This is a genomic window from Mesorhizobium sp. BH1-1-4 (assembly GCF_020165665.1).
Lineage (GTDB): Bacteria > Pseudomonadota > Alphaproteobacteria > Rhizobiales > Rhizobiaceae > Mesorhizobium.
Genome location: NZ_JAIUIN010000005.1, coordinates 110,595 through 338,598, shown reverse-complemented (window position 1 = coordinate 338,598; position 228,004 = coordinate 110,595). Strand labels below are relative to the sequence as shown.

The window sequence follows — 228,004 nt, the reverse complement described above, 5'->3', positions numbered from 1 at the left end:
GCGGGAAGTCTTCCCCCCCCCCCGCTACTTCGATGCCTTGAGCAGCCCAAGCCGGATCAGGCTTTCGCCGGTCGCCGCCAATGCGTCCTCGCGTGAGCGCGGCGCCCAGCCGAGCATGCGCACCGCCTTGGCGTTGGTGGCGTTCTTGACCTTGCCGAGTTCCGTCACGAGTTGCGCGGCTTCCGCGTTGAACAGCCCCACCACCCGCACCAGCCAATCGGGAAGCTCCCGCGTCGAGACCCGCGATGCGGCCGCGCCGAGCCGCGTCTTCACTGTCCGCGCGATCTCCCGCACGGTCATGAAATCGCCGGCGACCGCCAGGAAACGCTCGCCCCTGGCGGCGGGATTGGTCATGGCGCGCACATGCAGGTCTGCCACGTCGCGCGCATCGACCACGCCGAAGGACAGGCGCGGCAAGCCAGGCATTGCGCCGTTCATCATGCGCTGGACGAATTCGGTGGAGGTCGAATGGTCGGAACCCAGCACCGGTCCGAAAATGCCGACCGGATTGACGACCGCCAGTTCCAGGCCGCCACCCTCGGCGGCGATGAAATCCCAGGCCGCGCGCTCGGCAAGCGTCTTCGACTTCACATAGGCGCTGACCTTGGCCGCCGGATCGGTCCAGCTCTCCTCGGTGAACGGCTGGCCGGGCGGCATCTTGCCATAGCCGATAGCGGCGAAGGATGACGTCAGCACGACGCGTTTGACGCCGGCGGCTCGCGCCGCCCTGAGCACCCGCAAGGCGCCTTCGCGAGCCGGAACGATGAGCTCATCTTCATGTTTCGGCACGCCGGACGGAAACGGCGATGCAACATGCAGGACATAGTCACAGCCGGCGACGGCCTCCGGCCAGCCGGCGTCGGCCGTGAGATCGGCGATGGCAAAGGAGAGCCTGCCGGCCGGATCGGTGCCCGCGCCCTTCAGCATGGCGATAACGTCGGCTTCGCGCTTGCTGGACCGCACTGTCGTGCGCACGCGGTAGCCGGCGTCGAGCAAGGCCAGGATGCAATGCGCGCCGAGGAATCCCGATCCGCCGGTGACAAGCACCAATTCACCACTCATGACCGCCTCCCCTCGAGCCGAGGCGATCGAACTCGTCAGATCGCCACCTGCGTGCCGATTTCTACCACACGGCCGGTCGGAATCTGGAAATATTCGGTGGCATCGGCCGCCGTGCGCGCCAAGCCGATGAACAGCCGGTCCTGCCATACCGGCATGCCGGAATTGGGCGAGGCTTTCAGCGAGCGCCGTGACAGGAAGAAGGACGTCGTCATGATGTCGAACTTCCAGCCCTGCTTGCGGCAGATCGCCAGCGCGCGCGGAATGTTGGGCTGCTCCATGTAGCCGAAGGTCAGCGTCACCCGCATGAACAGCTCGTTGACCGTCTCCATCTTGACCCGGTCGCTGTCGGGCACGACGGGCTGAGGAGCGGTCACCACCGAAAGGATGACGTTCTGCTCGTGCAGCACCTTGTAGTGCTTTAGGCTGTGCATCAGCGCGGTCGGCGCGCTCAAGGGATCGCTGGTCAGGAACACGGCGGTGCCCGAGACCAGCTGCGGCTTCTTCTTCAACAGATTGCCGGCCAGGAAATCGAGCGGGATCTCGTTGCGGCGGGTCTTGTCGAAGAGATAGCGGCTGCCGCGCACCCAGGTCCACATGCCGAGCACAATGGTGAAGGCCACGACCAGCGACGCCCAGCCGCCTTCGAACACCTTGACGATGTTGGAGGCGAAGAAGCCGACGTCGATGAAGGCGAACAGCACCGTCAGCGGGATCGCCACCGACAGCTTCCACTTCCAGATACGGGTCATGACGACATAGAGCAGTACCGTCGTTACCAGCATGTTGCCGGTTACCGAGATGCCGTAGGCGGACGCCAGCTTGCTGGATTCGCCGAAGCCGACCACCAGCATCATCACCACCAGGGCCAGCAGCAGGTTGACGCGCGGCATGTAGATCTGGCCGGACTGCTTTTCCGACGTATGCAGGATTTCAAGCCGCGGCAGCATGTTGAGCTGCACCGCCTGGCGGGTCAGCGAGAAAGCCCCCGAAATGACCGCCTGGCTGGCAATGACGGTCGCCGCTGTCGCCAGCACCACCATCGGGATCAACGCCCAGCCTTCGTTCATTTCGAAGAACGGATGCCCGACCACGCCGTTCTTCGCCAGCACGAAGGCGCCCTGCCCGGCATAATTCAACAACAGGCAAGGAAACACGATCGACAGCCAGGCCAGCACGATCGGCTTGCGGCCGAAATGGCCGAGATCGGCATAGAGCGCTTCGGCGCCGGTGACGGCAAGGAAGATGGCGCCGATGGTGACGAAGGCGACATCGGGCGAATGGATCAGGAAGGCGACGATGTAGTGCGGGCTGATCGCCCACAGGATCTCCGGATCGGCGATGATGTGGTTGAGGCCGGACAGGCCGATGGCCAGGAACCAGATCGCGGTCACCGGGCCGAAGACCAGCCCCACGCCGCCGGTGCCGAAACGCTGAACCGCGAACACCATGGCCAGGATGACCAGCGTCAGCGGCACGACATAGGGCTGGAAGGTTGGGGTGACGACATTCATGCCCTCGACCGCCGACAGCACCGAAATCGCCGGCGTGATGACGGCGTCGCCGAAAAACAGCGAGGCGCCGACGATGCCAATGCCGAGCATCAGCGCCGAGCGCTTCGGAAAGCTGCCGCGCGCCAGCGCCATCAGCGACAGCACGCCGCCCTCGCCGCGATTGTCGGCGCGCAGCACGAACATGATGTATTTGATAGTGACGATGATCGTCAGCGACCAGATGATCAGCGACAAGACACCGAGAATGTCGCCACGGTCGGCAACTTGCCCGCCCGACGACGCGACCAGCGCCTCGCGGAACGCATAGATCGGGCTGGTGCCGATATCGCCATAGACCACGCCCAGCGCGCCTAGCATCAACACCTTGGTGCTGTGCTGCTCGATTTCAGGATGGCTCGATTGGTCGACGGGTTCTGCCTCACTACCAGCATTGGCAAGGGCCATGTACGACACTCCGATAAACGCGCGGTGCTCTACGCTTGCTGCAATGCAATATCAAGTGCCGTAGCGTTAGGCACCCATATTCGCAGCGCGCGGCTTGTTGCGGGCGACTTCTCGCGGATGTCTGTCCAAGCGACGTTCGCAAGGCTCACGTCCGGAGCCATCGCGAACTCATGGGCCTGCGAGCAGGTCTGTTAAATGGCGACCTGCGTGCCGATTTCAACGACGCGGCCGGTCGGGATCTGGAAATACTCCGTCGCATCCGCCGCCGAGCGCGCCAGGCCGATGAACAGCCGGTCCTGCCACACCGGCATGCCGGAATTGGGCGAGGCTTTCAGGGAGCGCCGCGACAGGAAGAAGGACGTCGTCATGATGTCGAACTTCCAGCCTTGCTTGCGGCAGATCGCCAGCGCGCGCGGAATGTTGGGCTGCTCCATATAGCCGAAGGTCAACGTCACCCGCATGAACAGCTCGTTGACCGTCTCCATCTTGACCCGCTCGCTGTCGGGCACGACGGGCTGCGGCGCGGTCACCACCGAAAGGATGACGTTCTGCTCGTGCAGCACCTTGTAGTGCTTGAGGCTGTGCATCAGCGCGGTCGGCGCGCTCAAGGGATCGCTGGTCAGGAACACCGCGGTGCCCGACACCAGATGTGGCTTCTTCTTCAACAGATTGGCGGCCAGGAAATCGAGCGGGATCTCGTTGCGGCGCGTCTTGTCGAAGAGATAGCGGGTGCCGCGTATCCACGTCCACATGATCAGCCCCATCAGGCAGGCAACGGTGATCGATACCCAGCCACCTTCGACGATCTTCACGACATTGGCCAGGAAGAAGCCGCTGTCGATGACGCCGAACAGCAAGGTCAGCGCCAAAGCCAGCGCCAGCTTCCATTTCCACATCTTGCGCATCACCACGAACAGCAGGATCGTGGTCATCAGCATTTCGCCGGTCACCGAGATGCCGTAGGCGGAAGCCAACGAACTCGAACTGCCGAAACCGACGACCAGCAGCATCACCCCCATCGCGATCAGCAGGTTGACGCGCGGCATGTAGATCTGCCCGGACTGCATTTCGGACGTATGCTGTACCTCGATGCGGGGCAGAAGATTGAGCTGCACCGCCTGGCGGGTCAGCGAAAAAGCCCCTGAAATGACCGCCTGGCTGGCAATGACGGTCGCGGCCGTTGCCAGTCCCACCATCGGCATCAGTGCCCAGTCAGGCAGCATCTGGAAGAAGGGATTGGTCGGTCTTCCGCCATTGGCGAGCACAAAGGCGCCCTGCCCGAAATAGTTGAGCAGCAGGCAGGGGAAAACCACGGAGAACCAGGCCAGCACGATGGGCTTGCGTCCGAAATGGCCGAGATCGACATAAAGCGCCTCGGCTCCGGTCACCGCCAGGAACACGGCGCCGACAGTGACGAAGGCGGCGGTGGGTGTGCTGGCCAGATAGGCGACCGCGTAATAGGGATTGATGGCCAGCAGGATCGATGGGTCATCCAGCAAGTGATAGAGCCCCGCGACGCCGATGGCCAGGAACCACAGCGCCGTCACCGGCCCGAACACCGCCGCGACCTTTCCCGTGCCGAAGCGCTGCACGGAGAACAGGATGGCAAGGATGACCAGCGTGATCGGCACGACATAGGCGTCCAGCGTCGGGGTCACCACTGTCAGGCCCTCGACCGCCGACAGCACCGAGATGGCCGGGGTTATGATCGAATCGCCGAAAAACAGCGCCGCGCCGCAAAGGCCGATCACGAGGATCAGCCGGGCGCCCTTGGGATAGGCGCTGCGCGCCAGAGACATCAGCGACAGCGTGCCGCCTTCGCCCTTGTTGTCGGCGCGAAGCACGAAGGCGACATATTTGATGGTGACGATGATCGTCAGCGCCCAGACGATCAGCGACAGCACGCCAAGCACGTGAACGCGCGTATCCATGCCGGGCGAAGCGTGAAGTGCCTCGCGGAAGGCGTAGATCGGGCTCGTGCCTATATCGCCATAAACGACGCCGAGCGCGCCCAGCATCAGAACCTTTGTGCTGTGCTGCTCGACCCCGGCATGGCTCGATTGCTCGACGGTTTCAGCCTCGCTCCCGCTATTGGCAAGGGCCATCGACCACTCCCCGACAAGCGCGCTGTGCTCTATGCATGCCGCGATACGACATCAAGGTGCACGCAATGACTGCCATATTGCAAAGCGAAGCTCTACCCCTACCAGCCGCAAGCCTTGAGAAACCGACCCACCGTGCCGGCCATGCCATACTCCAATGCGTCGGCTGTCAACCCATGTCCGATCGACACTTCGGCCAATGCCGGAACGCGCCTTGCCAGCGCGGGTAGATTGGCCACCGTCAGATCGTGCCCGGCATTGACCTGGAGACCGGCGGCAAAGGCCGCGTCGGCCGTTTTCCCCAGTCTTTCCAATTCCTTGGCCGCCTTGCCGGAATCGGAATGGTAACTGCCGTAAGGACCGGTATAGAGTTCGATGCGATCGGCGCCCGTATCGCGCGCGGCCGCTATCCCGGCGGGATCCGCGTCGGAAAACAGTGAGACCCTGAACCCGCCCTTTTTCAGACGCCTGACGACAGGCGTCAGGAACGCCGCTTGCGCCGCGAAGTCCCAGCCATGGTCGGAGGTCGCCTGTGCCGGATCGTCGGGCACCAGCGTCACCTGTTCGGGCTGATTCTTCTCCACGAGCGCCAGGAAATCCTCGCTTGGATAGCCCTCGATATTGAATTCCGCCCGCGGGAATTCATCGTCGATCAGCGCCCTGATCAGGGGCAGGTCGGAATGCCTTGTATGACGTTCGTCGGGGCGCGGATGCACCGTCAGCCCATGCGCTCCGGCGGCAAGGGCAAGGCGGCCGACACCGATCACATCGGGCCATGGCAGGTCGCGCCGGTTGCGCAGCATGGCGATGGCGTTGAGGTTGACGGAAAGCTTGGCGGGCATGGTTTGGCGTCCGTGAAACAGGCGATCGAGGCGCGCCACGCTCATTCGTTCCGGCACGGCGCATTTGAGACGGCGCATCTATAGCGTCTTTGACGGGAACAGATAGGGCCTTTCCGGTGTTCCAGAAGACCAGGATATTCAGCGAAAGGAGGCACCGCCTTGAATTTCCTCCAATCCGTGCCGGCGATCCGCCGCATCGACACCAGCCGCGACGACCTTTTCGCCATCGATGTGGTTGGCCATGTCTCGGCCGCCGATGCCGAGAATCTGTTCGGCCTGCTGGAGGCGGCCTATTTGCTCCATCCGAGAATCGACGTGGCCGTGCGCATAGTCGATCACGACGGCGTCGACTGGGTCGATATCTCCGATGAGACCATCAAGAAAGGCGCCGTTCACGCATTGGAACATATTGGCCGTTGCGCGGCGATCGGCACCCCTGACTGGACGCCGAACGCACGACACGCTTTGCCCGTTTCGTCGCCCGTCGAATTCAGGCATTTCAAGATCGAGGACGAAGCCGCTGCCTGGGAATGGCTCGGCGCGCGGCCGACGAGTGAGGAAGCCAAGGCCGCTCCCGCCGAGCCTTCTACCTGACGATGGTCAGGCGTTCGGCGGCCCGGGTGATGGCTGTATAAAGCCAGCGCTGGCGCGTTTCCTTGAAGGCCCAGCTTTCGTCGAACAGCACGATCTCGTTCCACTGCGAACCCTGCGCCTTGTGCACGGTCAGCGCATAGCCATAGTCGAAATCGTCGAAACGCTTCTTCTGCTGCCAGGGGATTTCGGCGTCGGGATCCTCGAACGCCGCCTTGAGCAGCTTGATCTTGGCGACACCGCGATCCGGATCGTCCTCCTCGGGCGAAACCAGAAGGTTGATGCCGGGCTTTATCGTCTCGCGCGACGAGGTCATCACCTTCCACAGCGACCCGTTGAGCAGGCCCTTGGCCGGATCGTTGCGCAGGCAGACCAGCTTGTCGCCCGCCTGTGGGTAATCGGCATTGAACCCCTTCAGTTCGCGCAGGCGCTTGTTGTAGCGCCGCCGCGTGCGGTTGGTGCCGACCAGCACCTGGTCCGCCTTGAGCACCAGCTCCTGATTGACATCTTCCTTGCCGATCACCTGCGCCATGCCATAGTCGCCGCGCATGAATTCGCGCCCCTCGCGCACGTCGAGCGCTAGCCGGATGATCGGATTGTCGCGCGCCTGCCGGTGAATTTCGGTCAGCAGCACATCCGGCTCGTGCTCGGTGAAATAGCCACCGCCCGAAATTGGCGGCAACTGCGCCGGATCGCCCAGCACCAGGATGGGCGTACCGAAACTCTGGAGGTCGCGGCCAAGCTGCTCGTCGACCATCGAGCATTCGTCGATGACCACAAGCTTGGCGCGCGAGATCGGGCTTTGCCGGTTGAGCGAGAAGGTCGGCGACATCGAGGTTTTGCCGGTCACCTCGTCTTCGACCGATTCCTCGCCCTTGGGCCGGTAGATCAGCGAATGGATGGTGCGGGCATTGGTGGCGCCCTTGGAGCGCAGCACCTGCGCCGCCTTGCCGGTGAAGGCGGCGAACTGCACCTGCCCGTCGACATGTTCGGCGAAATGGCGCGCCAGCGTCGTCTTGCCGGTGCCGGCATAGCCGAACAGCCGGAAGATCTGCGGCCGGCCTTCCTTCAGCCAGCGGGCGACCGCCTGCAGCGCCTCATCCTGTTGGGGTGAAAATTCCATCAGATCGTGTGACCGGATTCGCGAGAGAAAGACAAGATAGCCGCCATGCATCGACGCTACCGGCGCCGAACGCCCTGCCGCAGATTATCAAGCGAAGACAAGAACGTAAAGGGAACAAAAATCCATGTCTCGATTTGAAGCGACAGTGGGAACTAGAGGTTAAGGCGCCTAAGTTAGCAAGGCAGCACTACCAAGGATTGAGAGCACATGAAGTTGGTCATGGAAGGACAACCACTACTCGTCCACCTTGCGGTGTGGGCGTGTGTTGCCGTGTTTCTCGTCAGCTTTTTGGGAGTGCTTTGCGGTATCTATCTCGCCCTGACCAGGACGGAAGCGCTTGTAACCAAGGTCGATGAAAGAGCTCTGCCATATTGGGAGCGGGCTGCACGCAAGAACAGTCGAGTGAGCAGCATCTTGGTCCAAAGTGAATTTAAATACCTGCGCCGACTCATGTTCTCTGCAATAGCCGGTAGTCTCGCCTCCTTCGGCAGTCTTCTCCTTATTATCCGTGTTTTTGGTACGCGCACGTAGGTCCATTCGGGTCGCGGGCCACGGCGACCTTACTCGGTGTGGCCACCACCTACGGTCGGCCCGGGATCGTTCTCCAGCAGGATCGGCTTGCCATGCGGCGTGGCGTGCGCGGCGCGCTCCCAGGACTGCGCCATCGCGTCGACATCGGGTTTGGCGGCCAGCCCCTTGGAGGCGAGCAGCCCTTCCAGCGCCGCCAGCCAATGCTCGTAATAATCATGGCCGTCGGCGGCCGCACCCGGCCTCTTCACCTCGGCTGACAAGGCGTCCGCCCACTCGATCCACGAAAACAGGCCCTTGTCGTGCAGCGCCACAGTCATGGCAAAGGCTTCGGCCTGCCATGGCTCGGCGAACACCGGTGCGTCGAAGCCGGCGGGCAAACCGGCGGCGGGCCCGTTCGCCTCAGGCCGGCTCAAGATAACTCTCCCAGGCGTCGATCGAGACGGTCAATGTCGGGTCGGCGCCCTCGCCCCAGATTTCGCTCCCGTCGAAGACCACGGTGTAGACCCATTGCGGATTTTCGCCCTGCCCATGCGCGTTGCTGTCGGGAAAGACGAAGCCGTCGCGGACCGCCTCGATCGTGCCCTGCTTGTCGCGCGCATAGCGCGGCAACCTGGTATGGCCGGTCGGGTTGAAGTTTTTGGTCCGCACTGGATCACCGGCCTTGAAGCGCGGCGCTGTGCCGACCGGCCGGTCGCACGGACCGCCCTTGGCCAGCACAGCGGGAACGTTTTCCGCCTTGAGCACCCTTTTGGGCGTTGCCGCCGGATCGATCGCCTCGCCCGCCGCGAGATCGCGCGCGCTGACGAAACCATGCCGCTCGAGCAAGATCTCAAGCGCCTTGATCCAGATCTGATAGTAGCTGGAGCCATAATAATCGGCCGGATGCAGCGATTCCCGCGCGTGCCGGCTCTCGTCGATGTTCCAGGCGCCCATGCCGCCGGCGCAGAGCGTCACGCCGAGCGCCCGCCTCTCCCATTCGGCATGGAAATACGGCTCATCCCGTTCGGGCGCGACCGGCCCGAAACCCATCTGTCCGCCGAGATCCTGCGGCCCGTTCATGCGGGGTGACTTGCCAGAGCCGTGCCGATCATGGCATCGCGGCTCACCAGCTCGGACAGCCGCTCCTCGCTCCAGCCTTCGGTGCCCTCCGGTCGCATCGGCACGACGAGATAGCGCAGTTCCGCTGTCGAATCCCAGACGCGTATCTTCGTCCCGGCCGGTAGCACCAGCCCGAACTCCTCGAGCACGCCGCGCGGATCGATCACCGCGCGCGACCTGTAGGGCGGCGCCTTGTACCACACCGGCGGAAGGCCAAGCACGGACCACGGATAACAGGAGCACAATGTGCAGACGACGAGGTTGTGGGTATCCCCGGTATTGAACACCGCCTGCATATGCTCGCCTTGCCGGCCGGTATAGCTCAGCGATTCGATCGCCGCCGTCGCGTCGCGCTTCAGCCACGCGGCAAAAGCGGGATCGTTCCAGGCTTTCGCGACGACCCTGGCGCCGTTGCGCGGGCCGATCTTGGTCTCATAGGTATCGACGATGACGTCGATCGCCGCCGGATCGATCAGCCCCTTGCGGGTCAGGATGGTTTCCAGCGCGCGTACCCGCGCCGCAAACGGATCGAGTTCGTTGTCGTGGTCATGATCATGGGACATGACGGCAAACTACGGTCCCGCCCCGCCGGCTGCAAGCACCACGGCTTGGGCCAAGCTTCTACCATGTCGGTTGCTCGTTACTCGGCGGCCGTCTTCTGCGGCTCGCCCGGGATGTCGTCGTTGGTGCCGAACAGCGAAGGCTGATCGCCCTCTTCGACCACATACGGCTCGGCCTTGCGCTTGGGCATGAGCCCGACCAGCCAGCCGGAGAAATTCTCCATGTAGACATAGATCACCGGCGTCACGAACAGGGTCAGCGCCTGCGAAGCCAGCAGGCCGCCGACGACGGCGACGCCCAGCGGCTGGCGCAGTTCGGCGCTGGCGCCGGTGCCGAGCGCGATCGGGAACGTGCCCATCAGTGCCGCCAGCGTCGTCATCATGATCGGCCTGAACCGCATCAGGCAGGCCTTGTGGATGGAGTCCCTGGCCGACATGCCTTCTCGTCGCAGCTCGAGCGCGACGTCGACCATCATGATGCCATTCTTCTTGACGATGCCGATCAGCATCAGGATGCCGATCACCGCGATCACGGACAGATCCATGCCGGCGAAGCGCAAGGCGACAACCGCCCCGAGCACAGCCGATGGCAGGCCGGTCAAGATGGTGAGCGGGTGGATGAAGCTCTCATAGAGGATGCCAAGCACGATATAGATGGTCAGGATCGCGCCGCCGACCAGAAGACCCTGGTTGGCCAGCGAATCCTGGAAGGTCTTGGCCGTGCCGGCAAAGGAAGTCGAGATCGCCGTCGGCATGCCGATCTGCTCTTTCAGCGCGTCGATGCGTTTCACACTGTCGCCCAGCGCCACGCCTTGCGGCAGATTGTAGGAGATGGTCACGGCCGGTAGCTGGCCGAGCTGATTGACGGTCAGCGCTCCGGCCGTGCGGTCGACCCGGGCGAAGGCGCCGAGCGGCACCAGGCTGCCGCTCGCCGTCCTCATCTGGATGGCGAGCATGCGTTCGGGCGACCATTCGATCTTGGGATCGAGTTCGGTGATGACCTCGTAGCTGTCGGCCGAACCGAAGATCGTCGAGACCTGGTCGGTGCCGAACCCGCCATAAAGTGCCGAGCGCAGCGTGTCGGTGTCGATGCCGAGCTGGGCGGCCTTGTCGCGATCGACCACCAGCGACGCCTGCAGCGCATTGTTCTGCAGATCGCTGGTGACATCGGTGAAGGTCGCATGGTCGGCCGCCATCGCGTCATTCAGTTTCTGCGCCCAGGTATCGGTCAATCCGGTATCGAGGCCCTGAACCACCAGCTGATAGGCGCTGGCCGACGAACGTGAGCCGAGCCGCAGATTCTGCACCGGCTGCATGTAGGTCTCGATGCCCGCCACGCCGGCCAGTTGCTTGCGCAGATCCGAAAGCACCTTCTCGATATTGGGACGCTGGTCCTTGCCCTTGAGCTGGACGAAGAGCTGGCCCTGGTTGAGCGCATTGTTGCCGCTGCCCGCCGACCACGCGACATGGTCGACATAGGGCGATTTCGAGAACACGGCCGCCACCTGCCCTTGCAGCTTGGCCATGGCGTCGAACGAGATATCCTGGCGCGCGATGGTGGTCACCGATATCTGGCCGATATCCTCCTGCGGGAAGAAGCCCTTCGGCGAGACCTCGATCAGCCACACCGATGCCGCAGCGGTGCCGATGAAGACCAGGAACACCAGGAAGGTGTGCCGCAGGCAGAAGGTCAGGATCCGGTCGTAGCCGCGTGTGACGAGGTCGTGCTTATGGCCTGTACCGTGCGCCTCGCGGTCGGCCTTGGTCACCGACAGCAGCCGCGAGCACAGCATCGGCGTCAGTGTCAGCGACACGAACATGGAGGCCAGGATGGCGACGGTCACCACGACGGCGAACTCGTTGAAGATGCGCCCGATCACGCCGCCCATCAAAAGCACCGGGATGAACACGGCCACCAACGAGATGGAGATCGAGATGATGGTGAAGCCGATCTCGCGCGCGCCCTTCAGCGACGCGTCGAAGGCCGACAGCCCATCCTCCTCCATGTGCCGGAAGATGTTTTCCAGCATCACGATGGCGTCGTCGACGACGAGGCCGACGGCGAGCGTCAGGCCCATCAGCGAAATGTTGTCGATGGAAAACCCGAACAGGAACATCGCGCCCAGCGTGGCGATCAGCGAGATCGGCACAGCCACGGCCGGAATGATCGTCGCCGTCACCCGGCGCAGGAACACGAAGATCACCATCACCACCAGCGCGATGGTCAACAGCAGCGTGAACTGCACGTCGTCGACGGCCTGGCGGATCGAACTCGAACGGTCGTTGAGCAGCTTGATCTGGGCCGCCGCCGGCATCTGGTCCTGGAAGGATGGCAGCATCGCCTTGACCTTGTCGACGACGTCGACCGTGTTGGCGTCTGGCTGGCGCTGCACCGCCATGATGATCGCGCGGGTGCCGTCGTACCAGCTCGCCGTCGTCGTCGTCTGCACGGAATCGACGACACGGGTCACCTCGCCCAGCCGCACGGGATGACCGTTCTTGGTGGCGATGATCAGGTTGGAAAAGCCGGCGGCGTCGGTCAGCTGCGTGTTGGCGGTGATGGTCAGCTGCTGCTTGTTGTTCTGCAGCACGCCAAGCGGCGTGTTGCTGTTGGCGGACGCGACAGCCGCCTGCAGCTGGTCGATCGAGATGCCGCGCGCGGCAAGCGCGGTCGGATCGATCTGGATGCGCACCGCGTATTTCTGCTGGCCGAAGATCGACACCTGCGCGACGCCGTCGATGGTCGACAGCGACGGCGAGATGACGTTTTCGGCGAAGGCATCGAGGTCGGTCAGCGGCACCGTGTCGCTGACCAGGGACATCAGCAGGATCGGCGCATCGGCCGGATTGACCTTGCGATAGCTCGGCGGCGCCGTCATCTGCGGCGGCAGCGATTTCTGCGTGCGCGCGATCGCCGCCTGGACGTCTGCGGCGGCCGCGTCGATGTCGCGGTTGAGGACGAACTGGATGGCGATCGAGGTCTGGCCGAGCGAGTTGGTGGTCGAAATGGAATCGATGCCGGCGATGGTCGCGAACTGCTTGATCAGTGGCGTCGCCACCGATGTCGCCATGGTCTCCGGCGAGGCGCCAGGCAGCGAGGCCGAGACGTTGACGACAGGGAATTCGGCGCTCGGCAGTGCCGCCACGGGCAGGAATTTGTAAGCGAACAGTCCGCCCAGCACGAGGGCGAACGACATCAGCAGGGTGGCGACTGGCCGGCGGATACAGAATTCGGAGATCATTGGGCTGCCTCGGCAACCTTGGGCGCCTCGGCACTGGCCGTCGCCTTGCCTTCATGCACGGCCGCGCCGTCCTTCAGCCTTGTCTGGCCTTCCGTGACGACCTTCTCGCCGCTTTTCAGCCCCTGGCTGATGGCGCTGTTCTCGCCTTCGGTCAGCGCCACCTGCACCGGCCGCATCTCGACCGTGTTGTCAGGCTTGACCACATAGACGAACGGCCCCTTTTGGCTGGGCTGGACGGCGACGGTCGGGACCGATGTCATCTTCGGCATGATGCCGGCATCGAGGATGACGTTCACATACTGGCCCGGCCACAGCGAAAGATCGGCATTGGGAATGCTTGCCCGCGTGGCGATCGTGCCCGAGGCGGTGTCGACGCTGGAATCGACGAAATCGAGCGTGCCCTTGCCGATCGGCGTCGGGTCGCCATCCTTGGTCAGCGTCACCGCGTTCTGCCGCGGGTTTGCAAGCGCCTTGTGCAGCAGCGCCAGGTTGCTTTCCGGCAGGTTGAAGTTGACCTGCAGCGGGTCCATCTGGGTGATGGTCACCAGCGGCGTCGCCGTGCTGCTGTTGCCATTGCTGACGGTCACGAGGTCGCCGACTGCGACATTCACGGCACCCAGCCTGCCAGCGATCGGCGCGGTGATGGTGGCAAAGCCAAGCTGGACATTGTCCGCGTCGATCGTCGCCTTGTCGGCATCGACGGTCGCCGCCGCCGCCTTCTGCGCGGCAACGGCCTGGTCGTATGTCTGCTGCGTGCCAGCCTGCTTGGCGACAAGGTCCTTGGCGCGCTGGAGATCGGAATTCGAGCTGGCAAGCAGCGCCTGGTCCTTGGCGAGCGCTGCCTGGTCCTTGGCGAGTTGCGCCTTCAGCGCCCGGTCGTCGAGCGAGAACAGGAGGTCGCCCGCCTTCACCATCTGCCCGTCCTTGACGTCGATGGACACGATCTGGCTGGAAACCCGCGCGTTGATGTTGACCACGGCCGGAGAGGAGACGAAGCCGATCGCATAGCGGCGGATCGGGAAATCCGCGGTCGTTGCCGTCGCCGAAACGATCGAGGCCGAACGCGCACCATTGCCGCCTGCCTTGTCCCCCGCCGCTGGCTTGTCGGCCGCCGCCTTGTCTGTCGCGGCGACCTGCTTTGTGCCGAGGAGCTGCTGGGCCTTGTTGAGCGCGTCAGGCGACAGATAGAGCCAGCCCGCGCCGATACAGACGACCGCCAGCAACGAAAGAATGACTTTTCCACGCATCGACAAAAGACCTCTCCGTCCGACACGCCATAGCCAGGTGGTCGTATTCTAGCGCAATTCACGGCTCACTGCCGCGATTTCGCCGAATAGATAGGACGCGCGTTTGTCGGAAAAGGGCCAAAACACGGCATTACGAAGATTTAATGTGCACTGCACAATAGGTAGGCAGCCGGGTCCAAAGGACACATTCGGCGAAATCACGCCTATCGTCCGGTCTGAACCAAGCCGGCTTTGGGAGCATTTCGCGCCCTGAGGTACGGGAGCAAGCCATCTCGTCGAAGCCAGCAGACGCAACGTTGGCCGCGTCGCTTCCGTGGCGAGTCAGCCTGCGAGGCGTGCCTCGGCATGATTGTCCGTTGGTACGGGCTCGGCCGTCAATCTTAGCCCGAGCGCCTTCATGACGCCGAGCAGGGTTGAAAGCTTGGGATCGCCCTTGTCGCTTAGAGCCTTGTACAGCGCCTCTCGCGTCACGCCGGCGTCCTTGGCAATGGATGTCATGCCCCGAGCCCTGGCCACGTTGCCAAGCGCATGGGTGATGAGGGCGGGATCGCCGTCTTCGAACGCCGCTTCGATATAGGCAAAGACCGCCTCCTCGGTGTCGAGGAATTCCGAAGCATCCCATTTGGTGGTTTCGATGGTCATTTGACCTCCTTCGCCATGCCGATGGCTTTCTTGATGTCAGCCTTTGTGACGACTTGTCGCCGCCGCAGAGCAGGATGATGATCGTATTGCCCGCCTTGACGAAATAGATGCGATAGCCCGGCCCATGGTCGACCCGCAATTCGCCGATGCCATCGAAAAACTTGGCATCGCCAACGTTGCCAAGCTCGACGCGATCGATCCGAATTTGAATGCGAGCCTTCGCGCGGACATCCTTGAGGGACTTGAACAGCCGACGAATTCAGCTGTTTTCCGGACTTCGATCATGGATCGTTTGTAATCCATAGTTCACAAATAGTCAAAACGGATGTGAACTGGAATTCACAGAATGTCCCCGCCTCGTACCGCGCTTGGAAGCCCTTTCACTTACCGAAGCATCGGCCAAAGCGTCGCCGCCAGCAACGCACCCATGGCGATGTTGAACCATTTCAGCCGCACCGGGTCCGACAGGAAACCGCGAAGCGCCGTGCCGAACCCTGCCCACACCGAAACGCTGGGAAGATTGACCACGGTGAAAGCCACGCCGATCAGAATGACGGACAGGAATGGCCGCTCCGGATTGGTGTAGACGGCCATCGCGGTGATGGCCATCACCCAGGCCTTGGGATTGACCCATTGGAAGGCCGCCGCATCGATGAAGCGCATCGGCCGCGCATTCGTCTCACCCTTGCCGCTGAGCGAGCGCGACATGGCGATCTTCCAGGCCAAGTAGAGCAGATAGACGGCACCGGCGATCTTCAGCCCGGTGTGCAATGCCGGGAATGCGGTTAGCACCGCGCCAAGCCCGAAGCCGACAGCGAGCAACAGGACGAGAAAACCAATGCTGATGCCCAGCATGTGCGGTATCGTCCTGGCGATGCCGAAATTCACGCCGGAAGCCAGCAACATAAGGTTGTTCGGCCCCGGCGTGATCGAGGTCACGAAGGCATAGACGAGCAAGGCGAGGAATGCGTCGAGTGACATGATATCCTCCCAGATACGTCAGTATCATTGTCGCTTTTCAGGGGCTTCGCAAAGGCCACCGCCCGGCTGGCGGTCAAACCAAGCGTTGCCGGCGACGGCCTCCTTGCGCAGTCAGGCCTACATCCCCTGTGGGCCGCGGTTCATTGCCGCCACGCCGGTACGGCAGATTTCGACCAGGCCGAGCGGCTTCATGATGGCGATGAACTGGTCGAGCTTGGAGCCCTTGCCGGTGATCTCGAAGATGAAATGCTCGGTGTTGGCGTCGATGACGCTGGCGCGGAAGGCGTCGGCGAGCCTGAGCGCCTCGACCCGGGAATCGCCGGTGCCGGCGACCTTGACCAGCGCCAGCTCGCGCTCCAGCGGCCGCTCCTGGCCAAGCTCGTGCGAGCGGACGGTCAGATCGACCACGCGGTGCACCGGCACGATGCGTTCGAGCTGGTTCTTGATCTGCTCCATCACATGCGGCGTGCCGCGCGTCACGATAGTGATGCGCGACAGGTGCTTCTCATGTTCGGTCTCCGAGACGGTCAGGCTCTCGATGTTGTAGCCGCGCCCTGAAAACAGGCCGATCACCCGGGCAAGCACGCCGGGCTCGTTGTCGACCAGGACGGAAAGCGTATGGATCTCGGGCCGCTCCGTCTCCTTGGCGATGAAGTAGGCCGAACCGGTGGGTTGAAGGTGCTGTGCCATGGTCTTGTCCTGTGTCTGGCCGGTCTGTGGCCGGTTCTGTCAATGTTCAAAGAGAATGTAGGCGCTGGTCAATTCGGGCGCGAAGCCGTCGATCTTGCCGGCCCAGGCGTCGCGTTTGGTCTTGATGAAGGCATCGGCATAGCTGATGCCGCCATCGAACAGGTTCTCGTAGAAGCGCGCCATGAATTGCATCGTCGCCGCGTCGCCGACCTCCTCGACGGTCAGCAGCGTGCGCCGCGCGCCGGCGACCGACAGCGCGAGCGGCAGGCCGCGCACGGTGGAGGTGACGCCGATATCGCCGAGCGCGGTATCGCAGGCAGAGACCACGACGAGTTGCGAGGAACGCAGGTTCCAGCTCAACAATTCGCGCGCATAGACGATGTTGTCACCGTCCCACTCCTTCGGCTCGTCCGCCGGCTTGGCATCGGACAGCACGAAGCCGGCATTCATCAGCCGCTCGGACAGCCCTTCGCCGCGTTCGAAGAAGCCATGCGTCGAAAAATGCACGATCGCCTTGCCGTCGGCTGCAGCGCGCATCGCCGCCTCGCCGCCGTCATTGCCCTCGGCGAGTTGTACCGCCATGCCCTTGTCGCGGGCGAGCTTTGCGATCTTCTCGACCTCCGTGCGTGAACCCGGCAGGTAGCCGTCGCCGACACCGTTCCCGTAGAAAAGACCGCCCGCCAGAAGCATCGCGTCGCTGGCCGACGGCCGGTCTTGCCTGGCCCGGAATTCGTAGGCCTGCCGGCTGGTGGCCGTGTGCATGTCGACCAGTTCGCCCAGCCGCTTGCCGCCGCCCGGCCGCAGTTCTGCGAAATCGACCTGATAGAGAAAATCGGCGGGAATGACGTAGAGCGCCTTGGCGTCCTTCGCGGCGTCGCCGAGGACAGTGGCGAGCTTGGCGGTGAAGCTTTGTCCCGAACCGGTCTTGCCCTTACGCGCGTCGACCGCATCGACTTCGATCACCTGTGCCGGCCCGGCTGCACGCGAGATCGTGGCGAAGACGCGGTATCGATCCGGAGTACCGCCCCTGTCCGCTGGCCATTCGCCTATGATCGCCAAATCGACGATGACCTCGCCCTCGGCCGGCCTGGCAAGCGGCTTGGCCTCTTGCGGCGCGCTGTAGATCCACGATGCGATCGGTTGCTCGCCGCGCTTTTCCAGCGCCGCGTTCAATGCCTTGCGGGAATCCTCCATCGCCTGCCGCTGCGGTGCCAGCGCGTCCGTATAGAGTGTTGCCGTGACGATCTCGCGGAAGCGGCCGAAATTGCTGAAATAGGTCTTGATGAGGTCGCGAAGCGTCTTGTCGTCGGTGGTCTCGGCCTCGGCGCGCAACTGCCGCTCGGCGCCGCGCGTCAGCGTCTTCCAGTTGTCGAGCATGGCGGCGAAAAGATCCGCCGCGTCGGCGTTGCGGGTCGCGAAATCGGCGAGCGAGCCCAGCATGTCGTCGGCAAGGACGCGCTCGGCCTGCCCGGCGCGCAGGCTCCCCGAGGCCGAAACGCTGGACTGCCCCCAGTCGAACATGACGGCGTCGAGCGTGCGGTAGCTGTCCACCGCGGCCTTGGGGTCCGTCTTTTCCTGCAGCCTGGCCTGCGCGAGTTCGGCCTCGAAAGTCATCGGCTGCGCGTCGCCGAGTCTCTCCTTGGCGATCGCCACGGCATGTTCGCGATAGGCTTCGGCATCCTCGGTCAGCCCCATCGCCTCCGCCTTGTCGGCGAAGAGGTCGAAGAAGGCCAGCGACTGCTCGATATCGGCGCCGTCGGTGAAATCGGTCGTGTCGCGCGCCTGGATCTGCTTGCGGCTCAATTGGCGCTCGCCAAGACGCAGTTGCGCATAGGCCTGCCAGCGCTCGATCTGCCTGCGGTAGCCCTCGTTGAATCCCGGCTGGGCGACAATGCCCGAGATCACCGCCAGCACCGACCGGGCATCCTTCCAGCGCTCGGCCTCGAGCAGGTCATGCGCCATGTTCATGGCCGAAATCACCGTGTCGCCGGCGCCGCCGCCAAGCGCCTTGAAGCGCTTGTCGTAGGCGTATTTGTCGAATTCGAGTGCCGCAATCGGCAATTTCAGCGAGCGCAGCACCGCGGCGCGGTTGTTCATCATGCGCCAGAGATCGGCATTGTCCTCGCCCAGAGACTTGAGGCCGGTCTCGTAGATGAACTGGTAGGCGGCCTCCGCCGACGCGAGCTGACCCCAGGCATGCAGCGTCTGCGCCAGCCCGTCATAGGCCGACAGGGCCTCGGTGCTGCCCATGCCGAAATGATCGGCCAGGATGTTCAGGGCGCGCAAACCGAACCGGTTGGCCTGGTCATACTCCTTCTGGTCGCGCAGAAAGGCGGCGAGGTTGAACTGGAGGAACCCCGGGCCCGGCCCGGTATCGGTCTCCATCAGCTTGGAATCGAGGCCGCGCTGGAAGATGCGCTGCGCCGCATCGGCGTCGGCAAAACGGTTGAAGCTGTCGCCGGCCTGCCCGACCGTCTTGAAGAACAGATCGCCATGGCCGCCGAGTTCCATCGCATTGAGCGCCGACAGCAGCCGTTTTTCGGCGACGTCGGCGCGCTTGGCGGTGAGCTGCGAATAGGCGGCGTCGACACGCGCATTGAGCGCGTCTTCCGAATCCGGACCGGACCGCTGCGCGATCGCCTCGACACGAAGGTCGAGCAGCCTGTCCTGTTCCTCCGCCCGGCCTGTGCGGCCGGCGGCGTCGGCCAGGAGCAGCGCGAACTCGTCCGCGCGCCTCTGGTCGAGGTCGCGGATGATGCCGTCCGCGCGCCCGATCAGCGTGTCGTGGAGGTCCTGCCATTCGCCGGCAAACATGTCGGCCCGCGCCAGCATGTAGCCGGCATAGGCGGCCGCTTTCGGATCGCGCCTGGCGAAACTTCCGTCCATCAGGGCCAACGCCTTCTTGCGGGCGCCGGCAAAATCCGATTTGCGGATCGCCGTCTCGATCGCCTGGATCTCCGGCGGCCAGGGCGCGGCGGCCGTGTTCGTGGAGGTCCGCGCGCCGGTCGCCGGCGAGGCCTGTTCGGCCAAGGCGGCCGTGGCCGATGCAAAGGCGAGCGCGCCCGCCAGCGCTAGACGCACTATTCGCCGGCGCGGCGAACAGATCGTGGCAAGGTCCGGACGCGCCATGTTCTCGGCCGCAAGCAAAGCCTAGGTCCCTATCCCGGTCTACACCAGTTCCCTGCCCTTTGCGTCGATGGCATTGGCCACGGCCTCGTCGGTGGCCTCGTCGGGCAACAGCATCTCATTGTGCGCCTTGCCCGAAGGGATCATCGGGAAGCAGTTGGCCAGTGTCGCCACGCGGCAGTCGAACAGCACCGGCTTCCTGACCGAGATCATCTCCTTGATCGCATCGTCCAGCTCGTCGGGCTTCTCGCAGCGTATGCCATGGCCGCCATAGGCCTCGGCCAGCTTGACGAAATCAGGCATCGCCTCGGTGTAGGAATGCGACAACCGATTGCCGTGCAGCAATTGCTGCCACTGGCGCACCATGCCCATATACTGGTTGTTGAGGATGAAGATCTTGATCGGCGCGTCGTGCTGCACGGCCGCACTCATCTCCTGCATCGTCATCTGCACCGAGGCGTCGCCGGCGATGTCGACGACCAATGCGTCGGGATGCGCGATCTGCACGCCGAGCGCGGCCGGCAGGCCGTAACCCATCGTGCCCAGGCCGCCCGATGTCATCCAGCGGTTCGGCTTGTCGAAATGATAATGCTGCGCCGCCCACATCTGGTGCTGGCCGACCTCGGTGGTGATGTAGGTGTCCATGTCCTTGGTCAGTTCATAGAGCCGCTGGATGGCGTATTGCGGCATGATCACGTCGTTGTTCATCTTGAAGGCGAGTGAATCGCGCGCGCGCCATTTGGCGATCTGCTCCCACCAGGGATAGAGCGCCTTCTTGTCGGTCTTGGCGGTCGCCCGCCACAGCCGCACCATGTCTTCCAGCACCCGGCCGACATCGCCGATGATCGGCACCTCGGTGTGGACGTTCTTGTTGAGCGAGGACGGATCGATGTCGATATGGATCTTGCGCGAGTTCGGCGAGAAAGCGGTTAGCCGTCCGGTGATGCGATCGTCGAAACGCGCGCCGATGCAGACCATCACGTCGCAGTCATGCATGGCCATGTTGGCTTCGTAGGTGCCGTGCATGCCGAGCATGCCCAGCCAGTTCTTGCCTGACGCAGGATAGGCGCCGAGACCCATCAGCGTCGAGGTGATCGGGAAGCCGGTGAGATCGACCAGTTCGCGCAGCAGATGGCTCGCTTCCGGACCGGAATTGATGACACCGCCGCCCGAATAGATGATCGGCTTCTTGGCGCCAGCCATCAGTTCGACCGCGGCCTTGATCTTTTCCAGGTCACCCTGGACCTTGGGCTGGTAGCTGGTGCGCGGCGCGATCTGCGGCGGGACGTAGATCCCCCTGGCGAACTGCACATCCTTCGGGATGTCGACCACCACCGGGCCGGGACGGCCGGTCGTGGCGACATGGAAGGCCTCATGGATGGTCGCGGCGAGCTCGTTGACGTCCTTCACCAGCCAGTTGTGCTTGGTGCAGGGTCGCGTGATGCCGACCGTGTCGCATTCCTGGAACGCGTCGGAGCCGATCAGCGAGGTCGGCACCTGGCCGGTGAGACACACCAGCGGGATGGAATCCATCAGCGCGTCCTGCAGCGGCGTCACCGCATTGGTGGCGCCGGGACCCGAGGTCACCAGCATGACGCCCGCCTTGCCGGTCGACCGCGCATAGCCCTCCGCCGCATGGCCGGCGCCCTGCTCGTGCCGCACCAGAATGTGCTCGACCTCGTCCTGCTGGAAAATTTCATCGTAGATGGGAAGGACGGCGCCGCCGGGATAACCGAAGACGTGCTTGACGCCATTGTCCTTCAGCGCCTGCACCACCATTTCGGCGCCCGTCATTTCCCTGCTTGCCATCTCGCGCCGCTCGCTTTGTCCATTGCTCATCGGTCTGGTCCCGTACTGTCCGCCATCTGGCGTTTGCTGGTCGTTTAGTCGTGTTTCAGGCAATAAAAAAGGCCCCCGAGGGAGCCTGTGTGTTGCGCATGGGAGGTTTTCGCCCGGCGGTTACACCGCCTTGCCCACGCGCCTTCCTACGAGAATGAGTGCCGTTTTCATGGTGGCGGACCATAAAGGCGAACGCGCGGGGTCGTCAATGGGGTACGGCACGAATTCACTCAGCCGTGAGATCGGCTCCGCCGCGCGCTACCATAGTACAGTTGAGCCCGTCTCGTCGACGCACCACTATGCCAGGCCAGTTGCCGGCCTGCTGATGTCGTTAGCCGGGCTGACGACACGTCTGGGAGGACGAGGTTTGGCAGGCGAACGGGAGCATATCCGCGAGATCGAGCAGGTCCTGTCCGGCGGGCGATCGGCGCGCGACGAGGTCGTGGTGAAGTCGTGGCTGCGCTGTGTCGGCACCCATCGCCTCGACCCGGCCAGGCCGACCGAGGCCTATATCGTCCCTGACACCCAGTTGCGCGAGCACCGCGAACAGTCCGAGCGGCTGATCGCCATCGCCCGCAGCGGCCTGGAGACGCTTTTCAAGCAGGTGGCAGGGCAGAACTATGTGCTGCTGCTGGCCGATGCCAAGGGCGTTACGGTCGACTTCCTTGGCGACCCGCTGTTCATGGATCAGTTGCGCACGGCGGGGCTTTATCTCGGTTCCGAATGGTCGGAGAGCCGCACTGGAACCTGCGGCGTCGGCTCCTGCCTCGTTACCGGCGAAGCAATGACGATCCACCAGACCGATCATTTCGACACCACCCACACGCCATTGTCCTGCACGGCCGCACCGATCTTCGACACCAGGGGCGAATTGACCGCGGTGCTGGATATCTCCCTGCTGCGCTCGCCGCAGCCCAAGGTCAGCCAGAACCTCGCGCTGCATCTGGTGACGGCGTCGGCGCGACGCATCGAGCTCGCGAACCTGATGGCGCAGATGCACTCGGAATGGGTGCTGCGCTTTTCCCGCTCGCCGGAATTCCTCGACGTCGACCCAGAGGCCGCCATCGCCCTCGACGCCTCCGGCCGCATCCTCGGCACGACGCGCGGCGGCGCATTGCTGCTCGCCCAGGCGGGAGGGATCGACTGGCGGCAATCGCCCTCCCCGGTCGGCCAGCCGATCTCGCGCTATCTCGATATCAGCGTTGACGACCTGCCGCAGTTGACGCGTGGCCGCCCTACGGAGGAGCGGCTGGTGTTCGGGCGCAGCGGCAGCGCGCTCTTCGCCCACGCCATCGAGCCCCAGCCGCCAACCGGACGCCGCGCCCCGGTGGAGACGGTGCCGAAGCCGATCAGCGACCTCTCGGGCGGCGATCCGGTCATGGCGGCGATGCAGCTTCGAGCCGCGAAGCTGGCACGCACGACCATTCCGATCGTGATCCATGGCGAGACCGGTTCCGGCAAGGAATATCTCGCTCGCGCGATCCACGACTGCTCGCATCGCGCCGGCCCGTTCGTCGCCATCAACTGCGCGGCCATCCCCGAGCATCTGATCGAGAGCGAACTGTTCGGCCACACGCCAGGCGCCTTCACCGGGGCCGCGGCCAGGGGCCGCAAGGGATTGATCGAGAGCGCCGACGGCGGCACGCTGTTCCTCGACGAGATCGGCGACATGCCTTACCCCCTTCAATCGCGGCTTCTGCGCGTGATAGCGGAACGCGAACTGATCCCGGTCGGCGGCATCGAGCCGCGACACGTCGACATCAAGATCATTTCCGCCTCGCACCATGACCTGCGCAAGCTGGTCGCCGACGGCCGTTTCCGCGAGGATCTGTTCTACCGGCTGAACGCCGCCGCGCTGACCTTGCCGGCGCTGCGCGAACGCACCGATTTCGAGTGGCTGCTGGACCGGCTGCTGGATCAGCGCGCGGGCCTTGCCGGGCGGACGGCAAGGCTGTCGCCGGCGGCGCGCCTGGCCCTGATCCGTCACGGCTGGCCGGGCAACATCCGCGAACTCGTCAATGCCATGGATCTGGCAATGACGTTGTGCGATGGCGACATGATCGAGCCCGCCGACCTGCCGGACTTCGCGTCGCCGCTTCCGCCGCCGCCCGCCCCGCCCGCCCGCCTGGTTGCGCTGCGCGCGCCGTCACCCGAGGAGGAGCGCGCGGCGCTGCTGGATGCTCTCGCGACCGCGGGCTGGAACATCTCGGAAGCCGCGCGCCTTCTCGGCGTCGACCGCACGACGGTGCATCGCCGTATGAAGCGGCTGCGGCTCGATGCTCCCAACTAGGCTGCAGGTCCGCTCATAAACGGTCCTTGGCGACGTCCCGATACCTGTGACAAAACCGCAAGATCGGTCGAGCGTTTCATGTCCGCGTGCCCTTAATTGGTGCTGCCACGGAGAACGGAACGATGAAGGCGGCGCTTCAAAACTACCATGTCCGGATGCAGCGGGTGCTGGATCACATCGACCAGCATTTGGACGGCAATCTCGACCTGGACGCGTTGAGCGGCGTCGCTGCATTTTCCAAATACCATTTCCACCGGCAGTTCACGGCAACCTTCGGGCTGTCCGTGCATCGCTATGTCCAGCTTGCCCGTATGAAGCGTGCTTCGCACCGGCTGGCCTCGAGCGAGGCCCATAGCGTCACGGACATAGCGATGGATGCCGGCTACGATGCACCTGATGCGTTCGCCCGCGCCTTTCGGCGACGGTTCGGGCAATCGCCTTCGTCGTTCCGGAAATCGCCCGACTGGGCACCGTGGCTTGCGGCCTTCGGGCCTCTGGACAACGCTAGGAGCAAGCTCATGCAGATTACCTATGACCACGACGACGTGACGATCCGCGATATGCCCCCAACCCCGGTGGCGATCATGGAGCATCGAGGGGACCGGGCGACGCTCGGCGACACGATCCAGCGGTTCATCGCCTGGCGCAAGGCCGCCGGCCTGTCACCCGAGACGAGCCCAACCTTCAACGTCTTCAGGTCCGAGCGGATTCCCGCGGTCCCCGCCGACTACAGCATGGACCTGTGCGTCGGGACCGACCTGCCGATTGATGCCGATGACGGACAGATGAAGGCCGGCGTGATCCCCGGCGGACGCTGCGCGGTGCTGCGTGTCGTCCACAATACCCACAATCTGGAGCCCGCCGCGCTTTACCTTTATCGCGATTGGCTTCCCGCCAGCGGCGAGGAAGCGCGTGACTTCCCGATCTATTGCCGACGACACTTTTCGTTCTTCCCGAACGTGCCGGTGCATGACGTGGTCGTGGAATTGTTCCTGCCGCTAAAGTAGCGCCCTGTGACGGGGCGTGATCTACTCTGGTGTTGCATCGACCGTGGCGTACCATGGCGCATGCAACACCGCCGCAACGGCCCGCAACACCGGAAGTCGCGAGGCCGTACTGATTTCACGACGATTTCCGCCGTGCGGCGTGGTTGGCATGCCCTTTGCCTAGGCTCTAGGCATCATCTGGCGCCTGGAGGAGGAGCCATGAACCCGACACCGGAGGAGAAACCATGCTCGAAAGAACACCCACCACAAAGGCGCAGGCGCTGCTCGACAAGTTCGGCAAGGCGCTGGAGACCGGCGACATCGACGCGGCGGCCAATTGTTTCCAGGCGGATTGCTACTGGCGCGACCTCGTCACCTTCACCTGGAACCTGAGGACGATGGAGGGCCAGGACCAGGTCCGCGACATGCTGAAGGCGACGCTGGCCGAGACCGGGCCGAGCGACTGGAAGGTGGCGCAGGGCGAGGAAGCGACCGAGGCGGATGGCGTCACCACCGCCTGGATCACCTTCGAGACCAAGGTGGCGCGCGGCTTCGGCCTGGTGCGGTTCAAGGGCGACCTGATCTGGACCTTGCTCACCACCATGGCCGAACTCAAGGGCCATGAGGAGAAAGCCGGCTTCACCCGTCCGCTCGGCGCCAAGCATGGCCATGGCAAGGACAGGAAATCCTGGCGCGAGGAGCGTGACGACGAACTCGCCGAGCTTGGCCGCGGCAAGCAACCTTATGTCGTGATCATCGGCGGCGGCCAGGGCGGCATTGCGCTCGGCGCGCGCCTGCGCCAGCTTGGCGTGTCGGCTATCATCATCGAGAAGAACGAGCGTCCCGGCGATTCCTGGCGCAAGCGCTACAAGTCGCTCTGCCTGCACGATCCGGTCTGGTACGACCATCTGCCCTATATCGACTTCCCCAGGAACTGGCCGGTCTTCGCGCCGAAGGACAAGATCGGCGACTGGCTCGAGATGTACACGAAGGTGATGGAGCTGAACTACTGGTCCTCCACCTCGGCGAAATCCGCGAAATATGACGAGAAGGCCGGGGAATGGACCGTCGTGGTCGAACGCGACGGCGAAGAGATCGTGCTTAGGCCCAGGCAGTTGGTACTGGCCACCGGCATGTCCGGCAAGGCGAACTGGCCGAAATACAAGGGCCAGGACATCTTCAAGGGCGAGCAGCAGCATTCCTCGACCCATCCCGGCCCGGACAAATACCGCGGCAAGAAGGTCGTGGTCATCGGTTCCAACAACTCCGCCCACGACATCTGCGCGGCTCTGTGGGAGGCAGGCGCGGACGTCACCATGGTGCAGCGTTCCTCCACGCACATCGTCAAGTCCGACACGCTGATGGATATCGGGCTGGGCTCGCTCTATTCCGAGCAGGCGGTCGAGAACGGCATGACGACACGCAAGGCCGACCTCATCTTCGCCTCCCTGCCCTACCGCATCCTGCACGAATTCCAGATCCCGCTTTACCAGCAGATGAAGGAACGCGACGCCAAGTTCTACGCGGATCTGGAAAAGGCCGGCTTCCTGCTCGACTGGGGCGATGACGAATCGGGCCTGTTCATGAAGTATCTTCGCCGTGGTTCGGGATACTACATCGATGTCGGCGCCTGCGACCTCGTCATCGACGGCTCGATCAAGCTCAAGAGCGGACCGGGCGCGGCGGTGGAGGAGCTGACGCAAACCGGTGTCAAATTCGTCGATGGAAGCGAGTTACCGGCAGATCTGGTGATCTACGCCACCGGCTACGGCTCGATGAATGGCTGGGCGGCGGACCTCATCTCGCAGGAGGTGGCGGACAAGGTCGGCAAGGTATGGGGTCTTGGCTCCGACACCGCCAAGGACCCCGGCCCCTGGGAAGGCGAGCAGCGCAACATGTGGAAGCCGACCCAGCAAGAGGCGCTGTGGTTCCACGGCGGCAACCTCCACCAGTCGCGCCACTATTCGCAGTATCTGGCGCTGCAGCTGAAGGCCCGGCAGGTCGGATTGCCGACCCCGGTCTACGGGCTGCAGCAGGTCCATCACAAGGCTTAGCCGGCATCCCTGGGAGCACCCCTGCTTCCTTATCACCAAGGCCCCGCGCGGCATATCCGCCGCGCGGGGCCTTGGTGTCAGTTCCTCTGCATCACGCCCCTCGCCTTGGCCCAGCGCTCTATGACCTTGCGCTCATCGGGCAAGGCGACGCGGTTGGAGAAACCGCGCACCTGCACGGCACGGTTCTGCGAATCGAGTTCGATCGTCAGCAACCGCTCGATCTTGCCGAGTGCCGTACGCCGCAGCACCCAGATCGAGGCGTTGCCGGCGATGCATTTGGCCGCATAGGTCGACACGCAGTGATGCATCGCCCTCGACTCCGCGACCAGGTCCTCGGCCGTCCGCAACTGGCGAACGAAGAAGCGCTCGCCATGGGCTTTCGCTTCCTTGGCCGAAGGCTGCCACTCCCAATCCTCGAGCCGCGAGCCATCCCAGGCACCATCCTTTGTCGGCGAAGCCCGGCCGGCGGCGCGGCGGCGCATGGCCTCGATACGCTCGATCGCGGCAATGTCGCGGTGCCATTCCGACATCTGCCGGCGCAGCGAGCCGAGCGTGCGGCCCTTCAGGCTGTAGGCCGCATCGCGCCGGTGCATGGCGCCGACATAGTCGCAGAGATCGTCGACCTCCTCCCTCGACGTGGGCTGTGCGCAGAAGAAACGCGCCACCTCACGCCAGAAGGCCAGATCGGCGCGCGGCGTGCGCGCGATCTTCGTGCCGGCAAGCCGTGCCGCCAGGCCGAGATCATCCGTGCAGGACCGAATGATCGCCACCCAGAACGCCTCCTCGAAGGTGAAGTCGCCCGACAGGTTCAGGAAGCAATGCACCTCCTTGCGCGAGAGCCACGCATTGGCGCCCGCCTTGTAGAGCGAGTCGCCGCGCGCGACCGCGACATACCAGGCCTTGCGCAGCGCGATCTCGTCGGCATTGAGCCCCGAGCCATCATGCCAGATGGCCTCGAGCGCGGCCGAGACAGGGTAGCGCGCATAGAGATGACGAGCAGCGGCCAGTCGCAGGCGCGCGGGGTCGCGCGTCTTCAGCTTCGGACGCCACAGCGCGCCATCGCGGATCGCCACGCCGGCAAAGCCCCGGCGCACCTCGTCAAGCGCCCGCTCGAAATCCGGAGCGGGACGCGGCATGGCGCAAACCCGCCGCAGCGTTGCATCATATGCTTCAGTACGTTCGCGCTCGGCCTCGTGCCTGCGCTGGATCATGGACCTGGCCATGGCCGTTCTTCCCAATTGGAACCCTGTCAACCGCACGCTCTTCCAGCGCCGGCACGGACTGTGTCGATCTGGGTTGGCGTGACATTTGACGGGTCTCCTCTGGGGATGATTGGTTGGACTGGGCGCGCTCCCTAGGCTCCCGCCGAGGTCGAGGTCAAGGCTATTCTTTCAATGTTTACAAAGGTATGGCTAGGTGTTGCAAAGACGCATCTCGAGCTTGCCGGCAGCCGCCAGCGTCGGCTGGGAGCTTCTCTGCTCCCACCGCTTCAGTGACATGGGTGACGCCGATGTCGCGCATGGAAATAGCTGCGCGCGTCGCGGCCAAACGGTTGCCGGATCGTCGGAAAATTAAAAATCCGGTAAGGCGCGGATCAGCCGGTTCGACCGCCGTGCAGGCGCGAAATGCGGGAACAAGATCTCATCTTCGCCTCCATCATACGTGTGGTCGATATCCGCGGCAGCTCTGGCCGCAGGTTGGGCGCGGCTAATATCTGGAAATAGAGGCATCGACAAGATGGCGGGCCAGGTCGGCTTTCACATCGAGAAAAGCGGCAGCGGCAAGCTCACGCGGCTCCCCGCCTGGGGTGACCGGCGATGGCGCGAAAATGTCCGCGCCGGCCAATCTCTCACGGCAAGCCTCCGGCCGGTATGCGGCCACCGCTTCTTCGCCGTCGAAGCAGAAACACATGAGCTGTCCCCCCGGTGGTTGGTTGCGTCAAGGCCGATTTGCGAAGTCGTGCACGACTCGCTGCAGCAGCGGCACGTAGTCGCGAAACGCCCGCGTCTCCATATTGGCGACCTTGCCGCCCTCGTCCCAGATGCGAACCCGCACCGCTTCCTCGTGGAACGGGTTCTCGCGGAACTTGGCCACCTCGTCGGCACTCATGGGTCCGCCCTGCAGGGACAAGGTATGAACCGAAGCCGGCGACAGCCTGGAGAAATAGGTCGGGTCGGTGGCGCAGAGATAGCGCTTGGCGGCGACATGCAGCCGGACGCATTCGACGATGACCGGCGGGAAGAACGGCGCCAGCACCTCGCCACCGGCCTCGTCGTGATGCTTGTCCTCGACATCGTCAGGCGAATAGGTGCCGAACTCGCTGGTGTAATGGCCGATATCGTGCAGCAGAGCGGCGGCCACCAGCACTTCTGGCGCGCCATCCTGCTCCGCCAGCCACGCCCCTTGCAGCATGTGTTCTGACATGGTCACCGGCTCGCCGAGATAAGATTCGGCGCCACGGCGCTCGAAGATGTCGGCGATGAACTCGACGATATTGTCCGCGTTCAAATCCTGGCCGCTCATTCCGCTGCCTCCTTGAAGCCGTGTTCGATCGCCGCGAGCGTCGACAGGAGGCCGTCCTTGTCGGCGTAGCATCCCTGCAGCCAGCGCTTGCCGGTGCCGGAAAACGCCTTGCGGGCATGCATGACGCGGGTGTTGTCGACGATGAAGGCCTGCCCTGCTTCCAGCTTGAAGGTCACTTCGAAGGACGGGGCCTCGATCAGTTCGGCGAACCGACGATAGGCGGCATAGTAGGCGCCCATATCGGCGAACGGCACATCGACGACAGGCGCCAGCGAACGGTTGTTGAAGCGGATGCAGATGAGTTCGCCATCCGGCCCGAGTTCGATCATCGGCCGCTTCGCGTGCAGCCGAACACCGGATGAACCGGCATATTCGAAGCGTGCCGGACAGGAACTCAACAGCCGGAAACCTTCGGGGTTTTCCGCTTGAAGGGCGGCGGCGACGGCAAAACCGTCGACGACGCTGGATTCACCGCCCTCCACCGTGTTCTCGATGCAGGCCAGGATCTGCAGCGTCGGCACCGGATCGCGATAGGGATTGTCGGTATGCGCCTGCAGGCCGAGATTGGTGTAGGCGAGATTGCTGGGATTGACCTCGGCGCGTACTTCGAACCAGCGGCCGTAATTGGTCTCCCTGATGTAACCGAACAGGTCGGACACTTTGCACAGCGCCCCGGATTCGGTCGGCAAGCCGTCCATCACCGCAAAGCCATAGGCCCGAACCGAAGACAGCCATTGGCGCAGGACGTTGCGGTCGTGGCTGGCGGCTGCATAGCCGGCACGCGGCACCGAATTCTGCATCGTCGCCTTGGTCCAGCGCGCAATCTCGTCACCGGTCCAGCCGGCTTGGCGCGCCATGTCACGATCATAGGCATTGGCGCTCAGCCATTGCGCGGGAAAGCTGACCGTCTTGCCTTCCGGAATGAAGCGGACTTCGAGGGCATCGCCCTTGATCGAGGCCGCGTCGATCCTGGTATCCGCCGGAACGTCGAGGATGGTGATCAGCCGCTGGCCGTTACCGGCACTGCGCGTCTTGTCGTCGAGCGCATTGTCGCGCAGCCATATCGCGTGAAAGCGGGTGCGCCTCCCGTCCTGCCAGCCAAGTTCGATCGTTCTGCCTTCGTCGCCAACCAGCGCGTGGGTGAGCATGAAATCCGTCCTGTCGGCTTGTTGCCCACGGTTCGTGCCGTGGTTTCGATTGCATGTTGACCGCCCGAAAGGCATAATTCAAATTATCATTTTTTGACCAATGACATCGATTTGCTAATGACTCGACGAACCATACCCACCTTGCCACCGCTCGACTGGCTGCGCAGTTTCGAGGCAGCGGCGCGGTTGTCGAATTTCACGGCGGCGGCGGCCGAACTCGGCCTGACCCAGGCAGCGGTCAGCCAGCACATCCGGCTGCTCGAGGAGCGGCTGAAGACGCGGCTGTTCTCGCGGCTGGCGCGCGGCGTCGCGCTGTCGCCGGAGGGTGCGGCCTACCTGCCCCACATCCAGTCGGCCTTCGCCACCATTGGCAGCAGCACCGCGGAACTGTTCGAACCGCGCGCCGTCCAGACCGTCTCGATCCGGGTGCCGATCTCGTTTGCCCTGCTGGCACTGGTGCCGGCGCTGCCCGATCTGGCCGAGGCGTTGCCGCGCATCCAGGTCGATCTGGTGACAATCCATCGCCCCACGGATTACGATCTGCCGGGCTCGGCGCTCGACATCCGGTTCGGAAACGGATCCTTTCCCGGACGCGAGGCCGAGAGGCTGACCACCGAACGGCTCGTGCCGGTGGCAAGCCCGGTTTTGGCCGACGCCGACGACTGGACCTCGCTGCCGCTGCTGCTCGTGGCCGGCGCGCGCGAGATGTGGGCGGAATGGTTCGCGGCGGCCGGATTGGCCGGCCATGCGCAGCGGTCGCATCGCTTCGACAGTTTCGTCGCCGCGATGGGGGCGGCGAGCGCCGGCGCCGGTGTGCTTCTGGGATCGCGCCCCCTGGTCGACGCGGCGCTCGACAGCAGGGCGCTGGTCCGGCTTTCCGATTTTGAACTCTCCAGCACGTCAGGGCATTTTCTGACCAGGCCGTCATCCGCGCGGCTGACCAGCGCCGAGCAGGATTTCCGCCACTGGCTTCTCAGGCGTCTTGCCGGAAAGGCCTGGGCCTGACTGGTGCTAGCGCGATGCTGTGCCGATACGCTTCCAGTAGATCAGCGTGCCCGTCAGCCCGCCATGCGGCTTCAGCGCATAATCCGGTATCTCGCCGGCCAGGGTGAAGCCGAGCGTCTCGTAAAGTCCCGAAGCCCCCTCCTCCGTCGCCGTGTCCAGAACCAGCAGCGTGCGACCCTTTTCCGCCGCCAGACGCTCGGCGGCCCGCATCAGGCGCGTCCCGACACCCCGGCCCCGGCATTCGACCGACGTCATCAGCTTGGCGATCTCGGCCCGGTGCGGCTGGTTGGGCGGGCAATCGAGCAACAAGGTGACAGTACCGACCAGGGCTTTTCCGTCCCAGGCCCCGAGAACCATTCTTTCGCCTTTTGCCGCCGAGGCCAGGGACTTCTCCCAGAACGCGCTTGCCGCCTCCAGCGCCAGCGGATGCATGAAGCTGACCGATCCGCCGGCGGCAACCGTTTCGACCAGCAGATCGGCCAGGACTGCCAGGGTTCCCGTGCTGGCGGCCAAGGGCCCGATTTCGATGGCATTCATAGCTGGTCCTCCGGAAATGATTGATAAGTCGGTGGCGCCGGCGTCAGTCGAGATGGCGCACCCGGCGTCGCTTGCGCGCGGCCTTGATGGCGCTGATACGCTCGGTGTCTTCTTCCCTGAGATGCCGACCGCGCTCGAGGATTTCGAGCGTGTATTCCTCATAGGTCAGGCCCAGCCGTTCCGCCCTGTCCATGCGCATCAGCATCACCTCGCGGCTCGGCGCCTTCCACGCCTTGGCGTGTGCTGCCTGCCAGGCCAGGAAGATGTAAGGATCGCCCTTGCCCCATGGCGGCCCCTTGTAGTCATCAAGAGGCGGCCCCCCATTGTGGGAGCGCTTTGGCCGGTTCGCCATGATGTCAGCCCCTGACCAGCGCGACGAGATAGTCGGCGCCCGGCTCCAGCGCGTGGAAGATGCAATCCGAAGGCGCGCCCAGCGCCAGGCAGTCGCCGGGTTCGAGCTTGTGAACCTGATCACCTTCGGTGAATTCGAGTTTTCCCGAGATCAGCCAGATCTGCTGCTTGATGAAAGCGTAGGACGCCGCGGGCAAGCTGACCTTGGCGCCCGCCGGCAGGTGGACCTTGATCAGTTCGAGCGGCATCTCGCTCGCCGGCGACAGATGCCGTCTGACATAACCCGTATCGGGGTCACGCCACACCGGCTGGTCGGCCGCGCGCAGCAGCCCGCCGCCTTGCAGTTCCGCACGCGCGATGAGGGTCGACAGCGTCATGCCGAAGGCCGCCGCGATGCGCACCAGAAGTGCTGCGGTCGGGCTGGTCATGCCGCGCTCGATCGTGCTCAGCATCGCCTTGGAAACGCCGGACCGTTCGGCGAGTTCGGCCAACGACCAGTCCCGCACGGTCCTTTCGGTGTGAATCCGCTTGCCGATGGTCGAAGAAATATCGTTCGCTATATCATCCATTCGTCCATTATAGCGAAGCAACAAGACTCGTGAAGAGCCATTTCGCCACAATTTGCATCGGGGCCTTAATCCTCTCTACACCATCCGACCTCATCCGACCTTAACCCCGTTCCTGTAGGTTCCGTCTCCAGGGAAATGGGGATTGGCCTGTCCATGTATGTCGAACGCGAAGCTTCCGTCGGAGAACCGACATCTCAGGAGCGCCGCAACGCAGAGCAGAACGACAGGCGCATCCTCGGCAACGTCGTGCAATGCGACGGCGCGCGCGCCACCATCGCCGCCTACGCGGACGATCACGACGGCGCAATCACCGGCCTGTGGACGGTCGGCAAGATGATCTCGATCAATCTGGGCACGACGCGCACCGTTGGCCTGGTCTATGCGATCGGCAAGTCGGATCGCGCCTGGAGCAACGAGGGCCAGAACGCCATCGAGGTCAGCATCGAGCTGATCGGCGAAGTGCGCGACGGTGCCGAACCCGGCGCCAAGCCGATCTTCGACCGCGGCATCACCACCTATCCGCATATCGGCGCCGTCGCGCACCGTATCCGCACGCGCGACCTGCAGGCCGTCTACGATCTGGCCGGCCGCCATTCGATCACCATCGGATCGCTGGCGCAGGACGAGGCGATCGCCGCCAACATCGCCATCGACGATACGCTGGCGCGCCACTTCGCCATTGTCGGCACGACCGGCGTCGGCAAGTCGACCGCCGTGTCGCTGCTGCTGCGCAAGTCGATCGCGGCGCGACCCGACCTGCGCATCCTGATCCTCGATCCGCACAACGAGTTCGCGGCCTCGCTGCCCGAATATTGCGTCAAGGTCGATGCCAAGACACTCGACCTGCCGTTCTGGATGTTCACGTTGGAGGAATTCGCCGAAGTGCTGTTTCGCGGACGCGAAACGGTGCCGGAAGAGATCGACGCCCTTCGCGACCTCATTCCGCTCGCCAAGAACCTCTATCGCAACCCCAATTCAGGCGCCTACCTCAGGCGCGGCAACGATGCGCTGACCGCCGATACGCCGGTGCCCTACCGCATCGCCGACCTGCTCAAGCAGATCGACGAGCGCATGGGCATGCTCGAAAGCAAGACCGACCGCCCGACGCTCAAATCGCTGAAGACGCGCATCGAATCGGCGGCCGCCGATCCCCGCTACCGCTTCATGTTCAATTCACGCCTGATCGAGGACACCATCCACGAGACGATCGGCAACATCTTCCGTGTCCCGCATCATGGCCGCCCGGTGACCTGCTTCGAGATGGCCGGCATGCCATCGGAGGTGGTCAATTCCGTCTGTTCCGTGCTGGCGCGTCTGGCCTTCGACCTCGCTCTGTGGAGCGAAGGCAAGCTGCAACTCCTGTTTTTATGCGAGGAAGCGCATCGCTACATGCCCGCCGACCCGCGCCTCGGCTTCGCGCCGACCCGGCACGCTCTGTCGCGCATCGCCAAGGAAGGCAGAAAATATGGCTGCTATCTCGGCGTCGTCACCCAGCGTCCGGGTGAGCTCGACCCGACCATCCTGTCGCAATGCTCGACCTTCTTCGCCATGCGGCTCGCCAACGAGCAGGACCAGGCGATCATCCGCTCGGCCATCGCCGACTCTTCCGCTTCCACGCTGGCTTTCCTGTCCTCCATGGGCCAGCGCGAAGCGATCGCCTTCGGCGAAGGCGTGGCGACGACCATGCGCCTGAAATTCGAAAGGCTGCCCGCTCACCTATTGCCCGGCACGGCCAAGCGCGAGGAAGAAGTCACTTCGAAAACCGGCGACGTCGATCTGGTGGCGATCGTCGAGCGGCTGCGCAACGTGCCGAAACCGACGCAGCAGGCGATGGCTTTCGCCGAGGTGGTCGATTCCGGCCGGCAGGCCGGCGACCCCGACTACCGCAAGCCGCCATCGGCGGCACGCGTGCAGTCGGACGAGGATTTCGATACGCGCTACGGCCTCAAACCCGCCACCTTCGGCCTGCGTCCGCAGAACGATTGAGACCTGGGCGCTACAAATCTCTGCGAACATTTCCAAGAATCCGCGCAAGCGGATCACATCCCGTGTTCGTCGGCAAGCTTGGGTAAATCCCGTCAGGGAATTCGTCAGGCTGAGTCGGCTGGCGTCGGTTTCGAACCGGAGCGGAGCGGACATTCAGTCCGTGAGCACAGTTCTACTGCGACGCAGTAGAATGGGGAAGCGCAGAAAACGGCGCCAGACGGCCGGCCTCACGAATTCACTGACGGGATTTTAGGCGCAGACGCGGTTGCGGCCCTGCCTCTTCGCCTCATAGAGCTGGCGGTCCGCCCGGCGGTAGAACTCCTCGGCCGTTTCCTTGCGGTCCCAGACGGCAAGCCCGACGCTGGTGGTGATCTTGAGCCGGACATTGTTGCCGGAGAGGATCGACATGTTGGCGATCGCCTTGCGGATGCGCTCGGCGAATTTGGCCAAAAGGTCCGCCTCCATGTTGGGCGTGACCACGGCGAACTCCTCACCGCCCAGCCGTGCCACCACGTCATGATAGCGGGTCATGTCCTTGAGGCAGCTGGCGACGGCCTTGAGCACCTCGTCGCCAACATCGTGGCCATGCGTGTCGTTGACCTGCTTGAAATGATCGAGGTCGAGGATCATCAACCCGACCGGCTTCTCGATGCGCCGGAATTCCTCGAGATATTCCTTGAGCGCGTCGTCGAAATAACGCCGGTTCTGCATGCCGGTCAGGCCGTCGGTCAGGGCGGCGTGCTCGAACGTCTCGGAGCGGGCGCTGAGCGAAACCGTCATGGCGCGCAGCTTGCCTTCTTCCGTCGCCTGTCTGCGGATCAGCGGATAGATGAAGAAGATGCCGAAAAACAGCGCGGTGGCAAGCAGTACGCCGGTCGCGAACAGGAGCTTGTTGAGGTAGATGACCTTGTCCAGGCCCGAGGGTGTATGCAGTTCCGTGGAGAAGGATTGTAGTTGTCCATAGGCGTGCAGCGTCACCAGGCCCGCGGCCAGGATCACGAAGATAAAGACGAAAAAAGCGGATTCCGCCTTATGGAAACGCATCTGCTCCCCGATGGAAAAGTGCCCCACGACCTTATGGCACGGACGGACTTACGGAGCGTTAATTCCGACAACTTCGGCGGGAACCCTGACTGCGGGGTCAACTTTTTAAGTTGCATTAGCAACAAGTGTTTGGATCGTCGTTTCGAAATCGTCACCGGGGCACAATCTCCGCCATTCCGGCCCCAGCTGATGACGAAACCACGTCGCCTGCCGCTTGGCATATTGCCGTGTTGCGATCTTGGCGCGTTCGATCGCTTCGGGAAAGCTCGATTGCCCCGCCATGGCGGCCTGCAGCTCACGAACCCCGATCGCCTTCATCGCCGGCAGGTCCGGATCGAGACGCAGGGCCGCAAGCTGCTCGACTTCCTCCAGCGCGCCCTTGTCCAGCATCTGGTCGAAGCGCCTTTCGATACGGCCGACCAGCGCCGGCCGATCCGGCTCGATGACCAGGAAATGCGCGCTCCGCCTGTCGATCAGCGGCCGGCCGCGCTCGGCCTGCCATTCCAGGATCGACCGACCGGACGCGTCGAGCACTTCGAGCGCGCGTACGATGCGATGGCTGTCGGTCGGCTTCAGCTGCATGGCGATTTTCGAATCCTCGCGCAGCAGGATGCCGTGCAACTTGACCGCGCCGTGCTCCTTCAACTCATAGCGCCAGCGGTCACGAATCCGCTGCGGAATGTCGGGCATTTCCGAAATGCCTTCGGCCAGGGCGCGAAAGTAAAGGCCGGTGCCGCCGACGAAAATCGGTCGCCGCGCGAGCGTTCCCTCGTCGATGAGTTTCATGACGTCGCGCAGCCAGGCGCCGGTCGAGTAGGCCGTGCCTGGATGGACATGCCCGTAGAGAAAATGCGGCGCTCGTGCGAGGTCGGCCGCCTCGGGCCTGGCGGTCAGAACGTCGAGAACCGAATAACCCTGCATGGAATCGGTGTTGACGATGACGCCGCCTGTGCGTTCGGCCAGGTCGAGCGCCAGCGCCGACTTGCCGCTGGCGGTCGGCCCGGCTATCAGGATCGCGTTCTTCACGCGGCCTTCGTCCGCATCCGCGCCGGAATTCTCGATGCCGCTCATCGCCACGCTTGTGTCCCGTCCCATTGACCGCGCTTTGTCGCCGTCGCTTGCGAATATGGCCTCAGGATCGGTGGGCGCAAGCGCTGTCGTCTGGCTTGCCGAAGGCATTGCCTGCGATCTGGCCCTGCCGCAAGGGGCCGATGCCGCCGACATGACCGACGCGTTGCGCGCCGCACTGGCCTCGGAGCCGGTCGACGTCATCGTCCAGCAGGCTGAAACGAGGCGGAAGAAAATCCTCATCGCCGACATGGATTCGACCATGATCGACCAGGAGTGCATCGACGAACTGGCCGATGAGATCGGCGTCAAGGACCGCGTCGCTTCGATCACAGCGCGGTCGATGAATGGCGAGATCGCCTTCGAGCCGGCGCTGCGCGAGCGCGTGGCATTGCTGAAAGGGCTCGACGCGGCCGTGGTCGACCGTATCGTCGCCAACAGGTTGACATTGGCCTCGGGCGGCCGCGCGCTCGTCCAGACCATGCGCGCCGACGGCGCCTGGACGGCGCTCGTCTCGGGCGGCTTCGAGGTGTTCACCACGCGCATCGCCGCCATGCTCGGCTTTCAGGAGAACCGCGCCAACCGCCTGCTCGAACAGGACGGACGCTTCACGGGACTGGTCGGCGAGCCGATCCTCGGCCGCGCCGCCAAGGCCGATGCATTGCTCGAAATCTCGGCGCGTCTTGGCCTGACGCCGGCCGATGCGATAGCCGTCGGCGACGGCGCCAACGATCTCGACATGATCCGCCTCGCCGGCACCGGTGTCGCGCTGCACGCCAAACCGACGGTGGCGGCACAGGCCAGGGTTCGCATCGACCATGGCGACCTGACCGCATTGCTCTATCTGCAGGGCTACCGCCAGGAAGACTTCGTGCAATGAAACCACTCCGTACCGAACGCCTCATCCTGCGCAATTGGGAGGATCGCGACCGCGGATTGTTCCACCGCATCAATTCCGACGAACGCGTGATGGAGTTCTTCCCGTTTCGCCGCGATCGGGCGACGGCGGATGCCAAGATGGACGCGTTGCGCGCCGCCATCGATCGCGACGGCATCGGCTTCACCGCGGTCGAGGTCGCCGCCACTGGCGAATGCATCGGCTTTGTCGGCATAACCGGAACCGACCACCTCGACTTCCTGCCGGCCAGCATGATCGAGATCGGCTGGCGGCTGGCGCCTGAATTCTGGGGCAAGGGTTACGTCACCGAGGCCGCCGAGGCATGGCTCACCCACGGCTTCGAAACGCTGGGGCTCGACGAGATCGTCTCCTTCGCGGTCGCCAACAACGACCACTCGACAGCGGTCATGCGGCGCCTCGGCATGAGCGCCGATCCATCCGCCGATTTCGATCATCCCGGCATTCCCGACAGCCATCCCGCGCTCAAGCGGCATGTGTTCTACCGGCTGTCTCGCCAAGACTGGCAGGCAACAAAGAGGGCGGCCCGTTAGCCGCCCTCTTTCTTGAAATCAAAGCGTTGCAGGGTTTACCGGATTCAATCCATCCGGATCGTCACGAACCTCAACTCACCGGTCTTCGACGCCAGCATCAGCAGCGCGTTCTTGCGCCCCTGCTCCTTCAAGGCACCGATCCGGTCCATGACGTCCTTGGGCGTCGCGACCGATTCCTGCGCGATCTCGGTGATCACCTCGCCCGGCTGGATACCGCGTTCGGCGGCGGCCGAATCCTTGGCCACGTCGGTGATGACGACGCCGGAGACATCGGCGGCGATGCTGAACTTCTTGCGCGTCTCGTCATTGAGCTCGCCGACCGTCATGCCGAGCACCGCGGCGGTCGAAACGGCCGGAGCCTTGTCGCCGCCCTTGTCCTGGTCGGTGTTGCCATTCTCGCCGCTGGCGAGCTTTTCGCCATCCTCGAGCCGGCCGAGCGTCACCTTCACCGTCTGCTCGACGCCCTTGCGCACGATCAGCACGTCGACGGCCTTGCCGACCGGGCTTTCGGCGACGACGCGCGGCAGGTCGCGCATTTCATGGATATCCTTGCCGTCGAACTTGATGATGACGTCGCCGGCCTGGATGGTACCGTTGTCGACAGGGCCGCCCTTGATGACGCCGGCCACCAGCGCGCCCTTGGCGGTCGCCATGCCGAGGCTTTCGGCAATGTCGTCCGTCACCGGCTGGATACGCACGCCGAGCCAGCCGCGCCGCGTCTCGCCATACTGGCGCAGCTGGTCGACAACGCCCGAGGCGAGCTGCGAGGGAATGGAAAAGCCGATGCCGATCGAGCCGCCGGACGGCGAAATGATCGCCGTGTTCATGCCGATGACCTCGCCGGCGCTGTTGAACAGCGGTCCGCCCGAATTGCCGCGATTGATCGCCGCGTCGGTCTGAATGAAGTCGTCATAGGGTCCCGAATTGATATCGCGGTTGCGCGCCGAGACGATGCCGACCGTGACCGTGCCGCCGAGGCCGAACGGATTACCGACCGCCATCACCCAGTCGCCGACGCGCATCTTGGTGGAATCACCGAATTTCACCGCCGTCAGCTTGTGGCCTTTCGGGTCGACCTTCAGCACGGCGACGTCGGTCTTGGTGTCGGTGCCGACCAGCGTCGCCTTCAAGGTCACGCCATCGGAGAAATTGACCTCGATGTCATCGGCGTCGGCGATCACGTGGTTGTTGGTGACGACGATGCCTTGCTCGGCGTCGATGACGAAGCCGGAGCCCAGCGACTGCACCTTCTGCGAGCCGCCATCCTTCTCGCCGCCCCGATTCTTGAAGAAATCGTCGAAGAAATCCTGGAAGGGCGAGCCTTCGGGAAGCTGCGGCATCGGCACCGCGCCCGGCCCTTCCGTGCCCTTCACCGTCTGCGAGGTCGAGATGTTGACCACGGCGCCGAGCACGCGTTCCGCCAGGTCGGCGACCGAGGCAGGCCCATCCGCGGCGAATGCCGGTGCCACGAAGGACGGAACGGCCGCGGTGCCCAGGACAAGCGCCGCGGCGCCGGCGACCAGCGTCCGTCGAGCGGCGCGCAAAAAGGTGTTGGATGTCATCGAGAAGCCTCCCGGCATTTCTGAAAGAGAAAAGCGCTTCGACGAAAACGCCGTGTCGCGCCATGATGGCAAGAAATACGGCACGTTTGCGGCTATGACTATCGGCAGAGTGTAAATCGAGCGTTATTCCGCTTCTACCCGCCCCGCACCAGCCAGACGACACCGACGCCGATGGCGATCGCCACCAGCCCACCGATCCGCAACGCATTCTCCGGCATCGACAGCACCTCGCCGGCGAGCTTCCTCGCAAAGCCGGGAAAGCCGCCATAGACCAGGCCCTCTATGACGAGGACCAGGCCTATCGCCGCGAAGAAGTCCTGCACCGGCCGTTACTGGCCGGTGCTTGGTTGTGCCGCCGGCGCGGCGGGTGCCGCCGGCGCGGCGGGTGCCGGCGCTTTCGCCGGGCCATCCTTGCCGTCGGGGTCGCGGAAGTAGCGGAAGAACTCCGAACTTGGCGACAGCACCATCGTCGTCCCGGTATTGTCCAGCGCGGTGCCATAGGCATTCATCGACCGGTAGAAGTCGAAGAAGGCGGGATCCCGCTTGTAGGCGTCGGCGAAGGTGGCGCTGCGCTGGGCTTCGCCCTCACCGCGCAGGATCTCGGACTCTTTCTGCGCCTCGGCGATGATCTCGACGACTTCGCGGTCGGCGCGGGCGCGGATGCGCTGCGCCGCCTCGTTGCCGCGCGCCCTCAGCCTTTCGGCTTCGGCCAGCCGTTCGGCCTTCATGCGGTCGAAGGTCTGCTGCGAGACCTCGGCCGTGAGATCGGTGCGGCGGATGCGGACATCCTCGATCTGCAGGCCGAGCGAGGTTGCGTCGGGCCGCAGTTGATCGCGCACTTCGCGCATCATCACCGCGCGCTCTTCGGAGAGCGCGGCCTCGAAGTCGCGCAGGCCGTAGACGCGGCGGAGCGCTGCGTCGAGACGGGTCCTGAGCCGCGCCTCGGCCAGTTCGATCTGGCCGGACACCGCGGCGCGGAACACGCGCGGATCCGAGATCCGGTAGGCGATGAAGGCATCGACCTCGTAGAACTTGCCGCCCGAGACCTGGACACGGATGTTGTCGAGGTCGAAGCGCAGCACGCGGTTCTCGATCAGTTGCACCGTATCGGCGTCGAAGAACGAGAAAGGCGCCTTGAAGTAGATGCCGGGCTCGGTCTTGACGTCGACGATCTCGCCGAAGCGCAGCACCAGCGCCTGCTGGCGCGCATTGACCACGAAGACCGAGGAATAGATGAGGAACAGGATGACCGCCGCGATGACGACGAATACGGGAAGACGGTTACCCATCACTGGTTACCTCCCGTGGTCGCGCCAAGTGCCGCCGGAGCCGCCGGCTTCTGCTGCAATGCCGGCAGCGGCAGATAGGGAACGACCCCTTGCCCGTTGCCCTGCTCGACGATGACCTTGCCGGAGTCCTTCAGAACCTTCTCCATGGTTTCCAGATAAAGCCGCTTGCGCGTCACGTCGGGCGCCTTGGCGTATTCGTCATAGACCGAGATGAAGCGCTGCGCCTCGCCCTCGGCTTCCTGCACGACCCTGTTCTTGTAGGCGGCCGCGTCTTCGCGGACCTGTGCGGCCTCGCCGCGCGCCTGGCCGAGCTTCTGGTTGGAATACTGGTTGGCCTGCTCGACGAACTTGTCCTCGTCCTGCTCGGCGCGCTGCACCTCGTCGAACGCATCGGCCACTTCGCGTGGCGGCGCGGCGTCCTCGATCGAGATCGCGTTGACCTGCAGGCCGGCCTTGTAGCCGTCGAGCGTATTCTGGATGATCTCGCGCACCGAGGCCGCGATGCCCTGGCGGTCGTCGCGGAAAATGTCCTGCGCCGGCCGGCGGCCGACGGCTTCGCGCATGGCGCTCTCGGCGACCTGCCGCAGCATGCCGTCCGGATCGGAGACGTCGAACAGGTAGGCGCGCGGGTCGGAGACCTGGTAGGCCACCGAAAACTGCACATTGACGATGTTCTGGTCGCCCGACAGCATCAGGCCGTTGCCGCTGGTGTTGCCGCCGCCGATGTCGACGAGCTGCTCGGAGATCTTGGCGGTCTCGACGGTCTCGAGCGGCCACCAGTGGAAATGCAGGCCTGGTTGGGAAAGTTCGGCCTTCGGTTTGCCGAAGCGCAGTTCGACCGCGACCTCGTCGGGCTGCACGGTATAGACCGCCTGGAACGCCCACAACACGACCAGCGCCGCCGCGATCAGGCCGAAGACGGCCGGACTGGCGCCACCGCCGCCGGGCAACGCGCGCCTCAGCCGATCCTGGCCGCGGCGGATGATGTCTTCGAGGTCGGGAGGCGACCCCTGCGGGCCGCTCGGTCCCTTTGGTCCCTGCCCCCAGGGTCCCTGATTGTTACCGCCGCCGCCCCATGGGCCGCCGCCTCCGCCACCTTTGTCGTTCCAGGGCATGAATGTCCTTTCGCTTGGAATTCCCTCAAGCGCCGGAGTTACGGCGCAAATCCAGTGTCGTTCTTCTATAGGGACGCCACGGCGCGCTTTCAACGCGATGCGCCGAAGACTTCATCCGTTTTGGGCCGGTAGCGACCCTTTGTCGTCCTTCAATGCCCTTTTTGTCTTCAAACCGTCTCGCGACGACGCTCGTAAACCGTGTAGCGCGTCGCATGGCTGTCCTTTTCGCCGGACGGAATCTCCTGCGAACTGACCACGCGCCATTTATCAGGGTCGATCGGCGGGAAATGCGCATCGCCGTCGACGGCGGCAAGGACATGGGTGACGTGCAGACGATCGGCGAGCGGCAGCGCCTGCGCATAGATCTCGCCGCCGCCGATGACGCAGACCTCGTCGATGCCGCTCATGCAGCGTCCCCGCACCTTTGCCAGCTGGATCGCCGCTTCCAGCGAGTGCGCCACCTCGACGCCCTGGGCGCGCCAGGCCTTGTCGCGGGTGACGATGATGTTCAACCGGCCCGGCAGCGGCCGGCCAATGCCTTCATAGGTCTTGCGGCCCATGATGATGGGCTTGCCCATCGTGTCGGCCTTGAAGCGCTTGAGATCGGTGGAGAGCCGCCACGGCAACCCGCCATCGCGCCCGATCACGCCGTTCTCGGCGATGGCGACATAGATCGCGACATCCATCAATTGGCATCCCCTGTGTTGCTGTCCGAAGGATTGAGGATCAGGATGTCGATGTCGTGGTCCGGATAAAAGTCGTCCGCCGTCATCTCGAAACTTGTCGGCCCGACCTTCCTGACATTGTCGCCGCAGAACGAGACCAGCGCCTTCGGGTTGCCCTTGTCGACGGTCAACTTGAATTTGCCGATGCTGCCCGTCGCCCAGTTGCCGCCGGTGGTCAGGATATAGGCGATGCGGCTTTCGTAGAATTTGGGATATCCGTCCGGATTGTCCTTCGCCGCCTTGCGCACCGCGTTCTCGAAGGTGCCGTCCATGCAATAGCGGGTCTTGTAGGCGGCGTATGAGCCCTGGAACTGGCCGTCATTGAAAAAACTGACCGATGAGGTGCCGCCGACGCTGGGCTTGTAGCGGTGCGAGACGTGAACGTCCTTGTTGGCCGGAAAGGTCGAGCGCCACCAATAGGTCGAGCGCAACTGCCAAAACGGCGCATAAGCCTGTTTCTGGCCGCCACTATCGGCTCCCGGATCCTCGATGATGATGCCGCGGCCGACCCAGTCGTCGGCCACCGCTTGCGGCAGCTTCGCCAATGCTGCCTTGGCGGCATCGCCGAACGGGTTGAACGGCACGTTCTGGGCCTTCAAATCGGCGCCGATGTCGATGCCGAGAGCGAACACCTTCTGCTCGAGTTGCGGCTTTGCCGGCGCTCCGTCGATCGTCACCTCGAAGCCGAGGAAATTGTCGCTCTGGTTTTCCGGGATTGCCGGCATCTCTTCGGGATCGCCCGAAATGTCGGGCATCGGGAAGGCGACGATCGCCTCGACATCCTTGTCGGTGTTGTTGTGGAAGACGTAGTCGACCGTCACCTTTTCAGGCGAGATGAAGAGGTCCTCGCTTTGCATCGCCACGGCATCGCTGCGCGACAGGATCAGGCCGCCGGTGCCGAGCTCTGCGATCGAGTCGTTGGCCAGGGCAGGCGCGGCCGAAAGCGCCAACGCCAAAATCAAACCATATCGCAACATCGAAGCCCCCCTCGGCTGGAATGCCTGGATGACCCTAGCTGTTTCAATGTGGCGTTTCAAAGCCCTTCCACGACAGTCCTCAGGTCTGACACGGGGCGGTCTGGACACGCGGGCGGTCTGGACTAACAGGTTGCGATCGGGCAGGAGTGCGCCGCATGCGCAAGCTTCTCGTCATCGGCATCGGCGCCGGCAATCCCGACCACATGACCGTGCAGGCCATAACAGGCCTGAACAGGGCGGACGTCCTGTTTATTCCGGACAAAGGCGCCAGGAAGAATGACCTTGCCGACCTGCGGCGCGAGATCTGCGACCGCTTCGTCACCAATCCGGCCTCACGCCGCGTCGAGTTCGACGTGCCGGTGCGCGCCGAACCAACGTCTTCCTATCGCTCGACCGTCGACGATTGGCACGAAGCCATCGCGGCCATCTACGAGGGCCTGATCCGCGACGAGATTGCCGGGGATGGCTGCGGCGCTTTCCTGATCTGGGGCGATCCCTCGCTTTACGACAGCGCCCTGCGCATCCTGGAGCGGGTTCGCCTGAGGGGCAATGTCGCCTTCGACCTCGAAGTCATCCCCGGCATAACAGCCATCCAGGCGCTGGCCGCCAGCCACAAGACGGCACTGAACCGCATCGGCGATTCCGTGCTGGTCACCACCGGCCGCCGCCTGGCCGAGGAAGGCATGCCGGACAATGCCGGCAGCGCGATCGTCATGCTGGACGGCAAATGCGCCTTCAACACGCTTCCCGACCAGGATCTTTTCATCCAATGGGGCGCCTATCTCGGCACGCCGGATGAAATCATCATTTCCGGCCGCCTCGGCGATGTCGGTGAAGAGATCAAAAAGCGCCGCGAGGAAGCCCGCGAGGAGAAGGGCTGGATCATGGATACGTATTTGCTGAGAAAGCAGGAGTAATGGGTAGTGAGTAGTGAGTAGCGAGGCCGCCTAATTCCCTACTGACTACTGACTACTGACTACTCTACCCCGCCTCGATCTCCGCCTGCAGTGCATCCATATGCGTCGCCGCCGCCGCGCTCGCCGCGCGTTCGATGGCGCGAAAACGGCTGACCACGGCCAGGCCGACCGTCGTCAGCTGCGCGCCGCCTCCCTTGCGGCCGCCGGTCTGCGCCGCCACCAGCGGCTTGCCGAACACCCGGTTCATGTCCTCGACCAGATCCCAGGCGTGCTTATAGGACATCTCCATGCCGCGCGCGGCGGCCGAGATTGAGCCGAAGGTGGCGATGTGCTCCAGGAGCTCGATCTTGCCAGGACCTATCCGTCCGTCCGGATCGAGATTTATCCGCAGGCTCAGCGATGGCATTTATGGTCCTCCACGGTCGCTTCAGTCTCGGCAACCGTTATTCCAAAACAATATAGCGCCGATCGCTGCCCCTGTCAGCCGTCGGCCCCGAGCGGCAAGCCGGCGCCGGTGTTGGCGCGGTCGAAGCTCACGGTCTTGACCACCGCGAAAACCTTGCCGCCGAGCCGCAGCTTCAGCGCCTGCCGCGACTGTTCGGTGATGCGGGCGAGCACGGTTGCGCCATTGCAGTCGATGCCGACCTCGACCGTCGGCCCCTCGCCCGGGCTGATCGCGACAATCGTGCCGGGCAGGATGTTGAGGGCGCTGAGGCCCGTCGGTTTCTCCGTGGCGATCATCACGTCGCGGGCGCGAATGCGGATACGCACCGAAGCCCCGGGCCTCATTTCAAGGCGCGGCACGCGGATCTCGCCGGCGGCCGAGCCGAGCACGGTCATGCCGAAAGCCTCGTCGTGACGCAGCACCTTGGTGTCCAGCACCGACCCACCCTCGCCGCGCTCCTCGGCCGGCAGCAGGTCGAGCCTTTGCATGACAGCCTCGGTCGGACCGCTGGCCGTGACCTTGCCCCGCGCCAGCATCACCACGTCGCTCGCCAGCCGGGCCACCTCGGCAACCGAATGGCTGACATAGACGATCGGGATCTTCGTCTCGTCGCGCAGCCGCTCGATATAGGGCAGGATCTCGGCCTTGCGCGCTTCGTCGAGCGAGGCCAACGGCTCGTCCATGAGCAGCAGCCTTGGGCTCGCAAGCAGCGCCCGGCCGATCGCCACCCGCTGTTTCTCGCCGCCCGAGAGCTTTGCCGGGCGCCTGTTCAGCAACGGCCCGATGCCGAGCAGTTCGACGACAGCGTCCACATCCGCGTAGCGTTCCGCCGCCGGCGTGAACCAGCGGCCGTAGCGCAGATTGCTCATCACGCTCATATGTGGAAACAGGCGTGCGTCCTGGAACACCATGCCGATGCGGCGCTTGTGCCTTGGTACGAAAATGCCGGCACCGGTGTCGACCAGCACGCGGCCATCGACCTCGATGCGGCCCTTGTCGGGCCGGATCAGCCCGGCGATCATATTGATCAGCGTCGTCTTGCCGGAGCCCGAGGGTCCAAACAGCGCCGTCAGCCGCCCGGCGCTCTCGAAACGGGCGTCGATGGCGAAATCGCCAAGCCGGTGGCTGATGTCGACAAGCACGCTCATTCGATGTCCATCCGCCGCCCGACGCGCCGCGCCAGCACTTCCGAGGCGACCAGGGCCGCCATCGAGATGACGATGGAAATCAGCGTCAGCCGCAGCGCCCCTTCATCGCCGCCCGGCACCTGGGTGAAGGTGTAGATCGCCGACGGCAGCGTCTGCGTCTCGCCGGGGATGTTGGAGACAAAAGTGATGGTCGCGCCGAACTCGCCCATCGCCTTGGCGAACGACAGGATGGCGCCGGCAATCAGCCCGGGCAGGATCAGCGGCAGCGTGATGGTGCCGAACACCCACAAAGGGTTGGCGCCGAGCGTGCCCGCCGCCGCCTCCATCTTGCGGTCGACCGCCTCGATCGACAGCCGGATCGCCCGCACCATCAGGGGAAAGCCCATGACGCCGCAGGTGAGCGCCGCGCCCGTCCAGCGAAACGAGAAGACGATGCCGAAATGGTCGGCCAGGAAGGCGCCGGCCGGACCGCGTTTACCGAAAGCCAGAAGCAGGAGATAACCGGTCACCACGGGCGGCAGGATCAGAGGCAGGTGCACCAGCCCGTTGAGCAGTGTCTTGCCCCAGAATTTCCCCCGGGCAAGCAGCAGTGCGATCGCTATGCCCGGCGGCAGGCTGGCGAGCATCGCCACCGTCGCCACCTTGATGGACAGCCGGACCGCATTCCATTCGTCGGGAGTGAGGTCCAGCAGCCAGTTCATCGTGCGGTATCAGGGCCTTTCGAACTCAGTTGCTCGGCGTGAGCACGGTAAAACCCTGTTCCTTGAAGAGCGTGCCGGCCTTGGCGGACTGCAGGCATTTCAGGAAGGCCGGCGTTTCCTTGTCCTTCGAATCGGCGGTCTGGGCAACCGGATAGATGATCGGCGGATGTGAATCCTCGGGGAAGGTGCCGACCACCTTGACGCCCTTTTCGGCATGCGCATCGGTGGCATAGACGATGCCGAGGGCGGCCTCGCCCGTCGACACCAGTTTCAGCGCCGCACGCACATTCTCGGCCTGCGCAACCTTGGCCTCGACCGAGGACCAGACGCCGAGCGATTCGAGTGCAGCCTTGCCGTATTTGCCGGCCGGCACCGCCTTGAAGTCGCCCATGGCGAGCTTGCCGTCGCCAACCAGCTTGGCGAGGTCGAAACCCTTCTCGATCTTGGTTTCGACCGTCGAGTCCTTCGGCGCCACCAGCACGATCTCGTTGCCGAGCAGCTTCACTTCGGTGTCGGGCTTGGTCAGCTTCTTGTCGGAGAGATATTTCATCCAGTCGAGATCGGCCGAGATGAAGACATCGGCCGGTGCGCCGCCCTCGATCTGCTTGGCCAATGCCGAACTCGCGGCATAGGAAACGGTCGCGGCCTCGCCGACATCGGCCTTGCAAGCCTTGTTGACCGCGTCGAGCGCATCCTTGAGGCTGGCTGCGGCAAACACCACCACCTTGTCCTCCGCGTGCGCTGCCGGCACCGTGGCCATGAATGTCGCTGCAAAACCGCCAATGGCGATCGCCCTCAACCCGAAACCTATGCGCGTCATTGAAAACTCTCCCTGGGTCCAAATCCGATCGGCTCGAAGCCTGTGAACCGATATATCCGCATGGATATAACAAGGGAAGGCCCGCCCCGCCGAAACGCCATCTGGTCTTGTGGGTGGCGCGGCGCGATTGTTCTGATAAGACGACCGCGGAACAGACCGCGAAAGGAACGCCAATGAAGATCAGCGCCCGCAACGTCCTCAAGGGGACGATCACCGAAATCGTAAAGGGAGCCACCACCTCGCATGTCCGGATCGACATCGGTGGCGGCACTGTCGTCACCGCCTCGATCACCAACGAGGCCGTCGCCGATCTCGAGCTTGAAAAGGGCAAGCAGGCCTATGCCGTGGTCAAGGCCTCGGACGTGATGGTCGGCATCGATTGAGAAAGCCGCGGCTCAGACCGCGATGGGCGCCTTGATCGAGGCGTCGGCGACGTAGTTTTCCAGGCGGAAATCCTCGAAGCGGAAAGCGAACAGGTCTTTCACGTCAGGATTGATCCACATCGTCGGCAGCGCCCTCGGCGTGCGCCGCAACTGTTCGCGCGCCTGCTCGAAATGGTTCGAGTAGAGATGGGCGTCGCCGAGCGTGTGGACGAAATCACCCGGCTTCAGCCCGGTCACCCGCGCTACCATCAGCGTCAGCAGCGCATAGGACGCGATGTTGAACGGCACGCCGAGGAAGATATCTGCGGAGCGCTGGTAGAGCTGGCAGGAAAGCCTGCCCTCCGAGACGTAAAATTGGAACAGGCAGTGGCAGGGCGGCAGCGCCATGGCTTCCACCTCGGCGGGATTCCAGGCCGAGACGATCAGCCGCCGCGACTGAGGATTGCGGCGTATCTCCTTGAGAAGATTGGCAATCTGGTCGATCGAGCCGCCATGACCGTCCGGCCAGGACCGCCACTGCTTGCCATAGACCGGACCGAGGTCGCCATTCTCGTCGGCCCATTCGTCCCAGATCGTAACGCCGTTGTCGGTCAGATATTTGATGTTGGTGTCGCCGGCCAGGAACCACAGCAACTCATGGATGATCGACTTCAGATGCAGCTTCTTGGTGGTGGTGACGGGGAAGCCACGCGCCAAGTCGAAGCGCATCTGGTAGCCGAACACGGAGCGCGTGCCGGTGCCGGTGCGGTCGCCGCGATCGGCGCCGTTTTCCAACACATGCTGCAAGAGGTCGAGATACTGGCGCATCGGTTCCGGCTCGATTCGAGTGTTTGGGCATTATAGCGCCAGACCGGCGGCCGAACACAGCAAAACGGTACAAAGCGACGCTTGCCCCACCACTCTTTCCAGCGTCTGCGCTGCCCCTCATTGCCCTGCCGGGCATTTCTCCCCGTATTGTGACGGAGAGAAAGAAGCTGGCCGCTACGCTGGCGCCCTTTTTGCAACGTTGGTCATTGGCGAAATCATCGATGGCAGATCCCCTCTCCCGTCACTATACGGGGAGTTGAGGAATGGTCCGCGTAGCGGGCGAAAAGCCAACTGCTTGGCTTTTCGAATGACGGGTGCCGGCAGGCAGGTGAGGGGCGGCGCAAACCCCGACAAAGCAAAAATAAAAGCTGGAGCGGCTATTCTGCCGTACCAGCCTTCGCAAACTGATGCGCGAGCGTCACAGGGAAGCGAGCTTGCCCAGATCCTTGGCCACCAGATAGTAGAAGGTCACGCGGCCCTTGCTGTGATCCGCGGCCATCGCCTTGCAGGTCTTCTCGATCGCCGCATCGGCCTTCGCCCCGTCGCTGACGCCGAGCTTCTTGGCCACCCAGCTCTCCTTGACGCGCTCGAGCTCCTTCGGGTCCGTGCAGGACACCAGCGAGGAGTCGCGGTTCCTGAGCGCAATGCCCAGATGCTTGACGATCTTTTCGACCACGTCGGCGCTTGCCGCGCCGTCATACTTCTTCACATCCGCAAGATAGTCGGCCATCAAAAATTCCCCTCGTCGGCGCCACCGATCCGATCGATGAGGGCTGTGGCGCGCTTCGCAATTTGTGCGCTAGGTCGGTAACTCCTCACCGCCGCAAAGCTTCGGTTGAGACCGCGCCCAAGTCAACCCATGCCGTCGCGATTTGACACAGGCACAAAGCCCCATTGCGGTCTTTCATTTCTCGCCGCCACCCCCTATATTCGTTTTGTCGGCTTGACCGACTATGGCGATAAATGGGCGATGAAATAAGCCGTTCGGACCCGGGGGCGGTACCCGGCGCCTCCACCAAAAGCCGCTGTCGAGGACAGAGCGGTTTTTGATGGGGGCGAAATAGGATCGACGAAGGTGTAAAGATCGTACTTTTGCCCGGCATTGTACCACCGTCATCGGGCTAAACTTATAGTTGCCAACGACAACTATGCGGAAGCACGTCTCGCTGCTTAATGCAGTGCGATAGCTTCAAATCAAGCCCTAGGGGTTCGCACTTCTAGGCGGGGTTCGGAGGTACCTGGCAACAGAAACCTCCACTTCTCCCCTCTCGATATCATCACGCAACGGCAGGCTCGCACCGGCCGGCTTCGCATGGCCGTTGGGGCGCGAAACCGTCGCGCATTCTCCCCATGGACAAGAGATGCAAAACGATCTCGATCGATTCTTCGTGCTGACCGGCGGTCCGGGTTCCGGCAAGACCACTTTGATCGAAGCCTTGCGTCGAGCAGGCTTTGCGACATCCGTCGAGGCGGGACGCGGCATCATCCGAGACCAATCCGCCATCGGTGGAACGGCCCTGCCCTGGAGCGATCGCGCATTGTTCGCCGAACTGATGCTGTCTTGGGAGATGCGCTCGTATCGGAATGCGAGCGAACAGGAAGGGCCCGTCTTTTTCGACCGCGGCGTGGCCGACACGCTCGGCTACCTCAGGCTTTGCGGCCTGCCGGTGCCCGATCATGCCGTCAACGCGGCGGAAAAAATCCGCTATGCGCGCCGCGTCTTCATTGCCCCACCCTGGCCGGAAATCTTCGCGCAGGACGAAGAACGCAAGCAAACGCTCGACGAGGCCGAGCGCACCTATCACGCGCTGGTCGGCGTCTACACGGAACTGGGCTATGAACTGGTGACCTTGCCGCTTGCCCCAGTCGAGGAACGTATACGCTTCCTCCTCGACGCTGCTGGATTGCCGCCGACGTCGCGGACATAAAGAGGTCGGAGAAATCCGGCCCTTTCCTGTGCGTTGTTGGACCAGGCGATGCCTTGTAGACTGAAACGACACCCCTTGGAGATCGGAAATATGGCGCTCAAGCGAATGGACAACGTAGGAATCGTCGTCGAGGACCTCGCGGCGACGATTGATTTCTTTCGCGAACTCGGCCTCGAACTCGAAGGGCGGGCCACGGTCGAAGGAGAATGGGCCGGGCGTGTCACCGGACTGGGCGATCAGCATGTCGAGATCGCCATGATGCGTACGCCGGACGGCCACAGCCGGCTGGAGCTCTCCCGCTTCCACAGGCCGACCGTCGTCGAGGATCACCGGAATGCCCCGGTCAACGCATTGGGCTACCTGCGCGTCATGTTCACCGTGGACGACATCGACGCTACGCTTGAAAGGCTCCGCACGCGCGGCGCGCAGCTCGTGGGCGAAGTGGTCGAATACCAGGACGTGTATCGGCTCTGCTATATCCGTGGGCCTGGCGGGCTTCTCATCGGCCTCGCCCAGGAACTTCGCTGAGCGCGTCAGCCAGACAGCAGTCTTGTGCGGGATGCCCTGCCCAAGAAAGGCCGGGATCGACCCGGCCTTTCCCGCTTCAGTGAGCTGTGCCTATTCCGCCGGCGCTTCGACGGCTTCCCGCGAACGGCCCAGGGTGAGCTTCGCCAGTGCGAACGAAATCACCGCGCACAGCGTGATGCCGGCGACCATCGGCAGCGGCGTGCCGTCGAAGAACACGCCGGCAACGCCCATGGCGAGCGCGCCGATGGCAAAATGCAGCGTGCCCATCAGCGCCGACGCCGTGCCGGCGATCTCGCCATGCTCTTCCATCGCCAGCACCGACGTGGTCGGGATAACGAGGCCAAGGAAGCCGTAGCCGACGAACAGCAGCGCCGCCATCACGTCGAGCCTGTCGACACCGGAAGCCATGATCGCGAACAGCGCCACCATCGTCGTGGCATAGCCGGTCACCGCCACCCACACCACGCGCTTCAGCCCGAAGCGTTCCGAAAGCAGGCCGGTCAACTGCGACATGCCGATGAAGGCGACCGCGTTGATCGAGAAGAACACGCTGTAGACCGAAGGCGACAGCCCGTAATGGTCGATCAGGATGAAGGACGAACTCGACAGATAGACAAAGAAGCTCGCAATGCCGAAGCCGGCGATCGACACCAGGCCAAGGAAGTTGCGGTCGCCCATCAGGAAGCGGTAGCCGGCAAGCGCGGTGCCGAAGGAGGACCCGACGCGCTCTTCCGCCGGCCGCGTCTCCTTGAGCGAGGTCGCGAGCAGGATGGTGGCAAGCACCGCCGCACCCGTCACCGTCCAGAACACGGCGCGCCAGCCGAAATTCTCGATGATCTGGCTGCCGGTCAGCGGCGCCAGGATCGGCGACACCGAGAACACCAGCATCAAGAGCGACATCAGCCTGGCGGCCTCGTTGCCGGTGTGCAGGTCGCGCACGATGGCGCGCGGAATGGCCATGCCGGCACTGGCGCCAAGCCCCTGCAGGAAGCGGAAGGCGATCAGCCACTCGATGGTCGGCGCCATTGCCGAGCCGATGCCGCCGGCCATGAACAGCGCCAGGCCGCCATAGAGCGGCAGCTTGCGGCCGACCATGTCGGAGATCGGCCCGACGACGATCTGGCCGAAACCCATCGACAGGAAGAAGATCAAAAGGCTCATCTGCACGGCGGCGGTGCCGGCATGCAGATCGGTGCCGATCGACGGCAGCGCGGGCAGATACATGTCGATTGCGAACGGGCCGATGGCGGACAACAGGCCGAGCACGACCGCGATGCGGAGGAATTTGGGACTCATGATATTGGCTTCTTTCGAATCTGGTTGCCGCCGCCAGGCGACGTCTGACCCCAGGACGTTCCATCCCGTGGAGTTCCGACTCCTGGAGCGAATTTATTCGTCCCTTTGGAGTGAAACCCCTTATATCGTGTCCACAAATTTAGACACTCTTGTCCAAATCGTCAATCACCTCTATATAGATTTCCATGAGACCGGGCGTTTCTCCTGACACTTTTCCGCCACGCGGCCACGAGGCCAAGCGCATGTCGATCGTCGACGCCGCCGCCGGCGTGTTCTGCCGCGAGGGTTTCGCCGGCGCCAATATCGACCTGATCGCGGCCGAGGCCGGCGTTTCGCGCCAGACCGTCTATAACCACCATGGCGACAAGGAAAAGCTGTTCATCGCCGTGGTGCGCGACCTGACCGAGCGCTGCAACGCCGGCATTTTCGCCACCATCGCCACCTTTCCCGACCAGCCTGGGGATCTCGAGGCCGACCTGATCGCTTTTGCGGTTCGGCTGAACCAGAACTGCATCTGCAACCGCGACGGAAAATTCCTGCGCAAGCTGATCCAGACCGAGGGTGAGCGCTATCCGGAGCTGTTTGCCGAGTGGCGCGAACAGGGGCCTGGCAGGACATGGCCGGCAATAGCCGCCCGTTTCGCCCGCCTCGCCTATGGCGGCCATCTCACGATCGACGATCCCGACGTGGCGGCGCGCCAGTTCCTCGGCCTCGTCAATGCCGAATTGCAGACCACCTTCATGCTCGGCGGCACGCCGAGCGAGGATGAAGTGGTGCAGTCGGCGACATCAGGCGTGCGCACCTTCCTGCGCGCTTTCGGCAAGCGCCCTTCCCCGACCAGCGTCAAAAGACACACTGCGCTGGCTAACGCATAACATTTGCGGTTGCGGCGAAGCCGCCTTGCCGATCAAATCATTTGCAATAGTCCTGGCTTCGGCGCGGCGGCGATCTATATCAGGTTTACGCCGCCCTCAAGCTTGATTACAGCTATGCGGACGATTCAACGGAACCCGACCACCTCATGGCCGACGACCACATCCGCTACGACATTCTGGCCCAGGAGGCGTTGCGCGGCGTCATGCGCAAGGTCCTGGCCGAGGTCGCGCGCACCGGCCTCCCCGGCAACCATCATTTCTTCATCACCTTTCTGACCGGCGCGCCCGGCGTGCGCGTCTCGTCGCGGCTGCGCGAGCGCTATCCCGAGCAGATGACCATTGTCATCCAGTTCCAGTATTGGGATCTGAAGGTCACCGACACCGGCTTCGAGGTCGGCCTCTCCTTCTCCGACGTGCCGGAGAAACTCGAAATCCCGTTCTCGGCCGTGCGCGGCTTCTATGATCCCTCGGTCAATTTCGAGCTCGAATTCGACGTCAAGACCGATGCGCAGCCCGAAGAGGAACCGGCCGCACCGGCGCCCGAACCGCTGACCATCGTCTCCGAGAAGAAGCCGAAGGCGGACAAGAAGGCCGCCGCCGCAGAACCGGAAAAGAAGCCCACCGCCGCCGATGCCGGCACCAAGGGCGCCGAAGTGGTTTCGCTCGACGCCTTCCGCAAGAAATAGGCTTGGGATGGCCGACATCGTCAACCTTCGTCAGGCTCGCAAGCAGAAGGCACGGGCAGGCAAGGAACAGACGGCCAGCGAGAATCGCGCGTTGCACGGCCGCACCAAGGCCGAAAAGCAACGCGACCGCCTGATCGCCGACAAGAGCGCAACGTTCGTCGCCGGGCATCATCGCGAAAAGTCCGGCGAAACGAGCGAGCCCAGTGACGGTCAATGAGCGCCGTCGAAAAACGCTCGGTGACCATTCGCGGCCATCGCACCAGCTATTCCCTCGAAAAGCCTTTCCATGACGATCTCGTGGCGATGGCGGCGGCAAGGAAGCTGACGCTCGCCGCCCTGGTCGCCGAAGTCGACGAAACGCGGCCCCGCGACACCAACCTGTCCTCGGCGCTCAGGCTGCGTGTCCTGGAGTGGGCAAAGCGTGGCGCAGCCGGCGAGGTTTAAGAAGAAACCTCGCCTTCCTCTTTCCGGCGTCTGCTGCCGAAGCCAAGCAAGGTCGAGCGTTCGCGCTCCTCGGCCTGCTTGCGCGAGCGCACCCGCATAAGATCCTTCCACCCGACATAGCCGACCAGTTGCTGGTCTTCCCGGCTGACGACCGGCAGGTGCGATACATTGGCCATCAACAATTTGTCCGACAGCCATTCCAGATATTCGTCGGGATAGGCGAGCGTTACCTTGCTGCCGTTAAGCAGTTCGCCGAGCGTCGTCGTCCGGTGCTTGCCGGCACGGCGCCAGCGCAGGATCGCCGGCGGATCGATGAGGCCGAGCACCTGCCTGTTTTCGTCAATCACGGGAAAGCTCGGATGCCGGGTTTCCGGTGCGGTCAGGAAGGCGGCCGCCCCATGCAGCGTCATCGTCGCCGGCACGCTCTCGACCTCTGACGTCATCACCTCTCGCACCCTGGTCAGCGCGAAGGGGTCGACGCGATATTCGCGCACAAGGTGATGTCCTCGCCTGGCGATCTTCTCGGTCAGGATCGAACGCTTCATCAACAGCACGGTGACCGCGTGCGCCGCGGCACAGGCCGCGATCAGCGGCACCAGCACATGCGTGTTGCCGGTCAGCTCGACGGCGAAGAAAGTGGCCGTCAGCGGCGCGCGCATCGTGCCGCCCATGGTGGCGGCCATGGCCAGCAGCGCCCAGAAGCCCGGGTCCGCCGCCGGCAGGACCCCGGCTAGCACCGCCCCCATTGCCCCGCCCATTATCAACAGCGGCGCAAGCACGCCGCCCGAGGTCCCCGAACCGAGCGCCACGGACCAGATGACCGCCTTGACCACCAAAAGCAGCAGCGCCGCGGTGGCGATCGTGCGGCCGTCCAGCATGTCGGCGATGTTGTCATAGCCGACGCCGAGCGCCCGAGGGTCGATCAGGCCGCCTATGCCGACCGCAAGGCCGCCGAGCATCGGCCACCACATCCAGTGGATCGGCAGCTTCTGGAAGCCGTCCTCGCAGGCATAGACCATCTGCGTCAGCAGCCCGGACAAAAGACCCGCGCAAATGCCGACCAGCACCCAGCCGCCAAGGTCGAGGAAGGAAATCGCCATGCCGCCCTGGAACGGAAAGATCGGCCCCGGCATGTGCAGCACCGTGCGCTCCACCTCCGCCACGATGGCCGCCACCGCCACTGGAATGAAGCTGCGCGGCGTCCATTCGAACAGGAGCAGTTCCACCGCCAGCATGATGGCGGCGATCGGCGTGCCGAACACGGTGGTCATGCCCGCCGCCGCACCCGCCACCAGCAGCGTCTTGCGCTCGTTGTCGCTGACCGGCAGCATCTGCGCGATCAGCGAGCCGATGGCGCCGCCGGTCATGATGATCGGACCCTCGGCGCCGAACGGCCCGCCGGAGCCGATCGAGATCGCCGACGACAGCGGCTTCAGGATCGCCACCTTGGCGTCGAGCCTGGAGCGCCCGAGCAGGATCGCCTCGATGGCTTCGGGAATGCCGTGGCCGCGGATCTTCTCGCTGCCATATCTAGCCATCAGGCCAATGATCAGCGCGCCGATGACCGGAACGATGACGGCGGCGAGCCCGAGCGGCGTATCCTGCAGCTTCAGCTCGGCAAGCGAGAACTGGCCGAAATAGGCGATGTTGGTCGCCAGCCGTATCAGCTTCAGAAGCGCGATGCCGGCAAACAGCCCCGCGGTCGCCACCACCACCGCTATCGCGGCGACGAGCAGCACCCTGGCATCCGTGGTGAAATCCCTGAGATGACCGGGATTGGAATTGTGGGTCTTCATGGTGGCTTTGCTTCCTGGCGGCGGCCGTGTCTGGTTTTGCGGCACGGTCGAAGTGGCCAGCCGGCTGTCGGTCGGCTATGTATCGTAACACGATATATCTGTTCAAGCCGGTTTCGTTCGAAATTTCGTTTGAGCTTTCACCGGAAAACGAAGACATCTGCGATATGATGCAGCCGCCCAAGACACTACAGCCCAAGACACTACAGCCCAGGACCCCTCGCGCCGCCATCCGGCAATCCGACTACGAGCGGCTGTCGGAATTCCGCTACCTGCTCCGCCGCTTCCTCGAATTCAGCCAGGTGCAGGCCGAGGACGCCGGCCTGACCCCGCGCCAGCACCAGGCGCTGCTGGCGATCAAGGGTTTTCCAGGTGGCGGGCCGGTGACGGTGGGCGACCTGGCGGAGCGCCTGCGCATCCGCCACCACAGCGCCGTCGAACTGGTCAACCGACTCGGCGAGGCAGGACTGGTCGTGCGCGATCAGGACAAGGACGATCACCGCCGCGTGCTGCTGCGGCTGACCGAGCGCGCCGACGATTGCCTGGCCGAACTGTCTGCCGCGCATCTCGACGAACTCTCGCGCATCGAACCCATGCTGCGGCGCCTGCTCGACCAGGGCCACGACTGACGCCTCGGCGTCCCGCTGCAGGCCCGCCGAACGTATGCTCAGCCCGCGAAATACAATCGCCGAGCCATGCGAGCGCTCCTGTCCTGAGGATCGAAATAGGAAGTGGTCCAGTCTTCCTTTTCGATCAGAAAGCCCTGCTTCATATCCTCGGGCTTGGCGTCTGGATTTTTCTGCAGGAATATCTGGACAGCCTCGCGGAAAGCGTAGTGGGAATAGAGCCGCATATACTCTCCCAGATAGATGTCGGCGACCCGGGTATCGCCCTTGATGACGAGCATATTCTCGTCGTTGGTTTTTGTGCTCGCCTCGCTGAAATTGGCCGAGCCGGTCACCACGACAGGCTCGTCCGACAAGGGGTCGACCAGCATGAATTTCAGGTGAATCCAGTGAACATTGACGGGATTGGTGATGCGATCCAGCTCTTTCAGCCACTGGTCGAAATTGTTGAGCGTGATCCGATTGCCGATGGCCACGACAACGTTGGTTCGCGCCTGAAGCTTGCGGATGGCCGCGATCTGGGCTTCCTTGTTTTTGCCGTTCCACTCCTTTTCCATGAGGCCGAAGCGTAGCACGGCGTCGTCCTTTCCGTAGACATCGCGAAAGGTCTCGTTCATGCCGAATGCGAACGTCATGAAAAGCGCATCCTTGGCGCTCCCGGCGAGCTCTCCGTACCAATCCATCGCGTCGAGATTTGCGCGAGGGGAAAAGACCGGCGCCATCCCCTCCACGAATGTCGTCGCCGGAGCCGGCGTCTGGTCGATCGTCCAGGTTTTGTAGGGGCTGCCGCTGGAGGTCTCCGGGTCGGTTCTGAGCTTTTCGTAGAAGGCGAGGTACTTGTCCGCGATGTCCTTGTTCTCGGTGACATGTGTGCAGTTCGCGTGTCCGAACAGGCCGTTTTCGGTAAGATTTGTCGAACCGAACAGCACAGCCTGGGATACCCCATTCTCCGTCAGCACCAGGAACTTGTTGTGCATCAAAGTGCCTTTGGTGCGAGGCACGGTGATCGACTTTATCTTGCTGGCGCCAATCGCGGTTTCGTTTTTCGTGTGTGGTCCCGTCGCGTTGTCGATATCATCGAAAACCACGGAGACATCGACACCGCGGGCCTTTGCCGCTCGCAGTTCGTTGAGCACTGTCGGCCATTGGAATTCGTAGAACGCTCCTCTCAGGGCAAAGCCGTTACCCGTGGCGCGTTGAATGAACGCGATGATACTCTCGATAAGGCCGCGCGAAAGCCAGTCATAGGCAGCCGGCCCGACATCCTTTGGCATCTTGTTTTGAAAACGACGGGCATATTCCTGCGTTGCGGGTGAACCGCGATTGAAGTTGATCGTGTGCTTGGCGCCGACGATCGGCTCGGTGGTGACTTCGACATCGACTGAAACACGCTGCTCAAGTGCTCTCGGGTCACCATACATCGCGACGATCGTGTAAACGTAGTTGTGAGCGGGCTTGGCACTATAGTCCGCCCATTGGAAGCTCTGGAACGGATGAAACAAACTGGAGTATTGTCCTCCTGCGGCCGGATGCGGCACAACGCTTTCAAAAACCTTCGCGCCGGACATCCAGTAAGATTCGCCTTCCGACTTGTCGGCACGCTTGATGCCAAAACCGCGAAGACCTTGACGCATCGCATCGGTAATGTTCAGGCCGAGAATGACGACGTGAGATCCAGCCACTGCATTGACCGTAAGTCCTTTGTTTGCCTGATGATTTCTCATTTTCCACCCCACCCCTGCCTTCCCCGCCACGCACTTCGGCGCGGCCGGCAAGTTATAGAGTACTCCCAATACTCTCGGTTTTAAATGGACATGAACTCTGCTCTACGGGTATTTTTACTTGCGGGAGACAAATCATTCCTGAGACTGTACTTAGCCGGCTTGCCAAGGCAGCGTTCCAAGATTGCGTGCGCGGGCGCCCGAAACCGGAAAGGCTGTCCTTGTAGGGCCAGCTACTGCAGCGACTTCAACAGATTGTCGACCGTGAAGGGATTGGCTTTCGGCTTGGCCGGAGCCGGATTGTCGTTGGCCGGCGCAGGCTCGGCCTTGGGCGCCTGCTGCGCCGCCTTGCGCTCGGCTTCGAGCCTGGCTTTTTCCTGGGAGGCGCTGCGCATCGCCTCCTCCGCCTTCTGGCGCTCCTGCTCGGCCTGCGCCTTGGCCGCCTCGTCGGCTGCCTGCTGTTCCGCCGCGGCCTTGGCCTCGGCATCGGCCTTGGCCTTCGCGTCCGCGTCCGCCTTGGCCTTTGCTTCCGCCTCGGCCTTTGCTTTAGCCTCCGCTTCGGCCTGTGCCCGAGCGTCGGCTTCCGCCTTCGCCTTGGCGTCGGCCTCGGCTTGCAGGCGCGCCGCTTCCTCCCGTTGGCGCAGTTCCTCAGCGGCCTTGTCGCGGGCATCCTGAAGTGCCGCGTAGTAGCGTACCTCGCGCCGCAACCGTTGTTTCTCGAGCAGCGCGGCCTGCATCGCCTCGACGCGCTGCTGTTCTTTTTCCAGCGCGCGCTGGGTCAGGAACTGCGCCAGCGGCTCGCTGTCGAACTGTCGTTTGACGGCGCCGAACGGCCCCTCGGCGGTGAAATTCACGGCCGGTTCGGAGCCGACCAGCGCTTCGTCGCCGGGCCGATAGGTGACCGCGCCCTTGGCCGAAACCGTGCTGGCGTTGAGGTCGGCCGTGATGTCGGCCGACAAGGTCGCCGCCGGATTTTCAAGGCTGATCGGCGGCGCCCTGAGCGTGCCGCCGGCAATCGTGAAGGCGACCTCGGCGTCCTTTGCCTTAAAGCTGCCGTCGGCGGCGATGCCGGGCGCGAAGCCGGCGGTCTTGGCGGCGTCGATGTCGCGGCCGATCGCATCCGCCTTGGCGAGGAAGGCGCTGAAGGCATCGGGATTGACGCCGGCGATTTGCAAACCCTTCAGCGTCGCCGTGCCGGATCCCGACAGGGCGGCGACCATGGCGTCGACCGACTTGCCGCTGGTCGACAGCGTCGTCGAAAAATCGCTGGTGCCGCCGATGCCCGCATCCGGCAACACGTCCGCCAGATCGGCGCCCGCCAGTTTCATCTGCCCCGTGAAAAGCCCCGTGCCCTCATTGTTCTTCAACTCGAACAGGCCGGTCAGCGCCCCGCCGAGGAACTTGGCCTTGAGATCGGCCACTCGAATGCCTTCCGGGTCGAGTTTAAGCGAGAAGGCCGCGTCATAGGCGGTGGCGAACGGGCCGGCGGCCAGCGACGCCGTGGTCAGGTCGAGATCGGCGGTGAACGGCAGGCTGGACTTCTGGCTGAACGGCGCCGACGGCCAAACGCCGGGCCTGTCACTCTTGTCGGTATTGTCGCTCTTGTCGGCCCCGTTCTTGTCCAGGAGAAAAGCGGAATCGCCAAACAGCGCCACCGCCATCGGATCGAGGTCGAGTTCGTCGAGCGCCAGCGCGCCGGCCAGATGCGGCACGCCGTCCTTGCCGTCCACGCCCGGCTTCACATCGAGATTGATGTCGCCGGACACGGCCGCCTCGTTGATGGCGCCACTGAGCCCGGAGAGCACCAGCAGGCCGTTGCCGTAATCGGCTTGCGCGGCCAGCGATGTCGACATGCCCGCCCCCATGCCGGGCAGGCCGATGCCCGTCGTCATCAGCCATGGCTCGATGTCGGAGGCGTCGAGGTTGACCTTGCCCTTGGCCATCGGACCTTGTGGCGTGTCGGCGACCGTCCCCTCGAAGCCGGCCTTGAAGTCGTTGCCGGCAAGGCTGAAGCTTGTCGTCAGGCCGCCGCCAAACGTGCCCTTGGCCTGGATGTCGGTGCTTGCCTCCCCCAGCATGCCGAGTGGCAGCGCCGGCAGACCGTAGAGCGCCAGCAAGGCGGTGGCGTCCGGGTTTTTGGCATTGAAAGTCAGCGTAACCGGGGCGTCGGCTAGCTTGTCCACGGCGCCCTTCCCCGACAACGAGGCGGAAAAGGCCGAGCCGCCGGCCTTGCCTTGCCCGCTCACCGCCAGGCCCGTGGTGCCGTCGCCATTGTCGGCGGCACTGGCCACGAGGTCGATGCGCGCATCCTGGAAAAGGTCGGGATAAGCGGCGGCGCGGCCTGCTAGCCCCTTCAGCACGACATTGTCAGGATAATGCCGTGCCGCGACATCGATCAGCGGTTTCAGGTCGACTGCGACCACCGAGGCGTCGAGCTTGCCGGTCGGGCTCGCCGGGAAATCCTTGATCCGGCCGGTGGCGCTGATCGAGGCGCCAGCCAGTCCCCCGACCGACAGCCGGTCGATTTCGACCAGCCCATCCCGCAGCCTGAGCGCGGTATCGACCGTGTCGGCGGTCAAGCCGCCGGCGCTGACCGGCCCGGCCTTGATCTGGAAATCGAGGTCGCGGTCGGCGAAGCGATTGGCGCCCTTGTCGCTGACGAAGATCGAGGCGAAGGCCGCCAGCCCGTCGACATCGAGATCGCCGCCCTCGAGCCGCATCAGCACCGAGGGCCTGGCGTCGTCGGGCTGGCTGGAATCGATGCGGCCGGAAAACTTCGCCTTGCCGAGGATCAATTCGAGATCGCTGAAGGACTGATGGTTGGCTGAAAGGTCCACCTTGGCCTTGAAGCCGGCGGCGGGCAGACGGCGGATCGCCTCGTCGACATCCTTCGACAGCCACGCCGCGAAACCTGAAGGTTGCGCCACCGCCAGCAACAACGAGCCGGTGAAGCCGAAATGGCTCTGCACGTTGAGCATGACCTTGCCGTCGGCTTCCAGCTTGGTGCGGCCGGGCAAGGTCGCGGCGAGCGATTTCACCAACCAGCCGTCATCGACCGGCTCGGCGGAAAGATGGACATCGCGCACCGTGGTGTCGCCGGCCACCACCGCCGGCAGCTTGACCTCGACCGTGCCGGGAATGGTCGGCTTCGGCAGGTCGAGCAGCGCCTGTTCCAGCCCCGCTATGCGCTGGTCGAGCGTCAGGCCGGCACCAGCCTGGGCGCCCACCGCCTCGTCGAACTGCACCTGCGCGCCATTGGCCTCGATGGCAAAACTCGGCTTCTGGCCGAGATCTACCGAGGCCTTGCCGTCGGCGGTGTAGGGATTGTCGAGCGGACCGGTCTCGAAACGGAATTCATCGACGCCAAGCTTCTGGTGGTCGAGCGAGAACTTGCCGTTCAGCCGGAAGCCCGGATCGGGCTTGCCGGCGCTGACCTTCACCGTCTCGCCATCCGTGCCGCGCAGCTCGGCTGAATTTTGGCCTGTACTATCCTTGTCCGCACCCGAAATCTTGAACTGGCCGGAATAGACCGCCGCGCCGTTGACGATGCCGGCATTGCCGTCAGTCTCGATGACCAGCGGATAGGCATCGGGGTCGGCCTTCAGCCGCAGCCGCAACTGCCCGGAGGGCTCGGCCTTGCCGGTCGACGCCGTGACATTGGTGCGCAATCCGTCCAGGCGCAGCGTGCCGTCCATGCGCCATGGGCCGGCCAGCGACTTGGCCGAAATGGTCGAGTTGATCTCGGAAAAGATATGGCTGCGGCCGCCGGCTTCATGGCGCAGTTCGATCTGCCCCTCCGTCACCGTCAGCTTCTCGATCGAGACCTGGCCGGGGTCGAACGGCGAGGACGGGCGCATCGCCCAGTCGACGGTCCCGTCGGCTGCGATGTCTATGGTCGCCCTCGGCCGCACCAGCCGCATGTCGAAGATCAGCACCTCGCCGCGCAGGAAGGGTGCGAGTTCGGCGTCCATCGAAAACGTCTCGACCGTCATGGCCGGCTGGCCGTCGGGACCGCCGGCCACGGCGACGTTGGAAAAGGTCACCGAGGGGAACGGCAGCAGCCTTGCCGTGGCGTCGCCCTGCACGGTGACCTTGCGGCCGAGTATGGCGCTTGCCTCGCGCTCGAACTCGGCGCGGTAGCCGGTCCAGTCGACAAAATACGGCACCACCAGCGCCGCAAGCAGCACCAGCACGAACAGGCCACCGAAGATCACGAACAGGCGTGCGAGCATCAGCTCCGAACAGGTTGATTGCAATTCCGCCGCACTCTACCCGCATCCGCGTGTCGATAAAGAGGCAATTCATCCGCTGTTGCGTCATCCCGGACGATCTGAAACAAATCCTCGAAAAAGCGGAGATTTTTGGATGTCGGGCAAGAACTGGGACCGCGTGCCGATCGATGCGCAGAGCGTCGACGCGCCGCTTTCGCAATCGGCGATTTTCCTTGTTGCCACCGTCGCCGGCGATCAGCCCGCCCTGGCCAAGGTTTGTTCCGTGCTCGGCGAGCTCGACGACCTGGTCAAGAACGTCGGCTTCCGCGACCTCGGCGGGCGCCTGTCCTGCATCGCCGGCATCGGAAGCGATCTCTGGGACCGCCTGAGCCCAGGCCGGCGGCCGCTGGAGCTGAAACCGTTCGCGCCGATCAAAGGCGCGGTCCATTCGGCGCCAACGACACCGGGAGACCTGCTCTTCCACATCCGCGCCGAGCGGCCCGACATGTGCTTCGAATTCGAGCGCATCCTGCTCGACAGGCTTGGTCCCGGCGTGAGCGTCGTCGATGAAGTGACCGGTTTCCGCTATTTCGATGCCCGCGACCTGCTCGGCTTCGTCGATGGCACCGCCAACCCTACCGGCCTCGATTTGCCCGCCTCTGCGCTGGTCGGCGACGAGGATGCCGACTTTGCCGGCGGCAGCTATGTCGTGGTGCAGAAATATCTGCACGACATGCAGGCCTGGGCGCGCATTCCCACGCCCGAGCAGGAGGCGATCATCGGCCGTACCAAGATCGACAACATCGAAATCGACGATGACGACGCACCGCGCAAATCGCACAAGTCGCTCGCCACCATTGAGGATGCCGACGGCAACGAGTACGACATTTTGCGCGACAACATGCCGTTCGGCAGGCCCGGGCAGAACGAGTTCGGCACCTATTTCATCGGCTATTCCAGATATCTCTGGGTCACCGAAAAAATGCTGCGGCGCATGTATGTCGGCGACCCGCCGGGCGCCTACGACCGGCTGCTCGATGTCTCCACGCCGCACACCGGCACCACCTTCTTCGCGCCGACGCGCCCGATGCTGCAGACGCTTGTCCAGGCGAAGTAAGAGAAGATTTGCCGCTGCGCGGTAGAACCGCGGCTGGCCGGCCGCCCGCCAGAGCTCAGCGTGCGTCGCGCTTGGTTTGCGCCACCTTGGCCGCCTTGCGCTGCCGGCCGAGTTCCGCCGGTCGAACCAGGCTTGCAACCTTCTGGTTGGCCACGGTCCGCATGCCTTTGTGCGCCGTGCGCGAATTGTGCGAGAGACCGTCCGGGGCTTTCTGCTTCAGGGCCAGCGCCTTGCGCGCATTGTCGACCAGCGAAATGCGGGCCGCCAGTTGGCGGCGCCTCTCGGCCTCGCCGTTAAGCCGCCGCATCGCCATCGCCAGCACCGCGAGCTTCACTTGCGAGCCGCCGTCGGCCTTCGAGGGCGTAGCGCCCTTTGCCGCGCCTTTGCCGCGTATCTCGCGCCGCCGGCGATGCGCCTCGGTCTGCGCCTTGTCGCGCCGTTCCCGCAACAGCTTGACCAGCCCGGAAAGGTCGGCGTCCGACAGCTCTTGCACCGCCGGATGGTGCGACTTCTCCACCAGTTCCTTTTCATCGGCGCTGAGAGCGCGCGCTTCTTCCTTGCGTGAAATGGCCATGACAGTCCTCCTCAGCCGGCACGCCTGTCTTTCCGGGCTTGCCACTTGAGGAGCCTCGACCCGAATGGCGGCGCGGTCAAGACGCGCTCTTCGAGATGCCCTTAGTCCATGTCGGGCAATATCTTGCCCGGGTTCATGATGTTTCGCGGGTCGAGCGCCTGTTTGATCGTGCGCATGATGTCGACGCCGTGGCCGAGTTCATGGCGCAGGAAACCGATCTTGCCCTGGCCGATGCCATGCTCGCCGGTGCAGGTGCCCTCCATGGCGATCGCCCGCATGTTGAGCCGCGCGACGAATTTCTCCGACAGCGCGATTTCCTTGGGATCGTTGACGTCCATCAGCACCAGCACATGGAAATTGCCGTCGCCGGCGTGACCGACGATCGGCGCGATCAGCCCCATCTCGGCGATGTCGGCCTCCGTCTCGGTGACGCATTCGGCAAAGCGCGAGATCGGCACGCAGACATCGGTCGATAGGCCCTTGGCGCCCGGCCGCAAGGTCAGCGACGCCCAGTAGGCGTCATGCCTGGCCTTCCACAGTTTGGTGCGCTCCTCGGCGACGCTGGTCCACAGGAACGGCCCGCCGCCATTTTCGTCCGCGATCATGCCGAAAGTCTCGGCCTGTTCGGCAACGCCCGCATCGCTGCCGTGGAACTCGACGAACAGGCATGGGCTCTCGGGATAATCGAGCTTGGAATAAGTCTTCATCGCCCGCATCTGCAGCGCGTTGACCAGTTCGATGCGCGCCACCGGGATGCCCATCTGGATCGTCGCGATCACAGCGTTGCAGGCCGCCTCGACGCTCGGAAACGGACAGACGCCGCCCGAGATCGCCTGCGGAATGCCTTGCAGCTTCAAGGTCAGCGCGGTGATGATGCCGAGCGTGCCTTCCGAGCCGACCAGCAGCCGCGTCAGATCGTAACCGGCCGAGCTCTTCTTCGCCCGCTTGCCGGTCGTCACCGTCTCGCCATCGGCCATGACGGCGGTCAGCGACAGCACGTTCTCGCGCATCGTGCCGTAGCGCACCGCATTGGTGCCGGAGGCCCGCGTCGCCGCCATGCCGCCGAGCGAAGCGTTGGCGCCCGGGTCGATCGGGAAGAACAGGCCGGTGTCGCGCAGATGCCGGTTCAGGTCCTCGCGCGTCACGCCAGGTTCGACGGTGCAATCCAGATCCTGCGGATTGACCGAAAGAATGCGATTCATCCGCGACGTGTCGACCGAGATGCCGCCCCCGGGCGCGTTGGTGTGGCCTTCGAGCGAGGAACCGACGCCAAACGCGATGACGGGCACGCGGTGCGCCGCGCAGGCGCGCACGATCTCCTGCACCTCGGCCGTCGTCTCCGGGAAAGCGACGCCGTCCGGCGCCTGCGTCGGGATATAGGTGGTGGTGTGCGCGTGCTGCGCGCGGACGGCCTGGCCGGTCTGGAACCGCTCGCCGAGCCGCTGCTTGAGGATGCCGAGCACCGCCGCGATGCCTTCCTCGTTGCGTTCGACCGGATTGAGGTCGCTCAGAGCCATGAATTCCTCCGCGAATGGACCAGCGCCCATGCTTGTTATGCAGCTATGGATGCCTAAAGCAATTCCAGGAAAAGTGTGAAGCGGTTTTACGTCCGGAATTGCGTCAGAACAGAAAAGTCTCCGCAGCCACGCTCTGTCCAGCACCAGAACAAGGAAGTTTCAATGTCCATCCCCGCCCCCTTCGTCTCCAGGCCCATGGACATCGAGAAGGACTGGATCGACTACAACGGCCATCTCAACATGGCCTATTACAACGTGCTGTTCGACCGCTGCTCGGACGAGGCCTTTGAGGCGATGGGCATGGGGCTGGACTATGTGAAAGAGCGGCGGCTCACCATCTACACCGCCGAAGTTCATGTCTGTTACGTCAGGGAGCTGCATCTGGACCACAAGGTCACGGTTTCCTTCCAGCTCATCGACCATGACGAGAAGCGGCTCAGGGCCTATCAGGAAATCCGCCATGTCGATGGCTGGCTCGCCGCCACGTCCGAGACCTTGTCGCTCCATGTCGACATGTCGGGGCCGAAGGTGGCGCCCTTCCCGGCCGATGTGCTGGCCAGGATCGAAGCCATGCGCGCGGCGCATTCGGTGCTGCCCATGCCCGAGCGCGCTGGCCGCTCGATCGGCATCAAGCGCAAGCAGGGCTGACCAACAACAACCGGGCTTTGGCCTCAAAGCCACACCCTCGATCCAAAATCGCCGGACCTTCGCATCGGCCGGCACGCGTGCTTGAAGAGGCCCCACACCCGCGTTAACCTTACCGAGGTTTTAACGGGAACAAGCCATTTGAGCCGTTGAACGACTCAGCGGAGCGGTCGAAAACGTCCGCATCAGGGTTGTTTACGGGCGGCGGGGCGAAGCCGGTTCGAGGGACGTGCATGAAAACCGACATCAAGGTCGAGGTGGACAGGCTGGCCGCCGATCCGCGCATATCTGACTATGATTTCTGGCGTTCGCTCAAGAATGTCGACAACGAGATTTTTCACATCGCCAACAACAACGAACCGATCCCGTTCGACATGATCCGCTGGCGCAGCATCCTGAAGCGCGCCCGCCTGAAGCGCGGGCATGCGTGAGGCAAGCGATTCGACCAGTTGTCCATCCCGACAGTCAGCGCTGCCCCTCATAGCCCTGCCGGGCATTTCTCCCCGTATAGTGACGGGGAGAAAGACGCTTCCGCCCAAGATTTCGCCAATCGTTGCGGAAATGGCGGCGACGTTGCTGGCAGCGCGACATCTCCAGCAAACATCTCGCCGAGATCAAACCTGCCGCTTGAGAACGCCCAGCGGCGAGCGCGCCACCACCGGTGACGACTGGATGATCGCGGTGTTGGTCATCGCGTAGGGAATGATGCGGTCGATCACCCGTTCGAGTTCGGCCACCGAGGCGACATGCGCCAGCGCGATGAAACAGTCCTCGCCGGTGACCCGGTCGCATCGCGCGATCTCCGGCAGGTCACGAATGATCTCGGCCACGACAGCCAACTGCCCCGGCACCGGCCGGATGCGCAGCCAGGCCGACAGTTTCAGGCCAAGTGCTGCGGGGTTGATCTTGACGCAATAGGCCTCGATCACGCCGTTCTCCTGCAGCCGCTTGATCCGCTCTGCCACGCTCGGCGCCGACAGGCCGACCGAGCGCGCAAGCTCCGCCGTGCTGGCGCGCGCATCCTTTTCCAGCAGGCACAGGATCTTCATGTCGGCCGCGTCGAGGTCAATATTTTTGCTTCGAAGGCGTTTCAGGCAAAACTCCTTGCTTCTGGGAAATAAATGATCGGATGCACCGACCATCATCCATGTAAATCGGCAAAACCGGCTGCGATACTGATCTCATGAATGAGCAGACGCAAGCCCCGCCTTCCAGCCCTGCCCTTGCCGGTCCTGTGCTCGCCGGTCCTGTGCTCGCCGGGCTGGCGACAAGATTGCCGCCGCATGTCTGGTTCGGCGTCAGTGCCGTCTTCCACTATCTCGGTCCGGCCTTCGCCGTGCTGCTGTTCCCGCATGTCGGCGTGCTCGGCATGGCATGGCTGCGCATCGCCACAGCGGCGCTGATCTTCGCGCCGCTGACCCGCCCCTGGCGAACCTTCGCCCGCGCCGATATTCGCACGCGGCTTCTGCTCATTGCCTTCGGCGCTTGCCTGGCGGTAATGAACTGCTCATTCTACCTGGCGCTTGACCGCTTGCCGATCTCACTAGTGGCGGCGATCGAATTCGTCGGCACCATCGGCATTGCGCTTGCCGGCCTCAGGAGCGCCCGCAATCTGGCCGCTCTTGCCATCGCCGTCACCGGCACCTTGCTGTTGATCGACGTCAAATGGGCAAGGGACCCCGTCGGGCTGTTCTGGGCTTTCCTCAACGGCGCGCTCTTTGTCGGTTACATCGTGCTTGGCCACCGTATCGCCCGCGCGGGCGCCGGCGACGGCATCGCCGGCCTGGGTGCCGCCATGGCGGTCGCCTTCGTCGTCGTGCTGCCGATCGGCCTGACCGACGCGTTGCCGGCCTTTTTCTCGCCGCCGCTGCTCGTCGCCGCCATCGGCGTCGGCATCTGTTCTTCGGTGATCCCCTATGTCTGCGACCAGCTTGCCATGGCGCGTTTGCCGCGCGCGAGCTTCGCGCTGATGCTGTCGCTGCTGCCGGTCACCGCGACGCTGATCGGCATCCTCGTGCTGCGCCAGATCCCCGCCCAAGCCGATTGCCTCGGCATCGCGCTGGTCGTGGCCGGCGTCGCGCTTCACAGGCCGGCCTCCGCCGGCTAGCCGAGAAATCCCTTTCGTCCCAGCAGGTTGCAAAAAGCTTCCCTTGGTTCCCCGCCTGCGACGAACTGCGACAGGCGGACCGAGATTGAACCAAATCCGCGTTCGAGCCGTTGTCCCCCACGAAAAAATGGCTTGGAGCGACGCGATGGACACGAAAAGGACCAGGGAACCGGCCGACGCATGGCACATGACCGACGACCTTCATGCAGAACAGGGTAAGGGTGATCCCTTCGCCGCAGCCATCCGCGCCACACGCATGTCGATGATCATCACGGACCCGCGCCGGCAGGACAATCCGATTGTCTTCGCCAACGACGCCTTCCTTCGCATGACAGGCTATGAGCGTCATGAAGTTCTCGGCAGGAACTGCCGCTTCCTGCAGGGACCGAAAACCGAAAAGGCCGCGGTCGCACAGATACGCGCCGCGATCGCGGACGAGACCGATCTCAGCGTCGATATCCTGAACTACCGCAAGGACGGCTCGAGTTTCTGGAATGCGCTCTACATCAGCCCGGTCTCCAATGACAAAGGCGAAGTGCAGTTCTTTTTTGCCTCCCAGCTCGACGTTTCCGACCGCAAGCGCTCCGAACACCGCATAACCGCGGACAAGGAACGCTTCGAGAAGGCCGTCAAGGAACGCACCGCCGAACTCGAAGCGGCGCTCGAGGCGCAGACCACGCTTCTGCATGAAGTCGATCATCGCGTTAAGAACAATCTGCAGATGATCTCCTCGCTCATCCTGATGCAGAGCCGGACAGTCAGCGACGAAAATCTGAAGCGCTCGCTGGGCACCATGCTGGAGCGCATCGAGGCGCTCAGCACCGTGCATCGCCGGCTCTACCAGTCCAAGGATGTCAGCAAGTTCGATGTCTCGGACTTCGCCAGGGATCTCATCTCCGACCTGCTGACTGCTTCGGGACGTTCGGAAATCAATCCGACACTCGAACTCGAGCCCATCGTGGTCCCGGCCGAGAAGGCGACGCCGGTGGCGCTGATGGTCAACGAACTCGTCACCAACGCGCTCAAGCATGCCTTCAAGGAAAGGCCCGACGGCACGAAATCGGGCAGCATCGGCATCAAGATGAGCCAGCCGGACGGCCATTTGAACATCGAGGTCTCGGATGACGGCGTCGGGATGGCTGGCGCCAATGGCGACGCCTCCTTCGGCATGCGGCTGATCAAGTCGCTTGCCCGCCAATTGCGTGCCGACATCGAATGGCGCGATGCCGGTCCCGGCACCCGCGTTGTCATTTCGATGCCCAATGGACCACAGCATAAGGGGAACCTGTCATGACCGACTCACTAAAGATCCTGATCGTCGAGGACGAGGCGCTGCTGGCCATGGAGTTGGAAAGCCTGGTGGAGGACGCCGGCCACAGCGTCGTTGGCTGGGCAACATCGCTCGCCGAAGCGAGGGCCATGATCGATTCCACGCGGGCCGATATCGCCTTTGTCGACATCCACCTCACCGACGGCCCGACCGGCATCGACGTCGCCGAATATATCGACGGCAGGAAGAACGCCATGGTCGTGTTCATGACCGCCAACCCGAAGCGTATTCCCGACCATTTCGCCGGCGCGATCGGGGTCATTGCCAAACCCTACACGACGAATGGGGTGACCTCCGCCTTGCGTTATCTGCAGGAAGGTGTGCGGCGTCCGCCGCCCACATCGGAACGTCCGGCGGGCTTCACCTTGTCGCCCGCCTTCGAGACTGTCTGGGCGCCGGGACGCTGACGGCGGTCAAGCCAGCTTCTGCTTGAGGAAAGCGATTGTCCTGCCCCAGGCGAGATCGGCCGCTTTCTTGTCATAACGGGCGGCCGAAGTGTCGTTGTTGAAGGCATGGTTGGCGCCTTCATAGACATAGACCGTGTATTCGACATGCGCGGCGTCGAGTTCTTTCTTGAAGGCGTCGATGCCGGCATTGGTGCGCTCGTCCAGACCGGCATAATGCAACAGCAGCGCGGCCTTGATCCTCGACGCGTCGGCGGCCTTGGGCTGCATGCCGTAATAGGCGACGCTGGCGGCAAGGTCTGGCGCGTTGACGGCCAGCATGTTGGCGGTGCCTCCGCCCCAGCAGAAGCCGACGGCACCGACCTTGCCGTTGCCGTCCTTGTCGGCCTTCAGGAAGGCGACCGTCGCCACGCCGTTGGCCACGGTCCGTGCCGGGTCGAGCTTTGTGAACATATCGCGCGCCTTGTCCTCGTCGGTGGGCGTGCCGCCGAGCGGCGACAGGAAATCGGGCGCCAGCGCCACGAACCCTTCCAACGCCACGCGCCGGGCGACGTCGCGGATATGCGGGTTGAGCCCCCTGTTTTCATGGATGACGATGACGGTGCCGAGGTTGCCGGCCTGGTTCGCCGGCTTGACCAGATAGCCCTTCATCTCGCCGTCGCTGCCGGGATAGGTGATGTCCTCGCCCTTCACGCGGGCATCGGTTTCGGCCACGATCGCCGCCTGGGCCGAATTCGCCGCCAGCATCGGCGCGATCGCGGCGGCGGCCGCACCCGATCCGGCAAGCCTGGTCAGTTGCTCCATGAAGCGGCGGCGATCCAGCGTCAGATGCGTGTATTCGTCATAGGCATCGATCATCGCCTGGGTGATGACGGTCTTGGTGGTGGGGTCAGGCATGGGGTTTTCTTCCTCGATCTCGCTGTCTCGGCTTCGGTTCGGTGTCTGGGCCATTGGCAAGATAGGGGCGAGCCTCGCACCGTCCAGTCACGGCTCGGTGACGCCTTAAGTCGCTATCCGCCTCGGTCCGTGGATCATCACGTTTCTGTCATCGGTGACAAATCTTGATGGCGCTGCCACAATAGTGGGGGAAACTGACTGACCAGCCGCCCCATCCGGCGGCCACGGTCCTGAAGGAGCGAAAGCGATGACGATGCCCTCACCGATCCTGGCAACCGCCTTCGTGGTGGCCGTCGCTGCCATTCTGTCCCTGCGCGCGAGCATCGCCGCTGCCGGAAAAAAATCCATGGTCAGGGTTCGCAGCCGCGAGCGCCATTCGGCAACCACGAAAACCCAGGGGTGAGGTGAAGTCATGGACGTACAGGACATCGTGAACACCGTCTCGCAGAAGGCCGGTATCGATCAGGTAACGACCGAAAAAGTCGTCGGCACCATTTTCTCGGTACTCGAGCACGAGGCGGAAGGCACCAGCGCCTCCTCCTTCTTCGCCAAGATTCCGGGCGCCGACGTGCTGGCGCAGAAATATGACGTCATGGCCGCCGCCCCGGCAGGCGGCGGTGGCGGCTTCCTGTCCTCGCTGCAGGGCGCGCTTGGCGGCGTGCTCGGCGAGAAGGCGGGCGCGCTGATCAATGGCCTCGCCGCGCTCAAGGCCTCCGGCCTCGACATGGCGCAGATCCAGAAGGCCGGCGAGACGCTTGTCCAGCAGGCCGAGGCGGCCGCCGGCCCCGATTTGACCAACCAGGTGCTGGGCTCGGTGCCGAGCCTGAAGAGCCATCTCGGGCTCGGCTGAGGCGGGAGAGCCGATCGAAGTGTGAGGGCCGCTCGGCATGCGACCTTTTACTGGCCACGGTCGGCGCCGCCCCTCATCGCCCTGCCGGGCACTTCTCCCCGTATAGTGACGGGGAGAAGGACGCCGCCTTCAATGGTTAGCCAGTTGTCAATGTGCAGGAAGGGCGCCAAGGCTGATACTTGTCCAGCGGATAGATGGGTAACAGATTGAACCGGATACATAGGTAACAGTTTTCTCCCCCTATGTAGCGTTCGCCGCAGCGCCAAGCGGTGCGGTTGGCGCGGCGCTGCGGCGAACCAGTTTCATGTGCTTCTTGTCGATGAAGCCGAGCGGATGGGCGTAGAAGCGTATGGCCCATTCGCCATTCTCGGTCTCCTCGATGGCGATCGGTTCGCCGACCAAGGTGGCCGAGATATAGATCTCGGTTCCTTGCCATTTGACGGCGCCGTTCTGGCGCACGCCGCGCACCGCCGCCTCGGCCGGATAGTCGGGTTCGGGAACGCTCTTGGGCATGGGCCGGTTCGAGGAACGGTAATGCTGTGACGGGGTGTCCATGCCAAGCGCCTCATGGGGACGCTCCTCATTGTAGCTGCGCCGGAAGGCCTCGAAGGCCCTGGCTTGAGCCGCCCTGTCAGCCTGCGGTGCGTTGGCCATTGGCAGCATGGTCAGATGGAAACGCTCATGGCGCCCGTTCTGCTGCGGCTTGCCTGGCCGAATGCGTTCCAACGCAATGCCGAGCTTGATGAAGCGCACGCTAAGCGGCGTCAGCCCTGTGACGCCGCTCGACGCAAATGGTGAGCCGTTGTCACTTCGGATGCGATCCGGCAGACCGTGCTGGGCAAACAGCCGCTCAAACACCGGCCACGCCTCCTCGTCGGCCGTCGAGCCCGTCGCCTCGAGCCCCAGCAGGTAGCGGCTCCACGCATCCATCACCGTCAACGGCTCGCAGCGCCACCCGTCGCGCGTCCGGAACCAGCCTTTGTGATCTGCCGTCCACACCGCATTCGGCTCCGCTGGCTGCGGCCACGGCCCATTGCCAACAGCCCGCCAGCGCTTGCGCCGGCCTCCCACAAGACCATGCCGCTTCAGGATCTCACCCGCCGTCGACACCGATGGCCAGACGCAGCCTGGCTCGCTGCGCCTCAGTCGGGCCATGATCTTCTTGGGACCCCACAGCGGATGCACTTCCTTCTCAAACACGATCCGCTCAACCAGCGCCGCTGCCGTCGCACGGCCGTGCTCAAGCGGTGCACGTGGCCGATCTTGCAAGCCTTCCGGGCCGAATTCTCGGTAGCGTCCGAGCCATTTGTAGCCCGTCTTGCGTGAAATCTCGAAGCCAGCGCAAAGCTGCGTCATCGTCTCCTCGCCAGAAAGGCATTCCACAACAAAACGAAGCCGCTCATCCATGAGCACAGTCTCTCGCCAAACCATCGCCGGTCCTCCCGGCAAACGAGAAAACTGTCACCCATCTAATCGGTCCATTCTGTTACCTATCTATCCGGGTCGGACATACTGCTCCTTCTCCCCGTCACTATACGGGGAGAAGATGCCGGCAGGCAGATGAGGGGCGGCGCCGACGTTGCCGGAAAAATTGCATAGCTGCCAGACCACCACCCTCCCAGATCCCCCTTCGCCTACTTCGGCAGCGCGTAGGCCATCACATAATCGCCCGGCTTGGTGCCGACCGAGCCGTGGCCGCCGGCAACGATGACCACGAACTGGCGCCCGTCGGCGACCGTATAGGTCATCGGCGTCGATTGCCCTCCCGCCGGCAACCTGGCCCGCCAGAGCTGCTTGCCCGACGTCAAATCATAGGCGCGCAGATAATCGTCAACGGCGGCACCGAGGAAAGCGACGCCGCCGGCGGTGATCATCGGACCGCCGATGCCGGGCACCCCGACCTTCAGCGGCAGCGGCAAAGGCGTCATGTCGTAGATGGTGCCGTTGCGGTGCTTGTAGGCGATCTGTCCTGTCCTGAGATCGGCGCCGGCGACATAGCCCCAGGGCGGCGCCTGGCAGGGGATGCCGAGCGGTGACAGGAACGGCCCCATCACCACCGCATAGGGCGCGCCCTCATTGCGGTTCAACCCCTGCTCGCTGCCGCGCCCCCCATCCGGCGGCGGCACCTGATCGCGCGGAATGAGTTGGGACTTGAATGCCAGGTAGGTCGGCATGCCGAACATCACCTGCCGCACCGGATCGACCGCCACCCCGCCCCAGTTGAAGGTACCGAAATTGCCGGGATAGATCAGCGAGCCCTGTACGGAAGGCGGCGTGTAGCGGCCCTCGTAGCGCAGACCCTGGAATTCGATCCGGCAGGCCAACTGGTCGAACATGGTGATGCCCCACATGTCGGCGCCGGTGAGCGGCTTCGGCATGAAGGTGAGATCCGACACCGGCTGCGTCGGCGATGTGTGGTCGCCTTCGATGGCGCCGCCCGGCGCCGGCACTTCCTTCACCGGGATGACCGGCTCGCCGGTGCGCCGGTCGAGCACATAGAGGTCGCCCTGCTTGGTCGGCCCGACAAGGGCAGGCACCACGGTGCCGTCGGCCTTGGTGATGTCGACCAGGCTGGGCTGCGCCGGCACGTCCATGTCCCAGAGGTCATGGTGCACGGTCTGGCGGACCCATTTCAACTGCCCGGTGTTGAGGTCGAGCGCGGTGATCGAGGAGGAGAATTTCTCGACATTGGCGCTGCGGCCCATGCCGAGCTGGTCCGGCGTCTGGTTGCCGAGCGGCACGTAGAGCAGGCCGAGCTTCTCGTCGGCGCTCGGCGTCGACCACATGTTGGGCGAGTTGGCGGTGTAGGTCTGGCCGGCCGCCAGCGGCGTCGTCTGGTCCGGATTGCCGGAATCCCAGTTCCACAGCAGCTTGCCGGTGCTCGCATCATACGCGCGGATGACGCCGGACGGCTCCTGCGTCGAATAATTGTCGTTGACCGCGCCGCCGACGATGATCTTGCCGCCCGCGATCAGCGGCGCCGAGGTCGAGTAGTAATAGCCCGACTTCGGATACGGCATGTTGGTCAGCAGATTGAGCGTGCCGCCCTCGGCAAAGGCCGGGCAAACCTGCCCGTTGGCGGCGTCGAGCGCGATCAGCCGCGCGTCCGAGGTCGGCAGGTAGACCCGCGTCGCGCAAGGCTGGCCGGCGGCGCCGGACGCATCGGCATAATAGGACACGCCGCGGCAGGTCTGGTGCTGGCGGTCCTTGTCGAGCTTGATCTTGGGATCGTAGCGCCACTTCTCCTTGCCGGTCGCCGCATCGATCGCGATGGCGAAATTGTGCGGCGTGCAGATGTAGAGCGTGTCGCCGATCTTGAGCGGTGTCACCTGGTAGGTGGTCTCGCCAATATCGTCCGGTCCCTTCACGTCGCCGGTGCGATAGGTCCAGGCCGGCTGCAGGTTGGCGACATTGTCGGTCGTGATCTGGTCGAGCGGCGAATAGCGCTGGCCGAACTGGGTGCGGCCATAGAAGTGCCATTCGCCCGCCGGCACGTCGCCGCCGAGATTGGCGTTTGGGATCACCTTGTCGGTGTCGAGCGCGCCGGCGATATCCTTCGGGTCCGTGGTCATCGAATAGCCGGCCACCGCCAGCGATGCCAGCACGGCTAGGATCAGCGGCGCGCGACCGTCCGGACCGGCAAGGCCGCGCCGCGCCCACGGCGTCAGCAGCCACAGCGCCACCAGCACGATGATGCCGCCACGCGGGCCGAGTTCCCACCAGTCGAAACCGGTTTCCCAGACCGCCCAGGCCAGCGTGCCGAGCACGATCGCAGCGTAGAGCCAGAGCGCGGTGGAACGGCGCCGGTAGAGCAGCCAGGCGGCGATCAGGAAAGCAAGGCCGACGATGATGTAGTACCAGCTGCCGCCCAGCGAGGCCAACCAGATGCCGCCGGCGCCGAGCACCAGGCCGATGATGAAGAGGATGAGGGAGGTGATGGTGACAGCCAAGATGATACTCCTTCGACTGTTGCGCGCATGGTGGCGGCCCTGGGCAACCCGGCGCACCGTTCCTGCCCGTGCGCAGCTTTCTCCCGGCGGCCGCGCCTGTCAAGCACCGGGTCATCGGCCTCCAGCGGCTACCTCGTTTCGCCCGAGGTCGGTTCACAACCCCGGCCGCCATAGGGCCCGCGTGGCCGTATCAGGCACTTTACCGGAACAAAACGTAGACAGTTCTGGTCTTTCCCTCCCGAATCACTACATTCGGGGGGAAGATGTCCGGCTTTTCCGAAGACATGCCCTTTTTCGACGAACCCGATGCGCGGCCCACGGCCCCGTCGGGCATTGCCGCGCGCGCCATGGCTGCCCGCGGTGGCCAGAACAACGCGCCCGACTATTTGAAAGGGCTGAACCCTGAGCAGCGGCTGGCGGTGGAAACCACCGAAGGTCCGGTTCTGGTGCTGGCCGGCGCCGGCACCGGCAAGACCCGTGTACTGACCACCCGCATCGCCCACATCCTGGCGACCGGCAGGGCCTTCCCCTCGCAGATCCTGGCGGTGACCTTCACCAACAAGGCCGCGCGCGAGATGAAGCAGCGCATCGGCATCCTGATCGGCGAAGGCAATGTCGAGGGCATGCCTTGGCTCGGCACCTTCCACTCGATCGGCGTGAAGCTTCTGCGCAGGCATGCCGAGCTTGCCGGGCTGCGCTCCGACTTCACCATTTTGGACACCGACGACGTCGTGCGGTTGATCAAGCAGCTCATCCAGGCCGAGGGCCTGGACGACAAGCGCTGGCCGGCAAAACAGTTCGCCCAGATGATCGACGGCTGGAAAAACAAGGGCCAGGGCCCGGCCGACATCGCCGAGGGCGATGCGCGCAGCTTCGCCAACGGCAAGGGCCGCGAGCTCTACAAAGCCTATCAGGAGCGGCTGCAGACCCTCAACGCCTGCGATTTCGGCGACCTGCTCTGCCACCCGATCCGCATCTTCCGCGCCAATCCCGACGTGCTGAAGGACTACCACCGGCGCTTCAAATACATCCTCGTCGACGAATACCAGGACACCAACACAGCCCAATACATGTGGCTGCGCCTGCTGGCGCAACGGCCCGAAGGCAAGCCAATCTCCCCGCAAGTGGGGGAGATGTCCGGCAGGACAGAAGGGGGCGCCTCGCGCGACAGGTCCGCCGTTAATATCTGCTGCGTCGGCGATGACGACCAGTCGATCTATGGCTGGCGCGGCGCGGAGGTCGACAATATCCTGCGCTTCGACAAGGATTTTCCCGGCGCAACCATCATCCGGCTGGAGCGCAACTACCGCTCGACCGCGCACATACTGGGCGCCGCCTCCCACCTAATCGCCCATAATGAGGGCCGCTTCGGCAAGACGTTGTTCACCGACCGCAACGACCCCGAGGACGACAAAGTCAATGTCCACGCCGCCTGGGATTCGGAGGAGGAAGCCCGTGCCATCGGCGAGATCATCGAGGCCTACCAGCGCCAGAAGCACAATCTCAACGACATGGCGATCCTGGTCCGCGCGTCCTTCCAGATGCGCGCCTTCGAGGAGCGCTTTACCACGCTCGGCCTCAACTACCGCGTCATCGGCGGCCCGCGTTTCTACGAGCGCATGGAAATCCGCGACGCGATGGCCTTCTTCCGCGTCGTCGCGCAAGGCGCCGACGACCTCGCCTTCGAGCGCATCGTCAATGTGCCCAAGCGCGGGCTGGGCGAAGCGACCATCCGCCAGATCCACGACACGGCGCGCGCGCTGCGCATCCCGATGCTGGAGGCCGCCGCCAACCTCGCCGAAAGCGACGAGTTGAAGCCGAAGCCGCGCGCCGCTTTGCGCGAGGTCGCGGCCAATTTCGAGCGTTGGCAGAAAGCGCTGGAAACCACCCCGCACACCGAGCTCGCCGAGACAATTCTCGAGGAGAGCGGCTATACCGACATGTGGAAGAACGACCGTTCGGTCGAGGCCCCCGGCCGGCTGGAGAATCTGAAGGAACTGATCCGCTCCATGGAGCAGTACGAGTCGCTGCGCTCTTTCCTCGAACATGTCGCGCTGGTCATGGATGCCGAGCAGAATGCAGGGCAAGACGCCGTCTCCATTATGACGCTGCATTCGGCCAAGGGCCTCGAATTCGAGACGGTCTTCCTGCCCGGCTGGGAGGAAGGCCTCTTTCCCCATCAGCGCGCGCTCGACGAAGGCGGCCGTTCCGGGCTCGAGGAAGAGCGGCGGCTCGCCTATGTCGGCCTGACGCGAGCCAAGAAGAACCTGCATATCTGGTTCGTCTCCAACCGCCTCATCCACGGGCTCTGGCAATCGACTATCCCGTCGCGCTTCCTCGAGGAACTGCCGGAGACGCATGTCGAGGTCGCCGAAGCCGGCAACAGCTACGGCGGCTACGGCAACAACTATGGCGGCGGATCATTCGCGTCGGGCCGTGGCGGCCGGCAGAATCCGTATGGCGCCTCGCGCTTCGACAATGTCGGCGCCGACACGGAAAAGTCCGGCGCCTTCTCCAACACCTATTCGACACCGGGCTGGCAGCGCGCGCAGGCCAACCGCAACGAGGCGACCGACCGCAACTGGGGCACGCGCTCGGGCCATCAGGTCGAACGCATCGGCTATGGCGAGACCGATTCCGGCTACGGCGCCGGCCGCACCAGCGTGAAGGGCCGCACCATCGATGGCGAACTGGTCGCCAAATCCGTCTCAGACACGCCCTCGCCCTTCAATGTCGGCGACCGCGTCTTCCACCAGAAATTCGGCAACGGCAACATCTCGGCCATCGAAGGCAACAAGCTGACCATCGACTTCGACAAGGCCGGCCAGAAACGCGTGCTGGACGGGTTTGTCGCCGCGGTTTGAGGATCACAAGTCCCGCCAGCCCGAATCTTCTGCCGTCACCTGTACCTTGCCTGGTTCCACTTGTGCCCGAGCAGCGACAGGATGATGATCAGCCCGTTGAAGAACTGCACGTAGAAGCCGCTCAATCCCGCCGCGACCACCCCGGTCTGGATGAACGACACGGTGACGGCGCCGATCGCGCCGCCAGCCACGGTGCCGATGCCGCCCCAGGTCGGGGTGCCGCCGACGAACACCGAGGCCAGCACCGGCAGGAGGTAGCCGTCGCCCGCGGTCGGCCACCAGGTGAAGTTGATCATCACCGAAAACGTTCCGGCGATCGCCGCACCTATGCCGACGAAGACGAACACTTTCACCCGTACGCGCTTGACGTCGATGCCCATCTGCTGGGCGCTGTCTGGATTGTCGCCGACCACCTTGACCTGCGCGCCGAAGCGGTGACGGTTGTAGAGCATCGCCGACAGCACGACGAAGGCGATGGCCCAGAAAATCTGCACCGGAATGCCGAAGACCTGGCTGGAGAAGATCTTGTAGGCCGTGCTGCCTGCAAGACCGGTCAGCGCCATCGACTTGCCCTCATTGATGATCTGGATCAGCCCGCGCAGCAAAAAATTCATGCCGAGCGTGGCGATCAGCGACGACAGCCCGCCATAGACGACCAGCGATCCGACGAGGAAGCCGAGCAGCACGCCGGTGACGAGCGCCGCGGCAATGCCGAGGAACGGATCGTAGCCCGCCTGCACGACCAGCGCGAAGACCCAGGCCGCAAAACCCATCGTCGCCGGAAACGACAGGTCGATCTCGCCGCAGGTGACGACGAAGACCAGCGGCACCACCACGAACAGCGCGACGGGAAGCGTCGTCAGCACGGAGCTGTAGAGATACCAGGTGGTGAACACGGTCGGGTTGGCGATCATGAACACCACCATCATGACGATGAACACGGCGAGCGTGCCCAGCGATGCGCGGTTGTCGAGGACGAAGCCGCGCAGCCATTGATCGGACGGATGCCTCCATTCCTTGCCGGCGGTATCGCCGCCTGGACCGCTGAACTGGTTTTGCAGATCGGGTTCCATGGTCTTGCTCATCGCGCTCGCTGCTCCGCTCCGACGGCCTCGTGCAAGCCCGGCAATCCGCCGGGGTGCGCGACGTCTTCCATGAAATTGATCAGGTCTTCCGCCGACTTGACCTGGCTGCGGTCGGCGGCCAGCGCCACCTTGCCGCGATCGATCACGACGAAGCGGTCGGCGATGTCGAAGACATGATGGATGTTGTGGCCGATGAACAGGATCGAGCGGCCGCTCGCCCGCACCTGACGCACGAAATGGAAGACCTTGGCGGTTTCGGTCAGCGACAACGCCGTGGTCGGCTCGTCGAGGATGATCAGCTCGGCCTGCTTGTAGATGGCGCGCGCGATCGCCACGCCTTGGCGCTCGCCGCCAGAAAGCTGGCCGACGATCGAGTGCGGCGTGAACACTTTCGAGGTGAAGCCGATCTCGCGCATCAGCCGGCTCGCCTCCTCGATCTCCTTGTTGACCTTCAGCCAGCCCATGAAGCCGGTGAGCTCGCGGCCCATGAAGATGTTGCGCACGATGGTCTGCTGGACGGCGAGCGCCCGATCCTGGAACACCGTCTCGATGCCGGCATCACGCGAGCGCGCCGCGCTCCATCCGGTCACCGGCGCGCCGCGCACGAGGATCTCGCCGCTGGTCGGCCTGACCACGCCGGACAGGATCTTGATCAGCGTCGACTTGCCGGCGCCATTGTCGCCGATGAGGCCGACCACCTCACCACGGTCGACGCTGAGATTGACGCCGCCCAGCGCATAGACCTGACCGTAGGACTTCTTGATATCGCGCAGTTCGATGATGCGTTCGGCCATCGGATCCTCGCTTTTCATTGTTGCGTGGCGGACAACTTATCCAGCGGTCCTGCCCGCCCGGGGCAGGGGCCGGCGGGCGGGGGCCGCCCCCGGCCGGCAGCCTTGGGAGGTCAGCGCAGCGCCTGCTTGGCGAGCTCTGAGACGATCTCGTAATTCTGCGGCGTAACGAAGCCGGCGCCGGTGTCGACATTCAGCGGCGCCAGGCCCAGCACCACTTGCTGGCAGAGGCTGAGGATCGGCAGATAACCCTGCAGGAATGGCTGCTGGTCGGCCGTCAGCTGCACCCAGCCGCCCTTGAAACCCTCGACGATCTGCGGGCTGGTGTCGAAGCCGAAGTTGAAGATATCGCCAGGCTTCCGCCCCGCCGCTTGCATATATGTCGGCACATTGCCAAGCATCTGGCCGCCGGGATAGCCGACCGCCTTGACGCCGGGATTGTTGAGCAAGGCCGCGGTGATCAAGGGGATGGCGAGATTCGGGTCGGCCGCCCACTCGGTCGCGGAGTTGATTTGAACGACATCGACGCCGGCCTCTTTCAATGTGGCGACCGTCGCACGCTCGCGCGCGCCCCGGCTCTCATTGTCGAAGGGACCGATCATGATCGCCTTGTCACCGGATTTCAGCCCGGCCAGCTTGAACGCCTCCGCGCCGAGCGCGCGGCCCTGCTGCTCCTGCTGGGCGCCGACATAGCCGCCGCCGAACGCCGCCACCACCTTCGGCAGCGGCACGTTCTGGTACATCATCTTGATGCCGTCCTTATGCGCCTGCTCGGCCAGCGGCATGATCGCGTCTTCGCCTGGATGACCCATCATGGCGATGCCGCCGGGCTTGACCGCAACCGCCTCGCGCAATTGCTGCACCATCTTTTCGGGGTCCCAGCCCGAGAAGATGTAGTCGACCTTCGGGCCGAGATCGGCAGCCGCCTGCCTGGCGCCATTGTAGACGATGGTGCCGAAAGCATCGCCCTCCGCGCCGCCGACGAAGAAGCGGATATGGACATCCTTGCACCATTGCTGGTCGAGCGCCCGTGCCGGCATGGTAGAGATGGCGGCGCAGAGCGCCGCGGCGGCGGCCACGACGGCGGTGCGCGCGAATGTCGTTCTGATTGCTATGCTCATGCACTTGTCCTCCCATTGTTTTCCTCGTCGCCGAGGGCTCTTGACGATTTGCTGGCATTGGCATTTGACGGCCGGCTCCTCCCGCCGCCGCGCTTCTCACGCCGGATTTGGCAGGTAGCTGGCGCCTCCCCGGCATTGCTTGAGATACTCCAGCCCCCGCACCTGCCCGGTGATCTCGAGATCGTCGCGATAGACCGGGTCGTGCCAGCCCTCGATATCGATGGCGCCCTTGTAGCCGGCCAGCCGCAATTCGCTGATCACCCGCGTCCAGTCGCTGTCGCCGAAGCCCGGCGTGCGCATCTGCACGAAAGGCACGCGGCCGAACACGCCATGCTCGCGGATCACGTCCCAGCGGATCGTGGCGTCCTTGCCGTGGACATGAAAGATGCGCGGCGCCCATTTGCGGATCTGCGGCATCGGATCGATCAGGTAGACGAGTTGATGGCAGGGTTCCCATTCGAGGCCGAGATTTTCGTCGGGCACTTCGTTGAACATCAGCTCCCAGGCGTCCGGATTGTGGGCGATGTTCCAGTCGCCGCCTGCCCAGTTGCCGTCCATGGCGCAGTTCTCGAAGGCGATGCGCACGCCCTTGTCGGCGGCGCGCCTGGCCAGCGGCCCCCACACCTCGCGAAAGCGCGGCAGGCTATCGGGCAGCGGCTTGCCGCGAATGCGCCCGGTGAAGCCGCTGACCGTGGAAGCGCCGAACAGATGCGCATTGTCGATGACGGTTTCCCAGGCCGCGAGCACGCCCCGATCGACATCGCCGCTCTCCAGCGGATTGCCGAACACGCCGATCGAGGACACGGTCACGTCGGCATCGCCGATCGCCTCGCGGATCTCGCCAGCCAGCCGCGGCAAATCCTTGCCGCCCAGCGTCTGCCAGAAGAAGGGCTGGATGCTCTCGAAGCCGAGCGGCAGGATCTGCCTGACATAGGCCGCCGGGTCGTCGAGATTGGCCCGCACCATGGTGCCGATGCGGATGTCGAGCAACGGGTTTGGCATCATGATCCTTCCCTTGTGATCGCCACGCGCCGCCCGGTCTCGGCGCTCTCGATCGCGCCAAAAACCATGGCCAGGCTCTTGATGTTGTCGGCGCCGCGCGTTTCCGGCTCGGTGCCGGTCTCGATGGCGTGCATGAAATCCCGGATGATGCCGAGATGGCCGCCGACGCGGTCGGAAGGATCGAGCGCCGGCACCTCGACCGGCTCGGTTTTGTCCATCAGGCCGTCACGGCCCGATACCACCGCTTCCGCCTTCAACCCGTCATGGCCGTCCCAGGTCAGGCTGCCGCGCTCGCCAACGATGCGCCAGCTGCCCTCCCAACTGGTGCGGAAGCCGGCTGCGCACCAGGAGCCGGCATAGGTAAAGACCTTGCCGCCGCCGAGATCGAAGACGGCGCTCGCCGACGACCCTTGCCGGTACCAGGACTGGGCCGGCTCCCATTCCTGGCAAAAGACACCGGCCGGCTCGCCGGCGACCATGTAGCGGGCGGCATCGAAGGTATGGATCGCCATGTCGAGCAGCAGCACATGGTCCATTTCCTCGCGGAAGCCGCCGAAATGCGGCCCGATGAAGAAGTCGGCATGGATGCTGGTCGCGGCACCTATGACGCCAGAGTCCAGAAAACGCCGTATGCGCCTGACATTGGCGACATAGCGCCGGTTCTGGACGACGGCATGAACGCGCTTTGCCCGGCGCGCGGCCTCGACGATGGTGCGGGCGTTCTCGGGACTGTCCGCCAGCGGCTTCTCGGTCAGGAGATGGCACTTATGGGCGAAGGCCGAAAGCGCGACCTCGCGCCGGGCGGCGGGAACCACGACATCGAACACCGCATCGGGTTTTGTCTGGTCGAGCACCGCGTCGAGGCTGGTGCCGGTGACGGCATTGGCAAGCCCGTATTCGACCGCCCTCGCCCGCGCCCGTTTGGCGTCGAGGTCGACAAGGCCGACAATGGCAAGCCCGTCGATCCGGCTTGCGGCATCGAGCCATTGTCTGCTCATCGCGCCACAGCCGACGAGGACGACATTCATCATCCGGCGATCCTCCCGTTCGGCCCCTCCAGACCGAATGCCACGGCATTCACGGCACCGCCGTAAACGTCTTCCGTAAACGTTTACGAGAACACACCCGATGACGTAGAATGTCAATCGGCCGCTGTCGAAAATCGCCGTTGCGCCTTGGCCGGGGCGGCAGCCGGTGCTAGCCAAGAAGGGGGAGAACAGTCACTTGGCGTCCAGCATCCACGACCTTGCGCGACACCTGAACATTTCGATCGGCACCGTGTCGCGGGCGCTGAACGGACGCGCCGACGTCAATGCCGACACCCGCCAGCGCGTGCTCGATGCCGCCAGGCAGCTGAACTACGCGCCCAACCAGTCCGGACGCAGTCTCAGGCAAGGAGCCACCCATTCGATCGCCTTCATGCTGCAGCCGCATCAGGGCGACCAGCAATATGGCGAACCGTTTTTCATCCCGTTCCTGATCGGGCTGCAGGCGAAGCTGGCCGAGCATGGCCTCGATCTGATGGTCGTCATGGGTGAGCCCGGCAAATATCAGCAGGAGCGGTTGCGTCGCGTGGTCGAGACGCGCTTGGTCGATGCGGTCGTTTTGGCTAATACGCGGCGGGAAGACGATCGAATCGACTATCTCGGCAAAGTCGGCTTTCCCTTCGCCACGCTTGGCCGAAGCCAGTCGGGCGACGACACCTATCCTTCGCTCGATATCGATTTCGAGAGGGCGGGCGAAGAAGCCGTCGACCGCCTCGTGGCGCGCGGACACCGTCGCATTGCCGCCATCCGCCCTTCGCTTGATCTCAACTTCGGCTATCTGTTCCTGGACGGCTATGGCAGGGGCTTGCGGCGGCATGGCATCGAGGTCGATCACGAGCTGATCGCCGACGGTTTCATCAACGAGGCCGGCGGCTACGAGGTGACGCCGCGCGTGATGTTGGCAAAAGACCCGCCGACGGCAATCATCTTCAACAATGATGCCATGGCGCTCGGCGGCTGCAAGGCGCTGGCCGAGATGGGCATGCGGCCCGGTCAAGACATTGCCGTGAACGTCATCGTCGACACGCCGCTCTGCCGCTATTTTTCGCCGGCGCTGACCGCCTTTCGCCCGGCGCTGGAGCCGATGGGCCGACGGCTGGCCGAAATGCTGCTGGCATCGCTCCCCGCCTTCGCCGGCCCGGAAGGCCCCCGCGTCATCCGCGAAGTCTGGCCGCTGGAACTGGTCGCGCGCGATAGCGATTGATGGGACCAGCGCCGGCGAAGCCGGTCAATCCACCTTCTTCTCGCCCCGCTCGCCAGCCTTGACGATATCCCCGGTGGTGAACAGGATTTCCTTCAGTTCCGCGCGCCAGTCCGTCTTCTGGCGCAGCAGGAATTCGAGGTCCATGCCGAAATGCTTGAACTCCTCGCTCTGTGCGTTCTTCATGATCGCCTTGGCCTGCGGGTCCTTTTCAACCGACATGCGCTGTTCGTACCAGCCGATCGCTTCCGCCTCCTCGATCAGCGAGGCGATCATGCGGGCGAAGGTCCGCACCTTCTGCGACAGTTCTTCCGGCGGTTCGTGATACTGGTCGAAACCCATGTCGTCCTCCCTCAACGGCTCGCGGATGGAGCCAAAGGCACTGGCCCGCATCCATGAATGCGTGGAACGCGCTGCGGGTTCCGGCATCCAGCCACAATTCGGGACGGTGAATCTGCAAGCAATCTCAGGACACCGGCGCGGCGCCGCCCTCCTCGGTGCGCCGGGCGATGAAGTCGTCGAGCACACCCGCGGTCGCGGCAGTCGCTGCAGGCGGCTCGAAATCGGCCAGGATGCGCTTCCAGATGCCGGTGGCGCGTTCGGTCGCGGTCTTCGAGCCGCTTTGCGTCCAGTTGCCGAAATTCGACCAGTCGGCCACCAGCGGTTCGTAGAAGGCGGTGCGGTAGCGCGCCATGGTGTGGCCGGCCGAGAAGAAATGGCCGCCCGGCTGCACCTCGGCGATCGCCTCGAAGCCGATCGCGTCGTCGTCGCCAGGCGTCGCGGCGCAGAGTTCGGCGACCGTCTGCAGCGCCTCGATGTCGGTGACAAGCTTCTCCAGCGAAACGCTCAAGCCGCCTTCCAGCCAGCCGGCGGCATGGATGCAGACGGTGGCGCCAGACAGCACCGAGCCCCATAGCGCGAACTGCGTCTCGTGCGCGGCCTGCGCGTCCGATATGTTGGCCGCGCTGCCGCCGCCGGAGCGCCAGGGCAGTCCGGTGAAGCGCGCCAGCTGGCCCGCGCCCAGTGTGGCTTTGACGTGCTCCGGCGTGCCGAAGGCGGGTGCGCCCGATTTCATGTCGACATTGGAGGAGAAGGAACCGTAGACCACCGGCGCGCCGGGCCGCACGATCTGCGCCAGCGTCAACCCGGCCAGCGCTTCGGCATGCTGCAAGGTCAAGGCGCCGGCCACCGTGATCGGTGCCATCGCACCGGCCAGGCAGAAGGGCGTGATGATCAGGACCTGGCCCGCCCTGGCGAAATCGATGATGCCTTGCGCCATGGGAATGTCGAGCTGGCGCGGCGAATTGGTGTTGATGACGGTGTAGCAATGCGCGCCGGAGCGGAACTCATCCTCGGACAGGCCGCGGGCCAGCCTGATCATTTCGAAACTGTCATCGACCTGCGGCGTACCACGGGCGAACACGAACGGGAATTTGTCCGAAAGGGTCAGTTGCGCCCGGTTGACGGCATAGTGGCGGAAACGATTGTCGATATCCTGCGGCTCGATGCACGGCCCGAGCATGTGCAAGACATCGAAATGCTGCACCAGCTTGATCAGCTCCTCGAAGGCGGCCAGCGTTCCGGGACGCCGGCCACGGTCGAGATCGGTGACATTGGGCGCGCCGGAGCCCGCCAGGAACGTCATCGAGCCCAGTTCGAGCGACAGGTCGCGAGCCCGCGCGCCTGCATTGGCATGGATCGATCGCGGCGCCGAGGCGAGCGCGGCCGCCACCATGTCACGGCCGATGCGCACCATGTCGGTCTCGGGATCGACCAGCGCGCCGGCGCGGGCGAGCACTTCGCGCGCCTGCGGCAGCAGCACCTTGATGCCCAATTCTTCCAGCACGCGCAGCGCCGTGTCGTGGATCGACGCCACCTGGTCGTCGGAAAAGATCGGCTGCGGCAGAAACGGGTTCTTCAGCGAGCGGTAATCGGGCTTGCGGCTGGATTCGCTGCCGGCCTCGCCCGTGCGTCCACGCCGGCGTTCGCGCCTCATATCCCGTGCCGCGTCATCGACCATCAGAAACTCCTCCTCATTGCCTCATTGCCGCATCGCCTTGCCCTGGGGATCGTAGGGCGAGACCCCGATAACCCGCGCCGGCCGCTCGACGCCGACAATGTGTACCGAAAGCGCGGTCCCTTCCCCGGCGAAATCGTCGTCCACCAACGCCAGCGCGACGCTCTTGCCGATCGTGTAGCCAAATCCGCCAGAGGTGACGAAGCCGACGCGCCGTCCGCCATGCCAGACCGGCTCGAAACCGCTGGCGTCGGCATCGACGGCATCGATCTCCAGCGTCACGATCCGCCGCGCGGCGCCGGCCTCGCGCGCCTTCAGCGCCGCGTCGCGGCCGATAAATTCGCTCTTGTCGAAGGCGATGAAGCGGTCTAGCCCGGTCTGGCCCGGCGTATAGCCCTGCGTGAATTCGCGCGACCAGATGCCGAAGCTTTTCTCCAGCCTGAGTGCATTCAGCGCGTAGTAGCCGATCTCGGCCAGCCCAAGGTCCTCTCCGGCGGCAAGCAGCGTTTCGCGCAGCGTGGCGTGCAAGGTCACGGGACAACTGATCTCGAAGCCGAGTTCGCCGGCGATGGAGAGGCGGGCAACCCGCGCCCGCACCATGCCGATGTCGAACGCGCCACAGGCCATGAACGGCAGCGCCTTGCCCGACACGTCCTGATGAGTCGTGCGCTCAAGAATCTTGCGCGCATTGGGCCCGGTCAGCAGGAAACCGCTCATCGCGTCCGAAATGTCGGTGACCGTGACACCCTCTCGTGCATGGCTCTCGAACCAGCGCATGTGGAACTCCCTGAGATAGTAGGAGCCCATCAGCCAATAGTCGCCGCCGCCCCAGTTGATGACGGTCAGGTCGCCCTTCAACCGCCCGTCCGGTCCGAGCATTGGCGCCAGCCGCGCCTGGCCGGCCTTCGGCAGCCTGCAGGCGAGCAACCGGTCGAGCCACGCCTCGGCGCCTGGACCCGAAATCGCGTAGCGCGAATAGGCCGAGATATCGACGAGACCGGCGGCGCGCCGTACCCGTAGCGCTTCGTCGCCGACGATATCGAAGGCGTTGGAGCGCTTGAGCGTTGTGTTCTCGCGAAAACCCATCGGCGCGAAATAGGCCGGCATTTCCAGCCCCCAGGAGGCCGTCCATTCGCAGCCGGCCGCACTCATGCCGTCATAGGCGCCGGAGCGTTTCAAGGGCCGGCCCGCCGGCAATCGCTCATTGGGAAAGGTCATGACGAAGCGGCGCGCGTAGAACTGCCGGGTCGTCTGCTTGAGATACTCCCGGTTGGCGGCGAAGGCGCCGTAGCGGGCGATGTCCATGCCGAAGATGTCGGCCCGCGGCTCGCCATAAATCATCCATTCGGCCAGCGACTTGCCGACGCCGCCGCCCTGGCTGAAGCCGGCCATGACGCCGCAGGCGACCCAGTAGTTCTTCAGGCCGCGCACCGGCCCGACGATCGGATTGCCGTCGGGGGTGAAGGTGAAGGCGCCGTTGACCCATTTGCGGATGCCGGCCGTCGCCAGGCAGGGAAAGCGCTCATGCGCCTTGGCGAGTTCCGGGCTGATGCGGTCGATGTCCTCCGGGATCAGCTCGATGCCATAGTCCCATGGCGCGCCGTCCATGTTCCAGTGCCTCGGGTTCTGCTCGTAGACGCCGAGCAGCACGCCGTTGCGTTCCTGGCGCAGGTAGGAAAAGCCGTCGAGGTCGACCGCAAGTCCGAGTTCCCGGTCGAGTGCGGCGACCTCGGGAATGTCCTCGGTGACGAAATAATGGTGCTCCATCGGCGTCACCGGCAGGTCGACGCCGGCCATCAGGCCGAGCTGCTTCGCCCATAAGCCGCCGGCATTGACGACATGTTCGGCGACGATGGTGCCCTGCTCGGTGACGACATCCCAGTGGCCGTCGGTGCGTGCCTTCAGCTCGACCACGCGGTTGCGCAGGATGACTTCGGCGCCACGCTTTTTCGCCGCTCCGGCATAGGCGTGCGTCGTTCCGTAGGGGTCGAGATGGCCCTCATTGGAATCATAGAGGCCGCCGAGCACACCGCTGACGTCGACGATCGGTCAGATCGCCTTGATCTCTTCCGGGGTCACCAGGCGGGCCGTTTCGATGCCCACCGACTGAAACACCGCCCAGGCCGACTTCAACCATTCCCAGCGCTGCGGATCGCTGACCATGTTGACGCCGCCGGTCATGTGCAGGCCGATGTCCTGGCCGGATTCGGCCTCGATCTCGCGATAAAGCTTGATGGTGTAATCCTGCAGCGCCGCGACATTGGGATCGGCGTTGAGCGCGTGAAAACCGGCCGCCGCGTGCCAGGTCGAGCCGGCCGTCAGTTCGGCGCGCTCGATCAGCGCCACGTCGCTCCAGCCGAACCGTGTCAGATGGTAGAGCACCGAGGCGCCGACCACGCCACCTCCGATGACGACTGCGCGGTAATGCGACTTCAAGGCTTCCCTCCTGGTCTGTCAGAGGGGACACCATATATGGACTGTACATTAGTGTCTAGTGCGCTGAATACGACCGATGGCCCGATCAATAATCTCACGCCGTCCAGTATTTTTATCGCCACACGGAGACCCCGGCGGGCCGACATCGCGCACTGTCACGCAAGCATCATGTTGACGCCGTAGATCGCTTTCGGGGAGGCATGCGCGGCATCGTCGATGCGGCACCTCTTTTCATTTTTGCCCTTCGGCCGCTGCGGCGTGCTTCGTCACAAAGAGGATTGTCCATGAAACATTTGAACCGAAGCGTCGCGCTCGGCGCGACACTCGCTCTGTTCACCGCCCTCACCCCGGCGCTTGCCGATGGCGTGGCCTATATCAACAAGGGCCTGGTCGGCGTCGGCCGCATTCCGGCCGCACAGCGCGACAAGTTCGGCGAGACGTTCGGCTCGGGCTCCGGCATGGCGATCGACACATCCGGCTGGACGCATGATGCCGGCACCTACAAGGGGTCGCTCTGGCTGCTGCCCGACCGTGGCTACAATGTCGCCGGCACCACCGATTACCGGCCGCGCCTCAACACGATCGGCATCGAGTTCACGCCTGTCGCGCCGGGCGCTGCTCCCGCCGCCGGCCAGGAGCAGACCGGCGTCAAGGCGACGCTTGCCGACACCATGCTTCTCACCGACGACAAGGGCGCCGATGCCACCGGCCTCGATCCGTTGTCGGATGTACGCCCGGCCGCGGGCGACATGCCGATGCTGCCCGTCGCCACCAACGGCAAGCTCGCTCTCGACAACGAAGCGATCGTGCGGCTGCCCGACGGTTCGATGTTCATCTCCGACGAATACGGCCCCAACATCTACCGGTTCTCCGCGCAAGGCCGCCTGATGTCGGCGACCCAGCCGCCGGCGGCACTCGTGCCGATGCGCAAGGGAGTGCCGAACTTCTCCTCCGACAACCCAGGCCCGGGTGCCGCCGACCCTGACCCGAAGGATCCCGAGACCGGGCGCCAGAACAACCAGGGCCTCGAAGGCATGGCGATGACGCCGGACGGCAAGTTCCTGATCGCGGTGCTGCAGTCGGCTCCGAGGCAGGACGGCGGCGATTCCCCTTCGACGCGCCAGAACACCAGGGCCCTGGTCTATGACGCCTCCGACCTCGCCCATCTGAAGCTCGCGCATGAATATGTCGTGCCGCTGCCGGTGTTCAAGGACGCCAAGGGCAAGACCAAGGTCGCCGCGCAGAGCGAGATTGTGGCGCTTTCGGACACGTCCTTCCTGATGCTGGCACGCGACAGCGGCAACGGCCAGGGCCTGAAGAAGGGCGACGCGTCGCTCTACCGGCAGATCAACATCGTCGACCTTTCCGGCGCGACCGACATCGCGGGCGGACCCTTCGACGCCGCCGACAAGCCGGTCGCGCCCAAGGGCGTGCTCGATCCGTCGGTGACCCCGGCCAAGCTGACGCCGTTCATCGACATCAACGACGCCGCCGCGCTTGGCCGCTTCGGCCTGCACAATGGCGGGGCGAAGGACCGCAACGAGCTCTCCGAAAAGTGGGAAGCGATGTCGCTCGCCAGCGTGCTCGACCCGAAGCTGCCCGACGACTATTTCCTGTTCGTCGGCAACGACAATGACTTCCTTGCCCAGGACGGCTTCCAGGTCGGCGCCCCCTACAAGGCCGATGACGGCGCCGATGTCGACACCATGTTCCTGGTCTATCAGGTCACGCTGCCGGGCCTCGGCAAGAAATAACGATCGCCGCGGGCGGGCGCGCCTGGCGTCCGCCCCGGCAGGTCGTGAAGGCCTACTTCAGGAACTCCGCGTCCTTCGGCACGCCCGCATCGATCGGCTCGGCCGTCCTGCTCGACACGGCCATGATCTTGCCGGCGGCCGAAAGGTTGGGACGCACGAAGACCTGGGCCGGGCCGTTGACGCGGCTGTAGAGGTCGATGATGTCCTGGTTCATGAAGCGGACGCAGCCGGACGACGCGTTCTTGCCGATGGAATCCCATTCCGGCGTCCCGTGCAGCCGGTACATCGTGTCCTTGCCGTCGCGGAAGAGATAGAGCGCGCGCGCGCCCAGCGGGCTCTGCGGGCCGGGCGGCATGCCGTCCTTGTATTTCGCCAGTTCCGGCCGGCGCTGGATCATTTCGGGCGGCGGCGTCCACACCGGCCACTTCTTCCTCGCCTGGACCACGGCGCTGCCGGTCCATCCGAAACCGGCCTTGCCGAGGCTGACGCCATAGCGGATGGCCTTGCCGCCGTCGCGCACCAGATAGAGGAAGTGCTCGGATACGTCGACGACGATCGTGCCGGGCTTTTCCCCGGTCGGATCGGCCACGACCTGGCGCACGAACTTCGGATCGAGCTTGGCAACCGGAATGGCCGGCAGTTGATAACCCTCGTCGGTGCGCGCCGCATACATGCTCGCTGTATCGCCGAAAGCGGCATCGCTTGGCGCGGCCGACGGTGGGGCCGGCGCCGCGGTCGGCGGCGCCACATCGGTCGTGGTGCACGCCGAAAGCGTCAGGGAAGCCGCACCCAAAGCGGATGCGCCAAGAAACGCGCGCCGGCTCAGGCGCTCAGGAAAAAGCGGAATATCTGACATGAACCCCCCGGTGAGAAACGCGGCCCTACGCGCCTGGGATCAATATCCCATTCCGGAAGCTTTGAGAACAGGATGGATCAAGGTATGGCCCTTCGACCCTCCTGGCGCCGTGCATCGACCTGCCCGGTTGAATCTGCGATCATCGCGCACCGGACTCAAAGATAGGCTCTGTCGGCCATGGACGAAAAAATGCCCGCCCGTCGTCGCACTAGCGACCTGACCAGCGGCCCGATCCCACGCACGCTGCTGCTCTTCGCCTTGCCGGTGCTCGGCTCCAACGTGCTGCAATCGCTGAACGGCTCAGTCAATGCCGTCTGGGTGGGCCGCTTCCTCGGTGAATCCGCGCTGACCGCGACGTCCAACGCCAATCTCGTTCTGTTCCTGATCCTCGGCACGGTGTTCGGCATCGGCATGGCGGCCACCATCCTGGTGGCGCAGTCGGTCGGCGCCCGCGACCTGCCCGAGGCGCGCCGCATTGTCGGCACCAGCGCCACGTTCTTTTTCCTCGTCTCGGTGGTGTTCGCGGTGTGCGGCTGGGTCTGGGTCGACGCCATCCTCGGCGCGCTGGGCACCCCGGCCGACGCCTTGCCGCTCGCACGCTCCTACCTGCGCATCATCTTCGTCGCCGTGCCGATGATGAACCTACTGTCCTTCGTCATGACCGTGCTGCGCGGCGCGGGCGATTCACGCACGCCCTTCTTTTTCATGGGGCTGGCGGTCGTGCTCGACATCGTGCTCAACCCCCTGCTCATCCGCGGCATCGGCCCATTTCCCGAACTCGGCATCGCCGGTTCCGCCACCTCGACGCTGATCGGCCAGACCGTGAGCGTCATCGCCATCCTTGTCGTGCTCTACGCGCGCAAGCATCCGCTGCGGCTGGCCGGCGCCAATCTCGCTTTGCTGCGCCCGGATCCGGCGCTGCTGCGCATCGTCGTCTTCAAGGGCGTGCCGATGGGTTTGCAGATGATCGTCATCTCGGCGGCGGCACTGACGGTGATGGGTATAGTCAACTCCTACGGGTCCCAGGTCGCCGCCGCCTACGGTATCGCCGCGCAGCTCTGGACCTACATCCAGATGCCGGCGCTCGCCATCGGCGCCGCGGTGTCCTCCATGGCGGCGCAGAATGTCGGCGCCGGCCGCTGGGACCGCATCGGCCGCATCGCGGTCTCCGGCGTTGGCTTCAACCTTGTCCTGACCGGCGCTCTCGTCGCGCTGCTATGGGCCTTCGACCGCTCGATCCTGAGCCTCTTCCTGAGCAGCGACAGCGCGGCGATCGACATTGCCGCTCACATCAACAGTGTCGCGTCCTGGTCGTTCATCCTGTTCGGCATCACCATCGTGCTGTTCGCCACCGTGCGCGCCACCGGCGCGGTGATGCCGCCGCTGATCATCCTGGTGATCTCGGTGCTCGTCGTGCGCACCGGCTTTGCCTATTTCATGCGCGGCGTGATCGGCGAGGAGGCGCTGTGGTGGAGTTTCCCGGCCGGCTCGATCACCTCGCTGTTGCTGGCGGCGGCCTACTACCGCTTCGGCGGCTGGCGCACCATGCATATGATCGAGAACAGGCCGGCCGCCGGCGAACCGCCCGATACAGGGCTCGGCGTGCCGCGCCAGCGCGCCAACATGACGCCTGAAACCCCGAACGGCTGAAGCAGGCCACCTTGCCGGATCGGCGCGGCTGTCTCAGCGCCTTTGTCTGAGCCCGAAGCCTAGCGCCACCAGCGCGAACGCGATGATCATGGCCGCGAAGGCCAGGCTCGCGACGACCGGACTGGCATAGGTCGACACGACACCGATCCCGATGACGGGCAAGGCATTACCGACAAAGCAGCAGATGAAGAAACTGGACACGACCTCGGCACGGCGATCCCGCGGCGCGATCTCGTTCACCACTTGCAGGCCGCCGCGATAGCCGAGAGCGGCCGCCACGCCGCAGCAGGCGGTCGCCGCGATCATCAGCGCCATCGACGCGAGCATCTGCGCCGCCACCACGAGCACGGCGCTCGGGATCATCAAGGCCAGCGCGGCCAGCATCGCCGTGCTGCTCTGCATCCGCGCCAGCGCCACAATGCTGAGCGCCGCGATCATCGCCAGCTCGAAGAACAGTGCCCCGGCTATGGCATGGTTCGTTTCGTGCAGCTGCTGCGCCAGGATGCTCGGCGCCACCGCCGCATAGAAGCCGACCAGCGCCATGGCGCCAAAGCCGGTCACCGCCGGCGCCACGAAGCGCGAGCGGATCCGCGCCGGCACGGAGAGGCGCGGCCGCATCGACACCTGGCCAAGGCCGCTGGGCTTGGTCACCGTTTCGCGCGTGCGCCAGACCAGGATCGTCACCACGCCAAGCGCCGCCAGATAGACGATGAAAACCAGGCGCAATGGCCACGGCTCGTATTGGGCCAACAGGCCCGAAACAAGCGCCCCGAAACCGAGGCCGAGGAAGTTGGTGCTGGTGGCGATGACGCTGGCGCGCGACTTGTCGGCATCAGGCAGAAGCTCGGCAATCCACGCGGTCCCCGTCCCTGCACCGACGCCGATCCCAAGGCCGCTCAGGACGCGCGCCACATCGAGCGCGACGACATTGCCTGCGAACAGGAAGACAAGCGCGCTGACAATGGCCACGATCATTGCCGCGAGTGCCGCCGGCCGGCGTCCCACGACATCCGACACGCCGCCGAACACCAGCAAGGCGCCGAGATTGCCGACGACATAGACCGCGTAGATCAGCGTCAAGGTGATCTGCGAAAAGCCGAATTGCTGCTTGTAGACGATATAGAGAGGCGTCAGCACCGTGCTGCCGGCAAACAGCACCGCGATCATCGCGGCGACAGTGGGGATCGCTAGGTCGCCGCCGGCATCGTCGTGAGTTTGCGCGAGATCGCGAAGGGCCATGGCCAAGCTCGTTTCAGGGATCGCGACGTTAACGCACCCTTCCCGCCGGCGTTCCGATCGACGGCCACGCTCCTGACACCACGGTGGGCCTTGACCCGCCAGGCTCACGGCCAAAAACGCGGATCGGGGCCAGCGGCCCCGATCCATCAACGGCATCCCGTGTGCCGTACCGGATGCGATCGATCCTATTTGCAGGGGAAACCGGGCGCGATCTTGCACTTGCCCGGACGCGGCTTGTGCGGCGGGCGGTGATGCGGGGGACGGTGATGGGGCCGATGGTGCCAGTGCGGCGGCCGATGCGGCGGGCGCACGATGATAACAGGCGGATGCACGACTTGGGCGCGCGCGAGATAGCCCGAACTGGCCCAGCCGCTGACACCGCCACCATGTATCCTGCACCAGCCAGGCTGGCAGCCGGTGACATTGACCCTGAAGCCCGCCGGCAGCGTCCCGACCTTGGCATATCCCGCGCCGGGCCCGTTACGCACGTTGAGATTGGTCGTGGTGTGGGCGCTGTAGGCAAAGGCCGCGGCCGACGTACCGAAGACGGTTGCCAGGATGGTCGCTATCGCAAGCAGAAATCGAAATCTCATCAGTCCCTCCATTCGAGCGCCGGCCGTTCGACTGCTTCGGCCGGGACCGCGTCGCTAGGGGAGATGCAGCGGCAAGAAAAGTCAACAACTGGCCGAGGCCAATCACCATGATCACCGGTCCGGGCATGGAGGTTTCCCCTGATATAGTTGAGGAATTTATCGTACGCCGTTTATCGGCGTGCCAACATCCGCTAACGATCTACTATCTTTCGGCAATTCATCGCGCTCCGGGGCAGTGATCATGGGCAAAGGCAGGGTCGAGGCATTCACCGACGGCGTGGTGGCGATCATCATCACCATCATGGTGCTGGACCTGAAGGTGCCGGAAGGCGAGGATTTTTCGGCCTTGCTGCCGCAGTGGCCGATCTTCCTGTGCTACGTGCTATCGTTCATCAATGTCGGCATCTACTGGAACAATCTGCACAATATGTTCCACACCGTGCAGCGGGTCGACGGCCGCGTGCTGTGGGCAAACCTGCATCTGCTGTTCTGGTTGTCCTTGATGCCGGTGACGACCGCCTTCATGGGCGAGAACCATTTCGCCACGGTTCCCGTCGCGGTCTACGGTTTCGACCTTGTAATGTGCGCGACCGCCTACAGCATCCTGGTCATCGCGCTGCATCGGCTGCATGGGCAGGACACCGCATTCGCCAAGGCCATCGGCGCCGACCGTAAGGGGAGGATCTCGCTCGCCATTTACATCGCGGCCGTCGGGCTGACCTTCCTCGACCGGTGGATCGGCGTTGCGCTCTATGTTGCCGTCGCCCTTGTCTGGCTGGTGCCGGACACGCGCTTCGCGCGGGTGATCGAAAAATAACTGTTTGCCCGGCGCAATTCCGGACGGAAAACCGCTTCACACTTTTCCTGGAATTGCTTAGCCGCGCATCGCCTTCAGCTTTTCCGCCACCGACGCGGCAAGGTCGCCATAGCGCTCTTCCAGCCGCTCCGCCGCCTTGATGATCGAGAAATCATGGCCGAACTTCTCCAGCGCCATGCGCAGTTTCTCGACGAACTCGGCCTGTTTTTCCAGCGCCGAGAACAAAGTCTTCACCTGGGCTTCGCTGATATCGGGATTGGCCAGCATCTGTGGCACCTCGCGCCCCATCTGGTCGCCGGTGGCGGTCTGCTCCTTCAGAATTGCAACCCAATCCGTCAATCGGAAATCTCCTTTTGTCGTGGCAGCATGCGCAGCCACGACCGGGCTGGTCAACCCGACAAGCCCGACAGAGGCTTGCGCAAGCCCGATCCGGCGCTAAGTTCGGCGCCATCGAGAAAAGGACCTTGCCGCTCATGATCACCGACGCCGAAATCCAGACCGCCCTGCCAGCGCTTGGCCAAGGCAATACCGCCGTCATCACCGGCGCCGCCAGCGGCATCGGCCTTGCGGCGGCCAAAAGGCTGGCGTTGATGGGCATGAAGATCGTGCTGGCCGACATTGGCGGGCCGCGCCTCGACGATGCCTCGCGCGCCGTCGCCGCGATTACCGGCGACGAAGCCGTGCTTGCCGTTGCATCCGACGTTTCGAAGGCCGATGAGGTCGACCGTCTCGCCGACCGGGCATTCGGCGCCTTCGGCGAGGTCTCGCTGCTGATGAACAATGCCGGCGTCGGCGACAATCCTGGAAAGCCCTGGGAAAACCGCGACGGCTGGAAACGGCTGCTCGACGTCAATTTCTGCGGCGTCTTGCATGGCGTCGAAGCCTTCACGTCACGCATGCTGGCGTCGGCCAAGCCCGGCCTGATCATCAACACCGGCTCCAAGCAAGGCATCACCACGCCGCCCGGCAACCTCGCCTATAACGTTTCCAAGGCCGGCGTGAAGACCTTTACGGAAGGCCTTGCGCATGCGCTGCGCAACGAGCCCGGCGCCCGCCTGTCGGCGCATCTGCTCATTCCCGGCTTCACCTATACCGGCCTGACCGAAGGCGCGACGGAAAAGCCCGCCGGTGCCTGGACCGGCGAGCAGGTCGTCGATTTCATGCTGGTCTCGCTGGTCCGGGGCGACTTCTACATCCTGTGCCCCGACAATGAGGTGGCGCGGCCGCTGGACGAAAAGCGCATGGCCTGGACGATCGGCGACATCATTGAAAACCGCCCTGCCCTGTCGCGCTGGCACCCCGACCACAAGGATGCATTCGCGGCATTCCTGAAGGGCTGAGCCTCAAGCAGCGCTCTTTCCCGCGCTCCGCTTCTTGGCAACCGCCTTGTTGGCCGCCAGGGTGGCGATCTCCTTGTCGTGCCGTTTTGCCGCCCGCTCGCATTTGGAGCGGATTTCCTCGACCTCGGATTCGGTCAGGTGTTCGATGCCGATAAAGTGGTTGTGGCCCTCGCTGACCCTGATCAATTCGTCGAGCTTGGCCTGGATCGCCGCGCCGTCACGGTTCTGGGTGTTCTGGATGAGAAACACCATGAGAAAGGTAATGATGGTCGTGCCGGTGTTGATCACCAGTTGCCAGGTGTCCGAGAAACCGAAGAACGGCCCGCTGACCGCCCAGACGACGACGATCAGACAGCAGACGGCAAAGGTCAGCGGCAGGCCGGTCATGTGAGCGACCCAGTTGGCAACCTTGGTGAAATGCTTTTCCATGTGTCGAGTGCCCTCAATGTTTGCCGCGATGAGAAACAAGCGGGGGCCGTTCGAGTTCCCACCGCAAGGAATGCAACCGGCACAATTGAATACACGCAGGACGCGCATCTAGTGAAAAACACACCTTATCGGTTCAATGTCATGGTAACCATGCAGGCAAGGAGCCTGTTCCTTCCGCTTCACAGCGGTTTACCTCCAGCCCCTTCCGCTGCGCCACCCCCGCATGGCGGAAGGGGTTTCATTCCGGAGAGCGCGGAGCATGGTTTCCCCAAAGCGCCGACCGGCACCAGAACAATCCATCGCTCCACTTTCGCGCGCTCTGCTCCGCAGCGCCGGCTTCGGCCTGCTGATGACCTGCGCTGCCGTCACCGCCCGGGCTGAATCCACCACCACGCCGGCAGCCGAACCGACGGCCCCGCCGGCGGCGGAGGCGGCCGCGGCGTCAACCGATCCAGTCATCACCGGCAGTCTCGAACGCCACTGGACCAACAACGCGCTGGACAGCGATCGCAACGTCTCCGACTGGTATTCGTTGCTGCGCGGCGCGCTGCAACAGCAATGGGGCGACAGCGACGCTTACGCGAAGCTCAACGCCGACTTCCAGCTTTCGCATTACGACCACACCTCGATAGAGGATGACCGCTCCCTGGGCGTGTCGGCCGAGGCCTTCCGCCGCCTCACGCCGGGTCTCGAATTGAGGGGAACGCTGAGCTATCGCGTGTCCAGCACCGGTGACAATCTCGACATCGGCCCGCTGACGCTGGGAACGCGCGAGGCCAAGCAGGTCTTCGGTGCCCAGACACAGCTCGGCATCGATCTCGGCAATGCGACCTCGCTGATCCTCGAAGCCGCCGACAGTTTCGAAAAACTCGGCGCGACGCATTTCGAGGACGACCTGATCCTGCCGGCGAAACTGCACGCCGACCGCAACCTCTTCCAATTGGCGGCGAGGATCACCCGGACCGTCGGCAATTTCGCCTTCGGCGCGTCGGCATCGGCGCTCTTCGCCAGCGTCGAGCGGATCGGCTATCCGCCGCTGTTCCTGTCGTTCGACGCCTATACGCTGCGCGCCGAGGCCGCCTACAAGGGATCGGACGGCTCGACACTGGGCCTGGCGCTGGGCGCGGAGTTCCTGCGCGGCGCCGACAACATCTACCAGCGCTGGCGCCCGACCTGGCAGGTGACCTTCGGCAAGCCATTGCCGCGCGGCTTCGAGCTGCGCGGCACGTATTTCGGGCGCTACGAAACATCCAACACCGACGACCCGCTGGCCTCATGGCTGCAGCGCGCGGAACTGGAAATCGGCACCAAGCTGCGCGAGAATCTCGGCATTGCGTCCGGCATCTTCTACGAGCTCAAGGACAATCTGCTCTATGAGAACCAGGAGCGCCGAAAAGGCATCTATGCCGAGGCGACATATGACGCGAGCAAGTCGATGGCCATCGTCTTGCGCGTCGATATCAACAGGACCATCAAGACGGTCATCGACGACCGCGAACACAGCATCGATGCCTTCATTGCGTTGCGCGCCAAGATCTGACTTCGTCTTCGCGCATGTCCGGCCTGTTTGCGGGGAAGGCTAGTCCTGGAAGAACGGTTTTCCGTCCGGAGTTTGCCTCGGCCCAGGGATACAAACCAGCGAGGCAGGAGGGTGTGCGAGACCCTCCTGCCCCGACACGGAAATTGCCCGTGACCTTGCTGCCTAGTGACGGCCGCCCAGCTTGTAGCTGTTGCCGCCGAGCACGTTGACGCCGATCCCGCTGAGAACGCCGGAAAGGACGTTGGTCTTGTTGCCGTTCAGGATGCCCTGGACGACATTGCCGCTCAGGATGTTGTTGCCATTGAGAACGCCGTTCAACGCGTTCACCTGGCCGAGACCGATGGACGGCGACACGTTGATCAGGCTGCCCGAGCTACCTCCGCCCCAGCCGCCGGCATAGGCGCCGACAGTCGAGAACGAAACCATTGCAGCAGTGAGTACAAGTGCGAACTTCTTCATGACTTCTCTCCATTGTTGCTAACAGTGTTTCCTTCGACTTCTTACGACTTACCCCCGCATCGATTAGTGCATTTCGCAAAAATTCGTGCAACCATGGATTGTTTAATTTGAGCGATACAATTCATTTTCCAATTTTTAACGCTAATATTTTACGTTAAGAAAATTGGTTACCCTCGAAGCATCTCCGCCCAACGCAATATTTCGTTTCCGGGAAATGGCGGCTGTGGAGAACGTATAGGGATGCCGGCTCAGGCGGCGTCGTTTTCCCAGCGATCGAGGAAGGTCTCGATCGGCATCGCCTGCATGTCGGGAACCGCCCTGGCGAGTTTCTCGACCGGCCAGTCCCACCAGGCGAGAGCCTCGATGCGTGCCGCTATTTCAGGAGCAAAGCGTGGCCTGAGCGGTTTCGCCGGCACGCCGGCGACGATCGTGTAGGACGGCACGTCCCGCGTCACCACGGCATTGGCACCGATGACCGCGCCATTGCCGATGGCAACGCCGGGCAAGATGACCGCGCCATGGCCGATCCAGACATCATGGCCGATGGTCACGGCCTTCGACCGCCGCCGCTCGCGGAACGCGGCATCGACGCCCAGCCAGCGAAAATATTCGTTCGGCCGATAGCTGACCTTGTGCTGGGTCAGCCGCTCGATCGGATGTTCCAGCGCATTGATGCGGCTGTTGGCGGCGATCGAGCAGAATTTGCCGATCGTCGTATAGATCGCCTCGGCATGGCGTTCGAAATAGGAGAAATCGCCGACAATGACCTCGCGCAGCACGACGCGTTCGCCGATCGCGGCATAACGGCCAAGCTTGCAGCCCTTCATCTCCGCGGTCGGATGAATGCGCGGCTCGGGGTCTTTCGGAACGAGATCTTCGGAACGGTCCATGTCGGCGGCTTTACGTCAGAGCAATTGCCGCCGCAAGGCGGAGCAATTGGCCGTAACGCCAAACGGCTCGAAAGAATCGCCTATTTCGGCTTGTCCTTGCTCCACACCACGTTCTGGCCATAGAGCGGCACCGTCGTGACCGACATCTTGGCCGAGCCGTCCTGCACCTGGCGCGAGTGCGAGAGATAGATCAACGTCTCGTTCTTCTTGTCGTAGATGCGGTTCACCACCTGCTTCTTCCAGATCAGGCTGATGCCCTGCTTGAAAACCTCCTCGCCGCCCTCGCTCGTGTCGATGTCGCCGATGGTGATCGGGCCGGTCTGGCGGCACGAGATCGAGGAATCGCTGGGATCCTCGAACCAGTTGCCCTTGTGCAGCCGGTCGATGACGCTGCGGTCGAAATAGGAAACGTGGCAGGTGACGCCCTCCACCTTCGGATCCTTGATCGCCTCGACGATGATGTCATTGCCGACCCAGTCGACGCCGACCTTGCCGACTTCCTCGGCGACGGCGCTGCCAGCACCAAGCACGACGCATGCGGCCAACGCGCCTCCGATCAGTTTTCGCCCAGCCAGTTTTCGCCCAGTGAGTTCGAGCCCAATCAGTTCGAGCAAAGAAGCCTCCTCGGTTCGGGTTGCCGGTCTCAGGTGGGGCGGACCGTGCGGCTTTGCAAGCAGATGCGTCAACACCACGGCCGGTTGCGGCAACGCGGCACTTTGCCTGCGCCGGGCCGAACCGCTAAGACTGTCGCACCGGCGCGGCATTGAGCCGGCGCGATGATTTCTGCGGACGGACTTTTCTGATGATGCGTTCTATCCTGGTCGGCATTCTCGTCCTGATGGCGGCCGGCGTCGGCTGGCTGACCTTCGACTGGTATCGCGGCCACTATGGCGGCGAACCGTTCGGCGCGCCCTTTACCCTGGTCGACCAGAAAGGCGCCCCGATCACCGAGGCTGCTTTCCGCGGACAGCCCAGCGTCGTCTTCTTCGGTTTCACCCATTGCCCCGAAGTCTGCCCGACCACCTTGTTCGAACTCTCCGGCTGGCTGAAGACGCTCGGCGATGACGGCAAGAACCTGCGTGCCTATTTCGTCTCGGTCGATCCGGAGCGCGATACGCCCGAGGTGATGAACGCCTATGTCAGCAATTTCTCCGATCGCATCACCGGCATTACCGGCGACCCGGACAAGGTCCACGCCATGGCCAAGTCGTTCGGCATCTACTGGAAGAAGGTCGACACCGGCGACGGCGACTACACGATGGACCACACCGCCTCGGTGTTGCTGCTCAATCCCCAGGGCGATTTTGCCGGCACGATCGCCTACGGAGAGAGTGCCAGCACCGCCGTGGAGAAACTGAAGCGCCTTGCCGCGAAGGGCTAGAGCTTGGTTCCGAAAAGTGGAAACCGGTTTCGGACAAGAACAAGCCTGGAGAAACGTAAATTCACATGACCCAGACGCGGCTCCATTTCACCACCGGCAAGATCGAGGCTGAACGCATCTTCGCGGCGCTGGAGATGGCCTTCGAGGAAGAAGGCCTGCCGATCGCCGTGCTTGAGGTCGACGAGGACGCCGACATCCACGAGGTCTCGCTCTATACCGATGGCAATGTCGACGCCGTCGAAGCGCGGCTGAAGGACGTGCTCGCCGGGCTTTCCATGTCGAAGCCGGTCGAGCGCGAGTCACTGCCCGACATCGATTGGGTGGCGCGCTCGCTGGAAGGGTTGAAGCCGGTGCGTGCCGGCCGTTTCTTCGTCCATGGCGCGCACGACCGCAGGAAGCGCCATAGCGGCGAACTCGCCATCGAGATCGAGGCAGGCCTTGCCTTTGGCACCGGCCATCACGGCACCACATCAGGATGCCTCGAAATGCTGGAGAAAGTCGTGCGGCGCGAGCGCCCACGCAACGCGCTCGACCTCGGCACCGGCAGCGCGGTTCTGGCGATCGCGGTCGCCAAGCTGGCGCATATTCCGGTGCTGGCCACCGACATCGATCCGGTCGCGGTCAGGGTCGCCGCCGCCAATGCGCGGCTGAACCACGTCAAGGGCCTGATCGAGACGGTGAGCGCGCCGGGCTTTCACCACCCGATCTTTGCCAGACGCGCGCCCTTCGACCTCATCGTCGCCAACATATTGGCGCGGCCGCTGATGCGGCTGGCGCCGCAAATGGCCGCGCACATCGCGCTCGGCGGCTCGATCGTGCTGTCGGGCATCCTCGACCGCCAGCGCGACGCGGTCATCTCGGCCTATGTCGGCCAGAACTTCCGCCATATCAGTACCTTGCACCGCGAAGGCTGGGTGACGATCCACCTCAAGCACTGAGGCCGGCAAGGCGGTTGCCGGCCCTCTCAGGCTAACTCTTAAAACTTGATGCCCAGATTGGCCTTGAAGCCGTTGTCGAAGGCATCCGGTCCGAACTGCCCGGCATAGGACAGGCCAAGCGTGGCATTCCGCGCCAGTTGCACGTCGAAGCCGGCCTCGACCAGCATTGCGTCCCTGGCGATCGGCACGCCCGCGATGGTGAAATCGTCGCCCCCGGCGAAGGCGAAGGCCGACAGCGGCGTTACGTCGCCGAAGGCATGGCGCCACCCGAACATGCCGCGCGCGGTCGCCGCAACGCCGCCAAATGTAATGTCGGTGGAAGCCCGGACGCCAAGCGTGGTGAAGGTCGCGTCGGCCGTCGAACTGCTGCTCGTCAGCGCGGCATCCCCGCCCGTTTCAGTGAAGCCGTCCGTGTGCAGGTTCACATAGGCAAGATTGGCGAACGGCTCGAAGGCGAACGGCCCGGCATCCGTCTTGTAGGCCAGTTCGCCGAAGGCCTGCGCCGTGGCGGCATCGTAATCAGCCGACAGGCTGTCCGCGAAGCCGTCGAAAGCGACCGAGCGCGATGTCGAGATCCGGTGCCAGGTATAGGCGGCACCGGTGCGGAACGCGATCGCGCCCCAATTGGTCCCACCATAGAGGCCGAGGTGGTAATTGTCGCTGTCGCCCGAGGAATGCCGGTCATCGGCGTCGAAGCTGGTGCGGCTGTAGCCGCCGGCCAAGCCAATCCGCCAGTCGCCGGCCATGCCGTCGGCGCCTATCAGCAGCCCGCCCGCCGACCGATCGAACGCAGCCGCGTTGCCGTCGCTGTCGGTGCCGCCCCAAGAGCCAAAGCCCTGCGTCCAGAAGGCGAAGCGATCCATGTCGGCCGCCACCGGCTGAACGCCGTCCTCGCCATAGGCCATGACCGGCAGCGAAGCGGTCTTGCCGCTCTCGCCGAAGGCGGCGCGCAGGCGTGCCGTCACCGCATCCTGCAGGAAGTGGCTGTCCTGGAGGAGCATGCCCTTGGCCGATACATGAATTTCGCCGGAGAGCTGATCGAGGGCGGCTTGCGCGGCCTCGTCGCTCGGCAGACCGAGAATGGCGCTGACGAGGGCGCTGCTGGCGGCGCTGTCAAGCCCCTCGCCCGTAGCGATCTGGTTCGGCGTCAGGCCGGCCGAGCCGAAGGTTTTCGTCTGGGTTACGTCGACATAGGCATGGGTCGCATCGGACGTGGTGCTCAGGCTGACGAAGTTGGAGATCTGCGAATCGCTCAGCGTGAAGGTTCCGCTGACGCTGCTGGCCTGGAGCACGGTATAGCGGGTGCCGGCTACCAGGCCGCCAAGGCCGATATTGGTCACCGTCAAGCCGGCGCCACTGGTAATGGTGGCGGCGCCGGACGCGCCGATCAGATCCGAAAGACCAGCCGAATTGAGCTCAACCGCATAGGTCGAGCCCGACGCGAAGCTGGCGGTCCCGTTGACCGTCAGCGTCCCGATCGCGTTGTTGCCGGGCGCAACGGTGCCGGAGGCATTGAGTGCTCCAACCGTGCCGCTCCCGGCGAGCGTGGCGCCGCTGTCAACGGTGACGGGCGAACCGCCCAGCGAGCCTGAGACAAGAAGCGTGCCGGCCTTCACTTCAGTGGCGCCCGACATGGTGCTCGAACCCGACAGCTCGAAAGTCCCCGTTCCGTCCTTGATCAGTCCGCCGGTGCCGGTGAGGCCGCCCGAAAAGACGGTCGAGCCACCATTGCCTCCGGTCGTCAGCTTGCCCGTTCCCTCATCAACCGTTCCCGCGCCGGCCAGCGAGCCGATCACCTGGCTGAAATTGTTGAGTGAAAGCGTGGCGCCGGCGCCGACCGTATAGGCACTGTTGGCACTGAAGATATTGACGTCGCTCGCCTTGAGCGTTCCCTCGGCGACATCCGTGGCCGTGGAATAGGTGTTGCTGTCGGCAAAGCCTGTCACGGTCAACGTACCCGTGCCGAGCTTCGTGAACGTCCCGTTCGGAACGTCGCCATCGCCCATATTGGCGCCAGTGCTCAGACTGAAGCCTTGCGTATCGATGGCACCGCCGGCGGCCCCGAACAGAATGAGGCTGTTGGAAATGACGATGTTATCAGCACCAGCTTGCAACGTACCGCCATCCAGCGTGACCATCCCGGACCCTGTGGCACCCAGCGAATTGTTGGTCATGATCCGAAGCGTGCCACCGTTAACGGTCGCGCCACCCCCGAAACTATTGCTGCTGCTCAAAACGAGCGTGCCGGCACCGGTCTTGATCAGCGTGGCGGGATCGTCGAATTGAGAAATCTGTCCGCCATAAGTGCCGGTTCCTGAACCGACATTCAGCATCATGCTCCCGTACATGGTGAGGTCATTGCCGATCGCGACGCCGTTCTGGATGTCGATGACGGTACCACCATTCGCATAGACCGGGCCGATGCCAAGCGCAGCATTGTTACCCAGGCTGAGCGTACCGCCATAGAGATTGGTGCCGCCTGTGTAGGTGTTGGCCCCATTCAACCTCAGCAAGCCATCGCCGCTCTTGGTCAAGCCGCCGCCTGAAATCGCTCCATCGGCGGTAAAATGAGCACCGGCATCAACCGTGAAAACAGTGTCGGAGATCATGTTGAGACCGGCATCGGCCTCCAGATCGGCAATGAAATTGTTCGTTTGCACGTTGATGGCGGCTTGGCCGGATGCCTCCAAATTCAAAACACCGTTTGACAACCGGTAGCCGCCAGAGGTGCTGGTGGCATTCAAGTTCAATGTGCCTACCGTGTAGGGTCCACCTGACAGGTTAACGGTATAGCCGAGACCCTGGTCCGCCGCATCATGGTTGAAGGTCGCGACCGCATCGACGCCGTTGGGAACCGTTGCGGGCGTCCAGTTCGCAGCCGTACCCCAATTGCCGCTTTGGTGAACGAAATTCTCGGCCGAGGCGACACCAGGCACGAGCGGCGTCATGGCGACCGCAACAAGTCCGGCCATCAACAAAGCAGGAAGCGAGGTCGATGCCAGCAGCGAGCATGCAACCCGCGCCTTCGCCTCGCCATTGTTTTTGGCATGCGCAGTAAAAACCGAATGTCTCATAAAATCCCCCCGACCAGCCATCCCTTGACTGTATCGACCCTGAAGCCCGTCACCACGGTACGAAAACCGCCGCCGAGAGACAACCGATTGCAAGTCGTAAAGATTGCCGAAACCACGCAATGGTGACCTCGGAAGGAAATCCGCGGGGGTCCGTTGCGAATTTGCATCAATGGACATTTGCGCGCCACATGCCCAAGCGCGAAAAATTCTGCGGCATGGCTGGACCAAGCGCGATCGGTTGTCAGCCAGGCGACGCTGTAGCAGTTTGCGCCGGCTGGAAATCGATTCCGATTTGCAGCCCCATAGGTTACGGTCGCGCGAATACCAGGAGGCCCATCATGTTCCAGACCTTCGATTCCGCGGGCGATCCGGCGGTCGGCAAGCCGCGCGTGGCGCTGCTGCGCCAGTGGCTGAGCGACAATGGCCTCGACGGCTTCATCGTTCCGCGCGCCGACGAGCACCAGGGCGAATATGTCGCTGATCGTTCCGCACGGCTGAAATGGCTGACCGGCTTCAGCGGCTCGGCCGGCGTCGCCATCGTGCTGCGCGACCGCGCCTTCGTCTTCGTCGACGGGCGCTACACGCTGCAGGTGCGGAACGAAGTCGATCTCGGCATCTTTTCGATCGAAAGCCTGGTCGACAACCCGCCTGCCGTCTGGCTCAGGGAGAACCTCGGCAAAGGCGCGCGACTGGGCTTCGATCCCTGGCTGCACACGATCGGCGAGGTCAAGGCGCTGCAGGCCTCCGCCGACAAGACCGGCGCGGTGCTCGTGCCGCTCGACAGGAACCCGATCGACATCATCTGGAAGGATCAGCCAGCAGCACCCGTGTCTCCGGTCGAACTGCACCCGATCGGCTTCGCTGGCGAACTCGCCAAGGACAAGCTGGCGCGGCTGGCGACGGCGATCGGCAAGGAGGGCGCCACCCATGCGGTGCTGACGGACCCCTCTTCCATCGCATGGGCCTTCAACATCCGTGGAGGCGACGTGCCGCACACGCCGCTGGCGCTAGGCTTCGCCATCCTGGCCGCCGACGGGTCGCACCAGTTGTTCATCGACAGCCGCAAATTTTCGCGCCAGGTCGAGGCCTATCTCACCCAGCTTGCCGATCCGCATGAGCCCGGCGAATTCGAAGCAGCGATCGTGGCACTGGCGAAAGGCGGCGCGAAAATCGCGCTTGATCCCGTGCTGGCAGCCGACCGGCTGCGCATGCTGGTCGAGGACAATGGCGGCACCGTGGTTGCCGCGCCCGACCCCGCCCGCATCCCGCGCGCCACCAAGAACCAGGCCGAGATCAATGGCTCGCGCGCCGCGCATCGCCGGGACGGCGCGGCGGTGGCAAAGCTGTTGTGCTGGCTCGAGCGGCAGAAACCCGGCTCGCTCGACGAGATCGCGGTCGTCACCAGGCTGGAGGAAACACGCCGGCAGACCGGCGAGGAAACCCAGATGCCGCTGCGCGACGTCTCTTTCGACACCATTTCGGGCGCTGGCCCGAACGGCGCCATCATGCATTACCGCGTCTCGCGCGCCACCAGCCGCAAACTGCGGGCTGGCGAACTGTTCCTTCTCGATTCCGGCGCGCAATACCAGGATGGCACGACGGACATTACCCGCACCGTGCCTATCGGCGAGCCGACCGAAGAGATGCGCGAACGCTTCACGCTGGTGCTGAAAGGCATGATCGGCATTTCCACGCTGCGCTTCCCCGCCGGCACGCGCGGCTCCGAGATCGACGCCGTCGCCCGTATGGCGCTGTGGAAGCATGGCTGCGACTTCGCCCATGGCACCGGCCACGGCGTCGGCTCGTACCTGGCAGTGCATGAGGGCCCGCAGCGCATCGCCCGCACCGGCACCGAAAAACTGCTCGAAGGCATGATGCTGTCCAACGAGCCAGGCTATTACAAGGAAGGCGCCTACGGCATCCGCATCGAGAACCTGATCCTGGTGACGCCGGCCGAACAGATCGAGGGTGGCGACATTGCCATGCACGCCTTCGAGACGCTGACGCTGGCGCCGATCGACGTCAGGTTGGTACGATCAGACCTGCTGACGCGTGACGAACTGCACTGGCTCGACGCCTACCATGCCCGCGTGCTGGCCGAGATCGGCCCGATGCTCGACGGCGAAACGCTGGCCTGGCTGGAAAAGGCGACAGCACCGCTGCCGCATGACGCGAAGATTTGACACAAGCCTCTTTCTCCCCGTTTACGGGGAGAAATGCCCGGCAGGGCAATGAGGGGGCGGCGCAAACAGTCCGAAATAATCGCTCCGCCAGAACGCCTATCCCACGAACTGACGCGCCACGATCAACACCCCAGCACCCGCCAGAAACATCGCCATCAGCCCGCCGCGCAGCGCCACCAGCGCGGAGACGACCAGCGCCGCCCATTCCGCCGGACCCGCGCCGAGCGCGGCCGGCGCCACCAGCGTCGTCAACACGGCGGCCGGTACGGCGTTGAGGCCGGCTTCGACGCGCGGATGGATGTTTTCGAAGCGGGAGATGACCAGATGGCCGCCGACACGCGTAAGATAGGTGGCGATCGCGCCGGCGATGATGATCCAGAAGGTCGTGCTCATGGCCTTGTCTCCACGCCGCTATGGTGCGGCGGCAGGATGACGGCGAGCAGCACGCCGGCAACCGCGCCGATCGAGACGTGCCAGGGCGAACCGACCGTCTTGTAGGCGATGATCGAGGCGCAGGCACTGGCGACGACCACCGGCAGCCACAGCGGCCGCTTGCGGAAGCCCATCACCAGGCCGAGGAAATAGATCGGCAGCAGGAAATCGATGCCCAGCGCATGGGGGTCGGGAATGAGCTTTCCAAACAGCGCGCCGAGCGCGCTTTCGATGGTCCAGAACACATAGACCGGCAGCCCAAGTCCCAGATACCAGGCAAAGCCGACGGTCTGGCCCGACTGGGCCCTGGCCTCGGCGACGGCGAATTGCGGATCGGTGAGGATGAAGAAACCGAGCGCCTGCTGCACCACGGACCAGTGCGCGATGCGCCGGCCAATACCGGCGGAATAGAGCACGTGGCGGAAATTGACGGCGAAGATCGACAGCACGATCAGCCACGGCGCGACATGCTGGCCGAACAGTTCTATGCCGACCATCTGGCTGGCGCCGCCAAAGATCAGCGCGCTCATCAGGAAGGCTTCGAAAACGGAAAAGCCATTGTCGACGGCAATCGCGCCGAACAGCAGCCCGAACGGTGCCGCCGCCACCACGACCGGCATGGAGAGCCGTACGCCTTGCCAGAAATCGCTTTTCGCGCCGTTCTCCGAAATTGCTTGCGCCGACATGTCTCTCCCCGATCAGAGGGCTGATGTAGGAAGCACCACCCGGCTTGTCACACGAATTCGCTTGAGCCAAACGATCAGCGGAAATGATCGTCGCGGGCTGCGCGGCAGCTCAGTCCTTCGCCGCTTTGCCTTCGATCGCCCTGCCCCAGTCGAGCAGCGGCTTGGCGCGCGTGGTGAAATCGACCAGTTCCTCGACCAGTTCCGGACCGTGAATATTGGCCGGATCGATGGCGTGGCGGACAACGAAATGCCGGTTGCGGATGGCCGCGACGAGATCGGCGTCCGCAACATGTTCGAAGCCGCGCGGCGTGCGTTTCATGCAGCCATCCGTGTCGAGCACCAGGCCGTTCCTGGCGAGCGCCTTGACCATTCCCCGAAACTTTTCAGGCTTCGTCTCGATGGCCCTACGGATCGCCAGCAGCAGCGCCGGCTCCGGGCTCCACCAGGCAACGCCGGCGAAACAGCGTTCGAGCCCGATATGAACGTAGAACACGCCCTGCTCCATCTTGGTGCCGTCCGGCGACAGGATGGCCGACAGATGCCGGTTGTAGGGCCGCTTGTCCTTGGCAAAGCGCACATCGCGATTGATGCGGAACATGGATTTCTTGCGGTCGCCGCGCAGGCCAAGCCCGGCCGCCGCGAAGCGCTGGGTCAGCGTCTCGACCAGATCGCAGAACGGCTCGTACAATTCGCTGTCGTAAAGCGCCCGGTTTTCCCAAAACCATTCGCGGCTCTGGTGAAAGTCCAGCGCTTTGAAGAACGGCATGGCCTTCGGCCCAAACCCTTTGAAAATTCCATCCGTCACGACTTGCCGACCCGCTGCAGCCAGGTGTCCTCGTCGATGACTTCGACGCCGAGTTCACTGGCAAGCTTGAGCTTGGAACCAGCGCCGGGGCCGGCCACCAGCAGATCGGTCTTCGCCGAAACCGAGCCGGCCACCTTGGCGCCGAGACGCTCGGCCATTGCCTTGGCTTCGGAGCGGGTCATCTTTTCCAGCGACCCGGTAAAGACGATCGTCTTGCCGGCGACCTCGCTGTCGGCCGAGACGGTGACGATATACGGCTTCGGCTTGACCTGCTCCAGCAGCTTGTCCAATACCTCGTCATTGCGCTCATTGCCGAAGAAGTCGCGCAGTGCATCGATCACCGTATCGCCAATGCCGTTGATCGATGGGAAGACGGCATGCGGATCCTGCGCCGCCGCCGTCTCCTTGCCGACCCGGATCAGCTCCTCGATGGTCGAGAATGTCCGGGCCAATAGGGCGGCGGTCGTCTCGCCGATATGACGGATGCCGAGCGCGAAAATGAAGCGGTCGAGCTCCGGCGCGCGGCGCGAATCGATGGCCGCGAACAATTTGTCGAGGCCTTCGTAATTGCGGTCCTCGACGCCGCGCACATTCTTGCGTGTCTTGCCGGACGCCGCCTCGCGCTGCCTGGCCTGCTCCTCGCGCCGCTCGGCCAGCGCCTTGGTCACGGCCGGGCGGCGCTCCCTGAGCGTGAAAATGTCGGCGGCTGTCTTGACCAGTCCCGAGTTGAAGAACAGGTCGATGTTCTCGGCGCCCAGGCCTTCAATATCCATGGCGCCGCGCGATACGAAGTGGCGCAATCTTTCGACGGCCTGCGCCGCGCAGATCAGCTCGCCCGTGCAACGGCGCCGCGAATCCTCCTTGCCGGTCTTCTCGTTGATCTCGCGCGTCGCCGGCGAGCCGCAGACCGGGCAAGTGTGCGGGAATTCGTACGGCACGGCATCGGGCGGACGCTTGTCGATGACGACGCTGACGATCTGCGGGATGACATCCCCTGCCCGTTGGATCACCACCGTGTCGCCGATGCGCACGTCGATGCCGTCGCGGATCGGCTGGCCGGTGCTGTCCAGACCCTTGATATAGTCCTCATTGTGCAGCGTGACGTTTTCGACCACGACGCCGCCGACTGTCACCGGGGCAAGCCGCGCGACCGGCGCCAGCGTGCCGGTCCGGCCGACCTGAATGTCGATCCTCTGCACTGATGTCATCGCCTGTTCGGCGGGGAATTTATGCGCGACCGCCCAGCGCGGCTCACCGGTGACGAAACCCCAGCGGCGCTGCAACTCCAGCTGGTCGACCTTGTAGACAACGCCGTCTATGTCATAGCCGAGCGACGAGCGCTGTTCCTCGATCAGGTGATAATGCGCGATAAGGTCCTCGACCGATTTCGCCCGCACCATCAGCGGACTGATCTTGAAACCCCAATCGGCGAATTTCTGTACCGATTCGAACTGGGTCGGGGCCGGATCTTGCGTGGTGTAGCCCCAGGCATAGGCGAAAAATTTGAGGTTGCGGCTGGCGGTGACGGAGGGATCCTTCTGGCGCAGCGACCCGGCCGCCGTATTGCGCGGATTGACGTAATCCTGGCCGCCGACAGCCGCCGAGCGCGCCTTGAGCGCCTCGAATTCGGCATAGGTCATATAGACCTCGCCACGGATTTCGATGGTTTCGGGCCAGCCTGATCCTTTGAGCTTCGCGGGAATGTCGGCGATTGTCCTCAAATTGGCGGTGATGTCCTCGCCGACCGCGCCGTCGCCGCGCGTCGCGCCCTGCACGAACACACCCTTTTCGTAACGCAGTGACGCCGACAGCCCGTCGATCTTCGGCTCGGCGGTAAAAGCGATGTCGAGGTCCTTGTCGCGGTCGAAGAAGCGCCGGCCGCGCTCGATGAAATCGGTGACGTCGGCGTCGGTATAGGCCTTGGCGAGGCTGAGCATGGGGACGGCATGGCGCACCTTGGTGAAGCCTTCCGCCGGTGCGGCACCAACCCTGAGCGAGGGCGAATCCTCACGCACCAGCCCGGGAAAGCGCTCCTCGATGGCAAGGTTGCGCCGCCGCAGCGCGTCATACTCGGCGTCCGTGATCGTGGGCGCGTCCTCGGCATGGTAGCGCCGGTCGTGACCGGCGATCTCCTCGGCAAGGCGCTGGAGCTCGGCTTCAGCCTCGCTTTCGCTGAGCGAATCGACAGGTTTTTCGGCCATGCTTTTGTCCCCGAACGGTAGCGCGCCACAATAGAGCATGATCTTGAAAGGTGGGAACCGGTTTTCGGAAAAGATCATTCCTGAACAGCAGGATGGAGCCATATCCTGACTCGCCCCATGACGCCCGATAGTCTTATGCCGCGTTTGTATTCTCGCGCAGCAGCCGCTCGGCGGCGGCGCGCGCCTCGTCGGTGATCGTGGCGCCGGCCAGCATGCGGGCGATCTCCTCCTGCCGCGCCGACCTGTCCATCTCGGCAATTCCGGTCGCCACGCGGTCGGTGCCGCCCGATTTGGAGATCAGGAAATGTGTCGCCGCCCGCGCCGCGACTTGCGGCGCGTGGGTGACGGAAAGCACCTGGACGCGCTTCGACAGCCGCGCCAGCCTTTGGCCGATGGCGTCGGCCACCGCCCCGCCCACGCCGGTGTCGATTTCGTCGAAAACCAGCGTCGGCGCCGAACCACGATCGGCAAGCGCCACTTTCAGCGCCAGCAGGAAGCGTGACAGCTCGCCGCCGGAGGCGACCTTCATCATCGGCCCGGGCCGCGTGCCGGGATTGGTGCGCACCCAGAACTCGATCTGGTCGATACCCTCCTCCATGCGGCTGTCGGCCTCGCTCTTCATCTCGACGATGAAGGCCGCGCGTTCGAGCTTCAGCGCCGGCAGTTCGGCCATCACCGCCTTGGTCAGGCCGACCGCCGCGGCATGGCGAAGCGAGGATAGCTGCGCGGCGGCGATATCGTAGGTTTCGCGCGCGGCGGCCGCCTGCTTTTCCAGCCCATGCAGGCGCTCCTCGCCGGCATCGAGATCGGCAAGATCGGCAACCATCGTGTCGCGCAGCTGTGCCAGATCGTCGACGGCGACGCTGTGCTTGCGCGACGCCGCGCGCAGCGAAAACAACCGCTCTTCGGCTTTCTCCAGCCGTTGCGGGTCATACTCGGTGGCGCGAAGCGCGGCCTCGACGCCCGATTGCGCGGCGTCGAGCGACAGCATGGCTTCATCGAGCGACTTGACCACGTCCTCGAGCAGGCCGGGCGCCTCCGTTGCCTTGCGCTGCAGCCGCCTCAGCAGGCTGGCCAGTTGCGGCAAGGGCGAGGACGGACCCGAAAGCACGTCCTGCGCGTCGTGGATCTCGGAGGCGATCTTCTCGGCGCGCATCATGTGGGCGCGCAGCTCGGCAAGTTCGGTTTCCTCGCCGGGCTGCGGATCGAGCTTGGTCAGTTCGGCCACCGCGGCGCGCAGATAGTCGGCCTCGCGCGCGGCGGCCGCCACCTTGGCGCGATGGCGCGTCAGCTCCTGCTCGCAGGCGCGCCAGTGCCGCCATGCCTCTCCCGTCGAACGAACGGCGCCGAGATGGCCGCCGAAGGCATCGAGCACGTCGCGGTGGGCGCCGGGATCGACCAGGGCGCGCTCGTCATGCTGGCCGTGGATCTCGACCAGCGCGCGGCCGACATCGCGCATCAGCGTCACGCTGGACGGCTGGTCGTTGACGAACACACGGGTCCGGCCGTCCGCCGTCTGCACGCGCCGCAGGATCACGTCGCCATCATCCTCGATGGCGTTTTCGGCGAGCAGCGCGCGCACCGGATGGTTGCGCGGCACATCGAACACGGCAATGACCTGGCCCTGGGCGGCGCCATGGCGCACCAGCGAGGCATCGCCGCGCGCGCCGAGCGCCAGCGACAGGGCATCGAGCAGGATGGATTTGCCGGCGCCGGTTTCGCCGGTCAGCACGGAAAGACCCGGCTGGAAGTCGATGTCCAGCTTTTCGATCAGGACGATATCTCGGATCGACAGTCTGGAAAGCATGAGAAACCGGACCTATTGCATGCCGCCCAAGAGTGGACCCGGTTTCGGGATAACGACAGGCACGAAAACAAAAGATTTAAGGCGGCGCCCGACAGTGGAGTCGCAGCGCCGCACTATCTTTTTGTTTGGGCTTCGGATCAATCCGAAAAGCGCGTTGCGCGCGCTTCGCTCGGAGCTTCCGCGGTCAGGCGCCGGTGATCAGCTTCCCGGCCTTGGATATCCACGATCCGGCATTTTCGCGCGGCGCCAGCCCGTTGCTCTGCAGCAGCTTGTAGGAATCCTTGTACCACGAGCTGTCTGGATAGTTGGTACCCAGCACCGCGGCCGCCGTCTGGGCCTCGGAGGTCAAGCCCAACGCATAGTAGCTTTCAGTGAGGCGGGCGAGCGCTTCCTCGACATGGCGCGTGTTGGAGTAATTCTCCACGACAGTGCGGAAGCGCTTGACGGCGGCGATGTATTCGCGACGCTCCAGATAATAGCGGCCGATCTGCATTTCCTTGCCGGCGAGCTGGTCGTTGGCGAAGCGGATCTTTTCCTTGGCGTCGTCGACATATTCCGACGTCGGCCAGCGCGTCACCAGGTCCTGCATCGTCTGCACGGTCTGGCGTGCTTCCTTCTGGTCCTGCGTCACGTCCTTGATCTGGCGATAGTAGCTGAGACCGATGATGTACTGCGCATAGGGTGCGTCATCCGTCGACGGATAGAGAGCCAGGTAGCGCTTTGCCGACTGGATCGCGTCGTCGTAGCTGCCTTTCCGATAGTCGGCGAACGCGCCCATCACCATCGATTTGCGGGCCCATTCCGAATAGGGGTGCTGGCGGTCGACCGCGTCGAACTTCTTGCTCGCCTCATCCAGGCGGCCGGCATTCAGATTGGCCAGGCCTTGATTGTAGAGAACGTCGGCCGGTTCGGTCTGGTCGACATAGGTCGACAGGTCGATGTCTTTCTCGGACGACATGCAGGCCGACAGAAAGAGCGATGGAACAACCACCGAAAGCGCCAGGAAAACAGACCGCTGCGGCGCCTTCGATTGACCGACTCGCTTGAAAAACATGATTGGATTGCGCCCTTTCGGCGTTATTTTCGTGCCATTTGCATGCAGTTCTCCCAAAACTGGTCCCCACTTTTGAGCGATATGCACTAATCGACGGCAGCAGCCATAAACCATAACCGCCTTGCCCGGCAACGCTATGTCCAGCCAATCGCGCATTTTTGTGGCAGCCCGTCAGCGGCGGCGCATCCCTGCGATTTCGCTGGCGGATGGTGCATTACTGCAACACTCGCACCACCAGCATATCCGAGAAAAATGAAGAAAATCAGATCATCCAGGGCGCGTAGAGCGGCGCATTGACGGCACTCATTTCCGCCGCGCGGCCACGTTCGCGGCGTGTCGTCTCGACGATCTCGAAGGCCGTGCGGTCCGACAACAGGCGACGCAGCGCGGCGGCGTTCAGCCTGTGCCCACCGCGATAGGAGCGGAAACAGCCGATGAAGCGCGCGCCGGCCAGCGCCAGGTCGCCCATGGCGTCGAGCGTCTTGTGGCGCACGAATTCGTTGGGATAACGCAGGCCGCCCATATTGATGACGCGGTTGTCATCACCGATCACCAGGGAGTTTTCCAGCGAGGATCCCAGCGCATAGCCGGCGGCCCACAGCCGCTCGACGTCCTTCATGAAGCCGAAGGTGCGGGCCCGTGCGATGTCGCGGCGGAAAATGTCGGCATTGATGTCGGAGGCGAAGAGCTGACGGCCGATCGCCGGGCTTTCGAAATCGATCTCGACCTCGAAGCGGGTGCCGTCATAGGGCCTGAATTCGGCCCAGGAGGCGCCGTTCTCGATGCGAACCGGCTTGACCACCCTGATATAGCGGCGCTTGACGGCCAACACCTCGATGCCGGCCTGGTCGATGGCTTCCACGAACGCCATGGCGCTGCCGTCGAGGATGGGAACCTCGTGACCGTCGATCTCGATGACGACATTGTCGATGCCGAGCCCGAACAGGGCGGCCATGATGTGCTCGACCGTGGCGATGTGCTCGCCCGAGGGATCGCCAAGCATGGTGCAAAGGTCGGTGGCGCCGATCTCGGAAAACAGGGCGCGGAACTCACGGCCCTGCCCGTCGCCATTGAGAAGCTGGAACACGATGCCGGTATCGGCATCCGCGGGCAGGAAACTGATGGAAACTTCTTTGCCGCTGTGAACGCCGGTGCCTGTAAGCGACGCGCGCGTCTTCACTGTCGTCTGGTGGTCGTGCAAGACAATCCCCATGAGCCCGTAATGCCTAGGTCCGCTTCTCCAGCCCGAGGGCGCGGCTCTTGTTAAATCGGCTGGCAGGGCCACTTCCCCCGAATCCCGGCAAACCGACTATGGTAGGCAGCGAAGATAATGTCCCGGCAGGGAGACTCCAAATCACGGTTTCTTACTAGTTGTAACCGCGAACTTGAACATGTACGGCATCATAACCGATTGATTACGCAGCGTTTTAAACGTTAACAGGCAAGCAATTTCTTGCCTGCCTGTTAACAGTTGTTACAGTCCGTTAACCGCTCAATTGGCCTGGCGGCGCAGGAACGCCGGAATCTCCAGCTGATCGTCATCCTGAGTCGCCCTGGTCTGCGGCGTCAGGCGGCCCTGGTCGTCGAGCTGGCCACGGCGCGGCGCATAGAGCTGGGCGTCCTGGCTGGCGAGGCGGCGCACTTCCGGTGCGGCCTGGCGCAGCTTGGGCTCGCGCGGCTGCGCCGGCTGCAGCCGTGCAGGCTCTTCTTCGCGGCGGGTCAGGCCATTGGTCAGGCGCTTCAGGAGACCCATCGGGCCGCTGTTCTCATGGTCGGATGGACGGCTCTTGGCATCCACCTCGGCCTTCACGACGGGCGGAAAGTCCTCGACGCGCGGCATGCGCTGCGGCGCCATCGCCACCGGCTGCTGGACCTCGCGCAGCATCTCGCGCGGCTGCGGGGCCGGCTGCATCATCTGCTGGACAGGCTGAGGCATCGGTTGCGGCTGTGCGGGCGGCGCCTGGAAGATCTTGCTCTGCGGGCGGAAATCGTCCGCATGGGCGACCGGTGCCGGACGCGCCTGCGCCATGGCGGCGGCATTCGCTTCGGCCAACTGGATGGCTTCGGCAACCGGATCGACGGCACGCGGCTCATACACCGTCTGCTGGACCGGCGCCGGCCGGCTCTCCACCGCGGCAACGGTCGGACGGGCGGCCGGCTTCGGCGGCGCGGTGCGGATCGAGATCGGCGCCGCGGCGATTTCAGCCGCCGACTTGTCGATGCCGGTCGCGACCACCGAGACGCGGATGACGCCCTCGAGTTCCTCGTCGAACGTGGCGCCGAGGATGATGTTGGCGTCCTGGTCGACTTCCTCGCGGATGCGGGTCGCCGCTTCGTCGACCTCGAACAGGGTCAGGTCGCGGCCGCCGGTGATCGAGATCAGCAGGCCCTTGGCGCCCTTCATCGAGGTCTCGTCGAGCAGCGGATTGGCGATAGCGGCTTCTGCGGCGGCCATTGCACGGCCCTCACCCGAAGCCTCGCCGGTGCCCATCATCGCCTTGCCCATCTCGCGCATCACCGAACGCACGTCGGCGAAGTCGAGGTTGATCAGGCCTTCCTTGACCATCAGGTCGGTGATGCAGGCAACGCCGGAGTAAAGCACCTGGTCGGCCATCGCGAAGGCGTCGGCGAAGGTGGTCTTGTCATTGGCCAGCCGGAACAGGTTCTGGTTGGGGATGACGATCAGCGTGTCGACGCACTTCTGCAGCTCCTCGATGCCGAAGTCGGCCGTCTTCATGCGGCGCTGGCCTTCGAAGTGGAACGGCTTGGTGACGACGCCGACGGTCAGGATACCCTTCTCGCGGGCTGCGCGGGCAACCACGGGAGCAGCACCCGTGCCGGTGCCACCGCCCATGCCGGCGGTGACGAAGCACATATGGGTGTTGGTGAGATGGTCGAGGATCTCGTCGATGCACTCTTCCGCCGCCGCGCGGCCGACTTCCGGCTGCGAGCCGGCACCGAGCCCCTCGGTGACATGCGCGCCAAGCTGGATCAGCCGCGAGGCCTTCGACATGGTCAGCGCCTGCGCGTCGGTGTTGGCCACGACGAACTCAACACCGCGCAGTCCGGCGGTGATCATGTTGTTCACGGCATTGCCGCCGCCGCCGCCGACACCGAACACGGTGATGCGCGGCTTGAGCTCGGTGATGTCCGGCTTCTGCAGATTGATGGTCATTGTCTCCGTCCTTTGCCTTTCACGCCGCTTCGCCGCCGCGGCCGCCTATGGGGCTGTCCCCGTCAATTAGAAACTGTCTCTCAACCACTGACTCATGCGATGCAGTTTTCCACCCGTTCCAGTCATCCTGAGACCGGAAATGCCCTTCGCCGGATGGCTCTCGAAGCTCGCCATCTGCGGATAGATCAGAAGCCCGACCGCGGCCGAGAAGGCCGGTCCCTTCGCCGCTTCCGGCAGGCCCGCCACGCCGAGCGGGCGGCCGATGCGCACATTGCGTCCCAGGATGCGGCGTGCCGCCTCGGGCAGGCCGGCCAACTGGCTGGCGCCGCCGGTGAGCACGACGCGCTTGCCGACCGCATTGCCGTAGCCGGACTTGTTCAACCGGTCGCGCAGGAGTTCGAGCGTCTCGTCGATACGGGCGCGCACGATGCGTGTCATCACCGAACGCGGAATCTGCAGCGGCACGTCGCCATCGTCGCCGATCGGCTGGATCGAGACCAGGTCGCGGGCGGCGGCGCGGCCCGGCAGCGCCGAGCCATGCATTACCTTCAGCCGCTCGGCGGCTTCGAGCGAGGTCGAGAGCCCCTTGGCCATGTCGAGCGTCACATGGTTGCCGCCGATGGCGATGGCGTCGCCATGCACGAACTTGCCTTCCGAAAACACCGAGATCGTGGTCGTGCCGCCGCCCATGTCGATGCAGGCGGCACCCAATTCCAGTTCGTCGTCGACCAGGGCCGCCAGTCCGCTGGCATAGGGCGTTGCCACCATGCGCTCGACCGACAGATGCGAGCGGTTGATGGAAAGCTCCAGATTGCGCATCGGCGCGGCATCGCCGGTCAGCACATGCATGTCGACGCCAAGCGCATCGCCCACCATGCCGCGCGGATCGCGCACGCCGCGTTCGGCATCCAGCGAGAAGCCGACGGGCAGCGAATGGACGACTTCGCGCTCGGCCTTGAGCGCCTGCTTGGCACCGGCGCCGAGCACGCGCTTGATATCGGCCTCGTCGGCCTCGTGGCCGCCAAGATTGATCGTCGCGGAAAAGCTTTCGCTCTTCAGCCGGCCGGCGGTCATGTTGACGATGAGCGAATCGACCGTCAGCCCGGCCATGCGTTCGGCGGCGTCGACGGAGAGGCGAATGGCATGTTCGGCGCGGTCGAGATCGACGATCACGCCCGATTTCACGCCTTGCGATTTCTGGTGGCCGATGCCGATCACCTGGATCCGGTGCGAGCGGCCGCGCAAAAGCTTGCCGTCATCGTTCGGCTTCAGCTTCGCCACCATGCAGCAGACCTTGTTCGAGCCGACATCCAGCACCGTCAGGGTGCCGGACCGGCGCGACGAGGCATCGCCAGAACCGCCAAGCCAGCTCATATCTTCGTCTCCGGCTTGCGCTTGAGGGTTTTCGGCTTCTCGTTGAGCGCGGCCTCGCGCTGGGTTGCCGCTTCGGGCGTCAGCTCCACGACCAGCCGGTCCGAAAGACGCATGTCGACAGCGGCGATGTCGCGCGACAACAACCCCTTGTCATGATCCATCTTGACCAGTTCGGCGAGCGCCTGATCCTCGTCATCCTCGGGCAGCTTGACGGTAATGCCGTTTTCGAGCTTCAGATCCCAGCGCCGCTCGCCGACACGGATATAGCCTTTGATGCGGCTTGCGAGGTCGGGATATTGTTCGATCTTGGCCATGAAATCGGGCGCCTTGGCTGGCGCGCCGGTGCCGATCAACAGCGGCAGCAGTACCTGTTTGCCGCCCGAGAACGGCGCGATGATGGCGCCATCCTTCTCGATGACCGAGAGATCGCTGCCTTGCTGCCAGAGCGCAAAGGCCTCGCGCTCCTCGACGCGCACTTCCAGCGTGTGCGGATAGACCTTGCGCACCGCGGCGACCTCGATCCACGGCAAGGTCGCGATGCGCTCGCGCGCGGCCTCGGCATCGAAGCCGATCAGCGACGTCCAGCCATCCAGTTCGAGCCGGTCGAGAATATCGATCTCCGACGTCTGACGGTTGCCGACCACCTTGACCTGGTCGACGGCAAAACCGGTGCGGGCGGTGATGCTTTGAATGATGCCGTCGGCATGGCCGCCAATATAGGAGCCATAGGCTCCGCTCGAAGCCAGAAGCACCGCCGACATGATCGCGGCGGAGAATCGTGGCGCCTGGAATTCGCCGTCACCCAGACGCGTCAGGATGCGCGCCGGGCGGCGAAGCACGCGCGGCAGAACGAAATGGTCCAGCGACAATGGCAGGCCGAACAGCGACGGCCCGGCCGCGCCCCTCACCTTGCCCTGTCCCCATTTCAACGCAGACACGAAGCGTCCTCCACCATCCAACTCAACAGTTCACCAAACGAATGCCCGGCATGGGCGGCAATTTCAGGCACCAGAGACGTCGGCGTCATGCCCGGCTGAGTGTTGACCTCGAGCCATACAACCTCGCCATTTTCGGAGTGACGATCGTCATAACGGAAGTCCGACCGGGAAACGCCCCGACAGCCGACAGCTTGGTGAGCCTTGAGCGCCAGTGTCTGTATTTTTTGGTAAATATTCGGTGAAACTTTTGCGGGGCATTCGTGTTTTGATCCGCCCGCGACATATTTTGAATCGTAATCGTAGAAGGAATGGCCCGTCGGGATGATCTCGCAGACGCCCAGCGCCACGTCGCCCATGACGGCGCAGGTCAGCTCGCGTCCATGGATGTAGCGCTCGACCATGACCGTATCGCCATATTTCCACTCGGACGACCCGATGACCTGCGGCGGATGCGACTGCCCTTCCGATACGATGACGACGCCAAAACTCGAGCCCTCGCTGACCGGCTTGACCACATAGGGCGGTTTCATCGGATGCTTGTTCTGGATGGAGAAGCGATTGGCGACCTTCGATTCGGCAACGGGAACGCCGATCGATTTGACGATCTTCTTCGCCTGCTCCTTGTTCATGGCGAGAGCCGAGGCGAGCACGCCCGAATGAGTATAGGGAATGCCGAGATATTCGAGGATGCCCTGGATGGTGCCGTCCTCGCCGAAAGGTCCGTGCAGCGCATTGAAGGCGACGTCGGGCCGAAGCTCGGCAAGCACCGAGCCGACATCGCGCCCGACATCGACGCGGGTGACCTGGTAGCCTTCCTGTTCGAGCGCATCGGCACAGGCCTTTCCGGAAGACAGGGACACGGGCCGCTCGGACGAGAAACCTCCCAGCAATACGGCCACATGCTTGTTCTTCATTCCCCGTCATCCCCTCTCATGGCGGACCAAAAAAACCAAGATTTCCGCAACATTGAGTCCGAGTCTCCCGGCAGGTTGCCCCCCAGACGGAAAACGCGGGTAACGCGTCGAACGACTCAAATCAGGAAACGCTTTGGAGCAGAGAATCAGAGAGTTGATTCACTGGCAAGTGCCTATGATTCCGAGAGATTCACTTTGTGAGAAAATGGATGCGAAAACCGTCTCGCTGAGTCTTTGCAGCAACGGTTTCGAGGCTTTTGAGAACGTGTTGAAGTTCATCCATCACGTGAACTTCAAGCCACCTTAAAGCAGCTGGCCGAGGAACTCCTGCACGGCGTGTCCGGAGCGGAAATTGCCGATGCGCTTGATCTCCCACTGCAGCCGGATGCCGGAATGTTCCAGCACCCGCGCGCGCACCGTCTCGCCGAGATATTCGAGGTCGTAGCCGGTCGCGGTGCCGGTGTTGATCATGAAGTTGCAGTGCATCGGCGACATCTGCGCGCCGCCGATCATCAGGCCGCGGCAGCCCGCCTTGTCGATTTCCTTCCAGGCCGAAGTGCCTTCCGGATTCTTGAAGGTCGAGCCGCCCGTCTTCTCACGGATCGGCTGCACGGTCTCGCGATGGTTCTGCACGGCGTCCATCGCCGCCTTGATCGTCGCCTTGTCCTCTGGATACCCCTCGAACCATGCCGACGTAAAAATCACGCCCGGTGTCGCTGCCGAATGTCGATAGGAATATTCCATGTCTTCGGCCAGGAAGGTCACGATATCGCCTTTGCGATTCACACCCTGCAGCTCGACAACCCGTTCGCGTGTCTCCACGCCGTTGGCGCCGGCGTTCATAATTAGCGCACCACCGATGGCACCTGGAATGCCGTGATAGAAATGGAAGCCGCCAATGCCTTCCTCCAGGGCAAACGCGGCCAAGCGTTTGTCTGGGGCAGCGGCGCCTGCCTTAATCGCACCGCTAGGCGCTCTTTCAATCTGGCCAAATCCTTTGGCCGAAAGCCTGACGACGAAACCGGGAATACCGCCGTCGCGCACAAGAAGGTTCGATCCGACACCGACAACGGTCAGCGGGATTTCCTCCGGCACCGCGCGCATAAACGCGGCAAGGTCCTCCTCGTCCGCCGGCTGGAACAGCGCCTCGGCAAGGCCGCCTGCCCGGAACCAGGTGATCTTGTCCATCTCGGCATTCGGCGTGACGCGGCCGCGCAGGCCTGCAAGCCGGTCGCCAAGTCTGTCGATCATGGCCTGGCCGTTCATCATGAGGCGGCGAGCTCCTTCGGCAGCGCATAGGCCCATTGGGTGATGTTGCCTGCGCCGAGGAAGACCACGAAGTCGCCAGGCTTCGCCAGCTCACGGATGATCGGCGCGATATCGGCCGGCCCCTCGATGTAGCGGGCATCACGATGACCGCCGGCGCGGATGCGCGACACCAACGCATCCGATGTCACGCCGTCGATCGGCTCTTCGCCGGCAGCGTAGACCGGAGCCACCATCACCGTATCGGCGTCGTTGAAGCAGGCGGAGAACTCGTTGAACAGATCATGCAGCCGGGTAAAGCGGTGCGGCTGGGCAATGGCGATGACACGCCCCTTGGTGGCGCTGCGCGCCGCCTTCAGCACCGCCGAGATTTCGACGGGGTGATGGCCATAGTCGTCGAACACGTCGACGCCGTTCCAGGAGCCGGTATGGGTGAAGCGGCGCTTGACGCCGGCGAAGGACGACAGGCCCTTCTTGATCGCCTCGGCCGACAGGCCGAGCTCGTGCGCGACGGCGATCGCCGCGGTGGCGTTGGAGACGTTGTGGAGGCCAGGCATCGGCAGGCGCAGGCCCGCGATCGTCGTCTGGCCGCGCCCCTTGCGGTCGCGGATGACCACGTCGAACTCCGAAGTGGCGCCCGCCATGCGGTGGTTGGTGAAGCGCACGTCGGCCTGCGCGTTCTCGCCATAGGTGATGACGCGCCGGTCCTCGATGCGGCCGACCAGCGCCTGCACTTCCGGGTGGTCCGTGCACATCACGCCAAAGCCGTAGAACGGCACGTTCTCGACGAACTGGCGGAACGCCTCGCGCACCTTGTCGAAGCTGCCATAGTGATCGAGATGCTCGGGATCGATGTTGGTGACGACGGCAATGTCGGCCGGCAGCTTGAGGAAGGTCCCATCGCTCTCGTCGGCCTCGACCACCATCCACTCGCCGTCGCCCATGCGGGCATTGGTGCCGTAGGCATTGATGATGCCGCCATTGATGACGGTCGGATCGAGCCCGCCGGCCTCCAGCAAGGTCGCCACCATCGAGGTCGTCGTCGTCTTGCCATGCGTGCCGCCGATGGCGACGGCCTGGCGGAAGCGCATCAGCTCGGCCAGCATTTCGGCGCGGCGGACGATGGGTAGCAATTTCTCCCGCGCGGCCTTCAGTTCCGGATTGGATTTCTTGATCGCCGTCGAAACGACGATGACCTCGGCATCGCCGAGATTCTCCGCCTTGTGGCCGACGAAGCAGTCAATGCCCTTGTCGCGCAGCCGCTGCACATTGGCGCTGTCGGCCTGGTCGGACCCCTGCACCTTGTAGCCGAGATTGTGCAGCACCTCGGCGATGCCGCTCATGCCGATGCCGCCAATGCCGATGAAATGCACAAGGCCGATGGTCTGCGGCATCTTCATGCGTGCGTCCCCTTCCTGAAATCCGATACTGTTTTGCGGGACGCAATAGCCTCTGTGAGGTCGGCGAGCAACCGCGCCGCGTCGGGCCTGCCGACCGACCTGGCCGCGGCAGCCATCGTCGCCAGCCGCTCCGGCTCGTCCATCAGGGCGCCGAGCAATGCCGCGATGCGCTCGGGCGAAAGCGAGGATTGCGCATGCACTTCGCCGCCGCCGGCCGCGGCAAGGGCCGCCGCATTGGCCGCCTGGTCGTGATCGAGCGCATAGGGGTAAGGCACCAGCAGCGCCGGCCGGCCGATGACGGCGATCTCCGACACGGTCGAGGCGCCGGAACGCGAGATTACAAGATGCGCCGCGGCAATGCGCGCCGCCATGTCGGTGAAGAAGGGCGAAACCTCGACGGCGACGCCAAGGGCGGCATAGGCCGCCTTCACCCGCGCCACGTCGTCCGCGCGCGCCTGCTGCGTGATCAGCAATCGCTTGCGTTGTGCATCGGAAAGCAGCGCGATCGCCCCCGGCATGGCATCGGAAAAGAATTGCGCGCCCTGGCTGCCGCCGAACACCAGCAGGCGGAAGGGCTCGTCCCCGGTCGAAGCCGTGTAAGGTCCTCTGGCTGCTTCGAGCACAGCCGGCCTGACCGGATTGCCGGTCGTCACCGTCTTGGCACCGGCCGCACTCTCGTCCTGCGGCAGGAAGCCGCCGGCGATCGCATCGACACGGCCGGCCAGCGCCCGGTTGGCGCGCCCCATCACGGCGTTCTGCTCGTGGATCAGCGTCGGCACCTTACGGCGCGTCGCCGCGTAGAGCGGCGGCAGGGTCGGATAGCCGCCGAAGCCGACCACGGCCTCCGGCTTGATCCTGCCGATGATGGCGGAGGCCTGCCGCACGCCGCGCCAGATTTTCCAGAAGGCGCCAAGCAGGGCGACCGGATTTTTCGACCCCATCGTCGCCGACTGGATCGGATGGATGGCGGCGGCCGGGAAATGGCCCGCAAACCGCTCGGCGCGGGTATCGGTCGCCAGATGCACCGACCAGCCGCGCTCGATCAGTTCGTGCGCCAGCGCTTCGGCTGGAAACAGGTGTCCGCCGGTGCCGCCCGCGCACAGAAGAATAACGCCTCTGGCCATGTCACTCCGCCGGCATGGCGCGCTGCGGCAGCGTAAAGCCCATCTGCTTGCGCTTTTCCGGCCGCTTGCGCGTCAGCGCCAGCACCATGCCCATGGAGATGGCGATCGCGATCTGCGAGGAGCCGCCATAGGAGATGAAGGGCAGCGTCATGCCCTTGGCCGGCATCAGTTGCAGGTTGACGCACATGTTGATGACGGCCTGCAAGCCAAAGACCGTGACGAGCCCTCCGACGGCATAGCGGGTGAAGTCGTCATGCTCCTTCATCGCAGCATTGAGGCCGCGCAGCACGATGAAGGCGAAGAGCGACATGATGAAGAAGCACATGATCAGCCCGAACTCCTCACCGGCGACCGAGAAGACGAAATCGGTGTGAGCGTCCGGAACAATGCGCTTGACGGTTCCCTCGCCCGGCCCGACACCAAACCAGTTGCCGTTGATCAGTGCCTCGCGGCCCATATCGACCTGGAACGTATCGCCCTCGCCGGTCAGGAATTTGTCGATACGCAGGGCAACGTGCGGGAACACCGTGTAGGCGGCGAACACGCCACCGACGCCCAAGCCGCCGAGCACGATGATCCACATCCAGGGCAGCCCCGCCATGAAGAACATGATGCCCCAGGTGCCGGTGGTCAGCATGGTCTGGCCGAGGTCCGGCTGCGCCACCAGCAGCGACACGACCAGCACCAGCAGCAGCATGGCGAACAGATTGCCGGGAATGTCAGGCTGGCGCTTGTGCTCGGCGAACAGCCAGGCGCACATGATGACGAAGGCCGGTTTGAGGAATTCCGAAGGCTGGATCGACAGGCCGGCGAGCGACACCCAGCGGCGCGCGCCCTTCACCTCGACGCCGACATAGAGCACCGCCACCATCAGCACCAGCATCAGGCACAGCATGATCAGCGACATGCGCCGGATCTCTCTGGAATCGAGGAAGGAGACAGCCAGCATCACGCCGAGCGCCGGTACGGTGAAGATGATCTGCCGGGTCGCGAAGTGGAAGCTGTCGAGGCCGATGCGTTCGGCGACCGCGGGACTTGCCGCGAAGGACAAGACGATGCCGAGCCCCATCAGCGACAGGAATGCCGCCAGGAACCAGCGATCGATCGTCCACCACCAGGTTGCGACCGGACTTTTGTCGAGACGGCTCTGCATTATCGTGCCCCTCCGATGGGTTTGACGCCATCTATAGCGCTCGCAGCTTGCCTGAAGGCTTCGCCGCGAACCTCGAAATTCTTGAACTGGTCGAAACTGGCACAGGCCGGCGAGAGCAGCACCACCGCCTCGCCGCTTTCGTCTTTGGCAGCGTCATGCGCGGCGTGGTCGACAGCCGCGGCCAGCGTGCCCGAGATTTCGTAGGGCACGGCCTCGCCCAGGGTCGCCGAAAAGGCGGGTGCGGCCTCACCGATCAGATAGGCCTTGGCGATGCGCGGGAAGAAGCCGCGCAGCGGCTCGATGCCGCCTTCCTTGGGCAGCCCGCCGGCGATCCAGTAGATGCGGTTGAAACTCGACAGCGCCGGTGCCGCCGCATCGGCATTGGTCGCCTTGGAATCGTTGACGAACAGCACATGATCCTTGCGGCCGACCTGCTCCATGCGATGGGCAAGGCCCGGGAAGCTTTCGAGCCCCGACTGGATCTCGCCGAGGTCGAGGCCGACCCTGAGGCAAGCAGCGACGGCGGCCAGCGCGTTCTGCGCATTGTGCTGGCCGCGCAGCGAGCCGATGCCGTCGAGGAAGGCGACACGGCTGTAGCGGCCATGCACGGCTTCCATCAGATTGGTGCCGTCGGCGAAATAGCCGTCGGTCAGCGGCAGACGCTTGGAAATGCGGATGACCTGCCGTCCCGCCCGCTCCAGCCGCTCGGCGATCTGCGCGCACCAGGAATCGTCGACGCCGATGATCGCCGTTTCGCTGCCCGCCACCAGCCGCTCCTTGATCGAGGCGTAGTGCTGCATGGTGCCATGACGGTCGAGATGGTCGGGCGTCAGATTGAGCAGGATGCCGGCCGTCGGATTGATCGAGGGCGCAAGGTCGATCTGGTAGGACGAGCATTCGACCACATAGTGCCGGTCGGGCTTCGGCGGGTCGAGCGTCATCACGGCGCGGCCGATATTGCCGCCCATCTGCGTGTCGCGCCCGTTGGCTTGAAGGATATGCGCCGTCAGCGCGGTCGTCGTCGACTTGCCGTTGGTGCCGGTTATCCCGATGAAGGGAGCGGTCGGCGCGCCGAGGGTCCGTTCGCGGCAGAACAGTTCGATGTCGCCGATCACCTCGACGCCGGCGCCGCGTGCGAGCTCCACCGTCCAGTGCGGCTTGGGATGCGTCAAAGGCACGCCGGGCGACAGCACGAAGGCCGAGAATTTCGCCCAGTCGGCGCCCCGCAGGTCGGCGGTGGCGATGCCGGTGGCGGCGGCCTTGGCGACGCTGTCGGGATTGTCGTCCCAGGCCAGAACATCAGCGCCCCCCTCGATCAGCGCGCGCGCCGTGGCGATCCCCGAGCCACCCAGCCCGAAGAGCGAAACGCGCTTGCCTGCGAAGGATGCGGCGGGGATCAAAGGGCAGCCTATCTGAGCTTGAGGGTGGAAAGGCCGACCAGCGCCAGGATGACAGCGATGATCCAGAAGCGGATCACCACCTGGCTTTCGGTCCAGCCGAGCTTTTCGAAATGATGGTGGATCGGCGCCATCAGGAACACCCGCTTGCCGGTCATCTTGAAGTAGCCGACCTGGATGATGACCGAGAGTATCTCGACCACGAACAGGCCGCCGACGATGACCAGCACGATCTCGTGCTTGGTCGCCACCGCGACAGTGCCGATCAGGCCACCCATGGCGAGCGACCCGGTGTCGCCCATGAAGATCGCCGCCGGCGGCGCGTTGAACCAGAGGAAGCCGAGGCCGGCGCCGATGACCGCGCCAAGCACGACCGCCAGTTCACCGGTGCCGGGCACGAAATGGATCTGCAGATATTCGGCGAACACCGCGTTGCCCGAGAGGTAGGCGATGACGCCGAACGACGCCGCAGCGATCATGATCGGCACGATCGCCAGGCCGTCGAGACCGTCGGTCAGGTTCACCGCATTGCCGGCGCCGACGATGACGAAGCAGGAGAACGGAATGAAGAACCAGCCGAGATTGACGATGAATTCCTTGGCGAAGGGGAATGTCAGCGACGACGAGAACGGCGCCTGGCCGTTGTGCATGATCACCCAGGCGGCAATGCCGGCGATGATGAATTCAAGACCAAGCCGCGCCTTGCCGGAGAAGCCCAGATGCGACTGCTTGGTCACTTTCAGGTAGTCGTCGTAGAAGCCGATCGAGCCGAAGCCCAGCGTCACCAGCAGCACCACCCAGACATAGATGCTCGACAGGTTCGCCCATAAAAGCGAGGAGCCGATGATGCCGGACAGGATCATCAGTCCGCCCATGGTCGGCGTACCGGCCTTCTTGAAATGGGTCTGCGGCCCGTCGGCACGGATCGGCTGGCCCTTGCCTTGCCGGAGCCGCAGCGAATTGATGATGGTCGGCCCGAAGATGAAGACGATCAGCGCCGAAGTGATCAGCGCCCCGCCGGTGCGGAACGTGATGTAGCGGAAGACGTTGAAGACGGAGACCTTGTCCGCGAAATCGACCAGCAGTGTGAACATGCGTTTTCGTCCCCCGACTAGGTCTGGTTGCTGGTTGTCGTCTCGGCCGGGAATTTGCCCAGCAGCGCATCGACCAGTTTTGCAAAACCGATGCCCTTCGACGATTTGATCATCACCACGTCGCCCGGCTTCAGCGCGGCGAGCAGCACCGGCTTCAACTCCTCGACGCCGGCGCGGTATTCCGTCTCGATATCGCCCGGCAGCGCGTCCGCCAGCGAGCGCATTTCCGGCCCGCCGAGAAAGACGGTGCGCGTGCCCGTGCCGACGATGAGATCGGCAAGCGCGGCATGCAGCTTGGCCGAATGGTCGCCGAGTTCCAGCATGTCGCCAAGCACGGCGATGCGCCTGCCCTCGCCCGTCACCGGGGTTGCGTTGAGAAGCGCCATGGCGGCCGCCATCGAGGCCGGATTGGCGTTGTAGCTCTCGTCGATCAGCGTGATGGATCCCTTGGAATGGCGCAGCACATGGCGCTTGCCGCGGCCGCGCTCGGCGGAGAGATCAACCAGCGCCAACGCCACCTTGTCGAGATCGGCGCCGACCAGATGCGCGGCACCCAGCACCGCCAGCACATTCTGCACCATGTGCCGGCCGGGCGCTCCGATACGCGCGATCATGTCGTGGCCGCTGATCCTGGCGGCGATGTCGGAATGGTCGGCGTGCAACTCGCACTTGGTGAGCTTGAAGGTCGAGCGTGCATTCTCGCCGAAGCCATAGACATGCTCGACGCCGGCGGCCTGAGCCATCTTGTCCAGCAGCTTGAAACGCGCATCGTCGCGGTTGAGGACGGCGGCACCGTCGGGCTCCAGCCCTTCGAAAATCTCGGCCTTGGCCTTAGCGATCTCGTCCAGATTCTTGAAGAAGCCGAGATGCGCGGCCGCGATCATGGTGACGATGGCGACGTGCGGCCGCACCATCTTCACCAGCGGCCGGATCTCGTCGGGATGGTTCATGCCGATCTCGAACACGGCATAGTCGCAGTCGACGGGCATGCGCGCCAGCGTCAACGGCACGCCCCAATGGTTGTTGAAGGACTGCGCCGAGGCATGCACCTTGCCGACGGATGAAAGCACGTGGCGCAGCGCCTCCTTGGTGGTGGTCTTGCCCGCCGATCCGGTGACCGCGATGACCTTGGCCTGCGAGCGCGTCCGCGCGGCGACACCGAGCTTTTCCAGCGCCACCAGGACGTCCTCGACGACGATGATCGGCGCCGTCAGCCGGCCGAGAGACGGCAGCTTGCCTTCCGCCACCACCAGCACGCCGGCGCCGGCCTTGATGGCCGCGGTGACGAAGTCGTGGCCATCCATCGCCTCGCCCTTGATGGCAAAGAAGGCATCGCCCGGCTGCAGGCTGCGGCTGTCGATCGAAATCCCCGATATGCCTTCCGGCATGGGGCCGAGAGGCCGCCCGTCCGTGGCGGCAACCAGCGCTTCCGAAGTCCACAGCAAACTCATGCGGCGCGCTCCCCGAGCGCGGCGCGCACTTCCTCGTGGTCGGAGAAATGCAGGGTTTGCGAACCGATGGTCTGGCCTTCCTCATGCCCCTTGCCGGCCACGATCAGCGTGTCGCCGGCATGCAGCATGGCGACTGCCTCGTGGATTGCCTTGCGCCGGTCGCCGATCTCGATGGCGCCGGGCGCCGCGGCAAGAATGGCGGCGCGGATGGTTTCGGGCACTTCCGAGCGCGGATTGTCGTCGGTGACGATGACGACATCGGCGAGCCGTGTCGCGATCTCACCCATGATCGGCCGTTTGCCCCGGTCACGGTCGCCGCCGCAGCCGAACACGACCATCACGCGCCCCGTGGTGAACGGACGCACCGAGGCCAGCACGTTCTCCAGCGCATCGGGCTTGTGAGCGTAGTCGACATAGACCGGCGCGCCGCCCGCCGTGGTGCCGACGAGGTCGAGCCGGCCCGGCGCGCCTTTCAATTTCTCCAGTGCCGCCAAGGCCTTGGCGACAGGCGTTCCAGTGGAAATGGCAAGTCCCGCCGAAACCAGCGCATTGGCGATCTGGAAATCACCGGCGAGCGGCAGGTCGATCTCGTGGATCACACCGTCGGCCTCGACCTCGGCACGCTGGCGATGACGTTCATGCTCGACCCGCTTCAGCCTGAGGAAATCGCCATGGCGGCCGACCGTCAGCACGTCGAGCCCGGCGGCTCGCGCCGCTTTTATCGTCGGTTCCGACCACGGATCGTCGGCGAAGACGATCGCGGGCGCGCCCTTCGGCAGCAGCGTATCGAACAGGCGCAATTTGGCGCGATGATAATCCTCAATGGTCGGATGGTAATCCATGTGGTCGCGGCCGAGGTTGGTGAAACCGCCGGCGGCAAGCTTGACGCCGTCTAGGCGGCGCTGGTCGAGCCCGTGGCTGGAGGCCTCCATCGAGGCGTGGGTAACGCCGGCATCCGCCAATTCCCTGAGCAACTGGTGCAGGGCGACCGGATCCGGCGTCGTCAGCGACCCATATTCGTTGCGGCCGGGCGCCACCACGCCGGTGGTGCCGATCGAGGCGGCGGCGTATCCCGCCTGCTCCCAGATCTGCCTGGTGAAGGCCGCGACCGACGTCTTACCGCTGGTGCCGGTCACCGCGACCATGGTTTGCGGCTGGTTGCCGAAGTAGCGGGCGGCGCTCAACGCCAATGCCAGGCGCGGATCATCGACCGCCAGCACCGGAACCCGCAAATCGCCAAGGCCGCTGCCTTTGCCCGCGACGATCGCGGCAGCGCCACGCTGGGCCGCGTCGGCGGCGTAGCTCGCGCCATCGGCCCTTGTTCCGGCGAGCGCGAAAAAGACGACGCCCGGTTTTACCTGGCGGGAATCCGACGAGATGCCGGTAACCTCCAGATCGGCGGAAGCTGTTCCTTCGACTGGCAGGATACCGGCTAGATCTTTGAGCTTCATCGAGTCCCGTTCACCGCAACAAAATAGCGCGCAGTTGCCGGCGCGCCCTAAGAATCACTGATAGGAAACCAGCGTTGCACCATTTTCATGGCTGAAATCTGGCTTCACGCCAAGCATGGCCGCTGAACGCCTGATGATATTGCCGGCCATGACCCCCGCATTGTTGGCCGCGACGTCGGTCATCCCAGGCTTTTCCGGATGCGGGGCGTCGGCGATCGTGAACACCAGATATTGCGGATCGTCCATCGGGAAGGCGGCGACGAAGGTGTTGAAATTCAAGTCTTTCGAGTAACGGCCGTTGATGACTTTCTCGGCCGTTCCGGTCTTGCCGCCGACGCGGTAACCGGGAACCCGGGCATTTCTGGCCGACCCCTTCTCGGCGTTGAGCGAATAGAGGTAGCGCATGCCCTCGACGGTCTTTTCGCTGACCACTTTCTTGGCCGCCGCCATCGCATCCTCCTGGCTGCGGACCAGGAAGGTCGGCGGCATCAGAAAGCCGCCATTGACCAGCGCCGCGCAGCCGACGGCCGCTTGCAGCGGCGTCGTCGACACGCCATGGCCGAAGGCGATGGTGAACGAATTGACCTGCTTCCAGACTTTCGGCTCGGTCGGACGGGCGACTTCGGGCAGTTCGGTCTGCATCTTTTCCAGAATGCCGAGGCGATGCAGGAATTCGCGATGCGCCTCGATGCCGACCAGCTCGGCCTCCCTGGCGGACCCGATGTTGGAGGAATAGAGGAACACCTCCGGCAGCGACAGGACACGGTTCTTGCCGTGGAAATCGTGAATGGCCTGGTGGCCGACCCGGATCGGATGCGAAGCGTCGAAGCGGCTCGACATCGTCGCCTTGCCGGAATCGAGCGCCATGGCCGACGTGAAGCTCTTGAAGGTCGAGCCCATTTCGTAGAGCCCCGCCGACATCCGGTTGAGCCGATCCTTGTCCTGCGCATTATAGGGATTGTTCGGATCGAAATCCGGCACCGAGGCCATGGCCACCACTTCGCCGGTCTTGACGTTGAGCACGACGGCGCCCGCGCCCATGGCGCGATAGCGCTCCAGGCCGGCGGCGATCTCGTCGCGCACCACATGCTGGACCCGCAGATCGATCGAAAGCTTCACCGGCCTGAGATCCTTGGCCACCGCCAAGCCCGACGCCTGCAGGTCGCTAAGCCCCTGCTCGTCGATGTATTTCTCCATGCCGGAGATGCCCTGGTTGTCGATGTTGGTCAGGCCGACAATGTAGGACGAGGTCTCGCCGCTCGGATAGAAACGACGCTTTTCGGTGCGGAAGCCGAAACCGGGAATGCCAAGCTGCATGATGTCGGCCTGCTGCTTGGGCGTCAGTTGCCGCTGCAGCCAGACGAAGCCGGCTCCGCTCTTCAGCTTGTGATAGGTCTGCTCGTAATCGATCTCCGGCAGCACCGTGGACAGCTTCTCGATCGCCTCGTCGGCATCGACGATGCGGCGCGGCTCGGCGAACAGCGACGCCGTCTTGATGTCGGTGGCCAGCACCTCGCCGTTGCGATCGACGATGTCGGGACGTGAGGCGGTCACCCGGCTCTGCGGACCGCCCGACAGGTCGGGAGTCTGGAAACCGAGATAGACCAGCCGCCCCGATATGGTCGAGAAGATGCCGAAAAACACCGCCATGGTCATGACGATGCGTGCCTTGCCCTTGCCGCCTGTCGCCTTGCGGGCGCCTTCGACCACGATCGACCTGTCCTCGCCCGTCCTGGCGCGGCGTGCCGTGGCGAAGCGCTTCAGCAGTTTGCCGATCATTGGGCGATGTCTCCGGTCACGACGGGATCCTTGTCGCCCGCGGGCGCCTTGTCGGCATTGTCGGCCATGGCACCTTGGCGCCCGTTCAGGATGTCCTGGATGTCGAGGGCCTTGGCCGGCAGGTCACCCAGGCCCACGATCTGGCGGCCACTGACCGGTTCCAGTGCGAGCTGCGATTTGTACAGCTCGGCCAGCTTCTGCAGCCGCGACGGCTGGGTGAGCAGGCTCCAGTCGGCCTTGAGCAGGTCGATCGTGTCCTCCTCGTAGCGTATCTGGGCATGGATCTTCTGCACGGCCGCCAACTGGTCCTCGGCCTCGCGCTTGGCCTTGTAGGTCAAGGCCGCCGCCGAAACCATGACGGCGATCAGGACAATGTCGCTGGTACGAAACACGTGCTTACCTCTCCCCCGGCCGATCGATGCCGGGAAGCTTTGGAAGGCCGAAGATCGAAAAATCGCCGCTGCGCGCCGGAGCCTCGGTGCGAATTGCCGCACGCAACCTGGCCGAGCGGGCGCGTGGATTGGCCGCGACCTCGGCGTCATCAGCCGTCACGCCGCCGCCGGCCTTGCGGAAGGTCGCGGTGCGCGCCTGCGCTTCCGGCATATGGCGCGAACCGGTCATGGCGTCGGCGCGGTCGGCGATGAAGCGTTTGACGATACGGTCTTCCAGCGAATGGAACGTCACCACCACGAGCCGCCCGCCCGGCTTCAGCGCGCGCTCGGCCGCCAGCAAGGCCCTGGCCAATTCGCCAAGCTCGTCATTGACGAAGATGCGCAGCGCCTGGAAGACCCGCGTCGCCGGATGGATTTTGTCCTTGGGCGCGCGGCCGATATGCGTCTCGATGGCGTCGGCAAGTTCCAGCGTGCGCTCGAACGGCCGCTTTTCCCGGCGCGCCTCGATCATGCGGGCGATACGGCCGGCGTGACGCTCTTCGCCGAGGAAGCCGAAGATGCGGGCAAGGTCGCCCGGCTTGAAACTGTTGACGACATCGGCGGCGCTGAGCCCTGCCTGCGCCATGCGCATGTCGAGCGGGCCATCGAAGCGGAAGGAAAAGCCGCGCTCGGCCTGGTCGAGCTGCATCGAGGAGACGCCGATGTCGAGCACGACGCCATCGGCGCTGTCGATATGTTCGTCCAGCGTCGAGAACGGCGCCTGCACCAGCCTCAGCCTGCCGCCGGACCGCGCCTCGAGGTCGCGGCCGGCCACGATGGCATCCGGATCGCGGTCGATCGCAACCACGGACGCGCCGGACGCCAGGATGGCCTTGGTATAACCGCCGGCACCGAACGTGCCGTCGATGACGATGTCGCCCTCCGCCGGCGCCAGCGCTTCCAGCACTTCGCCAAGGAGGACCGGAATGTGGCGGACCGATCCGCCAACGGCGTTGATATCATCGCCGTGGCCCACCGTCATTCCGATCGCTCCCCAGCCTTCGCCTCGTGAGCCTTGGCCTCGTGAGCCTTCGTCCCCTGCCGAAGCTGCAAAAGCCTGGCCCGCGCTTGCGCCCCGTAGGTCGCAAGCCGCCCAGGCTCCCAGATCTGAAAGAAATTGCCGCGCCCGACAAAGGCCACCTCCGCCGAGATGCCGGTATGTTCGCGAATGAAATCGGTCATGGTGATGCGGCCGTCCTGGTCGAGTTTCAGGAACGCTCCGTCGCCATGGCAGAAGAACGACATGTCGTCCGCCGTCTGCAGGAAGGGATCTTCCTGCGCGATGCGCTGCTCGTAGCGGTCGAGCAGATCGAGGCCGCCGACATCCATCGCCGGCAGGTCCAGGCAACGCAGCGCATAGAGTTCCGAATAGCCGCGCTTCTGCACCACGGCACGAAAATGCGCGGGAACGGACACCCGCCCCTTCGCATCGATCCTGCTCACCGTGTTCGACAGAAACCGGTCCATCACGCGTTACAGCCGCTTGCGCCGCCGCACCCCTCTTCATCGTGTCGCACGCGCCACCGCCGCGCGTTCCCTGCCCCGCACCCACCTCGTCCACACGGGCGAAAACCGGCAAACGCACAGCCGCCGCGGCTGCCCGATTGGCGTACGCTTTACCCTGACGCGGAACGAAGGCTTTGATGTCGAAATGGGATATCATGGGGCACTATGGGCGTCAACGGGAATAGGCTTCACAGACGTGCGCATCTCGACCGACGAGCGCAGCCGTCACGGCACGTCTCGTCTTTATGATCCATTAAGCCTAACGAAGCGTTTAGAGCCGTCTGGCCCAACTCGACACGCCTTGCCGAGGACCTTTGCCGGGCATAGCGTCGAGCGACGTCTTTCGCCGCACGACACGGCCAATTACAAGGATCGAACTCATGTCCGAGACGGCAAGGTCACGCGCCGCCGAACTTTCCCATTTGCGCAGCCGCGATTTCGCCAAGGGCGATCCGATCCCATTGCCGCTGACCATGGCTTCGATCTTTCACACGCCGGGCACCGAGACCGGGATCGATCAATATGGTCGTTACGACAATCCAACCTGGCGCGCCGTGGAACATGTACTCGGCCACCTGGAAGACGCACAATGCGTGAGTTTCCCCTCTGGAATGGCCGCGATCTCCGCGGTGTTCTTCGCGCTTTTGAAATCGGGCGATCGCGTGCTTTTGCCCGCGGACGGCTACCACGCCACGCGCGCGATGGCCGAACGCTTCCTGAAGCCTCTGGGCGTGAACTTCGATGTCCGACCGATGCCGACTTTCCTTGACGGCGGCTTCGAAGGCTATTCGTTGGTCTTCATGGAAACCCCATCCAATCCACGCTTGGACATTTGCGATATCTCGGCCGTTTCCCAGGCTGTCCGCGAACAGGGCGCGATCCTTGTCGTCGACAACACGACGATGACGCCATTCGGCCAGCGTCCACTAGACTTCGGCGCCGATGCCGTCGTCTCCGCCGACACCAAGGCGGTTAACGGTCACTCCGACGTGCTGTTCGGCCATGTCGCCAGCCGCAACGCCGATATCATCACCAAGGTGGCGGATTGGCGCGGAATGGTCGGTGGCATTCCCGGACCTTTCGAGGCGTGGCTGGTGCATCGCGGTCTCGAAACACTGGAGGTACGGTTCGACCGTATGTGCTCATCGGCCGAGACGATCGCGCAACGGCTGAAGGAACATCGCGCGGTGCGCGGCCTGCGTTTTCCAGGCCTCGATGGCGATCCCTCGCACAACCTTGCCCGCGCCCAGATGGAGCGCTTCGGCTTTCTCATCTCGTTCGAACTCGCCTCCGAGCAGAAGGCCGAGGATTTCATCGACACTTGCCCACTGATAGAGGCCGCGACCTCTTTCGGAGGCGTCCACACTTCAGCCGAGCGGCGTTTGAAGCGAGGCGACGCGGTGCCGCCTGGCTTTGTCCGCCTGTCGGTCGGCTGCGAGCCGGTGGAAGAGCTCTGGAAGGCGATCGAGGCCTCCCTGGACAGGATCAGCGGCTGACAAATCGACTACGCGCCAAGGTCATCGGCTTCGATGTTGCGACGACCATGAAGCACGCGAAGAATTTCGATGGCATCGGCGCTGACCCGGTACAAGGTAAGATATTCGCCGACGACGAGATGGCGAATACCGGGTGCTATGTCCTCGCGCGGCGCGCCTGAGAAAGGGTAAGCTGCCAGTTGCAGCCATCTCACCTCGAAACGATCAAGCAACCGGTCGGCTGCAATCTCGTTGTCGCGCGCAATATGCAGCCAGATCGCAACCAGATCCTCTTCCGCGCGCGCGTTTCGGCGGATGGTCAGAGCATTCATGCCGCGTCGTCGGATCGCAACCGCCTGCGGGCCTCGGCCTTGATTTCATCCATCGACGCGAACCGGCCCGGCCCGCTGTCGATCCCCTCCTGCACCAGCTTGCGCAGTTCCTCGACCGTGTAGCCCATCAAGTCACGGCGGTCCTTCCACTGTCGCAACGCATCGCGGATCACTTCACTCGCCGAGGCATATTCTCCGGCCGCAACCACATCGTCGACCGCTTGTGCCAGTTCCGGCGAAAGCGTGATGCTGCGTTTGTCGACCTGACCCATGATAGGCTCCCGATGATGAGCCGTGATGGTACGATTTAATCGCACCAGTTTCAAGAAAATGGGGCGAAGGCCCTATGCCTCATGGCGATGCAAGGCCGCGCCACGCCTTTGAATCGGAAGCTGCGCCCAAGGGCGCAACCTTCTGATATCCAAAGACTTATCCCGGATATCGCGGAGAAAACTGCCAGCTGGCCTATAAGCCGGGTTTTGTATGGCCCTCGCCCCTTGCGAGGCGAGAACGTGGCGGCCATTCATCTTGGGCGCATGTTGCCATGCGCCTCACGCAACCTACCCGGACGGTGAGCCGGAAACAGCCCTCGAGGGTTTCCCCTCGCACCGCCCCTATTCGGTCTTGCTCCCGGTGGGGTTTACCGTGCCGCTCCTGTTGCCAGTCGCGCGGTGGGCTCTTACCCCACCCTTTCACCCTTACCCCGACAAGTCGTGGCGGTTTGCTTTCTGTGGCACTTTCCCTGGGGTCGCCCCCGCCGGCCATTAACCGGCACCGTGTTTCCATGGAGCCCGGACTTTCCTCACCCGCGGCCTTTCGGCGTTTGCGGGTGCGGCCGCCCGGCCAGCTGGCAGGGCGTATAAAGGGGTTCACACCACAAAACGCAACCGAAAAAGCCCGTCGTGACCGGTTCTTGTCAAGCCGGCGCGCCGACAGCCGCCAGCTGAACCTTGACCTTGCTGCAGTAAGCCGCCGAAACCGGATTCATGCGGGTGGCGCCATGGCCGGCATTGTATTTCAGGATCGTGCCGCAGGTCGTGCCGCCGCCGAGGTCGCGCGCCATGGCGAGGTACTTCATGCCGTATTTGATGTTGGTGTCGGGATCGAACAGGCCCTTGGCCGATCCGTTGTAACCCATCATCCGCGCGGTTGCCGGCTTGATCTGCATCAGGCCGATCTCACCGGCGCCGCCGACCATGTTCGGCCGGTAATTGCTCTCGATCTTGATCACGGCGTCGGCCAGCGACACCGGAACCTGGTAGCTCGCCGCATAGCGGGCGACAATCGCGGAATACTGGCCGCTGCTCGCCACCGCCGCGGTCGACGCGGCGACGTTCCTGAGACCGATCGATGCCGTCGTCGTCATGTCCACGGTCTTGCGGCCGCGCTTTGTCCTCTTGGCGGAGGATTTCCGCGCCTTGGCCCAGCTTGCCTTTTCCACCTTCGCGGAAGCCTGCTTCGTCGTCGCCTTCGCACTCTTGCTGCCTTTGGCCGAAATGGGCTTGCCCTTGGCGGATGCCGTGACGAGGCCCTGATCGGCCCGCTGGCTTAAGGGCGCGGCGTCGGCCGCACTGAAGGCAAAGCTCATTGCGCCGGCAGCAAGAGCTGCCGTTAAAACGGTCAATTTCTGCATGTGATCCTGTTCTGTTGGGGCCATGCGAAGATTTCGCGCGGCGTCGCTTGATTACTATCGGAACATGCGGGGGCTTGATGTCCGACAAACTGTACGAAACGCCCTTTGAAGCCGGATTTGGAACCAATGAAGGCGGGGCAAGTCACTTTCCGTGACAGTTCGTAACTTTATGACGTTGGGGATTACTTGAATCGGGTCATGACCCGACGGAAGCAAGCAGGTTCCGAAGCGTACGCATCGTCGAGCCGTCGGCAAATCCGTCGACCCGGCGCGGCCGGAAATGCCGCTGGAAGGCCTCGACGACGATCCGTGTCCGATCGTCGAAAACACCCGATATCTCGGCGCCATAGCCGTAGATCGACAGCATCGACTGCAGCTCCTCGACATCGGGACCGTGGTCGCCGGACTTCAACGCGGCTCCGCGCCGGATGGGAGCGGCAGGCACGAGATGGCCGACACCGGCCTTAAACAGCGCCACCCATGGAAACTTCTCGCCCGGATCGATCTTGCGCCCCGGCGCCACGTCGGAGTGCGCCAGCACCCGCTCGGCGGCGATTCCATGCCGCGCGGCGATCCCCTTGCACAGCGCGATGACCGCCGTGATCTGACGTTTCGGAAAGCCAGGATAGCCCAGTGAATGGCCCGGATTGACGATTTCAATGCCGACCGAGCAGGAATTGATGTCGGTGCGCCCGAACCAGGAACTCTGGCCGGCGTGCCAGGCGCGGTCGCTTTCCCGGACCATCTGCACGATGTGTCCATTCTCATGAACCAGATAATGCGATGAGACTTCACTGGCGGGATCACACAGCCAGGCTTCGGCCCCCGCACCGGTCGCCATGCCCGTATAGTGCAGCACGATCATGTCCGGCTTCAGCCCGTCGCGCCTTGGCCCGAAATTCGGTGACACCCTGACCTCCGCGCTCGGCTCGTCGGGCAGGAAGCCGCTCATGCGTGCCGCAGACCCCGTTCGATCATCTCGTAGGCCGCGTTGATCGCCGCCACCCTGGTCGTCGCGATCTTGATGAATTCCTGCGGCAGCCCGCGCGCGATCAGCCGATCCGGATGGTTGTCGGACACCAGCTTGCGATAGCGTTTCCGGACCTCCTCGAACGGCTTGCCGCGCTCAATGCCGAGCACGACATAGGGGTCGCCGGCGCCAAGATTGACGTGCCGGGCCATGATCGACTCGTAATGCGTGTCGTCGATGCGGAAGATCTCGGCGATACGGTGCAGGAAGATGCCTTCGCGCTCATGCACCAGCCCATCGGCCTTGGCGATGTGGAACAGGCCATCGAGTATGTCTTCCAGCATGACGCAATTGGAGTGCCCGGAGCCGCAAAGCTGCGCCATGCGCTCGGCATAGGTTTCGAAACCGGCCACGTCCTGCTGGGCGAGATCGAACAGACGTGCAACGTTGCGCGTCTCCTTCGGCGGCACTTCGAATATTTCCTGGAACGCACGCACCTCGTCCTGGGTGACGATGCCGTCGGCCTTGGCCATCTTGGCCGACAGCGCGATCATGGCCACCGAGAAGGCGACGCGGCGGCGCAGGTCGGCGTCGCCGGAAAAAACCGTGCGCACGGCTTCGACCACGTCGGCGACGCCAGACGTGGTCGAAGACGAAACCCGCGTGATGAAGTCGCCGAGGCGGTCCCAAATCGACATGGCCCGCTTCATAGAGCGAACCGGTCCCCGCTATCAAGCCAATAAAGGCCACCTCTAGGCCTGTGAACCCGAGGCGATTGCCGGTGCCGATGGTGGGTCTTCACGAGAAAAGGCCGGCATCACGCCGGCCTCCCTCCCAAGACACTCACTGCTTACAAACTACTGCGCGGGCGCAGGAGCAGGCGTTGCCGGAGCCGGCTCGGCAGGCTTGGTCGAATTATCAGTCGGGGCCGCGGGCTTCATCGGCTGCTCGGCGGCCGGCGGATTGGTGCTCTGCGTCGTGGTGTTGTCAGTGCCGGTGCCGCTGTCGCTGCAGGCCGCGACGCCCAGCAGGGCAAGTGCGGACACGGAAGCAAGAATGATCTTTTTCATAACATCTCTCCTTCAACACACGTTCACGTTGCGGTGAACGGTCGAAGGGAAAATGCGTGACTGGGCCGAGGGTTTCGTAACGTTGCGTTTCCGCCTGTAACATCAATGGCATGCGGGCGACATTGCTGCCGGCGCTTCGGCGCTTTAACAACGACACCGCAAACGCAATACCGGAGACACAGGCATGGCCGCGAAATGGGATTTTTGGATCGATCGCGGCGGCACCTTCACCGATATTATCGGCCGTGACCCGCAAGGCGGGCTGCATCCGCGCAAGCTGCTGTCGGAGAATCCCGAGGCCTATGCCGATGCGGCGATTCAGGGCATCCGCGACCTGCTCGGCCTGGAGCCGGCGGCCGCCATCCCGTCCGGCCTGATCGGCGACGTCAAGATGGGAACCACGGTAGCCACCAACGCCCTTCTGGAGCGCAAGGGCGATCGTGTGCTGTTGCTCATCACCAAGGGATTTCGCGATGCGCTCAAGATCGCCTATCAGGCGCGGCCCGACATCTTCGCCAAGGAGATCATCCTTCCCGAACAGCTCTACGAGCGCGTCATCGAGGTCAACGAGCGCGTGCTCGCCGATGGCTGCGTCGAACGGCTGCTCGACATCGCGGCCTGCCGGCCGGCCATGGAGCAGGCGAAAGCCGATGGCATCGACGCCGTCGCCATCGTCTTCATGCATGCCTGGAAATATCCCGATCACGAGAAGGCGGTGGCAAAGGTCTGTCGCAAGCTCGGTTTCGGCCAGGTCTCGGTCAGCCACGAGGTCTCGCCGCTGATCAAGCTGGTCGGCCGCGGCGACACGGCGGTCGTCGACGCCTATCTGTCGCCGATCCTGTCGCGCTATGTGCAAAGGGTGGCGGGAGAACTGGGCCCGGCGGGAGGGAACGACGAATCCCCCCGCCTCATGTTCATGATGTCTTCCGGCGGGCTCACCGCCGCCGACATGTTCCAAGGCAAGGACGCGCTTTTGTCGGGCCCGGCCGGCGGCGTCGTCGGCATGGTCGAGACCGCGAAGCTCGCCGGTTTCGACAAGGCCATCGGCTTCGACATGGGCGGCACCTCCACCGACGTCGCTCACTATGACGGCGAATATGAGCGGGCCTTCGACACCGAAGTCGCCGGGGTGCGCGTGCGCGCCCCGATGATGCGCATCCACACCGTCGCCGCCGGCGGCGGCTCGATCCTGCACTACGAGGCCGGCCGCTTCCGCGTCGGACCAGATTCCGCTGGCGCTAATCCCGGCCCCGCCGCCTACCGGCGCGGCGGGCCGCTTGCCGTCACCGATGCCAACGTCATGCTCGGCAAACTGCGGCCCGATTTCTTCCCGTCGATCTTCGGCCCGGACCAGGACGCGCCGCTCGACGCGCAAACCGTGCGCGCGAAATTCGCCGCCCTTGCCGCCGAAATCGGCGACGACCGCTCGCCGGAATCGGTCGCCGAAGGCTTCGTCACCATCGCGGTCGAGAACATGGCCAATGCGATCAAGAAGATTTCCGTCCAGCGCGGCTACGACGTCACCGAATATCTCCTGAACTGCTTCGGTGGCGCCGGCGGCCAGCACGCCTGCCTGGTCGCCGACGCGCTCGGCATGGAGGCGGTGCTGATCCATCCCTTCTCCGGCCTGCTTTCGGCCTACGGCATCGGCCTCGCCTCGGTGTTCGCCTCGCGCCAGCAGGCGCTGCTGAAGCCGCTCGCCGAAGAGTCCAGAACGGAGATCGGCGACCTCATCGCCACCTTGAAAAAGGCCGTGGTCGCGGAGCTGGCGGCGCAAGGCATCGCCGAGAACGCGGTCGCCACCAAGCCGGTGCTGCACATCCGCTATGACGGCACCGACACGGCACTGCCGGTGAATTTCGAGGCGGATTCGATCTTCCAGGCCAGGCGCGATTTCGAAATCGCCCACAAGGCGCAGTTCGGCTTCGTCTATGACGACAAGCCGATGATCGTCGAGACGGTCGGCGTCGAAGGCACCGAAACCGGCCAGACCAGCGCCGAAGCCCATGCGCCCGCCGGACCGGCGAAGGCCAAGCCGGACACCTCCGAGACCAGGCCTGTCTACACGGAAGGCAAGTGGCATGAAGCTGGCGTCTACCGCCGCGAAAACCTCAGGCCGTCCAGTCTGGTCGCTGGTCCCGCCTTGATCATCGAGCCGAACCAGACCATCGTCGTCGAGCCTGGCTGGCGGGCCGAAATCACGGACGTCAACCACGTCGTCATACGCCGCACGGAAAAGAAAGCGCGCGCCGCAGCCCTCGGCACGCAAGCCGATCCGGTGATGCTCGAAGTCTTCAACAATCTCTTCATGTCGATCGCCGAACAGATGGGCGTGACGCTGCAGAACACCGCCTATTCCGTCAACATCAAGGAAAGGCTGGATTTTTCCTGCGCGGTCTTCGACCACACCGGGGCGCTGGTCGCCAATGCGCCGCACATGCCGGTGCATCTCGGCTCCATGGACCGTTCGGTCGAAACCATCATCCGGCTGAACTCCGGCGATATCCATCCCGGCGACGTTTTTGCCTTGAACGCCCCCTATAATGGCGGCACCCATCTGCCCGACATCACCATGGTGACGCCGGTCTTCGACGATGCCAGGACAAACATCCTCTTCTGGGCGGCCTCGCGCGGCCACCACGCCGATATTGGCGGCACCGCCCCCGGCTCGATGACGCCGCTCGCCACCACGGTCGACGAGGAAGGCGTGCTGTTCGACAATTTCCGCGTCGTCGACCGCGGAAAATTCCGCGAGACGGAGCTGCATACGCTGCTCACCGACCACCCCTATCCGGCCCGCAACCCGCACCAGAACATCGCCGACCTCAAGGCCCAGATCGCGGCCAACGAGAAAGGCGTGGCGGAGTTGCGCAAGATGGTCACGCATTTCGGCCTCGATGTCGTCCAGGCCTATATGGGCCATGTCCAGGACAATGCGGCCGAGAGCGTAAGGCGTGTGCTGGAGCGGCTGCCCGATACATCGGAGTATGAATATCCGACCGATACGGGCCAGGTGATCAAGGTCAGGATATCGGTCGACCGGCAAAAACGCGAGGCGACCGTCGATTTCAGCGGCACGTCGCCTGTCATGAAGAACAATTTCAACGCTCCGGAGCCCGTCGCTCGTGCCGCGGTACTCTATGCCTTCCGCGTCATGGTCGAGGACATGATCCCGATGAATGCCGGGTGCCTCAGGCCGATCAACATCGTCATTCCCGATGGCTGCATGCTGAAGCCCGCCTACCCTGCCGCCGTCGTCGCCGGCAATGTCGAGACCTCACAGCACGTCACCAACGCGCTGTTCGGCGCCATGGGCGCGATGGCCAATGCGCAGGGAACGATGAACAACCTGACCTTCGGCAACAAGAAATATCAGTATTACGAGACGATCTGCTCCGGCTCGCCGGCAGGGCATATGAATTCGGGGCGCGGCTTTGCCGGCACGTCGGGCGTGCACACCCACATGACCAATTCGCGTCTCACCGACCCGGAAGTGCTGGAACTGCGCTTTCCCGTGGTGCTGGAGGATTTCCACATCCGCCAGGGTTCCGGCGGCAAGGGCAAATGGAATGCCGGCGACGGCACAAGACGCACCATCCGCTTCCTCGAGACGATGGAATGCGCGATCCTGTCCTCGCACCGCAACCGCCCGCCGCAAGGACTGGACGGCGGCGGCGACGGCGAGGTCGGCTCAACCAAAGTGCGCCGCAACGGCGGCACGGTCGATGTGTTGAAAGCCTGTGACCAGACCATGCTTGAGGCAGGCGAGGCTGTCATCCTGACCACACCGACGCCCGGCGGGTTTGGCCGCGCCTGAGGAAGCTTCGAGAATTCGCTCCGGCGAGTCAGGTGACGTGGCAGTTTCCCTTAGGTCGCGCTCCCACCAGCCCAAGGGCGGAAGGTCACCTGATCGTCAGTTTTGTGGATCTGATAGACGAAGGCCGTATAGTGTTGTTGCTTGTCAAACAAGGTGCGGTATTTGATGACACCGATTAGCAGATCGTAGCCAATCAACACCGCCTCAGCGGGCGTAAGGGGGTCACGGTCGGAGGTCAGGCCCCACTCCCGTTCGAAAAGTTCGCCAGGTCCGAGCATCATTCCCACGTGCCCGGCGATCGAGTCGTCCGAATCGTTTATCATCTCAATCAGCTTGGCCTTATGTGTGCCGAAGACAGCTGAACGAACGTTGGTGTGGACTTGTAAGGCAGCAGTTTTCCGCAGTTGCGGTTTTCCATTACGATGTCGACTTCCCAACCCTGGTCTTGGGTCAATCTTATCGGGCTCGTAGCCCGAGGAGTTGTGAAAATCCATGCTCGCTCAGAGGTAGCAACGGATTGGGCACTTAATTCGTTTGCTCTGCGGCTCGCCGCAAGCGACTGGGCAACCCAATACAGGCCACCAACGCTAGCACCGGTTGTGATGATGGAAGTGACCAACATTCCAAACGTCCAGTCAGCAATCTCACGATCGCTGTCAGCCGTCTGGATGCCCAGATTCCGATTGTATTCGAGTTTCAGCCCTATCGCCCAACCCAGGCCTCCCACTGTAATTCCCGCCAAAGTAGCCGCGATCAAGATGCCCAATCGACCCCTGCCGCTCATGCTGCCATCCTCCTAGGTTGAAAACCGATTGGTAATATCACGCGATAATTGGAAGCCCCACAGGCGATCATTTCGACTGAGGTCCGCAGTGGAGTAGCGCCTTGCGCGGAGGCGCGAACTGATTTGCGCCATTACAGGCCGGAACTCACGTCAACAGGCTGTCACCGGGCTGTCATGACGCTGCGCTACCCGCTTGCGGCAAAGCAAATGGGGAATCACTTTGCCATGACGGACGTCTCCTCGGATCTGGTTTTTCGCCGCGGCAAGGAAGTTGGCAAGGCCGTCTACCAGAACCGCGCGCTTTCGAAAGCCGGCATTTCCGAGCGGCTGTTCGCCTTCCTGTTTTCCGGCCTGGTCTATCCGCAGATCTGGGAAGACCCTGACGTCGACATGGAGGCGATGCAGCTTGGCGAGGGCCACCGCGTCGTCACAATCGCGTCAGGCGGCTGCAACATCCTGGCCTATCTCACCCGCTCGCCGGCACGGATCGACGCCGTCGACCTCAACGCCGCCCACATCGCGCTGAACCGCATGAAGCTGGAAGCGGTTCGCCATCTGCCCTCGCAAGGCGACCTGTTCCGCTTCTTCGGTGCAGCCGATACCAGCCATAATTCGGAAGCCTACGACCGCTTCATCGCGCCGCATCTCGATCCGGTCAGCCGGCATTACTGGGAGCGCCGCAACTGGTGCGGCAACAGGCGCATCGCTGTTTTCGACCGCAATTTCTACCAGACCGGACTGCTCGGCCTGTTCATTGCCATGGGCCACCGCACGGCGAAATTCTTCGGCGTCAACCCGGCGCGCATGATGGAAGCCAGGAATATCGGCGAGCAGCGCCGCTTCTTCAACGAGGAACTGGCGCCGGTCTTCGACAGGAAACTTCTGAAATGGGCGACCTCGCGCAAGGCTTCCCTGTTCGGCCTCGGCATTCCGCCGGCGCAGTATGATTCGCTGATCACCTCCGGCGACGGCACCATGGCCAGCGTGCTGAAGGCCCGGCTGGAAAAGCTCGCCTGTGACTTTCCCTTGGAAAACAACTACTTCGCCTGGCAGGCTTTCGCCCGCCGCTATCCCGAGCCCGGTGAGGCCGCCCTGCCCGCCTATCTGGAAAAGCAGAACTACGACACCATTCGCGGCAACATCGACCGCGTCGCCATCCACCATGCCAACCTGATCGAATTCCTCGCCGGCAAGGATGCCGGCGCCGTCGACCGTTTCATCCTGCTCGACGCGCAGGACTGGATGACCGACGACCAGCTCAATGCGCTGTGGTCGGAAATCACCCGCACGGCCTCGGCCGGCGCCCGCGTCATTTTTCGCACCGCCGCCGAGCCCAGCCTGCTGCCGGGGCGCGTCTCCACCTCGCTGCTCGACCAGTGGGACTATCAAGACGACGCGTCGCGCGAATTCTCGGCCCGCGACCGCTCCGCCATCTATGGCGGCTTCCACCTCTATGTGAAGCGCGCGGCATGAGCACGACGGAACTGCCGGCCAGCCCCGAATTCAAGGCTAACCATGCCGAACTGATGGACGGCGTCTACCGCTGGCAGCGCCACATCTATGACCTGACGCGCAAATACTACCTGCTCGGCCGCGACCGGCTGATCGCGGGGCTGGACGTGCCGCCGGGCGGCACCGTTCTGGAGCTCGGCTGCGGCACCGGCCGCAACATCATCCTCGCCGCCCGCGCCTATCCAGACGCGCGCTTCTTCGGTCTCGATATTTCGGCCGAAATGCTGGAAACGGCGGGCAAGGCGATCGACCGCGAAGGCCTGTCGGACCGGGTCGTGCTGGCAAGGGGCGATGCCACCGATTTCGCCGCCAAGGCGCTGTTCGGCAAAGCCAGCTTCGACCGGGTCTTCGTCTCCTATTCGCTATCGATGATCCCGGGCTGGGAGAAGACGGTCTCGGCGGCACTTGCCGCGCTGGCCCCGACGGGCTCGCTGCACGTGGTCGATTTCGGCCAGCAGGAAGGCCTGCCGCGCTGGTTCCGCGCCTTGTTGCGCGGCTGGCTGAAAAAATTCCACGTCACCCCGCGCGAATCCCTGCGAGATGTTCTGGAATCGGAAGCCGAGCGAACCGGCGCAACCTTCCGTTTTCGCACGCTTTATCGTGGTTATGCCTGGCTAGCGGTTATCAAAGCTCGGCATCCGACGTCGCAGATATAACGACCTTAAGTTATAGCTATCAGCAGCCAATACGACCAGTTGGTTCGCTTGTTGCAATTGCAGAATGACCCGAAGGGTGGTACACTGTCTCCATGCTGGAGGTAGAAAGTGATTGTCGGGTTTCGGAACGGATGGCTGCGGGCTTTTTTCGTGGAAGACCTTCACTCCCGCAACATTCCCTCCGATCTTGAAAGCCGTCTGTTCCGCAAACTCCAGATGATCGACGACGCGATGACCGATCAGGATTTGCGTGTACCGCCGAGCAACCATTTCGAAAAATTGCGCGGCAATCTCGATGGCTTCCATTCAGTCCGCGTCAACAACCAATGGCGGCTGATCTTCCGGTGGGATGGCGGCCGCGGTGAAGCGTCGGATATTTATCTCGACGACCATAGCTACAGGTGAGGTGACACATGTTGATGACCACACGCAAGCCTGCAACGGTGGGCGAAATCCTCACGGAAGAATTCATGCAGCCGCTTGGCCTGACACAGGCTGCTTTGGCGGAAGCGATGGGGGTCCAGCGCAAGCATGTCAACGAATTGTGCAACGACCGCCGCAACGTGACGGCTGCGACCGCGCTCATCCTGGCGCGGGTCTTCGGCAACAGCCCGGATTTCTGGCTCAACGTGCAGCGCCGCAGTGATCTTTGGACGGTCATGAACTCGCCCGACGAGCGAGCGCGTGTCGATCGCGCCAAGCCTTTGGCGACCGCGGCATAGAAGACAGATTGTATCGATCGACTTCCGCTTTAGAGCGATTCAGCGTTTAATAGAAACGCCGAACCGCTCTAGCTCTTTGTTTCCACGCAATTCCCAAGGGGAAGCGCTACGCGCTTCTCCCGGGAAAACCGTTACACACTTCTCCTGGAATTGCTCTAGTGCAGCGCCTTCACCAGCGCCCCGACCATTGCCTGCGGGCGGTAGTTGAGCTTGGCCGGCGTTAGCCCGAGCCGCACCACGACCAATTGCTCGGAGGGAATGATGGCGACGGTCTGTCCGTCATGGCCTTCCATCCAGTAAGCGTCCTTCGGCAGTCCGGCGGCAACGCCCGCGCCGGGATTTTCCTCATCGCCCGGCGCCTCTATCCACAACTGGCCCTTGCCGTAGACTTTCGAGGCGGGCGCCGGCTCGCGCATCCAGTCGACGAAGCCGGCCGGCAGCACCTGGTTGCCGTTCCACACCCCGCTTTGCAGCAGGAACTGGCCGAAGCGCGCCCAGTCATGCGCCGTGGCGTAGAGGTAGGACGAGCCGACGAAAGTGCCCTGCTCGTCGGTCTCAAGCACCGCGCTGTGCATGCCGAGCGGCTCGAACAGCGCCGTACGTGGCCAAGTCAGCGCCTTTGCCTTGTCGCCGACCGCGTCCTGCCAGAGCCGCGACAGCATCACCGCCGTGCCGCTCGAATAGGAAAACACCTTGCCGACCTCGCCGGTGAGCGGCTTGGCTTCGGCAAAGCCCGCCATGTCGGGCTCGAGATAGAGCATGCGCGTGACGTCGGCGACGTCGCCATAGTCCTCGTTGAATTCCAGCCCGCTCGACATCGCCATCATGTCGGCAAGGCTGATCGCGGCGCGGCCGTCGGCCTTCCACGGCGTGAACAGGCCCTTGTTGTCGACCGCCATCTTGCCGTCCTTGACCAGCGTGCCGACGATGGCGGCGTTGACCGTCTTGGTCATCGACCAGCCGAGCAGCGGCGTCTTGGCGGAGAAGCCGTCGCCATAGCGTTCCGCGACGACCCGTCCGTTCTTGACCACGACGATCGCGCGCATGCCGGTGCCGGCCATCGCGTCGTCGCCGACGATCTTTGAGACCTCCGGATTCTGCGAGGCATCGACCCGCTCGCCCTCGGGCCACAACGCGTCCTGGCTCGTCGCCGCGGGTTCGGCATGGACCGCCGTGCGCCGCGCCTTGCCGACATCGCCGTCCGGAACCGAAGCGCAGCCCAGCCCGTCGCGGGCAACCGCCTCGCTCTTGCCGAGGAAGCCGAGCAGGCCGGCCGAAACCGTCCCCCGGTTCTTGTCGACCGAGACCCACATCAGCCGCAGCAGCGGGTGGCCGGGCGCCTGCACGTCGACGGCCAGCACCTCCTTGGCGTCGCGACCGGCGATGAAGACGTTGGAGCAGACGATCTTGGCCGAATAGCCCGAACCGACGCGGATGAGTTCCGGCGGCGCTATATACAGCCAGGCAAACAGCGCGGCGACCGCCAGCACGATCAGGCCAAGCAGCCATTTGACGATCTGGACGACGAACCGCATGCGTTTCCTCCCAGGCAATCGCCTGCCCTTATGTCATCGAATTGCCGCCATTGCTTCCGCAAAATCGGGCCTCTTGTCGAGCGCCGTCAACTGATTATCAACCATGATCGGCGATCACATGATGCATGTCGCCTAAAAATGCGCAGCGGTTTTGGGACAACGACATGCATGAAATCAAGATATCAGGCGATGCGTGGGGCGATCGCCTGGAGGGGGCCAGACCAACTTCGGCCATCGGTGCACAGACCCATCAGCGACCGGCTGATTCCGGCTTGGAAGTTGCGATGCGCCGTCTTGCGGTTCTTTTCATGCTGACGCTGCTCGGCGCCTGCTCGACCGTGGACGATCTGTCGCCGCTGTCGCCGTCCGCGTCGAGCAGTCCGACGGTGGCCGTGCGCGCGCCGCGCTTCGCCGATTCCAAGCCGCATGAATGGGACAGCGGCGCGCCATGGAACTATGCCGTCCACGGCACCGACGTCTCCAAATACCAGACCTCGGTCGACTGGCCGGCGGCCAGGGCCAGCGGCATTTCCTTCGCCTTCATCAAGGCGACCGAGGGCGGCGACCGTTTCGATGAATATTTCAGCGAGCACTGGGCGCGCACCAAGGCCGCCGGCGTGCCGCGCGCCGCCTATCATTTCTTCTATTTCTGCACGCCGGCGGCCACCCAGGCGCGCTGGTTCATCCAGAATGTGCCTGTCGACCGCTCGGCCATGCCGCCGGTGCTGGATATGGAATGGAATCCGAAATCGCCGACCTGCCGCCTGCGCCCCGACCCGGCCACGGTACGCGCGGAGATGACCACCTTCCTCGAAATCGTCGAGCGGCATTATGGCAAGAAACCGATCATCTACACCTCGGTCGATTTCTTCGACGACAATGAATTGTCGACCTTCCGCGGCTATCCCTACTGGCTGCGCTCCGTCGCCGGCCACCCACGCGAAAAATATGGCAGCCACCCTTTCACCTTCTGGCAGTACACCGGAACCGGTATCGTTCCCGGCATGACTGGCAAATCCGACATCAACGTCTTCAACGGCTCGGAAGCCGCCTGGAACAAGTGGCTGCGGCAGAACACGCGCTGACATTTCGGCAACGGCAGCGAAGGCACTGGGATAGGACTGCGGCAGAAGAACCGTTGACACCGGGCCTGCCGCCTGCTTTTCGACACTACCGGCGGTAAAGAGTGCAACCGCTGGTAATTCAGGGCGTTGGGCTCCAGGCACGCCAATGCCCTCTTCGTTTCGAAAGGAAGCTGATGCGACTGCGTTCCCAAGCCCTCGCGGCGCTGTTTCTGTGCGCCACGGCCTTGCCGGCGATGGCGCAGGAATGCGGCGGCGATTTCGAAACCTGGAAACAGGGCGTCGCGGCGGAAGCCAAGGCCGCCGGTGTCGGCGCCGTGGGTCTCGATGCGCTGGAGGATGCCACTTTTGACCCGAGGGCTCTGGCGCGCGACCGCGCGCAGGGCGTCTTCACGCAAACCTTCGTCCAGTTTTCCAACCGCATGATCTCGGCCTACCGGCTGAAGCAAGGTGCGGCGAACATGAAGAAATACGCCGACATCTTCGCCCGCGCCGACCAGCAATTCGGCGTCCAGGCGCCTGTCATCACCGCCTTCTGGGCGCTTGAAACCGATTTCGGCGCCGTCCAGGGCGATTTCCATACGCTGAGCGCGCTGGTGACCCTGTCGCATGACTGCCGCCGCCCGCAATTGTTCCGGCAACAACTGGTGCCGCTCCTGGAACTGATCGATCGCGGCGTGCTGCCGGCCGATGTCACGGGCGCCTGGGCCGGCGAAATCGGCCAGACGCAGATCCTGCCGTCCGACTATCTTGCGCGCGGCGTCGACGGCGATGGGGACGGCAAGATTGACCTGCGAAACAGCGTGCCGGACGTGATCATGACCACGGGCAACAAGGTGCTGTCGCGCGGCTGGAAGCGCGACGAGCCCTGGATCCAGGAAGTGCGCGTGCCCGAGGAGATGCCGTGGGACCAGACCGGGCGCACCAACAAACTGCCGCTGACGCAGTGGGCGCAGTGGGGCGTCACCAATCCGGACGGCTCGCCGCTGGTCGACAAGGGCCTGAAGGCCGGCCTGGCACTGCCGATGGGCCGCAAGGGTCCGGCCTTCCTCACCTATGAGAATTTCGACGTCTATCTCGAATGGAACCAGTCCTTTACCTACGCGCTGACCGCGGCCAATCTCGCCGCGCGGCTCGCCGGCGCGCCGCCGCTCGATCCGCGCAATCCCGAGCCAGGTCTCAACAACGACCAGATGAAGGAACTGCAGACCAAGCTCGAAGCCAGAGGCTACGACGTCGGCACCGTCGACGGCATTTTGGGCACCAACACCCGTGAAGCGATCCGCAGGGAACAGATGCGGTTGGGCATGCCGGTGGATGGCTGGCCGACGCCGGAGTTGTTGGGGAAGTTGTAAGGTAGTGAGTAGTGAGTAGTGAAATATGGAGAATTCCCTACTGACTACTCACTACTCACTCTTTTCCTAATCCGCCATCGTCTCCAGGCTCGCAAACCCTTGCGGCGCGTCGCCCTCGTCGAAGGGCGTCGTCACCTCGACGAAGGTGTCGGGATAAAAGCCGTTGAAGCGGGTCCTGAGCGACAGCGAGTAGGCGCCGATATGGCCGATCTCGATCCAGTCGCCGGTGTCGACGGTTTCGGGCAGCCAGAACGGCCTGGACAGGATGTCGACGGAATCGCAGGTCGCGCCGCACACTTTGAACGGCACGATGTTCTTCTCGTCGCCATTGCGCGTTCGGATCGCCGGATCGGGAATGAAGCGCGCCGGCAGCGTGATCTTGCCGGTCCATGAATCCGACAGCGACGCCCAGATGCCGTCATTGATGTAGAGACGCTTGCCCTTGCGCAACAGCACGCGCACGATCAGCGACAGGCAGCGCGCCACGATCACCCGGCCCGGCTCCGCCACCAGCGGTATCTGGTCGAACTGGTATTCCTTCAGGTCGCCCGACAGCCGCGACATGATCTGGCCGAGCGATGGCATCTCGATCTGCTTGCGGTTGGGATCGTGGCCGTATTCGGCTGGAAAGCCGCCGCCGACATCGAGCCCGGCAATGTCGAAGGTCAGCCGGTTGCGCACCCAGTCGGCCGAGGCCAGCGCCCGCTCATAGGTGTCGGGATCCTCGATCTGGCTGCCGACATGGAAGCAGAGGCCGACCTTGTAGCCGGTGCGGTTCAGCCGCTCGGCGAGTTCGACCGCATAGGCCGGCCCCGCGCCGAATTTCTTCGACAATTCGTAAGCGGCATGGCCCTTGGTCTGCACCCGCACGAAGACGGTGACCGCACCGGGATCGATGTCGAGCGCCCGCACCACCCGGGTCACCTTGGTGATCTCGTCCTCATGGTCGAGCGAGATGACGCGGATGCCGTATTTCTCCAGCGCCAGCTTGATGTCCGACTGCGCCTTGACCGGATGCATGTAGAGCATTTCGGCATCGGGCGAGACGGCGCGCACGGCGGCGAACTCGCCTGGCGAGGCGACGTCGAAAGCGGTGACGCCGGCCTCGACCAAGGTCTTCAGCACGATCTGCTCGCCATTGGTCTTCACCGCATAGGCGGTCTTGCCGGGGAACATGCCCATGAACTGCCTGGCGTCGGCCTTCAAGACCTGCGGACGAAAGCAATAGACCGGATCGTCCGGGCGAAGCGCCAGTGCCGCCTCGCGGGCATTCTCGAATCGCTGCATGACGAATCCTCGACTTCAGCCTGCGCACAATTAATCCAAGCTAGCGGCTAATGAAAACAATTCTGTGTCTCGCACCGCTGACGGTGCGGCAGTAGCCTTTTTGCCGGGAAGCTTGGCTGTCGGTCAGGTTTCGGGTGGCCCTTGTCGCCGAACCCGATATGGCTTCCGTCTGGCTGGCCGGCCTGGAGCCGCCTGGGGGACAAATCACATGGCGATAGCAGCAACCGCCCCACGGGGACCGATGGCGCTCAAGGACTGGGGCCAGTTGCTGTTGCTCGGCGCGATCTGGGGCGGCTCGTTCTTCTTCGCCCGCATCGCGGTGGCGGAACTTCACCCGCTAGTGCTGGTGCTGTTTCGCGTCGCTATCGCGGCGGTCGCGCTGCAACTCTATCTCGGCCTGCGCGGCCCGTCCTTCCGCCTCGCTCTGCCGCATGCCGGCCTGTTCTTCCTGCTGGCCCTCACCAACAACGTCATCCCCTTCTCGCTGATCTTCGCCGGCCAGACCCAGTTGGGCGCCGGTGTCGCCTCTGTCCTCAACGCCACGACGCCGTTCTGGACGCTGATCCTCGCCAACGCCCTGACCTCGGACGAAAAACTGTCCTGGAACAAGCTCGCCGGCATCGCGCTCGGCATCGCCGGCACGGCTGTCATGATCGGTCCAGGCCTGATTGCCAACCTGGGCGGCCCGGCCTGGGCGAAGTTCGCGCTGATCGGCGCCTCGCTGTCTTATGGCATCGCACTGATGGTCGCCCGCCGCTTCAAGGGCGTGCCCTCGCCGGTCATCGCCACCGGACAGTTGACGGCCTCGACCATCATCATGATCCCGATCGTGCTCCTCGCCCATGGCACGTCCGGCCTGTTCTCCGCCTCGCCGCCGGTCTGGGCGGCCGTGCTGGCGCTGGCGCTCCTGTCCACCGCCTTCGCCTACATCCTCTACTTCAACCTCGTCGCCTCGGCCGGCGCCACCAACGCTTCGCTGGTCACCCTGGTCGTGCCGGCCAGCGCCATGCTGCTCGGTTTTCTTTTCCTGGGCGAACGGCTCGAACTGTTCGAGATCGGCGGCGTGGTGCTGATCGGCCTTGGCCTCGTCACCATCGACGGACGAATATTCGCGCGCCGCTAGGGCGAGGCATGTCGCAAAAGTGGGATGTGACTTTCGACGCGAAAGTCGAATGTGACTTTCGCGGAGGTAGCGCTGTCATGACACACTGACGACACCGTCCCGCCACAATTTATTCACAGGTCCGAAGCGGGGTTTTGCCAAGGAGTTTCAACGGCTAACGGCGAACCTTGGGTCGCAAAATCCACAATCACGTCGCAATGCAGCATATTTTCCGCTTGCCTGTGGCACAAATGAACCTAGACTCCGGACATAGCTCTTTAAGAGGAGGCTATGTCATGGGACTTACGAGGCCAATCAACGCATTGATGATTTGTGCTGCGTTTGCTTTCATCGGCGCCCTCATTATGGGCGTCCTTCCCTGAACCCGCCAAGACGGGGAAGACCAGCACCAAATAGTCCAACCAATTCGAAAGGCCGGGTTTTTACCCGGCCTTTTGCTTGTCCGGCTGACCCCTAGGCGGCAGCCGATCCGGCCACGTCCGGCTCGTGCGAGCGGATGCCGATCATGTGACAGACGGCGAACACGAGATCGGCCCGGTTCATCGTATAGAAGTGAAAATCGCCGACGCCGCGCTCGACCAGGTCCAGGACCTGTTCGGCGGCCACCGCGGATGCCACCAGCGCATGCGTCTGCGGGTCGTTCTGCAGGCCCTCGAAGCGCTCCGCCAGCCACGCCGGCACCAGCGCACCGCAGCGCGCCGAGAAATTGGCGACCTGGGTGAAATTGTGCACCGGCAGGATGCCTGGCACGATCGGAATGTAGATGCCGGCCCGGCGCGCGCGCTCGACGTAACGCTCGTAGAGATCGTTGTCGAAAAAGAACTGGGTGATTGCCCGCGTCGCGCCATTGTCGACCTTGCGCTTGAGCATGTCGATGTCGGTGGCGAAATCGGGGCTTTCCGGGTGCTTTTCGGGATAGGCCGAAACCGAGATGTCGAAATCGCCGGCGCCCTTCAGCGCACCCACCAGCTCGGCGCCGTTGGCGTAGCCGTCCGGATGCGGCCGGTAGGCAGCCCCGACGCCTTCCGCCGGATCGCCGCGCAAGGCGACGAAGCGCTTCACGCCCATGTCGGTGAATTCCCGGATCACGGCGTCGACCTGATGGCGGGCCGCGTCGACGCACGTCATGTGCGCGGCCGGCGTCAGGCTGGTCTCCTTCAGGATGCGGCCGATGGTGCGCGCGGTACGCTCACGCGTCGAACCGCCGGCGCCATAGGTCACCGAGACGAATTTCGGCTGCAGCGGCTCCAGCCTTGTGACCGTGTCCCACAGCCTCGCCTCCATCTCGTCGTTCTTCGGCGGGAAGAACTCGAACGAAACCCTGACCTTGTCGCCGATATCGGGACGGCGGGAAAAGCGAAACTGGTTCATCAGGCGATTTCCCCTATCGAGCTCACTCTGGTCTGCTGGCTGGCATTGGCGGGATCAGCGATCAGCAGGCGCCGGTCGCGGCCAAGCCAAAGCTTGACGGTCAGCCTGGCCTCGTTGCCGCCGCGCGGTTCGAATTCCTGGGCATCCTCGAGATCGAGGCCGGCTTCGGAGAACCACTCGCCGATCTGCCGGTCGGAAAAGCCCAGACGCATATGGGCATGCTCGTCGCGCAGGAATTCCAGCGCGTGCGGCGCGAAATCGACGATGACCAGACGGCCCGCCGGGCGCAGCAGCCGCGCCGCCTCATGGATGGCGCGGGCGGGATCGTCGAGATAATGCAGCACCTGGTGGATGGTGACGAGATCGAACGCATCGCGCTCAACCGGCGGCGAGAAGATATCGCCCTGCCGCACCTGTGCATTCGAGACGCCGGCCTTGTCGAGATTGGCGCGTGCCACGGTCAGCATCTCGCGCGACATGTCGATGCCGACGCCGCGCCGGTAGAGCGGCGAGAAGATTTCGAGCAGCCGCCCGGTGCCGGTGCCAAGGTCGAGCATGGACTGGAACGGCCGCTTGCCGACCAGCTTCAGCATCGCGGCCTCCACGGCGCGGTCGGGCACATGCAGCGAACGGATATGATCCCAGCTCGCGGCGTTCTGCGAAAAATACTCGGTGGCGCGGTCCTGGCGCTTGCGCTTGACGGAAGCCAGCCGCTCCAGATCGCGCTCGACCTGCGGGTCGGCGTCACGAATGCCGGCCACCAGCCTCAGCACGAAATCGCGCGCCGAATCGGCATCCGACAAGCGGAAGAATGCCCATGACCCTTCCTGGTAGCGGCCGATCAGCCCCGCTTCGAGCAGCAGTTTCAGATGCCGCGAGACACGTGGCTGCGACTGGCCGAGAATCTCGGTAAGGTCGGACACTGTGAGATCGCCGCGCGACAAAAGTGCCAATATGCGCAGCCGGCTGGATTCGGCCGCCGCCTTCAGCGTATCCACCATGGTGTCGAGCGAAACGTGCATGAGCGCATTCTCTTTGAGAAAGATATAAACATATGTTTATGTCGATTTTTAAAACCGTGCAAGCGCTATGTCGCTCCCGGACAACAAAATGCCGCATGCGTGTTTTTCCGGTGCGTACCACGGCAAAATGTGGTGCGGTCTTGGGGCAATGACAGGCACCAGCGCAGAGATGGGCAGAATGAGCGAACCGCGTGAGATGTTCGAGGCACGCGAAGGCGAGCGGAGACTGGAGCAGGATCCGGCGACGATGCCGCCCGATGGCGGCTTCGTCTTCATCGGCCGCATCGCTTCGCCTTGGACCACCCGGGAAAGCTGCCCGAAGAACATGCGCGCGGCACGTGAGACCGGACAGCCCGCGGTGCTCACCATCGACGCGCCCTATCGAGAAGGTCTGCGCGGACTGGAGCGCGCCAGCCCGTCGTCATCCTCTCCTGGCTGCACCACGCACCGCGGAATCTGATCGTGCAGAAACCCCGCCATGCGGCTGATGCCAAAGGCGTATTCGGCCTGCGCTCGCCTGCCCGGCCGAACCCGATCGGCCTGCATGTAGCCAAGCTCGTCGCGCTCGACGTCTCCACCGGACGCATCGACCTCGACGGTATCGACGTGCTCGACGGCACGCCGGTCATCGACATCAAGCCCTATTTCGCCTCGACCGACGCCATTGCCGAGGCGACTGTTGAGGGGCGCGAGGAGCGATGAGCGCGCCGACCGGCCGCCGCCGCGCCATCGCCAAGGCGCTGACAGCACTTCTGCCGCTGGCCCCCTATGCCGACATGGAAAAGATCCGCACCGATGCCGGCTCCGTGCATATGAAGACCTTGCCGCCGACGATCGCGGTCTGGCTGGCGACGATTGCCCATGTCCGTCACATGCACACGGACTACGAAAAGCTGCTCAGCGAAGGCTATGACCGCGACTCCGCGCGTTTCTTCGTCATCGAACAGACCAACATCGTGCTCACGCGCTGGCGCGCCACCCGCCTGCTCGACGCCGACGACGAGCAGGAATGAGGCTATGCCAGACGGAACGGTACTCGCCTCGCCGTGCTGGCCGGATCGTCATATCGAGGACGACTGAAGTCGGACGACTGGCTCTATGCGCCCGGCCTGCCGCCGATAGCTTGTGAGGCAATGGCCAGGAGCTGCCGATGAGCCAAATCGCACAGGATACACCGTTGCTGCCTGTGGTGAGCGATCGCCACATCGACCCGCATTCCTATCCCGACGGCATTGCCTTCCTCGATGGCCAGTACCTGCCGATGTCGCAAGCCAAGGTCTCGGTGCTGGATTGGGGATTTCTGCACTCCGACGCCACTTACGATACGGTGCATGTCTGGAACGGCCGCTTCTTCCGCCTCGATCTGCATCTCGACCGTTTCTTCGGCGGATTGGAGAAGCTGCGTATGACGATCCCGTTCGATCGCGACGGCGTCGCCGAGATCCTGCACAATTGCACGGCACTTTCGGGTCATCGCGCCGCCTATGTCGAGATGCTGTGTACGCGCGGCGCTTCGCCGAGCTTCAGCCGCGACCCGCGCCAGGCGATCAACCGCTTCATGGCGTTCGCCGTGCCGTTCGGCTCGGTCGCCAATGCCGAGCAGTTGCAGCGGGGCCTGCATGTCGCCATCAGCGACAAGGTGCGCATTCCGCCAGCCTCGATCGATCCGGCGATCAAGAACTACCACTGGCTCGATCTCGTGCGCGGCCTCTACGATGCCTATGATCGCGGCGCCGAGACCGCGCTCATTCTCGACTTCAACGGCAATGTCGCCGAAGGCCCCGGCTTCAACGTCTTCCGCGTCAAGGACGGCGTGCTGGCGACACCGGCCATTGGCGTGCTGCCGGGCACCACCCGCCGCACCGTCTTCGATCTCTGTGGCGAGGAAGGCCTCACCGCGAAGGCCGCCGATGTCAGCGTCGCCTCGCTCAAGGCCGCCGACGAAGTCTTCATCACCTCGACCGCCGGCGGCATCATGCCGGTGACGCGGATCGACGGCGCCGACATCGCCGGCGGCAAGGTCGGACCGATCACCAGCCGGCTGATGGCGCTCTACTGGCAAAAGCACGACGACCCCGCCTGGTCGACCGAGGTGAACTACCCCTGACTAAGCGGCGCCTGGTCAGAGATCAGAAGGCGCCTTGTTCAAAAAGATTTCCCCTCGCCTCTGGAAAATCGCCGGACAGGCCGTATATGCCCGAAAGCGGAGAAGCCTCCGCTTTTATCCAGAAATTACGCCCGCAGGGGCAAGGATCCAACATCATGACATCCAAGGTTTGGTTCATCACCGGATCGTCCAAAGGCTTTGGCCGCGTCTGGGCCGAGGCTGCACTGGCGCGTGGCGACCGCGTTGCCGCGACCGCCCGTGACACAGGCACGCTCGCCGATCTCGTCGAAAAATACGGCGACAACATCGCCGCGATAAAGCTCGACGTCACCGACAAGAAAGCCGTCGATGCCGCTGTCGCCGAGGCGCACAAGCGCTTTGGCCGGCTCGACGTCGTCATCAACAATGCCGGCTACGGCCATTTCGGCGCCATCGAGGAAGTCAGCGAGCAGGAAGCCCGCGACCAGATCGAGACCAATGTGTTCGGCGCGCTCTGGGTCACGCAGGCCGCCCTGCCGATCATGCGGGCGCAGCGGTCCGGCCACATCATCCAGATCTCGTCGATCGGCGGCGTCAACGCTTTTGCCTCGCTCGGCCTCTACCACGCCTCCAAATGGGCGCTGGAAGCCTTCAGCCAGTCGCTCGGCATCGAGGTCGCGGAATTCGGCATCCATGTCACGCTGGTCGAGCCGGGCGGTTTTTCCACCGACTGGTCGGGAGCATCGGCCAAGGTCTCCAAGCCGATCGAGGCCTACGCACCTGCCCGCGCCAAAATGGCCGAGCGCCGCGCCAACTCGGTTGCCGGCGATCCCGAGGCGACCGGCCCGGCCATGCTTGCCATCGTCGATGCGGCCGAGCCGCCGCTTAGGGTCTTCTTCGGCGATGGCGGCCTGCCGATGATCCGCCAGGAATACGCCAACCGCCTCGCCACCTGGGACAAGTGGGACCATGTCTCCGTCATGGCGCAAGGCGCCAACAAGAACCGCAAGGGCTGACCTTTGCCGTTCTGCCACGCCGCCTCCCCGGCGGCGTGGCTATGCCTTGTAGATCCATTGCTCCGGCACGCGCACTGAAATCTCTTCGCCGGCCCTGACGATGCCGGGCTTTTCAACCCAGGCGACCACACCGCGCAATCGCTTCGCCGCCTTGGGAAACAACAGCGCACCGGCTTCTACATCGGCCATTCCGACATTCTCGGCGATCGATCGTCCGGCGATACGGCATGGTCCGTTTTGTGCGTCCACCTTGAGGGTCACGCCCCCCTTGAAGAACAGCAGCGTGCCGGCCGGCAGCATAGACAGATGCGGCACGTCTTCGATCACCAGATTGGCACCGATCCACTCGGGCCTGATTTCGGTGAGGCCCATCCGTTCGGCGACGATGGCCAGTTCGTCCGCCGCCACGATGGAGAGCTGCCTTTCATTGCGCATCTCGGTTCCGCGCGGATACCACGGCTCGCGTCCGCCCGAGCGCCGCGTCGGCCCGGCATGGAAATCGCCCGATATGCCGTCGAAACCCAGACGCAATTCATCCACGGGTCTTGTCTGGAAATGATCCGCTGGCGCGACATAGAGCGCGGCCGCGCGGGCAGTAAGCTTCTTCGCCGGGATGATTTCGACCGGCTTCTCGGCCTCGGGGAAGAGATCCAGCATGGCGTTGCGTCCTTTCGCGAAGCACTGGAATAGCTGGCTGGGTTTGAAGACGTCCAGTCGAAATTGCTGATGGAAGGATCAGCCGCGACGATGCCGCTTGATCACAACCTTCTTACCGCAAACCGGCGCGGCGCCGCATTGCCGCCGCGCCGCGCCGGCTTCATGGTGGTCCAGACCATGGATGGAGGTTCCGCATGCGCCCCGGTACGGCAATCGCAGCGCTTTGGCTGTTCTGGGTGGTATCCTGGATCCTGGCCGCATCCTGGGCCGACCCGGCCAAAAAGCGCGCCACCATCGGAGCGGAGGCCCGCTACCGCGTCTTCTGGCTGGCCGGCACCGCCCTGCTCTTCATTCCAGCGCACGGCTATGAAGGCCGGCTAAGATTGTGGGCTCCGACCCTTACCGAAGCCTGGGCCTGCGTTGCCCTGGTTGCGGTCGGCATCGCCTTCGCCTGGTGGGCGCGCATCCATCTGGGCAGGCTGTGGTCGGCTTCGGTCACCGCCAAGGCGGATCATCGCGTGGTTGACACCGGCCCCTATCGCCTGGTCCGGCATCCGATCTATACCGGGCTGCTCTTGTCGGTGCTCGCCACCATGGCGGCGAAGGGCACGATCTGGGGCATTGCAGGGACGGCGCTGCTCATCATCGGCGTCGTCGTGAAGGCAAGGCTGGAAGAGGGTCTGCTGCGCGGCGAACTTGGCCCCGCCTATGATGATTACGCGCGGCGAGTGCCGATGCTGGTTCCCTTCACGCCGGCCTGACGCGCAGCCCTCACAGCATCCGCAGCAGCGCGCCACCGATCGAATAACCGGCCCCGAAGGCGCAGATCAGGCCGAAATCGCCTGGTTTCATGTCGGTATGATTTTCCGAAAGCGCCACGATGGCGCCGGCGCCCGCTGTGTTGCCCAGCCGCTCCAGCACCATCGGCGCGCGGTCGTGGTCGACATCATGGCCGAACGCCAGTTTCAGGATCATCGCGTTCATGCGCGCATTGGCCTGGTGCAGCCAGAAGCGCCTGATCGCCTCCGGCGTCAGACCGTGCTCGGCAAGGAATTCGACGATGAATTTGTGCCCGGCGACGGTGACTTCCTTGAACACCTTGTTGCCGACCTGCTTGATGAGGTTGCCCTCAAGGTCGATCATGTAGGGATCGTCCTGGGCGGTGCGGGTATGGTAGCCGAGATTGGTGCGGATGTTGTTCGACATCTGCGTCCAGAGGCGCGTGTCCAGCACCTCGAAGCGACCCGGCCGCTTCTCCCCCTGGGTGAGCCCCTCGACCACCATCGACACCGAAGCGTCGCCGAAGATGAAGTGCGTCTGCCGGTCGCGGAAATTGAGATGGCCGGTGATGATCTCGGGCGTCGTCACCAGGACGCGCTTGTGGGCGCCCGAGCGCACCAGATTGACCGCCATGTGCAGTGCCGCCGCCGCGGACGAACAGCCAAGCCCCATGTCGAAGCCGGCGCCCCGCGTGCCCAGAGCCTCCTGCATTTCGATGGCGATCGCCGGATACGGCCTCTGCTGATGCGAGGACGAGCAGATCACCAGATCGATCTCCGACGCCGCGATGCCGGCGTGCTCGATCGCCTTCCCAGCCGAAGCGATGCCGAATTCCGCCTGCAGCGAGAGCGCGTCGTCCGGGCGCGCCGGAATGCGCGGCGCCATGCGGGTCGGGTCGAGAATGCCTTCCCGTTCGATCACGTGGCGGGAGCGCACACCCGAGGCATGGACGATGAAGTCGGCATCCGATTTCTGCAGCGGCGTCTCGCCGGCGGCCTGGCGCCGCGTGTTCTCCGTATCGACCCAGGCATTGAAGCTGGCGACCAGTTCCTCGTTCGTGATGACAGGCTTGGGGATTTCAGCGCCGATGCCGCTGATGATGACGCGATGCATGTTCCAGTCCGTCCCATCCGCGGGCGATGCGGCTTCATGTGGGCGCCGAAACGCTTCGGCGCAACACTTTTCTCATCTGGCCGGTTTACGCCGGCTTAAACCAAAGGTTTGGGCCGGCTCAACAAGCTTCACCAGGCGCACAGCTTGGTATTGGTCTGCGGGTTGTTCCAGCACGCGCCGTCGTCGCGGCTGCGCACGAATTGCCCCGGCAGCGGCACGTTGCGCCGCCCGAGATTGACATAGCCATAGGCAAAGCCCGGTCCGTCGATCTCCAGCACATAGGTCGGATAGCCCGGCGCCGAGATGCGGAAGCTGCCGGCATCGTCGATCGCCCGGTAGGCGCATGCAAAATAGCCGTCATCGCTGGTGAAGCACCGTGCTCGCTTGGCCTCGGCCGAGACCGAGAAAGCCAGAAGCGCCGCCGCGCACACCCCACACCCATAAAGCAGTTTTCTCAACATCGCATTCACCCCCTTGCATACGGGCCATCATGAGCCCGCAAGATGAATTGCGCATGGCGGCGAGAACGGGTCAAGCGGCAGCAACGACGCGCTGGCCAAGGGGTAATGTTGGCCTAGCCCGCCCGCTTGGCGACGATGAAGAGACGCGGAAAACGCAGCAGCACCTTGCCGTCGGCGGTCTTCGGATAGGCCTTGGCGATCCTGGCCGTGTAGCTGTCGAGGAACAACTTGCGCTCCTCCGCATCGAGCGGATCGAGAAACGGCTTCAGCCCGGTCGACTTCACCCATTCGACGATTGCCTCGGCATTGGCGAGCGGGTGGTTGTAGACGGTGTGCCAGATGTCGAGCCGATCCGAGAGCGGCGATAACAGATCGTGATAGAACGACACGGTCGGCAAGGGTGCACGCGCGGCGCTCTTCAATTTTTCGGCAAATGGCGCTTCCGCCGCCGTCTCGCGCATCAGGCGATGCGAGTCCTCGCCCATATTGTCGGGCATCTGGATGGCCAGCGCGCCGCCGGGCGCGAGAAAACCCATCAGCCGCTGGAACACCGCCGGATGCTCCGGCAGCCACTGGAAGACGGCGTTGGCGAAGATCACATTGAGCGGCTCGGCCGGCTGCCATTTGGAGGCGTCCGCCAGATCGAAGCTTACATTGGGCAGGCGCGCCCTCGCCTTCTCGATCATATCGGGCGAGGTGTCGAAGCCGCTCACCTGCGCGTCCGGCCAGCGCCCGACCAGAAGTTCTGTCGAATTGCCCGGCCCGCAGCCGATGTCGACGACCCGGCGCGGAAAGTCGACGGGAACCTGTGCCACCAGGTCCCGCGCGGGCCGCGTGCGCTCGTCCTCGAACTTCAGATATTGGGCGGCGGACCAATCAGCCATTCGAGCTCCTCATATTCCTGAGAAATTCGCCGCCCGGCAAACCCTTTACCGCGTCAGCCTCTTATAGGTCATGCGGTGCGGGTTGACGGCTTCGGGTCCGAGCCGGCGGATCTTGTCCTGTTCGTAGTCCTCGAAATTGCCCTCGAACCATTCGACATGGCTGTCGCCCTCGAAGGCAAGGATGTGCGTCGCCAGGCGGTCGAGGAACATGCGATCGTGCGAGATGATAACGGCGCAGCCGGCAAAATTTTCCAGTGCGTCTTCGAGTGCTGCGAGCGTTTCCGTATCGAGATCGTTGGTCGGTTCGTCGAGCAGCAGCACGTTGCCGCCGGTCTTCAGCATCTTGGCCAGGTGCACGCGGTTGCGCTGGCCGCCGGACAGATTGCCGACCTTCTGCTGCTGGTCACCGCCACGGAAGTTGAACGAGGCGCAATAGGCACGCGTGTTGGCCTCGAACTTGCCGAGTTTGACCACTTCGGCGCCGCCCGAAATCTCTTCCCAGACCGTCTTTGAAGGATCGAGCTGGTCGCGGCTCTGGTCGACATAGCCGAGCTTGACGGTCTCGCCGACGCGGACAGTGCCCGCATCCGGCTTTTCCTGGCCGGTGATCATGCGGAACAGTGTCGTCTTGCCTGCGCCGTTCGGGCCGATGACGCCGACAATGCCGCCCGGCGGCAGCTTGAATTCAAGGCCATCGATCAGCAGCGTGTCGCCAAAGCCCTTCGACAGGCCGTCGACCTCGATCACCACATTGCCAAGCCGCTCGCCATGCGGAATGACGATCTGCGTGTCGGTCGGGCGGCGGCTGTCGGCTGCGTCCAGCAGGTCCTGGAAGGCCTGGATACGCGCCTTGGACTTGGTTTGACGGGCCTTCGGGCTGGACTGGATCCACTCGCGCTCGCGGCCGATGGCACGCTGGCGGGCGTCGTCCTCGCGGCCTTCCTGCTTGAGGCGCTTGGCCTTGGCTTCGAGATATTTGGTGTAGTTGCCCTCATAGGGAATGCCGCGGCCGCGATCGAGTTCGAGGATCCAGCCGGTGACATTGTCGAGGAAATAGCGGTCGTGGGTGATGATCATCACCGCGCCGGGATAGGCGCGAAGATGCTTTTCCAGCCACGCCGTGGTCTCGGCGTCGAGATGGTTGGTCGGTTCGTCGAGCAGCAGAAGGTCGGGCTGGCGCAGCAGGAGCTGGCAGAGCGCGACGCGGCGGCGCTCGCCGCCCGACAGCTTGGTGACTTCCGAATCCTTGGGCGGGCAGCCCAACGCTTCCATCGCCATCTCGACCTGCTGTTCCAGATCCCAAAGGTTCAGCCGGTCCATCTCATCCTGGAGCTTGGCGGACTCGTCCGCCGTCTCGTCGGAATAGTTCATCATCAGTTCGTTGTAGCGCTCGATGATGGCGGTCTTGGCCGCGACACCTTCCATGATGTTCTCGAACACCGTCTTCTTCGGGTCGAGCGCCGGTTCCTGCGCCAGGTAGCCGACGGTGGCGCCTTCAGCGAGCCACGCTTCGCCGCTCCAGTCCTTGTCGATGCCGGCCATGATCTTGAGGATCGTCGACTTGCCGGCGCCGTTGGGGCCGAGAATGCCGATCTTGGCGTCGGGGTAGAAGGACAGATGAACGTTCTCGAGCACCTTCTTGGTGCCATAGGCCTTGTTGAGGCCGGCCATGTGATAGATGAACTGGCGTGCCACGCGCGCTTTCCCTGAAAAAATGACTGGATTTGTCGAATTGAATGGAGGTTGGCCGCTATGTAGGCGATGCGGCGGCGAACGGCAATCGCTTTTGCCAGATCAGGCCAGCCACACGAACATGTGCGCGCCGCCGATGAAGTTTTCCAACGGCCGCCATGCGCCTCGAAATCTCTGGTTAACCCTTGGGCGTCAAAACAGGATCGGGGTGGAATCGCCGGCTTGCCGCGATTTCTGGCGCGAGAGAGAACGGATCGACGGTCGTGTTGAACAGTTTCCTGCTCCTCGCCGAAGCCGTCGTCTACTTCAGCGTCATGGTCACGCTTTTCCGCTTCCGCAAGCGCATTGGTCTTGGCGTCTTCGTCTGCGCGCTCGGCGCCATGCATTTCCTGGAAACCTATCTCGCCAGCGTTTTTTACGTCGCCTTGCCGTTCGGCATGGTCTCGCCGGGCTCGGCGGTGCTGTTTTCCGGCAAGCTGGTGATGCTGCTCCTGCTCTACATCAAGGAAGACGCCGCCACCGTGCGCCAGCCCATCTATGGCCTGCTGCTTGGCAATGCGCTGATGATCGGCCTGGGGCTGTTGCTGCGCATGCATGCCATCGCGCCGCTGCCCGACGGCAAGATGCCCGACATCGCCTTCATCGACGAGATGGGCTGGCTGATGGTGTGGGGCACGACGCTGCTGTTCATCGACGCCATCCTGATCATCCTGCTCTATGAAAAGCTTGGCAGGTATCTGCGCCAGGCACAGTTCGCGCGCATCCTGATCTGCGTCGCCTGCGTGCTCACCTTCGACCAGGCAGGCTTCTTCACCGCACTGCATTTCGTTGCCGGCGCGCCGATCGCGGTCTTCTTCGGCGGCTGGTTCGCCAAGATGGTGGCCGCACTGACCTTCAGCGCCATGCTGGTCGCCTATCTCAGATGGTTCGAGGTCCGCGACATCCAGATGCCGCGCGGCCTGACCGACATTTTCGAAACCCTGACCTATCGCGAGCGCTACGAAGCGCTGGTCGAACATGTCGGCCGCGATGGCCTGACCGGCCTGTTGCACCGCGGGCGCTTCGATGCCGATGGCGAGGCCGCCGTCCAGTCCAGCCTGCGCACGGCAAGGCCGCTCAGCCTGCTCATCGTCGATGTCGACCACTTCAAATCGATCAACGACCGCTTCGGCCATGCCGAGGGCGACAAGGTGCTGAAGGCGGTCGCGGCCGTGCTTTGCGAGGCGGCAAGCGCCGAGGACCAGGTGTTCCGGATCGGGGGCGAGGAATTCGCCATCCTGAGTTCGCGTCCGCATGCCGTCGCCAGGCTGTTTGGCGAAAGCGTCCGCACGGCGGTCAAGGCATCGGCCGCCACCAGCCGGTTCGAACTGACCGTCAGTGCCGGCGTTTCCACCGTCAGCGAAACGACGCAGTGCCTGGCCGACCTGTTCGCGCTCGCCGACCAGCGCCTTTACAAGGCGAAGTCGACCGGGCGCGACCGCGTCGTCGGCGAACCCGGCGGGCATGAGCCCGATGCCCCCGTCGCCTGGACCAGGTCCGCCCAGATCTAGCCGGATCTGACGTCGTCGCTACGACTTCCGCTGCCGCGCGATGCCGGTCAGCGTCGAGACCGCCATCAGCGCGATCGCCAGCCATTTCAGCGCCGTGATGATCGGCCCGGCTTCGATGTCATAGGCGATGAACAGCAGGATACCCGGCACCAGCAGGCCGCACATGATCAGCATGATGCGGTTGATCTGCCAGGACACTTTTGATGCCAGCACCTCATCCCCGGCCGCTGGAACCAGCGCCTCTCGCATCGCCTTGCCGCCGACCAGCATGGCCGAGAAGCGCATCGAGATCGGCAGGCCGAGCCCGATGATGAGGAAGGCGCAAGCCGCCAGCAGCAGCGAGAACTTCAGCGCGCTGGTCTCCGCCGGGACGGGAAACAGCAGCGTCGCCAGCGGCAGGAAGACGCCGAAAATGCCAAGGGCGGCGATGGCGATGAAGATCGCCGCGTTGACGACCGTGAAGAGCTGATAGGTACCGGCGCCGATCGGCGCGGACAGCGCGCGCATCCGCGTCCACTCAGGCTCGCTGTAGGAAAAACCGGGCCATTCCATGCGGGCATCGTTGATCGAGACCATGCCCTTGGCCCAGAAGGCCAGCCGCGCCAGCGCGCCGCTCGTGATGCCACTCATTGCAACCCCCGCTGAATGAACCGCCACGCAAACATAACACCAGCCGAAACAAGCGAAAGCCCGGCTGGCTGCCTAATCCCCCGCGTTACTGGAACCCGATCGCATCGACCGTGCCTGTCGGGCAGCCGGCCTTGTTGGTCGGCACCGAGGCCAGCAGCAGGTCCTTGAGTGAACTGTTCGGGCCGATCGGACCGGCAAGACCGAGCGTCAGTTCGCCGATCAGCCGGCGGCCGCTCGAAGGATCGATCACGCAGGACACCCGCACCCGGTCTCCCGCACCGGAGCCAAAGGCGGTGTCGAAGGCGCCGCGAATTTGGTCGGCCGTCAGCTTGCCGCCGATATTCCTGGCGAAGAGATCGCGCACCGGCGAGCTATTCACCTCCCGCATCAGGCCGAGAGCATCCGAAAAATACTCCTGCTGGCTCTTGCCGTAGCACGTGCCGTGCTTGATCCATTCATGCCGTTCCAGCTTCGAGGCGGTGCCTGGCATCACCTTGTCGAGCTCCGTGCGCGTGCCTGCGTCGAGATTGACCGGAGGCAGGTCTTTCCAATGGGCAGGATTGTCATTGGCCTTGTCGCTTGCCGACACCTGGCAATAGAAATTGCCGTTCGGCTGCGGCCACAGGCCGTGCAGCGTGAAATTGGTGGCATCGAACTCGCCGGGGTTTTGCGCCTTGCATTCGGTCTTGTTCGACTTGGTCTCGCAAAAGGCCGGTTGCCAGCTCAAGGCGAAGACATATTCGGGTTTTCCCGATGGGGCGGGCTTACCTTGCCCGCCGGGTGCCGCCGGCACGGTCGCGGCACTGCTGCCCGACAGATGGCCGCAGCTGACCTTCACCCAGCGGCGCTGGGGATCGGCGCCCGGCACCAGGATGAGGTAGTGGGTCGGCGTGTCCTTGTTGCCGGCGAGCAGCTGATAGCTCTGTCCGGCATCGGTCGAGACATTGCCCGGATTCTTGCCGTTCTTGATCGCCTGCGTTGCCGGACAAGAGGCGTCGGCTACGAAAGTGCCGCTCATCTTGACGTCGGCCCGCGCCGCCCCGGCCAGCGATGCCGCCAGCAAGGCCGATCCGAAAACAACAGCAATGCGCATGGAGAATCCCCGGCTGGAAGAAAGTGGGCGACAGACTGAAGCTGTCTCCATGTCAGAATTGCGATATTTTGCGGGTCCGTGGCAAGAAAGATCGTCGCGGCAAGGCCGGCGGGCCGGATTGACGCAAATCCGGCGCCGGCGCACACCTTGGACATCGCAAAGACGAACCAGGGGGAGACCAGTCGGCATGCCATTCAGCCAGCAGCGCGTGGTTCGCTCGCCGACCGGCGCCGACCTCAATCTGTTCGTCCGGCAGGCCGACAGCCCTGCGCGGGCGGTGGTCCAGATCAATCACGGCCTGGCCGAGCATGCCGCGCGTTACGACCGCTTCGCCGCTTTCCTGGCCGCCAGGGGCTTCCATGTCTATGTCCATGACCACCGTGGCCATGGCGCGACCAAGGCGCCCGACGCGCCGCTCGGCAGATTCGCCGACAAGGACGGCCCGGCCAAGGTCATCGCCGATGTCGACGCCATCCACGATCTCATCGCCCGCGAACAGCCTGACCTGCCGGTGATCCTTTTTGGCCATTCCATGGGCGCGTCCGTGGCGCTGAACTACCTGTTGAGCCATTCCGGGCGCGTTCATGCCGCCGCGATCTGGAACGGCAATTTTTCGCAAGGCCTGCTCGGCCAGTTGGCGCTCGGTGTCCTCGCCTGGGAACGGATGCGGCTCGGCTCCGATGTCCCGTCACGCCTGCTGCCGAAACTCACCTTCCAGGCCTGGGGCAAGGCGGTGCCCAACCATCGCACCTTGTTCGACTGGCTGTCGCGCGACGAGGCGGAGGTGGCGAAATACATCGCCGATCCACTGTGCGGCTGGGATGCCTCCATCTCGATGTGGCGCGATGTCGTCGCCATGGCGCTGAACGGCGGTAAGGATGCAGGCTTTGCCACCGTTCGCCGCGACCTCCCCGTCGCCATCGTTGGCGGCGAGAAAGACCCCGCCTCGGACTACGGCAAGGGCATCGCCCACCTCGCCAATCGCATGCGCAAGATGGGCTTTTCGAATCTGGTTTCAACGGTTTACGCCGACACCCGCCACGAAAGCCTGAACGAGGTGAACCGGGACACCATCATGGGCGATTTCGCCGCCTGGGCCGACAATGTCCTGAAGACGTGACGGATTGGCCCATTGCAAGGACCGTGACAGCCGCTGCCGGGCTTGATAGAGGCTCTGCTTTCGCAGCAATCAGGATGATTGCAATCACGGTGATATATGGCTGAGCCCCCGCTGAAAGGCGTCCGCGTCGTCGAACTCGCCCGCATTCTTGCCGGGCCCTGGGCCGGGCAGTTGCTCGCCGATCTCGGCGCCGATGTCATCAAGGTCGAGAGCCCCGATGGCGGCGACGACACCCGCAAATGGGGTCCACCCTTCGTCATGAGCCACGATGGCGAGAACCTGTCGGCCGCCTATTACCATTCCTGCAATCGTGGCAAGCGCTCAATCGCCATTGACTTTTCGACGCCCGACGGCGCCGAGACGGTGCGGCGGCTGGTCGCCACGGCGGATGTGCTGATCGAGAACTTCAAGCTCGGCGGCCTGAAGAAATACGGGCTCGACTATCAGAGCCTGAAAGCGATCAACCCGCGCCTGGTCTACTGCTCCATCACCGGCTTCGGCCAGGATGGACCCTATGCGCCGCGCGCCGGTTACGACTTCATCATCCAAGCCATGGCCGGCATGATGTCGATCACCGGCGAGGCCGGCCGCGAGCCGCAGAAGGCCGGCGTCGCCATCTCGGACATCTTCACCGGCCTCTATTCGGTCATCGCCATCCAGGCCGCCTTGCGCCATGCCGAGCGGATCGGCGAAGGCCAGCACATCGACATGGCGCTGTTCGACACCCAGATCTCGGCCCTCGGCAACCAGAACCTCAACTATCTCGTCTCCGGCAAGTCGCCGGTGCAGATGGGCAATGCGCATATGAACATTGCCCCTTACGAAGTGCTTCCGGTCCGGGACGGTCACATCATCCTGGCGGTCGGCAATGACGGCCAGTTCGCCAAATTCTGCACCGCGGTCGGGCTGGACGATTTGCCGGCGAATCCCGATTTCGCCACCAATCCGGCCCGTGTCGCCAACCGCGTGGAACTTCGCGCACGCATCATCGAGGCGCTGAAGAGCTGGGATCGCGATCCGCTGCTGGCCAAGCTCGAAGCCGCAAGCGTGCCGGCAAGCCCGATCAACACGATCGGCCAGATGTTCGCCGACCCGCAAACCATTGCGCGCGGCATGCGGCTCGACCTCGATGACGGCCATGGCAATCGCCTGCCGTCGGTGCGCGCGCCGATGGTGATGTCGGGGACGCCGCTCGTCTACGAACGGCCCTCGCCGCGCCTTGGCGAGCACACCGACGAAATCCTTGCCGAACTGGAGAAGTCTGGGAAATGAAGACCGGTGGACAACTGATCGTCGACGCCCTCGAAGCCAACGGCACCGACCGTATCTTCTGCGTGCCGGGCGAATCCTACCTTGCGGTGCTCGACGCGCTGCATGACTCCCCGATCCGCACCATTGTCTGCCGCCAGGAAGGCGGTGCCGCCATGATGGCCGACTGCCAGGGCCGGCTGACCGGCAACCCTGGCATCTGCTTCGTCACCCGCGGCCCCGGCGCCACCAATGCTTCGGCCGGCATCCACATCGCCATGCAGGATTCGGTGCCGCTGATCCTGTTCATCGGCCAAGTCGCCAGCCACGCCAAGGACCGCGAGGCCTTCCAGGAGGTGGATTACGTCAGGTTCTTCGGCGACATCGCCAAATGGGTGGTCGAGATCGACGATGCCTCGCGCATCCCTGAATTTGTCACCCGCGCCTTCGCCGTGGCGACGTCTGGCCGCCCCGGCCCGGTGGTCATCTCGCTGCCGGAAGACATGCTGACCAGTGTGGTCGAGGCGCCTTCCGCCTTGCCACACACGCCGGTCGAAACCTATCCCGGCGAAGCCGAACTCGACGCGCTGGACATGCTGCTGAGCAACGCCAAGCGACCGTTCGTCATACTCGGCGGCACGCGCTGGAATGAGGAGGCAGTCGCGCGGATGCGCGCCATATCCGAGGCCTGGTCGCTTCCTGTCGGCTGTTCCTTCCGCCGCCAGATGCTGTTCGACCATCTGCATCCGAACTATGCCGGCGATGTCGGCATCGGCATCAATCCGAAACTGGCGACGGCCATCAAGCAAGCCGATGTCGTGCTGCTGATCGGCGGCCGCATGGGCGAGATGCCATCCTCGGACTACACGCTGCTGAAGAGCCCTTATCCCGACCAGGCGCTGGTGCACGTCCATGCCGATGCCGGAGAACTCGGCCGGGTCTACCGCCCGACACTGGCGATCAACGCCTCGCCGGCGGCTTTCCTCGAGGCCTTCGCCAAGCGCAAGCCGGCCAGCACGCCATCATGGGCGGGCGAAACAGCCAAGCTGCACGCCGCTTACCTCGACTGGTCGACGCCGCCGGAAAGCGGTCCTGGCACGGTCCAGATGGGACCGATCATGAACTATCTGGAAAAGGTCCTGCCGGACGATGCTATCCTCACCAATGGCGCCGGAAATTACGCCACCTGGGTCCATCGCTTCCATCGCTTCCGCCGCTTCGCCACGCAAGGAGCGCCGACTTCCGGCTCGATGGGTTACGGCACCCCGGCGGCGGTCGCGGCCAAGGCGCTTTACCCTGAGCGCACCGTGGTCGCCTTTGCCGGCGACGGCTGCTTCCTGATGAACGGGCAGGAATTCGCCACCGCCGTGCAGTACGACCTGCCGATCGTCGTGATCGTCGTCAACAACGGCATTTACGGCACCATCCGCATGCATCAGGAGCGCGAATATCCGGGCCGTGTGGTCGGCACAGACCTGAAAAATCCCGACTTCGCGTCGCTTGGACGCGCCTATGGCGGCCATGGCGAGACGGTCGACAAGACCGAGGACTTCGCCCCGGCCTTCGAACGCGCGCGGGCCAGCGGCAAGCCGGCGATCGTCGAGATCCGGCTCGACCCGGAAGCGATCACGCCGACCCGCACGATGACGCAGATCCGCGACAGGAGCTGAAGCAACCGATCGGCGTCCAAAGAAAGGGCGCTGCATCCAAGCTGCCAATCTCCCCCCTTGAGGGGGAGATGTCCGGCAGGACAGAGGGGGGCGCCTCGCGCCGGCCCTCAAGCGTTGGCCGCGCCCCCGCGCCCTACATCGCCTTTTCGATCTGGCCGCGGATCTCGCCGTCCTTGTTGGCGGCTGTGTGCACGTTGACATAATATTTGCCGGCTTCCAGATCGGCGGCCTGCGCATCGGTCAACGTCGCCGATCCCTTTATCGGGCTCTTCAGCTTGCCTTTGAACGGGATCACCGGAGGCGCGTTCTCGCCGGTCGCCGCCGGGCCGTGGATATGAGCGGCCACCGCGGGGCCACTGAGGCCGGAATATTTCACGTTCCAGCTGAGCTTCTTCTTGGTGGTGTCGAAGGTGAGCGTGGCCGTCCCCTTGCCTTTGGTGGTGACGGCTGGACTCTGCTGGCCGCCATCGAGGGTCGCCTTGTATTTCACCACCTCGGCCATGGCTGGCGATGCGAAGAGGAAAGCGGTGGAAATAGCGAGCGCCGACAGCGCCGGCAGGAAAGAGTGAGCGCGCATGAAGAACCTCCGATTGGATGAAGCATCCGTCGCGGCTCCCCGACGCGCGTATGCTCCAATGCAACGGTTGGAGGGAGCAATGTATCCCCGCACACGGTTTTGTGATCGGAGCGTATGAAAAAGGGGCGGTCGCCCGCCCCTTTGATGTCAGCCCAAATCTCAGGCGCTATGGTCGCGCCTGTCCGGTGCCTTACTTGACCGCCTTGTCGGTGATCGCGGTCGTATAGGCGCCGGTCGGCTCCTTGGTGATGATCTTCTGGTCGAGCAGCGCCTTGGCGGTACGCTCGTAGGTCGCCGGGTCGAGCTTGCCGTCGGCATTGTCGATCAGCTTGGCGACTTCGCTCATCATGCGCTTCTGGTGGTTCTCGTCCTGGCCGCCGCCGTCCATGACGATGCCGGCTGCCTCGTCATTGTTGTCGATGGCGTATTTCCAGCCCTTCATCGAAGCGCGCACGAACCGCACCATCTTGTCCTCGAAGGCCGGGTCCTTGAGTTTGTCTTCCGAGGCATAGAGGCCGTCCTCGAGCAGGTCGTTGCCCATCGCCGAGTAATTGAAGACGGTGAGCTGTTCCGGCTTGTAGCCGGCGTCGATCAGCTGCCAGTACTCGTTATAGGTCATGACCGAGATGCAGTCGGCCTGCTTCTGGATCAGCGGCTGCACGTCGAAACTCTGCTTCAGAACCGTGACGCCGTCCGGGCCGCCTTCGGTCTTGAGGCCAAGCTTGTTCATCCAGGCGTAGAACGGATATTCATTGCCGAAGAACCAGACGCCCAGCGTATGGCCCTTGAAGTCGGCTTCGGTCTTGATCGGGCCGTCCTTCGGGCAGACCAGCTCCATGCCGGCCTTCTTGAACGGCTGGGCGATGTTGACCAGCGGCACGCCCTTTTCGCGCGCGGCGAGCGCGCCGCCCATCCAGTCGACGATGACGTCGGCGCCGCCGCCGGCGATCACCTGCTCGGGCGCGATATCGGGTCCGCCCGGCTTGATATCGACGTCGAGACCTTCGGCGTCATAGAAACCCTTTGCCTTGGCGACATAGTAGCCGGCAAACTGGGCCTGCGTGACCCATTTCAGTTGCAAGGTCACCTTGTCGGCGGCCATTGCCTGGAACGCGGCCAGCGACATCGCGCCGGCCAGAACTGGAATAATAAGTCTTTTCATTTTTTTACCCTCTGAAGTTAGTGCCCTAAACCCACCGCCCCTATCCACCACGGACAGAGGGATGCCAAAACGTGACGGCCCTTTCGACAAGGGCGACCACGCCATAAAAGACCGAACCCGCAAGTGCTGCAACTGCGATTTCGGCCCAGACCATGTCGATGTTCATCCGCCCGACCTCGGTCGAAATGCGGAATCCCATGCCCACGACCGGCGTGCCGAAGAACTCGGCGACGATGGCGCCGATCAGCGCCAGCGTCGAATTGATCTTCAGCGCGTTGAAGATGAAGGGGGCGGCGGCCGGCAACCGCAGCTTGATCAGCGTCGGCCAGTAACCCGACGCGTAGGTGCGCATCAGGTCGCGCTCCATATGGCCGGAAGCGGCAAGCCCGGCGACCGTGTTCACCAGCATCGGGAAGAAGGTCATGATGATGACCACCGCCGCCTTCGACTGCCAGTCGAAGCCGAACCACATGACCATGATTGGGGCCACGCCAATGATCGGCAGCGCCGAGACCATGTTGCCGATCGGCAAGAGCCCGCGCCGCAGGAACGGCACGCGGTCGGCGAGGATCGCGGTGATGAAGCCGGCGCCGCTGCCCACGACATATCCGAAAAGCACCGCCTTGAAGATGGTTTGCCGGACATCGGCGCCGAGCACCGGCAGCGAACTGGCGATGCGCGCGCCGATCGCGCTCGGCGGCGGCAGCAGGATGAAAGGAATGCCGGCGCCCCGCGTCACCGCTTCCCAGATGATCAGGATCCAGGCGCCGAAGATAGCGGGGATGATCAGCCGCAGAGTGGTCCGCGCCCAGCTTGCCGGCGGCCGCAATCCCGAAAGCACCGCAACGCAACGCCAGCCAAGCAGCCAGGCAGCCGTGAGCAGAAGGAAATACGGCGCCAGTGCGGTGCCCTCGAACCCTGTGATGCCCGATATCAGCAGCCAGGCGACGAGATGGGCGCCGATGAACAGAACCACGGCCTCCGCGACCGATGGAATCCTGACCATCGAGATCAGCGCCGCGACCACGGCAAGGCCGAGCATCAAGCCCTTCGTCCCCAGATAGGGATAGTCGATGCTTGCCGTCGGGTCGGCAAGTGCTGCCGCTTCCGGCTTCGACATGGCGCCAAGCGCGACCGCGATCAGGCACAGCACAATGGCAATCACCGCTTGCCAGGACGGTTTCAGCCAATTCATGCCGGCCTCCCGCCCATAGCGCGGTCGACGAGGCGCCCGGCAATGCCGACCACCATGACCAGCAGCGCCGCCACGATCGAACCCGCGACCAGCGCCGACCAGATGTCGATCGACTGGCTGTAATAAGCGCCGGCCAGAAGCTTGGCGCCGATACCAGCGACCGCGCCTGTCGGCAGCTCGCCGACGATGGCGCCGACCAGGCTTGCCGCCACCGCCACCTTCATCGAGGTGAACAGGAACGGCACCGAGGCCGGCACGCGCAATTTCCAGAAGGTTTGCGTGCGGCTGGCATTGTAGGTGTGCATCAGGTCGAGATGCATGATCTCGGGCGAGCGCAGGCCCTTCACCATGCCGACCGTCACCGGGAAGAACGACAGATAGGTCGAGATCATCGCCTTCGGGATCAGCCCCGTGATGCCGATCGCCGCCAGCACGACGATGATCATCGGCGCCACCGCCAGGATTGGAATGGTCTGCGAAGCGATGATCCATGGCATCAGGCTGCGGTCGAGCGTCGCCACATGCACGATACCGACGGCAATGACGATGCCGAGCGCGGTGCCGAAGGCAAAGCCGAGCAGCGTCGAGGACAGCGTCACCCAGGCGTTGTAGACAAGGCTGCGGTTCGAATTGATGGGCCGCAGAAACGTGTTCTCGAAGAAATTCACCGCCACCTGGTGCGGTGCCGGCAGCGTCGGCTTCGGCTGCGACAGCGTCTTGCCGATCAATTCGCTGAATGTGGAGGTTTCATTGGCCCGCCGGTCGAGATCGCGCTGGAACGGCGTGTTGAGGATGACGGCGAACACGTACCAGAGCACGATCACGCCGGCCAGGATCGAGGTGACTGGGATGAGCTTGTCACGGAAGGTGTCCATTCAGCGCTCCCCTTCTCCTCTCCCCGTTGGGGAGAGGGTGGCCGGAGCGAAGCGAAGGCCGGGTGAGGGTGAGTGTATCTGCCCCTCAAGCACAGCCAGAATCGTATCCAAGACCGCACGCCGCTCGGCGAGAACCTCTTGGTTCCAGAACCGAAGAACAGAGTAGCCGTTGCGATTCAGCCAAGTTGTTCTGCTTTCATCGGTCAGGGACTCGGCATGTTGGCTGCCATCGATTTCAACGAAAAAGCTCTTCTCGCGGCAGAGAAAATCGGCGAAGAACGGCCCAAGTGGCACTTGCCTTACGAACTTGTAGCCGTTGAGGTGACGGCCCCGTAACTCGCCCCAAAGCCGATATTCGGCCTTTGTCTCGTCAAACCGCAGCTCTCGGGCACGAGCGGTTGCCCCGGCCTTCCTCTTGGTTGGATGCGTCGGCGACGCCCCCTCACCCGGTCGCTTCGCGGCCACCCTCTCCCCGGAGGGGAGAGGAGGAACTTCGTCCTGCCCCCCCTCAATCATCATAGCTATGCCCTGCCCTCAATCCATCGCGCACCCTGGCCGCGATCGCCAAAAACTCCGGCGTCTCTCGGATGTCGAGCGGGCGCTCCTTCGGCAGTGTCGATTCGATGATGTCGCTGACCCGGCCCGGACGCGGCGACATGACGACGATGCGCGTCGACAGATAGACCGCCTCCGGAATGGAATGAGTGACGAAGCAGATGGTCTTGTTGGTGCGCCCCCACAATTGCAGCAACTGTTCGTTGAGGTGGTCGCGCACGATCTCGTCCAGTGCGCCGAATGGCTCGTCCATCAACAGCAGGTCGGCGTCGAAGGCGAGCGCCCGGGCGATCGAGGCGCGCTGCTGCATGCCGCCGGAAAGCTGCCAGGGATATTTCTTCTCGAAACCGCTGAGGTTGACGAGGTCGAGCGTGCGCTTGATGCGCTCCGCTTGCTCGGCCCTCGACAGGCCCATGATTTCCAACGGCAGCCCGACATTGCGCTCAATGGTGCGCCAGGGAAACAGGGCTGCGGCCTGGAAGACATAGCCATAGGCGCGTTTCTCGCGCGCCTGTTCCGGCGTCATGCCATTGACCGAGATCGTTCCCGAGGTCGGCTTCTCCAGATCGGCGATGACGCGCAGCAGCGTGGTCTTGCCGCAGCCGGACGGCCCGATGAAGGAGACGAACTCCCCCTTGCCGATGGTCAGGTCTACATGGGACAGCGCCTGCACCGGCCCGTCATTGGTCTGGAAGGTGAGGCCAAGCTTGCTTGCCGAAACGACGGCTGGCGACGGTCCCGTCATCGGTTGCTGCCCGCCTTCCGCCGCCACCGGGGCGCGGGCTGGAATCCGGTTGCTTTTATCGCGATGTTGTTTTCCACTCGCCCTGTCCCATTGGCTTTGTTCTATTTCGACGCCCGGAGTTTCCCCGATGTCGCCCAAACCCACTTGTCATCTTATCCGCCCTGGCAGCACCTATGAAGGCAAGCAGGGGTTGACCTATCTGGCCGGCATCGCGACCGAAACGGTCGGCTCATCCGGCATCTGCATGCACGTGCTGACCATGCCGCCCGGCGCCCGCGCCAAGGCGCATCTGCACGAGAACCACGAGACGGCGATCTACGTGCTCTCCGGCGAAGTCCATACCTGGTATGGCGACCGGCTCGAACACCACATCGTCGTCAAGGCCGGCGACCTCTTCTACATCCCGGCTGGCGTGCCGCATCTGCCGGCCAATCTCAGCAACGCCCCCTCTTCGGCCGTCATTGCCCGCACCGATCCCAACGAACAGGAAAGCGTCGTCCTGCTGCCGGAACTGGATGCGCTGGTCGCCTGACACCGGCGCGGGGATTGTCGCCATCATTTGCACCGGGAGACTTCACCCATCACATTGCCGTCCTCGTCGACGACAGACAGTTTCTTGGCGTTCCTGGCGCTGCGTTTGATGGTGAAGGTGGCCGGCGACTTGCCGTCCTCGCCTTCGGCTTCGCACTCGGCCTTGATGGTCAGCGAGCCATTGGCTTGCGCCTTGGTCTCGGTGAAGGTGCAGGCGCTGGCCGCCGTGATCAGTTCCTTGTCGGTCAAAAGCAGCATCTGGTCGGCGGCGACTTCCTGGCCGTTCTTGTTGATGCAGCCATATTTGTCGCCATAAGGCTTGCTGAGGTCGATCGCCGATGCCGACGCCTGCCCGGCGGTCATCACCGCCGCCGCAGCCAGAGCGAGAAAAACGGCCCGCATGGTCAAACCCCCGTCGCGGGAATGCCAGTCCGCTCGACCTTGCGCGGGGCGGTGATTTCCTTCCATGTCGACAGCGCCCGGTTGACCGCCGCGTTCGGCTCGCGTCCGACGAACTCACCGTGGCCGGGCTTGGCCTTCACCTCGGCTTCCTCGATCGACAGTTCGCCGCGCGAGAAGACGAAGCGCGGCAGGCCGGTCACCTCGACGCCTTCGAACACGTTGTAGTCGATGACGGACTGCTGCTTCTTCGAAGAGATCGTCTTCTTCCGCTTCGGATCCCAGACGATGATGTCGGCATCCGCACCTTCCACGATCGCGCCCTTCCTCGGATACATGTTGAGGATCTTGGCGATGTTGGTCGAGGTCACCGCGACGAACTCGTTCATCGTCAGCCGGCCGGTGTTGACGCCCCTGGTCCACAGCACCGGCAGCCGATCCTCGAGGCCGCCGGTGCCGTTGGGGATCTTGGTGAAGTTGCCGACGCCGAAACGCTTCTGCTCCGTCGTGAAGGCGCAATGGTCGGTCGCCACCACCTGCAGCGAGCCCGCCTGCAGGCCGGCCCACAGCGAATCCTGGTGCAGCTTGTTGCGGAAGGGCGGGCTCATCACGCGGCGCGCCGCATGATCCCAGTCCTTGTCGAAATACTCGCTCTCATCGAGCGTCAGATGCTGGATCAGCGGCTCGCCGAACACGCGCATGCCTTTTTGGCGCGCCCGGCGGATCGCTTCGTGGCTCTGCTCGCAGGAGACGTGCACGACGTAGAGCGGCACGCCGGCCATGTCGGCGATCATGATGGCGCGGTTGGTCGCCTCGCCCTCCACTTCCGGTGGGCGCGAATAGGCATGGCCCTCGGGGCCGTTGTTGCCCGCGGCGAGCAGCTTCTGCGAGAGTGCTGCAACCACGTCGCCATTCTCGGCATGCACCAGCGGCAGCGCGCCAAGATCGGCGCAGCGCTGGAACGACGCGTACATCTCGTCGTCGTCGACCATCAGCGCGCCCTTATAGGCCATGAAGTGCTTGAACGAGGTGATGCCCTTGTCGACCACCGTGGCCATCTCGTCGAACACCTGCTTGCCCCACCAGGTGATCGCCATGTGGAAGGAGTAGTCGCAGGCCGCCTTGGAAGTCTTGTTGTCCCACATCTGCAGGGCTTCGAGCAGCGATTGCTGCGGCGCCGGCAAGCAGAAATCGACCACCATGGTGGTGCCGCCGGCAAGGGCAGCCCGCGTGCCGGATTCAAAATCATCGGCCGAATAGGTACCCATGAACGGCATTTCGAGATGGGTATGCGGATCGATGCCGCCCGGCATCACATAGCAGCCGGTGGCGTCGTACTCATGGTCGCCATGCAGGTCCGGGCCGATGGCGACGATCTTGCCGTGGCTGAACAGCACATCGGCCTTCCACGTGCGGTCGGCGGTGACGACGGTGCCGTTCTTGATGACTTTGATCATTTGCCTGTTCCCTGTTCTCTTCGCGCTTCTTGGTGAGCGGCGTTTGGAAGGTAGATTTCTAAGTTCACTCCACGATGACGGCCGTCTCCACCACCGCGTGGAACAGAACGTCGGCGCCGGCCGAAGCCCATTCCTTGGTGATCTCTTCCGCTTCGTTGTGGCTCAATCCATCGACGCATGGGCACATCACCATGGCGGTCGGCGCGACGCGGTTGATCCAGCAGGCGTCGTGGCCGGCGCCCGAGACGATGTTGCGGTGCGTGTAACCGAGCCGTTCGGCGGCATCGCGGATCGCCTTGACGCAGCCCTTGTCGAAGGTGACCGGATCGAAAGCGCCTACCTGCTCGATCTTGTACTGGATGTCGAGCGCGTCGCAGATCGTGTCGATGCCTTCGCGGATGCGGCCATCCATGGCGTCGAGCACTTCCTTCTCCGGCGAGCGGATGTCGATGGTGAAGACGGTGCGCCCGGCGATGATGTTGCGCGAGTTCGGATAGACTTCCATGTGGCCGACCGCGCCGACAGCGTCGGGCTGGTAGTCCATGGCGATCTCGTGCACCAGTTCGATCACGCGCGCCATGCCGAGGCCGGCGTTGCGGCGCTTGGGCATCGGCGTCGAGCCGGTATGCGCCTCCCTGCCGGTCAGCGTCACCTGCAACCATTTCAGGCCCTGGCCATGGGTGACGACGCCGATGTCTATGTCTTCGTCCTCGAGGATCGGGCCCTGCTCGATATGCAGTTCGAAGAAGGCGTGGATCTTGCGGTCGCCGACCTTCTCGGTGCCCTTCCAGCCGATGCGCTCCAGTTCCTCGCCGAATTTCTTGCCGTTCTTGTCCGTGTGCCCGTAGACGTCGGCCTGGTCGAGCACGCCGGCGAACACGCCGGACGCCATCATCGCCGGCGCGAAGCGCGAGCCTTCCTCATTCGTCCAGTTGGTGACGACGATCGGATGTTTGGTCTTGATGCCGAGATCGTTGAGCGAGCGCACGATCTCCAGGCCGCCGAGAACGCCGAGAACGCCATCATACTTGCCGCCGGTCGGCTGCGTATCGAGATGGCTGCCGACATAGACCGGCGGCAGGCTGGGGTCGGTGCCTTCGCGGCGGGCAAACATGGTGCCCATTTCGTCGACGCCCATTTCGAGCCCGGCCGCATCGCACCAGCGTTTGAAAAGATGCCGGCCCTCGCCGTCCTCGTCGGTCACAGTCTGGCGATTGTTGCCGCCGGCAATGCCGGGGCCGATCTTCGCCATCTCCATCAGCGAATCCCACAAGCGGTCTGAATTGATTCGCAGATTTTCGCCGGGTGCGGCCATCTCAAGTTCCCATCTACACCAGGAGTCTTGTCGCCCCTTGAGTGATTTGCAGCCTGACCGTATGGTCAGCTTTCAGACTACACAACCTGACCAAGCGGTCAACTAGAATCTTGGGGAAAACATGGCCGAACCCACCCGCCCCACGCGGCGCCAGGACATCCGGAGGGAGAATGAAAAAACCATTCTCGTCGCCGCCGAGAAGGTGTTCGCGGAGGCCGGGTTCGGCGGCGCCACGATGCAATTGATCGCCGATCTGGCGGATCTGCCAAAGGCCAATCTCCACTATTATTTCGCCACCAAGGAGGAGCTCTACCGGTCCGTAGTCCAGAACATCTTCGAAATCTGGCTGCAGGCGGCCAATTGCTTCGACGCGGCGCGCGGGCCCATAGACGGCATCAGCGCCTATATCGACGCCAAAATGGAAATATCGCGCCGCCATCCGGACGGCTCGAAGGTCTGGGCTTCCGAAGTGATGCACGGGGCGCCGGTGCTCCAGGACTATATGGAATCGACACTGCGCGAATGGACCGATGGCCGCGTCGAGATCATCCGGCGTTGGATCGAGGAAGGCAAGATGGACCCGGTGGACCCGCGCCATCTGCTCTACATGCTCTGGGCTGCGACCCAGCACTACGCCGATTTCGGCCACCAGATCGAGACGCTCAATGGCGGCAAGCCGCTGTCCGACCGGCAATGGCGGGAAGCCAAGGACAATATCAAGCGGGTAATCCTGACCGGGATCGGCGCGCGGTCGGTCTGACTGATCGCCCCGTTGCGGCAAAGGTCAGGGCCGGCGCGGTATCGCGCCGACCAGTTGCTTCACGGTCCCCTCCTCTTCGTTGGAGGGAGACCGCATTGGGGTCTCAGTCGATCGACCGCAGCACTTCACGCACATGGTCGATCAGTTCGTTGATCTGGCCCTTGGTGATGATCAGCGGCGGCGACAGCGCGATGATATCGCCGGTGGTGCGGATCAGCGCGCCGCGCTCGAACGCCTTGACGAAGGCGGAGAAGGCACGCTTGGTCGGGCTGCCGGCGATCGGCGCCAGTTCGATCGCGCCGATCAGGCCGATGTTCCTGATGTCGATGACATGCGGCTCGCCCTTCAGCGAATGCAGCGCGTCTTCCCAATAGGGCGCCAGCTCCTCGCCACGGGTCAGCAGGCCCTCTTCCTTGTAGGTGTCGAGCGTGCCCAGGGCCGCTGCGCAGGCGATCGGATTGCCCGAATAGGTGTAGCCGTGGAAGAACTCGATCATGTGCTCGGGGCCGGTCATGAACGCGTCATGGATTTCCTTCTTCACGAACACCGCGCCCATCGGGATGACGCCGTTGGAGACGCCCTTGGCGGTGGTCATGATGTCGGGTGTGACGCCGAAATAATCGGCCGCGAACGGCGCGCCGAGACGGCCGAAGCCGGTGATGACCTCGTCGAAGATCAGCAGGATGCCGTGCTTGGTGCAGATCTCGCGCAGCTTCTCGAGATAGCCCTTCGGCGGCAGGATGACGCCGGTCGAGCCGGCGACCGGCTCGACGATCACGGCGGCGATGGTCGAGGCGTCATGCAGGGCGACGATGCGCTCCAACTCGTTGGCGAGCTCCGCGCCATATTCCGGCACGCCCCTGGAGAAGGCGTTCTTTTCCGGCAGATGCGTGTGCGGCATATGGTCGACGCCGCCGAGCAGCGTGCCGAACATCTTGCGGTTGGTGACGATGCCGCCGACCGAGATGCCGCCGAAATTGACGCCGTGATAGCCACGCTCGCGGCCGATCAGGCGGGTGCGCGAGCCCTCGCCCTTCACGCGGTGATAGGCGATAGCCATCTTCAGTGCCGTCTCGACCGATTCCGAACCGGAATTGGTGAAGAACACATGGTCCATGCCCTTGGGCGCGAGATCGACCAGACGGTTGGCCAGCTCGAAGACGATCGGGTGGCCCATCTGGAAGGCGGGCGCGTAGTCGAGTTCGGCGGCCTGGTGCTGGATCGCCTCGGTGATCTTCGGGCGGCAGTGGCCGGCATTGACGCACCACAGGCCGGCGGTGCCGTCCAGCACCTTGCGGCCATCGCTGGTGGTGTAGTGCATGTCCTTGGCGGACACGAACATGCGCGGCGCCTGCTTGAACTGCCGGTTTGCCGTGAACGGCATCCAGAATGCGCTGAGATCGTTCGGCGTGACTTTCAGCCGGTTGGACATGACCAGGACTTCCCCTTGTAATCTGTTTCGGTGCGCCCAACGCTTGGTCTTTGCCGCGTTTTCATGCTACGCAAATTTTTGACCGATTGGACAAACGTTAGCACCGCCCTGTCGGCGGTCAAGGATTACTAGCGGAAATGCGGCACCTGAAGTGCGTTCCACAGCTCGGGGAAAAACTGGTCCAGAGAATTGGTCCAGATGACCGTCAACGGCGGGGGTCCGCAACGGTGAGCACCGGCACGGAAGCCCCTCGCCGCACCCGCATCCAGCAGGAAAAGCGCGAACTGATCCTGGAGGCCGCGCTCGAAGTATTCTCCACCAACGGCTTCCGCGGCTCGACCATCGACCAGATCGCCGAGGCGGCCGGCATGTCGAAGCCGAACCTGCTCTACTATTTCCGCCGCAAGGAAGACATTCACGAGACCTTGATGGAACGGCTGCTCGAAACCTGGCTGGCGCCGCTCAGGGAACTCGACGATATCGGCGATCCGATGACCGAGCTCAGGAGCTACATCAGGCGCAAGCTGGAAATGGCCCGCGATTTCCCGCGCGAGAGCCGGCTGTTCGCCAATGAGATCCTGCAGGGCGCGCCGCGCATCATGCCGCTGCTGGCGGGCGAACTGAAGACGCTGGTCGACGAGAAGGCCGCCGTCATCAAGGGCTGGATGCGCGCCGGCAAGATCGCCAGGACCGATCCGTGGCACCTGATCTTCTCGATCTGGGCGACCACCCAGCACTATGCCGATTTCGACGTCCAGGTCCGCGCCGTGCTGGGTCCGAACCGTGGCGGCGACGGCCGCTTCGAGGACGCCGCAAGGTTCCTGGAGCAATTGTTCCTCGATGGGCTGAAGCCGAAGGGCTAGCGTCTCGTCCTTTCGTCATCCTATGGCGGAGCCCGGGGGGCTTCGCCGCGGACCGCACCGTCGTCAGGCACTGCGCCGCTCCGCCGGCAGCGCGTCGAGCAAGGTCCGCAGCTTGGCGATCGAGTTCTGCTCAGCGAGCGGCGTGTAGACGATCAACCGCATGTCCGAGCCGTCGTCGATCGACAGGCTCATATGCTCGAAGGCCATCAAGCCTGCCTTGGGATGCCGGACGTGCTTGATGCCGGTCAGCCTGCGCGCCACGTCGCGCCGCGGCCACCAGTCGCGGAACTCGGGACTTGAGTTCATCATCAGGGCGATCAGCCGTTCGAAATCCGGATCGCCGACATATTTGGCGCTTTCGGCACGAAACGAAGCGAGCACCACGCGAGCGAGTTCTTCCCAGTCGACCAGCAGGCGGCGATGGTGCGGGCTGGTGAACACCATGTGGACGATGTTTCTGGCATCGCCGTCCAGCAGGCCATAGTCGCCGAACACCGCCACGGCCGCGTCATTCCAGGCAAGAACATCCCAACGCCGGCCGACGACATAGGCAGGCTGTAGGACGAGGCTTTGCAGCATATGCAACAGCGTGGCGTCCACCTTCTCGGGCGCTGCCACACGGCGCTCGGGCTGCTGGCGGCCGGCGAGGATGAACAAATGCCGCTTCTCGACGGCGTCGAGCCGCAACGCCTCGCAGAGCGCCGAAAGCACTTCCACCGAGGGCCTGACATCCCTGCCCTGTTCCAGCCAGGTGTACCAGGTGGTGCCGACACCGGCGATCATCGCCACCTCCTCGCGCCGCAGGCCGGGCGTTCGCCGTCGCGGACCTGTCGCGATGCCGGTGGCCGATGGCGTCAGCCTTTCCCGGCGCGAGCGCAGGAAGGCGCCGAGTTCACGCCGACGGCTCTCGTCGGCTGATTGGGCGGGGGCAGCAGAGATGGAAGCGTTCATGCGGCTATTATAGCAGTATTGATACCAGGATAAAGTTTGAACTGTTTGAGACCGGCCAGACACTCCATCTTGCGTTCAGAGCAGCAACAGGAGGCTCTGAACATGGAATTGAAAGACAAGACCATCCTCATCACCGGCTCAACCGACGGCGTCGGCCGGGTCGTGGCACAAAGGCTGGGTGCCGCCGGCGCACGGGTGCTGGTGCATGGCCGCGACGCCACGCGCGGCAAGGCCGTTATCGCCGCCATCGAAGCCGACGGCGGCAAGGCCGAGTTTCTCGCGGCCGATCTCGCGTCGCTGGCCGAGGTGCGACGCCTCGCCGAGGCCGTGCGCGCCAGGACGAGCAGCCTCGACATCCTCATCAACAATGCCGGCGTCGGTACGGCTGGCGACAAGCGGCAGACAAGCGCCGACGGCCACGAACTGCGCTTTGCCGTCAACTATCTCGCCGGCTTCCTGCTGACCTCGGAGCTGCTGCCGCTGCTCAGGGCCAGCGCCCCGGCGCGCATCGTCAATGTCGCGTCCGCTGGCCAGCAGGCGATCGATTTCGGTGACGTCATGCTGACCCACGGCTATAGTGGCGTGCGCGCCTACTGCCAGAGCAAGCTGGCGCAGATCCTGTTCACCGTCGATCTGTCCGGGCAGTTGCAAGGCAGCGGCGTCACCGTCAACGCGCTGCATCCGGCGAGCTACATGAACACGACCATGGTCCGCCAGGCCGGTGTGACGCCCTGGAGTTCTGTCGAGACCGGCGCCGAAGCCATCGTCAACCTCGCCACCTCGAAAGAGCTGGAAGGCCGCAGCGGCCTCTATTTCGACGGCCTGCGCGAATCCCGCGCCGACGCCCAGGCCTACGACGCCGGGGCCAGACAGAAATTACGAAGCCTGAGCCTCGACCTCGTCGGGCTGGCTCAAACCAAGGAACAGCATTGATGACCAGCAAGATCGAACACACGGTGATCATCGGCGGCTCGTCCGGCATCGGCCTGGCGACGGCGAGGAAACTGCTCGGCCCGGGCATGAAGGTGACCATCACCGGGCGCAACCAGGACAAACTCGTCGGCGCCTGGAAAAGCCTTGGCGGCGCCGCCGACAAGGCCGCCTTCGACGCTTCAAGACCGGAGGAGGTGCGCCAGTTCTTCGAGCGCCTCGGCCCGCTCGACCACCTCGTTCTGGCGGCGAGCGGCGGCAAGGGCCTCGGACCGTTCGAGACCCTCGACCTTGCCGACATCGCTGGCGGCGTCGACGAAAAAGTGCGGCCGCAACTGTCCTGCCTGCAGGCCGCCTTGCCGACGCTCAACAAATCCGGGTCGGTCACCTTCATCTCGGCGGTGTCGGCTCAGGTCACCATGCCCGGTGTCGCCGGTATCGGTGCCGTCAACGGCATGCTGCTGACCGTGACGCCGATCTTGGCCGTCGAGCTGAAGCCGCTGCGCGTCAACGTCGTGGCGCCCGGCGTCATCGACACGCCGTGGTGGGATTTTCTGCCCGAGGAGCAGCGGCGGGCGGTGTTCGCCGAATACACCGGCAAGACGCCGGTCGGCAGGATCGGCCGCGCCGAGGACGTCGCCTCCGCGATTGCTTTCCTCGTCTCCAACGGCTTCATGACCGGCCAGGTGCTGACCTGCGACGGCGGCCTGCGGTTCGCGGCGTGAACGGAGCAACAGGCGGCCGAGAAACAGCAAGGTCGAGGGCAAATCGGCAGGCGTCAAACGCGCCCCCTGACAACACATGGCTTGAAAAAGTGGGAGCGCCACCTCCGCGATGGCGCTCCCGGATATGCCGGAATGGTCAGGCCGCCTTGGCCGCCGGCATCGGGTGGATGGCGTGGAACGGGATGCAGAGCCGGTTCCAGGTGTTGATCATGCCAACCGCGACGGACAGCTTGACCAGTTCCTCTTCCGAAAAGTGCTCAAGCGTGCGCGCATAGAGCTCGTCCGACACGCCGTTGTCGGCGACCAGCGTGACCGCCTCGGTCCAGGCCAGCGCGGCGCGTTCACGCTCGGAAAACAGCGGCGATTCTTTCCAGGCCGAAACCAGATAGAGCCGCTGCTCGGTTTCGCCGTCGCGCCTCGCCTCGCGGCTGTGCATCTCGACGCAGAAGGAACAGCCATTGATCTGCGAGGCCCTGAGCTTGATCAGGTGCAGCAAGCCCGCCTCCAGACCGCATTCATCGACCGCCTTGTTGAGCGCCGAGACGGCCTTCATGATTTCGGGCGCCTTGGCGAAGAATTGCATTCTCTGTTTCATCGTCTTGTCCTTTCACATCGTCGGGAGGGTTAGGTTTGGTCGGTCGAACCGGATTTCTGCCGCCGCTGGTGGCGCTCGACAAAGGCGCAGCTCGCGGCGAGCGAGCGGGGGTCGCCTTCCGCCGCGTACTCCGCCACGATCTCGGACAGCTTCACTTCGGCGAGTGCTGCCCGATAGGCGCGCTCCGCCCTCAGCATCGCGGCATTGATGCCGCAGGGTTTGACATAGGCCGAGGCATCGATCTTGACCGGACCGTTGCGGCGGATCTCGCCGCAGCGAAACGCTGGCTCGCGCCCCTCGATTGCCAACACGATGTCGAGCAGGGTAATGCGCTCGGCCGCCCGCGCCAGCCGGTAGCCGCCCGCCGGCCCCGGCACAGATTCCAGGATGCGCGCTGCCGTCAGCATGTTGAGATGCTTCAAGAGATAGCTCGGCGACAGGCCGAAGGATTCCGCCAGGGCCGCGCCCGGCATGGTGCTGTTGCCCTCCACGCTCGCCAGCGTCGCCGCGCAATGGATGGCCGCCTCAACGCCCTCACCCAGCTTCATGGTGATGATCTCCGTTCATGGATATGTTTTATCGTGGATAATATTTATCTGCAATAGGAAACGGGCGAGAACAGCGTCTTTCTCCCCGTCACTATACGGGGAGAAATGCCCGGCAGGGCAATGAGGGGCAGCGCCAACTTTGCGATCCAATTCCTGAGATTATGGAAAATCGCCCGGTGCCAACACACAGGGCGGATTGCGCCAGATCGTCAGCGACGCCGGGGGGTACGGCTGCGAGCGGTGCGCGGATTATCTCAAAGGTCGCGCTGCCCCTCATCCGCCTGCCGGCACCTTCTCCCCGTATAGTGACGGGGAGAAGGGAAAGCTGCCACGCCCTCGGCGCTCTCCCCGTGGACGAAAGCCCCTACTCCGCAGCCACCTTGGCCATCGGGTTGTTCGGGTGAGTCGTCCAGTTGGCGTAGACCGGCGACACCGGCTTGCCTGTGCGCTGATCCATCACGCCGGCCGCCAGCGGCTCCATGGTGATGCAATTGTCGACCGGGCAGACATTGACGCACAGATTGCAGCCGACGCACTCGGCCTCGATCACCTCGAAATGCCTGATGCCGTTGACGACATTGGTGATCGCCTGGTGCGAAGTGTCCTCGCAGGCGATGTGGCAGCGGCCGCATTTGATGCAGGCGTCCTGGTCGATATGTGCCTTGGCGACATAGTTGAGGTTGAGATACTGCCAGTCGGTGACGTTGGGCGTGGCGCGTCCGATGACGTCGTCGAGCGAGCGGTGGCCCTTCTCGTCCATCCAGTTTTCCAGCCCCGCGATCATCTCCTGCACGATCTTGAAGCCATAGGTCATCGCCGCCGTGCAGACCTGCACATTGCCGGCGCCGAGCGCCAGGAATTCGGCCGCGTCGCGCCAGGTGGTGATGCCGCCAATACCCGAGATCGGCAGGCCGCGCGTTTCGGGGTCGCGGGCGATCTCGGCCACCATGTTCATGGCGATCGGCTTCACCGCCGGGCCGCAATAGCCGCCATGCGAGCCCTTGCCGTCGATGGTCGGCATCGGCGCGAAACTGTCGAGGTCGACGCCGGTGATCGAATTGATGGTGTTGATCAGCGATACGGCATCTGTTCCACCTGCGTGCGCGGCCCGCGCGGGCTTGCGGATGTCGGTGATGTTGGGCGTCAGCTTGGTGATGACGGGCATGCGCGTATACTGCTTGCACCAGCGCACCACCATTTCGATATATTCCGGCACCTGGCCGACGGCCGCGCCCATGCCGCGCTCCGACATGCCGTGCGGGCAGCCGAAATTGAGCTCGATGCCGTCGGCCCCAGTCTCCTCGACCAGCGGCAGGATGGCCTTCCAGCTCTCCTCCTCGCAGGGAACCATGATCGAGGCGATCAGCGCCCGGTCGGGCCAGTCCATCTTGACCTGCTTCATCTCGCGCAGATTGGTCTGCAAATCACGGTCGGTGATCAGTTCGATGTTGTTGAGGCCGAGCAGGCGCCGGTCAGCCCCCCAGATCGCGCCGTAACGCGGACCGTTGACATTGACCACCGGCGGACCTTCCTCGCCGAGCGTCTTCCACACCACCCCGCCCCACCCCGCCTTGAAGGCACGCACGACGTTGTAGGCCTTGTCGGTCGGCGGCGCCGAGGCCAGCCAGAACGGATTTGGCGATTTGATGCCGACGAAATTATTTCTGATGTCAGCCATGACAGGTCCCTTTCAACCGAGACGAAGGATCAATTCGACGGGCGCGAGAATGCCGCCTTCAAGCGCGGCGGTGACGTTGGCCATCTTGGTGCGAGCGTCCTCGCCCATGACGAGGCCCAGACCAGGTGACGGTTTCTTGCCTTCAGCTTGCGCCGTGGCCAGCCGGGCGCGCATCGCGGCAAAGAACTCGACGGCGAAGGCGCCGCGCGGCCGTTCCGCCGTCACCGAGAAGCCCGCGGCGGCGGCAGCCGAACGATAGTCGTCGGGCGTGGCGACGAAGGACATGGTCTCGTTGGACGCCCATGGCAGCGGGTAGGTCAGCGCGCCGTCCTTGAGCCGCATCACATCGTAGACGGCGAAGACCGAGCCCGGCTTCAGCACACGGGCGGCCTCGCTCATCAGCTTCGGCTTGTCGGGCAGGTTCATGCCGACATGCAGGATCATTGCAGCGTCGAAGCTGGCCTTGGCGAACGGCATGTCCAGCGCGCTGCCTTGCACGAAGCGCGTCTTGTCGGCCAATCCCACTCGCTTCGACAGGCTGGCCGCGATATCGACATAGCTCTGCGTCAGGTCGATGCCGGTGACGTCGACGCCGGCGCTGTTGGCGACAAAGCGGGCCGGCCCCCCTATTCCAGATCCGATATCCAGCAGCCGGGCACCGGGCTTCAGCCCGATCTGGTCAATGAGCTCCCTGGTGGCGGCCACGCCGCCAATATGGAATTCGTCGATCGCTTCGAGATCGCCGGCGCGCAAATGGGCGACATCGACGCCCGCATCGGCAAGCGCTGCAAGGATCCGCTCTTCCAGGCCTGAAACCTCGTAGTGACGGGCGATGCCCGGTTCCACCGTGGCCATGTCCTTACCCCTGGGTCAGACTCCTATGGATGCTCTCGGCAGCATCCCGCCCTTGCGCCACGGCCGAGACGGTCAGGTCGTCGCCACCGAAGATGCAGTCGCCGCCGGCCCAGACCTTGGCCAGCGAGGTGCGCCCTTCCGCATCGACCTTGATGCGGCCGGCTTCGAGGTCGATCGATGTCCCGCTGCCGTTCAGCGCGGCCGGGACAAAACTCTGGCCGATCGCCTTGAACACCTGGTCGGCGACCAGCGTCAGCGTCTCGCCGGTACCGGCGAGCCTGTCGCCATTGAGCGCGGTGTATTCGAGTTCGATGCCGCTGACCTTGCCGCCCTCGGCGATCACCCGCTTCGGCTGCAGCCAGTGGCGAATGGTGACGCCGTTGGCGGCGGCCAGATCCTGCTCGAACCCGGAGGCGTTCATGTGCTCCTGGCCGCGCCGGTAGCAGATCGTCACCTCCTCGGCGCCGAGCAGCTTCGATTGCACGGCGGCGTCGATCGCCGTCATGCCGCCACCGATAACGACGACGCGGCGTCCGACCGGCAGCCCGGAGAGATCGCTCGCCTGACGCAGTTCGGCGATGAACTCGACCGCATTGGTGACGCCGGCCGCATCCTCGCCATCGGAGCGCAGCGCGTTGACGCCGCCAAGCCCCATGCCGAGGAACACCGCGTCATAATTGCGGATCAGGTCGGAGAGCTGGTAGTCGCGACCGAGTGCCTTGCCGTTCTGGATGTCGATACCACCGATCGCGGTGACGTAGTCGACTTCGGCCTGGGCGAAATTGTCGACGCTCTTGTAGGCTGCGATGCCATATTCATTGAGGCCGCCGGCCTTCGGCCGCGCCTCCAGTATGGTGACGTCATGGCCATGGCGGGCGAGCCGGTGTGCCGCGGCAAGACCGGCCGGACCGGCGCCGACCACGGCGACGGTCTTTCCGGTCGGCTCGGCGCGCGGATAAAACTGCTTGTTCTCGCTCATCGCGACATCGGTGGCGTAGCGCTGCAAACGGCCGATCTGCACCGGCTTGCCTTCCGCCACCTCGCGCACGCAGACCTCCTCGCACAGTGTCTCGGTGGGGCAGACGCGGGCGCACATGCCGCCGAGAATGTTCTGGTCGAAGATGGTCTTGGCCGAGCCGATTGGATTGCCGGTCGAGATCTGGCGGATGAACAGCGGAATGTCGATCGAGGTCGGGCACGCATTCATGCAGGGGGCGTCGTAGCAGAAATAGCAGCGGTCGGATTCGACCAGCGCCTCGTGATGATCGAGCGGCGGATGCAGGTCGGAGAAATTGTCCGCGTATTGGTCAGCCGCAAGCCGGCCGCCGACAATACCTTCTTTGAACTGGCCCTCTGGCATTCTCAGTTCCCCATGTTTTAGTTTTGGGGAAGGCTAGCACGTTTTATTTTTTTATCAATTGGTCAATTTTCGGCACAAGCCACTGATAACGCTGGATAAAAACATGATATTTATAGTCATGTTATGAGAGCTGCGGTGGTGCGTGCAACGCATGCGAATGGTCGGCATCGAGTGGGCGGCCATGGATCGCCCGAACCTCGTGCGCGACCAATTCCTGCAGCCGCCACAGATTGCGGTCGTGGATGCCGAACGCTTCGAGGTGGCTGACGGTGTTGTAGAGATACTCGGCGCCGGATCCGATATGCCCGCACGCCCTGGCCAGCACGCGTGCCACCTTGTCCAGCGGCTGGCTGAGTGACGTTCCCCGCCCTTTCACACCCACCCAGAAGCCAAGCGCCCGCGACGCGCCTTGCGCCGTGTGCACCGGCAACCATCGGACCGAGCTGACGCTTTCGTGGTCGGAGATTTCACGCCGCAGCAGCCTTTCGATCTGGGCTGGTTTCTCGCCCTCCGGCAGGCGGTAGATCACGCCATTGCAGCGCCCGCCCCGTTCCAGCGCCATCATCAGTCCCGGCTGCTCGGCGCTGCCGCGCCAACGCACCATGTCCAGACAGAAGGATCGATGCCAGCCGAAAGCGGTTGCGACCTGTTGTTCGACCGATTCGAACTCCGGCTTCCAGATCAGCGATCCGTAGGCGAACACCCAGAGCGGCCCCGCGTCCGCTTCATCGGAAAGCCGCGCGGCAAGCGCCTGGAAATCCTCGTCGTTCAACTCTGTCCAGCTCGGATCCGGACCGGGGTCGGCCTCTTCCCGATGGCACAGTGCGACAAGCTCTGGCGTAAGCGACATAAGGCGCATGGATCGACAGCCCTCTTACCGCAGACAAATCGAAAACCGCGGGATACGCAAGCCCGGGAACGCTTGGCGAGGGTTGACCATTATTATCCCGGCGGGTGTCGGATTTCCGTCGTGAAGACCGTCCTGGGATGGATCGAACGACGATCGGTGCACAAAGGTGAGGAGACCGACAATGCCAAAATCCCCCATGCCCTTCTTCTGGTACGAACTGCTGACATCGGACCTCGACGCCGCCGAGGCTTTCTACACCGCCGTGGTCGGCTGGAGGGCCGAGCCTTTCGACAAGGCTCCCGGCATGCCGCGCTATATCGTCATGAATGTCGGCGAGCGTGGCGTCGGCGGCCTGATGACGATGCCGCAGGATGCGGCCAAGATGGGCATGCCGCCCGCCTGGCTGGGCTATATCCACGCCAGGGATGTCGACGCCGCCACGGCGGCGCTGGAAAAGGCAGGCGGGGCCATTCACCGCCGCCCCGACGACATCCCCGGCGTCGGCCGCTTCGCCGTCGTCGCCGATCCGCAGGGCGCGACCTTCATGTTCCTGCAGCCGAACGGCCCCGATCAGCCCGTGGTGCCGGCGAGCACGCCGGGCCATATCGGCTGGCATGAGCTCTACACATCGGACTGGAAGGCCGCCTTCGATTTCTATTCCGGCCAGTTCGGCTGGGCCAATGCCGGCGAATTCGACATGGGCCCGATGGGCATCTACCAGACCTTTACCGCCGGCCCCGAATCCGGCGGTGGCATCATGAACAAGCCCGAGCAGATTCCGGTGCCGGTCTGGCAGTTCTATTTCAATGTCACCGGCATCGACGCGGCCGCAAAACGCGTCACCGACAATGGCGGCAAGATCCTGATGGGACCCATGGAGGTCCCCGGCGGCAGCTGGGTCGTGCAATGCCAGGATCCGCAAGGCGCGCATTTCGCCTTGATGGCGCCGGCGCGGTGAGCGCCCCCGCCAGCCGCGGATATCATCGGTGCTGGCGTCGGCTCACTCCGGCGCCAGCCCCGCGACCTTGAGGCTCTCTTTCTTGGCACCGCTGAACTGGACGGTGGCCTCACCCGACGCAAGCTTGAAGCGTACGCTCTTGCGGATGCCGGGGCAGGTCTTGACGCCGCTATAGCCGGACGATTTCACGGCCTTGCCGTCCTGGATGACATCGATCCACGCCTCGCCCGACAGGCTGATTTGGATGGCGCCGTCAGGCGGCACCGCGACACTGGCGACGGCGCCGAACGTGCCCTCCGCCGGCGCGCGTTCGGGCGGCACCACGAAGCCGGCCTTGTCGTTCGGCACCAGCGCCAGATCCGCGGCGGCACCTACCGCCAGGGCGGCTCCGGACGGGGCCGACGGTGCCGCTGCGAACAGCGCCTGTTCGCGCGTTACCGGCCATTTGAAGGCCTCGCAGCCGGCGTCCTCGGCCATGGCGAAGCTGGTACTTGTCAGGATTGCGAATAGGGTGACGGCAACGTTTTTCATGGCAAAGCGACCCACATGTCTGGATGTTCACAACTCAATACAACCAAATTACGAATAATGCAACCTTGGCGCGCAGATATGAAAGGTCAGGCCGAGGCACATTTCCAATCACCAATTGTTGATGGCGGGCCATGGGAAGTGAATGGTCCATTGCCGGGTGATAAACTATGGCCGGCCGGGACGCTGAAATGGAGTTTTAGATGAAGCTTTTCGATGGCCTCTCCAAATACCAGCCGCAGGCGCTTGGCGTGCTGCGCATCATGACCGCGCTGCAGTTCATCGAGCACGGCACGCAGAAACTGTTCAATTTCCCCGCCAGCGACCACGCTGCCGCCGCATTGAGCGGACTGCCGCTAGCCGCCGGCATCCTCGAATTCGCCGGCGGCGTTCTCCTGGCACTAGGCTTGTTCACCCGCCCGGTCGCGTTCCTTCTGGCCGGTGAAATGGCGATCGCCTATTTCATGGCGCACTACCCGCGCAACTTCTTCCCCATCAACAACAGCGGCGATGCGGCAATCTCGTTCTGCTTCATCTTCCTCTATCTGGTCTTTGCCGGCGCCGGCGCCTTCGCGCTGGACAATCGCGGCAAGGCCTGATGCCCCGTGCGGGGGTGAACCCTCACCCCCGCATCCGTTCGAAATTCGCATCGAACAGCGGCGCCGCCTGCATGCGCGCCGCATGCCGCTTGCCCAGCAACTCGATCTCGAAACCGTCGCTCTCCTCGGCGATCTCCTTCGGCACATAGCCGACGGCGACCGACTTTTTCGAATGATGGGCATAGCCGCCCGACGTCACCCAACCGCGCACCGCGCCGCCGAACCAGATCGGCTCGTCGCCGATGACGTCCGCATCGTCGGCTTCGACGATGAAGGCGCGCAGCCTGAGCTTGCCGCCCTGCTTGCGCTCGGCCAGCGCCGCCGCCTTGCCGATGAAGTCGGCATCCTTGCCATAGGCGACGAAGCGGTCGAGCCCGGCTTCCAGCGGCCCGTAGATCGGCCGGTATTCGCGCCCCCATGAGCCGTAATTCTTCTCGAGCCTGAGCGCGTTGAGCGCGCGCGAACCGAACAGGCCGATGCCGAACTCCTCTCCCGCCGCCATCAGCGCCTGATAGGCGGCGCGCTGATATTCCGGCGCCACCCAGATTTCGTAGCCGAGATCGCCGGTGTAGCTGACCCGGCCGACCAGGCACGGCGCCATGCCGATATCCATCCGACCGATGGCCATGAAGGGAAACGCCGCGTTCGATACGTCGAAGCGCGTGGCTTTCGCCAGCACGTCCCTCGTCCTGGGGCCGGCGATCGACAGGCCGGTGAGCTTTTGCCCCAGCGCCTCGACATGGACCGAGCCGTCATCGGGCAGATGCTGCTCGAACCAGCGCATGTGATATTGCTCGGCGATGCCGGAGCCGGCCAGGAACCAGCCCGCTTCTTCCCGATCCTGGGGACCCAGATTGGCCAGCGTGAAATCGCCGATCAGCCTGCCATCTTCCTTAAGCATCGGCGCCAGCGTCATGCGACCGGGCTTCGGCAGCTTGCAGGCGAGCAACCGGTCGAGCCAGGCCGCCGCGCCCTCGCCCGTCACCTTGTATTTGGCGAAGCTCGATATCTCCGACAGGCCGACGCCCGACCGCACAGCCCCGACTTCGGCGGCGACATGGGTGAAGTCGCTCGAGCGCCGCCACGAGAACTCGTCCTTGACGCCTTCCGGCGCGTACCAGAGCGGCACCTCCAGCCCAAAGGCAACGCCCCACTGCGCGCCCTTGGCCGACAACAGGTCGTAGACCGGCGTCGTCTTCAGCGGCCGCCCGGCGGGCAGTTCCTCATTGGGAAAGCGGATTGAAAAGCGCCTGGAATAGTTTTCGCGCACCTTGGCGTTGGTGTAGGCCATGCCAGCCCAGTCGCCGTAGCGGGCCACGTCCATCGCCCAGATGTCGGCGCCGGGATCGCCCTCGATCATCCAGTTGGACAGCGCCAAGCCGACGCCGCCGCCCTGCGAAAAACCGGCCATGACACCGCAGGCGACCCAAAAACCCGGCAGGCCGCGCACCGGCCCGACCAGCGGGTTGCCGTCGGGCGCGAAGGTGAAGGGTCCGTTGATGATCTGCTTGATGCCGGTGTTCTGGAAAGCCGGGAAATGCCGGAAGCCGACCTCGAGCGACGGCGCGATGCGGTCGATATCCGGTTCCAGCAATTCATGGCCGAAATTCCACGGCGTGGAGTATTCGGACCACGGCTTGTTGGCCTTCTCGTAGGTGCCCATCAGCATGCCGCCGCGCTCCTGGCGCAGATAGAGCTCGCCGTCGAAATCGACCGCATGGATGATCTCGGTGCCGGTTTTCTCGTTCCAGGCGGCGACCTCTGGCATGTCCTCGGTGATCAGGTACATGTGCTCCATCGCCAGCACCGGCAGTTCGAGCCCGACCATGCGGCCGACCTCGCGCGCCCACAGGCCGCCGGCATTGACGACATGCTCGGCCACCACCTCGCCCTTGTTGGTGATGACGCGCCACATCCCGTCGGGACGACGAACAATGTCCTCGACCTTGGTGAAACGTTCTATATCAGCCCCAAGCTTCCGCGCGGCCTTGGCATAGGCGTGCGTGACGCCCGAGGGATCGAGATGGCCGTCCTCCTTGTTGCGGACGGCGCCGACGAACTGGCTGGGGTCGAGCAGCGGCATCAGTTCGGCCGCCTCTTTCGGCGAGATTTCCTCCAGCTCGATGCCGAGATAGCGCCCCTTGGCGACGACCCCGCGCAGCCAGTCGAGCCGCGCCTCGGTGGCCGCAAGCAAGACGCCGCCGGTCAGGTGGACGCCGGTCGCCTGTCCCGACAGCTCCTCGATCTCCTTGTAGAGGTTGATGGTGTATTTCTGCAGCTTGGCGACGTTGGGGTCGCCATTGATCGTGTGCATGCCGCCGGCCGCGTGCCAGGTCGAGCCCGATGTCAGCTCGTCGCGCTCCAGGAGCACCACATCCGTCCAGCCGTGGCGGGCGAGATGGAACAGCACGGAACATCCGACGACGCCACCGCCAATGACCACGACCTTTGCATGCGATTTCATGAGTTTTTCTCTGATATCAGTGAGTTATGGGGATAAAGCGAATCGGAAAGGCAGCGCCAAGCACCCCCCTCTGGCCTGCCGGCCATCTCCCCCGCAAGGGGGGAGATCAGATGCCGCGACCGCTTTCGCCAATCGCCGACGTTGTAAAAAAAGCGCCTTCGTCGAAGCTGCTGATCTCCCCCCTTGCGGGGGAGATGCCCGGCAGGGCAGAGGGGGGTGCCTCGCGCCGATGTTGACAAAATCACGGCTCGCCCGACCCGATCGCTTCCTTGCGCTTCGCCACATAGGCCTCGAGCTCGTCGCGCACCGCGATATCCATCGTCGGCTCGACATACTCTTCAAGCGCCTTTTTCCACAGCCGCGTCGCGCGCGCGGTCGCGTCGAGGCTACCGGCCTCCTGCCAGGCTTCGAAATTCTGCCAGTTGGACAGCATTGGCTGGTAGAAGGCGGTCGCATAGCGCTCCAGCGTGTGCGGCTCGCCGAAGAAATGGCCGCCGGTCGGAACCGCGCCCAGCGCCTCGACGGCCAATTCAGCCTCGTCGACCACGATCGGGCGCAAAAACTCCATCATGTGCTGGATCATCTCGACGTCGATGATGAATTTCTCGAACGACGCCGTCAGCCCGCCCTCCTGCCAGCCCGCGGCATGATAGACCAGATTGCCATGGCCGAGCACGGCGCCCCACAGCGCCATCAGCGTTTCATAAGCGCCTTGTGCATCGGCGGCGTTTGAAGCCGAGCCCGGCGTCGTCCGGTAAGGCAGGCCGTAGCGGCGGGCCAATTGTCCGGAGGCTATGTTGGCCTTGGTGTTTTCGGGCGTGCCGAAGGCCGGCGCGCCCGACTTCATGTCGACATTGGAGGTGAAGGCGCCGTACATCACCGGTGCGCCGGGGCGCACGAGTTGCGTCAGCACGACGCCGAACAGCGCCTCGGCATTCTGCTGCGCCAAGGCGCCGGCCAACGTCACCGGGCTCATCGCTCCCATCAGCGTGAACGGCGTTACAGCCACCGACTGGCCGAATTCTGCCATCGTCATCAGCCCCTCGGCCATCATCTCGTCGAAGCGGCGCGGCGAGTTGACCGAGATGATGGTGGCGATGCCGGGATCGTCGCGCATCTGGTCCAGCGTCAGTCCGCGCGAAATCGCCATCATCTCGATGCCGTCCAGCGCCCTGCCTCGGCCGATCGCCGAGACATGGAAACTCTTGTCGGTCAGCGTGAGATTGGTGAAGTAGGTGTCGAGATGGCGCGAGTTGGCCGGCAATTCGACCGGCGCGCAGACCTGGTTGCCGAGCATGTGGACGCAGTTGAAGTGCTGCGCCAGCCGGGTGAGATCGGCATAGTCGCGCAGATTGCCGGCGCGGCGCCCGCGCTCCATGTCGTGCACGTTCGGCGGCCCGGCAACGAGGGTGAAATTGATGGTGTCGCCACCGAGATGGATTGTGTTGGCAGGATTGCGCGGGGTCAGCGTGTAGGTGGCCCGCGTCGTCCTCTGCGCCTCGTCGACCATGCCGCGATCGATGCGCACATTCGCCGTCGCATGGTCGACCGTGGCTCCAGCCTGCTCGAACAGCGATAGCGCCCTCGGGCTCATCACCTCGATGCCGAAATTTTCCAATATGTGCATCGACGCCTGATGGATCGCCTCGATCTGATCGGCCGACAGCAACGCCATCGGCGGATAGGGGTTCGTCACGCGCCTGGGCGGCAGTTGCGCGATGGGCGATGGACCCCGGTTGCTCGTGCGCTCCGCGCCGCGCTTGCGTCTTGGTTCGGTCATTCCGGCATCAAAGCTCGGGCAAACCAGGCAAGCTGTCAGAAATACGCCATCCACGGGCGTGATTTTAGCCAAGGCGGCATTTCTGGAGAATCCATTTAGAAATAACGACGCATTACGTCGCATTGCCGATACGTCGCCGCCATGAGCCGATGACGCCTGACGGCCATTAACGGACTTGGCAAGATTCCCTTTATGATTTCGGCCTATTGCTCCTCCCATGCGTAGGTCGAGTTTTAGTAAAATTGTAGCGGTTTGCGCGCTGTTGGCGCTTTCGGCTTGCGCCACCGCGCCCAGCCACATCAACAATGTCTGCGCCGTCTTCGACCAGAATGACGGCTGGTTCGACAATTGGCAGTCGGCGGCCGAGCGCGCGTCGCGGAAATACGGCGTGCCGGTGCCGGTGCTGATGGCCACCGTGCGCAAGGAATCCGGCTTCAAGAGCAATGCCCGCCCGCCGCGCACCAAGCTACTCGGCTTCATTCCGTGGAAGCACGTCTCCTCGGCCACAGGCTTTTCGCAGGCGCTGGACGGCACCTGGTCGCAATATCAGCGCGAGACCGGCAACTGGGCGGCGCGGCGCACGAAATTCGCCGACGCGGTCGACTTCGTCGGCTGGTACCATTCCAAGACGTCAGACAGCTACGGCGTCGCGCGCAACGACACCTATAATCTCTACCTCGCCTATTATCTCGGCTGGAGCGCCTATGGCCGTGGCAACCGTGGCGACGCCGGCGTGCAGGGTTATGCGCGGGCCACCGACAAGATGGCCAGAGACTATGACGCGCAGCTAAGGCAGTGCGGCAACTGATACCCTGCCTGGGTTAGTGCCGCCTTGTCGTATCTTTCGGCTTTGAAACACCGGTCTCGGAAACCTCGTCGCGGACTTCGTGACGACGGGCCCGCAAGACGGCGTCCGCGTCCTCGGCAGCCTTTCCGGTTGCATCGGCTTCCGCATTGGCATTCTTGCCGCTCGGGCGCGCCGGCGGCGAACCGGCAAAGCCTGGACCTTCGCCATGCGCCGCATCATCCGGCACGCCTTCATGGGCGGCGTGTTCCTTGTCGAACTTGATCACCGGCTCCATGGTCTTGAGCACGTCGTCGGAAAGCCAGCACAGGCTCATATGGCCGTCGCCGAGGTTCTTGACCGGCGGCACCTTGGTTTCGCAGAGGTTGTCGGGCACCAGCTTCTTGTAGCCGCAGCGCGTCTGGAACGGGCAGCCTGACGGCGGGTTCATCGCCGAAGGAATGTCGCCCTCGAGCACGATGTGTTTCTTGACCACGCTGGTGTCGGCAATCGGGATCGCCGATAGCAGCGCCTCGGTGTAGGGATGATAGGGCGGCGCGAAGATCTGGTCGGTCGTACCTTGCTCGACGATGTAGCCGAGATACATGACGACGACCCGGTCAGCGATGTAGCGCACGACCGACAGATCGTGGCTGATGAACAGCATCGTCGTCTTGTTCTTGCGCTGGATGTCCATCAGCAGCTCGGTCACCGCCGCCTGCACCGACACGTCGAGCGCCGAGACCGGCTCGTCGGCCACGACAACCTTGGCGTCGCCGGCAAAGGCGCGCGCCACGCCGATGCGCTGCTTCTGGCCGCCGGAAAGCTGGCGCGGCTTGCGCGTCTCGAAGGCGCGCGGCAGCTTCACCAGGTCGAGCAGTTCCAGCATGCGCTTGCGCCGGTCGGCGACGGTCTTGCCGACATTGAATTTTTCCAGCGTGCGGATGATCTGCGACCCGACCGAATGGCTGGGGTTGAGCGTGTCGAACGGGTTCTGGAACACCATCTGGATCGACGACACGGTGTCGACGCCGCGGCTCTCGATGCCGGTCGACTGAATTTCCTTGTTGCCCAGCGTCACGGTGCCGGAACTGGCCGTCTCCAGCCCGAGCAGCACCTTGGCCAGCGTCGACTTTCCGCAGCCGGATTCGCCGACGATGGCGACCGTCTCGGATTCGCGCGCCATGAACGAGATGGTCTCGTTGGCCTTGACGACGCGGCCTTCGCTGGAGCCGAACACCTCGCTGCCGCCGACCTTGTAGTATTTCCTGAGATCCTCGATCTTGAGCACCGGCGCGCCGGGCACGACCTTTTCGTTGACCTTCTTGGCGCCGGGCGGCAGCGCTTCCCAGTCGATCTCGTTGAAGCGTACGCAGCGCGAGAAATGGCCTTCGTGGCCGGCGACCTCGATCATCGGGATTTCGGCGGCGTTGCAGACGCCTTCGACGAAATGGTGGCAGCGCGGGCCGAAATTGCAGCCCTTCGGCCGCTCATGCGGCAGCGGCAACTGGCCGGGAATGGCAATCAGCGGCCGCGAGTTCTTGTCGGCGCCAGGCAGCGGGATCGAACGGAACAACCCTTGCGTATAGGGATGGCGCATCCGGTCGAAGACATCCTTGATCTTGCCGGTCTCGACCGCCTCGCCCGAATACATCACCGTGATGCGGTCGCAAGTCTCGAGAATGAGGCCCAGATTGTGCGACACGAAGATCATCGAGGTGCCGAACTTCTCGCCGAGACCCTTGACCAGATCGACGATGCCCGCCTCGACCGTCACGTCGAGCGCGGTGGTCGGCTCGTCGAGCAGAAGCAGCGCCGGCTTCGACAGCAGCGCCATGGCAATGACGATGCGCTGTTGCTGGCCACCGGAAAGCTGGTGCGGATAGGAGCGCATCATCCGCTCGGGGTCGGGCAGCTTGACCGAGCGCACCATTTCGAGCGCCCTGGAATAGGCCTCTTCCTTCGACACCTTGTCGTGGATCAGCGGCACTTCCATCAGCTGCTGGCCGATCTTCATCGCCGGATTCAGGCTCGCCATCGGCTCCTGGTAGATCATGGCGATCTTGTTGCCGCGGATGGCGCGCAACTCCTCGTCGGAGAGTTCGCCCATGTCCTTGCCCTGGAACTTGATCTTGCCGCCGACGATTTTTCCGATGTTGGAGAGGTCGCGCATGATGCCGAGCGACACGGTCGACTTGCCGCAGCCGGATTCACCGACAATGCCCATCGCCTCGCCGGGCATGACCGTGCAGGAAAAATCCATGACCGCCGGAATCTCGCCCTTGCGGGTGAAGAAGGAGATCGACAGGTTCTCGATCTCGATGATCGGTTCCGCGGGATTTCGAACTGCCTCGTTCATGGGTCGCTCCAATCCAAATTGTACCAGACGCGGGTCAAGGCCCGTCAATCAGTCTTTCATCGATTGCTCGCGCAGCGAATCGGCCAAGAGATTAAGCCCCAGCACGAACGACATCAGCGCGATCGTCGGCGGCAGCGCCGGATGGATAAACGAACGCAGCAAGCGGCTGGCATCCTTGATCGCCGTACCCCAGTCCGGGCTCTCGGGCGCAAGGCCCAGACCGAAATAGCCCAGCGTGCCGAGCAGGATGGTGGTGTAACCGATGCGCAGGCAGGCATCGACGATCAGCGGCCCGCGCGCATTGGGCAGGATTTCCCACAACATGATGTACCAGGGCGATTCACCGCGCGTCTGCGCCGCCGCCACATAGTCGCGCGTCTTGATGTCCATCACCAGGCCGCGCACGATACGGAACACGCCGGGGCTGGAGGCGAACACGACAGCCACGAAGATGTTGAGCTGGTTGGGATCGATGTGGACGATCTTCAGCGGATCCCTGTCGAAGACAAGGCCGACATAGATCCAGCCGCCGATGATGAGCGTCAGGCCGAGCAGGATATAAATCCGGTCGGGCCGGTTCTTATAGCGGGTCCAGAACAGCACGCTGAAGAAGATGATTGGAAACAGGAAGAAGACGCCGGCCAGACCATAGGGGATCGGCGTGTCCATGATGCCCGGCGTCACCAGGAGGTAGAACAAGAGGATCACCGGGAAGGCCAGCACGAGGTTGGCCAGGAACGACAGGATGGAATCGATCTTGCCGCCGTAATAGCCGGCCGGCAGGCCGAGCGTGATGCCGACCATCAGCGCGAAACCGGTTGCGGCCGGGGCGATGATCAGCACGATTTGGCTGCCATAGACCATGCGCGAGAAGACGTCGCGGGCGAGCTTGTCGCCGCCGAACAAATAGACGAGCCCCGATTGCGGCTCGATGGCGCCGGGCAGCGTATCCTTCATGATCGGGATCTGGCCGAGCGGATCGAAAGGCGAGATGGTCGAGGCGAAGATCGCCGTGAACAGCCAGAACAGGCAGATGAAGACGCCCGCTATGCCGACGCCGCTGTCGAACAACTGGCCGTAGAGCGCCAGCTTCTTCTTGTAGAGGAAGCTCGCGCCCATGACGATGAGAAGCGCGACCCAGACCGGCCAGAAGCGCCAGAGCACATCGAGAACGATGGCGGAGGCGCCGATATATTGAGCTTGCATGCGCCTTCTCCCTACTGAACGCGGATGCGCGGATTGAGGAATGCGTAGCCGACGTCGGAAATGAGCTGCGTGATCAAGACGATGAACACCGAGACCAGCGAACAGCCGAGCAGAAGGTCGATGTCGTTGTTGCCGGCGGCCTCGACCAGAGTGTAGCCGAAGCCCTGGTAGCGGAACATCACCTCGACGATGACGACGCCGGTGAGCAGCCAGGGGAATTGCAGCATGATGACGGTGAAGGGCGCGATCAACGCATTGCGCAGCGCGTGCTTGACCACCACGCTCTTGAAGGAAAGCCCCTTCAGGCGCGCGGTGCGGATATATTGCTGCGTCATCACCTCGACCATCGAGGCGCGTGTCATGCGCGCGATATAGCCGATGCCGTAGATCGCCAGCGTGATCACCGGCAGCGTGAAATTGTAGAAGGTGATGCCCTGGCTGGCGGAGGCGGCCGACCCGTTCAGCCAGCCGAGCCAGGAGGCGAAGACGACGGTGAAGATGACGCCCGACACATATTCAGGCGTCGCCGTCGAGGCGATCGAGGCGACCGACAGCACACGGTCGGTGCGCGAGCCCTCGCGCATGCCGGCAAGGATGCCGATCAGCAGCGAGACCGGCACCATCACCACCAGCACCCAGAACATCAGGATGCCGGTGGCGCCGAGCGCCGGGAACAGCTTGGCCGCGACCGTGGTCTTGAACTTGGTCGAGCAGCCGAAATCGCCCTCGATCACGCCGGAGAATGTCGGCACCGCCGGGTCGTTGCAGAAGGAGAAACGCTGCGTCGTCTTGCCGGTTGCCGGATCCGTGATCGGCTGCTTGGGCACGATGCCGAGCCACTGGCCGTAGCGGACGAAGAAGTTCTGCCGATAGCCGTGATTGACCAGCCAGCTTTCGAGCTGCTCGGCCGATGTGTGCATTTCGGTCTGGCTGATCGCCAGCTTCTTCAAATTGGGTTCGAGATTGACGAGAAAGAAGACGACCAGCGTCAGGCACAGCATCGTGAGCAGTATCGTGCCGATACGTCTGATGATGAATGAGAACATGGTGCCCCCTGCCGGCCGGGTTGGGGTCAGATATGGTCAACCCTGTGACGAAAATCATGTGACGTCACGCCGCCGCTGCATCCAGTGCAACGGCGACGATCCTGCGGATATGAGGGGCAAGCGCCCCTCATATCCAACAAGCCGTGGATCACGCCTGATCGAGCCAGACCTTGCCGAAGTCGTGCTCGTAGGTGGGGTGCATCGAGTGGTTCTTCACCTCGGGCTTGATGTTGATGTAGAGCTTGCGCCAGTAAGGCTGGATGATGATGCCGGAATCCTGCAGCATCTGCTCGACATCCTTCATCACCACCTTGCGCTTTTCCGCATCGGCGATCCCGAGCGCCTCGTTGACTTTCTTGTCGAAGTCCGGATTGGCGTAAGCCGTCTCGTTCCAGGCTTCGCCCGAGCGATAGGCGATGGCGATGACCTGGATGCCAAGCGGACGCATGTTCCAGTTGGTTTCCGAGAACGGGTATTTCGTCCAGTCGTTCCAGAAGGTCGAGCTCGGCAGCACGGTGCGCTTCACCTTGATGCCGGCCTCGCGCAGCTGGGCCGCGATCGCGTCGGTGGTGTTCTTGTGGTAGTCCTCGTCATTGCTGATCAGCTCGTGTTCGAAATCGATCACGCCGGCTTCCGTCAGCATCTGCTTGGCCTTGGCCACGTCGCGGGGGATCTTCGGCAGTTCGACATATTCCGGATGGATCGGCGCGACATGGTGATTTTCGGCCGGCGTTCCGGCATTGCCGTAGCCAAGCTGCAGCACCACGGAATTGTCGACGGCCAGGCACATCGCCTGACGCACCTTCTGGTCGCCATAGGGCTTGGCATTGACGTTGAAGCGCGAGACCACGGTGGCCGCGGTCACGACTTCCGAAGGCGGCGCGCCAACATCCGCGATGATCTTGACGTAATCGGCGGTCGTCTCGTGATTGGTGTGCACTTCGCCGGATTCGAAGGCCGAAACCGTCGCGGCCGGATCGGTGCCGTAGTCGATGAACTCGACGCCGTCGAGGAAGGCCTCGCCCTGCCACCATTTGCCGGTCGTGCGGCGCTTGTAGACCACCTTCTGGCCGACATCGTAGGAGACGAGCTCGAATGGGCCGGTGCCGATCGGGCAGTTCTTGAAGTTGGCGCCCTTCTCGTCGAAGGTCTTGTGGACGACGAGGCCGGGATAGTCGCACAGGTTGGCGATGAGTGCGATGTCGGGCTTGGTGAGCTTCAGCTTGACAGTCATGTCGTCGACCTTGACGATCGATCCTTCGCTCAGCTTCTTGGTCTTTTCGTCGACGAGGCTGCCAAGGCGGCCCGGCATGGAATTGCCTTCTGCGTTCTTGTCGGCCCAGCGCGTGAAATTGTAGATCACATCATCGGCGGTGAACTTGTCGCCATTGTTCCATTCGACGCCTGGCCGCACATGCAGCGTGTACTCGGTGGCGTCGTCGTTGATATCCCAGCTTGCCAGCAGATAGGGCGCGAATGTGTACTCCTTGGTGTATTTCACCAGCGGCTCGAGCGCCTGGCGCTCGGCGTTGGAGATTTCCGACCAGTCGGCGGTGCGCGGATCCTTGGGATCCTTGACGGACATGGCGACCTTGAGCACGCCGCCCTTCTTGCCCTGTACGTCCTCGGCCTTGGCCGGGGTCGGAGCGGCGAGCCCGAGAAGACCGTAGGCCATGGCCGTCGAGGCGCCGAAGATGCTGGCCAGCGCCAGGAATTCGCGGCGATCGACCTTACCCGACTTGGCTTCTTCGGCCATGGCCAGGATATGATCCGGAACGCTGTCGCCGTTGCTCTTGTAGATTGTCATGACTAACTCCCATTGTTGGCTTTCCGCCGATTAACATTCCGCATCCAGGCCATGATGTCAAAGACGACATGGATTGGGAACATGTTAGCGAATGTGCAACTTTGGAAGGAGGGCAGTTCGCGTGATAGCGACAGTCTTGGCGCAAAATTGCTAGTGCGCCCAGATTTCGCCAAAATCTGTTCGGGCTATTAAACTGAGACATTTGCCCTGGTTACGACAGCGCCAGTTGCGGCCAGCACGAGGGGCCAGGCCTCAATATTCCTTCTCGTAGAAGATGCCGCCCTTGGCTTCGCCGGCGTCGGTCGCCTCGCCGCGCAATTTGACGCCGCGCCCGACATTGAGGTCGATGGTCGCCTTGCCGGAACCCGGCTTGTCGCCCTTCTGGATGGTCACATAGGTGCGGTCGTTGAGATACTTGCCAGCCGAGACCGCCGTGCCGCCCTGGTCGTCTGTGGTGACGTCGAGATCGTCGACACCGATTGCGCTGCGCAGATTCTCCAGCAGTGACGTCGAACCGCCGACGCCAGCCAATTGTCCGGCGGCCTCGGCCAGCTGCGCGATCTGCAACGGCGACAGGTTCGACATCGACCGCCCGAAGATCAGCTGCGCCAGCACCTCGTCCTCAGGCAGTGCCGGCACCGAACTGAAGGTGAATTTGGGATTGGTCGCCTCGCCAGACACCACGATCGTGACGGTGGCGCCGGTTGTCGTCGTTGTCGCCGTCAGGTTGAGGTAAGGCACCAGCGAACCGGAGAACCCCACCGTGCCTTCGGTGAAGGTCAGCCGCTTGCCGAGGATCGACAGCCGGCCGCGCTGCAAGGTGAAGGTGCCGACCGCCTGCGGCGAAGAGGCCGGGCCGGTCAGTTTGAGCGAGCCGCCGAGTTCGGCGTCGACACCCCTGCCTTGGATGAAGATCTGGTTCGGCGCATTGACCGTGACGTCGAGCGCAAGGCCGCTGCCACCGCTCTTGCCGCTGGTCGTCGCCGGGCGCAGCGCCTTGTCCTGCGCCTTGACCGGGCCGGGCGCATTCTTGTGCTTGACGTCGAGCGCCGCGAGCGAGCCGGGCAATTTGTCCGGAACCGTGATGACGGTCTTGGCCAGGTTGACTGTGCCGGCAACCACCGGCGCCGAAGTCAGCGGCCCCTTGATCGTCAGGTCGCCGCCGAGGTTGGCGGTCACGACGCGTCCATCCGTGTAGCGGCCGTCGGTGAGCTTGATCGACAGGTCGGCCGGGAACCCTTGCGCCGGATTGATGCCGACCGTACCGCTGGCCGACAGGCTGCCGCGCGTCGACAGCGTTCCGGTCAACCGGTTGATCCTGGCGACGCCGTTGCCGATCGAGACGTCGGCCGCGATATCGTTGACGGCAAGGCCCGAGCGTGCGTCGACCAGACGCGCGCCGGAGGTTCTGACGCTGCCGCCGATCACCGGAGACGTCGCTGGACCGCGCACCTGGACATTGACGTTGGCGTTGCCGGTCAGCGACAGGCCCTGCGCGGCAAGCTTCTCGCTGAGGAGGCCGAATGGCACGGCACCGTTGAAGTCGAGCGCCAGCGCCGGCGTGCCAGCCGTCGTCACAGTGCCGCCGCCCTTGAGGCCAAGCCCGGCCCCGTCGCTGACATTGGCGTCGAAGGTCAGCTTGTTGCCGGCAAAGCTGCCCGACGAGGCAACGCTCACCGCGCCGACACCGGCGCTGCGGGTCTGCGACGTCTGCACCCCGGCCGCGTCGATGTTGAAGGCAACGGTGGGGATCGCCGGTGCCCCGGTCACCTTGACCGTGCCGGAGATGGAACCCGCCGCATCGAGCCCGGGCGAGAAACTGTTGGCGAGCGACATCGGCACGCGCGCCAGCACCGCATTGATGTCGAGCGCCTGGCCGACCTTGCCGGTTACCGTCGCGGTGCCGCCGCCAAGGTTGAGCACCAGCCTGTCCAGCGTCGTCGTGCCATTGGCGATGCTGACGGTCGAGGCCTGGGCGATAGCCGCCTTGATGCCCTGGACGGTCGCCTGCCCCGAAGCGAGCTCGATGGTCGTCGTTCCGCCGGCCACCTTCACCCGTCCGGCCGCCCTGGCCGGAATGCCCTTGACCGTGGCGCCACCGGAAAAGCCGGTCCAGTCGCCATCGCGCTTGAGGTCGACGTCGATGCCGCTGATCACGGTGCCGCCCGACGTGACGGTATCGGCGCGGACTTTCCCGGAGATCACCGGCGCCACGAGATAGTTGGCGATCAGCGCATCGACCGAGACGGCCTTGGCCTGAAGGTCGCCGCGCACGATCGAGCCGGTCGTCGCCTTGACGATGACTTGGGGTGCGCCGCCGTTCTTCGAGAAGGCAATGGTGCCGCGCACGTCGCCCTCGGCCTTTTCCAGCGCCAGGGCGGCGAGCGGCCCGATGTCGGGCAGGTCGAGCGAGATGGTGCCTTCGGGCACGAATTTGTCGTCCAGCGCCAGGTCGCCGGAGATCCTGTTCTTGCCCAGCGACAGGAGCAGCCCATTGATGGCGCTCTTGCCGTCCGCCGTTGCCAGCACGGCGCTCCCCTGCAGCGCCTGGCCGGCGACATTGCCGGTGAGCTGCACATTGGCCGCCGGATTGGCGGCGTCCGCCTTGCCGGTGGCGGTGAGCTTCAGCCCGGTAATCTCGCGCTCAGCCACGACAAGCCGATCGCTGTTGACCGTCAGCGACAGATCCGGCGCGATGGCCGGCCCCTGAGCGTTCAGCGCGAAGGCAATCGCGCCCTTGGCATCCTTCGACAGCGGCGAGATATCGGCAAGAACGCCGGTAATGTCGGCGGCCACCTTGTTGTAGGCAAGGCTCGCCTGCCCCTGTGCGGTCAGTCCGCCCGACACCAGCTTCAGCCCATCGACACTTATGGCACCTTTGGGGTCGCGTTTCAGCGCGGCGCTTATCTGCGCGCGTTCACCAAGCATGCCGCGCGCCGCGGCCGGCAAGGCCGAGGACGGCGCATCCGCATTCAGTTTGAGATCGATGGCGCCGTCACGCAGCGATACCTGGCCGGCGACCTGGCTGCTCAGCGCATCGCTTTTCAGCGAACCGCTGTCGATAGCGACGGCGTCGGCGCTGAGCCGCGCGTTGAGCGCGGCCGTGACCTTGCCGGCGATGAGCGGCGCGATCGTGGGATTGTCGAGCCCAACCTTGTCCACCGATACCGTTCCGGAAACCGGCCCGGCGCGATTCCCGAGATCGAACGCGTCCGAGTGCAGAGTCAGGGTAAGCCCGTCCACCTTCGCGGGGCTGGTGACGACCGAGGGCAGGATCGCGGAAAAATCCAGCCGGGCATGCGTGCTTTCGCCGGCGATTTTGGCCGACACCGATCGGACCTCGATCTTGACCGGGCTCTCCGCGCTTCCGAGCGTCAGCGGCAGACTGGGACCCGATGAGGTCAGATCAATCGCGAAATCGCTGGCCCCGTTCGGGTTGATGGTGCCGGCGGCCTGGCCGGAAACCTTGTCGCCGGTGAGGGTGGCATGATCGAGGGCGACGCCACCGGCCATCGTATAGCTGCCGGCCGCTTCGACGGCGAGTGGTCCAAGCCCTGCCTGTCGGGTCTGGCTGGTCTCGGCGCCGGCCAGTTTCGCGTTGAACCGGATGTCGGGAGCGGCCGGCGCTCCGCTTACTTCAGCGATACCGTCAAGCGTTCCCGCGGCCTCCAGGCCGGGCAAGAACGCATTGGCAAGCGTGGCGGGCAAAGCTGAGACCCGCGCCGCGAGATCGAGCGTCTCGCCGGCACTGCCCGACAGCGCCACTCGGCCGCCGCCAATATCGAGCGCCAGCTTGTCGATGTTGGCCGTGCCGTTGGCGATGGTCAGAGCCGACGGTTCGGCAATCGCCGCCTTGATGCCGCGAACGGTGGCCTCGCCCGACGCAATCTCGACGCTGGTGGTGCCCTGGGCGATCTTCACCCGGCCGGCGGCGGTCGCCGGAATGCCCGCGATCGTGGCGCCGCCGCTGAAATTGGTCCAGTCGCCGTCGCGCTTGAGATCGACGCCGATACCGCCGATTTCGGTGCTCCCCGAAGTGACCGCGTCGGCCTTGATGGTGCCGGAGATCGCCGGCGCCTCGAGATAATTGGCGATCAGCGCATTGATGGCGATCGCCTTGGCCGTCACCTCGCCACGCGCCACTGACCTGCTCTTGGCATCGATGGCAATGGAAGGCGCGTCGCCCTCCTTGGCAAACAGGATGGTGCCGTTGATGTCGCCGGTCACCGCCTGGCCGGCGAGCGCGGCCAACTGGTCGATGGCAGGCGCGGCGAGCGTCAGTGTGCCCAGGGGCATGAACTTGTCATCCAGTGCCAGGTCGCCCGAAACCTTGTTGTCGCCCAGCGAGACCAGGAAGCCGTTGATCGAACGCTTGCCCTCGCTGGTCACCAGGGCCGCCTTGATATCGAGCGGCTGGTCGTTCACGGCGCCGGTCAGCGAAACGTTGGCGGAAGGGCTCGTTATGTCGGCCTTTCCGCTCGCGGTCAGCTTGATGGCCTTCACCGTGCGGCCCGAGGCGGTCAGGCTGTCGCTGTCGGCGGTAACGGTGAAATCCGGCGCGGTGATCGCGCCGGTCGCCGACAGCGCGAAATCGACCCCGCCGGCAACCGGTACGCCGACCGTCGGCGACAACACCGAAACGTCGCCCAACTTGCCCTTGATGTCGGCCTGGATGTCCGTGCCTTGCATGCTGGCCGTACCGCTGGCGCTGAGCGATCCCGAAGTGAGTTCGATCGAGTTCGCGGCGAAAGACCCCTGCGGATCGCGCGATGCCGTGGCCGAGAATTTGACCCGTCCGCCGAGCACCGAGGCGATCTGCTGCGGGAATGCGGTCGCCACGGCGTCGGCATTCATCTTGAGCTGCATCGACATGTCAGCGAGCGCCACCGTCGCCGTCAGCGACGCATTGAGCGCATCGGAACGCAGCGTGCCCTGATCGATGGCGATGGCGTCCTTGCTGACTGACCCGGCCAGATCGACATGGACCTTGCCGGTGATTAGCGGCGCCAACGTCGCGACGTCGCTTTTCAGACCGCCCGCGTCGAGCTTGACCGTGACCGGGCCGGAGCGATTCTGGATATCGAAGCCGTCGGAATGGATTTGCGCCGCCAGATCGTCCAGCCGCGTGCCGCCGGCGACGATCGAAACGAAGGAAACGCCGATATCGACGATCGGCGCCTTGCCGTCGCCGAAGGCGCGTGCGGTGGCGTTCTTGATCGCGAGCGTGATAGGCTGCGCCTTGCTGCCGACGCTGATCACCACGGGCGGGCCCTTGGCGGCGAGTTCGACCGACAGATCGCTGGCACCGGCGGGATCGGCGATGCCGGAGGCGGCCCCGTGCACCGCATCGCTCTCGATGCTGGCCCTGTCGATGCTGATACCGCCAGCCGACGTGGCGGTGCCGGCGACATCGAAGCTGGTCTTGCCGGCAAACAATGGCTTCAGGTTTTCCGGCAGGAAGCGCGCGAAATCGCCGTCGCCCTTGGCCTCGACATGATTGCCCTTGTCGGTGAGCTGGTGGCGGCCGGTGAGTTGGGTGACGATCTGATGGTCGACGAGGAAGGTGCCGACACCGCTCCAGTTGGCGAGCGGCCCGCTGCCCGAAACCACGATATCGACCGGCGGCGCATCCGGCAGCTTGAGCAAATTGGCAATGATGCCGCCGGCCGGCTCCGACGCCTTGAGGTCGAGGTCCAGCTTGTTGTCGGCGGGCGCGAAATGGATCTTGGCGTCGACATTGCCCTGCTTGCCGTCGTGGCGGGTGACGTTGAGCGCCGTCTCGACCGCCAGTGGCGCGGCATCGGCCTTGAGCATTCCCTTGGCCGCGAGCTCGGCAATGCCGCTGCCGGCCAGCTGCTCGCCGAGCGCGATTTCCGGCAGGTCGATCTGCTTGATGTCGATGGAGACCGGCAGCGTCGTCGTGCCGCCCTGCGCCGGCGGCTGCGAACCGGCCACCGGCAGGCGGGCCAGTTCGATGCGCTCGGCGGCGATATTGTTAGCACTGAAGCTTTTCGACAGCAGCGCCGTCGGCGACCAGTCGACAGCCACCTTGCGCGCCACCAGCCAGGCGCCCTCGCGGTCCTCGAGCACGACATGATCGACGCTGAGATTGCCCGACCAGATGCCGTCGATACCGCTGACGGTGACCTTGCGATCGTCGCTGGAGGCGAGCCGCGAAATGATGCCGGCGAGATTGTCGCGCCCGCGCTCGGTCTTGGTCAGCACGATGAGCGCGCCAATGGCGCCCGCGACCACGATCAGCAGCGTATAGAGGACAATGCGAAGGATGCGCCGGACCGTCTTCATTCAAAACGCCTGTCCGATGCCGGCATAGATGCCGAAATGCGGGTCGCCGGGGTCGCGGTTGAGCGGCACGGCCGCGTCGATGCGCAGCGGACCGAACGGCGTGACATAGCGCAGGCCGACACCGGCGCCGACCTTCACGTCGGAGAAGTTTGGAACCGACTTGGTCGACACCGTGCCGGCATCGACGAAGGGCACGATGCCGATCGTGTCGGTGACGGCGATGCGCATCTCGACAGAGGTCTCGAAGAAGGACAGGCCGCCGATCGGCTGGCCGGTGAAGTCCTTGGGGCCGATGCCTTGATAGGCATAGCCGCGCACCGAGCCGCCGCCGCCTGAATAGAAGCGCCGGTCGGCCGGCACGTTCTGCAGCCCGGTACCGACGATCGAGCCGACGGCGACACGCTCGGCAAGCACGAACTTCGAGGCCGTGTCCAGCGACTGATAGGCCGATCCCTCGCCCTTCAGTTTGAGGAAAGCGGCACCACTCAATATGTCGTAGCTGGGCTCCGCATAGGCAAGCACTCTAAAGCCGCTGGTCGGGTTCAGCCTGTTGTCCCGGTTGTCGTAGACATATTGCAGCGGAATGCTGGCGATCAGGTATTTGTGCTTGCCGAAGGCGTCATGGATGCGTGAGTAGTCTAGCGCCACCTCGGCCGATACGGTCTGCTTCTTGTCGAGTTCATAGGAGAGCCCGGTGCTGCCCTTGACCGAGAAATGGTCGTACGCGTCCGGATGCTCCAGCACCGTCTTCACGCTGGCGAAGAACTTCGATGCTGGTCCGATCACGCCGGGTTTCTCGAACATGATGCCGGCATTGTAGTTCAACTCGGACAGATCGTTGCTGCCGATGCCGCTTATGGCGCCGTCGATGCGCAGCTTTTCGGCGTGGCCAAACAGGTTGCGATGGCCCCAGTAGCCCTCCAGGCCAAGCCCCTCCGTGTTCGAGAACGTGCCGCCCAGCCCGAAATAGCGCGGCTTGCGCTCGCTGACCTGCACGCCGATCGGGATGTTGCCGTCGGCATCGAGCTTGTCGGCTTCCTTGAACGTCACGCTGTTGAACACCTCGAGCGCCAGCAGCCGGTCGCGCGCGTCGCTGATCTCCTGCGGCGAGTACTGCCGGCCGCGCTTCAGCCCGGTCATGTATTCGGTGAAGTCGCGGTCGACCTTTTCCGTGCCTTCCACCGTGGTGGCGCCATAGCCGGCGACCGGTCCGGCGGCGACCGTCAGCGTCACGTCGAGCGTCGAGGTGGCATGATCGGCGACGATCTGCCGGTCGGTGACCTTGGCCAGCGGCCTGCCCTGCTCCTTCAGCGTCCGCACGATCAGCGCCTCGGCCTTGAGCACGGCGCCCGACCCGGCGTCGCCGCCTGATATCAGGCCGTAATCGGCGCTCATCAGCCCCGCCGCGTCGCCCTCGAGCCTGATATTGCCAAGGGTGAATTTGGGACCGGCGGCGACAGTGATTGCCACCGGGATAGGCTGTCGCCCTTTGAACTCGGCGTCCGGCGGCAACTCGTCGAGCGGCTTGCCTTCGATGGTGATGGTGACGACGCCTTCATACCGGGCATCGGCGTAAAGTGCGGCGACCAGCTGTTCACGGTCGCCGCGCGCCTTGGCCATCAGCCCGAGCGAACCCGAGACCGGCCGGTCCTCGTCGCCTTTCAGCGCCGAGGCGTTTTCGAGCTTCTTGACGAGGTCCTTGTCGGCATCGGGCGCGGAGATGGTCACCGCGTAGCGCAGCGGATCGACGATGTCGGCGTCCTCGTCGCTGGACGACCCCCAAAGCTTGATGCCGAAAAGCTCGAACGCGGCCGCGTGCCTCGATTGGCAAAGCAGCGCCGTCGAGCACATCATGGCCAAAAGCAGGGCGCGCGGAAGGGCGCGCCCTGGCGCTCTCCTTCCTGACATCTGCTTTTCATGCGCCGGCATTAAGACAACCTAGGTTACAAAACTAAAATTGGAATGAAGTTCTGAAGCGCTCGTAAAGGGGCCACAATCCAATTGTCTGAAATAGGGCGGGCTTGGAATTCACACCTTCTGCGTTTCCGCAAGAATGCGTGATCCCCTGTCCTATGGAGGTTACTGTCCGCATACCGGTCCTTGGCCGGAAAATAAACCGTTGGCAGGCGGCAACCTGCCGCGTTCGCGCGTTGACAAGCCCGACTGAAGCTTGATCATGCCCGGACGTCTGCAATTGTCTGGAGGGTGTAATGGCAATGCGCGCGGCTCGTGGTCTGTCGATTCTCGTCCTTCTTTTCCTTGCTTGGGCCAACGCCTTAGCCTGGAACGGCGTCGCGCAAGCGGCCGAGGCCCGGCGAATCGCAACGACGGACAATTCCGATTATTTCGGCTTCGATCTCCGGTCCGACCAGAACGTCACGCTCGACCAGTGCAAGACGACATGTCTCGGCGATCCGGCTTGCCGCGCCTTCACCTACAACACCAAGGCAAAATGGTGCTTTCTCAAATCCGACTATAACCAGTTGAAATCCTTCAACGGCGCGGTCGCCGGCAAGGTCGTGAACATCGACGGCGATCCCGATATCGGCGCGCCGCCGGAACTCGCCTTCTTCCCCAACTGGATGGCCGACCAGGCCCAGCAATACCGCAACAAGCTGCTCGGCCCCGCCTTCGACAAGCCGACCGAGGGCATGGCCGCGCTGACGAATGCCGCCGAACAGGCCGTGCTGACCGGCGACCATCGCTCCGCCATGCAGAAATACGAGTCCGCGGTCTCGGTGATGCCTGACGACGGCCAGCTCTGGCTCAGGCTGGCGCGCGAAACGCTGGCCGTGCAGCCGGCCGCCAACACCTCCGAGGCCTCGACTTTGCCGGCAAACGGCACGTCGGCCGCCTTCAACGCCTACAAGCTGCTGCGCACCACCAGGACGCGCGCCGAAGTGCTGGCGTTGCTTGGCAATGGTCTCGACAAACGCGATCTCTACCGGCCGGCGCTGCAGGCCTATGAGGCCAGTCTTGCGCTGGAAACCTCGCCCGCGGTCCAGGCCGAATATGCCGATCTGAAGGCCCGCAAGGGCTTCCGCGTCATCGATCACTCCGTCGATGCCGACACCAGCGCGCCGCGCATCTGCGCGCAATTCTCCGAGGAGCTGGTCAAGACCGGCGTCGACTACGCGCAGTTCGTCACCGTCGACAACGCCCCGCCGAAGGGCGTCGAGGCCAAGGACAAGCAGATCTGCGTCGAAGGGCTCGAACACGGCCAGCATTATGACGTCACCTTCCGCGCCGGCCTGCCGGCCGCGATCGGCGAAGTCACCGCCGCCCCCGTGGTGCTGTCGATCTACGTGCAGGATCGCGCCCCCTCCGCCCGCTTCACCGGCGACAGCTTCGTGCTGCCGGCCGGCGCGCGTCGCGGCATTCCGATCGTCACCGTCAACATGAATGCCGCCGAGATGAAGCTCTACCGCATCGGCGACCGTTCGCTGGCGCAGCTTCTGTCGGGCTACCAGTTCCTGCACCAGCTCGACGGCTATGACATTTCCAACATTTCCGAGCAGATGGGCGAGCCGGTCTGGAAGGGCCAACTCGACATCGTCAGCGACCTCAACAAGGAAGTCACCACCTCCTTCCCGGTCGACGAGGCGCTGCCGCAGCGCAAGCCCGGCGTCTATGTGCTGACCGCGCAGCCCGTCAACGACAAGAGCGACGACTACGGTTCGCTGGCCACGCAGTGGTTCGTCGTCTCCGACATCGGCCTGTCGACCTATACCGGCCAGGATGGGCTCAATGTCTTCGCCCGTTCGCTGGGCTCCGCCAAGCCGATAGCCGGCGCCGAACTGACGCTGGTTGCCAGGAACAACGAGGTTCTCGGCACCGCGACGTCGGACGCGAACGGCCACGCCGTCTTCAATCCCGGCCTGACGCGCGGCGACGGCGGCATGGTGCCGGCCGTGCTGATGGCCAAGCAGGGCGACAATGACTTCGTCTTCCTCGACATGGCCAAGGCCGGCTTCGACCTGTCCGACCGTGGCGTCACCGGGCGTGCCGCCCCCGGCGCGCTCGACGTCTATGCCTGGACCGAGCGCGGCATCTACCGCGCCGGCGAGGACGTCCATGTCGCCGCACTTGCCCGCGACGGCGCGGCCAAGGCGGTCGAGAACCTGCCGCTCACCTTCATCTTCTCGCGCCCCGATGGCGTCGAGGACCGCCGCATCGTCAGCGACGGCGTCTCGGCCGGCGGCCACGCCGTCGACCTGCCGCTCGAACCCAACGCCATGCGCGGCACCTGGTCGGTGTCGATCCATACCGACCCCAAGCAGCCGGCGGTCGCCAGCCAGATGTTCCTGGTCGAGGATTTCGTGCCGGATCGCATCGAATTCGACATGAACGCCGACAAGCAGGAGATTGCGCGCGGCGAGACCGCCAACATCAACATTGACGGCCGTTTCCTCTATGGCGCGCCGGCGGCGGGCCTGGCGCTGGAAGGCGAACTGACGCTGTCGACGTCGCGCGACTGGGACCGCTTCCCCAACTTTTCCTTCGGCCTCGCCGACGAGCAGTCGGCCGAGCCGACGGTCACGCCGCTCACCGATCTGCCGGTGGTCGGCGATGACGGCAAGGCGACCTTCCCTGTTACCGTCGACCAGTTGCCCTCGACCACCAAGCTGGTCGACGGCAAGGTGACGGTGCGCATGCGCGAAACCGGCGGCCGCGCGATCGAGCGCTCGCTCAACATCGGCATCCGCCCGCAAGGCCATATGATCGGCATCCGTCCGGATTTCGCCGATGGTGAAGTGCCGCAGGGCGGCACCGCCAAGTTCAGCCTGATCGCCGTCGATCCCGACGGCAAGCGCGAGGCGCTGAAAGGCGCGCAGTGGTCGCTGGTCAAGGTCGAACGCAATTATCAGTGGTACCGCTCCAACAACTCCTGGAACTACGAGCCGGTCTCCCTGACCAAGTCGATCGCCAACGGCCAGATCGACCTCGGCGCCGATGGCGACGCCACCGTCTCCGTTCCCGTCGACTGGGGCCAGTACCGGCTCGAGGTCGAGACATCCGATCCCGAAGGGCCGGCGACCAGCTATGAGTTCGACGCCGGCTGGTATGTCGCCTCGACCACCACCGAGACACCTGACGGCCTGGAGATTGCCCTCGACAAGGACAATTATGCCGCCGGCGAAGTGGCCAAGCTGAAAATCTCGCCGCATTTTGCCGGCGAACTTCTGATCAATATCGGCTCCGACAAGCTGTTGAAGACCATCACGGCGACCATACCGGCCGGCGGCAGCACCGTCGACATCCCCGTCGGCGACGATTGGGGGGCCGGCGCCTATGTCACGGCAACCCTGTTCCGGCCGGGCGACGCGCAGGAAAGCCGCATGCCGGCCCGCGCCATCGGCGTGAAGTGGCTGACGGTCGATCCGGGCGCCAAGAAACTCGCCGTTACGCTGACGCCGCCGGAAAAGACCGTGCCGCGCCAGCAGCTGTCGATCCCGGTTTCCGTGGCCGGCGTACAGCCGGGCACCAATGCCTATGTCACGGTTGCCGCCGTCGATGTCGGCATCCTCAACCTGACCAACTACAAGGCGCCGGATCCGGAGGACTGGTTCTTCGGCCAGCGCATGCTGGGGATGGAGATCCGCGACATCTACGGCCGCCTGATCGATGGCTCGTTGGGCACCACCGGCAAGCTCAGGACCGGCGGTGACGGCGCCAACATGCAGACGCAAGGCAGCCCGCCAACCGAAAAGCTGGTCGCCTTCTTCTCCGGCATCGTCCAGCTCGACGCCGACGGCAAGGCGCGGATCGACTTCGATATCCCGCAGTTCAACGGCACCGTGCGCGTCATGGCCGTCGCCTGGACCAAGGAAGCGGTCGGCCATGCCCAGGCGGACGTGATCGTGCGCGATCCCGTCGTCATCACCGCCGGCCTGCCGCGCTTCCTGGCGCCCGGCGACAACGCCGTCATGCGGCTCGACGTGGCCGACACCGACGGCCCGGCCGGCGACTATGCGCTGTCGATCGAAACCACCGGCGACCTGTCGACGGGTGACAAGCCCCTGCCCCAGAAGCTGACGCTCGCCCAGGGCAAGCGCCAGACCTTGACCGTGCCGCTGATCACCAGGACGGCGGGCAATGCCTCGCTCACCATCAAGCTGGCGCATGCCGACGGCACCAAGGTCGAACAGACGCTCTATGTGCCGGTGCGCCCGGCCCAATTGCCGGTCACCACGCGCCTTGTGGTCGATCTCAAGGGCAATGGCGGCGCGCTGCGCGTCGACAAGGAACTCTTGGCTGCCAGCCTGCTCGAAGGCGCTTCGGTCTCGGTCGGCGTTTCGCAGGCGGCGGCCTTCGACGTGCCTTCGCTGCTGATGACGCTCGACCGCTACCCCTATGGTTGCGCCGAGCAGACCACCAGCCGCGCCATGCCGCTTCTCTACGTCAACGAGATGGCATCGGGCGTCGGCATGGAAAGCGACCCGGACCTGCATGGCCGCGTCCAGGATGCGATCTACAAGGTCCTGAGCTACCAGTCCTCGAGCGGCAGCTTCGGCCTGTGGGGCCCGGGCTCCGGCGATCTGTGGCTGGACGCCTATGTCAGCGAGTTCCTGACCCGGGCGCGGGAGCAGAAATACGACGTCCCGAGCCTGGCGATGAACCAGGCCCTCAACAACCTGCAGAACTCGCTCGGCTACGACCAGAGCGTACAGGATCGCGGCAGCGAGATCGCCTACGCGCTCTACGTGCTGGCCCGCAACAAGAAGGCCTCGATCGGCGACCTGCGCTATTACGCCGACACGCAGCTCGAAGCCTTCTCGAGCCCGATGGCCGTCGCCCAGCTGGCCGCGAGCCTGGCGCTCTATGGCGACACGCAGCGTTCGGAGGCGACGTTCAAGACCGCGCTGCAGCTCGCCAAATCGAGCAGCGACTACGACTGGTACCGCTCCGACTACGGCTCGGCGCTGCGTGACGGCGCGGCCATGCTGTCGCTGGCGGCGGAGTCGAAGCCGGTATCGACCATCGTGCCGGAGCTGATCAAGCTGGTGACCAGGAAACGCGCCGAAGCCCGCTGGACCAGCACCCAGGACGATTCCTGGATGCTGCTGGCGGCCCGTGCGTTGAAGGAGGGCAACGACTCCATCACGCTGACCGTCAATGGCGCGCCGCATTCCGGCGGCTATTCCAACCAGGTCAACGGTTCCGAACTGGTCGACAGTCCGCTCGAAATCGCCAACACCGGCAAGACCCCGCTGCAGGCCGTCGTCACCACCGTGGCCTCGCCCATCCAACCCCTGCCGGCCGGCGGTGACGGCTTCACCATCAGCCGTACCTACTACAAGCTTGATGGCACCGAAGCCAATGTCACGGAGGCAACCCAGAACGAACGCTTTGTCGTCGTGCTCAAGGTCGCCGAGCAGAACAGCTGGCCATCGCGCCTGCTGGTCACCGACCTGTTGCCGGCCGGCTTCGAGATCGACAATCCGGGCCTGGTTTCCAGTGCCCAGTTGACGAACTTCTCCTGGCTGGCACAGACCGACGCCGCGCATCTGGAATTCCGCGACGACCGTTTCGTCGCGGCGTTCAACCCGGCCGACGGCGACCACGACCACAATCTGACGCTCGCCTATGTCGTGCGCGCCGTGACGCCGGGCACCTACGCCCATCCGGCGGCAACGGTGGAGGACATGTACCGGCCGCAATATTCGGCCCGCACCGCCACCGGCATGATGGAGATCAAGGCACCGTAAGGCGCTGGTGGTGAAGATGAACGTGAGGCTTGCGCTGCCCCTCATTGCCCTGCCGGGCATTTCTCCCCGTATAGTGACGGGGAGAAAGGGGCTAGCGTCGACCGCCGCGACAGCTCCCTTCTCCCCGTCACTATACGGGGAGGTGAGCCGTGGTCCGCGCAGCGGACGAAAAGCCAATTGCTTGGCTTTTCGAACGGTGAACGCCCGAAGGGCCGTCGTGCCGGCAGGCGGATGAGGGGCAGCGCCATGCTCTCCAGGAAATTTCTTCGCCGTTCAGCCATCACGGCAGCCTCCCTGGCAGGGTTCGCGGCAATCGCCACCGCCGCCCTCTGGGAACTCGACCGCGCCTTCCCGCCGCCGCTTCCCGAAAAACTCACCGTCTCCACAGAAGTCCAGGACCGCGACGGCCAGCTGTTGCGCGCCTTCGCCACGCCCGATGGCTACTGGCGGCTCGAAACCCGGCTCGACCAGGTCGACAAGCAGTTCGTCGACATGCTGGTCACCTATGAGGACAAGCGCTTCTGGGACCATGAGGGCGTCGACGTGCTGGCGCTGGCGCGCGCCGCCGGCCAGTTCGCCACCAGCGGCCATATCGTTTCCGGCGGCTCGACCCTGTCGATGCAGCTTGCCCGCCTGATCGAGCCGCGCGAAAGCCGCAGCCTCGGCTCCAAGATCAAGCAGATGCTGCGCGCCATCCAGATCGAGCGGCGGCTTTCGAAGCGCGAGATCCTCGAACGCTATCTGACGCTGGCGCCCTATGGCGGCAATCTGGAAGGCGTGCGCGCCGCTTCGCTCGCCTATTTCGGCAAGGAGCCGAAACGGCTCACCGTCTCGGAAGCCGCCCTGCTCGTCGCCCTGCCCCAACTGCCGGAAAAGCGCCGGCCCGACCGCAACCTCAAGATCGCTCATGCAGCGCGCGACCGTGTGCTGAGCCGCATGGTGTCATCGGGCCTGATCGGCGAACGCGAGGCGGCCCGCGCCGCACTCGACGATGTGTCGGGCCTGCGGCGCACCTTGCCGGCGCTCGCCCCGCATGCCTCTTACGCGATGCTGCCCAAGGCCGTCCCCGGCCAGCCGCTCAAGCTGACGATCCACAAAAGCGTCCAGCAAGGACTGGAACAGGTCGCGCGTGACGCCGCCACCCGGCTCGGGCCGCGTCTGTCCGTCGCCATGGTGCTGGCCGACGCCCGCACCGGCGACATTCTGGGCGAAGTCGGTTCGGCCAATTTCTTCGATTCCAGCCGTTCCGGCTGGATCGACATGACCAAGGTCGTGCGTTCGCCCGGCTCGACGCTGAAGCCGTTCATCTACGGCCTCGCCTTCGAGCAGGGGCTGGTGGCGCAGGAAACGCTGATCGAGGACAGCCCGGTCGATTTCAGCGGCTATCGGCCGAAGAACTTCGACATGGGCTATCAGGGCGATGTCTCGATCCGCCAGGCTTTGCAACTGTCGCTCAACGTGCCGGCGATCCGCGTGCTCGACGCGGTCGGCCCGGCGCGGCTGACGGCGCGCTTCCGCCAGGCCGGCGTCAACCCGATCCTGCCGGTCAACCAGGCTCCGGGCCTGGCCATCGGCCTCGGCGGCGTCGGCGTCACGCTGCGCGATCTCGTCCAGCTCTATACGGGGCTCGCCAATGGCGGCAAGACGCATTCGCTGCGCGACGGCACCGAGCCGGCCAATGCCGTGAGTTCGACCACCACCATTCTCAACGACCAGGCCAACTGGCAGATCATCGACATCCTCTCGGGGGTAAAGCCGCCTGAAGGCGCCTTGCAACGCGGCATCGCCTACAAGACCGGCACCTCCTACGGCTACCGGGACGCCTGGTCGGTGGGCTTCGACGGCCGCTACGTGCTGGGCGTCTGGGTCGGCCGGCCCGATGCCGGCGCGGTGCCGGGCCTCTCCGGCTATGTCTCGGCCGCCCCGATCCTGTTCGAGGGCTTCGTCCGCTCGGGGCTGGCGACCGTGCCGCTGCCGGGCAAACCGCCCGGCACCTTCACCCCCAGGCGCGAGGAGTTGCCGGTGACGCTTGCCCGCTTCGGCGCCGGCGCGGATGGCCTGGTGCAGGCGACGCCGACCGAACCCGCGCCGACCATCATCTTCCCGCCGGACGGCGCCCGCGTCGATCTCGCCACCAACTCGGCCGACGCCTCGCCGCTGGTGCTGAAGCTGCAAGGCGGCCGCGCGCCGTTCCGCTGGCTGGCCAACGGCAAACCCCTCATCGGCCTCGACCGCCGCCGCACCGCGACCTGGCAGCCCGACGGCGCCGGTTACTCGACGCTGACCGTCATCGACGCCGCGGGACGGGCGGCGAGTGTGAAAGTGTTCGTTGAATAGTCTGCATCAACGGATTCAGGAGACTGGCCTTTCGAGGTCGGGGGATAAGGGATAAATTGCCTGATGTCCGGTGCGAGGCGCCCCCCTCTGGCCTGCCGGCCATCTCCCCCTCAAGGGGGGAGATCGGATGGCCCGGCCGCTTTCGCCAATGACCAACGGCGGCGCGCGACGCAAAAGCTGCCAATCTCCCCCCTCGAGGGGGAGATGCCCGGCAGGGCAGAGGGGGGCGTGCCACGCCATACCTTACGCAGCATAGCCGCCGTTTTAGCGACTTTCTTCGTAACTCTTCCCGCCTCAGCCGATCCCCTTCCCGCCGGCTTCGTCCGCCTCTCCGATATCGCCCCTTCTATCCGCCTAGACATTCGCTACGCCATCTCCGACAATTTCCTGCACCGCAAGGTGAACGGCTACGACGCGCCGGTCTGCATTCTCACCCGCCAGGCGGCCGAGGCGCTTTCCAGCGTCCAGACGGCGATCGCCGCCAAGGGTCTGACGCTGGTCGTCTTCGACTGCTACCGCCCTGCCCGCGCCGTTGCCGACATGGGCGACTGGACGGTCGCGGGCGGACCGCCGGATCCGCAATGGTATCCGAAGGTCAAGGGCGGCGAGCTGGTCACCCAAGGCTACGTCGCCCGGCAGTCGGCCCATTCACGTGGCTCGACCGTCGATGTCGCCATCGCAGGGACCGATGGTCCGCCCAGGTCGAAGCCGGCCTGTGGCGCCATCGATGCCGATACGCTCGATTTCGGCACCGGCTTCGATTGTTTCGACCCGACGAGCCAGACGGCGCACCGCCCGCTCGGCGCGGAAGCGGCGGCAAACCGCAAGCTCCTTGTCGATGCGATGGGTGCCCAAGGGTTCAGGAACTACGCGCGCGAATGGTGGCATTTTACGCTGGCCCACGAGCCATTTCAAAAGCAGCGCTTCGATTTCCCTGTGACCGCCGAGTAACCGGCCCAAAGCGATCTTGCCCCGCAACCGCGCATCGCTAGATAGGCCGGATGGCGGGCCGATTCCGCGCGGAACGGTCGCAAGGAAAATATTTCCCATTGCCCCGACAAATCGCCGAAGATTTTCTTCAGAAAGCCAAAAAAGGCAACATTCGATGCATCTTATTTCTATCAATTCGGTAGATTTGGCGCGGGTTCAACGGAGGCAGAAATGACCAAACCTCATTTCAAGAAACTGCTCGGCGCGCTGGTCGTCACATCGGTTCTATCAGGCACGCTTGGTTTCGCGTTCGCCGACACCACCATTCTCAACGTGTCCTACGATCCGACACGCGAACTCTATAAAGCCTATGACGAGGCCTTCGCAGCGCACTGGAAGGCGGAGACCGGCGAGACGGTCACCATCCAGCAGTCGCATGGCGGATCGGGCGCCCAGGCCCGCGCCGTGATCGATGGTCTCGACGCCGATGTGGTGACGCTGGCGCTTGAAGGCGACATCAACGCCATCGTCTCGAAATCGAAGAAGATCAATCCCGACTGGCGCAAGAAGTTCGAAAACAATTCAGCGCCTTACACCTCGACCATCATCTTCCTGGTCCGCAAGGGCAATCCCAAGGGCATTCACGACTGGAGCGATCTGGTCAAGGACGGCGTCCAGGTGATCACGCCCAACCCAAAGACTTCGGGCGGCGCACGCTGGAACTACCTCGCCGCCTGGGCCTATGCCAACGCCAATGATGGCGGCGACGAAGCCAAGAACAAGGAATTCGTGGGCAAGCTCTACGCCAACGCCCCGGTTCTCGACACCGGTGCCCGTGGCTCTACCGTGACCTTCGCGCAAAAGGGCATCGGCGACGTGCTGATCGGCTGGGAAAATGATGCCTATCTGGCACTCGACGAATTCGGCGCCGACAATTTCGAGATCGTCTATCCGCCGACCTCGATCCTCGCCGAGCCGCCGGTGGCGATTGTCGATGCCAATGTCGATGCCAAGGGCACGCGCAAGGTGGCCGAAGCCTATCTCGGCTGGCTCTATTCCAAGGAAGCGCAAACGATCATCGCCAAGAACCACTATCGTCCGGCCAAGCCCGAACTGGTGGACGCGGCTGATATTCCCAAGACGCCCGATATCAAGCTGATCTCCATCGACGATCCGCTTTTCGGCGGCTGGAAGAAGGCACAGCCTTATCATTTCGGCGACGGTGGTATATTCGACCAGATCTACAAGCCGGCCCAGTGAGCAAGATCTAGATCAGGACGACATGACCACAGTACCCGCGCAGGCGGGGTGGAGATTCAAGCAGCCGAGCGTCATTCCGGGTTTCGGATTGACGCTCGGCTTCTCGCTTGCCTACCTCACCCTCATCATCCTCATCCCGCTTTCCGGGCTGATCTGGCGCTCGGCCGCCCTCGGCTGGGCCGATTTCTGGGCTATAGCCACGGATCGCCGCACGCTCAACGCGCTGGAAATAAGCTTCGGAACCGCCTTCATCGCGGCTGTCGTCAATGTCGTTTTCGGCACGCTGGTCGCCTGGGTGCTGGTACGCTACCGCTTCCCCGGCCGTCGCATCGTCGATGCCATGGTCGACCTGCCCTTCGCGCTGCCGACGGCGGTGGCCGGCATCGCGCTGACCACGCTCTACGCGCCCAATGGCTGGATCGGCAAGTTGCTGATGCCGCTCGGGCTCAAGGTCGCCTATACGCCGCTCGGCATCGTCATCGCCCTGGTTTTCATCGGCCTGCCCTTCGTCGTGCGCACCGTGCAGCCGATCATGGAGGAGATCGACAAGGAAGTTGAGGAAGCCGCCGCCACGCTCGGCGCCAGCCGCTTCCAGATCATCACCCGCGTGCTCTTTCCCGGCCTGGCGCCGGCCATCATCACCGGCTTCTCGCT

194 protein-coding genes, 2 other RNA genes and 3 pseudogenes (1 of these 199 running past the window's edge) are annotated in these 228,004 nt (G+C 64.0%); 68 read left to right on the top strand and 131 right to left on the bottom strand.

What is annotated here, in order from left to right; genetic code table 11:
* Positions 1-24 precede the first annotated feature (24 nt).
* The 4 genes from LB569_RS12740 to LB569_RS12725 form a co-directional block, all read right to left on the bottom strand.
* The gene (locus tag LB569_RS12740; RefSeq protein ID WP_224692586.1) at positions 25-1,062 is read right to left on the bottom strand and encodes an SDR family oxidoreductase; all 1,038 of its coding nucleotides are present in this window, start codon (positions 1,060-1,062) and stop codon (positions 25-27) included.
* 35 nt (positions 1,063-1,097) lie between these two features.
* Complete coding sequence (locus tag LB569_RS12735; RefSeq protein ID WP_140701813.1) at positions 1,098-3,017, bottom strand: potassium transporter Kup; 1,920 nt, start codon at positions 3,015-3,017, stop codon at positions 1,098-1,100.
* Positions 3,018-3,208: 191 nt separating this feature from the next.
* Complete coding sequence (locus LB569_RS12730; protein WP_140701814.1) at positions 3,209-5,122, bottom strand: potassium transporter Kup; 1,914 nt, start codon at positions 5,120-5,122, stop codon at positions 3,209-3,211.
* Between the two features lie 98 nt (positions 5,123-5,220).
* Positions 5,221-5,961, bottom strand: coding sequence for a pyridoxine 5'-phosphate synthase (locus LB569_RS12725; RefSeq protein WP_140702242.1), 741 nt, complete (start codon positions 5,959-5,961; stop codon positions 5,221-5,223).
* Positions 5,962-6,120: 159 nt separating this feature from the next.
* Here LB569_RS12725 and LB569_RS12720 point away from each other — a divergent pair, with 159 nt between their 5' ends.
* Complete coding sequence (locus LB569_RS12720; protein ID WP_224692585.1) at positions 6,121-6,555, top strand: STAS/SEC14 domain-containing protein; 435 nt, start codon at positions 6,121-6,123, stop codon at positions 6,553-6,555.
* Here LB569_RS12720 and LB569_RS12715 read toward each other — a convergent pair.
* Complete coding sequence (locus tag LB569_RS12715; protein WP_224692570.1) at positions 6,548-7,675, bottom strand: ATP-dependent RecD-like DNA helicase; 1,128 nt, start codon at positions 7,673-7,675, stop codon at positions 6,548-6,550. The two genes, LB569_RS12720 and LB569_RS12715, sit on opposite strands and share 8 nt — an antisense overlap.
* Positions 7,676-7,882: 207 nt before the next feature.
* Here LB569_RS12715 and LB569_RS12710 point away from each other — a divergent pair, with 207 nt between their 5' ends.
* Positions 7,883-8,206, top strand: a complete 324-nt coding sequence (locus LB569_RS12710; RefSeq protein ID WP_224540070.1) for a hypothetical protein — start codon at positions 7,883-7,885, stop codon at positions 8,204-8,206.
* A gap of 29 nt (positions 8,207-8,235) precedes the next feature.
* Here LB569_RS12710 and LB569_RS12705 read toward each other — a convergent pair whose 3' ends face one another.
* From LB569_RS12705 to LB569_RS12655, 11 genes and pseudogenes are all read right to left on the bottom strand, one after another.
* The gene (locus LB569_RS12705) at positions 8,236-8,619 is read right to left on the bottom strand and encodes a nitrile hydratase accessory protein (RefSeq protein WP_224540068.1); all 384 of its coding nucleotides are present in this window, start codon (positions 8,617-8,619) and stop codon (positions 8,236-8,238) included.
* Positions 8,606-9,265 carry a nitrile hydratase subunit beta gene (gene nthB / locus LB569_RS12700; RefSeq protein ID WP_224540066.1) on the bottom strand — a complete coding sequence of 220 codons (660 nt, stop codon included), beginning with the start codon at positions 9,263-9,265 and terminating at the stop codon, positions 8,606-8,608. The genes LB569_RS12705 and nthB overlap by 14 nt, the downstream gene beginning before the upstream one ends.
* On the bottom strand, positions 9,262-9,867 hold the full coding sequence (nthA, locus tag LB569_RS12695) for a nitrile hydratase subunit alpha (protein ID WP_224692569.1): 606 nt from the start codon (positions 9,865-9,867) through the stop codon (positions 9,262-9,264). Before nthA ends, nthB begins: the two co-directional genes overlap by 4 nt.
* 77 nt (positions 9,868-9,944) lie before the next feature.
* Complete coding sequence (locus LB569_RS12690; RefSeq protein WP_224692568.1) at positions 9,945-13,106, bottom strand: efflux RND transporter permease subunit; 3,162 nt, start codon at positions 13,104-13,106, stop codon at positions 9,945-9,947.
* Positions 13,103-14,353, bottom strand: a complete 1,251-nt coding sequence (locus LB569_RS12685) for an efflux RND transporter periplasmic adaptor subunit (RefSeq protein ID WP_224692567.1) — start codon at positions 14,351-14,353, stop codon at positions 13,103-13,105. The genes LB569_RS12690 and LB569_RS12685 overlap by 4 nt, the downstream gene beginning before the upstream one ends.
* A gap of 321 nt (positions 14,354-14,674) precedes the next feature.
* Positions 14,675-14,995: an addiction module antidote protein gene (locus tag LB569_RS12680; RefSeq protein WP_224692566.1), complete on the bottom strand. Its 321-nt coding sequence runs from the start codon at positions 14,993-14,995 to the stop codon at positions 14,675-14,677.
* Between the two features lie 100 nt (positions 14,996-15,095).
* Positions 15,096-15,194 (bottom strand): annotated as a pseudogene (locus LB569_RS31940) (type II toxin-antitoxin system RelE/ParE family toxin); the annotation flags it as partial.
* A gap of 185 nt (positions 15,195-15,379) precedes the next feature.
* Positions 15,380-15,976, bottom strand: a complete 597-nt coding sequence (locus tag LB569_RS12670) for a LysE family translocator (RefSeq protein WP_224692565.1) — start codon at positions 15,974-15,976, stop codon at positions 15,380-15,382.
* Positions 15,977-16,093: 117 nt separating this feature from the next.
* Positions 16,094-16,666, bottom strand: coding sequence for an acetolactate synthase small subunit (ilvN, locus tag LB569_RS12665; protein WP_140701825.1), 573 nt, complete (start codon positions 16,664-16,666; stop codon positions 16,094-16,096).
* 39 nt (positions 16,667-16,705) lie between these two features.
* Entirely contained in the window at positions 16,706-19,795 is a 3,090-nt protein-coding gene (locus LB569_RS12660; RefSeq protein ID WP_224692564.1) for a CHAT domain-containing tetratricopeptide repeat protein, read from the bottom strand.
* 39 nt (positions 19,796-19,834) lie between these two features.
* Positions 19,835-21,631, bottom strand: a complete 1,797-nt coding sequence (locus tag LB569_RS12655) for an acetolactate synthase 3 large subunit (RefSeq protein ID WP_224692563.1) — start codon at positions 21,629-21,631, stop codon at positions 19,835-19,837.
* A gap of 367 nt (positions 21,632-21,998) precedes the next feature.
* Between LB569_RS12655 and LB569_RS12650 the strand changes: the two genes are divergently transcribed.
* The 3 genes from LB569_RS12650 to LB569_RS12640 all read left to right on the top strand — a co-directional run bounded on the left by LB569_RS12650 (position 21,999) and on the right by LB569_RS12640 (position 26,961).
* A complete protein-coding gene (locus LB569_RS12650) occupies positions 21,999-23,921 on the top strand; it encodes a sigma-54-dependent Fis family transcriptional regulator (protein ID WP_224692562.1) in 1,923 nt (640 codons plus the stop codon).
* Positions 23,922-24,043: 122 nt separating this feature from the next.
* Complete coding sequence (locus LB569_RS12645) at positions 24,044-24,928, top strand: GyrI-like domain-containing protein (RefSeq protein WP_224692561.1); 885 nt, start codon at positions 24,044-24,046, stop codon at positions 24,926-24,928.
* A gap of 224 nt (positions 24,929-25,152) precedes the next feature.
* Positions 25,153-26,961 carry an NAD(P)/FAD-dependent oxidoreductase gene (locus tag LB569_RS12640; protein ID WP_224692560.1) on the top strand — a complete coding sequence of 603 codons (1,809 nt, stop codon included), beginning with the start codon at positions 25,153-25,155 and terminating at the stop codon, positions 26,959-26,961.
* Positions 26,962-27,038: 77 nt separating this feature from the next.
* On the opposite strand, the gene LB569_RS12635 is transcribed toward LB569_RS12640, so the two are convergent.
* From LB569_RS12635 to LB569_RS12625, 3 genes are all read right to left on the bottom strand, one after another.
* Positions 27,039-28,184: a PcfJ domain-containing protein gene (locus LB569_RS12635; RefSeq protein ID WP_224692559.1), complete on the bottom strand. Its 1,146-nt coding sequence runs from the start codon at positions 28,182-28,184 to the stop codon at positions 27,039-27,041.
* Positions 28,185-28,899: 715 nt separating this feature from the next.
* Complete coding sequence (locus LB569_RS12630) at positions 28,900-29,484, bottom strand: HD domain-containing protein (protein ID WP_224540044.1); 585 nt, start codon at positions 29,482-29,484, stop codon at positions 28,900-28,902.
* Positions 29,481-30,632 carry a gamma-butyrobetaine dioxygenase gene (locus LB569_RS12625; RefSeq protein WP_140701831.1) on the bottom strand — a complete coding sequence of 384 codons (1,152 nt, stop codon included), beginning with the start codon at positions 30,630-30,632 and terminating at the stop codon, positions 29,481-29,483. The genes LB569_RS12630 and LB569_RS12625 overlap by 4 nt, the downstream gene beginning before the upstream one ends.
* 117 nt (positions 30,633-30,749) lie before the next feature.
* Between LB569_RS12625 and LB569_RS12620 the strand changes: the two genes are divergently transcribed.
* Positions 30,750-31,637 (top strand): LysR family transcriptional regulator, encoded by an 888-nt coding sequence (locus LB569_RS12620; RefSeq protein WP_224692557.1) that lies wholly within the window; start codon positions 30,750-30,752, stop codon positions 31,635-31,637.
* 6 nt (positions 31,638-31,643) lie between these two features.
* Here LB569_RS12620 and LB569_RS12615 read toward each other — a convergent pair whose 3' ends face one another.
* From LB569_RS12615 to LB569_RS12605, 3 genes are read right to left on the bottom strand one after another with little or no spacing between them, the layout of a single operon-like run.
* Positions 31,644-32,174 carry a GNAT family N-acetyltransferase gene (locus tag LB569_RS12615; protein WP_224692555.1) on the bottom strand — a complete coding sequence of 177 codons (531 nt, stop codon included), beginning with the start codon at positions 32,172-32,174 and terminating at the stop codon, positions 31,644-31,646.
* Positions 32,175-32,217: 43 nt separating this feature from the next.
* Positions 32,218-32,526, bottom strand: a complete 309-nt coding sequence (locus LB569_RS12610) for a hypothetical protein (protein ID WP_224540034.1) — start codon at positions 32,524-32,526, stop codon at positions 32,218-32,220.
* A 4-nt stretch (positions 32,527-32,530) separates the two neighbouring features.
* The gene (locus tag LB569_RS12605) at positions 32,531-33,094 is read right to left on the bottom strand and encodes a helix-turn-helix domain-containing protein (protein ID WP_224692554.1); all 564 of its coding nucleotides are present in this window, start codon (positions 33,092-33,094) and stop codon (positions 32,531-32,533) included.
* Between the two features lie 153 nt (positions 33,095-33,247).
* Here LB569_RS12605 and LB569_RS12600 point away from each other — a divergent pair, with 153 nt between their 5' ends.
* Entirely contained in the window at positions 33,248-35,080 is a 1,833-nt protein-coding gene (locus LB569_RS12600) for an ATP-binding protein (protein WP_224692552.1), read from the top strand.
* Between the two features lie 249 nt (positions 35,081-35,329).
* Here the strand turns inward: LB569_RS12600 and LB569_RS12595 are convergent, their stop codons facing one another.
* Entirely contained in the window at positions 35,330-36,124 is a 795-nt protein-coding gene (locus LB569_RS12595; protein WP_140701837.1) for a GGDEF domain-containing protein, read from the bottom strand.
* A 105-nt stretch (positions 36,125-36,229) separates the two neighbouring features.
* On the bottom strand, positions 36,230-37,195 hold the full coding sequence (gene miaA, locus LB569_RS12590) for a tRNA (adenosine(37)-N6)-dimethylallyltransferase MiaA (RefSeq protein WP_224692601.1): 966 nt from the start codon (positions 37,193-37,195) through the stop codon (positions 36,230-36,232).
* Here miaA and serB point away from each other — a divergent pair.
* A complete protein-coding gene (serB, locus tag LB569_RS12585) occupies positions 37,185-38,072 on the top strand; it encodes a phosphoserine phosphatase SerB (RefSeq protein ID WP_224692550.1) in 888 nt (295 codons plus the stop codon). The two genes, miaA and serB, sit on opposite strands and share 11 nt — an antisense overlap.
* A complete protein-coding gene (locus LB569_RS12580; RefSeq protein WP_224692549.1) occupies positions 38,069-38,641 on the top strand; it encodes a GNAT family N-acetyltransferase in 573 nt (190 codons plus the stop codon). The genes serB and LB569_RS12580 overlap by 4 nt, the downstream gene beginning before the upstream one ends.
* Before the next feature lie 44 nt (positions 38,642-38,685).
* Here LB569_RS12580 and LB569_RS12575 read toward each other — a convergent pair whose 3' ends face one another.
* The 6 genes from LB569_RS12575 to LB569_RS12550 all read right to left on the bottom strand — a co-directional run bounded on the left by LB569_RS12575 (position 38,686) and on the right by LB569_RS12550 (position 44,309).
* Positions 38,686-40,203 carry a DegQ family serine endoprotease gene (locus LB569_RS12575; protein ID WP_224540024.1) on the bottom strand — a complete coding sequence of 506 codons (1,518 nt, stop codon included), beginning with the start codon at positions 40,201-40,203 and terminating at the stop codon, positions 38,686-38,688.
* A gap of 134 nt (positions 40,204-40,337) precedes the next feature.
* Positions 40,338-40,526, bottom strand: a complete 189-nt coding sequence (locus LB569_RS12570) for a DUF2065 domain-containing protein (RefSeq protein WP_224692547.1) — start codon at positions 40,524-40,526, stop codon at positions 40,338-40,340.
* A gap of 6 nt (positions 40,527-40,532) precedes the next feature.
* Positions 40,533-41,492: a protease modulator HflC gene (gene hflC, locus LB569_RS12565; RefSeq protein ID WP_224692546.1), complete on the bottom strand. Its 960-nt coding sequence runs from the start codon at positions 41,490-41,492 to the stop codon at positions 40,533-40,535.
* The gene (hflK, locus tag LB569_RS12560; protein WP_224692544.1) at positions 41,492-42,607 is read right to left on the bottom strand and encodes an FtsH protease activity modulator HflK; all 1,116 of its coding nucleotides are present in this window, start codon (positions 42,605-42,607) and stop codon (positions 41,492-41,494) included. Before hflK ends, hflC begins: the two co-directional genes overlap by 1 nt.
* Positions 42,608-42,774: 167 nt before the next feature.
* On the bottom strand, positions 42,775-43,293 hold the full coding sequence (locus tag LB569_RS12555; protein WP_224692541.1) for a dihydrofolate reductase: 519 nt from the start codon (positions 43,291-43,293) through the stop codon (positions 42,775-42,777).
* Positions 43,293-44,309, bottom strand: a complete 1,017-nt coding sequence (locus LB569_RS12550) for a DUF4424 domain-containing protein (RefSeq protein ID WP_224692539.1) — start codon at positions 44,307-44,309, stop codon at positions 43,293-43,295. Before LB569_RS12550 ends, LB569_RS12555 begins: the two co-directional genes overlap by 1 nt.
* A 155-nt stretch (positions 44,310-44,464) precedes the next feature.
* On the opposite strand from LB569_RS12550, the gene cobF reads away from it, so the two are divergent.
* On the top strand, positions 44,465-45,226 hold the full coding sequence (cobF, locus tag LB569_RS12545) for a precorrin-6A synthase (deacetylating) (RefSeq protein ID WP_224692538.1): 762 nt from the start codon (positions 44,465-44,467) through the stop codon (positions 45,224-45,226).
* Positions 45,227-45,290: 64 nt separating this feature from the next.
* On the opposite strand, the gene LB569_RS12540 is transcribed toward cobF, so the two are convergent.
* From LB569_RS12540 to modA, 4 genes are all read right to left on the bottom strand, one after another.
* Positions 45,291-45,632: a winged helix-turn-helix domain-containing protein gene (locus tag LB569_RS12540; RefSeq protein ID WP_140701847.1), complete on the bottom strand. Its 342-nt coding sequence runs from the start codon at positions 45,630-45,632 to the stop codon at positions 45,291-45,293.
* Positions 45,633-45,706: 74 nt separating this feature from the next.
* Entirely contained in the window at positions 45,707-46,819 is a 1,113-nt protein-coding gene (gene modC, locus LB569_RS12535; protein ID WP_224692536.1) for a molybdenum ABC transporter ATP-binding protein, read from the bottom strand.
* Positions 46,816-47,520 carry a molybdate ABC transporter permease subunit gene (modB, locus tag LB569_RS12530; RefSeq protein WP_224692534.1) on the bottom strand — a complete coding sequence of 235 codons (705 nt, stop codon included), beginning with the start codon at positions 47,518-47,520 and terminating at the stop codon, positions 46,816-46,818. Before modB ends, modC begins: the two co-directional genes overlap by 4 nt.
* A 25-nt stretch (positions 47,521-47,545) precedes the next feature.
* Positions 47,546-48,340, bottom strand: a complete 795-nt coding sequence (gene modA, locus LB569_RS12525) for a molybdate ABC transporter substrate-binding protein (RefSeq protein ID WP_224692522.1) — start codon at positions 48,338-48,340, stop codon at positions 47,546-47,548.
* Positions 48,341-48,513: 173 nt separating this feature from the next.
* Between modA and LB569_RS12520 the strand changes: the two genes are divergently transcribed.
* Positions 48,514-48,723 carry a molybdopterin-binding protein gene (locus LB569_RS12520; RefSeq protein ID WP_224692520.1) on the top strand — a complete coding sequence of 70 codons (210 nt, stop codon included), beginning with the start codon at positions 48,514-48,516 and terminating at the stop codon, positions 48,721-48,723.
* Between the two features lie 12 nt (positions 48,724-48,735).
* Here the strand turns inward: LB569_RS12520 and LB569_RS12515 are convergent, their stop codons facing one another.
* Positions 48,736-49,530, bottom strand: a complete 795-nt coding sequence (locus tag LB569_RS12515; RefSeq protein WP_140701852.1) for a thymidylate synthase — start codon at positions 49,528-49,530, stop codon at positions 48,736-48,738.
* Positions 49,531-49,948: 418 nt separating this feature from the next.
* Complete coding sequence (locus tag LB569_RS12510) at positions 49,949-50,260, bottom strand: DUF2853 family protein (protein ID WP_140701853.1); 312 nt, start codon at positions 50,258-50,260, stop codon at positions 49,949-49,951.
* A gap of 168 nt (positions 50,261-50,428) precedes the next feature.
* On the opposite strand from LB569_RS12510, the gene ssrA reads away from it, so the two are divergent.
* The 3 genes from ssrA (at position 50,429) to LB569_RS12495 (ending at position 51,986) form a co-directional block, all read left to right on the top strand.
* Positions 50,429-50,789: a transfer-messenger RNA gene (gene ssrA, locus LB569_RS12505) on the top strand.
* A 102-nt stretch (positions 50,790-50,891) separates the two neighbouring features.
* Positions 50,892-51,458, top strand: a complete 567-nt coding sequence (locus LB569_RS12500) for an AAA family ATPase (RefSeq protein ID WP_140701854.1) — start codon at positions 50,892-50,894, stop codon at positions 51,456-51,458.
* A 90-nt stretch (positions 51,459-51,548) separates the two neighbouring features.
* Complete coding sequence (locus LB569_RS12495; RefSeq protein ID WP_224692518.1) at positions 51,549-51,986, top strand: VOC family protein; 438 nt, start codon at positions 51,549-51,551, stop codon at positions 51,984-51,986.
* 90 nt (positions 51,987-52,076) lie between these two features.
* Here the strand turns inward: LB569_RS12495 and LB569_RS12490 are convergent, their stop codons facing one another.
* On the bottom strand, positions 52,077-53,282 hold the full coding sequence (locus tag LB569_RS12490) for a multidrug effflux MFS transporter (RefSeq protein WP_224692508.1): 1,206 nt from the start codon (positions 53,280-53,282) through the stop codon (positions 52,077-52,079).
* A gap of 185 nt (positions 53,283-53,467) precedes the next feature.
* Here LB569_RS12490 and LB569_RS12485 point away from each other — a divergent pair, with 185 nt between their 5' ends.
* The 4 genes from LB569_RS12485 (at position 53,468) to LB569_RS12470 (ending at position 55,287) form a co-directional block, all read left to right on the top strand.
* Entirely contained in the window at positions 53,468-54,157 is a 690-nt protein-coding gene (locus LB569_RS12485) for a TetR/AcrR family transcriptional regulator (protein ID WP_224540000.1), read from the top strand.
* A gap of 146 nt (positions 54,158-54,303) precedes the next feature.
* Positions 54,304-54,843, top strand: a complete 540-nt coding sequence (locus LB569_RS12480; protein WP_140701858.1) for an SspB family protein — start codon at positions 54,304-54,306, stop codon at positions 54,841-54,843.
* 7 nt (positions 54,844-54,850) lie between these two features.
* A complete protein-coding gene (locus LB569_RS12475; RefSeq protein WP_224692506.1) occupies positions 54,851-55,060 on the top strand; it encodes a DUF4169 family protein in 210 nt (69 codons plus the stop codon).
* A complete protein-coding gene (locus tag LB569_RS12470) occupies positions 55,057-55,287 on the top strand; it encodes a ribbon-helix-helix domain-containing protein (protein WP_140701860.1) in 231 nt (76 codons plus the stop codon). Before LB569_RS12475 ends, LB569_RS12470 begins: the two co-directional genes overlap by 4 nt.
* On the opposite strand, the gene LB569_RS12465 is transcribed toward LB569_RS12470, so the two are convergent.
* A complete protein-coding gene (locus tag LB569_RS12465) occupies positions 55,284-57,083 on the bottom strand; it encodes a chloride channel protein (protein WP_224692505.1) in 1,800 nt (599 codons plus the stop codon). The two genes, LB569_RS12470 and LB569_RS12465, sit on opposite strands and share 4 nt — an antisense overlap.
* 167 nt (positions 57,084-57,250) lie before the next feature.
* Between LB569_RS12465 and LB569_RS12460 the strand changes: the two genes are divergently transcribed.
* Positions 57,251-57,709, top strand: coding sequence for a MarR family winged helix-turn-helix transcriptional regulator (locus LB569_RS12460; RefSeq protein WP_411970219.1), 459 nt, complete (start codon positions 57,251-57,253; stop codon positions 57,707-57,709).
* A 38-nt stretch (positions 57,710-57,747) separates the two neighbouring features.
* Here LB569_RS12460 and LB569_RS12455 read toward each other — a convergent pair whose 3' ends face one another.
* Complete coding sequence (locus LB569_RS12455) at positions 57,748-59,430, bottom strand: phospholipase D-like domain-containing protein (RefSeq protein WP_224692503.1); 1,683 nt, start codon at positions 59,428-59,430, stop codon at positions 57,748-57,750.
* A gap of 230 nt (positions 59,431-59,660) precedes the next feature.
* A complete protein-coding gene (locus LB569_RS12450) occupies positions 59,661-63,659 on the bottom strand; it encodes an AsmA-like C-terminal region-containing protein (protein WP_224692502.1) in 3,999 nt (1,332 codons plus the stop codon).
* A 133-nt stretch (positions 63,660-63,792) separates the two neighbouring features.
* Between LB569_RS12450 and LB569_RS12445 the strand changes: the two genes are divergently transcribed.
* On the top strand, positions 63,793-64,755 hold the full coding sequence (locus LB569_RS12445) for a Dyp-type peroxidase (RefSeq protein WP_224692501.1): 963 nt from the start codon (positions 63,793-63,795) through the stop codon (positions 64,753-64,755).
* Positions 64,756-64,810: 55 nt separating this feature from the next.
* On the opposite strand, the gene LB569_RS12440 is transcribed toward LB569_RS12445, so the two are convergent.
* Both LB569_RS12440 and LB569_RS12435 read right to left on the bottom strand, forming a co-directional pair.
* A complete protein-coding gene (locus LB569_RS12440; RefSeq protein ID WP_224692500.1) occupies positions 64,811-65,329 on the bottom strand; it encodes a hypothetical protein in 519 nt (172 codons plus the stop codon).
* Positions 65,330-65,430: 101 nt separating this feature from the next.
* Positions 65,431-66,846, bottom strand: coding sequence for an FAD-binding oxidoreductase (locus LB569_RS12435; RefSeq protein ID WP_224692498.1), 1,416 nt, complete (start codon positions 66,844-66,846; stop codon positions 65,431-65,433).
* A gap of 162 nt (positions 66,847-67,008) precedes the next feature.
* Between LB569_RS12435 and LB569_RS12430 the strand changes: the two genes are divergently transcribed.
* Together LB569_RS12430 and LB569_RS12425 are read left to right on the top strand one after the other, a co-directional pair.
* Positions 67,009-67,494 (top strand): thioesterase family protein, encoded by a 486-nt coding sequence (locus LB569_RS12430; protein WP_140701868.1) that lies wholly within the window; start codon positions 67,009-67,011, stop codon positions 67,492-67,494.
* A 230-nt stretch (positions 67,495-67,724) separates the two neighbouring features.
* Positions 67,725-67,922, top strand: coding sequence for a hypothetical protein (locus LB569_RS12425; protein WP_015317249.1), 198 nt, complete (start codon positions 67,725-67,727; stop codon positions 67,920-67,922).
* A 183-nt stretch (positions 67,923-68,105) separates the two neighbouring features.
* Here the strand turns inward: LB569_RS12425 and LB569_RS12420 are convergent, their stop codons facing one another.
* Positions 68,106-68,585: an Lrp/AsnC family transcriptional regulator gene (locus LB569_RS12420; protein ID WP_224692600.1), complete on the bottom strand. Its 480-nt coding sequence runs from the start codon at positions 68,583-68,585 to the stop codon at positions 68,106-68,108.
* 89 nt (positions 68,586-68,674) lie between these two features.
* On the opposite strand from LB569_RS12420, the gene LB569_RS12415 reads away from it, so the two are divergent.
* From LB569_RS12415 to LB569_RS12405, 3 genes are all read left to right on the top strand, one after another.
* Positions 68,675-69,598, top strand: coding sequence for an EamA family transporter (locus LB569_RS12415; RefSeq protein WP_224692494.1), 924 nt, complete (start codon positions 68,675-68,677; stop codon positions 69,596-69,598).
* A 145-nt stretch (positions 69,599-69,743) separates the two neighbouring features.
* Positions 69,744-70,892, top strand: a complete 1,149-nt coding sequence (locus LB569_RS12410; RefSeq protein ID WP_140701870.1) for a histidine kinase dimerization/phosphoacceptor domain -containing protein — start codon at positions 69,744-69,746, stop codon at positions 70,890-70,892.
* Positions 70,889-71,335, top strand: a complete 447-nt coding sequence (locus LB569_RS12405) for a response regulator (protein WP_140701871.1) — start codon at positions 70,889-70,891, stop codon at positions 71,333-71,335. Before LB569_RS12410 ends, LB569_RS12405 begins: the two co-directional genes overlap by 4 nt.
* 6 nt (positions 71,336-71,341) lie before the next feature.
* Here the strand turns inward: LB569_RS12405 and LB569_RS12400 are convergent, their stop codons facing one another.
* On the bottom strand, positions 71,342-72,229 hold the full coding sequence (locus LB569_RS12400) for a dienelactone hydrolase family protein (RefSeq protein ID WP_224692493.1): 888 nt from the start codon (positions 72,227-72,229) through the stop codon (positions 71,342-71,344).
* 247 nt (positions 72,230-72,476) lie between these two features.
* On the opposite strand from LB569_RS12400, the gene LB569_RS12395 reads away from it, so the two are divergent.
* On the top strand, positions 72,477-72,632 hold the full coding sequence (locus tag LB569_RS12395) for a hypothetical protein (RefSeq protein WP_181173550.1): 156 nt from the start codon (positions 72,477-72,479) through the stop codon (positions 72,630-72,632).
* Between the two features lie 9 nt (positions 72,633-72,641).
* Positions 72,642-73,079 carry a hypothetical protein gene (locus tag LB569_RS12390; protein ID WP_224692491.1) on the top strand — a complete coding sequence of 146 codons (438 nt, stop codon included), beginning with the start codon at positions 72,642-72,644 and terminating at the stop codon, positions 73,077-73,079.
* A gap of 240 nt (positions 73,080-73,319) precedes the next feature.
* Here LB569_RS12390 and LB569_RS12385 read toward each other — a convergent pair whose 3' ends face one another.
* Together LB569_RS12385 and LB569_RS12380 are read right to left on the bottom strand one after the other, a co-directional pair.
* Positions 73,320-74,510 carry an integrase core domain-containing protein gene (locus LB569_RS12385; protein WP_224692489.1) on the bottom strand — a complete coding sequence of 397 codons (1,191 nt, stop codon included), beginning with the start codon at positions 74,508-74,510 and terminating at the stop codon, positions 73,320-73,322.
* 203 nt (positions 74,511-74,713) lie between these two features.
* Positions 74,714-77,029, bottom strand: coding sequence for a glucose/quinate/shikimate family membrane-bound PQQ-dependent dehydrogenase (locus tag LB569_RS12380; RefSeq protein WP_224692487.1), 2,316 nt, complete (start codon positions 77,027-77,029; stop codon positions 74,714-74,716).
* A 263-nt stretch (positions 77,030-77,292) separates the two neighbouring features.
* On the opposite strand from LB569_RS12380, the gene LB569_RS12375 reads away from it, so the two are divergent.
* Positions 77,293-79,893 (top strand): ATP-dependent helicase, encoded by a 2,601-nt coding sequence (locus tag LB569_RS12375; RefSeq protein WP_224692485.1) that lies wholly within the window; start codon positions 77,293-77,295, stop codon positions 79,891-79,893.
* Between the two features lie 35 nt (positions 79,894-79,928).
* Here the strand turns inward: LB569_RS12375 and LB569_RS12370 are convergent, their stop codons facing one another.
* The 5 genes from LB569_RS12370 to LB569_RS12350 form a co-directional block, all read right to left on the bottom strand.
* Positions 79,929-80,978 (bottom strand): ABC transporter permease, encoded by a 1,050-nt coding sequence (locus LB569_RS12370; RefSeq protein WP_224692483.1) that lies wholly within the window; start codon positions 80,976-80,978, stop codon positions 79,929-79,931.
* Positions 80,975-81,772 (bottom strand): ATP-binding cassette domain-containing protein, encoded by a 798-nt coding sequence (locus tag LB569_RS12365; protein WP_224539963.1) that lies wholly within the window; start codon positions 81,770-81,772, stop codon positions 80,975-80,977. Before LB569_RS12365 ends, LB569_RS12370 begins: the two co-directional genes overlap by 4 nt.
* A gap of 110 nt (positions 81,773-81,882) precedes the next feature.
* Complete coding sequence (locus LB569_RS12360; protein WP_224692481.1) at positions 81,883-82,890, bottom strand: substrate-binding domain-containing protein; 1,008 nt, start codon at positions 82,888-82,890, stop codon at positions 81,883-81,885.
* 96 nt (positions 82,891-82,986) lie between these two features.
* Entirely contained in the window at positions 82,987-83,892 is a 906-nt protein-coding gene (locus tag LB569_RS12355) for a sugar phosphate isomerase/epimerase family protein (protein ID WP_224692599.1), read from the bottom strand.
* Positions 83,892-84,923, bottom strand: coding sequence for a Gfo/Idh/MocA family protein (locus tag LB569_RS12350; RefSeq protein WP_224692479.1), 1,032 nt, complete (start codon positions 84,921-84,923; stop codon positions 83,892-83,894). Before LB569_RS12350 ends, LB569_RS12355 begins: the two co-directional genes overlap by 1 nt.
* Positions 84,924-85,116: 193 nt before the next feature.
* On the opposite strand from LB569_RS12350, the gene LB569_RS12345 reads away from it, so the two are divergent.
* Positions 85,117-86,142: a LacI family DNA-binding transcriptional regulator gene (locus LB569_RS12345; RefSeq protein ID WP_224539957.1), complete on the top strand. Its 1,026-nt coding sequence runs from the start codon at positions 85,117-85,119 to the stop codon at positions 86,140-86,142.
* A 24-nt stretch (positions 86,143-86,166) separates the two neighbouring features.
* Here the strand turns inward: LB569_RS12345 and LB569_RS12340 are convergent, their stop codons facing one another.
* The 3 genes and pseudogenes from LB569_RS12340 to LB569_RS31935 all read right to left on the bottom strand — a co-directional run bounded on the left by LB569_RS12340 (position 86,167) and on the right by LB569_RS31935 (position 90,592).
* Positions 86,167-86,481, bottom strand: a complete 315-nt coding sequence (locus LB569_RS12340; RefSeq protein ID WP_224539956.1) for a hypothetical protein — start codon at positions 86,479-86,481, stop codon at positions 86,167-86,169.
* Positions 86,482-86,605: 124 nt separating this feature from the next.
* The gene (locus LB569_RS12335) at positions 86,606-88,159 is read right to left on the bottom strand and encodes a trimethylamine methyltransferase family protein (RefSeq protein ID WP_224692478.1); all 1,554 of its coding nucleotides are present in this window, start codon (positions 88,157-88,159) and stop codon (positions 86,606-86,608) included.
* A gap of 21 nt (positions 88,160-88,180) precedes the next feature.
* Positions 88,181-90,592: pseudogene (locus tag LB569_RS31935) on the bottom strand (GcvT family protein).
* Positions 90,593-90,876: 284 nt separating this feature from the next.
* Here LB569_RS31935 and LB569_RS12320 point away from each other — a divergent pair.
* Entirely contained in the window at positions 90,877-92,346 is a 1,470-nt protein-coding gene (locus LB569_RS12320; RefSeq protein WP_224692475.1) for an esterase-like activity of phytase family protein, read from the top strand.
* Between the two features lie 52 nt (positions 92,347-92,398).
* Here the strand turns inward: LB569_RS12320 and LB569_RS12315 are convergent, their stop codons facing one another.
* Complete coding sequence (locus LB569_RS12315) at positions 92,399-93,202, bottom strand: L,D-transpeptidase (RefSeq protein ID WP_224692473.1); 804 nt, start codon at positions 93,200-93,202, stop codon at positions 92,399-92,401.
* A 177-nt stretch (positions 93,203-93,379) separates the two neighbouring features.
* Here LB569_RS12315 and LB569_RS12310 point away from each other — a divergent pair, with 177 nt between their 5' ends.
* Positions 93,380-94,852, top strand: coding sequence for an MATE family efflux transporter (locus LB569_RS12310; protein ID WP_411970214.1), 1,473 nt, complete (start codon positions 93,380-93,382; stop codon positions 94,850-94,852).
* Between the two features lie 33 nt (positions 94,853-94,885).
* Here the strand turns inward: LB569_RS12310 and LB569_RS12305 are convergent, their stop codons facing one another.
* Both LB569_RS12305 and LB569_RS12300 read right to left on the bottom strand, forming a co-directional pair.
* Positions 94,886-96,091 carry an MFS transporter gene (locus LB569_RS12305; protein ID WP_224692469.1) on the bottom strand — a complete coding sequence of 402 codons (1,206 nt, stop codon included), beginning with the start codon at positions 96,089-96,091 and terminating at the stop codon, positions 94,886-94,888.
* Positions 96,092-96,276: 185 nt separating this feature from the next.
* Positions 96,277-96,684, bottom strand: coding sequence for an SH3 domain-containing protein (locus LB569_RS12300; protein WP_224539943.1), 408 nt, complete (start codon positions 96,682-96,684; stop codon positions 96,277-96,279).
* Between the two features lie 241 nt (positions 96,685-96,925).
* Between LB569_RS12300 and LB569_RS12295 the strand changes: the two genes are divergently transcribed.
* Positions 96,926-97,501 (top strand): TMEM175 family protein, encoded by a 576-nt coding sequence (locus LB569_RS12295; RefSeq protein ID WP_224539941.1) that lies wholly within the window; start codon positions 96,926-96,928, stop codon positions 97,499-97,501.
* Positions 97,502-97,558: 57 nt separating this feature from the next.
* On the opposite strand, the gene LB569_RS12290 is transcribed toward LB569_RS12295, so the two are convergent.
* Positions 97,559-97,840: a hypothetical protein gene (locus tag LB569_RS12290; protein WP_224539939.1), complete on the bottom strand. Its 282-nt coding sequence runs from the start codon at positions 97,838-97,840 to the stop codon at positions 97,559-97,561.
* Positions 97,841-97,974: 134 nt separating this feature from the next.
* Here LB569_RS12290 and LB569_RS12285 point away from each other — a divergent pair, with 134 nt between their 5' ends.
* Positions 97,975-98,841: an SDR family NAD(P)-dependent oxidoreductase gene (locus LB569_RS12285; protein WP_224692596.1), complete on the top strand. Its 867-nt coding sequence runs from the start codon at positions 97,975-97,977 to the stop codon at positions 98,839-98,841.
* A 3-nt stretch (positions 98,842-98,844) separates the two neighbouring features.
* Here the strand turns inward: LB569_RS12285 and LB569_RS12280 are convergent, their stop codons facing one another.
* Positions 98,845-99,270, bottom strand: coding sequence for a low affinity iron permease family protein (locus tag LB569_RS12280; protein ID WP_140701894.1), 426 nt, complete (start codon positions 99,268-99,270; stop codon positions 98,845-98,847).
* Positions 99,271-99,529: 259 nt separating this feature from the next.
* Here LB569_RS12280 and LB569_RS12275 point away from each other — a divergent pair, with 259 nt between their 5' ends.
* Complete coding sequence (locus tag LB569_RS12275; RefSeq protein WP_224692468.1) at positions 99,530-100,810, top strand: hypothetical protein; 1,281 nt, start codon at positions 99,530-99,532, stop codon at positions 100,808-100,810.
* Positions 100,811-100,972: 162 nt separating this feature from the next.
* Here LB569_RS12275 and LB569_RS12270 read toward each other — a convergent pair whose 3' ends face one another.
* The 3 genes from LB569_RS12270 to LB569_RS12260 form a co-directional block, all read right to left on the bottom strand.
* Positions 100,973-101,269: a hypothetical protein gene (locus tag LB569_RS12270; protein ID WP_140701896.1), complete on the bottom strand. Its 297-nt coding sequence runs from the start codon at positions 101,267-101,269 to the stop codon at positions 100,973-100,975.
* Positions 101,270-101,517: 248 nt separating this feature from the next.
* Positions 101,518-102,159: a DapH/DapD/GlmU-related protein gene (locus LB569_RS12265; protein WP_224539931.1), complete on the bottom strand. Its 642-nt coding sequence runs from the start codon at positions 102,157-102,159 to the stop codon at positions 101,518-101,520.
* An 80-nt stretch (positions 102,160-102,239) separates the two neighbouring features.
* Entirely contained in the window at positions 102,240-102,734 is a 495-nt protein-coding gene (locus LB569_RS12260; RefSeq protein WP_224692594.1) for a CreA family protein, read from the bottom strand.
* Positions 102,735-102,961: 227 nt separating this feature from the next.
* On the opposite strand from LB569_RS12260, the gene LB569_RS12255 reads away from it, so the two are divergent.
* Entirely contained in the window at positions 102,962-103,540 is a 579-nt protein-coding gene (locus LB569_RS12255) for an SCO family protein (RefSeq protein WP_224692466.1), read from the top strand.
* A 65-nt stretch (positions 103,541-103,605) separates the two neighbouring features.
* Complete coding sequence (locus LB569_RS12250; protein WP_140701899.1) at positions 103,606-104,478, top strand: 50S ribosomal protein L11 methyltransferase; 873 nt, start codon at positions 103,606-103,608, stop codon at positions 104,476-104,478.
* 38 nt (positions 104,479-104,516) lie between these two features.
* Here LB569_RS12250 and LB569_RS12245 read toward each other — a convergent pair whose 3' ends face one another.
* On the bottom strand, positions 104,517-107,552 hold the full coding sequence (locus tag LB569_RS12245; protein WP_224692464.1) for an autotransporter domain-containing protein: 3,036 nt from the start codon (positions 107,550-107,552) through the stop codon (positions 104,517-104,519).
* A 338-nt stretch (positions 107,553-107,890) separates the two neighbouring features.
* Here LB569_RS12245 and LB569_RS12240 point away from each other — a divergent pair, with 338 nt between their 5' ends.
* The gene (locus tag LB569_RS12240) at positions 107,891-109,735 is read left to right on the top strand and encodes an aminopeptidase P family protein (RefSeq protein WP_224692462.1); all 1,845 of its coding nucleotides are present in this window, start codon (positions 107,891-107,893) and stop codon (positions 109,733-109,735) included.
* A gap of 96 nt (positions 109,736-109,831) precedes the next feature.
* Here LB569_RS12240 and LB569_RS12235 read toward each other — a convergent pair whose 3' ends face one another.
* The 23 genes from LB569_RS12235 to mraZ all read right to left on the bottom strand — a co-directional run bounded on the left by LB569_RS12235 (position 109,832) and on the right by mraZ (position 137,134).
* The gene (locus tag LB569_RS12235; protein ID WP_224692461.1) at positions 109,832-110,128 is read right to left on the bottom strand and encodes an AzlD family protein; all 297 of its coding nucleotides are present in this window, start codon (positions 110,126-110,128) and stop codon (positions 109,832-109,834) included.
* The gene (locus LB569_RS12230; protein WP_140701903.1) at positions 110,125-110,853 is read right to left on the bottom strand and encodes an AzlC family ABC transporter permease; all 729 of its coding nucleotides are present in this window, start codon (positions 110,851-110,853) and stop codon (positions 110,125-110,127) included. Before LB569_RS12230 ends, LB569_RS12235 begins: the two co-directional genes overlap by 4 nt.
* A 109-nt stretch (positions 110,854-110,962) precedes the next feature.
* On the bottom strand, positions 110,963-111,658 hold the full coding sequence (locus tag LB569_RS12225; protein WP_281405352.1) for a DUF2461 domain-containing protein: 696 nt from the start codon (positions 111,656-111,658) through the stop codon (positions 110,963-110,965).
* Positions 111,655-113,859, bottom strand: coding sequence for an NAD-dependent DNA ligase LigA (gene ligA / locus LB569_RS12220; RefSeq protein WP_140701905.1), 2,205 nt, complete (start codon positions 113,857-113,859; stop codon positions 111,655-111,657). Before ligA ends, LB569_RS12225 begins: the two co-directional genes overlap by 4 nt.
* Positions 113,860-113,992: 133 nt before the next feature.
* Complete coding sequence (gene recN, locus LB569_RS12215; RefSeq protein ID WP_224692460.1) at positions 113,993-115,666, bottom strand: DNA repair protein RecN; 1,674 nt, start codon at positions 115,664-115,666, stop codon at positions 113,993-113,995.
* 184 nt (positions 115,667-115,850) lie between these two features.
* The gene (locus LB569_RS12210; RefSeq protein WP_140701907.1) at positions 115,851-116,720 is read right to left on the bottom strand and encodes an outer membrane protein assembly factor BamD; all 870 of its coding nucleotides are present in this window, start codon (positions 116,718-116,720) and stop codon (positions 115,851-115,853) included.
* A gap of 262 nt (positions 116,721-116,982) precedes the next feature.
* On the bottom strand, positions 116,983-117,933 hold the full coding sequence (lpxC, locus tag LB569_RS12205) for a UDP-3-O-acyl-N-acetylglucosamine deacetylase (protein WP_224559489.1): 951 nt from the start codon (positions 117,931-117,933) through the stop codon (positions 116,983-116,985).
* Positions 117,934-118,212: 279 nt separating this feature from the next.
* Positions 118,213-119,895, bottom strand: a complete 1,683-nt coding sequence (gene ftsZ, locus LB569_RS12200) for a cell division protein FtsZ (protein WP_224692459.1) — start codon at positions 119,893-119,895, stop codon at positions 118,213-118,215.
* A 66-nt stretch (positions 119,896-119,961) separates the two neighbouring features.
* Positions 119,962-121,269 carry a cell division protein FtsA gene (ftsA, locus tag LB569_RS12195; RefSeq protein ID WP_224692458.1) on the bottom strand — a complete coding sequence of 436 codons (1,308 nt, stop codon included), beginning with the start codon at positions 121,267-121,269 and terminating at the stop codon, positions 119,962-119,964.
* The gene (locus LB569_RS12190) at positions 121,266-122,207 is read right to left on the bottom strand and encodes a cell division protein FtsQ/DivIB (protein WP_224692457.1); all 942 of its coding nucleotides are present in this window, start codon (positions 122,205-122,207) and stop codon (positions 121,266-121,268) included. Before LB569_RS12190 ends, ftsA begins: the two co-directional genes overlap by 4 nt.
* Positions 122,195-123,121: a D-alanine--D-alanine ligase gene (locus LB569_RS12185; protein WP_224692456.1), complete on the bottom strand. Its 927-nt coding sequence runs from the start codon at positions 123,119-123,121 to the stop codon at positions 122,195-122,197. Before LB569_RS12185 ends, LB569_RS12190 begins: the two co-directional genes overlap by 13 nt.
* Before the next feature lie 303 nt (positions 123,122-123,424).
* Positions 123,425-124,390 (bottom strand): UDP-N-acetylmuramate dehydrogenase, encoded by a 966-nt coding sequence (murB, locus tag LB569_RS12180; RefSeq protein WP_140701913.1) that lies wholly within the window; start codon positions 124,388-124,390, stop codon positions 123,425-123,427.
* Positions 124,387-125,787 carry a UDP-N-acetylmuramate--L-alanine ligase gene (gene murC, locus LB569_RS12175; protein ID WP_140701914.1) on the bottom strand — a complete coding sequence of 467 codons (1,401 nt, stop codon included), beginning with the start codon at positions 125,785-125,787 and terminating at the stop codon, positions 124,387-124,389. The genes murB and murC overlap by 4 nt, the downstream gene beginning before the upstream one ends.
* Positions 125,784-126,911, bottom strand: coding sequence for an undecaprenyldiphospho-muramoylpentapeptide beta-N-acetylglucosaminyltransferase (gene murG, locus LB569_RS12170; protein WP_224692455.1), 1,128 nt, complete (start codon positions 126,909-126,911; stop codon positions 125,784-125,786). Before murG ends, murC begins: the two co-directional genes overlap by 4 nt.
* A 1-nt stretch (position 126,912) precedes the next feature.
* On the bottom strand, positions 126,913-128,064 hold the full coding sequence (ftsW, locus tag LB569_RS12165) for a putative lipid II flippase FtsW (protein WP_140701916.1): 1,152 nt from the start codon (positions 128,062-128,064) through the stop codon (positions 126,913-126,915).
* Positions 128,064-129,464, bottom strand: coding sequence for a UDP-N-acetylmuramoyl-L-alanine--D-glutamate ligase (gene murD, locus LB569_RS12160; RefSeq protein WP_224692454.1), 1,401 nt, complete (start codon positions 129,462-129,464; stop codon positions 128,064-128,066). The genes ftsW and murD overlap by 1 nt, the downstream gene beginning before the upstream one ends.
* Before the next feature lie 8 nt (positions 129,465-129,472).
* Positions 129,473-130,555 (bottom strand): phospho-N-acetylmuramoyl-pentapeptide-transferase, encoded by a 1,083-nt coding sequence (gene mraY, locus LB569_RS12155; protein ID WP_140701918.1) that lies wholly within the window; start codon positions 130,553-130,555, stop codon positions 129,473-129,475.
* A 17-nt stretch (positions 130,556-130,572) separates the two neighbouring features.
* On the bottom strand, positions 130,573-132,006 hold the full coding sequence (locus LB569_RS12150; RefSeq protein ID WP_224692453.1) for a UDP-N-acetylmuramoylalanyl-D-glutamyl-2,6-diaminopimelate--D-alanyl-D-alanine ligase: 1,434 nt from the start codon (positions 132,004-132,006) through the stop codon (positions 130,573-130,575).
* Positions 132,003-133,457 carry a UDP-N-acetylmuramoyl-L-alanyl-D-glutamate--2,6-diaminopimelate ligase gene (locus LB569_RS12145; RefSeq protein ID WP_224539899.1) on the bottom strand — a complete coding sequence of 485 codons (1,455 nt, stop codon included), beginning with the start codon at positions 133,455-133,457 and terminating at the stop codon, positions 132,003-132,005. Before LB569_RS12145 ends, LB569_RS12150 begins: the two co-directional genes overlap by 4 nt.
* Before the next feature lie 54 nt (positions 133,458-133,511).
* The gene (locus LB569_RS12140; protein ID WP_224692452.1) at positions 133,512-135,236 is read right to left on the bottom strand and encodes a peptidoglycan D,D-transpeptidase FtsI family protein; all 1,725 of its coding nucleotides are present in this window, start codon (positions 135,234-135,236) and stop codon (positions 133,512-133,514) included.
* Positions 135,233-135,628 (bottom strand): hypothetical protein, encoded by a 396-nt coding sequence (locus LB569_RS12135; protein WP_140701922.1) that lies wholly within the window; start codon positions 135,626-135,628, stop codon positions 135,233-135,235. Before LB569_RS12135 ends, LB569_RS12140 begins: the two co-directional genes overlap by 4 nt.
* Before the next feature lie 4 nt (positions 135,629-135,632).
* Entirely contained in the window at positions 135,633-136,649 is a 1,017-nt protein-coding gene (gene rsmH / locus LB569_RS12130; protein ID WP_224692451.1) for a 16S rRNA (cytosine(1402)-N(4))-methyltransferase RsmH, read from the bottom strand.
* On the bottom strand, positions 136,646-137,134 hold the full coding sequence (gene mraZ, locus LB569_RS12125; protein ID WP_140702253.1) for a division/cell wall cluster transcriptional repressor MraZ: 489 nt from the start codon (positions 137,132-137,134) through the stop codon (positions 136,646-136,648). The genes rsmH and mraZ overlap by 4 nt, the downstream gene beginning before the upstream one ends.
* 419 nt (positions 137,135-137,553) lie before the next feature.
* On the opposite strand from mraZ, the gene LB569_RS12120 reads away from it, so the two are divergent.
* Positions 137,554-138,669, top strand: coding sequence for a cystathionine gamma-lyase (locus LB569_RS12120; RefSeq protein ID WP_224692450.1), 1,116 nt, complete (start codon positions 137,554-137,556; stop codon positions 138,667-138,669).
* 8 nt (positions 138,670-138,677) lie between these two features.
* Here the strand turns inward: LB569_RS12120 and LB569_RS12115 are convergent, their stop codons facing one another.
* The 7 genes from LB569_RS12115 to LB569_RS12085 form a co-directional block, all read right to left on the bottom strand.
* Complete coding sequence (locus tag LB569_RS12115) at positions 138,678-138,980, bottom strand: type II toxin-antitoxin system RelE/ParE family toxin (RefSeq protein ID WP_224692449.1); 303 nt, start codon at positions 138,978-138,980, stop codon at positions 138,678-138,680.
* Complete coding sequence (locus LB569_RS12110) at positions 138,977-139,252, bottom strand: type II toxin-antitoxin system ParD family antitoxin (protein WP_140615618.1); 276 nt, start codon at positions 139,250-139,252, stop codon at positions 138,977-138,979. Before LB569_RS12110 ends, LB569_RS12115 begins: the two co-directional genes overlap by 4 nt.
* Positions 139,253-139,432: 180 nt before the next feature.
* Positions 139,433-139,831: RNase P RNA component class A (gene rnpB / locus LB569_RS12105), an RNA gene on the bottom strand.
* A 65-nt stretch (positions 139,832-139,896) separates the two neighbouring features.
* Positions 139,897-140,613, bottom strand: a complete 717-nt coding sequence (locus LB569_RS12100) for a lytic transglycosylase domain-containing protein (RefSeq protein ID WP_224692448.1) — start codon at positions 140,611-140,613, stop codon at positions 139,897-139,899.
* 196 nt (positions 140,614-140,809) lie between these two features.
* Positions 140,810-141,565: an N-acetylmuramoyl-L-alanine amidase gene (locus LB569_RS12095; RefSeq protein WP_224539889.1), complete on the bottom strand. Its 756-nt coding sequence runs from the start codon at positions 141,563-141,565 to the stop codon at positions 140,810-140,812.
* Positions 141,562-142,281 (bottom strand): J domain-containing protein, encoded by a 720-nt coding sequence (locus LB569_RS12090; RefSeq protein WP_140701929.1) that lies wholly within the window; start codon positions 142,279-142,281, stop codon positions 141,562-141,564. Before LB569_RS12090 ends, LB569_RS12095 begins: the two co-directional genes overlap by 4 nt.
* Before the next feature lie 159 nt (positions 142,282-142,440).
* On the bottom strand, positions 142,441-142,653 hold the full coding sequence (locus LB569_RS12085) for a hypothetical protein (RefSeq protein ID WP_140701930.1): 213 nt from the start codon (positions 142,651-142,653) through the stop codon (positions 142,441-142,443).
* Positions 142,654-142,837: 184 nt separating this feature from the next.
* Here LB569_RS12085 and LB569_RS12080 point away from each other — a divergent pair, with 184 nt between their 5' ends.
* The gene (locus LB569_RS12080; RefSeq protein WP_224692447.1) at positions 142,838-146,470 is read left to right on the top strand and encodes a hydantoinase B/oxoprolinase family protein; all 3,633 of its coding nucleotides are present in this window, start codon (positions 142,838-142,840) and stop codon (positions 146,468-146,470) included.
* A 50-nt stretch (positions 146,471-146,520) separates the two neighbouring features.
* On the opposite strand, the gene LB569_RS12075 is transcribed toward LB569_RS12080, so the two are convergent.
* On the bottom strand, positions 146,521-146,964 hold the full coding sequence (locus LB569_RS12075; protein ID WP_224692446.1) for a hypothetical protein: 444 nt from the start codon (positions 146,962-146,964) through the stop codon (positions 146,521-146,523).
* Between the two features lie 464 nt (positions 146,965-147,428).
* On the opposite strand from LB569_RS12075, the gene LB569_RS12070 reads away from it, so the two are divergent.
* The 4 genes from LB569_RS12070 (at position 147,429) to LB569_RS12055 (ending at position 150,144) form a co-directional block, all read left to right on the top strand.
* Positions 147,429-148,727, top strand: coding sequence for a DUF3419 family protein (locus tag LB569_RS12070; protein ID WP_224692445.1), 1,299 nt, complete (start codon positions 147,429-147,431; stop codon positions 148,725-148,727).
* Complete coding sequence (locus tag LB569_RS12065) at positions 148,724-149,422, top strand: class I SAM-dependent methyltransferase (protein WP_224692444.1); 699 nt, start codon at positions 148,724-148,726, stop codon at positions 149,420-149,422. Before LB569_RS12070 ends, LB569_RS12065 begins: the two co-directional genes overlap by 4 nt.
* Positions 149,423-149,530: 108 nt before the next feature.
* Positions 149,531-149,827 carry a type II toxin-antitoxin system RelE/ParE family toxin gene (locus tag LB569_RS12060; RefSeq protein WP_224692443.1) on the top strand — a complete coding sequence of 99 codons (297 nt, stop codon included), beginning with the start codon at positions 149,531-149,533 and terminating at the stop codon, positions 149,825-149,827.
* Positions 149,828-149,835: 8 nt separating this feature from the next.
* On the top strand, positions 149,836-150,144 hold the full coding sequence (locus LB569_RS12055; protein ID WP_140701934.1) for a HigA family addiction module antitoxin: 309 nt from the start codon (positions 149,836-149,838) through the stop codon (positions 150,142-150,144).
* A gap of 155 nt (positions 150,145-150,299) precedes the next feature.
* Here the strand turns inward: LB569_RS12055 and LB569_RS12050 are convergent, their stop codons facing one another.
* Positions 150,300-151,679: a serine hydrolase domain-containing protein gene (locus LB569_RS12050; RefSeq protein ID WP_224692442.1), complete on the bottom strand. Its 1,380-nt coding sequence runs from the start codon at positions 151,677-151,679 to the stop codon at positions 150,300-150,302.
* Positions 151,680-151,963: 284 nt separating this feature from the next.
* On the opposite strand from LB569_RS12050, the gene LB569_RS12045 reads away from it, so the two are divergent.
* Together LB569_RS12045 and LB569_RS12040 are read left to right on the top strand one after the other, a co-directional pair.
* On the top strand, positions 151,964-152,764 hold the full coding sequence (locus LB569_RS12045) for a GH25 family lysozyme (protein WP_224692441.1): 801 nt from the start codon (positions 151,964-151,966) through the stop codon (positions 152,762-152,764).
* Between the two features lie 173 nt (positions 152,765-152,937).
* On the top strand, positions 152,938-154,116 hold the full coding sequence (locus LB569_RS12040) for a lytic murein transglycosylase (protein WP_224692440.1): 1,179 nt from the start codon (positions 152,938-152,940) through the stop codon (positions 154,114-154,116).
* Positions 154,117-154,182: 66 nt separating this feature from the next.
* Here the strand turns inward: LB569_RS12040 and LB569_RS12035 are convergent, their stop codons facing one another.
* A complete protein-coding gene (locus LB569_RS12035) occupies positions 154,183-155,403 on the bottom strand; it encodes an alanine racemase (protein WP_224692439.1) in 1,221 nt (406 codons plus the stop codon).
* A gap of 208 nt (positions 155,404-155,611) precedes the next feature.
* Between LB569_RS12035 and LB569_RS12030 the strand changes: the two genes are divergently transcribed.
* Positions 155,612-156,526 (top strand): DMT family transporter, encoded by a 915-nt coding sequence (locus tag LB569_RS12030; RefSeq protein ID WP_224692438.1) that lies wholly within the window; start codon positions 155,612-155,614, stop codon positions 156,524-156,526.
* Between the two features lie 453 nt (positions 156,527-156,979).
* Here LB569_RS12030 and metF read toward each other — a convergent pair whose 3' ends face one another.
* Positions 156,980-157,897 (bottom strand): methylenetetrahydrofolate reductase [NAD(P)H], encoded by a 918-nt coding sequence (metF, locus tag LB569_RS12025; RefSeq protein ID WP_224692437.1) that lies wholly within the window; start codon positions 157,895-157,897, stop codon positions 156,980-156,982.
* Positions 157,897-158,919: an ArsR/SmtB family transcription factor gene (locus tag LB569_RS12020; RefSeq protein ID WP_140701941.1), complete on the bottom strand. Its 1,023-nt coding sequence runs from the start codon at positions 158,917-158,919 to the stop codon at positions 157,897-157,899. The genes metF and LB569_RS12020 overlap by 1 nt, the downstream gene beginning before the upstream one ends.
* A gap of 196 nt (positions 158,920-159,115) precedes the next feature.
* Between LB569_RS12020 and tsaA the strand changes: the two are divergent.
* The 4 genes and pseudogenes from tsaA (at position 159,116) to LB569_RS12000 (ending at position 162,021) form a co-directional block, all read left to right on the top strand.
* A pseudogene (gene tsaA, locus LB569_RS12015) lies at positions 159,116-159,621 on the top strand (tRNA (N6-threonylcarbamoyladenosine(37)-N6)-methyltransferase TrmO).
* Entirely contained in the window at positions 159,618-159,932 is a 315-nt protein-coding gene (locus LB569_RS12010; protein WP_224692436.1) for a DUF2293 domain-containing protein, read from the top strand. The pseudogene tsaA and the gene LB569_RS12010 overlap by 4 nt, the downstream one beginning before the upstream one ends.
* A gap of 137 nt (positions 159,933-160,069) precedes the next feature.
* Positions 160,070-161,026 carry a D-amino acid aminotransferase gene (locus LB569_RS12005; RefSeq protein WP_224692435.1) on the top strand — a complete coding sequence of 319 codons (957 nt, stop codon included), beginning with the start codon at positions 160,070-160,072 and terminating at the stop codon, positions 161,024-161,026.
* Between the two features lie 155 nt (positions 161,027-161,181).
* Positions 161,182-162,021, top strand: a complete 840-nt coding sequence (locus tag LB569_RS12000) for an SDR family oxidoreductase (RefSeq protein WP_224692434.1) — start codon at positions 161,182-161,184, stop codon at positions 162,019-162,021.
* A 39-nt stretch (positions 162,022-162,060) separates the two neighbouring features.
* On the opposite strand, the gene LB569_RS11995 is transcribed toward LB569_RS12000, so the two are convergent.
* On the bottom strand, positions 162,061-162,678 hold the full coding sequence (locus tag LB569_RS11995) for an MOSC domain-containing protein (RefSeq protein ID WP_224692433.1): 618 nt from the start codon (positions 162,676-162,678) through the stop codon (positions 162,061-162,063).
* Between the two features lie 194 nt (positions 162,679-162,872).
* On the opposite strand from LB569_RS11995, the gene LB569_RS11990 reads away from it, so the two are divergent.
* Positions 162,873-163,439 (top strand): methyltransferase family protein, encoded by a 567-nt coding sequence (locus LB569_RS11990; protein ID WP_140701947.1) that lies wholly within the window; start codon positions 162,873-162,875, stop codon positions 163,437-163,439.
* Positions 163,440-163,449: 10 nt separating this feature from the next.
* Here the strand turns inward: LB569_RS11990 and LB569_RS11985 are convergent, their stop codons facing one another.
* The 4 genes from LB569_RS11985 to ettA all read right to left on the bottom strand — a co-directional run bounded on the left by LB569_RS11985 (position 163,450) and on the right by ettA (position 167,611).
* Positions 163,450-164,571, bottom strand: coding sequence for a beta-ketoacyl-ACP synthase III (locus LB569_RS11985; RefSeq protein ID WP_224692432.1), 1,122 nt, complete (start codon positions 164,569-164,571; stop codon positions 163,450-163,452).
* 128 nt (positions 164,572-164,699) lie between these two features.
* Positions 164,700-165,032 (bottom strand): hypothetical protein, encoded by a 333-nt coding sequence (locus LB569_RS11980; RefSeq protein ID WP_140701949.1) that lies wholly within the window; start codon positions 165,030-165,032, stop codon positions 164,700-164,702.
* Positions 165,033-165,145: 113 nt separating this feature from the next.
* Positions 165,146-165,916 (bottom strand): trans-aconitate 2-methyltransferase, encoded by a 771-nt coding sequence (gene tam, locus LB569_RS11975; RefSeq protein ID WP_224692431.1) that lies wholly within the window; start codon positions 165,914-165,916, stop codon positions 165,146-165,148.
* Between the two features lie 45 nt (positions 165,917-165,961).
* Positions 165,962-167,611 carry an energy-dependent translational throttle protein EttA gene (gene ettA / locus LB569_RS11970; RefSeq protein ID WP_224539872.1) on the bottom strand — a complete coding sequence of 550 codons (1,650 nt, stop codon included), beginning with the start codon at positions 167,609-167,611 and terminating at the stop codon, positions 165,962-165,964.
* Between the two features lie 260 nt (positions 167,612-167,871).
* Between ettA and LB569_RS11965 the strand changes: the two genes are divergently transcribed.
* Positions 167,872-169,158 (top strand): sensor domain-containing diguanylate cyclase, encoded by a 1,287-nt coding sequence (locus LB569_RS11965; protein WP_140701952.1) that lies wholly within the window; start codon positions 167,872-167,874, stop codon positions 169,156-169,158.
* 18 nt (positions 169,159-169,176) lie between these two features.
* Here LB569_RS11965 and LB569_RS11960 read toward each other — a convergent pair whose 3' ends face one another.
* Both LB569_RS11960 and LB569_RS11955 read right to left on the bottom strand, forming a co-directional pair.
* Positions 169,177-169,788: a hypothetical protein gene (locus LB569_RS11960; RefSeq protein WP_140701953.1), complete on the bottom strand. Its 612-nt coding sequence runs from the start codon at positions 169,786-169,788 to the stop codon at positions 169,177-169,179.
* Positions 169,789-169,873: 85 nt separating this feature from the next.
* Complete coding sequence (locus LB569_RS11955) at positions 169,874-170,881, bottom strand: ribonuclease T2 family protein (RefSeq protein WP_224692430.1); 1,008 nt, start codon at positions 170,879-170,881, stop codon at positions 169,874-169,876.
* 187 nt (positions 170,882-171,068) lie between these two features.
* Between LB569_RS11955 and LB569_RS11950 the strand changes: the two genes are divergently transcribed.
* The 3 genes from LB569_RS11950 (at position 171,069) to LB569_RS11940 (ending at position 174,919) form a co-directional block, all read left to right on the top strand.
* The gene (locus LB569_RS11950; protein ID WP_224692429.1) at positions 171,069-172,001 is read left to right on the top strand and encodes an alpha/beta fold hydrolase; all 933 of its coding nucleotides are present in this window, start codon (positions 171,069-171,071) and stop codon (positions 171,999-172,001) included.
* 96 nt (positions 172,002-172,097) lie between these two features.
* Positions 172,098-173,273, top strand: coding sequence for a CaiB/BaiF CoA transferase family protein (locus LB569_RS11945; protein ID WP_224692428.1), 1,176 nt, complete (start codon positions 172,098-172,100; stop codon positions 173,271-173,273).
* Positions 173,270-174,919 carry a thiamine pyrophosphate-binding protein gene (locus LB569_RS11940; protein WP_224692427.1) on the top strand — a complete coding sequence of 550 codons (1,650 nt, stop codon included), beginning with the start codon at positions 173,270-173,272 and terminating at the stop codon, positions 174,917-174,919. Before LB569_RS11945 ends, LB569_RS11940 begins: the two co-directional genes overlap by 4 nt.
* A 133-nt stretch (positions 174,920-175,052) precedes the next feature.
* Here LB569_RS11940 and LB569_RS11935 read toward each other — a convergent pair whose 3' ends face one another.
* The 6 genes from LB569_RS11935 to LB569_RS11910 form a co-directional block, all read right to left on the bottom strand.
* Positions 175,053-175,496: a CHRD domain-containing protein gene (locus tag LB569_RS11935; RefSeq protein ID WP_140701958.1), complete on the bottom strand. Its 444-nt coding sequence runs from the start codon at positions 175,494-175,496 to the stop codon at positions 175,053-175,055.
* Positions 175,497-175,686: 190 nt separating this feature from the next.
* On the bottom strand, positions 175,687-176,658 hold the full coding sequence (locus LB569_RS11930; protein WP_127260347.1) for an ABC transporter substrate-binding protein: 972 nt from the start codon (positions 176,656-176,658) through the stop codon (positions 175,687-175,689).
* A 40-nt stretch (positions 176,659-176,698) separates the two neighbouring features.
* On the bottom strand, positions 176,699-177,853 hold the full coding sequence (locus LB569_RS11925) for an ABC transporter permease (protein WP_140701959.1): 1,155 nt from the start codon (positions 177,851-177,853) through the stop codon (positions 176,699-176,701).
* The gene (locus LB569_RS11920) at positions 177,850-178,728 is read right to left on the bottom strand and encodes an ABC transporter permease (protein ID WP_140701960.1); all 879 of its coding nucleotides are present in this window, start codon (positions 178,726-178,728) and stop codon (positions 177,850-177,852) included. Before LB569_RS11920 ends, LB569_RS11925 begins: the two co-directional genes overlap by 4 nt.
* The gene (locus tag LB569_RS11915) at positions 178,729-179,244 is read right to left on the bottom strand and encodes a DUF559 domain-containing protein (RefSeq protein WP_224692592.1); all 516 of its coding nucleotides are present in this window, start codon (positions 179,242-179,244) and stop codon (positions 178,729-178,731) included.
* Positions 179,237-180,028, bottom strand: coding sequence for an ABC transporter ATP-binding protein (locus tag LB569_RS11910; RefSeq protein WP_224692426.1), 792 nt, complete (start codon positions 180,026-180,028; stop codon positions 179,237-179,239). The genes LB569_RS11915 and LB569_RS11910 overlap by 8 nt, the downstream gene beginning before the upstream one ends.
* A gap of 127 nt (positions 180,029-180,155) precedes the next feature.
* On the opposite strand from LB569_RS11910, the gene LB569_RS11905 reads away from it, so the two are divergent.
* Positions 180,156-180,560 carry a cupin domain-containing protein gene (locus tag LB569_RS11905; protein WP_140701963.1) on the top strand — a complete coding sequence of 135 codons (405 nt, stop codon included), beginning with the start codon at positions 180,156-180,158 and terminating at the stop codon, positions 180,558-180,560.
* Between the two features lie 23 nt (positions 180,561-180,583).
* On the opposite strand, the gene LB569_RS11900 is transcribed toward LB569_RS11905, so the two are convergent.
* The 3 genes from LB569_RS11900 to LB569_RS11890 all read right to left on the bottom strand — a co-directional run bounded on the left by LB569_RS11900 (position 180,584) and on the right by LB569_RS11890 (position 183,730).
* Positions 180,584-180,961: a hypothetical protein gene (locus LB569_RS11900; RefSeq protein ID WP_224692425.1), complete on the bottom strand. Its 378-nt coding sequence runs from the start codon at positions 180,959-180,961 to the stop codon at positions 180,584-180,586.
* 2 nt (positions 180,962-180,963) lie between these two features.
* Positions 180,964-182,415 carry a dihydropyrimidinase gene (hydA, locus tag LB569_RS11895; RefSeq protein WP_224692424.1) on the bottom strand — a complete coding sequence of 484 codons (1,452 nt, stop codon included), beginning with the start codon at positions 182,413-182,415 and terminating at the stop codon, positions 180,964-180,966.
* Between the two features lie 64 nt (positions 182,416-182,479).
* Positions 182,480-183,730 carry a Zn-dependent hydrolase gene (locus LB569_RS11890; protein WP_224692423.1) on the bottom strand — a complete coding sequence of 417 codons (1,251 nt, stop codon included), beginning with the start codon at positions 183,728-183,730 and terminating at the stop codon, positions 182,480-182,482.
* Positions 183,731-183,851: 121 nt separating this feature from the next.
* On the opposite strand from LB569_RS11890, the gene LB569_RS11885 reads away from it, so the two are divergent.
* Positions 183,852-184,490, top strand: a complete 639-nt coding sequence (locus LB569_RS11885; RefSeq protein ID WP_140701967.1) for a TetR/AcrR family transcriptional regulator — start codon at positions 183,852-183,854, stop codon at positions 184,488-184,490.
* Positions 184,491-184,593: 103 nt separating this feature from the next.
* Here the strand turns inward: LB569_RS11885 and LB569_RS11880 are convergent, their stop codons facing one another.
* Positions 184,594-185,922 (bottom strand): aspartate aminotransferase family protein, encoded by a 1,329-nt coding sequence (locus LB569_RS11880; RefSeq protein ID WP_140701968.1) that lies wholly within the window; start codon positions 185,920-185,922, stop codon positions 184,594-184,596.
* 227 nt (positions 185,923-186,149) lie between these two features.
* Between LB569_RS11880 and LB569_RS11875 the strand changes: the two genes are divergently transcribed.
* A complete protein-coding gene (locus LB569_RS11875; RefSeq protein ID WP_224692422.1) occupies positions 186,150-186,785 on the top strand; it encodes a TetR family transcriptional regulator C-terminal domain-containing protein in 636 nt (211 codons plus the stop codon).
* A 63-nt stretch (positions 186,786-186,848) separates the two neighbouring features.
* Here LB569_RS11875 and LB569_RS11870 read toward each other — a convergent pair whose 3' ends face one another.
* Positions 186,849-187,736, bottom strand: a complete 888-nt coding sequence (locus tag LB569_RS11870) for a helix-turn-helix transcriptional regulator (protein ID WP_224692421.1) — start codon at positions 187,734-187,736, stop codon at positions 186,849-186,851.
* Positions 187,737-187,838: 102 nt separating this feature from the next.
* Here LB569_RS11870 and LB569_RS11865 point away from each other — a divergent pair, with 102 nt between their 5' ends.
* A complete protein-coding gene (locus LB569_RS11865; RefSeq protein WP_224692420.1) occupies positions 187,839-188,669 on the top strand; it encodes an SDR family NAD(P)-dependent oxidoreductase in 831 nt (276 codons plus the stop codon).
* On the top strand, positions 188,669-189,391 hold the full coding sequence (locus LB569_RS11860) for an SDR family oxidoreductase (protein WP_224692419.1): 723 nt from the start codon (positions 188,669-188,671) through the stop codon (positions 189,389-189,391). Before LB569_RS11865 ends, LB569_RS11860 begins: the two co-directional genes overlap by 1 nt.
* Before the next feature lie 136 nt (positions 189,392-189,527).
* Here LB569_RS11860 and LB569_RS11855 read toward each other — a convergent pair whose 3' ends face one another.
* The 6 genes from LB569_RS11855 to LB569_RS11830 all read right to left on the bottom strand — a co-directional run bounded on the left by LB569_RS11855 (position 189,528) and on the right by LB569_RS11830 (position 195,286).
* A complete protein-coding gene (locus LB569_RS11855; RefSeq protein ID WP_224692418.1) occupies positions 189,528-189,986 on the bottom strand; it encodes a carboxymuconolactone decarboxylase family protein in 459 nt (152 codons plus the stop codon).
* Between the two features lie 29 nt (positions 189,987-190,015).
* Positions 190,016-190,534, bottom strand: coding sequence for an RrF2 family transcriptional regulator (locus LB569_RS11850; protein ID WP_224692417.1), 519 nt, complete (start codon positions 190,532-190,534; stop codon positions 190,016-190,018).
* Between the two features lie 364 nt (positions 190,535-190,898).
* A complete protein-coding gene (gene preA / locus LB569_RS11845; RefSeq protein WP_224542103.1) occupies positions 190,899-192,212 on the bottom strand; it encodes an NAD-dependent dihydropyrimidine dehydrogenase subunit PreA in 1,314 nt (437 codons plus the stop codon).
* Positions 192,213-192,224: 12 nt separating this feature from the next.
* Positions 192,225-193,067: a class I SAM-dependent methyltransferase gene (locus LB569_RS11840; protein ID WP_224692416.1), complete on the bottom strand. Its 843-nt coding sequence runs from the start codon at positions 193,065-193,067 to the stop codon at positions 192,225-192,227.
* 4 nt (positions 193,068-193,071) lie between these two features.
* Entirely contained in the window at positions 193,072-194,427 is a 1,356-nt protein-coding gene (locus tag LB569_RS11835) for an NAD(P)-dependent oxidoreductase (protein WP_224692415.1), read from the bottom strand.
* Between the two features lie 121 nt (positions 194,428-194,548).
* A complete protein-coding gene (locus LB569_RS11830; protein ID WP_224692414.1) occupies positions 194,549-195,286 on the bottom strand; it encodes a gamma-glutamylcyclotransferase in 738 nt (245 codons plus the stop codon).
* 172 nt (positions 195,287-195,458) lie between these two features.
* Here LB569_RS11830 and LB569_RS11825 point away from each other — a divergent pair, with 172 nt between their 5' ends.
* The gene (locus LB569_RS11825; protein ID WP_224692413.1) at positions 195,459-196,235 is read left to right on the top strand and encodes a VOC family protein; all 777 of its coding nucleotides are present in this window, start codon (positions 195,459-195,461) and stop codon (positions 196,233-196,235) included.
* A gap of 42 nt (positions 196,236-196,277) precedes the next feature.
* Here the strand turns inward: LB569_RS11825 and LB569_RS11820 are convergent, their stop codons facing one another.
* On the bottom strand, positions 196,278-196,766 hold the full coding sequence (locus LB569_RS11820; protein WP_224692412.1) for a hypothetical protein: 489 nt from the start codon (positions 196,764-196,766) through the stop codon (positions 196,278-196,280).
* A 200-nt stretch (positions 196,767-196,966) separates the two neighbouring features.
* Here LB569_RS11820 and LB569_RS11815 point away from each other — a divergent pair, with 200 nt between their 5' ends.
* Complete coding sequence (locus LB569_RS11815) at positions 196,967-197,362, top strand: DoxX family protein (protein WP_140701981.1); 396 nt, start codon at positions 196,967-196,969, stop codon at positions 197,360-197,362.
* Positions 197,363-197,384: 22 nt separating this feature from the next.
* On the opposite strand, the gene LB569_RS11810 is transcribed toward LB569_RS11815, so the two are convergent.
* Together LB569_RS11810 and LB569_RS11805 are read right to left on the bottom strand one after the other, a co-directional pair.
* Positions 197,385-199,826, bottom strand: coding sequence for an FAD-dependent oxidoreductase (locus LB569_RS11810; RefSeq protein ID WP_224692411.1), 2,442 nt, complete (start codon positions 199,824-199,826; stop codon positions 197,385-197,387).
* Positions 199,827-200,067: 241 nt separating this feature from the next.
* Positions 200,068-201,606: a trimethylamine methyltransferase family protein gene (locus LB569_RS11805; RefSeq protein ID WP_224692410.1), complete on the bottom strand. Its 1,539-nt coding sequence runs from the start codon at positions 201,604-201,606 to the stop codon at positions 200,068-200,070.
* 217 nt (positions 201,607-201,823) lie between these two features.
* On the opposite strand from LB569_RS11805, the gene LB569_RS11800 reads away from it, so the two are divergent.
* Complete coding sequence (locus LB569_RS11800) at positions 201,824-202,414, top strand: transglycosylase SLT domain-containing protein (RefSeq protein WP_140701984.1); 591 nt, start codon at positions 201,824-201,826, stop codon at positions 202,412-202,414.
* A 13-nt stretch (positions 202,415-202,427) separates the two neighbouring features.
* On the opposite strand, the gene LB569_RS11795 is transcribed toward LB569_RS11800, so the two are convergent.
* The 6 genes from LB569_RS11795 to LB569_RS11770 form a co-directional block, all read right to left on the bottom strand.
* On the bottom strand, positions 202,428-204,749 hold the full coding sequence (locus LB569_RS11795) for an ABC transporter ATP-binding protein (RefSeq protein WP_224692409.1): 2,322 nt from the start codon (positions 204,747-204,749) through the stop codon (positions 202,428-202,430).
* Between the two features lie 48 nt (positions 204,750-204,797).
* Positions 204,798-205,955, bottom strand: a complete 1,158-nt coding sequence (locus LB569_RS11790) for an ABC transporter permease (RefSeq protein ID WP_140701986.1) — start codon at positions 205,953-205,955, stop codon at positions 204,798-204,800.
* A gap of 11 nt (positions 205,956-205,966) precedes the next feature.
* Positions 205,967-207,001: an ABC transporter permease gene (locus LB569_RS11785; protein WP_224692408.1), complete on the bottom strand. Its 1,035-nt coding sequence runs from the start codon at positions 206,999-207,001 to the stop codon at positions 205,967-205,969.
* Positions 207,002-207,149: 148 nt separating this feature from the next.
* Positions 207,150-208,808, bottom strand: coding sequence for an ABC transporter substrate-binding protein (locus LB569_RS11780; RefSeq protein ID WP_140701988.1), 1,659 nt, complete (start codon positions 208,806-208,808; stop codon positions 207,150-207,152).
* 252 nt (positions 208,809-209,060) lie between these two features.
* Positions 209,061-215,114: a translocation/assembly module TamB domain-containing protein gene (locus tag LB569_RS11775; RefSeq protein ID WP_224692407.1), complete on the bottom strand. Its 6,054-nt coding sequence runs from the start codon at positions 215,112-215,114 to the stop codon at positions 209,061-209,063.
* Positions 215,115-217,043 (bottom strand): autotransporter assembly complex protein TamA, encoded by a 1,929-nt coding sequence (locus LB569_RS11770; protein WP_224692406.1) that lies wholly within the window; start codon positions 217,041-217,043, stop codon positions 215,115-215,117. It abuts the gene before it with no gap.
* A gap of 281 nt (positions 217,044-217,324) precedes the next feature.
* Between LB569_RS11770 and LB569_RS11765 the strand changes: the two genes are divergently transcribed.
* The 5 genes from LB569_RS11765 to cysT all read left to right on the top strand — a co-directional run.
* The gene (locus tag LB569_RS11765; protein WP_224692405.1) at positions 217,325-222,823 is read left to right on the top strand and encodes an alpha-2-macroglobulin family protein; all 5,499 of its coding nucleotides are present in this window, start codon (positions 217,325-217,327) and stop codon (positions 222,821-222,823) included.
* Positions 222,824-223,069: 246 nt separating this feature from the next.
* Positions 223,070-225,160: a penicillin-binding protein 1C gene (gene pbpC, locus LB569_RS11760; protein WP_224692404.1), complete on the top strand. Its 2,091-nt coding sequence runs from the start codon at positions 223,070-223,072 to the stop codon at positions 225,158-225,160.
* A gap of 204 nt (positions 225,161-225,364) precedes the next feature.
* Positions 225,365-226,111: a M15 family metallopeptidase gene (locus tag LB569_RS11755; RefSeq protein WP_224692403.1), complete on the top strand. Its 747-nt coding sequence runs from the start codon at positions 225,365-225,367 to the stop codon at positions 226,109-226,111.
* A gap of 210 nt (positions 226,112-226,321) precedes the next feature.
* Entirely contained in the window at positions 226,322-227,350 is a 1,029-nt protein-coding gene (locus LB569_RS11750; protein WP_140701994.1) for a sulfate ABC transporter substrate-binding protein, read from the top strand.
* A 22-nt stretch (positions 227,351-227,372) separates the two neighbouring features.
* Positions 227,373-228,004, top strand: partial view of a sulfate ABC transporter permease subunit CysT gene (gene cysT, locus LB569_RS11745; RefSeq protein ID WP_224692402.1) — the 5' portion only. 220 nt of this gene lie beyond the right edge of the window; the window shows 632 of its 852 coding nt (coding positions 1-632); it begins with the start codon at positions 227,373-227,375; its stop codon lies off the right edge, out of view.

Excerpts from the sequence above, each read along its gene's own strand:
- LB569_RS12740 (WP_224692586.1), bottom strand. The coding sequence starts at position 1,062 with ATGAGTGGTGAATTGGTGCTTGTCACCGGCGGATCGGGATTCCTCGGC.
- LB569_RS12735 (WP_140701813.1), bottom strand. The coding sequence starts at position 3,017 with ATGGCCCTTGCCAATGCTGGTAGTGAGGCAGAACCCGTCGACCAATCG.
- LB569_RS12730 (WP_140701814.1), bottom strand. The coding sequence starts at position 5,122 with ATGGCCCTTGCCAATAGCGGGAGCGAGGCTGAAACCGTCGAGCAATCG.
- LB569_RS12725 (WP_140702242.1), bottom strand. The coding sequence starts at position 5,961 with ATGCCCGCCAAGCTTTCCGTCAACCTCAACGCCATCGCCATGCTGCGC.
- LB569_RS12715 (WP_224692570.1), bottom strand. The coding sequence starts at position 7,675 with ATGGAATTTTCACCCCAACAGGATGAGGCGCTGCAGGCGGTCGCCCGC.
- LB569_RS12710 (WP_224540070.1), top strand. The coding sequence starts at position 7,883 with ATGAAGTTGGTCATGGAAGGACAACCACTACTCGTCCACCTTGCGGTG.
- nthB (WP_224540066.1), bottom strand. The coding sequence starts at position 9,265 with ATGAACGGGCCGCAGGATCTCGGCGGACAGATGGGTTTCGGGCCGGTC.
- nthA (WP_224692569.1), bottom strand. The coding sequence starts at position 9,867 with ATGTCCCATGATCATGACCACGACAACGAACTCGATCCGTTTGCGGCG.
- LB569_RS12690 (WP_224692568.1), bottom strand. The coding sequence starts at position 13,106 with ATGATCTCCGAATTCTGTATCCGCCGGCCAGTCGCCACCCTGCTGATG.
- LB569_RS12685 (WP_224692567.1), bottom strand. The coding sequence starts at position 14,353 with ATGCGTGGAAAAGTCATTCTTTCGTTGCTGGCGGTCGTCTGTATCGGC.
- LB569_RS12680 (WP_224692566.1), bottom strand. The coding sequence starts at position 14,995 with ATGACCATCGAAACCACCAAATGGGATGCTTCGGAATTCCTCGACACC.
- LB569_RS12670 (WP_224692565.1), bottom strand. The coding sequence starts at position 15,976 with ATGTCACTCGACGCATTCCTCGCCTTGCTCGTCTATGCCTTCGTGACC.
- ilvN (WP_140701825.1), bottom strand. The coding sequence starts at position 16,666 with ATGGCACAGCACCTTCAACCCACCGGTTCGGCCTACTTCATCGCCAAG.
- LB569_RS12660 (WP_224692564.1), bottom strand. The coding sequence starts at position 19,795 with ATGGCGCGTCCGGACCTTGCCACGATCTGTTCGCCGCGCCGGCGAATA.
- LB569_RS12655 (WP_224692563.1), bottom strand. The coding sequence starts at position 21,631 with ATGAGCAATGGACAAAGCGAGCGGCGCGAGATGGCAAGCAGGGAAATG.
- LB569_RS12645 (WP_224692561.1), top strand. The coding sequence starts at position 24,044 with ATGAAGGCGGCGCTTCAAAACTACCATGTCCGGATGCAGCGGGTGCTG.
- LB569_RS12640 (WP_224692560.1), top strand. The coding sequence starts at position 25,153 with ATGCTCGAAAGAACACCCACCACAAAGGCGCAGGCGCTGCTCGACAAG.
- LB569_RS12635 (WP_224692559.1), bottom strand. The coding sequence starts at position 28,184 with ATGGCCAGGTCCATGATCCAGCGCAGGCACGAGGCCGAGCGCGAACGT.
- LB569_RS12630 (WP_224540044.1), bottom strand. The coding sequence starts at position 29,484 with ATGAGCGGCCAGGATTTGAACGCGGACAATATCGTCGAGTTCATCGCC.
- LB569_RS12625 (WP_140701831.1), bottom strand. The coding sequence starts at position 30,632 with ATGCTCACCCACGCGCTGGTTGGCGACGAAGGCAGAACGATCGAACTT.
- LB569_RS12620 (WP_224692557.1), top strand. The coding sequence starts at position 30,750 with ATGACTCGACGAACCATACCCACCTTGCCACCGCTCGACTGGCTGCGC.
- LB569_RS12615 (WP_224692555.1), bottom strand. The coding sequence starts at position 32,174 with ATGAATGCCATCGAAATCGGGCCCTTGGCCGCCAGCACGGGAACCCTG.
- LB569_RS12610 (WP_224540034.1), bottom strand. The coding sequence starts at position 32,526 with ATGGCGAACCGGCCAAAGCGCTCCCACAATGGGGGGCCGCCTCTTGAT.
- LB569_RS12605 (WP_224692554.1), bottom strand. The coding sequence starts at position 33,094 with ATGGATGATATAGCGAACGATATTTCTTCGACCATCGGCAAGCGGATT.
- LB569_RS12600 (WP_224692552.1), top strand. The coding sequence starts at position 33,248 with ATGTATGTCGAACGCGAAGCTTCCGTCGGAGAACCGACATCTCAGGAG.
- LB569_RS12595 (WP_140701837.1), bottom strand. The coding sequence starts at position 36,124 with ATGCGTTTCCATAAGGCGGAATCCGCTTTTTTCGTCTTTATCTTCGTG.
- serB (WP_224692550.1), top strand. The coding sequence starts at position 37,185 with ATGCCGCTCATCGCCACGCTTGTGTCCCGTCCCATTGACCGCGCTTTG.
- miaA (WP_224692601.1), bottom strand. The coding sequence starts at position 37,195 with ATGAGCGGCATCGAGAATTCCGGCGCGGATGCGGACGAAGGCCGCGTG.
- LB569_RS12580 (WP_224692549.1), top strand. The coding sequence starts at position 38,069 with ATGAAACCACTCCGTACCGAACGCCTCATCCTGCGCAATTGGGAGGAT.
- LB569_RS12575 (WP_224540024.1), bottom strand. The coding sequence starts at position 40,203 with ATGACATCCAACACCTTTTTGCGCGCCGCTCGACGGACGCTGGTCGCC.
- hflC (WP_224692546.1), bottom strand. The coding sequence starts at position 41,492 with ATGGGTAACCGTCTTCCCGTATTCGTCGTCATCGCGGCGGTCATCCTG.
- hflK (WP_224692544.1), bottom strand. The coding sequence starts at position 42,607 with ATGCCCTGGAACGACAAAGGTGGCGGAGGCGGCGGCCCATGGGGCGGC.
- LB569_RS12555 (WP_224692541.1), bottom strand. The coding sequence starts at position 43,293 with ATGGATGTCGCGATCTATGTCGCCATCGCCGAGAACGGCGTGATCGGG.
- LB569_RS12550 (WP_224692539.1), bottom strand. The coding sequence starts at position 44,309 with ATGTTGCGATATGGTTTGATTTTGGCGTTGGCGCTTTCGGCCGCGCCT.
- cobF (WP_224692538.1), top strand. The coding sequence starts at position 44,465 with ATGCGCAAGCTTCTCGTCATCGGCATCGGCGCCGGCAATCCCGACCAC.
- LB569_RS12540 (WP_140701847.1), bottom strand. The coding sequence starts at position 45,632 with ATGCCATCGCTGAGCCTGCGGATAAATCTCGATCCGGACGGACGGATA.
- modC (WP_224692536.1), bottom strand. The coding sequence starts at position 46,819 with ATGAGCGTGCTTGTCGACATCAGCCACCGGCTTGGCGATTTCGCCATC.
- modB (WP_224692534.1), bottom strand. The coding sequence starts at position 47,520 with ATGAACTGGCTGCTGGACCTCACTCCCGACGAATGGAATGCGGTCCGG.
- modA (WP_224692522.1), bottom strand. The coding sequence starts at position 48,340 with ATGACGCGCATAGGTTTCGGGTTGAGGGCGATCGCCATTGGCGGTTTT.
- LB569_RS12520 (WP_224692520.1), top strand. The coding sequence starts at position 48,514 with ATGAAGATCAGCGCCCGCAACGTCCTCAAGGGGACGATCACCGAAATC.
- LB569_RS12515 (WP_140701852.1), bottom strand. The coding sequence starts at position 49,530 with ATGCGCCAGTATCTCGACCTCTTGCAGCATGTGTTGGAAAACGGCGCC.
- LB569_RS12510 (WP_140701853.1), bottom strand. The coding sequence starts at position 50,260 with ATGGCCGACTATCTTGCGGATGTGAAGAAGTATGACGGCGCGGCAAGC.
- LB569_RS12500 (WP_140701854.1), top strand. The coding sequence starts at position 50,892 with ATGCAAAACGATCTCGATCGATTCTTCGTGCTGACCGGCGGTCCGGGT.
- LB569_RS12495 (WP_224692518.1), top strand. The coding sequence starts at position 51,549 with ATGGCGCTCAAGCGAATGGACAACGTAGGAATCGTCGTCGAGGACCTC.
- LB569_RS12490 (WP_224692508.1), bottom strand. The coding sequence starts at position 53,282 with ATGAGTCCCAAATTCCTCCGCATCGCGGTCGTGCTCGGCCTGTTGTCC.
- LB569_RS12485 (WP_224540000.1), top strand. The coding sequence starts at position 53,468 with ATGAGACCGGGCGTTTCTCCTGACACTTTTCCGCCACGCGGCCACGAG.
- LB569_RS12480 (WP_140701858.1), top strand. The coding sequence starts at position 54,304 with ATGGCCGACGACCACATCCGCTACGACATTCTGGCCCAGGAGGCGTTG.
- LB569_RS12475 (WP_224692506.1), top strand. The coding sequence starts at position 54,851 with ATGGCCGACATCGTCAACCTTCGTCAGGCTCGCAAGCAGAAGGCACGG.
- LB569_RS12470 (WP_140701860.1), top strand. The coding sequence starts at position 55,057 with ATGAGCGCCGTCGAAAAACGCTCGGTGACCATTCGCGGCCATCGCACC.
- LB569_RS12465 (WP_224692505.1), bottom strand. The coding sequence starts at position 57,083 with ATGAAGACCCACAATTCCAATCCCGGTCATCTCAGGGATTTCACCACG.
- LB569_RS12460 (WP_411970219.1), top strand. The coding sequence starts at position 57,251 with ATGCAGCCGCCCAAGACACTACAGCCCAAGACACTACAGCCCAGGACC.
- LB569_RS12455 (WP_224692503.1), bottom strand. The coding sequence starts at position 59,430 with ATGAGAAATCATCAGGCAAACAAAGGACTTACGGTCAATGCAGTGGCT.
- LB569_RS12450 (WP_224692502.1), bottom strand. The coding sequence starts at position 63,659 with ATGCTCGCACGCCTGTTCGTGATCTTCGGTGGCCTGTTCGTGCTGGTG.
- LB569_RS12445 (WP_224692501.1), top strand. The coding sequence starts at position 63,793 with ATGTCGGGCAAGAACTGGGACCGCGTGCCGATCGATGCGCAGAGCGTC.
- LB569_RS12440 (WP_224692500.1), bottom strand. The coding sequence starts at position 65,329 with ATGGCCATTTCACGCAAGGAAGAAGCGCGCGCTCTCAGCGCCGATGAA.
- LB569_RS12435 (WP_224692498.1), bottom strand. The coding sequence starts at position 66,846 with ATGGCTCTGAGCGACCTCAATCCGGTCGAACGCAACGAGGAAGGCATC.
- LB569_RS12430 (WP_140701868.1), top strand. The coding sequence starts at position 67,009 with ATGTCCATCCCCGCCCCCTTCGTCTCCAGGCCCATGGACATCGAGAAG.
- LB569_RS12425 (WP_015317249.1), top strand. The coding sequence starts at position 67,725 with ATGAAAACCGACATCAAGGTCGAGGTGGACAGGCTGGCCGCCGATCCG.
- LB569_RS12415 (WP_224692494.1), top strand. The coding sequence starts at position 68,675 with ATGAATGAGCAGACGCAAGCCCCGCCTTCCAGCCCTGCCCTTGCCGGT.
- LB569_RS12410 (WP_140701870.1), top strand. The coding sequence starts at position 69,744 with ATGGACACGAAAAGGACCAGGGAACCGGCCGACGCATGGCACATGACC.
- LB569_RS12405 (WP_140701871.1), top strand. The coding sequence starts at position 70,889 with ATGACCGACTCACTAAAGATCCTGATCGTCGAGGACGAGGCGCTGCTG.
- LB569_RS12400 (WP_224692493.1), bottom strand. The coding sequence starts at position 72,229 with ATGCCTGACCCCACCACCAAGACCGTCATCACCCAGGCGATGATCGAT.
- LB569_RS12395 (WP_181173550.1), top strand. The coding sequence starts at position 72,477 with ATGACGATGCCCTCACCGATCCTGGCAACCGCCTTCGTGGTGGCCGTC.
- LB569_RS12390 (WP_224692491.1), top strand. The coding sequence starts at position 72,642 with ATGGACGTACAGGACATCGTGAACACCGTCTCGCAGAAGGCCGGTATC.
- LB569_RS12385 (WP_224692489.1), bottom strand. The coding sequence starts at position 74,510 with ATGGTTTGGCGAGAGACTGTGCTCATGGATGAGCGGCTTCGTTTTGTT.
- LB569_RS12375 (WP_224692485.1), top strand. The coding sequence starts at position 77,293 with ATGTCCGGCTTTTCCGAAGACATGCCCTTTTTCGACGAACCCGATGCG.
- LB569_RS12370 (WP_224692483.1), bottom strand. The coding sequence starts at position 80,978 with ATGAGCAAGACCATGGAACCCGATCTGCAAAACCAGTTCAGCGGTCCA.
- LB569_RS12365 (WP_224539963.1), bottom strand. The coding sequence starts at position 81,772 with ATGGCCGAACGCATCATCGAACTGCGCGATATCAAGAAGTCCTACGGT.
- LB569_RS12360 (WP_224692481.1), bottom strand. The coding sequence starts at position 82,890 with ATGAGCATAGCAATCAGAACGACATTCGCGCGCACCGCCGTCGTGGCC.
- LB569_RS12355 (WP_224692599.1), bottom strand. The coding sequence starts at position 83,892 with ATGCCAAACCCGTTGCTCGACATCCGCATCGGCACCATGGTGCGGGCC.
- LB569_RS12350 (WP_224692479.1), bottom strand. The coding sequence starts at position 84,923 with ATGATGAATGTCGTCCTCGTCGGCTGTGGCGCGATGAGCAGACAATGG.
- LB569_RS12340 (WP_224539956.1), bottom strand. The coding sequence starts at position 86,481 with ATGGGTTTCGACCAGTATCACGAACCGCCGGAAGAACTGTCGCAGAAG.
- LB569_RS12335 (WP_224692478.1), bottom strand. The coding sequence starts at position 88,159 with ATGGTCGATGACGCGGCACGGGATATGAGGCGCGAACGCCGGCGTGGA.
- LB569_RS12320 (WP_224692475.1), top strand. The coding sequence starts at position 90,877 with ATGAAACATTTGAACCGAAGCGTCGCGCTCGGCGCGACACTCGCTCTG.
- LB569_RS12315 (WP_224692473.1), bottom strand. The coding sequence starts at position 93,202 with ATGTCAGATATTCCGCTTTTTCCTGAGCGCCTGAGCCGGCGCGCGTTT.
- LB569_RS12310 (WP_411970214.1), top strand. The coding sequence starts at position 93,380 with ATGGACGAAAAAATGCCCGCCCGTCGTCGCACTAGCGACCTGACCAGC.
- LB569_RS12305 (WP_224692469.1), bottom strand. The coding sequence starts at position 96,091 with ATGGCCCTTCGCGATCTCGCGCAAACTCACGACGATGCCGGCGGCGAC.
- LB569_RS12300 (WP_224539943.1), bottom strand. The coding sequence starts at position 96,684 with ATGAGATTTCGATTTCTGCTTGCGATAGCGACCATCCTGGCAACCGTC.
- LB569_RS12295 (WP_224539941.1), top strand. The coding sequence starts at position 96,926 with ATGGGCAAAGGCAGGGTCGAGGCATTCACCGACGGCGTGGTGGCGATC.
- LB569_RS12285 (WP_224692596.1), top strand. The coding sequence starts at position 97,975 with ATGATCACCGACGCCGAAATCCAGACCGCCCTGCCAGCGCTTGGCCAA.
- LB569_RS12280 (WP_140701894.1), bottom strand. The coding sequence starts at position 99,270 with ATGGAAAAGCATTTCACCAAGGTTGCCAACTGGGTCGCTCACATGACC.
- LB569_RS12275 (WP_224692468.1), top strand. The coding sequence starts at position 99,530 with ATGGTTTCCCCAAAGCGCCGACCGGCACCAGAACAATCCATCGCTCCA.
- LB569_RS12270 (WP_140701896.1), bottom strand. The coding sequence starts at position 101,269 with ATGAAGAAGTTCGCACTTGTACTCACTGCTGCAATGGTTTCGTTCTCG.
- LB569_RS12265 (WP_224539931.1), bottom strand. The coding sequence starts at position 102,159 with ATGGACCGTTCCGAAGATCTCGTTCCGAAAGACCCCGAGCCGCGCATT.
- LB569_RS12255 (WP_224692466.1), top strand. The coding sequence starts at position 102,962 with ATGATGCGTTCTATCCTGGTCGGCATTCTCGTCCTGATGGCGGCCGGC.
- LB569_RS12250 (WP_140701899.1), top strand. The coding sequence starts at position 103,606 with ATGACCCAGACGCGGCTCCATTTCACCACCGGCAAGATCGAGGCTGAA.
- LB569_RS12245 (WP_224692464.1), bottom strand. The coding sequence starts at position 107,552 with ATGAGACATTCGGTTTTTACTGCGCATGCCAAAAACAATGGCGAGGCG.
- LB569_RS12240 (WP_224692462.1), top strand. The coding sequence starts at position 107,891 with ATGTTCCAGACCTTCGATTCCGCGGGCGATCCGGCGGTCGGCAAGCCG.
- LB569_RS12235 (WP_224692461.1), bottom strand. The coding sequence starts at position 110,128 with ATGAGCACGACCTTCTGGATCATCATCGCCGGCGCGATCGCCACCTAT.
- LB569_RS12230 (WP_140701903.1), bottom strand. The coding sequence starts at position 110,853 with ATGTCGGCGCAAGCAATTTCGGAGAACGGCGCGAAAAGCGATTTCTGG.
- ligA (WP_140701905.1), bottom strand. The coding sequence starts at position 113,859 with ATGGCCGAAAAACCTGTCGATTCGCTCAGCGAAAGCGAGGCTGAAGCC.
- recN (WP_224692460.1), bottom strand. The coding sequence starts at position 115,666 with ATGCTTTCCAGACTGTCGATCCGAGATATCGTCCTGATCGAAAAGCTG.
- LB569_RS12210 (WP_140701907.1), bottom strand. The coding sequence starts at position 116,720 with ATGTTTTTCAAGCGAGTCGGTCAATCGAAGGCGCCGCAGCGGTCTGTT.
- lpxC (WP_224559489.1), bottom strand. The coding sequence starts at position 117,933 with ATGGGGATTGTCTTGCACGACCACCAGACGACAGTGAAGACGCGCGCG.
- ftsZ (WP_224692459.1), bottom strand. The coding sequence starts at position 119,895 with ATGACCATCAATCTGCAGAAGCCGGACATCACCGAGCTCAAGCCGCGC.
- ftsA (WP_224692458.1), bottom strand. The coding sequence starts at position 121,269 with ATGAGCTGGCTTGGCGGTTCTGGCGATGCCTCGTCGCGCCGGTCCGGC.
- LB569_RS12185 (WP_224692456.1), bottom strand. The coding sequence starts at position 123,121 with ATGAAGAACAAGCATGTGGCCGTATTGCTGGGAGGTTTCTCGTCCGAG.
- murB (WP_140701913.1), bottom strand. The coding sequence starts at position 124,390 with ATGATGAACGGCCAGGCCATGATCGACAGACTTGGCGACCGGCTTGCA.
- murC (WP_140701914.1), bottom strand. The coding sequence starts at position 125,787 with ATGAAGATGCCGCAGACCATCGGCCTTGTGCATTTCATCGGCATTGGC.
- murG (WP_224692455.1), bottom strand. The coding sequence starts at position 126,911 with ATGGCCAGAGGCGTTATTCTTCTGTGCGCGGGCGGCACCGGCGGACAC.
- ftsW (WP_140701916.1), bottom strand. The coding sequence starts at position 128,064 with ATGCAGAGCCGTCTCGACAAAAGTCCGGTCGCAACCTGGTGGTGGACG.
- mraY (WP_140701918.1), bottom strand. The coding sequence starts at position 130,555 with ATGTTCACACTGCTGGTCGATTTCGCGGACAAGGTCTCCGTCTTCAAC.
- LB569_RS12150 (WP_224692453.1), bottom strand. The coding sequence starts at position 132,006 with ATGAGTTTGCTGTGGACTTCGGAAGCGCTGGTTGCCGCCACGGACGGG.
- LB569_RS12145 (WP_224539899.1), bottom strand. The coding sequence starts at position 133,457 with ATGAAGCTCAAAGATCTAGCCGGTATCCTGCCAGTCGAAGGAACAGCT.
- LB569_RS12140 (WP_224692452.1), bottom strand. The coding sequence starts at position 135,236 with ATGATCGGCAAACTGCTGAAGCGCTTCGCCACGGCACGCCGCGCCAGG.
- rsmH (WP_224692451.1), bottom strand. The coding sequence starts at position 136,649 with ATGACGGTGGGCCACGGCGATGATATCAACGCCGTTGGCGGATCGGTC.
- mraZ (WP_140702253.1), bottom strand. The coding sequence starts at position 137,134 with ATGGACCGGTTTCTGTCGAACACGGTGAGCAGGATCGATGCGAAGGGG.
- LB569_RS12120 (WP_224692450.1), top strand. The coding sequence starts at position 137,554 with ATGTCCGAGACGGCAAGGTCACGCGCCGCCGAACTTTCCCATTTGCGC.
- LB569_RS12115 (WP_224692449.1), bottom strand. The coding sequence starts at position 138,980 with ATGAATGCTCTGACCATCCGCCGAAACGCGCGCGCGGAAGAGGATCTG.
- LB569_RS12110 (WP_140615618.1), bottom strand. The coding sequence starts at position 139,252 with ATGGGTCAGGTCGACAAACGCAGCATCACGCTTTCGCCGGAACTGGCA.
- LB569_RS12100 (WP_224692448.1), bottom strand. The coding sequence starts at position 140,613 with ATGCAGAAATTGACCGTTTTAACGGCAGCTCTTGCTGCCGGCGCAATG.
- LB569_RS12095 (WP_224539889.1), bottom strand. The coding sequence starts at position 141,565 with ATGAGCGGCTTCCTGCCCGACGAGCCGAGCGCGGAGGTCAGGGTGTCA.
- LB569_RS12090 (WP_140701929.1), bottom strand. The coding sequence starts at position 142,281 with ATGTCGATTTGGGACCGCCTCGGCGACTTCATCACGCGGGTTTCGTCT.
- LB569_RS12085 (WP_140701930.1), bottom strand. The coding sequence starts at position 142,653 with ATGAAAAAGATCATTCTTGCTTCCGTGTCCGCACTTGCCCTGCTGGGC.
- LB569_RS12080 (WP_224692447.1), top strand. The coding sequence starts at position 142,838 with ATGGCCGCGAAATGGGATTTTTGGATCGATCGCGGCGGCACCTTCACC.
- LB569_RS12075 (WP_224692446.1), bottom strand. The coding sequence starts at position 146,964 with ATGGATTTTCACAACTCCTCGGGCTACGAGCCCGATAAGATTGACCCA.
- LB569_RS12070 (WP_224692445.1), top strand. The coding sequence starts at position 147,429 with ATGACGCTGCGCTACCCGCTTGCGGCAAAGCAAATGGGGAATCACTTT.
- LB569_RS12065 (WP_224692444.1), top strand. The coding sequence starts at position 148,724 with ATGAGCACGACGGAACTGCCGGCCAGCCCCGAATTCAAGGCTAACCAT.
- LB569_RS12055 (WP_140701934.1), top strand. The coding sequence starts at position 149,836 with ATGTTGATGACCACACGCAAGCCTGCAACGGTGGGCGAAATCCTCACG.
- LB569_RS12050 (WP_224692442.1), bottom strand. The coding sequence starts at position 151,679 with ATGCGGTTCGTCGTCCAGATCGTCAAATGGCTGCTTGGCCTGATCGTG.
- LB569_RS12045 (WP_224692441.1), top strand. The coding sequence starts at position 151,964 with ATGCGCCGTCTTGCGGTTCTTTTCATGCTGACGCTGCTCGGCGCCTGC.
- LB569_RS12040 (WP_224692440.1), top strand. The coding sequence starts at position 152,938 with ATGCGACTGCGTTCCCAAGCCCTCGCGGCGCTGTTTCTGTGCGCCACG.
- LB569_RS12035 (WP_224692439.1), bottom strand. The coding sequence starts at position 155,403 with ATGCAGCGATTCGAGAATGCCCGCGAGGCGGCACTGGCGCTTCGCCCG.
- LB569_RS12030 (WP_224692438.1), top strand. The coding sequence starts at position 155,612 with ATGGCGATAGCAGCAACCGCCCCACGGGGACCGATGGCGCTCAAGGAC.
- metF (WP_224692437.1), bottom strand. The coding sequence starts at position 157,897 with ATGAACCAGTTTCGCTTTTCCCGCCGTCCCGATATCGGCGACAAGGTC.
- LB569_RS12020 (WP_140701941.1), bottom strand. The coding sequence starts at position 158,919 with ATGCACGTTTCGCTCGACACCATGGTGGATACGCTGAAGGCGGCGGCC.
- LB569_RS12010 (WP_224692436.1), top strand. The coding sequence starts at position 159,618 with ATGAGCGCGCCGACCGGCCGCCGCCGCGCCATCGCCAAGGCGCTGACA.
- LB569_RS12005 (WP_224692435.1), top strand. The coding sequence starts at position 160,070 with ATGAGCCAAATCGCACAGGATACACCGTTGCTGCCTGTGGTGAGCGAT.
- LB569_RS12000 (WP_224692434.1), top strand. The coding sequence starts at position 161,182 with ATGACATCCAAGGTTTGGTTCATCACCGGATCGTCCAAAGGCTTTGGC.
- LB569_RS11995 (WP_224692433.1), bottom strand. The coding sequence starts at position 162,678 with ATGCTGGATCTCTTCCCCGAGGCCGAGAAGCCGGTCGAAATCATCCCG.
- LB569_RS11990 (WP_140701947.1), top strand. The coding sequence starts at position 162,873 with ATGCGCCCCGGTACGGCAATCGCAGCGCTTTGGCTGTTCTGGGTGGTA.
- LB569_RS11985 (WP_224692432.1), bottom strand. The coding sequence starts at position 164,571 with ATGCATCGCGTCATCATCAGCGGCATCGGCGCTGAAATCCCCAAGCCT.
- LB569_RS11980 (WP_140701949.1), bottom strand. The coding sequence starts at position 165,032 with ATGTTGAGAAAACTGCTTTATGGGTGTGGGGTGTGCGCGGCGGCGCTT.
- tam (WP_224692431.1), bottom strand. The coding sequence starts at position 165,916 with ATGGCTGATTGGTCCGCCGCCCAATATCTGAAGTTCGAGGACGAGCGC.
- LB569_RS11960 (WP_140701953.1), bottom strand. The coding sequence starts at position 169,788 with ATGAGTGGCATCACGAGCGGCGCGCTGGCGCGGCTGGCCTTCTGGGCC.
- LB569_RS11955 (WP_224692430.1), bottom strand. The coding sequence starts at position 170,881 with ATGCGCATTGCTGTTGTTTTCGGATCGGCCTTGCTGGCGGCATCGCTG.
- LB569_RS11950 (WP_224692429.1), top strand. The coding sequence starts at position 171,069 with ATGCCATTCAGCCAGCAGCGCGTGGTTCGCTCGCCGACCGGCGCCGAC.
- LB569_RS11945 (WP_224692428.1), top strand. The coding sequence starts at position 172,098 with ATGGCTGAGCCCCCGCTGAAAGGCGTCCGCGTCGTCGAACTCGCCCGC.
- LB569_RS11940 (WP_224692427.1), top strand. The coding sequence starts at position 173,270 with ATGAAGACCGGTGGACAACTGATCGTCGACGCCCTCGAAGCCAACGGC.
- LB569_RS11935 (WP_140701958.1), bottom strand. The coding sequence starts at position 175,496 with ATGCGCGCTCACTCTTTCCTGCCGGCGCTGTCGGCGCTCGCTATTTCC.
- LB569_RS11930 (WP_127260347.1), bottom strand. The coding sequence starts at position 176,658 with ATGAAAAGACTTATTATTCCAGTTCTGGCCGGCGCGATGTCGCTGGCC.
- LB569_RS11925 (WP_140701959.1), bottom strand. The coding sequence starts at position 177,853 with ATGAATTGGCTGAAACCGTCCTGGCAAGCGGTGATTGCCATTGTGCTG.
- LB569_RS11920 (WP_140701960.1), bottom strand. The coding sequence starts at position 178,728 with ATGGACACCTTCCGTGACAAGCTCATCCCAGTCACCTCGATCCTGGCC.
- LB569_RS11915 (WP_224692592.1), bottom strand. The coding sequence starts at position 179,244 with ATGATTGAGGGGGGGCAGGACGAAGTTCCTCCTCTCCCCTCCGGGGAG.
- LB569_RS11910 (WP_224692426.1), bottom strand. The coding sequence starts at position 180,028 with ATGACGGGACCGTCGCCAGCCGTCGTTTCGGCAAGCAAGCTTGGCCTC.
- LB569_RS11905 (WP_140701963.1), top strand. The coding sequence starts at position 180,156 with ATGTCGCCCAAACCCACTTGTCATCTTATCCGCCCTGGCAGCACCTAT.
- LB569_RS11900 (WP_224692425.1), bottom strand. The coding sequence starts at position 180,961 with ATGCGGGCCGTTTTTCTCGCTCTGGCTGCGGCGGCGGTGATGACCGCC.
- hydA (WP_224692424.1), bottom strand. The coding sequence starts at position 182,415 with ATGATCAAAGTCATCAAGAACGGCACCGTCGTCACCGCCGACCGCACG.
- LB569_RS11890 (WP_224692423.1), bottom strand. The coding sequence starts at position 183,730 with ATGGCCGCACCCGGCGAAAATCTGCGAATCAATTCAGACCGCTTGTGG.
- LB569_RS11885 (WP_140701967.1), top strand. The coding sequence starts at position 183,852 with ATGGCCGAACCCACCCGCCCCACGCGGCGCCAGGACATCCGGAGGGAG.
- LB569_RS11880 (WP_140701968.1), bottom strand. The coding sequence starts at position 185,922 with ATGTCCAACCGGCTGAAAGTCACGCCGAACGATCTCAGCGCATTCTGG.
- LB569_RS11870 (WP_224692421.1), bottom strand. The coding sequence starts at position 187,736 with ATGAACGCTTCCATCTCTGCTGCCCCCGCCCAATCAGCCGACGAGAGC.
- LB569_RS11865 (WP_224692420.1), top strand. The coding sequence starts at position 187,839 with ATGGAATTGAAAGACAAGACCATCCTCATCACCGGCTCAACCGACGGC.
- LB569_RS11860 (WP_224692419.1), top strand. The coding sequence starts at position 188,669 with ATGACCAGCAAGATCGAACACACGGTGATCATCGGCGGCTCGTCCGGC.
- LB569_RS11855 (WP_224692418.1), bottom strand. The coding sequence starts at position 189,986 with ATGAAACAGAGAATGCAATTCTTCGCCAAGGCGCCCGAAATCATGAAG.
- LB569_RS11850 (WP_224692417.1), bottom strand. The coding sequence starts at position 190,534 with ATGAAGCTGGGTGAGGGCGTTGAGGCGGCCATCCATTGCGCGGCGACG.
- preA (WP_224542103.1), bottom strand. The coding sequence starts at position 192,212 with ATGGCTGACATCAGAAATAATTTCGTCGGCATCAAATCGCCAAATCCG.
- LB569_RS11840 (WP_224692416.1), bottom strand. The coding sequence starts at position 193,067 with ATGGCCACGGTGGAACCGGGCATCGCCCGTCACTACGAGGTTTCAGGC.
- LB569_RS11835 (WP_224692415.1), bottom strand. The coding sequence starts at position 194,427 with ATGCCAGAGGGCCAGTTCAAAGAAGGTATTGTCGGCGGCCGGCTTGCG.
- LB569_RS11830 (WP_224692414.1), bottom strand. The coding sequence starts at position 195,286 with ATGCGCCTTATGTCGCTTACGCCAGAGCTTGTCGCACTGTGCCATCGG.
- LB569_RS11825 (WP_224692413.1), top strand. The coding sequence starts at position 195,459 with ATGCCAAAATCCCCCATGCCCTTCTTCTGGTACGAACTGCTGACATCG.
- LB569_RS11820 (WP_224692412.1), bottom strand. The coding sequence starts at position 196,766 with ATGAAAAACGTTGCCGTCACCCTATTCGCAATCCTGACAAGTACCAGC.
- LB569_RS11815 (WP_140701981.1), top strand. The coding sequence starts at position 196,967 with ATGAAGCTTTTCGATGGCCTCTCCAAATACCAGCCGCAGGCGCTTGGC.
- LB569_RS11810 (WP_224692411.1), bottom strand. The coding sequence starts at position 199,826 with ATGAAATCGCATGCAAAGGTCGTGGTCATTGGCGGTGGCGTCGTCGGA.
- LB569_RS11805 (WP_224692410.1), bottom strand. The coding sequence starts at position 201,606 with ATGACCGAACCAAGACGCAAGCGCGGCGCGGAGCGCACGAGCAACCGG.
- LB569_RS11800 (WP_140701984.1), top strand. The coding sequence starts at position 201,824 with ATGCGTAGGTCGAGTTTTAGTAAAATTGTAGCGGTTTGCGCGCTGTTG.
- LB569_RS11795 (WP_224692409.1), bottom strand. The coding sequence starts at position 204,749 with ATGAACGAGGCAGTTCGAAATCCCGCGGAACCGATCATCGAGATCGAG.
- LB569_RS11790 (WP_140701986.1), bottom strand. The coding sequence starts at position 205,955 with ATGCAAGCTCAATATATCGGCGCCTCCGCCATCGTTCTCGATGTGCTC.
- LB569_RS11785 (WP_224692408.1), bottom strand. The coding sequence starts at position 207,001 with ATGTTCTCATTCATCATCAGACGTATCGGCACGATACTGCTCACGATG.
- LB569_RS11780 (WP_140701988.1), bottom strand. The coding sequence starts at position 208,808 with ATGACAATCTACAAGAGCAACGGCGACAGCGTTCCGGATCATATCCTG.
- LB569_RS11775 (WP_224692407.1), bottom strand. The coding sequence starts at position 215,114 with ATGAAGACGGTCCGGCGCATCCTTCGCATTGTCCTCTATACGCTGCTG.
- LB569_RS11770 (WP_224692406.1), bottom strand. The coding sequence starts at position 217,043 with ATGCCGGCGCATGAAAAGCAGATGTCAGGAAGGAGAGCGCCAGGGCGC.
- LB569_RS11765 (WP_224692405.1), top strand. The coding sequence starts at position 217,325 with ATGGCAATGCGCGCGGCTCGTGGTCTGTCGATTCTCGTCCTTCTTTTC.
- pbpC (WP_224692404.1), top strand. The coding sequence starts at position 223,070 with ATGCTCTCCAGGAAATTTCTTCGCCGTTCAGCCATCACGGCAGCCTCC.
- LB569_RS11755 (WP_224692403.1), top strand. The coding sequence starts at position 225,365 with ATGCCCGGCAGGGCAGAGGGGGGCGTGCCACGCCATACCTTACGCAGC.
- LB569_RS11750 (WP_140701994.1), top strand. The coding sequence starts at position 226,322 with ATGACCAAACCTCATTTCAAGAAACTGCTCGGCGCGCTGGTCGTCACA.